Below are 212,098 nucleotides of genomic sequence, written 5' to 3'. Positions count from 1 at the left end.
GTCGACGACAGCGGGATCGGCCAGGGTGGAGGTGTCGCCGAGCGCGCCATACTCGTCCTCGGCGATCTTGCGCAGGATGCGGCGCATGATCTTGCCCGAGCGGGTCTTGGGCAGGCCGGGCGCGAACTGGATCAGGTCCGGCGAGGCGATCGGGCCGATCTCGTTGCGGACGTAGGAAACCAGTTCCTTCTTCAGGTCCGCCGAGGGCTTCTCGCCCGCCATCAGCGTGACATAGGCGTAGATGCCCTGCCCCTTGATGTCGTGCGGATAGCCGACCACCGCAGCCTCCGAGACCTGSGGATGCGCCACCAGCGCCGATTCGACCTCGGCCGTGCCCATCCGATGGCCGGAGACGTTGATCACGTCGTCGACGCGGCCGGTGATCCAGTAATAGCCGTCGGCGTCGCGCCGGCAGCCGTCGCCGGTGAAGTACTTGTTCGGATAGGTCGCGAAATAGGTCTCCTCGAAGCGCTTRTGGTCGCCATAGACCGTGCGCATCTGGCCGGGCCAGCTCTCGGCGATGACGAGATTGCCCTCGGCGGCGCCCTCCAGCACCTTGCCCTCGGCATCGACCAGYTCSGGCTTGACCCCGAAGAAGGGCCGCGTCGCCGAGCCGGGCTTSAGCTTGGTCGCGCCCGGCAGCGGSGAGATCAGGATGCCGCCGGTCTCGGTCTGCCACCAGGTGTCGACGATCGGGCAGCGGCGCTCGCCGACGACRCGGTGATACCACTCCCAGGCTTCCGGATTGATCGGCTCGCCGACCGAGCCGAGCAGGCGCAGCGACTTGCGCTTGGTCTTCTTCACCGGYTCCTCGCCGGCGCCCATCAGCGAGCGGATCGCGGTCGGGGCGGTGTAGAAGATGTTGACCTTGTGCTTGTCGATCACCTCCCAGAAACGGGAGATCGTCGGATAGGTCGGGATGCCCTCGAACATCAGCGTCGTCGCGCCGTTGGCGAGCGGGCCGTAGAGGATGTAGCTGTGGCCGGTGACCCAGCCGACGTCGGCGGTGCACCAGTAGATGTCGCCGTCATGGTAGTCGAAGACGTATTGATGCGTCATCGACGCGTAGACGAGATAGCCGGCGGTCGTATGCACCACGCCTTTCGGCTTGCCGGTCGAGCCCGAGGTATAGAGCAGGAACAGCAGGTCTTCCGCGCCCATCTCCTCCGGCTCGCAACTGTCCGGCACGGTGGCGGCGAGATCGTCGTAGCGGTGATCCCGTCCCGCCTGCATCGGAACCGCCGCGCCCGTCCGCCGGGCGACGATCACGCTTCTCACCGCCTCTTCGGGCAGGAGCGCCAGGGCGGCGTCGACATTGGTCTTGAGCGGCACCTTGCGCCCGCCGCGCAGGCCTTCATCGACCGTCACCACCACCTGCGAGTCGGAATCGGTGATGCGGTTGGCGAGCGCCTCAGGCGAGAAGCCGCCAAACACTACCGAATGCACCGCGCCGATCCGGGCACAGGCCAGCATCGCATAGGCCGCTTCCGGGATCATCGGCAGATAGATCGTGACCCGGTCGCCCTTCTTGACGCCTTGCGATTTCAGGACGTTCGCCCATTTCATCACCCGGGCATGCAGCTCGCGATAGGTGATCCGCGCATCCTCGGCGGGATCATCACCCTCCCAGATGATCGCGACCTGATCGCCGCGCGTCTCGAGATGCCGGTCGATGCAGTTGTAGGCGACGTTGGTCGTGCCATCCTCGAACCAGCGGATTGAAACCGCGCCGGGCGCGAAGGAGGTGTTCTTGACCTTGGTGTAGGGCTTGAACCAGTCGATGCGCTGGCCGTGATGGAGCCAGAATGCCTCCGGCGCCGTCACCGAGGTCTCGTACATGATCTCGTAGGCGCCCGCATCGACATGGGCACGCGCGGCCCAATCGGCAGAGACAGGATAGAGCCCCGTCGTCTCCTGATCAGCGTTCCCTCTCATAATCTGTCTCCCGGAGCTCTAAGGCTGGGTTTCGTGGTCTCGATGCCGCGCCTAATCGGGCCCGGTCGCTCGCTTGTCGGTCAGAAAATCGGTCACGATCTTGATCTGGTGCGGATCGAAGAGCGGCGGGACGTGGCCGCACTCCTCGAAGCGATGCAGCGTGGCGTTGGCATTGCGCTCGAGCATCTCGTCGCAGAGCTCGTGCGTCAGCAGATCGGATTTGGCGCCATGGAGGACGAGCGTCGGCGCGCTGATCCGTTCCCAGTATTTCCAGAGGTTCAGGCTGACGAGCCAGGGGTTCCGGAAGGCGCGCGCGATCTCGCGGTCGCATAGCATGGTGAAGACGGCCCGCGTCTCGTCCCAGCGGATGCTGTGCGCGGTGATGTGCCGCCACTGCTCGTCGCTGAGCTCGCCATAAGGGGCGAGGATATCGCGGAAATACCGCTCCGCCCGCGCGAAGGTCACGAAGGAGCGCGGCATGTCGCCGAGATAGGCGCCGATGCGCAGCAGGCCGACCGACGAGACATAGGGGCCGATATCGTTGACGACCAGCCGGCGGATGCAGGAGCCCGGCAGGCCCGCCAGCACGATGCCGATCAGGCCGCCGAGCGATGTCCCGACCCAGTCGACCTCGCTGACGCCGAGCCGCGCGATCAACGCGTTCATGTCGGCACAGTATTGCGGCAGCGCATAGTCGCCCGGATCAGACAGGGACTGGCTGCGGCCGCGGCCCGGCAGGTCCGGACAGACGACCCCGCGCCCGCGCTTGGCGAGATCGGCGGCCAGATGGTCGAAGTCGCGGCCCTGGCGCGTGAGGCCATGGACGCACAGCACCGGCACGTCGTCTTTCTCCGGCCCCCACTCGACATAGGCGATCTCGTGGAAGTCGGTAGTCGACAGGCCGAGCACCGAGCCGCTGCGAGCCGGCTCGGGCGCCTTGCGCGCGGAGGCTTGCCTCCGCGCCGATCCTGGCCTGTTCAAGGTCGCCTCGGACATTTAGCCGTCTTTGCGCTCGATATGCTTGCGGAACTGCTCGACCCCTTCCGTGACGCGCTGCCGGGCGACGGAGAATGCCTCCTCGCTCGCCTTGGCGGTGATGTCGTAGACCTCGCGCGAGCCGGCGAGCGCGGCGTCGAAGGCCTTCTTGGCCAGCTCCGCCCGCTCGTCGGGCTTCAGCTTGGCTTCGCTGAACATCGAGAGGAGTTGCGTCGAGGCGGCATGGAAGAGCTCGAGCTGTCGCTTGGCGACATTGTGAGTGCCGTCGGCTGCGATCCTCATCGTCTCGACGGCCGCATTGATGTTGTTGCGCTGCTGCTCGACCAGGGCTTGCGCATCGACGCCCGGCAGCTTGAATTTCTCGACCATCTCCTTGATCTGGTCGGTCACGGCGTTGATGTTCAGTTCAGGTGATTTGGCCATATCGCGTTCTCCCGGTTGGCGATGGGTGGGGTGGAAAGGCTGGATCAGGGGACTGGCAGGGACCGGCTGGAAACCGCCGCGGCCTCGTCGAAGCGCCCGAGCACATGGTCGGTGGCCTCGCGCCGGCTTTCGAAGACGTGCGGGGCGACATCCCGGTCCGCCAGGGCGGTGCCGAGCTTGAGACGCAGGAAGGCGCTGGTGGTGTAGCGCGAGACATGGTCGTAGCAGGCGCGCTCGACCTCGCTCGCCATGGCGAACCAGGCGTCGTTCATATAGGGCGCGATATCGATCGCATCGTAGTTGATCACGGCCGAGAAGCGCCGGCCGATGCGGCTGGCAAGCGCGTGCAGCGCATCCCTGACCGCCTCGACATCGGCGCTGGTATGGACCCGGTAGCCGCCGAGGTTCAGGTAGAGGGTGTTGCGCTCCTCGTTGAACTCCATGCGCTGCGCCAGCGGCCGGTTGAGGAAGAGCTCGTCCAGCTTCATCGGCTGCGGGTCGAAGATCGCAGCCGCCATCAGGCGCGGCGAACGGACGATCGGCCGGAAGCCCATCTTCGAGAGGATGTCGCGCTCGACGTCGACGCCGGGCGCCACCTCGGTGAGCTCAAGCCCCTCGGGCGTCAGCGCGAAGACGCAGCGCTCGGTGACGAAGAGCACGCTCTGGTGCATCGAGCGCGCCAGTTCGCCGGAGAAGGTGATCTGCTCGACCTCGTCGATGAACTTCGACTGCCTGCCGTCCTGCAGGATGTGGAGCTCTCCGTCCCGGATCTCGGTCTTGAGGCCGCCCGCGGCGAAGGTGCCGCAGAAGACCAGCCGCCTTGCATTCTGCGAGATGTTGATGAAGCCGCCGGCGCCGGCGAGCCGGCCGCCGAACAGGCTGACATTGACGTTGCCCTGCGCGTCCGCCTGGGCCAGGCCGAGGCAAGCAAGGTCGAGCCCGCCGCCATCGTAGAAATCGAACATCTGGTGCTGGTCGATGATCGCCTCGGCGTTCACCGCCGCACCGAAATCGAGGCCGCTCTGCGGAATGCCGCCGATGATCCCCGGCTCCGCCGTCAGCGTGACCAGGTTGATGATGCCTTCCTCAGCAGCGACCGCGGCGACGCCCTCCGGCATGCCGATGCCGAGATTGACGACGCCGCCCATCGGCAGCTCGTAGGCGCAGCGGCGCGCGATGACCTTGCGCTCGTCGAGCGGCATGGGGCGGTTGCGCTCCATGGGCGCGCGGAACTCGCCGGAGAAGGCGCCGTTGTAGTGCGTCGCATAGGTCTGGGCGTGGTGCTCGGGCTCGGCCACCACGACGCAGTCGACCAGCGCGCCCGGTATCCTGACGGCGCGCGGATTGAGCGAGTTCGCCGCGGCGACGCGCTCGACCTGAACGATGACGAAGCCCTTGCAGTTCTTGGCGGCCATCGCCAGCGAGAGGTTGTCGAGGGTCAGCGCCTCCTTCTCCATGGTCACGTTGCCATAGGGGTCGGCAGTGGTGCCGCGCAGGATCGCGACATGGATCGGGAAGGCCTTGTAGAACAGCCAGGGTTCGCCCCCGAGCTCCATCAGCTCGACCAGGTCCTCCGTCGTGTTGGCGTTGAGCTTGCCGCCGCCATTGCGCGGATCGACGAAGGTCTGCAGGCCAACCTTGGAGAGCAGCCCCGCCTTGCGCCCGGCGATTTCCCGGAACAGGTGCGAGACGCAGCCGAGCGGCAGGTTGTAGGCCTCGTATTCGCCGCTGACTGCCTTGCGCGCCAGCTTCGGCACCAGGCCGAAATGGCCGCCGACCAGGCGCTTGACCAGGCCGTCATGGGCGAGCCGGTTCAGCCCCTTCTCGGCGCCGTCGCCCGGCGCCGCGGCGAAGACGAGGCTGAGGTCGCGCGGCTCACCTGAGTCGAGGAAGCGCTTCTCCAGCGCCTTGATCACCTCGTCCGGCGTACCGACGCCGACGAAGCCGGAGGACGCGACCGTGTCGCCGGAGCGGATGATGGCGACGGCCTCGGCCGCTGAGACGATCTTGTTGCGCATCGCCGCTCCCTCAGCCGTCTCGGGCCTGCAGCCACTCCGCGATGCTCTTGGTCAGAGCGCCTTGCGACTTGCTGGAGACGAACAGGCCGACATGGCCGCCGGGCAGCGGGATCTCGGTGTAGTCGGAGCTGCCGACCTTCTCCGCCAGCGCCTTCGAGCAGGTCGGCGGGATGATGTGGTCGTCGAGCGCGAAGATGTTGAGCACCGGCACGTCGATCTCCCCGAGATCGACCTCGCGGCCCGAGAGCAAGAACTTGCCTTCGAAAAGCCGGTTCTCCTGGTAGAGCTCGCGCAGCCATTGCCGCCCCGCCGCGCCGGGATGGTCCGGCCTGTCGGCCAGCCATTTCTCCATGCGCAGGAAGTTCATCATCTTGTCCTTGTCGTCGACGATGTCGATGAGATCGACGTTGTACTTGGTCAGCGAGCGCATCGGCGTCATCAGCGAGAAGATCGAGCTCATGAACTCGCCGGGGATGACGCCGAGCGCATCGACCATGTTGTCGATGTCCTCGGGCGCGAGGCTGCGCGTCCAGACGTTGAGGAAGCCGTGATGGGCGGCCGGATCGTCGACGTCGGCATGGAAGTCGACCGGCGTGATCGTCAGCACGAGGTTGCGGACGCGCTCCTTGTGCAAGGCGGCGTAGCAGGTCGTGAACACCCCGCCCTCGCAGATGCCGAGCAGCGTGATCTTGTCATGACCGGTCTCGCGGCAGATGCGCTCGACCGCCTCGTCGATATAGTCGTCGACATAGTCGTCGATGGTCAGCCAGCGCTCGTTGCGGCCGGGCTGGCCCCAGTCGATCAGCCAGAGGTCCAGCCCCTTGGCGAGCAGGCTGCGCACCAGCGAGCGGTCCGGCTGGAGGTCGGCCATGGTGTAGCGGCCGATCAGCCCGTAGACGATCAGGACTGGCGTATCGATTGTCTGCTCGACCTGCGGCTCGTAGCGGAACAGCTCGACCTTGTCGCGCCGCATGACGAGCTGCTTCGGCGTCGAGCCGACATCGACATCGGCATCGCGGATGCCGGCGATCACGTCGGCACCCTTCTGCATCCGGCCGAGATTCTGGGCGAAATCCTTGAAGAAGGCGTTCAGGGCGGCGTTGCTGTCGGTCATGCCTTCCCCCTGCTCGTGCGCTTCACCGTGGCCGGGCGAGGCTTTCCGCCCGCGTCCGGAGCCGGTCCATCGGCCTTGCCCGCACGGCGCTGGGCTCGCAGATGCGCGCGCAGCTCGCGGCGCATCTCGGTGAGCTGCCGGGTCACCTCGTCGAAATCCTGCTGCGTCGGCAGGCCGAAGAGCTTGGCGACGGAATCGGAGATCTTCTGCTGCTGGGTGCGCACCGCCAGCGCCGAGCGCAGCAGCTCGCGCTGGGCGCCAAGGAACTCGTCGGAACGCTGGTTCCTGATCAGCTCTTCATTGGCGATGCCGCTCCAGACGCCGAAGGCCTTGCGCCAGTCGGTCTCCTGCTCGCCGCCTTGGTCCTGCTTCTCCTTCAGCGCGACGCTGTAGCGCTCGAAGGCCCGGTTCCATGGCACGGAGACGATGGCACGATAGACGGCCATGCGTTGCTGGATGTCCATCCAGGCCGCCATGAGCGTGTAGACCTCGCGGTCGAGATTCCAGATATCCGCAAGCTTGGGACCTTCGGCCATGCGCTTGATGGCCTCGGTGATCTCACCGCCCTGCGCCGCGCCGAACAGGCTGCTGTCCGTCGCCCGCTGCGTCAGGAACGGCATCATCGAGTCCGACCAGAGCTTGCCGGCGGCACCGGCCTTCTCGGCCGAGTCCCGCCAGACCTCGCTCATGCGCAGGAACATCTTGGAGAGTTCCGGCTGATCGTCCTGCTCGCCCGCCATCGCGTGCCCCTCCCCGTCCGGTCAGGCCGCCGCGCCGCGCCCGAGGAGCGCGCTGCGGTAGATCTCGAAGGTCTGCTGGTAGTCGAGCTCGCGCGGATTGTTCACCAGCAGCCGCGTCTGCTTCATCGCGTCCTCGGCGAGCTTGGGCAGGTCCTTCTCGGCGATGCCGACGGCCGCGAGCGTGTCCGGCACCTGGCAGTCCCGGCAGAGCGTGACGATCTCGTCGATGAAGACACCGGCCGCCTCAGTGGCGGAGCGCGCCTGATGGCCCGGCTTCACGACATCGGCGAGCTCGGCATAGAGCGCCTCCGCCGCCGGACGGTTGAAGGCGAGCACATGCGGCATGACCAGCGCGTTCGACAGCCCGTGCGGCACATGGAAGATCGCGCCGATCGGATAGGCCAGCGCATGGACCGCGGCGACCGGGGCGTTGGCGAAGGCCATGCCGGCCAGCATCGAGCCCAGCAGCATCTGCGAACGGGCTTCGAGATCCCTGCCGTTGGTGCAGACGGTCCTGATGTTGCGCGAGAGCAGATCCAGCGCCTTCAGCGCGAGCTGGTCCGACATCGGGTTCTTCTTGATCTTGCTGGTATAGGCCTCGATCGCATGCACCATGGCGTCGATGCCGGTGGCGGCGGTGACATGGGCCGGCAGGCCGAGCGTCAGCTCCGGATCGAGGATGGCCCAGTCCGGGATCAGGCGCGGCGAGACCACGCCCTTCTTCTCCGTCGTCGGCGTCGTCACGATCGAGATCGGCGTGACCTCTGAGCCCGTGCCGGCCGTAGTCGGGACCAGCAGCAGGGGCAGGCGCTCGCCCTTGGCGAGGCCGACGCCATAGATGTCGTCGAGCCGGTCCGGCGTCCTGGCAAGATAGGCGACGAGCTTGGCGGTATCGAGTGCGCTGCCGCCGCCGATCGACAGGACGACGTCAGCCTTCTGCTTGCGGCAGAGCTCGGCCGCCGTCTCGATGACATGCGAGGGCGGATCGGCGACCACGTCCTCGAAGACGGTGAGCGCGATGCCGGCAGCCGCCAGCGCCGCCTCGGCGTCGCCCGTCAGCCCGGCGCTTCTCACCCCCTTGTCGGTGACGAGCATCACATGGCGGGCGCCATAGACCTGCACGCGCTCCGCGATCTTACGGGACGCGCCGGCCTCGAAGAGGATGTTGGCGGGTGCCTGGAAGGTGAAAGGTATCATGCCTGGTCCTCATCTCTTGGGCGTCGCGCCGCAACGATCGTCGCCCCCCGCGCCGGTCATTCCGCCGACGCGCCTCCCTGCCCGGCCGGGCGGTCGACCGCCCGGACCGGTTGGTATTGCTCAGCGCCGGCCGTTCAGGCGGACTTCGCCTGCGCGTGGCCCCGCAACTCGTCGATGAGCACGCGGATATTCTCCGAGTAGTCGATCGGCACCACGACGAGGTGGACGCCGCCGCCCTTGAAGGCGGCCTCGAGCGCCGGCGCCAGATCCTTGATGGCCTGGACGCACGTGCCCTTGGCGCCATAGGCCTCCGCATAGGCGACGAAGTCCGGATTGCCGAAGGTCAGGCCGAAATCCGGGAAGGCGTCGACCGCCTGCTTCCAGCGGATCATGCCGTAGGAGCCATCGTCGAGCACCAGCACGACGAGGTTGAGCTTGAGGCGGACCGCGGTCTCCAGCTCCTGGCTGTTCATCATGAAGCCGCCGTCGCCGCAGACCGCCATGACGCGGCGCTCCGGATGCAGCATCGCCGCCATCATCGCCGAGGGGAGCCCCGCGCCCATCGTCGCCAGCGCATTGTCGAGCAGCACGGTGTTGGCGACATAAGTCCGGTAATTGCGAGCAAACCAGATCTTGTACATGCCGTTGTCGAGCGCCAGGATGCCGTTCTCCGGCATGACCTTGCGGATGTCGTGGACCAGGCGCTGCGGCGTCACCGGCCAGCGGTCCTCCTCGGCGCGGTCGGCGATCTTGCCGAGGATCCCCTCGCGCAGCGGCAGCAGCGCGCCGGCGTTCGACAGCTTGCCCTCGATCCGGTCAGCCAGCGCCTCCAGGCTCGGCCCGACATCGCCGACCACCTCGGCATGCGGGAAGAAGACCTGCTCGACCGTGGCCGACTGATAGCCGACATGGATCACCTGCGGGCCGTTCGGCCCCATGATGAAGGGCGGCTTCTCGATCGTGTCGTGACCGATCGAGATGATCAGGTCGGCCTTGTCGACCGCGTCATGGACATAGTCGCGCTCGGACAGCGCGGCGGTGCCCATATAGAGGTTGGAGCCGCCGGGCACCGTGCCCTTGCCCATCTGCGTGTTGAAGAACGGGATGCCGGTGCGCCGCACGAAGCTGGCGATCCCGTGGGTGCCGCGCGGCCGGCTCGAGGCCGCGCCGAACATGATCAGCGGCCGCTTCGCCTTCAGGATCATCTCGGCGGCGCGGTCGAGCGCCGTGCGATGCGCGACCGGAATCTCGATCGGATGCACCGGGATCACCGGAACTTCGGGCACCGCCTCGCCGGCGATGTCCTCGGGCAGTTCCAGAAGCACCGGCCCGGGCCGCTCCTCCATCGCCGTGCGGAAGGCATCGCGCACGATCGTCGGGATGCTCGCGGCGCTGACGATCTGGCGCGCCGCCTTGGTCAGCGGCTTCATCGAGGCGATCACGTCGACGATCTGGAAGCGCGCCTGGCGGCTGCTCATGATCGCCTTCTGGCCGGTGATCATCACCATCGGCATGGCGCCGAGATGGGCATAGGCCGCGCCCGTCGAGAAGTTGAGCGCGCCAGGGCCCAACGTCGCGATGCAGACGCCCGGCCTGCCCGTCAGCCGGCCGTGGGTGGCCGCCATGAAGGCGGCCGCCTGCTCGTGACGGGTCAGGATCAGCTGGATCTTCGAGTTCCGCAGCGACTCGACGACGTCGAGGTTCTCCTCGCCCGGCACGCCGAAGATGCGATCGACACCCTCGTTCTCCAGAGCCGCGACCAGAAGGTCCGATCCCTTCACCATCCGCGGCCCGTCCTGCCCCGAAGAGCTCGTGTGCGCTTGTGTCTTGCTCATGCCAGTCGCTTTATGATTGCTGCCGTAAAGTCCTTGGTCGACGCTTTGCCACCGAGGTCGCCCGTCTTGATGTTTTCGGTATTGAGCACCGCATCAACAGCGGCGCGGATGGCATTCGCCTTTCCCCCCTCGCCGACATGGTCGAGCATCAGGCAGGCGGCCAGCAGCAGCGCGGTCGGATTGGCGATGCCCTTGCCGGCGATGTCGGGCGCCGAGCCGTGCACCGCCTCGAAGATCGCCGCATCGGGACCGATATTGGCGCCGGGCGCCATGCCGAGCCCGCCGACCAGACCGGCGATCTGGTCGGAGAGGATGTCGCCGAACAAGTTGGTGGTGACGATGACGTCGAACTGCTCCGGCTTCATCACGAGTTGCATCGCGCAGGCATCGACGATGCGCTCGTCCATCGCGATGCGGCCTTCATACTCCTTGGCGATCTCCTTGCCGGCGTTCAGGAAGATACCGGTCAGCGCCTTCAGCACATTCGCCTTGTGCACGACGGTGACTTTCTTGCGCCCGTTCGCGAGAGCGTATTCGAAGGCGTATCGAATGATCCGGCGGCACTCCGCCTTTGTGTTGATGCCTTGCGAGATCGCGACCGCCTCCGGGTCGTCTCCGACCGCGATGAAGTGCTCGAAGGCGACGTAGAGCCCTTCGAGATTCTCGCGGATGAGGACGATGTCGATGCCCTCGTAGCGCCCGCCGGGGGTCAGCGTCTTGGCCGGACGCACATTGGCATAGAGGCCGAAGGTCTCGCGCAGGCGGACATTGACGGAGCGGAAGCCGCCGCCGACCGGGGTGGTCAGCGGGCCCTTCAGCGCCAGCTTGGTGCGGCGGATGCTGTCCAGCGTAGCCTGCGGCATCGGCTCGCCGCCATTGTCGATGCCGGCCAGGCCGCCGAACTGGCGATCCCAGGCGAAGGGCGCCTTGGCGGCCTCCAGGATCTGCACGACGGCTTCGGTGATCTCGGGGCCAATGCCATCGCCCGGAATGAGCGTGGCGGGAATGGTTGTCGTCACGCTTTCCCTCCCAATCGAAAGTGAAATTTTCAATATTGCGACGTCTTCAGGCCGCGATATCGCGCAGGACGTACTGCAGGATGCCGCCGTTCTTGAAGTAATCGAGCTCGTCCAGCGTATCGATCCGGCAGAGCAGCGGGACGTTCTTCACCGTGCCGTCGGCATAGGTGACCTTGGCCGTCATCATCTGGCGCGGCTTGATCGTCTCCAGGCCGTCGATCTCGACGGTCTCGTCGCCCTTCAATCCCAGGCTCGCCCAGGAGGTCCCGGGCTCGAAAGTGAAAGGCACCACGCCCATGCCGACGAGGTTGGAGCGGTGGATGCGCTCGAAGCTCTGGGCGATCACGGCCTTGACGCCGAGCAGATTGGTGCCCTTGGCCGCCCAGTCGCGTGAGGAGCCGTTGCCGTATTCGACGCCGGCAAAGATCACCAGCGGCACCTTCTCCTGCTGATACTTCATCGCCGCGTCGTAGATCGGCAGTTCTTCCTTCGAGGGATAGTGGATGGTGTAGCCGCCCTCGCGCCCGTTCGGGCCGAGCATGTGGTTGCGGATGCGGATATTGGCGAAGGTGCCGCGCATCATCACCTCATGGTTGCCGCGACGCGTGCCGTACTGGTTGAAGTCGGCGACATCGACGCCGTGCTCGGTCAGGTACTGGCCCGCCGGCGAGGTGGTCTTGATCGAGCCGGCCGGGGAGATGTGGTCGGTGGTGATCTTGTCGCCGAACAGGCCGAGGATGCGCGCGCCTTTGATGTCGCCCGTCTTGGCGAAGGTCCTCTGCATGCCGCGGAAATAGGGCGGGTTCTGGACATAGGTCGACGTGTCGTCCCAGGCATAGGTCTGGCCGCTCGGCGCCTTGACCGCCTGCCAGTTGGCATCGCCCTTAAAGACATCCGCATATTTGCGCGCGAACACCTCGCGCGTAACGTTCTTCTCGATGAACTCCTGGATCTCGGCTGAGGTCGGCCAGATGTCCTTGAGATAGACCGGCTTGCCCTCACGATCCTCGCCGAGCGGCTCCTTGGTCAGGTCCTTGGTGACCGTGCCGGCGAGTGCATGCGCCACCACCAGCGGCGGCGAGGCCAGGTAGTTCGCCTGCACGTCCGGCGAGACGCGGCCCTCGAAGTTGCGGTTGCCCGAGAGCACGGCGGCGGCGATCAGGCCCTTGTCGTTGATCGCCTTCGAGATTGGCGCCGGCAACGGGCCGGAATTGCCGATGCAGGTGGTGCAGCCGAAGCCGACCAGATTGAAGCCGATCTGGTCGAGTTCCTGCTGCAGGCCCGACCTGGCGAGATACTCGGCCACGACCTGCGAGCCCGGCGCCAGCGAGGTCTTGACCCAGGGCTTCTGCTTCAGCCCGCGCCGATTGGCGTTGCGGGCGAGCAGGCCGGCGCCGATCAGCACCGAGGGGTTCGAGGTGTTGGTGCAGGAGGTGATCGCCGCGATCACCACGTCGCCATGGCCGAGGTCATGGCCGGTGCCTTCGACCGCGTAGCGCTTGTGCATCTCGGCGGCCTTCTTGTAGTCGGCCTCCATCGCGGCGGTGAAGCCGGCGGGGATGTCCTGCAGGGCGACGCGGCCCTCGGGGCGCTTCGGCCCAGCCATGGACGGGACGACATCGCCCATATCGAGCTCGAGCGTGTCGGTGAAGACCGGGTCGGCCGAGCCGTCATGGCGCCACATGCCCTGCGCCTTGCTGTAGGCCTCGACCAGCGCGATGCGCTCTTCCGCGCGGTTGGACATATTGAGGTAGCGCAGCGTCTCACCGTCGACCGGGAAGAAACCGCAGGTCGCGCCGTATTCCGGGCCCATATTGGCGATGGTCGCCCGGTCGGCCAGCGTCATGTTGGACAGGCCGGGGCCGAAGAACTCGACGAACTTGCCGACAACGCCTTTCTTGCGCAGCATCTGCGTGACCATCAGCACCAGGTCGGTCGCGGTGATGCCTTCCTTGAGCTTGCCGGTGAGCTTGAAGCCGATCACCTCGGGCAGCAGCATGGAAACCGGCTGGCCCAGCATCGCGGCCTCGGCCTCGATGCCACCGACGCCCCAGCCGAGCACACCCAGGCCGTTGATCATCGTCGTATGCGAGTCGGTGCCGACGCAGGTATCGGGATAGGCGATCGTCTCGCCGCCGTCCTCGCTGGTCCAGACGACCTGACCGAGATATTCGAGGTTGACCTGATGGCAGATGCCCGTGCCGGGCGGTACCACCCGGAAATTGCGGAAGGCCTGCTGGCCCCATTTGAGGAACTTGTAGCGCTCCTCGTTGCGCGCATATTCGAGATCGACGTTGTGCCGCAGGGCCTTGGGCGAGCCGAATTCGTCGACGATGACCGAGTGGTCGATGACGAGATCGACCGGAACCAGCGGGTTGATCTTCTGCGGGTCGCCGCCGAGCGCGACGACGCCGTCACGCATTGCAGCAAGGTCGACCACCGCCGGCACGCCGGTGAAGTCCTGCATCAGCACGCGCGCCGGACGGTAGGCGATCTCGACGCCAGCCTTGCCCTTGTCGTTCAGCCAGCCGACGAAAGCCTCGATGTCGCCCTTGGTGACGGAGCGGCCGTCCTCGTTGCGCAGCAGGTTCTCGAGCAGCACCTTCATCGAGAAGGGCAGCTTCGAAATGCCGGCGAGCCCGTTCTTTTCCGCTTCGGTCAGATCGAAATAAGCATATTCCACATCCCCGACCATCAGGGTGCGCTTGCAGCTAAAGCTGTCGAGGGCTGCCGACATGTTCCAGGTCCCCATCTCTACAACGCCGCATCGGGTCACGCGCCGGCGAGCTCCGCCGGCACCTGTTTGGACTTGGGGTAGGATGGCTTGATCGGCTCCTGCCCTGCCGAAGCAAAGGCAACCGCACCAACATCGAAACGCCGCACCACCTGCACGAAAGATCTTACGGATCTATCGTGCGGAAGCTTCAAAGCAATGCACTCATGTATAATAGAGTCATCGCTCATATAAAAGCGCGTAGAAACGACGCCGCATCAGGCGTGCGGCCAAGCCGACTTCCTCCCAATTTCTTTATTCGACCTTGGCTCGGGTCGCCTTCGGTCGTATGTTAGAACGATAATGAGATGCGAAGCTGTCAAGAACCTGTCACCCCCTCAGCCGCTGAACGATTTGGCTGAGCCTAGGCAGAACGGTTCTCCAGACTGCCGGCGATGGGGGGATGTAGGGCAGGATGCGGATTCTATTCGTCGAAGACAGTGCGGATCAGGCCACCGCCGTGGTCGCGCGCCTGCGCCGCTCGGGATACGCGGTCGACTGGGCCAAAGACGGGGAAGAGGCCGATCAGTTCGTCCAGCAAGCCGCCTATGATCTCGTCCTGCTCGACCTGATGCTGCCCAAGGTCGATGGCGAGACCTTTCTGGGGCGGCTGAGGGCGCGAAACTCGACCGTGCCGGTCCTCGTCATGACGGCCCGCGGCGGCCTCGACGAGAAGATCCGGGTGCTCGACATCGGCGCCGACGACTATGTCGTCAAACCCTTCGACCTCAGCGAGATCGAAGCGCGCATCCGCGCCCTGCTGCGGCGGCCCCAGGGGCTCTCCAGCAGCGCCATAACGATCGGCAACCTCGTCTTCGACCTGTCGCGGCGAAGGGTCGAGATCAGCGGCCGCCATGTCCAGATCGGCCAGCGGGAATTCCGCCTGCTCGAGCTGTTCCTGGGAAACCTCAACCGCGTCCTCGCCAAGGATACCATCCTCGACCGCCTCTTTTCCTTCGACGAGCCGGCTGCACCCAATGCGGTCGAGCTCTATGTTTCGAGGCTGAGGAAGAAGCTGGCAGGCACCTCGGTCGAAATCAAGACGATATGGGGGGAAGGCTACATCGCCGAAGTCCATGACCGGACGTGAGACCTACTCCATCCGCGCACGGCTGTTCGGCCGGCTGATGCCGGCTTTCCTCGTGCTCGGGCTGGGGCTGTTCTATTACCTCCATTTCCACGCACAGCGAGCCTCGGAGCGATCCTTCGACCATCTGCTCGCAGCATCGGCGCTGTCGATCGCGGACAGCATTCAATACGACGACGGCGTCCCCACCGTCGACCTGACCCATTCGTCGCTCGCCATCATCGCCAGCCGGACCGCCAACCGGATCTTCTATCGCGTCACCGCACCGGACGGCTCACTGATCACCGGCTATCCGGAGCTTTCGGCAAAGGCGCCGCCCGCGGCCTCGCCCACCGCGGAATTCGCGGACGGCATGTTTCTCGGCGTTCCCGTGCGGATCTGCACGCTCGGGCGCTTCATCTCGGGCGGGCGGCAATCGGGCTGGGTCACGGTCGTCGTCGCCGAGACCAACGAGGAGCAGGAGCAGTTCCGCGCAGAGCTGCTGCGGTTCTCCTTCGGCCCGGCCGCCGGCATCATGCTGCTTGCCATGGCCCTGATCTGGCTGGCGGTGCGCAGCGCGCTGCGGCCACTCGATGCCATCGAACGCGCCATCGCGGCCAATGAAGCCGTCAATCTCCAACGACTCGACGTGCCGGTGCCGCACGAGATTCACCACCTTGTCACCGCCCTCAACAGCCTGATCGACCGGCTGATGGCGCTGCTGGCACGGATGCAGAATTTCATAGCCGAGTCGGCACACCAGATTCGCACCCCGCTTTCCAACTTGCGGGCACAGGTCGAAATGGCGGTCGACGAAACGGATCGCGGCTCCATCCGCGACCAGTTGCGCTCGATCCACCGCAATGCCGTCGTCGTCAGCCGCCTCGCAGACCAGCTCCTTGCCGACACCATGGTCGCCCATCGCGTCGAGGTCTCGCCGCTCGCGCCGACCGATCTGCTGGAACTCGTCGAACTGGCGATCGACGAGTTCAGCGACCGCACGAGCATGAAGGTCAATCTGCGCATCGAGACGCTGGAGGCACCGCCCTACATCCTGAGCGACGGGCAGATGCTCACCGAGGCGTTCCGCAACCTGCTCGACAATGCGCTGAAATATGCCGGCCGGGCAGAGCCGATCACGGTCCGGCTGGTGTCCGAAACCGGCCAGGCGGTGCTCTCGGTCGAGGATCGCGGCCCCGGCATCGCCGCCGACGAGCGCCCGAGCATCACCGAGCGCTTCGTGCGCGGCTCCAGCTCCGGCGACACGCCGGGAAGTGGGCTCGGGCTTTCGATCGTTGCTAACGTCATCCGCCACCATCATGCGACACTGACCTTCGAGGATCGGAAGGGAGGCGGCCTGGTCGTGAAGATGACGTTCCCTCTGAACCCGCTTGCCGAGGAGCATGCGCGATGAGATGGCAGCGGTTCCTGTGGATGGGCCTCGTCGTGATCATGGCAGGCGCCGCATCGGCTGCGGAGAAGGTCACCCGCTTCGGCCCGCCAAACGCTGCCGCGGAGCTGGTGATCTGGGGAGCGACCGACCTCGACGAACTGCGTCCGGCGATCGAGAGCTTCCTCGCCCAGAAGCCGAATGTCGCGATCCTCTATCACGACCTGCAATCGACCGTCCTCTACGAACAGATTCGAGCCGGCGTGCCCCCCGCGCCCGATCTGGCGATCAGCTCCGCCGCCGATCTGCAGATCAAGCTGGTCAATGACGGCTTCGCGCGCGATCACAAGCTGACGAAGGACATCACGCTGCCGCCCGGAGCATCCTGGCGGAACCAGGCCTTCGGCATCTCGGTCGAACCGGCGGTGATCGTCCTGCACCAGAGCCTGGCACAGCTCGGCCCGCTGCCGAGATCGCGGCCGGATCTCATCCAGTTGCTGGTGAAGCGCCCTGCCGCGCTCGACGGGCGCGTCGCGACCTATGATCTCGATCTCAGCGGCCTCGGCTACCTCTTCGCCAGTCACGACGCCGCCTACTCGACGAACTACACGCCATTGATGCAGTTGCTCGGCCGCGCGCATGTCCGGCTCTATTGCTGCACTGGCGAGATATTGGATGAGATCGAGAAGCAGACGGTCCTGGTGGGCTACAACCTGCTCGGCTCCTATGCCCTCGCCCGCAAGCTGCGCGGCGCGCCGATCGAAATCGTCCTGCCCGAAGACTACACGCTCGTGCTCTCACGCGTCGCCCTGATCCCGAGCGCTGCCAAACTTCCCGATCTAAGCGGGGCTTTCCTGAACTACCTGCTGTCGCCGGAGGTCCAAAAGCGCGTCTCCAATCTCGAGCGCTTCGGCGCGGCTTCGGTCTCGGCCGCGCATCCGATCGTGCTGAATCCGTCGCTGCTGGTCTATCTCGACCCGGTCAAGCGTAAGAAATTCATCACGACCTGGCGCGATCTCATCGGAAGTGGAGCGCGATGAAGCCCCGCACGCTTGCTTGGCAGGAAAGCACAACAGCAGCCAAAGATTTACGAGCCGGCTACGTTTCGACGATTTCGCCGACAAGCTATGAGAGCAGACGGCCTTACTGAAGGGCAGGCGAGCCAAGACCACTGTGGGCAGGACGAAACTCACCCACCCTGGCCGGATCATTCCGCTCGCCTTCCTGGCCGTGATCGGGCTCGGAACGGCAGTGTTGATGCTACCGGTTTCCCGTTCGGATCCCGGCCATGCTCCGTTCGTCATTGCGCGGTTCACAGCGACCTCCGCCGTTTGCGTGACGGGCCTGGCCGCGACCGATACCGCAACCTATTGCAGCCCGTTCGGCCAGGCCATCATTCTGGTGCTCGCACAGATCGGCGGACTAGGGATCATGACCGGCGCAACACTGCTCGGTCTGCTAGTGAGCCGTCGTCTTGGTCTATCGACACGGCTGATCGCACAAGCGGAAACACGCAGCTTGCGCCTCGGCGACGTCAGGACAGTGCTGCGCCGATGCCGTTGAAGAAGTCGGCGTTGCCGTGGGTATGAAGTCCTGATTCAGTCGTCGTCGAGCAGAGGACGGCGCGATGATGGGCGAACGGCAGGTGGCGCAGGAGGCGCTGTTCTACGAGTTCAGCCTTGAGCGCCACGTCCCGGCCGATCATTGGGTGCGAGCCATCGACCGCTTCGTCGATCTCTCTGGGATCCGCGCGCGTCTGCGGTCCTTCTACAACGAGATTGGCCGGCCCTCCGTCGATCCCGAGCTGATGATCCGGATGCTGCTCATCGGCTACTGCTTCGGCATCCGCTCCGAGCGTCGCCTGTGCGAGGAGGTCCATCTGAACCTGGCGTACGGCACCTTCAGCCGCTCCGACTTCCCCTATGACCACGGCCGCGATCTCTACACCTGCCCAGGCGGCAAGGAGCCTCACCAATATCGCAGGCGTCTCGGCGTTGGCCGCGACGGCGTCGACCCCGAAGGCTTCATGCGCTACCGCGCCAGCAAGTTCGACTGCGAGGCCTGCTCGCTGAAGTCGCAGTGCTCGCCCAACACGCCGGCGCGCAAGATCCTGCGCTCGATCCACGAGGGCGCCCGCGATATGGCCAGGGACATCGCGCAGACCGACGCCTATGTCACCTCGCGGTGCGAACGGAAGAAGGTCGAGATGCTCTCCGCCCATCTCAAGCGCATCCTGCGGCTCGACCGGTTGCGACTACGCGGACCGAACCGCGCCAGAGACGAGTTCCACCTCGCCGCGGCAGCTCAGAACCTCAGGAAACTCGCAAACGGACCGCAGTTCAGGACCGCGTGAGAGGGCGCTCAATCGACCAAATCTGGAACAAGCCGGCATCACGCTCCAAGCCGACTTTTTCAACCGTATCGACGCATTTGCACCCGGCCGCGACGGCTCTTCGACAATCTATTTTTGCTGAGGTCGTTGCTTGTTGCGTTGTGGTTGGAACAGCGAAGCGCCCTTCACGACAAGGAGCAGCGCGAAGGTCAGGACGATGATGACAAACGCGGCGGCCGCGATGGCGGGGCTGATGTTCTCGCGCAGCGAGGCGAACATCTGGCGCGCCATGGTCGTCTGGTTGGGACCGGCGACGAAAAGCGTGATCACGACCTCGTCGAGCGAGGTCGCAAAGGCGAAGACCGCGCCGGTGAGGATACCTGGCATGGCGAGCGGCAGGGTCACATTGCGAAAGACCGCGGTTGGCGGCGCACCCAGGCTCGAGGCCGCCTTCTCCAGCGCCGGATCGATGCTCGCAAGCGAGCCTGAAACGTTGACCAGCACGAAGGGCACGCAGAGCACCGCGTGGGCGACGATCACGCCAAGATAGCTGCTCGCCAGACCCATGCGGGCATAGAGGATCTGCATGCCGACGCCGAGCACGACGGCGGGCACCACCATCGGCAGCAGGAAGATCGAACGCAGCACGCCGGAGAACGGCACGAGCTCGCGCCGCAGGCCGAGCGCCGCGAGCGTTCCAATGACCGTGGCCAGCACAGTGGCGCCGGAACCGATGATCAGCGAGTTGACGATCGAGCGCTTCCAGGCATCGCTGGTTGCCAGCGTATCGAACCAGCGCAGTGAGGGACCGCTGATCGGATAGGTCAGGAAGACGCTGTCGGTGAAGGCGAGCGGCAGGATCGCGACCAGAGGCAGCAGCAGGAAGGCCACCACCAGCGCCGCAAAGGCCAGCCGCACCGCACCGAAGGCGAGCGCGCCGGGCGTGGTGGCGAGGTTCGGTGAGGCGGCGCTCATGCCTGCACCAGAGGCGTGCGCGAGAGCCGGCCATAAACGATGTAGAGCACGGTCGTCGGCACCAGCAGGAACAGGCCGAGCGCGCCGGCCATGCCCCAATTGGCCGTGCCGGTCGCATAGAAGGCGATGACGGAGGAGATCATCTGGTCGCCGGCGCCGCCGGTCAGCGCCGGCGTGATGTAGTAGCCGAGCGCTACCATGAAGACGAGCAGCGAGCCGGAGAGCAGGCCCGGCATCGCCAGCGGCAGCAGGACATGGCGGAAGGCCTGCAAGGGGCGCGCCCCGAGCGCGGCGGCCGCCGGCATCAGGTTGCGCGGAATTGCGATCAGGCTGGCATAGATCGGCAGCACCATGAACGGCAGCAGCACATGCGTCATGGCGATCAGCACGCCGGTGCGGTTGTAGATCAGGGGCAGCGAGGCATCGATCAGGCCGAGCGCCTTCAGGATCTGGTTGATCAGCCCCTGGTCCTGCAGGAGGATCATCCAGGCGGCGGTGCGGACCAGCAACGAGGTCCAGAGCGGCAGCAGCACCGCCAGCAGCAATAGGTTTCGCTTCCAGCCGGTGAGACTCGCCGCCAGCATGGCGAAGGGCAGCCCGATCGCGGCGCAGGCCAGCGTCACCTGCGCTGCAATGATGAAGGTCCGCAGCATGATCGCGCGGTTGACCGCCATATCCGGCGCGACATGCGCGATCGTGCCGTCATCGCCGCGCTTGAGATCGACGGCCGCGAGCAGATTGGCATCGGTATAGGGCGGCATGCCCCGCTTCAGCGCGAGCCAGAAGGGCGGCTGGCTCCAGCGCGGATCGATGCTCTCCAGCTTCGGGGCGGCGTCGACACCGGCATTGCGCAATGCCGTAACGGTGCGCGGCAGCAAGGTGCGGAAGCCCGCCTGCTGGCTGTTCAGGCTGCGCACCGCGTCGCCGAAGACCTCCTGCACGACCTCGGCGCGCAAATCCTGGATCAGCGCCGCCTGAACTTCCGGAGAGGGAAGGCCGTCGCCGTTCCACTGCGCGATCGCCACGGCCGTTGCCGGGAAGGCCAGGCGCACCGTGCCGCCCTGCACAGACGTCGCGATCATCATCCAGAGCGGCCAGACGAAGAACAGGCCGAGGAAGACGATTAGCGGCAGGACAAGGAGCGACGCCTTCAGGCGCGCAATGGTCATGGCGCCACCAGCGTGCAATCGTCGCGGTTGAAGCTGGCGAAAGCCTGCGAGCCGACGGGCAGCACGACATCGCGGCGCCCAGCCTTGGCGACGAGGCGCTGGCCCTGGCAGGAGAGATGCACGCGGACATGGTCGCCGTGGTAGACGTCATCCTCGACCGTGACCGGCAGCGCGTTCAGGGCTGCCGGGTCGTTGCCGAGATGCAACATTTCCGGCCTGATCGAGACGAGGGCCGGGCTGCCGGGAGTGAACCCATCGGGCGCAGCGCAGGAGACCGAGCCGCCATTGGCGAGGGCGACCGTAGCAACGTTGTCCGTCCGGGCTGAGACGGTGCCTGCGAGCAGGTTGGTCTCCCCGATGAATTCGGCGACGAAGCGCGTGCGTGGGCGATCATAAAGGCCGGACGGCGTATCGAGCTGCTCGATCTTGCCGCGGTTCAGCACCGCGACGCGATCGGACATGGTGAGCGCCTCGCCCTGGTCATGGGTCACGAAGATAACGGTCAGGCCGAGCTTGCGGTGCAGCTCGCGGATTTCGAGCTGCATATGTTCGCGCAACTGCTTGTCGAGCGCGCTGAGCGGCTCGTCCATCAGCACGACTTTCGGTTCATAGACGATCGAGCGCGAGAGAGCGATGCGCTGCTGCTGGCCGCCTGAGAGCTGCGCGGGCTTGCGATCCTGGAGATGGCCGAGCTGGACGAGATCGAGCGCGCGTGTCACCCGCGCCTCGCGCTCCGCCTTGCCGACACCGCGCATCTTCAGCGGGAAAGCGATGTTCTCCGCCACAGTCATATGCGGGAAGAGCGCGTAATTCTGGAACACCACGCCCATGTCGCGCTTGTAGGGCGGCAGCCGTTCGACGCGCTTGCCATCGACATGGATCGCGCCGCCCGTTGGCGCCTCGAACCCGGCCAGCATCATCAGCAGCGTGGTCTTGCCCGAGCCGGACGGGCCGAGCAGGCTGACGAACTCGCCTTGCCTGACATGAAGGTCGAGCGCATCGACGACTTTGGCCGTTCCAAACGCCTTGCTGACGTTTTCGAACTGGATGAACGCTGCCGAACCGGGCAAATGGAAGTCCTTCACCTGAATGGCTGGCGCGGTGCGCCAGCCATTGTGACCATACGTCTCGGTTGCGCCAAGCCTTGAGGCCTGGACTACTTGCCGAGCCAGGCGTTGAAGCGCTTGGTCAGGTCCTCGATGTTGTCGTTCCAGAAATCGATATCGATCGAGATCGCGCCCGAGAGGTTGGCAGGCGAGGTCGGCAGATCGGCCGCAAGATCGGCCGGCACGGCCGCAGCTGCGGCCTTGTTGGGCAGGCCATAGGCGATGTCCTGCGGCAGCTTCGACTGGTTTTCGGGCAGGCTCGCGAAGGCGATGAAATCCATCGCCGCATCCTTGTTCGGGCTACCCTTCAGGATGACCCAGCTGTCGACGGCGTAGATGCTGCCGGGCCAGACGGTCTTGAACTTGGTGCCCTCGGTCTTGTTGATGCCGCTGATGCGGCCGTTATAGGCCGAGGTCATCACGACCTGGCCGGACTTCAGGAGCTGAAGCGGCTGGGCGCCGGATTCCCACCAGATCATGTCGCTCTTGATCTCGTCGAGCTTCTTGAAGGCGCGATCGACACCGCCGGCGGCCCGCAGGGTCGCGTAGACGTCCTTGGCAGCGACGCCATCGGCCATCAGAGCGAATTCGAGGGCGTATTTGGGGCCGCGCCGCAGCGCGCGCTTGCCCGGGAATTTCTTGGTGTCCCAGAAATCGGCCCAGGAGGTCGGCGCGGTCTTCAGCTTGTCGGAATCATAGGACAGCATCGTCGACCAGACGATGGCGCCGACGCCGCAATCACTGACCGCGCTGTCGAGGAACTTGTCCTTGCCGCCGAGCTTGGCCCAGTCGATCTTCTCGTAGATGCCGTCGGCGCAGCCGATGGCGAGCTCGTCGGCCTCGACCTGCACGGCATCCCAGTTCGGCACGCCAGCCTTGACCTTGGCCTGCACGACGCCGACGCCGCCATCCCAGGATTCGTCGAGCACCGGTTTGCCGGTCTTGTCGGCGAAGGGCTTGAAATAGATTTTCCGCTGGGCGTCCTGGTAGTTGCCGCCCCAGGACACGACGGTGAGGTCACGCGCGGAGGCGGCCCCGAAAGCAGACAGCACCAACCCCGCCGCAAGACCGGCGGAGCCTATCACCTGTTTGAAACTGGCCATGTTGGTCTCCCTTGTGTTGCCGCCTCGAAATTCGCCCCTCGCGAACGCCGAACCAGTCCTTGCCGATCATTGGACCCCCGATCGCATTTTCGCGCCAGAGCTTCCGCAGACCTGTCCGTCGAATTCAGGCACCGATCTCCTGCAGCAATTGCGCGGGAGCCAGCCGCAGAGCGGCGGCGCGACGATGGCCCTCCAGCCCCTCGCTGGCGCTCTGGCGCATGGCAGGCGGCGCGACCGCCGCGACGCCGCGCTCGTCCAGCCATTGATGAGTGCAGGTCTTGAGATAAGAGCCGACCCAGAGACCTCCGGTATAGCGTCCGGCCGCCATCGTCGGCAGCGTATGGTTGGTGCCGCAGCATTTGTCGGAATAGACCACGCTGGCGGCGACGCCGATGAAGATCGAGCCATAATTGCGCAGTTTCCTGGCAGTGGCCTGGGCGTCGCTTGTGTGGACCTCGAGATGCTCGGCAGCGATGTGGTCGGAATAGGTCAGCATCGCGGCCTCGTCTTCGCAGATGACGATTTCGCCATAGTCGCGCCAGGCCTCGGCTGCCACGCCCGCGGTCGAGAGATTGCCGAGTTGGCGCTCGACCTCGGCCAGCGTCGCCTCGGCGAGCGCGCGGTCGGTGGTGATCAGGCCAACGCGGGTGCGCACGTCATGCTCGGCCTGGGCGAGGAGGTCGACCGCGATGGTGACGGCGTCGCCGGTTTCGTCGGCGACGACGAAGATTTCGCTGGGGCCGGCGAGCTGGTCGATGCCGACGAGCCCGAACACCTGGCGCTTGGCCTCGTTCACATAGGCGTTGCCGGGCCCGACGATCTTGTCGACGGCCGGAATGCTCTCGGTGCCGTAGGCCATGGCGGCGATCGCCTGAGCGCCACCGACGCGGAAGATGCGGTCGGCGCCGGAAAGATGGCAGCCTGCGATCATCGCCTGGTGCGCGCCCGGCGGCAGGCAGGCGATGACCTCGTCGCAGCCGGCGACTTTCGCCGGAACGATCGTCATGATCGGAGCCGAAAGCAGCGGGTAGCGTCCGCCCGGCACATAGGCGCCGACACGGGCGATCGGGATGATGCGATGCCCGAGATGCAGGCCGGGCAGCGGCTCGACATCGAGCGGCAGGATCGTGTCGCGCTGCGCCTGGGCGAAGGATCTGACGCGTTCGATCGCAAATTCGGTGTCGGCCCGGGTCTGTGGATCGAGCGCTGCGACGGCCTCTTCGCACTCCTTGGCGCTGACCTCGAACGTCTCGATATCGACCTTGTCGAACTGGCGGGAATAGTCGCGCAGCGCCGCGTCGCCTGATTGCCGTACCGCGTCGAGGATCTGCTTCACCGTCGCCTCGACCGGGGCATTGTCGCTCCATGCGCTGCGGCCGGGCTGCTTGATGTATGTCAGCCGGCTTGCAAGCTGTGGGTCGAGTTTCGTCATGAAGGGTCCGCCTGGGTCTTGGGGAAGCGCTGACATTGACGGCGCTTCCGGCGCAGCATGCAAGGCGGTGCGGTGCTCATGTTGAGGATATTCACCACTCGCGCTAGATGTGTGGGCTGGCAAAGGGGCACTCAGAGGCGAAGGGCGACCATGAAAATCGGCGACAGGCTTCGCGAATTGCGCTCGCGTCGCAAATTGAGCGTGCGCGCGGTCGCACTTCGGTCCGGGATCTCGCATTCCTCGATTTCGCTGATCGAGCGCGATCTGATCAGCCCGTCACTCGATACGCTGCATGCCGTCCTCGATGCGCTCGGTACGACCCTGTCGGGCTTTTTTCTGGATTTTCAGACTGTCTCGCCGCCGAATCCGTTCTGCCGCGCAGCAGACATGACGGAGATCGGCCGGGTTGACGCCATATCCTATCGCGTCATCGGATCGGGCTTTCCCAACCGATCAATGCTGATGCTGCACGAAACCTATGCTCCGGGGGCTGATACAGGCGAGGCCTTCTCCCATTCGGCCCAGGAAGGTGGACTCGTCATCCGCGGCGCTGTCGAGGTGACCGTTGCCGGCCGGACATCGATCCTGGAGCCCGGAGATGGTTATTATTTCGACAGCCGGGAGCCGCATCGGTTCCGCAACGCCTCGAAGGAGCCGAGCGAAATCGTGAGCGCGATCACGCCCCCCACTTATTAGGAAAGCGGGCTCACATGTCAGCTCGCTTCTTGCGAACACCTGCTAACGGGGCGGTCGTCGTCGGATAGCCCGAGAGCGAAGCCGGGCCGCGGGCCTCTTTCCTGGATGTCCGCTTCGGGGCGGAAGGCCAGAGTCCGCTTCTGGCGCAACGGAGTCCCGGTCAAGTTCGATGCGGCGACCCAGGTAACGAACAAGTCGGTTAGCTGGGCTTCCGATCTCCTACGAGTATCTCGACGAAGCGCGCCGCCAGTCGGGTCAAAGGCCGGCTCCGCACCGTCATCAGGCAAATGGTGATCGGCAATTCCGGCGTCACATCCAGCCTGACCAATCCCTCGAAGCGCTGGGCCTGGGTCAGCAGGCTGTCGATCAGGATGACATCGCCCTGGCGCGCCAGCAGATGGGCGGCGGAAATGCTGTAGGGCACGGTCATGAAGGGCGCATAGTCGAGGCCAGCCTGTTCATGGGCGCGCGCGATCAGCCACCCCAGCGGTGATTTCTCGCGATCAAAGCAGATCAGCCGCCGGCCGTGGAGCTCAGGTAAGCTGACCCGGCCGTGACGGGCCAGCGGATCGTCCTCCCGCACAAGGGCGATGATCGAGGCCTGCGCAAAGGGCGTCAGGGCAATATCGTCGGTGACGCGAGGCGAGAACATCACACCGAGATCGGCAGCGCCCTTCGACAGCTCCGTCGGGGCATCACCCATGATCAGCTCGATGCGGGCCTGGGGATAGTCCGTCACCAGCCGCCGGATCGCCTGCGCGATGAGGCCCTGGCCGATGCTGGGCGTCGATGCGATCCGCAGCGGCAAGGCGCGTCCGGACCGTACGTCGCCGACGGCTCCACGCAAGGCGTGCCATTCGTCCTCGACTTGTCCCAGCGCCGACATCAGGCCCTGGGCTTCGGGACGCAGGACGAGGCGTCCATCGCTGCGATCGAAGACCGGAACGCCGAGGGCCGCCTCGCTGCGGGCGATGATCTTGCTGACGGCCGATTGCGTCAGATGAAGCTGCCGGGCCGCCTCGACAGTGGTGCCGCATCGGTCGACGGCGCGCAGGACCGTCGCGTGAGATGGCGTCAATGCCTTCATGCACCCGCTCCTACGAGATGCTCCAGCAGGATGCGCGCAGCATGGTCGAGCGGCGCGCCGTCGCGGTGATGCGCGAAGGCTGTGACGAGGGGGCTCTCGTCGAGCGGACGGACTGCCAGCCCCTGCGTCAGGCCACTGCTGATGACGAAGCCGTCGACGACGGCGATGCCGACGCCCTCGCGCGCCAGATGGCAGGCGCTGTCCGTATGGCGGACGGTGATCGCGATTTGCTCCGACAGGCCGATCCGGCCCAGTGCGTCCTGAAAGCTGTCGGCCAGGCTGATGCCGTCGGGCCCGTAGCTGATCAGGCGCTGGCCTTCGAGGACCTCGCGCGACAGCTTGTCGTGGGCGGCGAGCGGATGCGTCTCGTCGAGCACGCAGACGAGCGGACTGCTGCGCAGCACGATATCCCGCAATCCCTCGGTCGCCATCGGGCCGTAGGAGATCGCGAGATCGACTTCGTTGGCGCTGAGGTGATCGCGGACATGGTCGAACATCACTTCGACGGCGGCCCGATCGCTCAGGTCGCGGCGCGCGCCGGCGATGGCGGGCGGCAGGATGCTGTGCGCCAGGCCCGGCACGGTCGCGATCCGCAGGCGATCGGCCATGCCGACGCGGATCATGTCGGCTTCATGATGCGCCCGGCGCAAGGCGCCGAAGGCTGGCCGCGCCAGCCGGTTCAATTCCAGCGCCTCGGGTGTCGGGGTCAGCCGCCCCTGGACGATCGCGACGAGGCTGAGATCGAGCTCCTTTTCCGCCAGGCGCAACGACTTGATCACGGCCGACTGGCTGACACCCAGCCCCTGTGCCGCTTCGCCCGTGCCGCCAAGCCGGACGAAGGCATCGACCACCTGCAGCGCGCCCAGCCTCATCCGCTCTATTCCATTTGGTTGATATGCTTGCCGAATGTTTCATTTGCGAGACTAGGCATGCCCATGGAAGGTTGCAAGCTGCCGCCGCCGAGGCAGAGCGGCCAAGATCAGGGGATATCCATGACCACATTCCGCTCCATGGTGTCGGCTGCCACGCTTGCGCTCTCCATTCTCGGTCCGGCGCTGACTGTCGCGCCCTCCAGCGCTTTTGCGCAGGGCGTTCTCAAGCTGGCGCAGACGCAGGACCTCGTCTCGCTCGACCCGATCGCGACCAGCGACAACCCGTCGATCCACGCGCAGCTGCTGATCTACGACACCCTGCTGCGCCCGAGCACGGATGCCACCAAGCTGGAGCCCGGCCTCGCCGAGAGCTGGACGGTGAGCGATGACGGCCTGACCTATAGCTTCAAGCTCAGGGCCGCGAGGTTCTCGGACGGCACGCCCGTCACCGCCGCCGACGTCGCCTTCTCGCTGAAGCGCGCCGGCAGCGACGCGTCGAGCTGGAAGCGCTTCTTCGCCGGGATCAATGCGATCGAGACGCCCGACGAGCGCACCGTCGTGCTCAAGCTCAAGACCGTGTTCACGCCGCTGCTCAACAACCTCGCTTTGTTCTCCTCGGCGATCCTGCCCCAGAAGGCGTTCGAGGTGGCGCCCGACAAGTTCTTCGAGAAGCCGATCGGCTCCGGCCCCTTCATCGTGGCGGCCTGGAACAAGGGTCAGGGCCTCTCGCTGAAGAAGAACGCGCATTACTGGCAGGCTGGCAAGCCGAGCCTCGATGGCGCCGAGATTCTCGTCCTGCCCGAAGGCAACAGCCGCGTGCTGAAGCTGCAGGCCGGCGAGATCGATGCCGCCCTCGAGATCCCGCTCAACCAGATGCAGAGCCTCGGCCGCGCCGGCACCATCAAGACCGCCGTCGCCAATGTGCTGCGCACCGATTTCGTGCTGCTGAACACCAAGAAGAAGCCGTTCGACGATGTCCGCGTTCGCCAGGCGCTGAACTACGCCATCGACAAGGAAGGCTTGGTCAAGGCTCTGCTCTATGGCGCCGGCAAGGTGGCGAATTCGCCGATGCCGCTGATGGCCTATGCCGATCCCGAGCTGAAGCCCTATGCCCATGACATCGCCAAGGCCAAGGCCCTGCTCAAGGAAGCGGGCTATGGCGACGGCTTCAAGACCACTCTACTGGTGCATTCCGGCCGGCCGCTGCACCGCCAGGTCGGCCAGGCGTTGCAGAGCGCGCTCGCGCAGATTGGCGTCACCGCCGAGATCCGCCTCGTCGAGGGCGGCACGCACTGGTCGACGACCAAGGCAGGAGACTACGAGATGGCCGTCTCCTACGCCTCCAGCGACACGATCGACCCGGACCAGATGGCCGGCTTCCTGATCGTCAACCCGGAGCGCGCCAACGCCTACCACACCGAGTGGAAGAACGAGCGCGTCAACGAACTCTACGAGAAGGAGCGCGCGACCAAGGACGGCCCGGAGCGCGGCGCGATGTTCAGGGAGATGGTCAAGCTCGCCCATGAGGGCGCGCCGTCGATCTTCCTGTTCTACCCCGGCACGCCTTACGCACATCGCAGCACTGTCAGCGGCTTCGAGGTGCTGCCGACCGGCAACTTCCGCCTCGAAGACGTCAAGCTGAAGTGAGGAGAGGGCAGCCGATGGCTGCCCTGCGCTCCGGCCCATCCCCATGCTGACTTACATTCTCAAGCGGTTCGTCCAGCTCGTCCCGGTGCTGTTCGGCATCACGCTGGCTTGCTTCTTCCTGCTGCGGGCGTTGCCGGGAGATCCGGCGACGCTGCTTCTCGGCGCACGCGGCGGCGCGGACGAGATCGCGGCGATGAAGCAGCGGCTCGGGCTCGACCTGCCGCTGTGGCGGCAATATCTACTCTTCCTGAGCGATATCCTCTCCGGCAGCCTCGGGCGCTCGGTCGTCTACGGCCAGTCGGTCATGGCGCTGGTACTGGAACGCCTGCCTGCGACGCTCTGGCTCGTCGCCTATTCGACCGTGATCGCGGTGGTGCTGACCATCCCGCTGGCGCTGTGGTCGGCGATCCGGCGCGACCGGGCACCCGATATCCTGATCAAGCTCCTCTTCACCGTGCTGCTCGCGATTCCCTCCTTCTGGCTCGGGCTCGTGCTCGTCGTCGTCCTCGCCATCTGGGTGCCGCTGTTTCCGACCTCGGGCTACGGCACCGGCATCCTCTCGCGCCTGCATCACCTGACGCTGCCGGCCTTCGTCATTGCGCTGGCGACGGCCTCGCTGACGATCCGCAGCCTGCGCAGCGGCATCCTCAACGTGCTCGGTTCGGATTACGTCACGACGGCCCGTGCCAAGGGCAATGCGATCGGCCGCACCATGCGCGTCCATGTGCTGCCGAATGCGCTGATCAGCTCGATCTCGGTGCTCGGCGCCCATACGAGCTGGGTGATCGGCGGAACGGTGGTGATCGAGACGGTCTTTGCGCTGCCTGGACTCGGCTCGCTCTTCGTCGAGTCGATCTTCGCCCGCGACTACCCGATGATCCAGGGGCTGACGATCGTCTTCGCCGTGCTGGTCGTCCTGATCAATCTCGCGACGGACATCGCCTATGCGCTGGCCGATCCGCGCATCCGGCTGGATTGACGCGATGAGCAAGCGCCGCCTCGATCCGACGCTCCTCGTCGGCCTCGCCATGCTCCTGCTGCTGTGCCTGTTCGTCGGGCTCGGGCAGGTCTGGACGCCGCACGATCCCTTCCTGGTCGACTATGGCAACACGCTGCAGCCGCCCTCGGCGAAACACTGGCTCGGCACGGACGATCTCGGCCGCGACGTTGTCTCGCGCGTCATGGCCGGGGGGCTGGTCGATCTGCGGGTCGCGCTGGTCTGCGTCGCCGCACCCGCCATCCTCGGCATCGCGATCGGCGCGCTTTCGGGCTTCGTCGGCGGGCGGGTCGATACGGTGATCATGCGCATCACCGATATCTTCTGGGCTTTCCCTTTCCATGTGCTGGTGATCGCCATCGTCGGCGTGCTCGGGCCCGGCGAGGCCAATCTCTATCTCGCCTTCCTGCTGGTGAACTGGATCTCCTTCGCACGCATCACCCGCGGCGAGGTGCTGGTGCTGCGCGAGCTCGAATATGTGCAGGCGGCGCGCAGTTTCGGCTCGACCGATCGCCGTATCGTCACCGCGCATATCCTGCCCAATGCCGTGACGCCCGCGATCGTCTTCGCCATGGCCGACGTCGTGCTGACGATCCTGGCCGTGACCTCGCTGTCCTTCCTTGGTCTCGGCATCCAGCCGCCGACGCCGGAATGGGGGCTGATGATCGCCGACGGGCGCCAGTTCCTGTTCGATGCCTGGTGGATCGCGACCGCTCCCGGACTCGCCATCGTCTACACCGGCGTGACCTTTGCCCTGATCGGCGAGGGCCTCGACACCGCGCTGCGCCCCAAGGGCTGACGCGCCTTCCTTTCCGCCCTGTTTCGCGAGACGGCCATGAGCTTCTTCATCGAGAATGCCGAACTGCAGCGGATCGGCGCGCTGATCGAAGCCCATGCCGCGCCGATCTATGCTGCGCGCGGCATCCCTTTCGAGCAGTTCGCCTATGTGCTGACCCAGCCCGGCAAGGCGGGCGGCAGGGCGCAAGGCGCGGCATTGCGGGCCGACTGGCGCGCCTATCCCTGCTCGCTGGTGAAGGTGTTCCACCTCGTCGCCACTCAGCTGCGGCTTGAGGACGGGCGGCTCTCCGCCCATGGCGAGCTCGACCGGGCCATGCGCGACATGATCCTGTGGTCGTCCAATTCCGCAACAAACTACATCATCGACCTGCTCACGAGCACGACCGGCGACACCTTGCTGGACGATCAGGAGATGAGCGCCTGGTGCGAGCGCCGCGAGGAGATCAACCGGATCTTCGCCGGATTGGGCTGGCCGGAATTTGCCGGCATCAACCTCAACCAGAAGCTGATGGACGATTTGCGCTACGGCCGGGAGAAGGTGGCGCTCGACCGTTCGCCCGCCGGACACAACTGCCTGACGCCGATCGCGATGGCGCGGCTGATGCACGAGATCTTCAGCGAATCCGCGCTGTTGCCGCCGGCGCGCCTTGCCGTCATCCGCGACCATCTCGCACGCCACGCCAATGCCCCGGACCGCGGCCGCGGCGCCTATCAACTGCTCGGCTATCTCGGCGACACATTGCCCGAAGGCACGCAGATCTGGTCCAAAGCCGGACGCACGCGCTGGCTCGGCGACGACCGCGCCTCCTTCCGCCGGCACGACACGCTGCGCGCGATCCTGCCTGGCGGGCAGGAGTTCGTGCTCACGGTCTTCACCCAGGGCGAGGCCGTCGCCGAGGATGACGGCTTCCTGCCGGCGATCGGCGCCTTGGTCGCGGCCGCGGTGTCGACCCTCGCGCGGGAAGGGCACTGATGCCGTCCGCCGCTCCATTGAAAGGACGGGCTCGTCACTGGCTCGGACTTCTCGGTTGGCGGCAGACCCAGGCTTCAGGAGATCCACCGCAGCGCGCTTGAGAACTGTCGGCAAGTCACGTCATCTGCCGGGGCGTCCTTCGCTATCGGTCCGCTTGGCCGTGGCGCCCCTCTCCTGATTGGAGCGGAGGTAGAACAGGCCTCTCTATGATCTGGCGGAGCGCAAAGCTTGATTGGATCCGCGCAACGTGCGGCAATCGGGACAACTGCGTCTTGTGAACATGTTCGAAGTCCTCGACGTCTCGGGCGACGACAGTGAGCAGATAATCGTCCTCCCCCGACATCAGGAAGCACCTCAGAACCGAGGGGCATTTGGCGACGGCCTTTTCGAATGCGGAAAGGGCGTCTTCACTCTGGCTGTTCAGAGCCAATCTGATGATGACGGTTACCCCTAGACCAAGCACCTTCTGGCTCAATCGTGCGTGATAGCCGACGATCACGCCTTCCTCCTCCAGGGCGCGTTGTCGTCGGGCGACTGCTGTAGCGGACAAGCCGATGCGCTCGGCGAGCTTGATATGGCTTGCACGGCCATCTTCCACGAGTTCGGACAAAAGGATGCGTGACAGATTATCCAGAGCCATGTTGTGTTCCTGCGGTCACGGCCAAGCTTGCGCACGATACCAGCGTCATATCCATGATTTCCGCTTGAATTCGACGAAATTGGCGATGACCCCACCGTAATTCGTCTAAATCCGCTCGAGCTCCTGCGCTACCATCGCCTCTCCAAACTCGGGAGGATCAAATGCGTGTTGGCGTTCCCAAGGAAATCAAGGTTCATGAATACCGGGTGGGCCTGACGCCAGAAGCCGCGCGAGAGTATGTGTCTGCCGGGCACGAGGTGCTTGTCGAGACGAATGCCGGTGCTGGCATCTCCGCCTCAGATCAGGCTTACGAAACTGCCGGCGCACGCATCGCGGCAACCGCGGCCGAGATTTTCGCCAAGGCCGAGATGATCGTAAAGGTCAAAGAGCCTCAGCCGTCGGAATGGACCCAGCTTCGCGAAGGACAAATTCTCTTCACATACCTGCACTTGGCTCCGGATCCGGAGCAGACGGCAGGTCTGCTGAATTCCGGCGTGACCGCGATCGCCTATGAAACGGTGACGGATCGCTTTGGTGGCCTCCCTCTGCTCGCTCCCATGAGCGAAGTTGCCGGTCGACTTTCGATCGAAGCAGCGGGATCGTGCCTGCAGCGGCACTCGGGTGGCCGAGGCATGCTGATCGGAGGCGTGCCGGGCGTAGCGCCTGCGCGCATTGCCATCATTGGCGGTGGGGTGGTTGGGACACACGCCGCCCGGATGGCCGCTGGGCTTGGAGCTGACCTTGTCATTCTCGATCGGTCTCTCCCCCGCCTCAGGCAATTGGATGAGCATTTCGGTGGTCGCGTAAAAACGCGCTTTTCCACCCAACAGGCCATCGAGGAAGAGGTGCTCGCGGCCGACGTGGTGATCGGGGCCGTCCTCATTCCGGGGGCAGCAGCCCCCCGTCTCGTTTCCCGTGAACAGCTTTCGAGGATGAAACGCGGAGCGGTGCTCGTCGATGTTGCGATCGACCAGGGCGGCTGTTTCGAAACATCCCGACCGACGACGCACGCTTCGCCGACCTTCGAGATCGAAGGGGTCATTCATTATTGCGTCGCCAACATGCCCGGAGCTGTGCCCCTCACATCGAGTTATGCCTTGAACAACGCCACGCTGCCGTTCGGCCTGGCATTGGCGCAACGTGGCCTGAAGGCAATCGAAGAAGACCCGCACCTCGCCGCCGGCCTGAATGTGCATCGAGGCCGAATCACAAATCTCCAGGTTGCCGAGAGCCTCAACAAGCCATACGAGCCGGTTCAAAAGGCGATTGCCGCCTGATGATCGAGCTCTAGCTTCAAAGGACGACAGGGGCGGGGGCGCACTGTGATCCTGCCCCCTTGCCGTGCCCTCACAAGTTTTGAAACGCTCGTTCCGGACCGCACCGGAGGCCGGCGAACATAAGCCGAATGTCCGCGCTGGCCCTTTTCTGGGAGAAAAATATGTTCACTCACGTCATGTTAGGCAGCAACGACTTGGAGCGGGCTAGAGTTTTTTACGACGCCACATTCGCTGCGTTGGGAGGCGAGCCGGGCGAGATGGATGCCAGGGGCAGGTTGATCTATGCCCACAACGACGGTCGGCTGATGATCACGAAGCCGATCGATGGCAATCCAGCGACCGCGGCCAACGGTGGGACTATCGGTATCGCCGCTGCGAGCCGTGACCATGTTCTCGCGTGGCATAAGGCGGGCACAACGCATGGTGGGACGGCGATCGAGAGCCCACCCAGCGAGCGCCCGAATGGAGCGTTCGTCGCCTACCTTCGCGATCCCGACGGAAACAAGCTCACCGCGCGCTCTCGGCCGACGAAGTAACACAATCGGCAACCGCCGCGCCGAAGATCATCCTGCATCCGCCGGCAAGCGGCCGGCCCCGGTCTCGGCCTCTCCTTTCGAATCAATCGGCCTGCCGCGGACCGGGCCTCCGCGCAGTCCCAGAAGGGTCGCTTCCGGTCGTTCCGTCGCTGCGCCTTGGAATCTGCTTTTGGGCAGAGAGCTAAAGTCCGCTTGTGGTGCAACCCTACCCCAGTCACTGGCGGCTACTTGCGGCGATCCGGAAACGAGTGCGGTCTGCAAGCTTATCCTCGCCGAGGAGCAGGCCGTGCTGACTGATTCGGCTCTTCACCGATTGGTCGCTTCCGGTGACCCGGATTGCCGCCCAGGCGAGCGGATAGCCCAGGTTCTCCACTGCGATCACCTGGCTGGCGTCCAGGATCGCAGTCGCGGCAGAAACAAGCCCATCTGGCTCCCGCGCGTCACCAGCACCTCGTCGGGCGATACCGCGAGGCCCCGGTCCTGAGCCAGATAATCGGCCAGCACGGTTCGCAGCGAAGCGGCGCCGCGTCGATCGCCATGAACCACAGCACGTCCACACCGAGCGAACGGACGATCTCGGCTTGGGTGGTGGCGATCATCGCGTTCGCTCCGCTGTTGGAGCCCGTCACGAAGCCACCCATCGAGCGCCAACGAAGGGGGCCGCCGCCAGATAGGCGGTGCCCGTCCCGGCCAATGTCCGCGCCAGATGCGCGGCCATCCGCGTCCATCGTCGTCAACAATGGCGAGCACCCTGGAGCGAGGCTGTCGGTGATATCGCGTCCGAGAGGGAACGAGGCTCCGGCGCCGCTGGTCCGTTCGAGCACCGACATAGGCCTGCGGGTTCCGGCGCTAGCCGTTCGCAGCTCTCAGGCCTGGGCCGGCGCTCGAATGACGATGGTGCTGGTTTCCACGTCTTCCGGCTCCCGCGTGGCTAACGCTCGATATCGATCCAGTATCCCGGCCGATAGGCTATCGGCAGGAAACGCGCGTGCAGCCGGCGAAGCGTGTCGTCAGGATCGAGATCGGCGAACAGCCCGGGATGCAGCCAACGTGCAATTCGCTGCAGCGCCACGAACTGGTAGGGGCTCGTATAGAACTGGTGCCAGATCGCGTGGACGCGGCCGGCCCTGACCGCCTTCGTCGCTCGGAAGGCCGGCCGCGCCGCCAGCGCGGCGAGCTTCTCCCGCGCCTTGCCAAGATCGGCGCCGGGGCCGAGGCCAACCCAGGCGCCGTTCGGCGCCAGCGCCTCCCAGTTGCCGCCGGTGACAATGACCACATCCGGATCGCGCACGATGATCGTCTCGGGATTGATCGTCCCGAACGTGCCGGGGAGCAGCTCGCTGCCAAGATTGACGCCGCCGGCAGTGGCGACCATCGCGCCAAAGTTCTCGTTGCCGAAGCTCAGGCAACACTCGTCCGAATAACCGGGAATCCGATCGAGCATGACCAGCGGCTTGGTTAGCCGGCTGGCCGCGGCGAGCCGCTCCGTCACGCGAGCGATCTCCGCAGCCCGGAAGGCGATCAGAGCTTCGGCGACCTCGCTTTTGCCGAAGAGCTGTCCGAGCAGGCGCAGCGACGGCTCGGTGTTCCGCGAGGGCGCATGCCGGAAATCGACATAGACGACCGGGATGCCCAGCGCCGCCAATCGCTCGACCAGGCGGATCTCCTCGGCCGGGCGCTGCATCTCGGCGCCGAGCACAACGAGATCGGGCTGCAGCGAGATCGCCTTCTCGATATCGAAGGCGCCGCGACCGGGTGAGCCAAAGCGCGGCAGCGCCGCCGCCTGCGGAAAACGCGCGACATAGGCAGCATATGTGTCGGGATCGGATTTCTCGAAGTCCTCGCCCCAGCCGACGATGCGGCCGAACGGGTCATCGCGGTCCAGCGCCGCGGTGACATGGATCTGCCGGCCCTCGCCGAGGATGACACGACGGACGGGAACCGTGACGGAGACCTGTCGTCCCGCCACGTCGGTCACTGTGACGATCTCCGCCACCGCGCGCGCCGGCATGAGCGCGAGCCAGGTCAGCAGCGAGAGCGCAAACCAGCGCAGGGCGATCACAGCGCTGAGCCCGGCCCAGCGCATGCTCAAAGATCCATCGACATCGACAGCCGGAAGGTGCGCGGCGCGCCGACATAGAAGGTGCCGAAGGAGGCGACGCTCGACCAGTACTTGGTATCGGCGACGTTCTGGACCGCAGCGCGGAACACGGTCTTGCGCCCGGCGATCTCGGTGGCGTAGCGCGCGCCGAGGTCGAATCGCGTCCAGTCCGGCAGCGACTGGGTATTGGCCGCGTCGACATACTGCTTGCCGGTGTAGACGAGCGTCCCCGTGAGCGTCAGGCCTCTGAGCCAGGGCACATCCCATTCGGCGCCGAGATTGAGCTGGACTGGCGCGACGCCGATCGGCCGGTTGCCGAGATTGGCGGCGACCGCGGTCTTGGTCAGCTTTCCGTCGAGGAGCGAGGCGCCACCCAGCAGGCGCAGCTGCGGCGTGACCTCGCCGTAGACGCTGAGCTCCAGCCCGCGCACGCGTTGCTCGCCGGTGACGGAAAACAGACCGCCATTCAGTTCGCCGCTCGGCTTGCTGATCTGGAAGCCGGCGAGCGAGGCACCGAAGCTGCCATATTGCAGCTTGACGCCCGCCTCGTACTGCCTAGTGCGGTAGGGTGCGAAGGTCTCGCCGGCATTGCTCGCCGTGGTCGGGGCGACGTCGCCGCGGCTCAGGCCCTCGACATAGTTCGCGTAGACCGAGAGGTAGTCCAGCGGCCGCAGCACGAGGCCCACCATCGGCGTGGTGGCGCTCTCGTCATAGGCCGAGGTCAGGATGCCGGTCCCCGCCGCATAATTGTTGGTCGCGACCGACTGGCGCCGGACACCGAGCGTCAGCATGACCCGGTCGTCGAAGGCCGACATCGTGTCGGCCAGCGCGAAGCTGGTCAGATCGCTGTCGGAGAGGCGCGTGCGCGGAGCGCGACTGGCGAACTGCGTGGCGCTCCAGCTAGGCGCGTAAATGTTCGAGAGGACGGCCGTGCCGTTCGTCAGGGCCCGCTCCAGCGTCTCGCGATAATAGGAGGCCTGCAGCGTCAGCGAATGCTTGACGAAGCCGGTCTCGAAGCGGGCACGGATGCCGGCTTCGTAGCTCTGGCGGCCGATGCCGAGATCGAAATATTGCGGTGTGTGGCTGGTGTCGCCGCGAGCGTTGAGGATGGTCGGCAGGCCGAAGAAGCGCTCGACCCGGGTCTGCGAGCCGCCGGCATTGCCGAAGATGGTGATGTTGTCGGTGAGGTCGAATTCGTTCTTCCACAGCACCGAGCGATCATCGATGCGCGACCATTCCCAGGGCTGGATGACGTTCTCGCGCCCGCTCGGGGCCGAGGGGACGCGCAGGCCCCGCGTCATCAGGAACGGACGGTTGGGCGCGTCGAGTTCATCCCGCTGCGCCAGGGCATAGAGCCAGCTGCGGAAGCGCGCACCCTGATAATCAAGCGCCAGCGAGCCGATGCCGGTCGTCTCGGATTGCCGGTTCACGGCCGTATCGCCACCGCGCAGCGAACCGTTGACGCGCACGCCGAACTCGCGGCCAGCACCGAAACGGCGAGCGACGTCGAAGGTCGCGCCGCCATAGGCCCGCGACGAGAATTCGGCGCCGACGCGAGTGAGATCGCCCTCGGCGCGCTTGGGCACGACGTTGATCACGCCGCCGACGCCGCCATTGGGCGCGATGCCGGTCAGCGCCGCCGCCGGCCCCTTCAGGACCTCGATGCGCTCGGCATAGTCGGTGAAGACGCGATAGTTCGGCGCGACGCCATAGACGCCGTCGAAGGCGATCTCGCCGCTATTGCCCTCACCGATCGGGAAGCCGCGAATGTTGAAGGAATCGACGATGCCCCCCGACGGATGCGAACTGCGCACCGAAGGATCGAGGATCAGCGCGTCGGCGACCGTCGAGGCCTGGAGATTGCGGGCGAGCTCGCCGGTATAGCTCGTCGTGCTTAACGGGGATTTCAGCGTCTCGGCATTGCCGAGCAGGCCGAGCCGGCTGCCCTGGGCGACCTGCTCGCCGGCAAACGGAGCGGGCACGCCGGAGGCGCGGGCCGGGCCGTCGACCACGATCTCGTCGAGCCGTACCTGACCGTCATTGCGCTCCTGGGCACTCGCTGCCGAAGCGGCGACCACGGCAAGAGCCGTGCCCGCCAGCAAGGACAATGGAAGCCTTGCGCGCCCGGCAGCACCGCAGGGAACCGACCGAGGCAGCAACATTGCGAGACGAATTTTCGACATGACGAGACCCCGGAACCACCGCCGGAGTTGATTCCAGCTGGCGGGGACCCTGTTCGTCACGGGCCGAAAAGAAAAGCACGCAGACGTTGTAATACAAAACGATCAATAGATCGCAGATCAACGTGCCAATTTTGCAACGAATACTTTATAATTACTTCAATCAACGTATTTTCGCGAACACACCGACAGCGCCGCACGAACGCTCGCGCGACGTCATCTCATGATCGACCGATGCGGTAGCGCGGTGCGCCCTAAACCGTCGACCGCGTTTATTCGTGGGGGGCTTCTGAAAATTAGAGGCAGCCCGCCTTCAGGCGGCGTAGCGCCCGACCAGCTCGCGTGCGGCAGAGATCTCGTCGCAGATCCACTCGTCGACCAGCTTGACCTCGCGGCGCCGGCGCATGCCCGGCGGCCGAACGAGATAATAGGAGATGCCGGTCGGAACGGCCTTGCGCAGCGGCACTATGAGCCTGCCGTCCTGGATCGCCTCATGGGCGAGGACCACATCGGTCATGGCGACGCCGAGCCCGGCCTCGGCGGCGCTCAGCGCCATGTCGAGCGCGTCGAAATCGAGCCCATGCCGGGTCTCGATCTGCATCCCCGATTTCTCGGACCAGGTCCGCCAGTCGCGGCGGTCGGGCAGCGGATGGAGCAGCGTCGCCTCGGGCAGGTCCGCACCAGAGAAGCGGTCCCCGCCATAGGAGGGCGCGCAGACAGGCAGGATCCATTCCGGATAGAGCTCGGTGACGCAGTCGAGCGGCCAGTTGCCCATGCCGTAGCGGATGCCGAGATCGGCGTCGGCATCGTTGAGCGTCATGTCGTTCAGCCGGGTCTGGACGCTGACCTTCACCAGCGGGTGCCGTTCCTGGAAGGCCTTCAGACGCGGCAGCAGCCAGCGCAGCGCGAAGGTCGGCAGGCATTTGATGGTGACCGTCTCCTGCTCGGCGCGGAACGGCGTGATCGCCTCGGCGATGTGGTCGAACGCCTCCTTGACGCTGAGCGCGAGGCGCTGGCCAGCATCGGTGATCTCGAGCCCGTTGTGGGTGCGCTGGAACAGCGGCGTGCCGAGCTGGTCCTCGAGGATCTTGACCTGCCGGCTGACCGCGCTCTCGCTGACATTGAGCGCCGCTGCGGCCTTCTTGATGCTGAGCTGCGCCGCGACGATCTCGAAGCAGCGCAGGGCATTGAGCGAGGGCAGCCGGCGGGTCATGGCTGCGGGCTCGGGCGCCGTGCTGTCGCGGCCGCCCGTCTCATCGGATGTCCATGCGCGGGTCGAGCGCATCCCTCAGCCCGTCTCCTGTGAAGTTGAAGCTCGTCACCGCCAGTGTAATGGCGATCCCGGGCAGGATCGCAAGCCATGGCGCGCTCGTCAGGTAGATCTGGGCGTTATTCAGCATGTTTCCCCAGCTCGCGGCCGGCGGCTGGATGCCGTAGCCGAGGAAGCTGACATAAGATTCGAGCAGGATGGCGCGGGCGACGTTCAGCGTCGCCGCGACGACGATCGGCGCCATGGCGTTGGGCAGGAGCTCGCGGAGCATCACCCGCAAATGCGAGGCGCCGAAGGAGCGCGCCGCCGCGGCATAGTCCTGATCGCGCAGGGCCTTGATCTGCGCCTCGACGATGCGCGCGACATTCATCCAGGAGGTCGCGGCGATCAGGAGGACCATCGAAGTCAGGCCCGGCTTGATCAGCGCCGCCAGCGCCAGCAGCAGGAAGATCGTCGGAAAGCACAGGATGGCGTCGACGACGCGCATCAGCACCGAGCCGATGGCGCCGCCATGGTAGCCTGCGATCATGCCGACGCCCGTGCCGATGGCGATCGCGATCGCCATCACGGTGAAGCCGATGCCGAGCGAGATGCGCCCGCCCATCATCAGGCGAGCCAGCATGTCGCGGCCGAGTTCGTCGGTGCCGAGCAGATGCGCGCTCGCCAGCGGCGGCGCGAACCGGTTCATCACGTCGATATGGGTCTCGTCGAACGGCAGCAGGAACGGGCCGAGGAAACAGGTGAGCGCCAGGATGAGGATGACCGCTGCGCCGGCGATGGCGAGCCTGTGCCGCCGGAAGCGGGTCCAGGCGCTTTTCCGGGCGAGGCTTTCGGAATCGATCGGCAACTGGAATACGTCTGCGCTCATGGTCAGCCCAGCCTGATGCGTGGATCGGCGACCGCGTAGAGCATGTCGGCGATCAGCGAGCCGATCAGCACCATCAGCGCCGACAGCATCAGGATGCCCATCACCACCGGATAGTCGCGATACTCGATCGAATCGAGGAAGAGCCGGCCCATGCCCGGCCAGGTGAACACGGTCTCGGTGACGAGTGCCCCGCCGAGCAGGGTCGGGAACTGCAGGCCGGCGAGCGTGATCAGCGGCAGCAAAGCATTGCGCAGGGCATGACGGCGCAGGACCGCCTGCTCCGGCAAGCCCTTGGCGCGAGCGGTGCGGATATAATCCTGGCCGACCACGTCGAGCACGGCCGAGCGCGTGAAACGGGCCCAGACCGCCGTCTCGACCAGGGCGAGCACCATGACCGGCGCGATCATGTGGTGCAGTACGTCGGCGAGCGAGCCGTCGCCGATGGTCTGGCGGTTGCCGGCCGGCAGCCAGCCGAGCTCGACCGAGAAGAGATAGATCGCGATCAGGCCGAACCAGAAGGTCGGGATCGACAGGGCGATCATGGCGCCGACCGTCGCGGCCATATCGAAGATCGAATAGCGCCGGATCGCGCCGAGGATGCCGATGGCGCAGCCGAGCAGCATGGCGATCAGCGTCGAAGCCGCCATCAGCTCGAAGGTCGCGCGCAGATGCGAGGCGATAACGCTCCAGACCGACGCGTTGTCGCGATAGGAATGGCCCCAGTCCCCGGTCAGCATGCGCCGCAGCCAGTCGAGATACTGTACTGCCAATGGCCGATCGAGGCCGAGCTCACGGCTGATCCGGTCGAGATCCTCCTGCGTCATCTGGGCCGACTGGGCGAATTGCGACATAGGCCCGCCGGGCGCCAGATGCAGGATGGCGAAGCCGATCGCCGAGACGATCGCGAGGAGGAGCAGCGACTGCCAGAGCCGCCTTGCGAGGAACGGGCCCATCTCAGCCGGTCACGCCGCCCAGTACCAGCGCCGCATGTTCCAGCAGCTCGACGAGCAGTTGATGTTGGGTTGAAAGCCCTGCAGCCCGTCCTTGATGCCTTCGGCCATCACCGACTGGTAGATCGGCAGCAGGACGAGGTCGTCGCGGATGATGCGCTGGATGCGGCTGTAGATTGTCTTGCGTTCCTGCGGGTCGAACTGGCTGGCGCCGTCGGCAAGCAGCCGGTCCATCTCGGGATTTCCGTACTGGTACGTGTTGAGGCCCGTGCCGGCCTTGGCCGGGATCGCAGTCGAGGCAAAACGCGGCGTCACGTCGGGATCGTTGCCGATCATGAAGTTCGAGCCGACCATCACCGACTCGAATTTCGACTTCTGCCAGAACTCGCCCCAGATCACCGCGCCCGGCATGTTGTTGATGCGCAAGTTCGCGCCGATCGCGCGCCAATCCTGCATCAGCAATTGCTGCGACTGCTCGCGGCCGGGATTACCGACCGTGGTCGAGTTGGAGAATTCGAGGCGCACCCCGTTCTTCTGGCGGATGCCGTCGGCGCCGCGCACCCAGCCGGCCGCGTCGAGGATGGCATTGGCCCTGGCCGGATCGTGGCGATGTGCCGGCAGGCCGTCGTCATAGGCCCAGGATTCGCGTGGCAGGAAGGATTCCGTCGGCACCGGCAGGCCATAATAGAGCGCGTCGATCCGCGCCGCCTTGTTCATGGCGAGATAGAGCGCCTCGCGCACCGCCTTGTCGGCGAAGGGGCCGAATTCGAGATTGAGCGCGATATGTTCGATGAACGGCGTCGGCGAGCGCGATATCCGCCGTCCGCGCAGTCCCTGCGCCTCCTTGACGAAATGCGCCGCGATGCCGCCGATGCCGAGATAGTCGACCTGTCCGGTGCGGAACTGCGTGTAGAGCACCGTCAGGTCCGGAATGTATTTGAAGACGACGCGCTCCAGATGCGGTCCGTCGCCATGATAGGCGGTGCTGGCCCGCAGCAGCAGGTGGTCGCCCGCGGCGCGCTCGCCCCAGCGGAATGGGCCGGTGCCAACCGGCGCCCCGTTGAACGGCGCCGTATTCGGGTCGGGCGCCTTCTCCAGAATGTGCCTGGGCACGATGAAGGTCAGCGCCAGGATCGAAAGATAGGGCGAATAGGCGCTCTCCATGCGCCAGTGGATCTCGTCGGGCGCCACAACCTTGATGTCGCGCACGAGGCTGTGCCCGACCCGGTTGCGCACGCGGAACCCGGACGTGTTGATCAGGTCGAGCGTGTATTTGACGTCCTCGGCGGTGAACGGCGTGCCATCATGCCATTTCGCGTCGCGCCGCAGCTTGATCTTCCAGCTCAGTCCGTCGGCCGAGAGGCCGCCATTGCCGATGCTCGGCACTTCGGCGGCAAGGTCGGGGACAAGCTTGCCATCGGGATCGACGAACCAGAGCGGGCTGAAAAGCTGCCACCAGACACCCTGGTCGACCTCGCTGCCCGGCATCAGCGGATTGAAGACCGTCGGCTCCTGCGACAGGCCCGCGACGACCTGGCCCTTCGGCTGTTGCGGCGGACGCGGCTGCGCCTGCGCATCTCCCGCCGCCAGCGCTGCAGCGCCAAGGCCGAGCGCCAGCACCTCGCGCCGGCTCCGATATGTCCTGCGGCTGTCAGGGTCCGTCATGTCGATCTCCCCTCATTGTGCCCGGGCTGTGTTCAGCCTCGGCCATGTCTTCTCGGCTGGTGGTTCAGCCGGACCGTTCCAGGCTGCTTCGGGCCGGCGACAGGTCTGCGGCCGTGACGCCGAGCTCGGTCATGGCGGCCGGCAGTGCGCGCCCGGCGAGCAGGGCCACCGTCGCCTCGCCCATCGCCGGCGAAGTCAGGATGCCGCAGCCGCCCTGCCCGACCAGCCAGAAGAAGCCGGACTCCTCCGGCCGCATGCCGGCGACCGGCTCCGCATCGGCGACGAAGCTGCGCAGGCCGGCCCATTGGCTGAGCGGCCGGCCAATCCGGAAGCGGGTGTCCTGTTCGATATTGTCGATCGCCTGCGCGACATCGAGATCGTCGGCATAGGCATCGCCCGGCGTGGTTGGCGTCGCATCGGCGAGGCTGCCCATCAGGCAACCGGACTCGGGCTTCACATACCAGCGGTAATCGACGGTGCTGATATGCGGCCAGGCGCGGGCGTCGTAGTCGGGCTGGTGCGCGAAGGTAAAAGCGGTACGGCGCTTCGGCACGATGCCGAGCGGGGCGACGCCGGCCATGCCGGCGATCTCGTCGGCCCAGGCGCCGGCGGCGTTGACCAGCAGCAGCCCCTGAACCTCTCCGCCCGGCCAGGCCACCGTCCAGCCAGCCGCGTCGCGGCGGATGGTTTCGACGCCCGCCTTCAGCACGATCGTCGCGCCATTCGCCCTGGCGCCGCGCAGATAGCCTTGCAGCAGCATGTCGACATCGATGTCCATGGCATCGGGCTCGTTGATGCCGGCATGGACCTTCTCCGGCCGAAGCGCCGGAAAGAGCGCTAGCGCCGAGGGACCGTCCAATCGTTCAGCCCTGGCGCCGACCGAGAGGATGCGCTCCTCAAGCCGCGCCAGCCTGTCTTCCTGGCCGGCGGCGGCGACCGTCAGGCAGCCGCGCCGCGTCGTGATCGGATGGGGTGCGAAGCCGGCCGGCGGCGCATCGAGGAAGGCGCGGCTCGCCTGCGCCATGCGCCGCATCGTCGGAGCGGTGATGCCGACGGTGAACTGCGCAGCCGAGCGCCCCGAGCTGTGATAGCCGGCCTGCTCCTCGCGCTCGATCAGCGCGACCGATCCATGCCGGGACAGGAAATAGGCCGCGGATGCTCCCGCGATCCCGCCGCCTACAATGATCACATCGACCCGCATCGTCCCTGCACCAGCTTTCCGGTCATCGGCCACCGGCAGCCACCCACCGGCAGGATCAACGACAGCACCGCGCCGCGCCGCAGTCGATTTCAATAATTGGGGGCCGGCACCTCAAAAGCTGGGTCGCTGGGCAGCACGCGGACGGGCCGAATTCCCTGAGCCCCGCCCCCAATTATTGAAATCGACATCGCCGCCGCGTCCGGGCTTGCCTTGGCCCGAACAGATCAGCGGAGCAACACCCATGAGCGGGACCGGTTTGCAAGCGCCGCGCCGGCGCAACATCTCCTCCGGCAGCGCCTTCGAGGCGCAGTACAGCTATAGCCGCGCAGTCGTCGTCGGCACGCATGTCATGCTGTCGGGCACGACCGGCTACGATTATGCGACGAGCACGCTGGCCGAAGGCGCGGCGAAACAGACCCGCCAGCTCTTCCGCAACGCCGCGGCCACCTTTGCCCAGGCCGGAGCAAGGCTCACCGATGTCGTCCGCGTCCGCATGTTCATCGCCCGTGCCAGCGATTACGAGGCGGTGATGGCCGTATTCGCCGAGACCTTCAGGGAGGTGAGGCCGGCCTGCACCACGGTCGAGGCTGGCCTCTTCGATCCCGACATCCTGGTCGAGATGGACATGGACGCCATCGTCGATGTCGATGCTTAGCCTGCGCTCGCACGTTCCCGACGACGTCATCGCGGCTGCCGATTGCCTCCCTGGGCAGGCCGATGTCGTCGTCATCGGCGGCGGCATCATCGGTGCCGCCGCCGCTTTCCATCTCGCCGGCGCCGGGCTGAGCACGGTGCTGCTCGAGGCCGACAAGGTCTCCTCGCAGCAATCCGGCCGGAACTGGGGCTTCGTCCGGACGCAATACCGCGACCCGCTGGAACTGCCGCTCGCCGTTGAGGCGCTCGCCTTATGGCCGAACCTGGAGCGCGAGCTCGAGACCACCGTCGGCTGGCGCCAGACCGGCTGCGTCTTCGTCGCCGCGACGCAAAAGGAAATGACCGCCTTCGCCGGCTGGCACGAGACAACGCGCGATACCGCTCGCGATGCCCGGCTGCTCTCCGCCGGCGAGGTCACCGCTTTGCTGCCGTCGCTGCACGGCAGGACGGAAGGCGCGCTCTACACCGCAACCGACGGACAGGCCGAGCCGGTGCTGGCGACCCTGGCCTTCGCCCGGGCCGCGGCAAGGCGCGGCGTCCGCATCGTCGAGGATTGCGGTGCGCTCGCCATCGAAACCTCAGGCGGGGTTGTCAGAGGTGTTCAAACCGAGCACGGCCTGATCCACTGTGGCGCCGTGGTCTGCGCTGCCGGCGCCCAGAGCCACCGGCTCCTCGCCCCGCTCGGACTGTCGCTGCCGCAGCAGAGCGTGCGCAGCACCGTCTCCCTCACCGCACCGCTGCCGCCGCTGAGCGAGGCCTGCTTTTGCGGCTTCGGTATCGGCCTGCGCCAACGGTCCGATGGCTCCTGCATCATTGCCGCCGATTCGACCTCCGATATCGACCTGTCGCTCGATTCCTTCCGGGCCGCCCGCTTCTTCCTGCCGGGGCTGCTGCGCCATGGCGGTGGCTTCTCGCTGCGACTGGGGCGTCCTTTCGTCGATGATCTGCATCAGCGCTTCTCTGTGCCGGGTCACGAGCGTGCCGTCGCACGGCGCCCCCGCATCCCTGCGAACCGCAGGCTGGCAGCGCAGACCGGCGCTGCCCTGCGTGATCTGTTCGCCGGCGCCGCCGGTATCGAGATCGTCAAATCCTGGGCCGGCCGCATCGACGTCCTGCCGGACGCGCTGCCGGTGCTCGATGCGCCGGCGGAGATTGGTGGGCTCATCGTCGCCACCGGCTTCTCCGGTCACGGCTTCGGGCTTGCTCCCGCGGTTGGCCGACATGTCGCCCGGCTGGCCAAAGGCGGGCTCCCGGCCGCGACCCTCGCGCCGCTCAGGCTGGACCGTTTCGCCCGCGGCACCTATTCGGCACCGCATGCCCCGCTCTGATGACGACGATGGCAGAGCGGAACGGGTTTCGAGAGGATCGATGATGACCTGGGGAACGGGCATGGATGCCGCCGCGCGCGAGCACATCCGCCGCTACTACGACGGCACGCTGCGGCCGGACGAGATGGTCGCGACGATGTCGCAGGAGGCCGGCTGGTTTCCGTCGCGTGTGGTGCATCGGGGAGCGACCGTCTCGCCGCTCCCCGATGCCGACCGTAGGTTGCCGCCGCTGGAGATCCGCGATCACGGCCGGATCTTCGATCTCTACGACTATCTGTCGGTCAACCGCGTCGCCGGGCTGATGGTGCTGCAGGACGGCGCCGTGCTCGACGAGAGTTATTCGCTCGGCATTGGGCCGCTGACGCAGTGGAAGTCCTGCTCGCTGGCGAAATCCGTCACCGCGACGCTCTATGGCATCGCCTTGCGTGAAGGCGCGATCGCAAGCCTCGACGATCCGGTGACGCGCTACGTGCCGCTCGGCGGGCTCTATGCCGGTGTCTCGGTGCGCCAGCTCTTGCGCATGGCGACCGGGGTGCGCTGGAACGAGGATTATACCGACCCGGCCTCCGACCGGCGCCTGCTGATGGACACCCAGATGAACTGGGGGGCAGGCGGCATCGTCAGGCACATGGAGAGCCTGCCCGCCGAGACCCCGCCGGGAGGTTCATGGAAATACAACACCGGCGATTCCTATCTCGCCGGGCTGGTGCTGGAGCACGCGACCGGAACCAATCTCGCCGATTACCTCTCGACGAAGCTCTGGTCGCGGATCGGCATGGAGGCCGACGCCTCCTGGTGGTGCGAGAGCCCGGATGGCATGGGCATCGCAGGCAGCGGCCTGCATGCGACGCTGCGCGACTATGCCCGCTTCGGCCAGTTCGTCCTCGACAATGGGCGCATCGGCTCGGCAGGATTGTTGCCGGAGGGCTGGCGGGATGAAGCGGGCGCGCCCTACCGGATCGGCGAGACGCTCATCCCCTATGGTTACATGTGGTGGATCCCCGTGCTCGACGATCCCGCCTTGAAGGGCACCTTCCAGGCCGAAGGCATCTATGGGCAGTTCATCCACATCAACCCGCATAAGCGCCTCGTGGTCGTGGTGCTGAGCGCCCGCTCGAAACCGGGCTATCGTCGCCGCCTCGAAATCAACGACGACGCCTTTTTCGCGGCCCTGGCGAACAGTCTTTAGATCAGCTGGGCCGCTGACCCCGGCTTGCCCAGGCGACGAGGCGCGCGCTGCTCCATGTCGGCGGGCACAGCTCCCGGCTCAAACCCGTTGGAGAGTTCCCTTCAGTGTCCGCTCCAGGCGCGCAGCTCACTCGCCGGCGAGTTTTTCCGTTCGGCTGGACGCTCGAACCGAGGCGATGATCGTCCAGCCGATGATGCCGATGGTGATCGCAGCGAGGACGGCGGCGATCGGCCGGTCGACCAGGCCGATCAGCCGGCCGTCGGATTTGATCATCGAGTTGATGAAGTACTCCTCCAGCAGCGGGCCGAGCACGACGCCGAGGATCACCGGCGCCACCGGGAAGTCGTTCTCCTCGAGTATGAAAGCCAGCACGCCGAAGGCGAGCATGACGCCGACATCGAACAGCGAATTGTTGATCGCGTAGGAACCGACGATGGCGAAGAGCAGGATGATCGGCATCAGCACGCGCCGTGGCACGGAGAGCACTCGCGTCGCGACCTTGATGATCGCCCAGCCGAGCGGCAGCATCAAAAGGTTGGCGATGACGAAGACCAGGAAGAGCGCATAGACGTTCTCCGGATTGTTGACGAAGATCGTCGGCCCCGGCGCCATGTTCTTCATCATCAGCACGCCGATGGCGATGGCGGTGATCGAGTCGCCGGGGATGCCGAAGACCAGCGCCGGGATCCAGGCGCCCGCGAGCGAGGAGTTGTTGGAGGCGCCGGCCTCGATCAGCCCCTCGGGATGGCCGGTGCCGAACTTCTCCGGCTCCTTCGAGAAGCGCTTGCTCATCGCATAGGACATCCAGGCCGCCATGTCGGCGCCGCTGCCCGGCTGGATACCGATGATGGTGCCGAGGGCGCTGCCGCGGATGAGCTGCCAGGGGTATTGCTTGGTCAGGCGCCACATATTGGCGAAGATCGGGCCGATCTTCTGGACCACGGCATGCGGGGCGCTGCCGTCGGAGACCATGTGCCGCATCACCTCCGAGCAGGCGAACATGCCGACCATCATCGGGATCAGCGAGACGCCGCCGAGCATCTCGGTGGATTCGAAGGTGAAGCGCGGCTGGCCGGCCGGGTTGTTCATGCCGATCATCGCGATCAGCAGGCCGATCAGCAGCGAGATGCAGGCCTTGAGCGGCGTCGAGGAGCCGATGAAGACGGCGCCGCCCAAACCGAGCATGACGATCCAGAAGAACTCGACCGAGCCGAAGCCGAGCGCGAAATCGGCGATGGCCGGAGAAGCCACCATCATCACCGCCGTACCGAACAGGCCGCCGAGCACCGAGAACCAGAGGCCGATGCCGAGCGCGAGTTCCGGCTTGCCCTTCAGCGTCATCTGGTAGGAATCGTCGACATAGGCCGCCGAGGCCGGCGTGCCGGGGATGCGCAGGAGGCAGCCCGGAATGTCGCCGGAGAAGATCGCCATGGTCGAGGTGGTGACGATCGCCGCAATCGCCGGCACCGGCGGCATGAAGAAGGTCAGCGGCACCAGCAGCGCCGTCGCCATGGTGGCGGAGAGGCCGGGGATGCAGCCGACGACGAGGCCGTAGATCGCCGAGGCGGTGATGACGAAGAGCACATAGGGATCGAGCACCATCCCCAGCGCGGTGACATAGGCGTCGAGCATGGTGGCTTACCAGCGCAGAGGTTCGAGCGGTCCCCAGGGCAATTGCACGCCAAGGGCCAGATAGAAGATCGAGTGGATGACAAGCGCGGCGGCGAACGAAAGCCCGACGGCGTGAAGCGGCCTGGTGCCGCCGGCCAGGAAGAGGACGATGAGGATCGGCGGCGCGCAGATCAGGAAGCCGAGCGTCTCGGCGAAGAGCATGTAGAAGATCACCGCCGCCGGCACCAGCAACAGGCGCGCGAGCGCGCTGCCGCTGCGGGCCCAGTCGGCAAGGCCGACCAATGGGCCGGCCTGCGTCGCCCGGACGCCGTTGATCGCGAGGATCGCGGCGCAGAGCGCCAGCAGTCCCGACAGAATCAGCGGGAAGGCCGATGGCCCCAGCGGTTGCTCGGATGGGTTCGGCAGGTTCCAGGACGCGGCTGCCACCAGGCCCGACAGGGCAAGGAAGACGAGGCCTCCGAAGAGATCGTTGAACTTCATGGCGTGCTCGGTGTGCGCGATGGAAACGGGACGCGGCGAAGCCGCCGCGTCCTGAAACAGTCCGAAAAGCGATCGACTACTGGCGCAGACGCAGGCCGAGCGCGCCCATGATCTCGCCATTGTTCTTGTGCTGGGTCGCGAGGAAGCTGCCGAAGGCCGGGCCCTTGGCGAAGGCGTAGCCGAAGCCGCGCTCGGCGAGGAACGACTTGTAGACCTCGGAGTTTGCGACCTTCTCCGTCGCCTCGACGAGGCGGGCCGTCACATCGGCTGGCAGGCCGGCCGGGGCGGCAAGGCCGCGCCAGGTACCGCCCTCATACTCCTTGCCGATCGCGTCCTTGACGGTCGGCACGCTCGGGAAGGCGCCGATCTTCTCCTTCGACATCACCGCCAGCGACTTGACGCGGCCGGCATCGAACATCGGCTTGCCCTCGGGCAGGGAAGACGGGACGATCTGGACGCCGCCCGACGCCAGTTCCTGGAAGCCGGGAGCGGCACCCTGGCTCGGCACGACGGTGACACTCTTGGGATTGATGCCCTCGAGCTGGAGCAGGCCGGCGAAGGCGAGGTGATAGGCGGCGCCGGCCGCCATGCCGGAGAGCTTGTAGTGACCGACAGGCTGCTTCTTGATGTCGTCGAGCGCGGCGCGCAGGTCCGCCCAGGGCGAATTCGTGGCGACGTTGAAGGCGGCCGAGTCGAAGTTCACCAGCGCGACCGGGGTGAGCTTCTCATAGGTGAAGGGAGCGGTGTTCGACCAGTAATAGGTCGTGACCTCGGCCGTCGCGAGGCCGATCGTGTAGCCGTCGGGCTTGGCGTTGACCATTTCGGTATGGCCGACCACGCCGCCGCCGCCGGTGCGGTTGACGACGTTGACCGGCTTGCCGAGCTCCTTCTCCAGCCCGGCCGCGAGGATGCGGGCGACCGCATCGGTGCCGCCGCCGGCGGCCCAGGGCACGACCAGGGTGATCGGGCGCTCGGGCCAGGCGGCGAAGGCGGGCAGCGACACCGCCGCGACGGCAGCGGCGAGCAGCAGCTTTGCGAGTTTCATGGCGTTTCTCCTGGTTCAGTTTTTTTGTTTGGGCTGGTTCCACCCGCCAAAGCAGGGTTGGAGAGCATGTGGCGACGCGTGTAGCCGAGGACCCGCCGCATCGCCTGGTTCGCTCGCTCGGCATCGCCATCGGCGATCGCGTCGACCACTGCGGCATGGTTGGCGAGGTTGCCGGCGAAGACGTCGACGGTGAAATCGAACATCGTGCTCAGGATCGTGTCGATCGCGCCGCGAAAGCTGCGCAGGATCGGGTTGTTGGTGGCGTCGAGGATCGCAAGGTGGAAGCGCTTGTCGGCAGCGATGGCTGCCTGCGGATCGTCCTGGTCAGCCTGCATGGCGGCCAGCGCCGCGCGGATGCTGGCGAGGTCCGCTGGCGTGGCGCGGATCGCTGCCAGGGCCGCAGCCTCCGGCTCGATGATCTCGCGCGTCTCTTCCAGAGCGAGCAGCAGCGTACGGTCGAGCCCGTCCTCGCTGCGCATCCAGCCGAGCACTTCGCGGTCGAGCAGGGTCCAGTCATGCTGCGGGCGAACCTGCGTGCCATGGCGCGGGCGCACGGTCAGCAGGCCCTTGGCGACGAGGATCTTCACGGCCTCGCGGACAACGCTGCGGCCGGCGCCATAGCGCTCGGCGAGCTCCGGTTCGGCTGGCAGCACGGTACCCGAGGCGATCTCGCCGCGCACGATCGCGGCGCCGAGCGCTGCGACCATCATACCGATCTTTCCTGGCTTGCTGCCCCGCGTCATGGCCGTTTTCTCTCCCGTGGCCGGAAACTGTCATGTCCGGGGCTTGCGTGCAAGAATTCATCTGATGTTTAACATCTGATCATTGAAGCGAGGCCCGGCCATGACCACTCAGACCGCGTTCACCGGTATCCATGCGATCCTCTATGCGCTGTTCGATGCGCAGGAGCGGCTCGATCGGCAGGCAATGCGACGGCAGGTCGAGATCTGCCTGGAGCATGGCGCCCATGGCATCGCCGCGCTCGGCCTCGCGACGGAAGTCTCCAAACTGACCGTGCCGGAGCGGCGCACGGCGATGGAATGGACCTCGGAGGATGTCGGGGGCTTGAAACCGCTCGGCTTCACCATCTACGGCAGCTCGGTCGCCGAGCAGATCGAGCTGGTCAGGGCAGCCGAGGCGGCCAAGGCCGACTGGGTCATCCTGCAGCCGCCGATGGTCGGCAGCTTCGCTGCAGCTGAGTACATCCGCTTCTTCGGCCGCGTCGCGGATGCCACGAACCTCCCGGTCGCGATCCAGAACGCTCCCGCCTATATGGGCCGCGGCCTGTCGGCGGAGGATATCCGCAGCCTCGTCGCGCAGCATCCGAACGTCAGGCTGGTCAAGGGCGAGGGACCGGCCACCGAGATCCGGCAGCTGATCGAGACGACCGAAGGCAGGCTGCCGGTGATGAATGGGCGCGGCGGACTCGAGCTGATCGAGAACCTGCGCGCCGGCTGCGTCGGCATGATCCTCGCGCCCGAACTGATCGACCTCACGGTGGCGATCTATGAGAGCTTCGTCTCGGGTGACGAGGTCACGGCCGAAGCCAGCTATCGCGAGGTGCTGCCGACGATCGTCTTCATCATGCAGTCACTGGAAAGCCTGATCTGCTACGGCAAGCGCATCTTCGGGGCGCGTGCAGGCATCGAGATCCATGATCGCGCGCCTGCCATGCGACCGACAGCATTCGGACTGGAACTCGTTCGCGACCATGCCCGGCGGGCTGGATTGTTCGAAGCTAGCAGTCATTAGAAAAAACCCTCATCGGCAATGCCGGCAGCGGTGACGAGGAGATCAATGGCGATGGCGCTGCCGTCCGTGAAGTGCGGCACCTGCCCTTATCCGCCAATGCTCGACAGTAAAAGAGGGAGACGGATTCCTAGTCCGCCTCCCTCAAGTCTACTCTTTTGGAGGTTGAGAACCAATTCGGCTACCAACCAAGCAGGATACTAACGAATTGAACACCAAAATCTGTGAATAAAATCACAGCAGGAGTTCTTATTGAGCATCGCTGCCCCCCAGAGCCTTGCTGATCTCCGCACGCAGATACGCTTCATCCGCGATCGTGATGAGCCTATCGGAGCTATCGATGACTCCCATCTTCACCAACTGGCTCATCTGCTTCGTGACCGTCTCGCGTTGCGACGCGATCCTGCGAGCCAGTTCAGCGTGCGTCGGCATCGGCGAAATACGCAGCCGCCCCCGCTCGTCCCGGACACCGTAACGGAGCAGTTCCGAATAGAGCCGCATCTTCATCGGCAGCAATCTATTCTCGATGTAGAGCCGCCGCATCGTCCGCAAGCGACGGGACAATGTCTTCGTCACGAGCTCGGCGAATTCCGGCAGGCTCCGCAACACTTCGTGGAATTGCCCCTGGCTCATCACAAGGACCGTGGTGTCCTCGACGGCCTGGAAATAGGTTGCTGGTTCGTCGCTGCCGAATGCCGATAGATCGCCGACGAAATCCCCTGCTTCCAGCTCCGGGAATGGCACGTCATGTCCCTGGGGGCCCAGGAAGAAGGTGGCCACCTTTCCTGTCTCGATCAGGTAGACGGTATTCGTCTTGTCCTCTGGCTGCTTGATGAAGGAGCCCTTGGCGAACTGTCGCTTGGGAAAGCGCGCCCCCAACGACGAGCCTGGCAGCGGAACCAGTGCCGCTGTCCGACTTGCCATCGACATGGCCGTTCCCCGAGGCGCGGCCGCGAATAGGGCAGACCCCACAGGCATGGTGTGGGTGACCACGCCGTCTCGGCTCTTCTGTTGCGCACCCACGATTATGACGCCTTCCCCTTCTGACACATCCAGACGTCGCGCAGCGGATGGCACACCCGACGACGAATTCCCTGGCTTACGCCCCGCCGGCTTGCAAACCCGGCGGTTGCGACGTGCATTTCAGTCCCGCAGCCTTCGATTCGCTCCGGCTTATCCAATGAACCTGATGTCCGCGAACCACCCAAATGGGGGGTATGGCCAACGCGATCAGCCGGTGGCGTCGATGCTGAACGACTCCAACTCCGCAAACATGTGGCGCGATACTCGCTCTTCGTTTCGAGTGAGATACTCATCCAGCTTGAGCCGGCGCTTCAGGCCGATGCCACTGTCATCCTCGATGAACTCGATCCCATTTGTCACGAACAGCGATCGAATTCTGTTTTTCGTTTCGAGCCGGACACGATCCTTGTTCTCGAAATCGCTGATCGTGCTCTCATTCACTCGAATCTGGCGGCTGAGCTGCTTGATCGACCAGCCCATCATCGCGCGTGCACTGCGACATTGTTCGCCGTTCATCTTCCGACCCCGAACGAAACGGTCTGCGCTTCCAGGTGAGGCGTGGAGGGCTGTCGGCCAGCTCTCCCAGCGGCAAGCCGCCAAACGAAAGGGTCCCCGGCCGAAGCCGAGGACCCGTCTTGATCAGAAGTCGCGCTGGATGCGGAGGCGACCAGCCCAAGCGTCGTCGCTCTTGATGCCAGGACCCGCGACACGAACGCCGAGATCGTTGGTCGGCGTAACGCGAGCCTTGTACTCGGTGCGGGCGTAGAGAACCTCGACACCGATGTCGAGACCCGAGACCGGCGACCAGATCAGGTTACCGGCAACCAGGAGCTCCTTCGGATCAAGCGCACGGCCGACCTGCGCAGCGTCCGTGTAGAACGCCGCACGCGCGGAGTGGCCCAGGCTGAGCTGGCTGTACGACCCGTAGAGTTCCGAACGCAGCTGCGGGGTCCAGAAGTGACGCAGACCGGCAACAACCGACCAACCGGTCGAGTTCTTGACGTTACCCGTGACCGGATCGAAGCCGAAATCACCCACCAAGATACGGGTCAGGCGACCAACACCACCAGCACCGCCACCGGTGCTCGTCGCCGTCGCGGCGCCAGTGCCGCCACCCCAGCCGATATAGCCGAGAGCGCCGTCAGCATAGGCTGCCTGCAGGAACACGTGGTCGCCAGCCGCGAGCATCGGCAGGTTGATCTTCACGCCGCCCTGGATGGCCCAGCCGTAATCGTCACCACCGCGGGTGCCGCCGACAACGAACGGATCCTGACCCGGAAGCGTCACGGTCAGAGCGCCGACGCGGTTCTGACGGAAGGCGCCCGACAGCTGAGCCGAACCCCAACCCTGATCGACGCGGAGCGAAGCGACGATGTCCGGGAAGTCCTGACCGCCGACCGCAACCGCACGACCGAAGTCGAGGGACTGAAGAGTGACCGTGCCGTCGGCCTCCGTGCGGACACGAGCGCCGTTGATCGTGCGGGTCGTGACCGCGCCGCTGTCACGCGAGCCGGTGCCGGTGGTACGATCTTCCAACGAGACCGTGGCCGAGAAGCCCGAACCGAAGGTGGCGGTGTAAGCCAGCAGGTTGAGGCGCGAGTCAGCCGTACGAACGGTCGAGAAGCCGAAGTCGTTCGCATAGAAGTCGAAGAACGACTGGGCGCGACCGGCGGTGATCGGACCGAACTGGATGAAGGCCAGGTCGAGGTTCGAAGCAGTCGAGGTCTGCGAGGTACGGGCCAGACCCGGGGCGATGATGCCCTGGTTGCCGTCCAGCGCGCCGTTGTAGAAGTTCGAGCTGTTGGTCAGCTCGTAGCGGAAGAACGTACGCAGCGTGCCGTAGGCGGTCGCGGTGCGGGCGTCGACGTTCAAGCGACCGCGAGCGCGGGTGCCGTAGGCGTCCTGGGCGTTGCCGTTGCGCGAGCCGACCGTGTACTCAGCGCGGACACGACCACCAACGCGCAGGCAGGTGTCGGTGCCCGGGATGTAGAAGAAGCCCGCGCCATAGGCGGAGCAAACGCGAACGTACTCGACCGGAGCGGCCTTTCGCGACGGAAGATCGGCAGCGCCGGCACTGGTGGCAACGGCGAAGGCCGCCGTAGCCATGCCCAATGCTGAAACGAAGCTCTTCATCAATACCTCCAATAGAATTGGCCTTGCCTTGGCTGAGTCCGTTTGAATCAACCCATATGATGGGTATTGTTTTCTATAATTCTTGACAGTGAAGTTATTCACATGATCGAATAGAGTCACTTCATGTTGCAATCTGAACACATGTGATGTTTTTCACTATTTAAGAGTGATATAGTTCACATATAATTGCCTTTTGCGCGAATAACCCTGCGTCCTGCCGTAGGGGAGTTCCGTGGATTGACCACGACATCGACGCAGGTCCTGACAAGGCACCCCTGCTCAGAAGGCCTGCCGTCTTCAGGACGTGTGCGCCCTCGGAACACGACCTCGAGTGTCTCAGAGCCGGCATGGGACTGCGCCCTGGCGGAGATCTCGCCATCGAAGCGGGCTCCGGGCGTGGCGACAGGGGCAATGCGGATGTCGGGACCGGCAGAGATCAGCGCCACATTGCGCTCGGGCCTGGCGCTCTGGAAGGCGAACCCCGAGCCCAGGAGCCCGATCAGCTCGGCGCCAAAGTGCGCGTCGCGGCTGCTGGAATCCCCCTGACCGAGCTTGACGAAGCCATTCACCGGGCAGGGCGCGAAGACGACACCTATATGTCGATAAGCCGCGTCGGCCGTCCGCTCCAGATGTCCATGCGATAGTCACCCTTGACCATGGCGAGGCCTAGAGCATTTTCGAGCGAAGTGGACACCGGTTCGCGTGAAGAAAATGCGATAAAACAAAGGCCTAGAGCAGTTCCGCGATTCGGAGAATTGCGAAACTGCTCTAGCAGCGGGACGAGCGAGAGCGTCCAGGTCAGTTGACGTCGCTGGAGCCTCAGCGCCAGTTGCGCCGCCAGAGCACGAAGACGCCGCAGGCGGCCAATTGGGCCGCGACCAGCAGATAGGGCCAGTCGAAGCTCGCCGTCCGGCTGGCGATGAAGGCGAAGATCAGGGGGCCGCAGAACGAACCGGTGAAGCCGAAGAGGTTCGCCGCGGAGGTGACATCGCCGATCTGCGTGGGCGGCGCCAGCCGCGCCAGCTCGGCCATGTAGACCCCGTTCCATCCCAGTGATGTCGCGCCAATGAAGGCGACCGAGCAATACAGGGCCCATGACGGCCCCGTCGCCGACCAGACGAGCAGGACGACCGCAGCGCTCGCGGCGAGCAGGAGCAGGCCCAATAGGAGCAGGCCTCGGCGCCAGCGATCCGCCAGCCAGCCCAGGGCGATCCGCGAGACCGTGCTGGCGGCGAGCAGGACGGCCATGAAGTAACCGGCTTCCGCCAGGCTCTTGCCGTGCTGCGTCACCAGATAAGTAGCGGTGAAGGCCTGGACGCTGGTCTGGGCGATCGAGAACGAGATGCCCATGCCGGTGAGCAACGGCAAGGTCGGGTGCGAGCGGATGACTTCAGCCGAGCGGCGCAGGGCCGAGGGCGACAGGAACGTCCGGGCCCAGCGCCGGTTCGCAGGGCCCTTCTCCATGTCGAGGCGCTTCTGGAACGGCTGGACGGCCAGCAGGCTGAGCAGGACGATGGCCGCGATCAGCCAGATCGTATGCACAAAGCCGAGCCCGATGACGGCCGGAGCCACCGAGAGGCCGGCGATCGTTCCGCCAAGCGGGACGCCGGCCTGCCGGATCGAGAAGATCAGGTTGCGATGGGTGGGCGGCGCGGTGCGCATCAACATCGTGCTGCCCGCCGGATTGTTCGGCGCAGTGCCGAGGCCGAGCACGAGCGCGCCGGCGAAGCCAAGGATCGCGACCGGCTGCGACAGCAGGATCAGGCCGAGGCACATCGCCGCCAGGCCGATCTGCAAGGTCCGGATCGGGCCGTGATGGTCGAGCATCGGGCCGCCGCAGGCCAGGCACCAGCAGATGCCGATCGAGACGGCGGAAGACACATAGCCGATGCTTTCCGGCGGCAGGTTCCAGCGCTGTGTCAGGATCGGACCGAGAAGGGGGACGGCTGCCGCAGCGAAGGAGCTCACGACCTGCACGAGGAGCGTGGCGCTCAAGGCGCTCCCCCACAAAGGCAGCTTCAACGCGATCCCTCCCAGCGCCTTCGCCGTATCCGCAGGACAGTGAGCCGCCTTTCGGCAGCGCCGCGCGCGATCCCGGCTTGCGTTGGTCTTCCGCGAATCCGCCGGCGCGGTCGAGGGCCGGGCACGCCTTGCCTGACCTGCAGGATTTGCATGCGGCCACGCCGGCGAGCCTGAGCCGACGAAGCTCGGGCCTTCGCCGCCGGCCTCGGGCGTGCTTGCCGCCTTCGGCTGGGCGTTCGGGTCGCGGAGCGGGCTTGGCGGTCCTGGCCGGCTGTCAGACGGCCAGGGCCGTCAGCAAACGTGCCCGGTCGGACTCGTCCTCGGCATCTCCGCTGAGCACGATCCGCCCGCGCTCGATGACGACGAAGCGGTCGGTCACCGAGAGCGCCTCGTGCACGTTCTGCTCGACGAGGAGCACGATGCAGCCGCGCTCGCGCAATTCGCGCACGATCGCGAAGACCTCGGCGACGATCATCGGCGCCAGGCCCTCGCTGGGTTCGTCGACCAGCACGAGCTTGGGCTCGCCGACCAGCACGCGTGCCATGGCGAGCATCTGCTGCTCGCCACCCGACAGCGTCGTGCCGAGCTGGCGGCGACGCTCGCCGAGGCGGGGAAAGCGGTCGTAGATCTGCTCGATGGCCGCGCGCTCAGCCTTGGCTACCCGGCCACGCACCTGCAGCAGCCCAAGCTGCAGGTTCTCCTCGACGGTGAGGCCAGGGAAGATGCGCCGGTCCTCCGGCACCAGCCCGACGCCGGAGAGGCAGATCCGATCGGGCGCGAGCCCGTTCAGGGATTGCCCACCGAGCGTGATCGCGCCCTCACTCGGCCTGACCCAGCCGGCGATGGTCTTGAGCAGGGTCGTCTTGCCGACGCCATTGCGGCCGAAGATGCCGATCACCTCGCCGGGGGCGGCCGAGAGGTCGATGCCCTGGATGACATGGCTCAGGCCGTAATGGCTGTGCAGTCCGTTGATCGCGAGCATGTCAGTGATGTCCGAAATAGGCGGCCTGCACGGCCGGGTCGGCCCGCACCACGGCGGGCGGCCCCTCGGCGAGCTTGCGACCCTGATGCATGACGACGACATGGTCCGAGAGGTCCATGACGAGCCCGATATCGTGCTCGATCAGGAGCACGCTGACGTCGCGGCTGAGCTCGCGCACCAGCTTGGAGGTGTCGGCCGTGTCGGCATGGCTCATGCCCTGCGTCGGCTCGTCGAGCAGCAGGATCTTAGGCTCCGACGCCAGGCAGACCGCGATCTCGAGCCGGCGCTGGTCACCATGCGAGAGATTGCCGGCGAGCTCGTCGCGCTTATGGCCGAGCTGGAAGCGCTCGAGCATCTCGGCGGTCTTGGCGAGCGCCCGGGTCGAGCGGCCGATCGGCAGGAAGGCGCGCGCCGTCGGCTCCAGAACCTGTGCCGCCATGCGCAGATTCTCCGCCACCGTCAGCTCGAAGAACAGATTGGTGATCTGGAACGAACGCGACAGCCCCGCTGCCTTGGTGCGCGCCGGCGAGGCGCCGGTCATGTCGATGCCGTCGATCAGCAGCTGGCCGGATTTCGGCTTGAGCGCCCCGCTGATCAGGTTGAACAGCGTCGATTTGCCAGCGCCATTCGGCCCGATCACCGTGGTGATCCGGTTGCGCTGCGCGCTGAAGCTGACCCGGTCGACCGCCTTCAGGCCGCCGAAGGCGATGCCGAGCTCACGGATTTCGAGGACGGGACCGGTCATGGCTTGGCACTCCCCGTTTCGAGCCGGGCCGGGGCGAAGGCCGGCGCCGCCGGCTTTTGCGCACCGGCGAGCAGGCGCTCCTCGATGCGCGGCCGGATGAAGCCGACGAGTCCCTTGGGCAGGAACATCACGCAGATCATGAAGATCAGGCCGATCACGATGAGATGGTGCTCGGTCCAGCTGCCGATGATCGACTTCAGCAGGACGAGCAGCACCGAGCCGTAGATCGCGCCGATCAGCGTGCCGACACCACCGAGGATGACCGAGATCACCGCATTGCCGGAGGTGGCGAAGAACATCAGCTCCGGTGAAACGAAGCCGCGCAGCATGGGATAGAGCGCGCCCGAGAGCCCGGCGATCAGCCCGGCCAGCACATAGGAGAACATCCGCGCCCGCCAGACCGAATAGCCGAGGAAGGGCACGCGCTTCTCATTCGCCTTGAGCGCTGTCAGCACCCGCCCGAACGGCGTGTCGAGCAGATAGGCGGTGAGCCCGTACAGCCCCATGATGATCGTAAGCACGATCAGGAAGAAGCCGAGCGGGCTGCCGGCCGAGACCGAGACGGGGCCGAAGCCGATCTCGATGACGGGAATGCCGATCATCCCGTCGGAAGCGCCGAGCTCGCGGGTGTTGTAGACGACCTTGGCGACGACCTGCGCCAGGCCGAAGGTGATCAGCGCGAAATAGACGCCGCGCACCCGGTTGGCGATCAGCCCGCCGACGATCGAGGCGATGAGCGTCGCCCCACCCGCTGCCGCCATGGCGAGCCAGAAGGACGGCACCTTCAGCAGGGTCAGCGCCGAGACATAGGCGCCGATGCCGAAGTAGAGCGCCTGCCCCAGCGAGAGCGCGCCGGAATAGCCGAGCAGCAGGTCGACCGAAAGCGCCAGGCCGGCGAAGATCAGCGCCTCCGTGCCGAGGCGCAGATAGAAGGTGTCGCCGCTGGCGGCGCCGATCGCGGCGAGCGCGAGCGCGGCCGCGACGAAGACCAGAGCGAGCAGATGGCTCGCGCGCATCGATAGCGTCAGCCGGTCACGCATGGCCGAGCCTCCCGAACAGGCCCTGGGGGCGGAAAACGAGGAAGGCGACCATGGTCCCGAACACGATCGGATCGGTCCAGACCGGCGAGATCACCAGGCTGGCCAGCGCCTGCACCTGCGTCAGCAGCAGGCCGGCGACGACCGCGCCCCAGATCGAGCCCATGCCGCCGACGATGACGACGGTGAAGGCGAGCAGGATGAAGTCGCGCCCCATGGTCGGGAACACTGAATAGATCGGCGCAAGCAGGACGCCGGCGAGACCGGCGAGCGCGACACCGAAGGCGAAGGTGCCGGCATAGACCAGCGCCACCGGCACGCCGAGCGAGGCCGCCATGTTGCGGTCGAAGGCGGCGGCGCGCACCATCGCGCCGAGACGGGTGCGGTAGACGACATAGGCGACGCCGCTGACGATCGCCGCGCCGACCACGATCAGAAAGAGCCGATAGTTCGGCACGATGATGCCGGCGAGCTCGGTCGCGCCCGGAATCGGCGTCGGCGGGCGCTGAGTGTTGGGGCCGAAGGCGACCTTGAGCAGGTCCTCGACCACGAGCGCGAGGCCGAAGGTGACGAGCAGCGTGGTGACGTGCCGATCCCGGCTGTCGAAGACCGGCCGGATCAGCAGGCGCTCGGCCGCCATGCCGAGCGGCACCATCAGGACGGGCACCAGCACGAGCAGGAACCAGAAGCTGATCCCGGCTGCGCCCAGAGCAAGGGCCGCATAGGCGCCGATGGCATAGAACTCGCCATGGCTCATGTTGATGACGTCGAGCATGCCGAAGATGATCGTCAGGCCGAGGGCGACCAGCACCACGGCGACCCCGAGCGCGAGCCCGTTGACGACCTGCGGCGCCAGCACGAATTGGAGGTAGTCGAGGGCATTCATGTCATGTGCTTTCGCGAGGGCGGTGTGACCCCTCCCATCGACGGGAGGGGTCGGCGCCTGTCCTCAGAACCGGGTGCAGGCGTCGGGGCCGATCGCCTTGTCGGCATCGACCTTGTCGATGATGTCGAACTTGCCCTTGGCGACGCGCACCACATACATCGGCTGCATCGCCTGATGATCGCCGGCGCGGAGGGTCTTGGCGCCCTGCGGGGTCTGCCAGCTCAGCCCGCGCAGTGCCTCGCGCACCTTGTCGGTCTCGGTCGAGCCAGCCTTCTCGACAGCCGCCTTGTAGGCGAAGAGCAGGCCGTAGCTGTCGGCGCCGTAGAGGTCGGGGTCGGCCTTGTTGGCCGCGCGGAAGGCCGCGACGAACGCCTTGTTCTCGGGCGTGTCGATCTGCGGGGAATAGCCGACGCCGGTGGCGAAGCCCTCGGCCGCCTGGCCGATCGCGCTGATGTTCTGAGAGGTCACGGTGCCCGAGGCGCCGACGACCTGCAGGTTGGTGAGCAGGCCGAAATCCTGCAGCTGGGTCAGCAGCCTGACCGTGTCGTTGCCGGCGACCGAGGTATAGAGCACCTGCGGGCGCGAGGCCCTGATCTGGCCGAAATACTGGGTGTAGTCCTTGGAATCGAGCGGCGCGAACACCTCGCCGCCGGTCGGCGCACCCGATTTCTCGGCGCTGCTCTTGAAGGCGGCGACGGTCGAGCGGCCCATCTCGTAGTCTGGGCCGAGATAATAGACCTTGGCCTTCGGCTTCTCCTTGGCGAGCCAGGCGGCAAGCGCGACCGATTGCTGCTCGGCGCGCGCGTTCACGCGGAACATGTTCGGCGAGCATTTGTCGGTGGTGATCGAGTCGGCGAAGGACACGGTCGTCGCCGCGAGCTTGGCGTTGCGTTCGGCCAGCTGGGCGACGGCCAGCGTCGAGCCGGAATTGACGGTGCCGGTGAGGAAGTCGACCTTCTCGACCTGGAACAGCTTCTCCGCCTTCTGCACGGCGACGGCAGGGTTGGCCTCCTCGTCCTCGACGACCAGGCTGACCTGCCGGCCGGCGATGCCACCTGCGGCATTGATCTCCTTGGCGGCGAGCTCCAGGCCCCAGCGCACCTGTTGGCCGATCGGGGTGTACGTGCCCGACAGCGGCGTGACGACGCCGATCTTGATCGGTCCGCTCTGGGCGAGCGCACCACCGGTGAGCGCCGTTGCGGCGAGCAGCCCGGCGACGGCAGCAAGGTATCCGGTCGTCTTCATGGTCGTTCCCTCGGTTCTGGTTGTTGTTCTGCGATGTCGGCTTGGCGGACCCGCGCGAGGCATTGCTCGCGCAGATATTTTGCCGGCTTATCGGCCGGTGAACTTGGGTGCGCGCTTGGCGTGGAAGGCCTCGACGCCCTCGCGGAAATCGTCAGACTGGCGCAGGCGGCTGTAGCAATGCCCTTCCAACTCGATCGCGATCGCCAGCGTCGAATCCTCGGTGTCGTTGAGCAGCTTCTTGGCGGTGCGCTGGGCGATCGGCGAGAAGGAGCGCAGCTCGTCGACGAGCCGGTCGGTCGCGGCCTCGAGCTCGCCATCCGGAACGCATTCGGTGGCGATGCCCCAATCGAGCGCCTGTTGGCCCGAAATGCGCTTGGAACGCATCACGATGTCCTTGGTCCGGGTGATGCCGACGATCTTCTGCAGCCGGGCAGAGCCGCCCGAGCCGGGGATCTGCCCGAGCTTCTGCTCCGGCAGCGCGTATTGGCAGGTCTCCGAGACGATGCGGAAATCGCAGGCAAGCGAAATCTCGAAGCCGACGCCGAAGGTGTAGCCGCGATTGGCGACGATCACCGGCTTGGAACAGCGCGCCGGGGCAGCGATGTTCCAGGCGAGCTTCGAGACATGCTCGGGCGAAGCCTCCAGGAAGCCCTTGATGTAGCCGCCGGAGGAGAAGTGCTCGCCCACGGCGCGCAGCACGATGATGCGCACGCGGTCGTCTTCGTCGAGTGCCTCGAACACCTTGCGCAGATGGTCGCGCTGGGCCATCGCCACCGTGTTCATCGGCGGCCGGTCGAGGATGATGTCGGCGCGCTCGCGGGCGGGATCGATCTCGACGCGGAAGCCGTCGAGGCCGGTGAGGCTGGCGTGGATCGGGGTGACTGCGTTCATGGCTGTAGCTTTCGATTGCAGGGTAGGGATCATTCGGCGGCGAGATCGGGCCGCTCGGGCTCGTATTCGCCGGCGACGAGCTGGCGGCGCAGCAGCTTGCCGACCGGCGATTTCGGGATCGCCTTGACGAATTCGTAGCGGCGCGGGCGCTTGAAATTGGCGAGGCCGGAGATCTTGCAGTGCCGGTCGAGTTCCTCGGCGGTCACGGCCGAGGCGCGCTGCACGAAGGCGACGACGATCTTGCCCCAGCGCTCGTCCGGCAGGCCGACCACGGCGACTTCCGACACCGCCGGGTGCAGCGACAGGCAGCTCTCGATATCGACCGGCGAGACGTTCTCGCCGCCGGTGATGATCATGTCGTCGACGCGGCCGGTGACGAAGAGATCGCCGTCCCCGTCGAAATAGCCGGTGTCGCCGGTGAAGTACCAACCGTCGCGCAGCGATTTGGCGTCGGCCTCAGGCCTACGCCAGTAGCCTTCGAAGGCCTCGTCGCTGGCGGCGAGCGCTATGATCTCGCCTTCCTCGCCGGGCCGGGCCAGCTCGGCGGCCGAGACCGCGCCTAACCGGACCACGCGGATGAGCTGGTTGAGCCCGGCCTTGCCGGCACAGCCTGGCTTCGCTGCGGCCTTCTGGTCGATGGTGAAGGTGTAAATCTCCGACGAGCCGTAATGGTTGACGAAGAGCTCGGGCTTGAACGCCTCGGTCAGTTTGCCGAGCAGGCCGTCGGTCATCGGCGCGCCGGCGAAGCCGAGCTTGCGCACGCTTGAGACGTCGCTGCCGGCGAAGCGCGGGTGGTGAACGACGTCGTGATAGAGCGTCGGCACGAGATAGAGATTGCTGACGCGCTCGGCCTCGATCAGCTCCAGCGCCCGCGCCGCATCGAAGCGCGGCAGGCAGACGAAGCTGCCGCCGATCAGCGACATCGCCAGCAGCGAGCGCACTCCCATCGTGTGATAGAGCGGCATGACGCCGAGCGTGCATTCGCCGGTGCCGTAGAGGTTCTGCGCGACATGGGCGAGCGCCGCCATGCGCTCTGCCCGGTGCCGCCGCGGCACGCCCTTCGGCTTGGCCGTGGTGCCGGAGGTGTAGAGCATCAGCGACCAGTCTTCGGCGTCGGCGCGGGGCGTCGCGGTCGGCGCCTCCATGGCGATCATCTCGCCGAAGCTCAGATCGGCAGGGCCGGCATCGCTGCCGACCGCGATCCGCGGCAGGTTTGCGGCGAGCACGCTCTCGGCCATGGCAGCCGCGGAAACCGCTTCGAAGACAATCGCGCGGGCGCCGGCATTCTCCAGCACGAAGTCGATCTCGTCCGGCTTCGCCCGCCAGTTGATCGGCGTCATGATCAGCCCGGCGAACTGGCAGGCCCAGTGCAGGCTCGCCGCTTCCCAGCGGTTCTGCAGCACGGTGACGAGATGATCGCCTGCCTTGAGCCCGATGCCGTCGAAGGCGGCGACGAGCGAGGAGATATGCGCCAGCCATTGCGCATAGCTCAGGCGCACCTCGCCATCGACGATGGCAAGTGCATCGGGCGTGCGGGCCACGCTGGCGGTGAAGCTGGTCCCGAGGTCAAACATCGAGCGATTCCGCGGCAATGGTCTGGGATTCCCGGCGCAGCTGGGCAGCGGCCTCGCGCGCGGCGGCGATGATCGGGGTGTAGCCGGTGCAGCGGCAGAGATGCCCGCCGACGACCTCGCGCAGCTCCTGCTCGCTCGGCTCCGGCTGCTCACGCAGGAAGGCGTCGAGCGAGATCAGGATGCCGGCGGTGCAGAAGCCGCATTGCAGCGCATGGTGGCACCGGAAGGCGGCCTGCAACACCGAGAGACGGTCCGGCGCCGGCGACAGCCCCTCGACCGTGGTGACCTCCCGGCCTTCGAGCTGGACCGCGAGCGTCAGGCAGGCGCGCGCCGGTGCCCCGTCGATCAGGATGGTACAGGCACCGCAGACGCCGTGCTCGCAGCCGACATGGGTGCCGGTCGCGCCGATGCCGTGGCGCAGCGCGTCGGTTGCGAGCAGGCGCGGCTCGGCCTCGACCGAGACGGGCTTGCCGTTCAGCGTGAAGCCGATGCGGTGGCGGGTGGCGGCGCTCAGGCGAGGCATCGACCGGCCTCCTCGATCGTGCGGCGGCCGAGCGTGCGGACAAGGTCGCGGCGCAGCCTGGCGCTGGCATGCAGGTCCTCGCGTGCGTCGAGCTCCCAGGCGAAGGTATTGAGCGCGTCGTCCAGCGCGGAGCCGTCGAGGCGGGGCCAACTCCGGCGCTCCGGCCTGTCGGCTACACCAGCGACGGCGAGATGGATCTGCCCGGCCTCGACCATCGCCGCGCAGCCGACGATGGCGAAGTCACCATGCCGACGCGCCACCTCCCTGAAGGCATAGCCGGTGTCGGGCCGGGCGGCCGGGAAGGCGACGGCCTCGATCAGCTCGTCATCGGCCTTCCCGGTCACCATCATGCCGGAGAAGAAATCGGCCGCCTTGAGCACCCGACGCTTGCGGCGCGAGCGCAGGCGGATCTCGCCAGCGAGCGCGACCAGGCAAAGCGGGATCTCGGCGCTGGGATCGGCATGGGCGGCCGACCCGCAGACCGTGCCGCGCGCCCGGGTCTGGTAGTGGCCGAGCCAGGGCAAGGCGGCAGCCAGCAGCGGCTGCTCGCTCGCAAGGCCCGGCCGCTTCAACAGGCCCGCCTGCCGAACGCCGGCCAGCACCACGATCATCTCGCCTTCGCGCCGGACCTGGTCGAGACCGGCCACCCCCATGATGTCGATCAGCACGGCAGGCTTGGCGAGCCGCATGTTCAGCATCGGCAGCAGCGACTGGCCGCCGGCGATGATGCGCGCCTCGGCGCCATGCTCGGCGAGCGCCATCAGGGCCTCGTCGAGGCTGCCGGCGCGCAGATAGTCGAAGGGCGCGGGCTTCATGCGCGCCTCCCGAACAGGCGGCCGAACAGGCCGGGCTTGCCCGGCGACGCCTTGCGCGCCAGCGCCGCGAAGAACTGGCCGATGATCGCCTTCGCCGCGCCATCGAGCAGGCGCCCGCCGATCGCTGCGACCTTGCCGCCGACGGCAACCTCATAGGCGTAGCCGATCACGGTGCCGCCGACGCCGTCGGGCGTCAGCGTCACACGGCCGGAGCCGCCACCGGTGCCGAGCGCGCCGGAGACCGAACCGGCCAATGTCGCGGCCCTGGGCTCGTCGAGGTCGGAGAGCTTGATCTCAGCCTTGTAGCGCCCCTTCACCGGGCCGACACCGAGCGTGACATCGGCCTTGAAATGCGTGTCGGACAGCTTCTGCACGCCATGGCAGCCGGGGATGATCGAGGCCAGCGTGTCGACGTCGAGCAGCATCGCCCAGATCGCCTCGGGCGCCGAAGCGACCTTGGCCTCGCCTTCGCCGCGCAGGCTGTGGTCGCCCGGCCTGGCGGCAGGCGCCGCCGCGCGGCTCGTCGCCGGCCGGGCCGGCTCCGGCCCGGCGGCGAGCGCTGCGAGCCTGGCCGGGGTCAGCGGCAGGTTGATATCGGAGACGCCGAGGGCGTCGGCGATCGCATTCGCCAGGCAGACCGGTGTCGACATGCAATTGCCCTCGCCGACGCCCTTGGTGCCGAGTGGCGTGAAGGGTGACGGCGTCTCGATGTGCAGGATCTCGATGTCCGGCGTCTCGGTCGCGGTCGGCAGCAGATAGTCGGCGAAGGTGCCGGTCAGGAAGGCGCCATCCTCGCCATAGGCGAGCTCCTCATAGAAGGTCGCGCCCAGCGCCTGGGCGAAGCCACCGCGGATCTGGCCCTCGACCATGGCGGGATGCAGGACGCGGCCACAGTCATGCATGGTCACATAGCGGTCGATCCTTGCCTTACCGCTCGCCGGATCGACCTCGACACCGGCCATGTCGAAGATGAAGCCGTGGCAGAGCGAGGAGTTGATCTCGTCGGTCTCGCTCGGCGCGGTGAGCTGCGGTGGCGTCCAGAAGACGGTCTCGCGGATAGTCTGGTCGACGCCATCAGGCAGCAGCGCCGGCGACCAATGGCAGAGCGCCGCGATCCGCCCGAACGGGATGGTCTTGTCCGGGTTGCCCTTGGCGAAGACCGCGCCGCCGGCAAAGCCGATCTGCCCGGGCTCGGCCTTGAGCTGGTCCGCCGCGATCAAGGCGAGCTTGTCCCGCAGGCGGGTCGCGGCGAGATGGGCGGCGCCGGCCACCGCCGCGGCGAAGCGGCTGGAATAGTTGCCCGAGGCGATCGACCAGGCATCCTTGCCGGTGTCGAGATCAGCCACGACCCTGATGTCGCGATGCGGCAGGCCGAAGATGTCGGCGACGACCTGCGCCAGCACGGTGCGATGGCCCTGGCCCTGCGGCGTCGAGGCGACATGGACGCTGACCGAGCCGACCGGATCGATCGAAACCGTGGCCGTCGCCTGCGCGCCGTTCTTCGGCCCGGCCTTGCGCCGCTCCTCGGCGGTCAGCACGGTGGTGATGTAGCCCATATTGGAGACGCTGGGCTCGACCGCCGCGGCAAAGCCGATGCCGTAGCGCCGGCCGGCGGCGCGCGCTGCGTCGCGACGCTGTTCGAGATCGGCGAGGCGGCCGGCGACCGCCAACTCGACCGCCGCCTGATAGTCGCCGGAATCGTAGAGCGCGCCGGTCGCGGTGCGATAGGGGAAGGCGCTGGCCGGGATCAGGTTCCGGCGGATGATGTCGAGCGGGTCGAGCTGCAATTCGACGGCGATGCGCTGCATCAGCCGCTCCAGCGCGAAATAGACCTGCGGGCCGCCGAAGCCGCGCACCAGCCCGGTCGGCGCCTTGTTGGTCAGGACGACGCGATTGCGCATCGCGACATGCCGGATGTCGTAGGCGCCGGTCATGTTGCCGTGCATCCGGTAGAGCGTCGCCGGCTCCGGTGCGCGCGGATAGGCGCCGCAATCCTCGATCTGGTCCCAGTCGAGCGCGCTGATCCGCCCCTGCGCCGACACGGCCGCCTTGAGCGTGGTGACGCGGTTGGTCGCCGCCACCGCAGCGCCGAAATGCTCGAGCCGGTCCTCGATCCATTTGACCGGCTGCCCGGCAATCCGGGCGGCGACGCCGATGAGGACGGCATAGGGCGCGACGCCCTGCTTCACGCCGAAGCTGCCGCCGGAGTCCGGCGGCATGCGCAGCCGCAGGCGATTGCCGGGCACCTTCAGCGCGCGCGCCAGCACGGTGTGGATGCTGAACGGGCCCTGGAAATTGGCGAGGATGTCGTAGACGCCCTCATGCGGGTCATAGTCGGCGACGACGCCGAAGGTCTCCATCGGCGCGCCGGTATTGCGCGGATAGGCAATGCTGACCGAGATCGTATGCGCGGCAGCGGCAAAAGCGGCTTCGGGCTCGCCATAACGGAAGCGCCGGTCGCTGACGAGGTTCGTGCCGGCCTTCTCGTGCAGGACGGGCGCGCCCTCTCCCATGCTGATGAGGGGATCGACGACCGCCTTCAGCGGCTTGTACGCGACCTCGATCGTATCCAGCGCATCCTCGGCAAGATAGCGGCTCTCAGCCACCGCGATCGCGACCGGCTCGCCGACATAGCGCACGCGCTCGACGGCCATCGGCCAGTTCTCGGCGGCGATCTTCAGCCCGGCGACCATCGGCGTGGTCAACTTGGCAAGATCGCGCCCGGTGACGATCGCCACCACGCCCGGCAGCGCGGCGGCTGCCCCGGTCTCGATCGAGAGGATGTCGGCATGGGCGTGCGGCGAGCGCAGGATCGCGGCGTGCAGCGTGCCCGGCCTAATGCCGAGATCATCGATAAAGCGCCCGCGACCGGTCAGCAGGGCCGCGTCCTCGACGCGCTCCACGGACTGACCCGTCCACGAAATGGTTTCAGCCTTCACCAGCGTTCGGCTCCCAGGAGGCGCTCTTACGGAGGCGCCTCACGGGAAGGTTCGGTCATCGGCCGGCCGGATTCGATCCCGCCCAGTCTCGCGACTTACCAAATAGTCTCAAATTCGAAGGAAATGCCTCAGCGGCCGAGACGCGCCACGCTGCGGAACTCGCTCGGCGCCACCGAGCAATGGTCGCGGAAGAAGCGGGTGAAGTGGGCGGGCGCGCTGAAGCCGAGCCGGTCGCCGATCGCGCTGAAACTCTCCTCGCCGTCGACGATGGCGCCGACCGCGAGCTCGACCTTCAGCACGTTGAGGAAGACATGCGGTGTCACGCCGGTCGAGGTCTCGAACATCCTGAAGAAATGCGCCCGCGACAGGCCGGCCTCGCTGGCCAGCCGCTCGATCGAGAGCGGCGCGGCCGGATCGGAGCGCATCAGCGAAATCGCCCGGCGCACCCTGAAATCGACCGCGCTCGAACGCGCGATCTCGCGCAGCGAAGCGCCGATCGAGCGCCAGGGCGTGAAGCGCTCGATCACGGCGATCATCAGTTCGGAAAGCAGCTCCTCCTGCCGGCGGCTTGCGCCGGGCTCGTGCACCATCTCCGCGGCGAGATCGAGCGCGGTCTGGCGAATATGGGCGCTGACTTCGCCGGCAGAATGCTCGAAAAAGCCAGGCGAGCCGCTCGCCGCCCAGTTCGGCCGGAAGCTGCGCAGCCAGTCCGGCTCGATATAGAGCGCCAGGATCAGCGCGTTCTTGCGCGAGGGATCATGGACATAGGCATGCGTCTCCCAGGCGTTGACCAGCACAGCGAGATCGTCAGTCAGCGGCGCGACATGGTCCCCGACCAGGAACTGCGTGTCATCGCCGTCGACCTTGAGCAGGACATGGCAATGCGGATGCGCGTGCCGGACGAGGCTGCGATCCATGTCGAGCAGCGCCACCCGGCCGAAAGCTCCGTGCGCGATGCGCAGGGCATCCGACATGCCGTTTCCTCACCCGGTATCGTGTTGTCAGGGCGGCCAGCCGCCAGAAGCCGAGATATTGGACGGCAGCCGGCCGTCTTTCAAGGCAGCCCGAACCGGCCGCTTTGTCGCGGGTGGCGCACGCCCAACGCTCACCGGGGCCTCACACCCAGCCGCCGTCGACGACATAATGCTGATTGGTGCAGGCGCCCGCCTCCTCCGAGGCGAAGAACAACGTCGCACGGGCGATGTCCTCCGGCACCAGCCGGCGCTTCAGGCATTGGCGGCGCATCAATTCGGCCTCGCTCTCCGGCGTCAGCCACAGGTCTATCTGGCGCTGCGTCATGATCCAGCCCGGCGCGATCGCGTTGACGCGGATGTTGTGCTCGCCGAAATCGCGCGCCAGCGAGCGCGTCAGCCCTAGCACGGCCGATTTCGCCGCCGTATAGGCCGGCATCCCGCCCTGGCCGATCATCCAGGAGGTCGAGCCGAAATTGACGATCGCGCCGCCCTTCCGCGCGATCATGTCGGGCAGCACCGCCTGGGCCGCGAAGAACTGATGCTTCAGGTTCACCGCCATGCGCTCGTCCCAGTATTCCGGGGTGACCTCGAGCGTGTCGTGACGCTCGTCATGGGCGGCATTGTTGATGAGGATATCGACCGGGCCAATCGCGGCACGGACCGCGCCGATCACCCGGCGCAGCGCGGCGATATCGGTCAGATCGGCGTGCTCGAAATGAACGCTCGCACCGGCGGCAGCGAGCTCCGCCGCGATGGCGCGGGACTCAGCCTCCTTCAGGTCAATAAAGCCGACCTTCGCGCCCTGCCTGACGAAGGCGCGAACGATCGCCTCGCCGATCCCCGAGCCGCCGCCCGTGACCAGCACCACCTTGCCCGCAAGATCGGGATAAATCGCACCCGCCAAGACCGCCTCCCTCGTCATCGCCGCAGATGGTCCGCAGCGTCCGGATTCGAATAGCATCAGAATTTGAGTTGCGCACCTCAAATTCTGAGGTTACGGTTCGAGCCATCAACGGCCCGCCAGCGGCCGACACACGGGAGGACCCTCATGGCTCGTTTCAAAGGCCTGCTCGTCGGCGTCGCTGCCCTTGCCCTCAGCGGCAGTGCGGCCCTGGCCCAGACCACGGTCAAATGGCTGCACATCGAGGCCAACCCCGTTCCAGTGAAGATCTGGGAGGAGGTGGCCCGCGAGTTCGAGGCGAAGAACCCCGGCGTGAAGATCGAGATGCAGTATCTCGAGAACGAGGCCTACAAGGCCAAGGCGCCGACGCTGCTGCAGTCCAGGGACCGGCCGCACATCATCTTCAGCTGGGCCGGCGGCGTGCTGAAGTCGCAGGTCGAGGCCGGCGTCCTCGAGGACATCACCCCGGCCATGCAGGGCTACAAGGACAATCTGTCCGCCAGCGCGGTCGACGCCTTCACGGTCGACGGCAAGATCTACGGCGTGCCCTACGGCGTCTCGCAGGTCGGTTTCATGGCCAACAAGGACCTGCTGGCCAAGGCCAGCGTCGATGCCGGCAAGATCGCGACCTATGACGACTTCCTCGACGCGGTGAAAAAGCTCAAGGCAGCCGGCATCACTCCGCTCGCGGTCGGCGGCGCCGACAAGTGGCCGGTGCATTTCTACTGGACGCATCTGGCCGTGCGCCTCGGCGGCAAGGCTGCGATGCAGGCGGCGCTGAAGGAACAGGATGGCGGTTTCGAGGGCGAAACCTTCCAGAAGTCCGGCGAGCTGTTCAAGCAGCTCGTCGACCTCCAGCCCTATCAGAACGGTTTCCTCGGCTTCAAGAGCCAACAGGCCATCGGCCATTTCGGCGACGGCAAGGCGGCGATGCTGCTCGCCATTTCCAGCTTCTACCACACCCAGAAGGTCTTCGCGGTCGACAAGACCGGCGTATCGGACGACAAGCTCGCCTGGATCAACTTCCCGACCGTCCCAGGCGGCAAGGGGCAGCCGAGCGACACGCTGGGCGGCATCAATGGCTGGCTCGTCACCAAGGGCGCGCCGAAGGAGGCGGTCGCCTTCCTGAAATACTTCGTCAGCGCCGAGCCGCAGAAGCGCCTCGCCGCGGGCAATTTCATCGTGCCGGTCTACAAGGGCGCCGAAGCCGGCCTCGGCAGCGCCTTCATGCGCAACATCGCCCAGAACATCGCCAACTCGACCTATCACCAGAACTTCTACGACCAGGATCTCGGCCCCTCCGTCGGCCGGGTCGTCAATGACGCGACCACCGAGATCGCCGCCGGCACGATGACGCCGAAGCAGGCGGCCAAGGCGATCCAGGACGCCTTCCGCCAGGGCAACTGACGACCAGCCGGTCGGGGGACATCGCTCGTCCCCCATCGATCGAAGCGCCAGGCGGCGGGACCATCGCGCCGGCCGACCTCCCCTGCCCGCCCACATCGCGAGGTGATCATGGCTGCGCTCGCCGGACGCAGAGTCGCCGATGTCGGCAAGCTCTCGACCATCCTGCTGTTCCTGCCGCCGGCGCTGCTGCTGTTCACGCTGTTCGTGGTGCTGCCGGTTGGAGAAGCCGCCTGGTATTCCGGCTTCAACTGGAACGGCTTCGGCTCGCCGACCAACTGGATCGGCCTCGACAACTACCGCTTCGTCTTCGACAACCGCGCCTTCGGCACTGCCTTCAAGAACAACCTGCTGATCATCGTCGTCTCGCTGGTGATCCAGCTGCCGCTGGCGCTCTCGCTCGCGATCATCCTGGCCGACCGCTTCCGCGGCGCGGTGGCGCTGCGGATGGTGTTCTTCCTGCCCTATATCCTGGCGGAGATCGCGACCGGACTGATCTTCAGCTTCGTCTATGACGGCGACTACGGCCTGCTGGCGGCGATCTACAAAAGCTTCGGGGCAGAGGCGCCGCATCTCCTGGCCAGTCCGCAGACGGCCTTCGCCGCCATCCTCGTCGTCGTCGTGTGGAAATATTTCGGCTTCCACATGATGCTGTTCATCGCGGCATTGCAGACCATCGACCGCTCCATGCTGGAGGCGGCCAGGATCGACGGCGCCAGCCGCTGGCAGAGCCTGCGCTATGTCGTCATCCCCTCTCTGGCGCCGACCATCCGCCTCTCGGTCTTCTTCGCCATCGTCGGCTCGCTGCAGCTCTTCGACCTGGTGATGCCGCTGACGCGCGGCGGCCCCTCCGACTCGTCCCACACCATGGTGAGCTTCCTCTACACCTTCGGCATCACGCGCATGCGCGTCGGCTTCGGCAGCGCCGTCGGTGTCATCCTGTTCCTGATCTGCGTGGTGTTCGCCTTCACCTACAAGCGCTGGATCATGCGTGATGAGTGAACCTGCCGCTTCCGCCCCCTTCAGCGACGACGGCTTCAGCCCGGCTGCGGTCGGCAAGGCGCTCTATCTCCTTGCCATCGTCCTGTTCGTGATGACGCCGCTCGTCGCCACAGTCCTTGGCGGCTTCAAGTCGCTGGGCGAACTGCGCGTCAACCCGTTCGGCCTGCCGAGCGTCTGGGAGTGGAGCAACTACGCCGACATCCTGCTCTCGAAGCGCTATTGGCAGCTTCTCTGCAATTCCTTCGTCATCGCCACGCTGACCGTGGTGCTGACGCTGATCTGCGCCGCCATGGCCGCCTTCGTCTTCGCCCATCTGCACTTCTTCGGCCGCGACATGCTGCTGAACTACCTGACGATGGGCCTGCTCTTCCCGGCTGCCACCGCGATCCTGCCGATGTTCATAAAGGTGCGCGATCTCGGCCTGCTCGACAGCTATCTCGGCGTCGTCCTGCCCCAAGTCGCCTTCGCGCTGGCAATGAGCATCCTGCTGCTGCGGCGCTTCTTCAAGGACCTGCCGACCGAGCTGCTCGAGGCCGCGCTGGTCGACGGCTGCTCCTATCCCAAATTCTTCCGCTACGTGACGCTGCCGCTGTCGCGCCCGATCCTGGCGACCGTCGGCACCATCACCTTCGTGCACAGCTGGAACGCCTATCTGATCCCGCTGGTGATGCTGAACAGCGACAGCCTCTACCCCTGGCCGCTCGGCATCATGGTCTACCAGGGCGAATATTCGACCGAGTGGCACCTGATCCTCGCCTTCATCACCCTCACCATCCTGCCCACCATCATCCTCTTCCTCTTCGCCCAGAAGCACATCGTCGCCGGCCTGACCGCCGGCGCGGTGAAAGGCTGAGCATCCGGTTATCAAGGAGCGTTCCATGCGAAAGATCGGCGTCGGCATCATCGGATGCGGCAACATCTCGACGAAATACATGACGGCGATGCAGCAGTTCTCGACCATCGAACTGCGCGCCGTCGCCGACATGCGCACTGCGCCGGCAGAGGCGCGCGGCGCCGAATTCGGCGTGCCGGCGATGCGGGTCGACCAGCTGCTGAAGCGCGACGATGTCGAGATCGTCGTCAACCTGACCGTGCCGCTGGCCCATACCGATGTCAGCCTCGCGGCGCTGCGGGCCGGCAAGCACGTCCATTCCGAGAAGCCGCTCGGCGTCAACGTCGCCGAGGCCCGCAAGGTGATGGACCTCGCGCAGGAGAAGGGCCTGCGCGTCGGCTCGGCCCCCGACACCTTCCTCGGCGGCGGCCACCAGACTGCCCGCAAGCTGATCGACGACGGCGCCATCGGCAAGGCTGTCGCCGGCAACGCCTTCTTCGGCTGCCCCGGCCATGAGCGCTGGCACCCGGCGCCCGGCTTCTACTATCTGCGCGGCGGCGGACCGATGCTCGACATGGGCCCCTACTACATCACCGACCTCGTCAACCTGCTCGGACCGATCGCCTCCGTCGTCGGCTTCGCGACGCGGCCCAAGGCCGAGCGCCTCGTCACCAGCCAGCCGATGAACGGCACGCTGATCCCGGTCGAGGTCGCGACCCATGTCACCGGCGTGCTCGAATTCGTCTCGGGCGCGGTCGTCTCGGTCACCATGAGCTTCGATGTGCCCAAGCACCGCCACAGCCCGATCGAAATCTACGGCTCGGACGGCAGCCTCGCCGTGCCCGATCCCAACCGCTTCGGCGGCGAGGTCCTGGTCGCCAAGGCCGGCGGCGACTGGCAGGGCCAAGCCCTCAGCCATGGCAACAGCGAGGGTGAATTCCGCTCGATCGGCGTCGCCGACATGGCGGCGGGCCTGATCTCCGGGCGGCCGCACCGGGCCAGCGGCGCGCTGGCGCTGCATGTGCTCGAAGCGATGGAAGCCTTCCAGACCGCCTCCGACGAAGGACGGCGCGTCACGCTTGCAACCACGGTCGAGCGGCCGGCCATGCTCCCGCCCGGCCTGCCCACCGGCACTCTGGATTGATGGGGATCGACATGACAAGGACTGCGCTGATCGTCTGGGGCGGCTGGAGCGGCCACGACCCCGACCTCTGCAGCTCGATGATCCGGGGCTGGCTGAAGGCGGAAGGATTCGACGTGCGGGTCGAGACCGCGACCTCCGTCTTCCTCGATCCCGCGATCCGCGACTATTCGCTGATCGTGCCGATCTACACGATGTCGAAGATCGAGAAGCCGGAGGCCGCCGCCCTGTGCGAGGCCGTCGCCGGCGGCGTCGGCCTCGCCGGCCATCATGGCGGCATGGGCGACGCCTTCCGCGACGCGGTCGACTACCAGTTCATGTGCGGTGGCCAATGGGTGGCCCATCCCGGCGGCATCATCGACTACACCGTCGACATCACCCGGCCCGACGATCCGCTGATGCAGGGCATCGCCAGCTTCGAGCACCGCTCGGAGCAGTATTACATGCATATCGACCCGGCCAACGAGGTGCTGGCGACCACGACCTTCACCGGTGAGCACGCGCCCTGGATCGACGGGGTGGTGATGCCGGTGGTCTGGCGCAAGCGCTACGGCAAGGGGCGAGTGTTCTATTCCTCTCTCGGGCACCGGGCCTATGAGCTCGATGTGCCGGAAATCCGCACGATCATGACGCGTGGGCTGCTTTGGGCCGCACGTTGATATCCGGGCGCCGAGTCCGCCTGAACGGCTGGACTTAAGGCACCCGCCAATGCCAAGGCCTGCGCTGCGGGTGAGGCTGGAAGCCGATCCCGGGGCGCAGATTTAAGGAGAGGTCGTGGAGGACGCGGTGGATCGGATCCGGATCCCGGTCAGACGGGCGACGCTGGAGGACGTGGCGCGCGAGGCCGGGGTCTCGCTCGCCACGGCCGACCGGGTCGTGAACCAGCGCGACGGGGTCCGCGCCAAGACCGTCGAGAGCGTGCGGCGGGCGATCGCCAAGCTCGACTACCGGGCCAATCCGGCCGCGGCGCGACTGGCGCGCGGCCAGTCCTTCCGCTTCGCCTTCATCCTGCCTTCCAGCACCAACGCCTTCATGGCCGGGCTGATGCAGCAGGTGCGCCGGATCTCGGATTGGCTCGAACCGCAGAACGCCTTCGTCGACATCCTGCAGCTCGACGTCTTCGATCCTGAGGCGCTGGCGAGCGGGCTTGCCGGCCTCGCCGACCATTTCCACGGCGTCGCCACGGTGGCGCTCGACCATCCCAAGGTCCGCGCCGCCATCGACGATCTCGTCGCGCGCGGCGTTCCCGTCGTCACTCTGGTCTCGGACGCCCCGACCTCCCGCCGCGCCCACTATGTCGGCATCGACAATCCGGCGGCGGGGCGCACCAGCGCCTCGCTGATGGGCCGCTTTCTTGGTGGCCGCAGCGGCAAGGTCGGCGTCATCCTCGGCTCGATGTCGCTGCGCGACCATGTCGAGCGGCTCTATGGCTTCCAGCAGGTGCTTTCCGGCGACTATCCCGGGCTGACCCTGCTGCCGGTGCTGGAGGGGCGCGACCAGAGCGAGCGCAACGAGGCGGCGGTGGCCAGGCTCCTCGCGGAGCATCCCGACCTGATCGGGCTCTACAATATCGGCGCCGGCAACGAGGGCATCCTCGCCGCGCTGGAGGCTGCCGCCCGGCCGCTCGTCTTCATCGCGCATGAGCTGACCGAGGCGACGCGGCGCGGCCTGCTCTCCGGAACGGTCGCGGCGGTGATCAACCAGGACCCCGGCCACGAGGCGCGCTCGGCCGCGCGACTGCTGATGGCGGAAGTCACCGGCGAGCCGATCCTGCTCGACCAGGAACGCATCCGCATCGAGATCTTCCTGCGCGACAATATGAGCTGACTCAGCTCCGCGCGTGGATGCTCCGCCAGATCGCCAGCGGCGTCGCCGGCATGTCGAGGTGGCGCACGCCATACGGCGCGAGCGCATCGACCACCGCATTCATCACCGAGGGCAGCGAGCCCGCGCAGCCGGCTTCGCCGCAACCCTTGGCGCCGACGCGGTTGGTCGCGGTCGGCACGCCGCGGCTGGCAAAGGAGAAGAACGGCACGTCCGCCGCGCGCGGCAGCGCATAGTCCATGAACGAACCGGTCATCAGCTGGCCGGCCTCGTCATAGACGGTCATCTCGTAGAGCGCCTGGCCGATGCCCTGGACGACGCCGCCATGCAGCTGGCCCTCGACGATCAGCGGGTTCACCACCACCCCGAAATCGTTGACCATGACATAGCTGGCGATCTCGACCTGGCCGGTCTCAGGGTCGATCTCGACCTCAGCGATGTGGCAGCCATTGGGATAGGCCGAGGGCGCCGCCTTGAAGACATGGTCGACGTCGAGGCTCTGCGGCAGATCGGCCGGCAGGGGGCCTGCCGTCCGCAGGGTCTCGGCAAGCTGCATGATGCCGATGGCGCGGTCGGTTCCCGCGATCCGGAACTGGCCGGCCGCGAACTCGATGTCGGCGGCGGCGGCCTCCAGCACATGGGCGGCGAGCAGCTTGCCCTTCTCGATGACGAGTTCGCTTGCCTCGATGATCGCCGAGCCGCTCGCCATCACCGATTTCGAGCCGCCGGTGCCGCCGCCGGCGATCAGGCGGTCGCTGTCGCCCTGGAACAGGCGGATCTTGTCGAAGGGTACGCCGAGCTGGCTCGACAGGATCTGGGCGAAGGGCGTCCAGTGGCCCTGCCCGTAATCGAGCGTCCCGGTGACGATGGTGACGCTGCCATCGGCCTCGAAGTGCAGGCCGCCCATCTCGTTGGTCGGCGGCGCCGTCACCTCGAGATAGCAGCCGATGCCGCGGCCGCGCAGCTTGCCGGCCTTGCGGCTCCGACGCTGCCGCGCGGCATAGCCCTTCCAATCGGCGGCTTCGAGCGCCTGCGCGAACAAAGCCGGGAAATCGCCGCTGTCATAGACCGTCCCGATCGGCGTCGCCCAGGGCAGCTGCTCCGGCTTGACCAGGTTGCGCCGCCTCAGCTCGGCGCTGTCGATCCCCATCTCCCGGGCGGCGGTATCGATCAGCCGCTCCATGAAATAATTGCCCTCGGGCCGCCCGGCACCGCGATAGGCGCCGATCGGCGGGGTATTGGTCACGGCGCATTTCGCGAGAACCTCGACCAGCGGCGTGCGGTACATGCCGACGCTGTTCTTGCCGATGTTCAGGCTCGCCATCATCGGCCCGACCGGCGAGAGATAGCCGCCCATATTGCCGATGCCGGTGAAGCGCGTCGCCAGGAAGCGGCCGCGCGCATCGAGCGCGAGCTCGGCCTCGAACACCATGTCGCGGCCGTGATGGTCGGCGACGAAGCTCTCCGAGCGCTGGTCGGTCCATTTCACCGGCTTCTTCAGCAGGCGCGCCGCGTGCAGCAGCGCGACATGCTCGGGGAAGACCGAGGCCTTCATGCCGAAAGAGCCGCCGACATGGCCCGTGACCAGCCGCATCTTCGTAGCCGGGACGCCCATCGCCGCTGCCAGGTTGTTGCGCAGGCCGAAGACGCCCTGGCTCGGCGCATGCAGCGTGTAGCGGCCGGCCTTGCGGTCATAGCTCGCGATCGCCGAGCGCGGCTCGATCGGGTTGACCACGACGCGATTGTTGACGATCCGCAGCCGGGTGACATGGGCCGCCCCGGCGAAGGCAGCGGCGACCTTTTCGGCATCCCCGGACTGATAGTCAAGGACGAGATTGCCCGGCACCTCGTCATAGAGAAGCGGCGCGCCGGGGGCGAGCGCCTCCTCCCCGGAGGTGACGGCGGGCAGGACCTCGATGTCGAGCGCGACAGCCTCGGCGGCGTCGCGCGCCTGAATTGCCGTGCGGGCGACGACGACAGCCACGGGGTCGCCGGCGAAGCGAACCTTGCCGGTCGCCAGCGCCATGCGGACCGGCTTGCGCATCGGCGTCCCGTCGCGGTTGGGCAGGTCGATCTGGCATCGCAGTGGGCCGTAGCCCTGACCTTCGAGGTCGGCCCCCGTATAGACCGCCACCACGCCCTTCATCGCCGCCGCGGCCGACGTATCGATGCCGTTGAGCAGGCCATGTGCATGCGGGCTGCGGACGAAGGCAGCGTAGAGCTGCCCGTCCAGCGAAAGGTCGTCGGTATAGCGCCCCTCGCCGCGCACCAGAATCGGGTCCTCGTTCCGCGGCACCGGCTGGCCGATTCCAAACGGCGTCGAGGAGAGCTCAGCTGGAGCTGTGCGCATGTTCATGACGAGGCACCACGATGGGATGTTGGGCCGATCGACGAGCGATCCCGCTGCAGAGAGCAGAGCGGTTTGCCTGTCCGATTGTCACATGAAAGGCGGCGTGGTTGTCAAATCCTTCGGCCATCGCGGCAGGCAACCCCGCCATGCGCGACGAGCCGAAGGGCGCTCAGCCAGCGATCTCCGGCCCATCCAGGCACTCTTCCAGCTGCCGGAGCAGGCTTTGCAGTTCGGCGAGGCGTTCGCCGCCATAGCGCCCGGTGATCTCGCGGTAGATCACCTCAGATTCGGTGCCCGCCTGCTCGATCAGCACAAGCCCCTGGGGCGAGATCGAGACGATGCCGCGCCGCAGGTCCGATTTCGACGTCCGGCGCAGGATGAGACCGCGCTCGTCGAGATCCTTGAGGATGCGCGAGAGGCTGGGAGCCAGCAGGAAGGTCGCCTCCGCCAGCTCGGTCACCTCGAAGCTCTCGCCCGAGGTCAGCGCCCGCAGGACGCGCCATTGCTGCTCGGTGAGGCCGAAGCGTCGGAGACTCGCGCGGAAATGGCGCATCACCGCCTCGCGTGCCCTGAGCAGCGACATCGGGAGCGATTTCGAGAAATGCCGGATGCGGACGCGGGCTGCGGCGGAATCGGACTCGTGCGACATCGGTCGGAGATTGCCCTGTGTTCGTCCAGACATGAAAACTCCCGAGCCGAAGCGGCGCGAGCCCGGCATCGCGGCCGCGCCGCTCTTGCCTCAGGCTACCACCTTCTCCGGAATGCCGCGCCGCTTCAAATACTCGCGATAATTGCTGGTCTTGAAATTCAGCGCGTCGTCCGCCTCTTCCATCTGCACGGACAGGCCGAGCGGGCGGGTAGCCGAGACCGGCGCGAGCAGTGCCTTCGCCGCCTCGAAGACACGGGCGGCCGCCACCGTCTTGTCCTCCTCCGAGCGGCCCTTGGCGATGCGCAGCAGCACATGCACGAAGGCGTTGTCGGGATGGCCGTCGACGATCAGGTAGTTGGCGACCGGGACGCCGCGCGTGCGGGCGCCGGCGAAGGGGAACACCGTCCCGTCGCCGATGAACGCATCCTGCACCGTCTTGAGCAGGACGGGGACATCGACGCTGGCTTCGAGATTGCTGGAATATTCGACCCAGATGTGAGGCATGGCGATGCGTCCGTGGTCTTCAGCGGAGGGAGGCGATGGCGGCCGTGACGCCGCAGCCGGGAGACGGCACCTTGTGGCCGAGGGCCGTCAGGCTGAGTTCGAGATAGTGCAGGTCGGTGAGGATGTCGGCCTCGCTGACCTGCCCCATCGTGCCGATGCGGACGACCCGGCCACTCAGCTTGTTGCGGGCGCCGGCGACGACGGTGTTGTAGGTCTCGTACATGTGCTTGACGATCGCCCCGCCGGTGAGCGGCTCCGGCACGGCCGCGACGACGACGGTGCGCGACGCCGCAGCGGGATCGCCGAAGGCCGGCAGGCCGAGCGCGACGCAGCCGGCGCGCAGGGCATCCGAGAGCCGCTTGTGGCGTGTGAAGACCTGCTCCAGGCCCTCCTCGTGGATCGCCCGCAAGGCTTCCTGCATGCCGAACAGCAGCGAGACCGGGCAGGTGAAGGCGGTCTCGTGCTTGTCGACGGTGGCGAGCGCCTTGCGCATGTCGAGATAGAAGCGCGGGCAGCGATCGTCGCGTTCGATCACCTTGCGCGCCTTTTCGCTGACGCTGGCGAAGCCGAGACCGGGCGGGCACATCAGCGCCTTCTGCGAGCCGGTGACGATGATGTCGACGCCCCATTCGTCCTGCCGCAGTTCCATGCCGGCAAGCCCGCTGACCGAGTCGACCAGGAACAGCGTCTCACGGTCGCGCAGCAGCGCGCCGATCGCCGCAAGGTCGGTCACTGCGCCTGTCGAGCTCTCATTGTGGACCGTGATCACCGCACGGTAGTTCGCAGTCTCCAGCTTGGCCGCGACCACCGCCGGATCCGGCGCCCAGCCCCATTCGCTTTCGATGACGTCGACCTCGGCGCCGAGCGCGCGGGCGATCTGGGCGTAGCGGTCGCCGAACTGGCCATGCGCCAGCGCCAGCACCTTCTCGCCGGGAGCGAGCACGTTGACGAGGCTCGCCTCCATCACGCCGGTGCCGGAGGCGCCGAAGGTCAGCACCGGCGCCGTCGTGCCGAACAGCGGCTGGATCAGGCGCTGGATCTCCTCGAGGACCACGCGCATCTCGGGGCCGCGATGATTGATGATCGGGCGGGCCGTCGCCTGGCGGATGCGCTCGGGAATCGAGATCGGGCCGGGAAGGCGCAGGCGATAGGGATAGGGGCTCATGGGCGACGTCGTCACAGGAAGAAGCTCCGGGAGGCTGGGCTTGCAGAGTTGACTTACAGAGGTGGCTTGGCCGGCATGGCGCCGGTCAGTGGATAACCTGCTGGATGAACTGGCGGGCGCGCTCGGTGCGCGGCGCCGAGAAGAAGCTGTCGGGCGTGCCAATCTCGGCGATCGCGCCGTCGGCCATGAAGACGACGCGGTCAGCCACGGCGCGGGCAAAGCCCATCTCATGGGTGACGCAGATCATGGTCATGCCGGTGCCGGCGAGCTCGATCATCACGTCGAGCACCTCCTTGACCATCTCCGGGTCGAGCGCCGAGGTCGGCTCGTCGAACAGCATCACCTGCGGCTCCATTGCCAGCGCGCGGGCGATCGCGACGCGCTGCTGCTGGCCGCCGGAGAGCTGGTTGGGGAACTTGCGGGCCTGATGTCCGATATGGACGCGCTCCAGCAGCTCCATGGCGTGCGCCTCGGCGGCGGCGCGCGGCGCGCGCTTCAGCTTGATCGGCCCGAGCGTCAGATTGTCGAGGATCGACAGATGCGGGAACAGGTTGAAGTTCTGGAAGACCATGCCGACGCGCTGGCGGATCGCCTCGATCCCGTCGTCGTCCTGCGCGACATGCTCGCCCGCGACGGTGATCATGCCCTGCTCGTAGGCTTCCAAGCCGTTGATGCAGCGGATCATCGTCGATTTTCCCGAGCCCGAGGGCCCGCAGACGACGATGCGCTCGCCCGGCTTCACATCCAGATCGATGTCCCTGAGGACATGGAATTGCGAGTACCATTTGTTGACGCCGGCGAGCCGGATGAGAGGGGTTTCCATGGCGTGATGACCTGGTGCGTTCAGGAGCGCTCGGTGCGCGCGAAACCTGCCTCGACGGCGCGGCTGTAGCAGGACAGGCCGAAGCTCATCAGCCAGAAGACCAGGCCGACGATGAAGTAGCCCTCGGCCTGCGATCCCGCCCAGAGCGGGTCCGAGACGCCGGCCGAGACGATGTTGAGCAGGTCGAACAGCCCGACCACCATGACGAGCGTGGTGTTCTTCAGGAGCGAGATCGTGGTGTTCACCACCCCAGGCACGACCTTGCGGACCGCCTGCGGCAGGATGATGTGCAGCATGGTGCGCCAGTAGCCGAAGCCGATCGCCATCGCCGCCTCGTACTGGCCCTTGGGCAGCGCCTGCAGGCCGCCGCGCACCACCTCGGCCATATAGGCGGCCTCGTAGAAGATGATGCCGACGACCGCGAGCGCGAGCGGGTCCGGCTTCATGCCGGAGGGCAGGAAGAAGGGCAGCATCACGATCGCCATGAACAGCACGGTCAGGAACGGCACGCCGCGGCAGAATTCGATGAAGCCGATGCAGAACCAGCGGATCAGCGGCATGCGGCTGCGCCGCCCGAGCGCGAAGAGCACACCGAAGGGCAGCGAGAAGGTGATGCCGGAGACCGCGAGGATCAGCGTCAGCAAAAGCCCGCCCCATTGGTCGCTCGGGACGACGGCAAGGCCGCCGAAGCCGCCATGCAGCAGCAGGAACGTCGCAACCGGCAGCACGACGACCATGAAGACCGCGGCATGGCTCTTCGCCGGGAGGCGCGGCACCATCAGCCAGATCAGGCCGATGACCAATAGCGCGAAGGCGATGTTCGCCCGCCAGCGCTCCGCCGGCGGGTAGAAGCCGTAGACGAATTGCGAGGCCTTGGCCGTGACGAAGGCCCAGCAGGCGCCCGTGCCGGTGCAGTCGGCGCGGCTGGCGCCGGACCAGGTCGCGTCGAACAGGGCCCAGGGCACGATCGCCCAGGCGATGCCCCCGAGCACCGCCGCCACGATGAACGACAGGGCGGCATCGCGCCAGGAGGCGAAGATGCGCCGGCGCAGCCAGGATACCGCGCGGTCAAGCGGAGTATTCGCGCCCCTGGATGCAGGCCGCGCGCGCTCGGCCGGAAGGGTGGCTGCGTCCGTCACCGCTCGACGATCCTGGTCATGTGGTTGAACAGGTTGATCAGCGCGCCGATCAGCAGGCTGATCGCGAGATAGACCGCCATGGTCATGGTCACGATCTCGATGGCCCGCCCGGTCTGGTTGATGCTGATCCCGGTGAAGACGCCGACGAGGTCGGGATAGCCGATCGCAACCGCGAGCGAGGAGCCCTTGAGGATGTTGAGATACTGGTTCGACAGCGGCGGCAGCAGCACCCGCGTCGCCTGTGGGATGACGATGAAGCGCAGCGTCTGCCACCAGCCGAAGCCGATCGCAGCGGCCGCCTCGCGCTGGCCCTTGTTGACGGATTCGATGCTCGCGCGGACGAGCTCGCCAATGAAGGCGGCGTTGTAGATCGCCATGGCGATGACCAGCGCCGACAATTCCGGCACCAGCACCCAGCCGCCGGCGAAGTTGAAGCCCTTGAGCTGGGGCAGCGAGACCCCGAGCTGGGAGCCGCTCAGGCCGACGGCCAGCGCCGGCAGCAGCACGAGGACCGCGAGCGAAGGCAACCAGGCATTGACGCTGCGGCCGCTGCGCTCGGCATAGGCCGTCAGGCTACGAAAGAGCGCGAGCGCCGCGATCACCGCGGCCAGGATCGCGACGGCGAGCAGGCCGGGACGGTCGGTCGTCAGCGCCGGAACGAGGATGCCGCGATTGGAGAGATAGACGGCATCACCAAGGTTCACCGCCGCGCGCGGCGCCGGCAGCGCGCGCAGGGCGACATTGTAGAGGATCAGGATGTGCAGGAGCTGCGGCAGGTTGCGCACGATCTCGACATAGATCCGCGCCGCGCGGGACATCGCCCAGTTGCCGGAGAGCTGGGCGATGCCGACGCCGAAGCCGAGCACGGTCGAGAACAGGATCGCCAGGATCGTGACCAGCAAGGTGTTGGTGATGCCGATCAGGAAGACCCGCCAGTAATTGTCGCTGGCCGTATAGGGAATGAGGTGGAAGGCGATCTCGAAGCCGGCTTCCCGCCAGAGGAAATCGAAGCCGAGCTTGAGACCGCGCGCCGCGAGATTGTCCTGCAGGTTGCCGACGGCGACATAAGCGAGGACCGCGAGCGCCGCGACCAGCAGCCCCTGATAGAGCCAGCCCAGCACGCGTCGGCGTCCGAAGAGCGAGCGTCTGGTCGGCAGGGTGGCGGCGGGCGTAGAGGTCATCGGTCCTGGCGTCAGTGGCATGGGAATTGGAGGCCGGCAGCTCGTCGCCGGCCTCGGCCTGTGGTGTCTCAGCGCAGCAGCGGCGCGGACATCAGGCCCTTATTGTTCCAGAGATTGTTGAGGCCGCGCTCGAGCTTGATCGGGCTCTTGGCGCCGAGATTGCGCTCGAACATCTCGCCATAGTTGCCGACGGCCTTGATCGCGTTGAGGGCCCAGGCGTTGTCGAGGCCGAGCTTGGCGCCGAAATCACCGGTCGCGCCGAGCAGCCGCTGGACTTCCGGCGAGGTCGAGCTCGCCTTCATCTGCTCGGCATTGGCCTGGGTGATACCGAGCTCCTCGGCGGCGATGAGCGCGTTCAGCGTCCAGGCGACGACGTCGCGGAAGCGGCTGTCGTCCTTGCGCACGACCGGGCCGATCGGCTCCATCGAGATCAGCTCCGGCAGCACGACCCAGTCGTCGGGCTTGCCGAGCTTGGAGACCGCGCCGGCGAGCGCGCTCAGCACATTGGCGTAGACGTCGCATCGACCCGAGGCGAGGTTCTTCTCGTTCTGGTCGCGGGTATTGGCGGCGACGGGCGTGAACTTCATGCTGTTCTTGCGGAAGAAGTCGGCGAGGTTGAGCTCGTAGTTCGAGCCGGCCGAGACGCAGATCGAGGCGCCTTCGAGCTCCTTGGCGCTCTTCACCCCCAGCGACTTCTTCGCCAGGAAGCCCTGGCTGTCATAGAGATAGACGCCCGGCCATTCGACGTTGAGCTCGATGTCGCGGATGAAGGTGTGCGTCGCGGTGCGGGCGAGCAGGTCGATGCCGCCCGATTGCAGCGTCGCGAAGGCCGTCTTGATCTCGAGCGGCACGAACTTGATCTTGTCAGCATCGCCGAGGGTCGCCGCCGCGACCGCACGGCAGAAATCGACCTCGAAGCCGGACCATTTGGCGTTGCTGTCGAGCGTGCTCATGCCGGTCTGGACGCCGCTGGAGACGCCGCAGCTGAGGGCGCCGCGTCCTGCGATCGCCTTCTGGGTCGCGCCGCTTTCAGCGGAGGCCGTCGTCGCGGCGAGCATCAGGCAGCCTGCGGCCAGTGCCCATGTGTTGCGCAGATATCCAAGCATTCAGCCCTCCCCGGTGCCTGTCGTGAGGCGAGCGTGGAACGCAGCCGCCATTGTTCGACCAAAAACACATAACATGTTAATTATCAAGTTAATTATCTAGCGGGACGCGATGGCGAGCACGCAGCGTCGCCTCGAAACCTTGTCGCAAGCGCCGCCCATGCGCCTCATTCGAAGAAGCAGCTCACCGTCCCGAGCGGCCCGTAATCGCCGATGATGGTGTCGCCATGCCGGGCCTCGACCGGGCGGATGAAGGAGCCGGCGAGCACGATCTGCCCCGCCTCGATCCGACCGCTATAGGCCGCGAGCCGGTTCGCCAGCCAGGCGATGCCGTGCGCCGGGTGGTTGAGCACACCGGCGCCAAGGCCGGTCTCCTCGACCTCGCCATTGCGCGAGACGATCGCCCCGACCCAGCGCAGATCGACCTGGTCCGGGCGCATGGCCCGTCCGCCGGTGACGATGCCGGCATTGGCGGCGTTGTCGGAGATGGTGTCGACGATGGTGCGGGCCTGCCTGGTCTGCGGATCGACGCGCAGGATGCGTGTATCGAGGATCTCGAGCGCCGGAACGACATAGTCAGTCGCGTTCAGCACGTCGAAGACGCTGACGTCCGGCCCCGCCAGGCCCGCCTTCATGACGAAGGCGATCTCGGCCTCGATGCGCGGCTGGATGAAGCGATCCTTCGGGATGCGGCAACCATCCTCGAAGCGCATGTCGTCAAGCAGCACACCGGAATCCGGCGTATCGATGTTCAGCGCATACTGCATCGCCTTCGAGGTCAGGCCGATCTTCCAGCCGATGACGCGGCGACCGGCGGCGCGCTTGCGCTCAACCCAGGCGCCCTGGATCGCGTAGGCGTCGTCCATCGTCATCTGCGGGAAGCGCAGCGACATAAGCCCGGTCTGCCGGCGGGTTCTTTCGGCCTCGTCGAGGCTGAGTGCAGCGGCGGAAATCTGCTCGGAGGACAGCATCGTTCAGGCCTCGTCGGCGATGGTGTTGCGCAACAGGCCGATCCCTTCGGCCTCGACCTCGACGACGTCGCCGGGCTTCAGCCAGATCGGCGGGTCGAAACGGGCGCCGGCGCCGGTCGGCGTGCCGGTGATCAGGATGTCGCCGGGGACGAGCGTAGTGAAGGTCGAGATGTAGCTGATGATCTTCCGGAAGGAGAAGATCATGCGGCTGGTCCGGTCGCTCTGGCGCACCTCGCCATTGACCCGCGTCTCCAGCGCGATGTCGGCGATCTGGGCTTCGCCGGTGAAGGGTACCAGCCAGGGGCCGAGCGAGCCGGACCGATCGAAATTCTTGCCTTGGGTGACGTTGAACTTGGCGTGACGCACCCAGTCGCGGATCGTCCCCTCGTTCGACAGGGTCAGCGCGGCGATGTGATCGAGGGCATCGCGCTCGGCGATGCGGCGCCCTGCCTTGCCGATCACGATCGCGATCTCGCCTTCATAGTCGAGCTGCACGCTCTCCGGCGGCCGGATCAACGGCTGCCCATGCGCCGTGAACGAGCGCAGGAAACGCGGGAACAGCGAGGGATTAGGCGGAGCCTCCTGCCCGTCCTTGTACTCGGCGTTGCGGTCAGGAAAATTCACGCCGACGCAGATGATCTTCTCGGGAGCGAGCGAAGGAACCTCAAAGCGAAGGCCTTCGAGCGGGAGATCCGGAACCAGCGCCGCACCCTTCTCCGCCAGGATCGCGAACGCCCGGTCGGCGAGGACGTGCTGCAGCGTCGGCCATTGCGCCCCGTACCGGGCGGAGAGGTCAACGACGCCTCCCTCGACGGCAAAGCCGTAACGCCCCCCATCGCCATCGGCAAAACTAACGAATTTCGCGGTCAAGGATCGCTTCCTCATGAATGACGAAGACGATGGGCCGGCGAAGCTGGGCAAGCGCTGCCCAGCCCCTCGGAGCCTGCCGAACGGGAGCCCGGAAGCGTTATGCCTCCATCATCTGATTATCATGTTAAGCAATTTCCGACGCACACTGTCAACCCGCATTGGCGCTCGACCCCGCGGCCTTATCGCCCCTGGAAAACGGGGACCGATCCGCTAGCGCGGTGTTGCCGCCAAGGTCTGCTTGAGAGTCTCGACCAGCTGGTCGGCATTCTCGCGCGAAAAGACCATCGGCGGACGGATCTTGAGCAGGTTGCGGCCGCCGCCGGTGATGCCGACGAGCACGCCGCGCTGCATCAGCCCCTCGATCAGCGCGCGCGCCATCTCTGGCGCCGGTGCCTGACTCGCACGATCCCTGACGACCTCGACGCCGACGAACAGGCCGGTGCCGCGGACGTCACCGATGCGCTCGTCCATCCCCATCAATCCTGCGAGCCGGCCACGCAGATAGGCGCCGACCTGAAGCGCGTTCTCCTGCAGGCCCTCGTCGCGCAGCACATCGAGCACGGCGATACCGGCGGCAGCGACGACTTGATTTCCGCCGAAGGTGTTGAAATAGCGCTCCGTCCGGAGGAAGCCTTCGACCAGCTCGCGGCGCGTGATGACGACCGCGAGCGGCAGGCCATTGCCCATGGGCTTGGCCATGGTGACGATATCAGGGGTGATGCCGGCATGCTGGAAGCCCCAGAAATGCGTGCCGGTGCGGCCGAGCGCCGACTGGACCTCGTCGGCGATGATCAGCGCGCCGGACTTTCGGACCTCGGCGATCGCCTCGTCGAGATAGCCGGCGGGCGGACTGTAGAGGCCGTCGCTGGCGAAGACCGGGCAGGCAAGGAGCGCGGCCGGCCGGTGCCCACGCTCGGCGAGGCCGGCGATCGCCCGGCGATACTGCTCGGCATAGTCGGAAGCCGTCAGCTTCGGCGTCCTGTCGCCGACACCGCGATGCTCGGGGGCAGGCACGGTTGCGACCCAGCTTTGCTGGCGCTCGGCGGGGATCGTCGAGGAATCGAGCGCGCCGATGATCGTCGAATTGCCGTGGAAGGCGGATCTCGTGATCAGCGCGCCGCTGCCGCCGGAATTGGCCATGGCGATCCGCCAGGCGAGCTCGTTCGCCTCGGTCCCGGAGCAGACGAACATGCAGACCTTGAGCGGATCGGGCATGGTCTCGGCGAGGCGCTCGGCATAGTCGACGATCAATTCGCTGGGATAGCGGGTGTTGGAGTTGAAGATCGCGAGCTGGCGGCTCGCCGCCTCGACCACGCGCGGATGGCAATGGCCGACATGCGGGACGTTGTTGTAGGCGTCGAGATAGCGCTTGCCGCCCTGATCGGTCACCCAGACGCCCTCACCGCGTACCGGCACAAACGGAGCCTGGTAGAATTGCTTGTACATCGGCCCGAGCAGGCGGGCGCGGCGTTCCATCAGCGTGTCGTACATGGCGGGCTTCTTTCCGGAGGAGACCATCAATGAGTGCCGAGGCCAGCGGCCTCGGCGAGACGAGCATGGAGTTCAGCCGGGGGCAGCGCGTCGCAGCGGGCGAGCCCTTCCCAGCCGAAGCGGCTGACATCGTCGCGATAGGAGGTGGTCGCGGCGGGATTGGCCTGGCGGCGCCAGGAGACGATGAGCTCGCGGGTCACGAGCCGCGCCTGGATCAGCGCCGGCAGCACCGCGATCTCGTCGGCCTCCAGCGGCAGGACCCGGGCATAGCCCTTCACCACCTGCGCCATCGCGCTCAGCGGATCGGCTTCGCGATAGATGAGATGCGCGGCCGCGATCGCGACCTCGGCGACGCGGATCGTCCTGATCATGTCGCCGAAATCGATGATGCCGGAGACCGAGCCATCCTGCGGCCGCAGCAGCAGGTTGTTCTGGTTGAGGTCGTTATGGATGACCTGCCGGGGCAGCGCCGGCAGAAGCGGCGCGACGGTCTCGGCAAAGCGATCGAGCACCCGCTCCGCCAGAGCCTTGCGCTGGTCCGTATCGAGAAAGGCGACCTTCTCGTGCAGACTGGCGACATGGACGAGGTCCCAGATGAAGGGCCGGTTCGCGCCGGGATGCTCGAAATCGGCCAGAGCGCGATCAAGCCGCGCCGCCAGCATGCCAATCTCGACGCGCTGGGCCCGCGACAAGGCGCTGCCGAGCGCAGGCTCGCCCGGCAGATAGGTCAGGACGCGCAGCAGATAGCGCTGGCCGCCGCGCCCATGCGCGACGATCGTGCTGCCATCGCGTGCAGCGACCACGCGCGGCACCGGCAGGGCCGGATCGGTCCGAGCCAGATGGGTCAGCGCCGCGTTCTGGAAGGCGAGTTCCTCCGCGCTGTCGGAGTCGCCGCAGATCTTGAAGACGACATCGCGGCCATCCGCGCAGGCGACATGCAGGTTGAGATCGCGCTCGCCGCTGATCCGCGCGAACGAACCGCTGATCCCGAAATGCTCGCGCAGCACCTGCGCCAGTTCGTCGCCGGCGAACTGCGGCAACGGCGCCATCAGCGCATCGTCCAGCGTGGGCGTGGCGTGGCCGCTCACGCCATCGCCTCCTGGAAGCCGGTCAGGAAGGCCGCGAGATTGTCGCCCAGCACCGGCGAGGGATAGCCGCCTTCCTGTATGATCACGGTCGGGCGCCGCAAGCTCGCCAGGCTCTCGCCCATGCGCCGGAAGCCCTCGGTCGTCACGGCAGTACAGGCGAAGGGATCGGCCACCGAGGGATCGAGCCCGAGCGCGATCACCAGAACGTCGGGCGAAAAGGCCTTCGCCTGCTCGACCGCCTGCCGGACCGCGGCGAGATAGACCTCGTCATCCGCCCGCTCCGGAACCGGAAGGTTGAGGTTGAAGCCCTCGCCAGCACCTTCGCCGGTCTCGTCGGCATAGCCGGCATAGAACGGATAGACCGTCGCCGGGTCGGCATGGACCGAGATGGTCTGCACATCGGCGCGGTCATAGAACAGCGCCTGCGTGCCGTTGCCATGGTGCACGTCGACGTCGAGGATCGTGACGCGTTCGGCGCTGTCACGCGCCAACGTCGCCGCCAGCGCGGTGTTGTTGAGGAAGCAGTAGCCGCAGGCCTGGTCGCGATAGGCGTGGTGCCCGGGCGGCCGGCACAGCGCATAGGCCGCCTGCTCGCCGTTCAGGACCCGCGCCGTCGCATCGAGCGCGGTCGCACCGCTGGCGAGGATCGCGGACCAGCTGTCGGCGAGCAGCACGCTCGCCGCATCGGCGATATAGTAGCCGGCCCGCCCCAAGAGGTCCTGCGGCAGCCGCCGCATATAGGCGTTGGGATGCAGGCTCGGCCGCAATTCCTCGCTCGCCGGGAAACGCTGCTTCCAGGCGGCGAAGCCGGTTTCGAGGAAGGCAAGATAATCGGCGTCGTGGACGCGCCGGATCAGCGCGAGGTCGGCCGGTCCCGGCGCGATCACGGCCTCGGTACAGCCCTCGGCCGCCGCGAGCAGGACGCGCGCCCGGTCCGGCACTTCCAGCGCCGAGGTGAGGGTGCCACCCGAAAGCCGGGTGCGCACGTGATGACCATACTGGTCGGGATGGAAGATCGTCTTCATCTCGGGCAGTCCTCAAGGGCTCACTTCGCGATCAGCGCCTGATAGCGCTCCTGCACGCGGGCGATGTTGTCGGCCCACCAGGCAGGCTGGAGCGGCGCCTGGCGATCCTTGTTCTGCGGCGAGGAATTGGCCTTCGCCAGCGCTTCGGCTGAGAACTGCTTCACGCCGAAGGCGCGCTCGTTGATCGGACCGTAATAGGGCAGCACATCGGGGATGTTGGCCTGGATTTCGGGCGTGACCATCTGCGCGATCATGCGCTGGGCGGCGGCGGCATTGGCGGCGCCCTTGGGAATGCCGAAGCAGCCGAAACCGAGCAGGGCCTGGTCATAGGTGAAGTCGACCGGTGCGCCGTCCGCCAGCACGCTGGCGACCCGGCTGCCCCAGATCACGATCATGTCGACCTCGCCATCCTTCAGAAGCTGCGAGGCCTGGGCACCAGATTGCCAGAACACGTCGATCGAGGGCTTCAGCTTCGCCAGCGAGGCCAGGGCCCGGTCGGCGTCGAGCGGATAGAGCTTGTCCTTGTCGACGCCGTCGGCGAGGAGCGCGACCTCCATGCTTTCCTGCGGATAGATGTGCATGGCCCGCCGGCCTGGGAACGCCTTCGCGTCCCAGAAATCCTTCCAGTTGCGCGGCGGCTTGTCCTTGTACTTGTCCTTCTGCCAGGCCAGGACGGTCGAGACGTAGTTGCTGCCGATATAGGCCGTTCCCCGCGCCTGCGGCGCGATGCCGGTCGTATCGATCTTCGAATAGTCGAGCGGCTCGAACAGCCCCTCGTTCTGACCACGCGCACAATCGGCCTCGCCCAGCTGAACGATGTCCCAGCCCGGCTTGCCGGACTGGACCTGCACCCTGACGCTGGCGAGGCCGCTATGACTCTCCTCGCGCACGCGGACGCCGAGCTTCTTGCCAGCGGGGTCGAACAGCGCCTTGCGGACGCTGCCCTGATATTGCCCGCCGAAGCCGGCGAAGGTGACCGAATCCTGCGCCGCCGCGATCTGCGCCGAGCCGATCAGCACGGCGGCAGCGAACGCGAAGCGCGACATCGTCATTCCCGATGAAAACTGCGTCATCTCTCTCCTCCCCATGTGAAAACGGCGCCGCGCACGCGGACGGGCTGTCCGCATGCCGGCGCCGGTTCATCCGCTTCCTCGTGTCCGTCCTTGCGGGAAGGACACCGCGAAATGCCTTGCGACGTTGATGAAAAAGGCGGGTTCGGCGAGGCGCCCTAGTCGGGAGCGCCCGGCCGGCTAGCTGGTCTCACATGTGATCACCATGACCGGACAATCCAGGGCTCCGGAAAGCTTGCGCGCCGCAGCGGCAGGGCCCGACGCCGCCAGCCGGTCGAACGGCCCGGATAGTCCCGCCTCGATGTCGACCACGACCGCACCGGGCGAGAAGCGCCTGATCGCCTCGCAGGCTTCGGCGAGCGCGGCATCGACGGTCTTCTCATCGGCTTCGCCCCCGAGGACGAGATTGAGATTGGCGCCAGCGGTATCCTCGCCGCCATGCTCGTCGGCATAGCCGGTGTAGAAGGGATAACGCTGGGCGGGATCGCCATGAACCGACACGCAGAGCACGTCGGCACGCGACAGGAAGATCGACTGGGTTCCACTCGCATGGTGTTCGCCAAGGCTGAGCACCGCGACCCGCGGCAGGCTCTCGCGCAGATAGGACGCCGCGATCGCCGCATGATTGAGGTGACAGCCATGCGCTGCACGTCCGGCATAGGCGTGGCGCCCGCCCCCGGCACAGCGGGTGACGACCTGCCGCTCGCCCGCCACGACGCGCAAGGCGCCGGCCATGACGTTTCGTGCATCCATGAAGGCGTCCGGCCAGGTCGAGGACGAGACCACCGTCAGCGCATCCGCGAGATAGAAGCCGGCGCGCGCCTCAATATGCGCGGGCAAGCGCATCCGGTCGCAGCCGGGATGCAGCGTCGCCCTGATCTCGGCGCCCGGCTTCTCCAATGGCGCGAAACGCAGGAACTCCAGATAGGAGGCCTCGTGCACACCCTGGATCGCGTATTGACAGAGCGAATCCAGCTCTGCGGCGTCCCTGTCCTCGCGCTTCGAAACGGATCTGGCGGTCATCGCGCTGCTCCCTTTTCCGGCCGCTTCGCGATCTGGACGATGAGTAGCAGCACGATCGAGGCGACGACGAGCACCGAGGAGACCGCCGCCACTAGCGGGTCGACCTGATCGCGGATGTTCGCGAACATCCGGCGCGGCAGTGTCGAGTTCTCGCCGCTGGAGATGTAGAGGGCGATCACCACCTCGTCGAAGGCCGCGACGAAGGCGAACAGCGCCCCGGCCGCGATCGAGCTTTTGATCTGCGGCACGGTCACGGTGAGGAACGCCTTCAGCCGGGTCGCACCGAGGCTGCGTGCCGCCCGCTCCAGATTGCCGTCGAAGGATTGCAAGCCGCTCGACACCGTCACCAGCACGAAGGGCAGCGCCAGCATGATGCCGACCAGCACGAGACCGGTCACCGTGTTGTTGAGCCCGAGCTTGGCGAAGACGAAGAAGACGCCGATCGCGACCAGGATGTTCGGCACGATCATCGGCAGCAGGAAGGACATGCGCAGCGGCTTGGTCAATCGCTCCGGCATCTGCGACAGCCCATAGGCGGCCGCAGTGCCGATCGGCGTCGCGATCAACGTCGTCAGCCCGGCGACCCTGAGCGAGAGCCAGAGCGCATCCATCCATTCGCTGGAGTCGAAGAACTCGCGATACCAGCGCAGGCTCCAGGCCCGCGGCGGGAACTCGAGATAGTTCGAGGCCGAGAACGACATCGGCACGATCAGCACGCAGGGCACGATCAGGAAGGTGAAGATCAGGGCGCACAGCCCGTAGAGCCAGAGCCTCTGATAATGCCTGATCTGCGTGGCGCTGGCGGCAGCGGTCAGCATCAGCGGCCCCCGTAGAGCTTGTCGACGCGGAACACCTTGTTCAGCGCGGCGAGGATGGCGATGGTCACGACGAGCAGCAGCACGCCGAGCGCGCTGGCCGCACCCCAGTTGCTGTAGGTCGAGACATTGGTGGCGATCTGCATCGACCACATGCTGACCCGCCCGCCGCCGAGCAGGGCCGGCGTCAGGTAGAAGCCAAGGCTCAGGATGAAGACGAGCACCGTGCCGGCGAAGAGGCCGGGGCGGCTGAGCGGGAAGAACACGTCCCAGAACGCCCGCATCGGCGAGGCGCCGCAGCTCGACGCCGCCTTCAGATAGTCGGTGTCGATCGTCTTCATGCTCGAATAGAGCGGCAGGATCATGAAGGGCAGCAGCACATGCAGCATGCCGATCGTCGTGCCGATGAAGTTGTTCACCAGCGGGATCGGCTCGTTGATGATGCCGAGGCCGACGAGCCAGCTGTTGATCAGGCCTCGTCGCTGCAGCAGTACGAGCCAGGCATAGGTGCGCACCAGCACCGAGGTCCAGAACGGCAGGATCACGAAAATCATGCAGATCGCCGCCGCCCGCGGGCTCAGCTGCGACAGCAGATAGGCGACGGGATAGCCGAGCAGGATCGAGCCCAGCGTCACGATCCCGGCGATCTGGAAAGTCGTCACGAAGGTGATGACATAGACCGGTTGCGCCAGCCTTGCGTAGTTCTCGAGCGAGACGCCGCCATCCTTGCCGATGAAGGAGAGGACGAAGAGCCAGCCGACCGGGACGATCAACAGGAGCCCGATGACGATGAGCCCAGGCACGGCGAGGAGCGCGAAGGACCAGGCCTCGCGCCGCTCGGCGCGGGCGAAATAGGACGCATCGGCGGAGCCTGGCGCGGCCGCGGCGACCATGCCGGCCATGGATCGCGCCTCAGACATCGCCGCTGACCAGGATGCTGTCATTGCGATGGACGTTGATGTGGATCGGCTGGCCGGGGGTCGGCACGAGTCCGCGATTGGCCTCCTGCGGCACCACTCGCACAGCGATGTTCTGGCCGTCCGGGAAGCCCGCGATCACCAGCAGGCTGTCGCCCTGGAAGATCGTCTCGCGCGCCACGGCCGAGAAGGAGTTGACCTCGGCCTCCGGACCGGCGACCGGGCCGATCGCGAGCTTTTCCGGCCGCAGTGCCAGCCAGCTCTCCCGAGAGTCGGCTGTCGATCCCGCCGCATGATCCGGCAGGCGCAAGGGGGTGCCGAAGACACTCGCCCCGCCGCCCGCCCTAAGCTCCACCGGCAGGAAGGTCGTCTCACCCACGAAATCGGCGACGAAGCGCGTCTTCGGCCGGTCATAGATCGTGCGCGGCGTATCGAACTGGATCAGGGCGCCGTTATTGATCACCGCGATCCGATCCGACATGGTCAGCGCCTCGCGCTGGTCATGCGTCACGAACACCGTCGTCGTGTGCAGGCGCTCATGCAGATGGCGCAGTTCGATCTGCATCTGCTCGCGCAGCTTCTTGTCGAGCGCCGAGAGCGATTCGTCCATCAGCAGGATGCGCGGCTCGAAGACGAGGGCCCGCGCCAGGGCGACGCGCTGCTTTTGCCCACCCGAGAGCTTGTCGACGGGGCGATCGATGAACTGGCTCAGCCTGACCATGTCGAGCGCACCGCGGACGCGGGTCTCGATCTCGCTCCGCGAGAGGCGCCGGAGCTTTAGCGGATAGGCGACGTTCTCGAACACGTTCATATGCGGGAACAGCGCGTAGTTCTGGAAGACGAGGCCGATCTCACGCCGGTGCGGCGGCCTGGTCAGCAATTCCTCGCCCGCGACCAGGATGCTGCCGCTGGTCGGGGTCACGAAACCGGCGAGCACCTGCAGCAGAGTCGTCTTGCCCGAGCCAGAGGGGCCGAGCAGCGTGACGAATTCGCCGGGCGCGATGTCGAGATTGATGTCCTTGAGCGCTTCGAACGACCCGAATTTCTTCGAGAGCCCCCGGATCGAAACCGGAACCTTCATTGCAGGATCGCCGACTTGAAGGCCTCTTCCGCCTTGTCGCCGTTCTTGGCCCACCAGGCCGCGTCGATCAGCACCTGCTTGCTGGCGTTCTGCGGCGAGGAATTGGTCTTGGCGAGCTGCTCCGGCGTGAACTTGCGGACCTCATAGGCCTTCGTGTTCACCGGGCCGTAGTTGTCCATCTTCTCGATGATGTTGGCCTGGATCTCCGGCGAGACCATCGCCAGCGCGAGCGCCTTCGCCTTGGCGGCGTTCTTGGCGCCCTTGGGGACCGCGACGCAGCCATAGCCGAGCAGGCCCTGATCATAGCTGAACTGGACGGCGCTGCCGTCCTCGATCACCGGCGAGACGCGGCTGCCATAGATCGCGATCAGGTCGACCTCGCCATCCTTGATCAGCTGCGTCGACTGGGCGCCCGTGGTCCAGAACACGCCGATCTGCGGCTTGAGCCGCTTGATCGCGGCAAGGGCGCGCTCGACATCGAGCGGATAGAGTTTGTCCTTCGCGACGCCATCGGCGAGCAGCGCGATCTCCAGCGTCTCCTGGGCGAGGCCGGGGACGGCGCGGCGGCCCGGAAACGCCTTGGCATCCCAGAAATCGGCCCAGGACTTCGGTGGCTGCTTCACCTTGTCGGTGCGCCAGGCCATGACCACTGAATAATAATTGGTCGCGACCCAGCTCTTGCCGCGCGCCGTGGCCGGGATCGCGGCATCGTCGAATTTTGAGAGATCGAGCGGCTCGAACAGCCCCTCGCTCTCGCCGCGGGCGCATTCGTCGCCGCCGAGATGCACGAGGTCCCAGGCCGGGGCACCCGACTGGACCTGAACCCGGATCGAGGGCAGGTCGCCATGGGTTTCGCTGCGGATCTTGACGCCGACCTGCTGCGCTGCCGGATTGACCAGCGCCGCATCGAAACCCCTACGCATCGCGCCGCCATAGCCGGCGACGGCCACGCTCTCCTGCGCGCTCGCAGCAGCCGGAAGCATCGCGAAAATCGCCGCGCCGACGACGATGGCGATCTGCCGGCGCCTTGCGCTGTCTGTCCTGTCGGTCATGTCCAACCCCTCGGATTTTGTTGTGCGCCGAGGTGACCGGAACGAAAAAAACCGGCGCTTTCGCCCCAGCCCTTGCGAGCCCGGAGAAAAAGCGCCGGTTCGAATTGTTCCCCTGGAGGCCCGTCACGAGGAGGGCTGCCCCAGCACAAATCACCTAGCCCATTTAGTACGCGCCGGAATTTCGTCCCTGTCAACCGCTCCGTCGCGAACGTCGTTTCACCCCTTGTCAGCTGGCAGGTGAGTGTGAGAGCCGTCAGGCCAAGCAAGCACGAACCGGGGAATCGCCATGACCGACGTCAAGACCGTTCTGGTGAGCGGCTACTCCGCCGCTCCCAAGGGCACCAGCATGTTCGAGGAGTTCAAGCATGCCGGCGTCGTGCTCGAGATCGACCCGGCGACGAACGTCATCATGGCGGTCGATGCCACCTTCGTGACGCAGCTCGCCCGCTCGTTCTATTCGCGCCTGATTGTCGGCTACGACGTCAGCAACGGCATGGCGCCGCTGGAACGGCTGATCTCCACGGCCGTGCACACGCCGTCGCGCGAGGCGCTCATCGTCGCCACGCGCGCCGCCGTGCAGCGCTATTTCCAGATCCGCGACAATCGCGGCTGAGCTTGGCCTTGGCCGCCCTCAGGCGGCCTTGTCCAGCGCGATGCCCCTGGTCGTCAGCAGGTCGAGCCCGAGGTCGAGCGCTCTGGTGAAGCGGTCGACGGCGTCGTCGATGCCCTCCGGCGTGATGATCAGCGGCGGCGTCATGATCAGGGTATCGCCGAGCGCCCGCACGATCAGGCCGTTCTCGAAGGCGAGACGCTGGATCTCCAGGCCGAACTTCAGCGAAGGCTCGAAAGCCTGCCGCGTTGCCTTGGAGCGGACGAGCTCGATCCCCCACATCAGGCCGACGCCGCGGACCTCGCCGACGAGCGGATGGTCGAGCAGGGCTTTCAGGCGCCCTTCCAGCTGGGCACCAAGCACCTGAGCGCCTGCGATCAGCCCGCGCTCCTCGTAGAGGTTCAACGCCTCCAAGCCGACGGCGCAGGCGATCGGATGGCCGCCATAGGTGTAGCCATGGCCGAACACGCCGATCTTGTCGCCCTGCTCCTTCATCGCCTGGTAGATCGGCTCCGACAGCAGCAAGGCCGAGAGCGGCTGATAGGCCGCGGTCAGCGCCTTGGCGCTGCTGATCATGTCCGGCTTGAGATCATAGGTCTGCGAACCCCACCAGTTGCCGGTGCGCCCAAAGCCGGTGATGACCTCGTCGACGACGAAGAGGACCTCGTATTTCCTCAGGATCGCCTGGACCTTCTCGTAATAGCCCTTCGGCGGCACGACGCAGCCGCCGGTCCCCATCACCGGCTCGGCGAAGAAGGCAGCGACCGTCTCCGGCCCCTCCGCCAGGATCAGGTCCTCGATCTCGTTGGCGAGGCGCGTCGCGAAGGCTTCCTCACTCTCGCCCGGCAGCCCTTCCCGGTAGAAATGCGGGCAGGTGACATGCAGGAAGCCGTCGAGCGGCAGGTTGAAGTCGCGGTGGATATGCGGCAGCCCGGTCAGGCTGGCGCTGGCGATCGAGGTGCCGTGATAGGCGCGCTTGCGGGCGATGATCTTGCGCTTCTGCGGCTTGCCGATCGCATGGAAATAGTACCAGGCCAGCTTCACCGCAGTGTCGTTGGCTTCCGTGCCCGAGCTCTGGAACAGCACCTTCGACATCGGCACCGGCGCGATCTCGATCAGCCGCTCGGAGAGCGCGATCGCCGGCTCCGAGGTCCGGTGCGCGAAGTTCTGGTAATAGGGCAGCGCCGCGAACTGCTTCGCCGCGGCTTCCGCCAGCCGGTTCTCGCTGAAGCCGAGCGCCGCGCACCACAGGCCGGCCATGGCTTCGAGATAGCGGTTGCCGGCGTCGTCATAGACGTGGAAGCCCTCGCCGCGGGAGATGATCGTCGGGCCGATCTTCTCGTGCAGCGAGAAATTCGTCTGGGGGTGGAGCTGGTAGGCGATGTCTCTGGCGTGATTGGAATTGGCGGTCATGGCGCACCTCGCATGCCGGCTCGGGGCAGCCGAAAACCGCCTCGCGTCCGCGCAAAATTTTCGGGAAGAGCCGGTTCGATCGCTTGTCTGGGCAGCCGTCGAAGCAGCCCATCGCCAATCGCCTGACGGCCTCGAAAATGCCTGCGGGCACGGTGGTTGTCAAACCGGGCAGCGCGCATCCGCCATGCCTTGGTGAAGGAGGAACCGGCCACTTGCACCTCGATAGACGTCCCGAATTTCGCCACTTGACGGCGCGCCGGACACGGGCATAGACCTGAAAGCAGCTAGGAGATTTGTGCCCCGACGCCCTTCAAGGCAGCGGGACCACAGCAAATCGGACCGGCACACGCAGGAGCGGAAACCCCGCTCGTCCGTGTGCCGGTTTTTTTTTGGACTGACGCCATGACCGATGCGGTTGTCATCTGCGAATGCTTTGCCCGCGACGGGCTGCAGCATGAGCCCGTCTTTCTGCCGAGCGGGCAGAAGATCGCGCTGATCGACGCCTTCACCGCCGTCGGGTTCCAGCGCATCGAGGCCACCTCCTATTCCAATCCCAAGGTCGTGCCGGCCTTCGCCGACGCCAGCGAGGTCCTGGCCGGCATCCGGCGCAAACATGGGGTCTTCTACAAGGCGACCTGCCCAAATCCGCGCGCCGTCGACCGTGCCGTTGCCGATTCAGAAGCCGGCTATGGACCGAACGAGATCAGCCTGCTGGTCTCGGCGACCGAGGCGCACAGCGAGCGGAACCTGAAGAGCTCGCGGGCCGCGCAATGGGCCAATGTCGAGGCGATGGTCACCGCCGCGCAGGGCCGCTTCCGGCTGATCGGGACGATCTCGGTCGCCTTCGGCTGCCCATTCGAAGGCCAAGTCGACGCCAGCACCATAATCGCCGACGCCGCCAGGTTCGCGGCCCTGGGCGTCCGCCATGTCACGCTCGGCGACACCACCGGCCTCGCCACGCCACGCACCACCAAGGCCCTGTTCCAGGCCGTCGCGGCAGCGGTGCCCGAACTGACGCTGATCGCGCATTTCCACAACACCCGCGGCACCGGCCTCGCCAATTGCGTCGCGGCCCATGAGGCCGGCGTGCACAATTTCGACAGCGCTTTCGGCGGCATCGGCGGCCATCCTGCCCAGCTCGTCTATGGCGGCGGCTTCACCGGCAATGTCGCCACCGAGGACCTCGTCAACATGTTCGAGGCGATGGGCGTGCCGACCGGCCTCGACCTCACCGCCCTGATCGAGACCGCGCATCGCTGCGAGGAGGTTCTCGGTCGCCAGCTCCATTCGATGGTCGCCCGCTCCGGGCTCGGCCTCGTCGCCTGATCCTGAAGAGGTATCATGTCCCAAGCCCCAGCCCCCCTGCTCGTCGAGACCCGCGGCGCCGTCCGCATCCTGACGATGAACCGGCCCGACAAGCTCAACGCCCTCGACACGGCGCTGACGCGCGCGCTCTTCGACGCACTGCTCGCGGCGCAGGAGGACGAGGCGATCCGCGCGGTCGTCCTGGCCGGCGCCGGACGCGGCTTCTGCGCCGGTGCCGATCTCAAGGAATTCGCCGACCTCACCCCGGCCAACCAGAAGGCCGTGGTCGCCCGCGCCGACCTGACGACGCGGCTGCACATGCTGCTGCCGGGCCTGTCGAAGCCGATCGTCGCCGCCGTGCAGGGCGTCGCGGTCGGCGGCGGCGCCGGCACCGCGATCGGCTGCGACATGGTCGTCGCCGGCAGCGACCTCAAATTCGGCTATCCCGAGCTGCGCCACAGCATCGTCCCCGCCATCGTAATGACGAGCCTGCAGCGCGCCGTCGGCCGCAAGCTCGCCTTCGAGCTGGTCAGCACCGGCCGGATGGTCGGCGCCGAGGAGGCGCTGCGGCTCGGCTTCGTCAACAAGGTCGTGGCGCCGGAGGACGTGCTGACCGAAGCGCTCGCCATCGCCGAAGGCTGGGCCAAGGTGAAGCCCGTCGCAATGGAGGCGACCAAGCGGCTGTTCTACCGCGTCGCCGACCTGCCCTTCGAGGCGGCCATGGCGGCCGGGCGCGACATCAACGCCCTGATGCGCAGCTTCCGCGACGGGGACGGCGCATGAGACCGCTCGACGGCATCACCATCGTCGATTTCTCGCGCGTCCTCGCCGGGCCGATGGCGACGATGATCCTGGCCGAGATGGGCGCGAGGGTGATCAAGGTCGAGCGCCCGGGAACGGGTGACGAATCGCGGCAATGGGAGCCGCGCGTCGGCGAGGAGAGCGCCTATTTCTTCGCCTTCAACCGCGGCAAGGAATCGATCGTCCTCGACCTGAAGACGCCGGCCGGCCGCGCCGCGGCGAAAACGCTCGCGCTCCAGGCCGACGTCGTCCTCGAAAACTTCCTGCCCGGCCAGATGGACAAGATGGGGCTGGGCTATGCTGAGCTCGCGAACGAGAAGCCGGCGCTCGTCTACGTCTCCAATACCGGCTTCGGCCAGAGCGGCCCCTATCGAGACCGCGTCGGCTACGACACCATCTTCCAGGCGCTGAGCGGCGTGATGGCGCTCACCGGCCATCCCGACGGCCCGCCCGCCAAGGTCGGCGTGCCAATGGCGGACCTGACCGCCGGGCTCTGGAACGCCGTCGCCATCCTGACCGGACTGGTCGGCCGCGCCAGCAGCGGCAAGGGCTGCCATGTCGACCTTTCGATGCTCGATACTCAGATCAGCCTGCTGACTATTGCAGCGGCGCGCCTCTTCGCCCTCGGCGAGGATCCGCAGCGCACCGGCACCGAGCACCCTGGCCGCGTCCCCTCCGCCGCCTTCGCCTGCGCCGGCGGCGAGTGGCTCCATATCAGCGGCAGCGACCAGCACTGGCAGGCGATCTGCTCGGCGCTCGGCCTCACCGAACTCGCGGCCGATGCGGCGCTTGTCCGCAATGCCGAACGGGTGAAACAGCGCGAGCGCGTGATGGCGGCGATGCGCGACGCCTTGGCCGGGCGCAAGCGCGCCGATGTCGCCGAGGCCCTGCGCGCAGCCGGCGTTCCGGCCGGCGAGGTCAACACGGTCGCGCAGGCGCTGGCCGACCCGCATGTCCAGGCACGCGGCATGGTGGCGGAGTTCCGGCATCCGACGGCGGGCGCCTTCCCGGCGCTGCGCAATCCGCTGCGCTTCACCGGCTATGACGCCCCGTCTCTCGGCACCCCACCGCTGCATGGCGCCGACAGCGCCGCTCTCGCCGCCGAATTCGGCCTGAAGGAGATCGGCGCATGAGCCAGAGCCTCTTATCCGGGATGGCGTTCGAGCGCCTGGCGGTCGCCGCCGACGGGCCGATCCTGCGGGTGACGCTGAACCGCCCCGAGGCGCGCAACGCGCTCGACCTGACGATGTGCCGCGAATTGCGCGCCGTATTCGAGGCGATCGAGGCCGATCCCGCGATCCGCATCGCCCGTGTCGACGGCGCCGGCCCGGTGTTCTGCGCCGGGGCGGATCTCAAGGAGCGCAAGGGCAAGGACGAGATCTGGGTGCGGCAACGCCGGCTCGCCTCCTTCGCCGCCTATGATGCGATCGAGCGCTCCAGCAAGGCCGTGGTCTGCGTCGTCGATGGACCCGTGGTCGGCTCCGGCGGCGAGATCGCCATGGCCTGCGACTTCATCATCGCCTCCGAGCGCACAAGCTTCACCTTCCCGGAAGCGCATTGGGGCACGGTCGGCGCGACGCAGCGCCTGCAGCGCGTCGTCGGCAAGAGGTTGGCGAAGGAGCTGCTCTTCACGGCGCGGCGCTGGCCGGTCGAGGAAGCCCTGGCCGCCGGCCTCGTCAACCGCATCGTCAAACCGGACGAACTGGAAGCGACCGTCGCGGAGCTGCTCGCTGAGATCGCCAAGGCGCCGGCACTGGCGCTGACGCTTGCCAAGCAATCGATCGAGCTCGGCGAGAAGACCGATCTCGCTACGGGCATCCGCATCGAGCTCGCCGCGATCGAGCGCGCGCTCGCCGACACCGAATGGCGCAAGGGCCTGGAGGCCTTCGCCGAACGCGACGCACAGGGAAAGAACTCATGAGCGCCAGCGAGCTGCCATCCGATCTGTTCGGCTGCGCCGACACTTTGCCGGAAGCCCTGGCGCGGGCCGTGCGCCTCGCCGGCCGCGAGGAGGCCGTCGTCTGCAATGGCGAACGCATCAGCTATGCCGCCCTCGCCGCCCGGGTCGACGAAGTTGCGACCGCGCTCGCCGCGTATGGCGTCGGCAAGGGCGACCATGTCGGCATCTGCCTCGGCAACAGCATCCCCTGGATCGTGCTGTTCCACGCCATCGCCCGGCTCGGCGCCGTTACCGTGCCGGTCAACACCAGGCTGAAGGCGGAGGAGATCGCCTACACGCTGCGGCAGTCGGACGTCTCGCTGCTATTCATGACCGACCGCCTGCTCAAGATCGATTTCGTCGAGATCCTCAGGCAGATCTGCCCGGCGGTCGATACGAAACTACCGGATACGGCCCTGCCCAAGCTGACCCGCGTCGTAGTTCTCGGCGAGACGGTTCCGGCGGGCGCGACCGCCTTCGCCGATTTCCTCAAGGCGGGCACCGGCCAGCCCGTGCCGGAGCCCGTGCCGACGGCGGATGATCCGCTGCTGATCCAGTACACCTCCGGCACCACCTCCTTCCCGAAAGGAGCGGTACTCACCCATCGCAACATGACCTGGGACGCCTATTCCGCCGGCCGCTTCTTCGGCCTGCGCTCGGGCGAACGCTATTTCAGCCCCCGCCCCTTCTTCCATGTCGCCGGCAGCACGCTCGCCGTGATCGCTTCGCTGCAGCATCTCGCCTGCCTCGTCAGCTGCGAGCGCTACGAGCCGGGCGATGCCTTGCGGCTGATGGAGGAAGAGCGCTGCACGCTGATGTCGGGCAACGACACCATCTTCCTGATGCTGCTCGACCATCCCGATTTGCCCCAGCGCAAGCTCTCCCTGCGCGGCGGCTGGGCGGCGGCGACGCCCTCGGTGATGGAGCGCATCGCGCGTCAGCTCGGCGCGACCGAGATGGCGGTCTGCTACGGCCAGTCGGAAGCCTCGCCGAATATATGCACCGCCGCCTGGTGGGACCCGCTCGCCGACCGGATCGCCGGCTGGATGCGCATCCATCCCGGCGTCGAGGTCGAGATCCGGGCGACCGAGGATGGTCCCGAGCCCGGCCCTGGCGAGGTCGGCGAGATCTATGCGCGCGGCTGGAACGTGATGCAGGGCTATTACGCCAAACCCGAGGAAACCCGCGCCGTCCTCAGCGAAGACGGCTGGCTGCGCACCGGCGATCTCGGCCGCCTCGCGCCCGATGGCCGGCTCGCCTTCGTCGGGCGGGCCAAGGACATCATCCGCGTCGGCGGCGAGAACGTCGCCTCGGCCGATATCGAGAACGTGCTGCACCGCCATCCCGGCATCCAGCAGGCGCAGGTCGTCGGCGTGCCCGACAAGCGCCTGATCGAGGTACCCGCCGCCTTCGTGATCCTGGCGAGCGGCACCTCGCTCGCACCCGACGAGATCATCGCCTGGAGCAAGGAGCACCTCGCCGGCTTCAAGGTGCCGCGCTATGTCGAGATCGTCGAGAGTTTCGACCAGATCGGCATGACCGCGAGTTCCAAGGTCCAGAAGAACAAGCTCGCCGCCCATGCGCGCCAGCTCTTCGGCCTCGAGGCTGTGGCATGAGCCTGAGCATCGAGACGCGCTTCACCCGGCTGGTCGGCATCGACCTGCCGATCGTGCAGGCCGGGATGAGCTGGGCCTCCTCTTGCGCGGCGCTGCCGGCGGCAGTCTCGGGCGCCGGCGGGCTCGGCGTCATCGCCGCCGGGCCGATGCGGCGCGACGACCTCAAGGCCGCGATCGCCGGAGTGCGCGCCGAGACGGATCGCCCCTTTGCCGTCAACGTCCCGCTCTACCGCAAGGAGGTTGACGACATCCTTGCTTTGCTCGTCGATGAGCGCGTCCGGATCATCATCGCCTCGCAAGGCGGGCCGGATCGCTATCTCGACCGCTTCAAGGCGATCGGCACGCTCTGCCTGCATGTCGTCGCCTCCGAGGTCCATGCCGCCAAGGCCGCGGCCAAGGGCGTCGACGGTCTCGTCGTGGTCGGCGGCGAGGCGGGTGGCCGCCCGCCGCCCGAACTGGTCTCGACCCTGGTGATCGGCCGCGCCGTGGCGAAAGCCGTGCCCGAGCTGCCGATCGTGCTGGGCGGCGGCATCGCCGACGGCCAGGGCCTCGCGGCCGCGCTAGCGCTCGGTGCCGATGCCGTGCAGCTCGGCACCCGCTTCATGGCAACGCCGGAGGCGCGCCTGCATGACGATTACCGCCAACGCGTCGTCGCGGCGTCGGTCTCCGACACCATGGTGGTCGGACGCGGCTTCGGCATGATCCGCGTGCTGCGCAACCGCTTCGCCGAGGCGATGGCGGCAGCCGAGCGCGCCGGGCGCCCCGACGAGGAACGGCGCGAACTGTTCCAGCGCTCCTCGCTCAAGCTCGCCGCCTTCGACGGCGACATCGAGGACGGCAAGGTCGAGGCCGGGCAAAGCGCCGGTCTGATCGACGACATCGTCCCGGCCGGCGAACTCGTGAAACGGATCGCCGGGGAATACCGGGCGACGCTGGCACGGCTGCCTGCAGCTCAATCCATTCGCGAGCCCGCCTTGCAGCCTTCGTGACGACCCGCGCCGCCAGAGCCGGAAAAACCATAAACGGGAGGAGGATCGAGATGGACAGGCGCAGATTCATGGCGACGGCCGGGGCTGCCATGCTGGCTCCGCGGGGAGCTGGCGCGCAGGGCTATCCTGTCAGGCCGATCCGCCTGATCGTCACCTTCGCGGCCGGCGGCCCCGCCGATCTGTTCGCCCGCGCCCTCGCCAGCGGGATGAGCGCCCGGCTCGGCCAGCAGGTGGTCATCGACAATCGCCCCGGCGGCGCGGCCGGGCTGCCGGCGATCGACGCGATCGCGAAGGCCGGGCCGGACGGCTACCAGATCGCTCTTGCCGGCGCGGCGGCGCTCTCGACCGTGCCGTTCATGGTCGCGAAAATGCCGTTCGACTGGGAAACGAGCCTGACGCCGCTCACGCTGGTGTCGCGCGTTCCCGAGGTCATCACCACCAACGCCAAGCTCGGCCTCAAGAGCCTCGCCGATCTCGTCGCCTACGCGAAAAAGAATCCCGGCAAGGTCAATTTCGGCTCGGCCGGGCTCGGCAGCATCACCCATCTCGCCAGCGAGCTGTTCAAGGCGGAAGCGGGGGTCGACATCACCCATGTCCCCTATCGCGGCGCGGCCCCGGCCGTGAACGACCTGATCGCCGGCCATATCGACATGGTCACCGCCGATATCCCGGTGCTGCTGCCGCAGATCCAGGCCGGCAGCGTCAACGCCCTCGCGGTCACCACGGAGAAACGGATCAAGGCCCTGCCGGATGTGCCGACCACAGCCGAGGTCGGCTTTCCCAAGGTCGTCTCCGACAACTGGTACGGGCTGGTCGGCCCGGCCGGGATGCCGACGGAGGTCTCCGGCAGGATCCACGCCGCCGCCTTGGCGACGCTGCGCTCGGACGAGTTGCTCAGGCAGTTCGAGAGCCAGGAGGCGATCTCCTCGCCGACCTCCCCGGATGAGTTCGTCGCCTTCATCAAGGCCGAGCGGGCGAAATGGGGCCCGCTGATCGCCTCGATCGGGGTCAAGCTCGAATAGCGCTCCGCATTCCTCCCTCAAATCACCGGGTCGCACCGCTGCGGCCCCTCGCTCCCAACGCAGGACCTCGGATCATGCTCGACAAGCCCCTTCTCATCGCCGGCAGCTGGCGCGCACCATCCGGCTCCCGCACCGGCGAGGTCGTCGATCCCGCCACCGGTGCAGTGATCGGCAAGCTCGGCTTCGCCGAGGCGTCCGATGTCGACGCTGCGCTGGAGGCCGCGCGGAAGGGCTTCACGACCTGGCGCGCCATGACCGCGCTCGAACGCGCGCACATCCTGCATCGCGCCGCCGCGCTGGTCCGCGAGCGCGCCGAGGTGATGGCTGAGCATATGACCCGCGAGCAGGGCAAGCCGCTCGCCGAGGCGCGCGGCGAAGCCGGCACGGCGCCCGAGCATATCGAATGGTACGCCGAGGAAGGTCGGCGCGCCTATGGCCGCGTGATCCCCTCGCGCATCCCCGGCGCACGCCAGATCGTCGTCAAGGAGCCGGTCGGCCCGGTCGCGGCCTTCAGCCCCTGGAACTTCCCGCTCGCCCAGCTCGTCCGCAAGATCGCCGGAGCGCTCGCCGCCGGCTGCTCGATCATCGCCAAGCCGCCGGAAGAGGCGCCCTCCGCCTGCATCGAACTCGCCAAATGCTTCCAGGAGGCCGGCCTGCCCGAGGGCGTGCTCAACATCCTGTTCGGTGTGCCGGCGGAAATCTCCGAGCGGCTGATCGCCTCGCCGGTGATCCGCAAGGTCTCGTTCACCGGCTCGGTGCCGGTCGGCAAGCATCTCGGCGCGCTGGCGGGAGCGCAGGCGAAGCGCGCCACCATGGAGCTCGGCGGCCACGCCCCCTTCATCGTCTGCGATGATGTCGATCTCGACGCGGTGGTGAAGCTCGGCGTCGGGCTGAAGTTCCGCAATGCCGGCCAGGTCTGCGCCTCGCCAACGCGCTTCTACGTGCAGGATGCCGTCTATGACGGCTTCCGTGCCGCCTTCACGGAAGCTGCCAAGGCCGTCAAGGTCGGCCCCGGCGCGGCCGAGGGCACGCAGATGGGCCCGCTCGCCAATGCCCGCCGGCTCGATGCGCTGCAGGATTTCGTCGCCGACGCCGTTCAGCACGGCGCCAGGCTCGAAACCGGCGGTCGCCGCATCGGCAATGAGGGCTTCTTCTTCGAGCCGACCGTCCTCTCCGATGTGCCCGACAGCGCCCGGATCATGCGCGACGAGCCGTTCGGGCCGGTCGCCGCGCTGGTGCGGGTCGGCTCGGTCGACGAGGCGATCGAACGCTCCAACGCGCTGCCCTTCGGCCTCGCCGCCTTCGCCTTCACCCGCTCGACGAGGCGCGCGGCGCAATTCGCCGACGGGCTCGAGAGCGGCATGGTCTCGATCAACCATTTCGGCCTCGCCGCCGCCGAGACGCCCTTCGGCGGCATCAAGGATTCCGGCTACGGCAGCGAAGGCGGCACGGAGGGGCTCGAAGCCTACCTCTCGACCAAATTCGTCAGCCAGGTCGGCGCCTGACCCCATCTCTTTCCAACCGCAAGAGACGATCCATGACCACGCTCCAGCACAACCCGGCCTCGATCGCGCCGCCCGCCCGCAATCTCTATTCGCACGGGGTCGAGACGCGGGGTGCCGGCCGCCAGCTCTTCGTCGCCGGACAGGTCGGCGTCCGGCCCGATGGCTCCATTCCCGAAGCCTTCGACGACCAGGTCCGGCAGATGATGGAGAATATCGGCGCCGTCCTCGCCTCGGCCAGCATGGGCTTCGACGACATCGTCAAGATCACCGCCTATTGCCGCAGCGCCGAGGAGATCATCGGCTATGCCGGCATCCGCAACGGCTACTTCTCGGCAAAGCCGCCGGCGACGACGGCCTTCGTGGTCGGCGGCCTCGCCAACCCGGCCTGGCTGATTGAGGCCGACGCCATCGCCTTCAAGGCGGACTGAACCGGTGAACACCGCCCTGCCCCCGCCGCGCTCGCGGCACGAAGCCCAAGTCGACGTTGGCGACGGCGTCCGGCTATGGGTCTGGGATACCGGCGGCATTGGGCCCGCCATCGTCCTGCTGCACGCCTCGGCCGGCAGCGGCGAATGCTGGGACCAGCAATGGCCGGTCTTCGCCGAAGCCGGCTACCGCGTCATCGGCTATTCCCGGCGCGGGCATTTCGGTTCCGAGGCCGGAGACCAGGCCGCGCCGCCACCGGCCTCGGCCGATCTGCTCCGCCTGGTCGATGCCCTCGGGCTGGATCGCTTTCACCTGATCGGCACCGCCGCCGGCGGCATGGTTGCGACCGATTTCGCGGTCTCGCATCCCCGGCGCCTGCTCAGCTTCGTCATCTCCAGCAGCATCGTCGGACTGGTGGACGACGATTATCAGGCGATGCTGCAGCGGCTGCTGCCGCCGCAGTTCGAGCAACTCCCCCATGATTTCCGCGAGCTCGGTCCGTCCTACCGGGCGCAATGCCCCGAGGGTGTCGCCCGCTGGAACGCAATGCTGGCGCGCTCGGGCATCGAGCGCGTTCCCTTGCGCTTCGCCAATCGCGTCCGCTGGGCCGATCTGCAGCGCTTCGATTTCTCCACTCTCGTCCTGACCGGCGATGCCGATCTCTACGCCCCGCCAGCCAATGCCCGTCTGATCGCCGACCGGATCCCCGGCGCGCGCCTCGCCATCCTGACCGGTTCCGGCCATTCGCCCTGGTGGGAGGTGCCGGAACTCTACAACCGCGAAATCCTCAGTTTTCTCGGCTCGGTGAGCCGCCAGGAGCACCTTGATCATGGCTAGCCCTTCCACAGAGGCCGACCGGATCGTCACCGTCGAGGTCAGGCGCTGCGTCCAGCCGCAGCAGGACCCGGCCTGGCGCTTCGCGCTCGGTGGCATCCCGCGCCTTGACGGGCTGATCGTGACCTTGCGCACGTCTTCCGGCCTCGTCGGTGAGGGCCATGTCGAGGCGATGTCCTTTTATGCCGACGATCTCGCCGGCTCGGAGGCCGCAATCGCGGTGCTGCGTCCGCTCCTGCTCGGCGCCGACCCGCTGCACTACGCCCTGACGCGAGATCACCTCGACAAGGCCCTCTCCGGACACGAAGCGGTCAAGGCCGGCATTGACAGCGCGCTCCATGAGCTGGCAGCGCGAGCCTTGCAGGTACCGCTGCATGTGCTCTTCGGCGGCGCGCGGCGAACCAGCGTCGAGCTCCAGCGCATCCTGCCGCTCAAAGACCCACAGGGCATGGCCGCCGATGCGGCACGGCTGACAGGGCTGGGCTATCGCTGTCTCAAGGTGAAGGTCGACGGCGATGCCGATCTCGCAGAGGCGCGCGTCAGGGCGGTGCGCGAAAGCGTCGGTCCTGCCGTCAGGCTCTCGGCCGACGCCAACCAGAGCTACACGCCGAAGGCCGCGCTGCGCATGATCGAGCGCATCGCCCGCCATGGCGTCGACCTCGTCGAGCAGCCGGTTCCCGCCGCTGACATTGCCGGTCTAGCCTTCGTCTCGCAGCGCAGTCCGATCGCGGTCGAGGCCGACGAAGCCATCCGCTCGCTGCGCGACATCGTCACACTGATCGCCGAAGGCGCCTGCGACAGCTTCAACCTGAAGAGCTCGGTCCTCGGCGGGATCGGCAAGGTCTTCATCGCCGCGCAGATCTGCGAGGCGGCGGGGGGCGCCTACCGGGTCGGGACCGCCTATGGCCCCCGCCTGATCGCGGCCCAATGCCTGCATCTGGCCGCCGCGTTGCCGTCTTTCCACTACCCCGTCGAGTTCGCCGAATTCGATCATCTGCTGGACGATCCCTTCACCGGCCTGGAGGCTGCGGAAGGCCGGCTCACTCTACCGCAAGGTGTCGGCTCCGGATTGTCGCAACTATCGGAAAATGCTTGACATTCCCGAGGCACGGCCTCAGGCTTCAAAGATCAGGCGGTTGGCGATAGCGAGGGTCTCAATCCTCGTTATATCGAGCCTTCCTCACCGACACAGGTCGATCAAACGCCGCAGAGCGCGCGACCCGTGATCTCGTTCAGGTGAGGAGCTCAGACAATGAACATCCGGACAAGTTTTGCGCGTGCCATACGCACCGCGGGCGTCGTAGTCGCAGCCAGCATGACGACGCTCGCCGTCGCGCAGGAGAAGGACACCTTCCGCTTCGCCGCAGCGACCGATCTGCGCGTCATCGATCCGGTCTGGTCGCTGGAATACAACAGCCGCAACCACGGCTATCTCGTCTACGACACGCTGTTCGGCTTCGACTCGAAGTTCCAGGTCAAGCCACAGATGGTCGATACCTGGACGATCTCCGACGACAAGCTGCGCTATGCTTTCAAGCTGCGGCCGGGCCTGACCTGGCATGACGGCACGCCCGTCACCGCCGCCGACTGCGTCGCCTCGATCAAGCGCTGGGGCCAACGCGACTCCGTCGGCCAGGCCCTGATCGCCGCTGCCAGCGAGATCAAGGCGGCCGGAACCGACAGCTTCGAGATCGTGCTGAAGGAGCCATTCGGCCATGTGCTCTCGGCGCTGGCCAAGACCGGCTCGCCGGTGCCGTTCATGATGCCCGAGCGCATCGCCAGGACCAGCGGCTTCGAGCAGATCAAGGAGACGATCGGCTCAGGCCCGTTCATGTTCGCGCGCGACGAATGGATGCCGGGCGACAAGGCCGTCTACAAGAAGTTCAAGGGCTACAAGCCGCGCTCCGAGCCCTCCGACTTCATGTCGGGCGGCAAAATCGCCAATGTCGAGCGCATGGAGTGGGTGTTCATCCCGAGCGGCGCCACCGCCGCGGCCGCGCTGCTGGCCGGCGAGGTCGACTGGCTCGAGCATCCGCCCTCTGACCTGCTGCCGACCCTGCAGAACGACAAGGACATCACCGTCCGCGCCGTCGATCCCTTCGGCATGCAGACGATGATCCGCTTCAACCACATCCATCCGCCCTTCGACAACGAGAAGGTCCGGCGCTCCGTGCTGCAGACGATCGAGCAGGGCGAATACCTGCGCGTCCTCAGCGACGACAAGCGCAGCTGGGAGCCCTGCCGCAGCTTCTATTTCTGCGGCACCCGCTTCGGGCGGGACCTCGCGCCCGAGCAGCTGCTGCTCAAGAAGAACCTGGACGAGGCCAAGAAGACGCTCGCCGCCTCCGGCTACAAGGGCGAGAAGGTCGTGCTGCTCGACGCCGTCGACGACGCGATCCTGCACCCGGTCACCGTCGTGCTCTTCGACAACCTCAAGGCGATCGGCATGAATGTCGAGCTCCGGGCGACGGATGGCGCCACTATCTTCGCGCTGATGCTGAAGCAGGAGCCGATCGCGCAAGGCGGCTGGAACATCGGCCCGCAATATGCCGACAGCACGAACTACTCCGTGCCCTTCCTCAACAACGCCCTGCGCGCCGGCGGCGTCGGCAAGGCCTCGATCGGCTGGCCCAAGAACGAGGCAATCGAGACGCTGCGGACCGCCTTCCTCAAGGCGCCGGAGGCCGAGCAGGGCGCCATCGCCGACAAGATCCAGCAGGAGGCCTACACCGCCTCGATCTACGGACTGACCGGCCAGTACAAGCAGCTCACCGCCTATCGCAAATCCGTCGACGGCCTGATCGATTCGCCGATCCCGCTGTTCTGGAACATCCGCAAGAAGTGAGCGGCTGGCGGCGCGCGCCCCCCTGCGTGCGCCGCCTACCATCTCGAGCAAGCTCACGCCACCGGGCGATCGGCAAGATCGACGGTCTAATGCGTGGCCTGCCCTGCAGAACGGAAAACACCGATGCTGGCCTATATCCTCAAGCGCCTGCTCGCGACCATCCCGGTGATGGCGACCGTCGCGGTCATCGTCTTCATGCTGCTGCATCTGACGCCGGGCGACCCGGCCGCGCTGATCGGCGGCGATCTCGCCACCCCCGAGGATTTGCGCCGCATCCGCGAGCAGCTCGGGCTGGAGCGGCCGATCGCCGAGCAGTTCCTCGGCTGGCTCTGGCAGGTCCTGCAGGGCGACCTCGGGACGTCGCTGTTCAACCAGATGCCGGTGTCGCAGCTGATCGGACAGCGGATCGAGCCGACGCTGATCATCGGCCTGACGATCATGACCTTCGCCGTGATCGTCGCGATCCCGCTCGGCGTCATCGCCGCCTGGAAGGCCGGCAGCTGGATCGACCAGCTGATCATGACGCTTGCGGTCATCGCGTTCTCGATGCCGATCTTCCTGATCGGCTATCTCCTGATCTTCAAGTTCTCGGTCGAGCTGAAATGGTTCCCGGTCCGGGGCTACCAGCCGATGTCGGCGGGGCCGGCGAAATTCTTCCCGCACATCGTGCTGCCGAGCCTGACCGTCAGCTTCATCTACATCGCCCTGCTGACGCGGATGACCCGGGCAACGGTGCTCGACGTGCTGAACCAGGACTATATGCGCACCGCCCGCGCCAAGGGCATGGCGACGCCGCGCATCCTCGCGGTGCATGCGCTGAAGAACGCCGCCGTGCCGATCGTCACCATGGTCGGGATCGGGCTTTCTTCGCTGCTCGGCGGCATCGTCGTCACCGAGACCGTCTTCGCCATCCCCGGCATCGGCCGCCTGATGATCGACGCGATCATCCGCCGCGACTTCCCGATCCTGCAGGGGGTGATCCTCGTGCTGTCGGCTCTCTACGTGCTGATCAACCTCCTGATCGACCTGTCTTATTCGCTGTTCGATCCGCGCATCCGCTATTGAGAACGAGCCCATGAGCATCGCCATCGAGGCCCCTCGCAAGAGCGCCCGCACCCGGACCTTGACCTATTGGCTCCGGCGCTATCCCCTCTTCATCCTCGGCTGCATCGGACTGGCGGCGATCATCCTGCTCGCTGTGTTCGCGCCGCTGATCGCGACGCATGATCCGGTCGCGATCAATCCGGCCGCACGGCTGCGGCCCCCGAGCGATGCCTGGCTGTTCGGCTCCGATCCGTTCGGCCGCGACGTCTTCAGCCGCGTCATCTGGGGCGGGCGGGTCTCACTCACTGTCGGCATCGGCGTCGCCGCCCTGTCTGTCTGCCTCGGCCTTGCCATCGGCATGATCGCCGGCTTCAACCGCGTCGCCGATGCGGTCCTGATGCGGATCATGGACGGGATGATGGCGATCCCCGGCATCCTGCTCGCCGTCGCGCTCGTCGCCATCGTCAAGCCCAGCATCACAACGGTCGTTGTGGCGATCGCGATTCCCGAAGTGCCGCGCGTCGTGCGCCTCGTCCGCTCGGTCGTGCTGAGCATCCGCGAGCAGCCCTATATCGAGGCGGCGCGCCTGAGCGGCGTGCGCTTTCCCGGCCTGCTGATCAGGCATGTGCTGCCGAACACGATCGCCCCGCTGATCGTGCAGGCGAGCTTCGTCTGCGCCTCCGCGATCCTGTCGGAAGCCTATCTCAGCTTCCTCGGCCTCGGCATCCCGCCGACCACGCCGACCTGGGGCAGCGTGATCTCGGAGGGGCGCAATGTCGTGCAGCTCGCCTTCTGGGTCGTGCTCTATCCGAGCCTCTTCCTCGGAGCGACCGTGCTGTTCATCAACCTGATCGGCGACGGCCTGCGCGACATGCTCGATCCGCGTCTCGCACGGACCTTGTGAGCCCCGCTCGCTGCGCTGGCGCCCTCGGGCTCAGCGCAGCCGCTTGACCTCTTCGACCGTGACGCTCGGCTGCTGCCCGCCCCAATTCGCGCGCAGCCAGTTGGAGAGGTCGGCGACCTGCTGGTCGGAGAGCTGGCCGGCGAAGCCCGGCATGGGTTGCATGCGCTCCAGCCCGGGGAAGCGCTGGGCCGGGATGCCGGTCAGGATGACCTTGTTCAGGTTGCGCGCATCGGCCAGCCGCAGCGAGGCATTGGTCGCCAAGGGCACCACGACATGCGGGATGCCCTGCCCGTCCACGCCATGGCAGCTGGCGCAGACGGCGACGTAGCTGGCGCGGGCCGAGGTCGCGACTTCGGCGGAGACGGCGACGGGTTTCGGCGGCGGCGGCGGGGTCGCGCTCTCCGGCAGCTTGTCGAGATCGAAGAGATAGGCCGACATCGCCGCGAGGTCATCGGCCGTGAAATACTGGGTCGAGAAGTGGACGACCTCGAACATCTGGTTGGTCATGGCGCCCTGCGCCGAGATGCCCGACTTCATGAAGCCGGCGAAGACCAGCGGATCGAAGCCCATCCGCGTCAGCCCGGCCTTGGTGATATCCGGCGCGATCACGCCTTCGAGCTCCGAGCCCTGGAGATAGGCGCTCTCCTTCATGCCCATTGCGAGGTTTCGCGGCGTATGGCACTCGCCGCAATGGGCGAGCGCGTCGGTGAGATAGCGCCCGCGATTCCACAACGGCGAGCGCCCGGCGACCTCAGTCTTCGTGTCGGAGGAGAGGTTGACCAGGTTCCAGAAGGTCAGCCCCTGCCGGATATTGAGCGGGAACGGCATATGGTTGGCGCGGTTCGCCACCTTCATCGGCTCGCGGCTCATCAGGAAGGCATAGACCGCGTCGACATCATCAGCCGTCAGCTTGCGATAGGAGGCGTAGGGCATCGCCGGATAGAGATGACCGTGCTTGCCGACGCCGTCGCGCACCGCGCGGTGGAACTCGGCGCGCGTCCAATTGCCGATGCCGTATTCCTTGTCGGGCGAGATATTGGTCGAGAAGATCGCCCCGAGCGGCGTCTCGAAGGGCAGCCCTCCGGCCCAGGGCGCGCCGCCCTTGACGACATGGCAGGCATAGCAGTCGGCAGCGACGGCGACATAGGCGCCGCGCTTGGCGAGCCCCTTCATCTGCTCGGCCGAGAGCGGCTGCTCGATCTCCCTGGCGACCACGCTGCGCTCGAACAGGCCGAGGAAGACGGCCCCCGCCGCAAGCGCACCGACGACAGCGACCGCCAGAGCGGCCAGAAGCAGCTTCCTCGCCATCAGCCTTACGCCTTCACCAAGCCGGGAGTCCTGAGGACGAGATCGCGCACCGCCTCGAAATAGCGGACATAGCCGGTGCAGCGGCAGATATGGCGGTCGAGCGCCTCGCTGATCACCTGCTCCAGCGCCTCGCGTTTGACCGGGTTACGCCTGAGCTGGTCGAGCAGCACCGTCGCGCCGGTGACGAAGCCGGGCGTGCAATAGCCGCACTGGAAGGAGAAATGCTCGATGAAGGCCTGCTGGACCGGCGAGAGCTCGGTGATCGCGCCATTGGCGTCGCGCTTGGCCTGCCCCTCGACCGTCCTGACCTTGCGGCCGGCGAACCAGTGCGCGCCGGTGATGCAGGTCCGCATCTCCTCGAGCGAGCCGTCGGCCTTCTCCAGCACCACAGTGCAGGCATGGCAGATGCCCTGGCCGCAGCCCATGCGCGAGCCGGTCAGGTTGAGGTACTCGTAGAGGAAGTCCTGCATCATCATCGTCTCGGGCACGTCGATCGGGCCGACTGCCTTGTCGTTGATGGTCAGGGAGAGCGTCTTGGTCGCGATCGTCATGCCAGCGCCTCTTTGATCCTCTCCGGCGTGAGCGGCAGGGTGTAGAAGCGCTTGCCGATCGCGTGGGCGACGCCGTTCACGATCGCCGGCACGACGGCGATCATCACCACCTCTGCCATGCCCTTGGGTGGATCGGTGTCGGACAGCGGCGGCAGCACCTCCGCCGTCTGCTTCCAGACTGCGACATCCCCAGAGGTCGGCAATTCGTAACGGTTCCAGTTCCAGGTGCCGTCGCCGGGCCCGTCCTCATAGAGCGGCAGGTACTCCTTTAGGGCGTGGCCGATGCCCATGGCGAGCCCGCCCTGAATCTGGCCGGAAACCAGCTCCGGCACGATCTGGTTGCCGCATTCGAGGATGGAGTGGTGCGAGAGCAGGCTGACCTCGCCGCTGCCGGTGTCGACCACGATCTCGGCCAGCGTCGCCATTGGCGCGTAATAGGTGACGCCGGCATTGTTGCGCTGCGCCGGCGGGTAGGAGACCGAGGCTCGCTCGACGAAATGCCAGCCTCCTTCAGTCATCAGCGCCTTGCGCTCGGCCGGCGCGCCGTCGCCGTACTTCACCGCCAGCGCGTCGATGGCGAAGCGCCGCCGCCCGGCACCCGGCAGCTCGAACTCCGCCTCCGCCCACTGCCAGCGGTTGAAGCTGTGCACGGTGATGCCGGTGACCAGGCCGAGCCGATGCGCTTCGGCCGCGATCTCGGCGAAGGGCAGTGGCTGCATCGCTGCGGCCGTGACCCTGCCGTTGACGACACGCAGATCCTCGCGGCGCACCGCTTCCGGCGCCATCTGGCCCCCGCCGATGCCGCGCGACCACAGCGAGCGCGCCGCCGGCCAAATCGTCAGATCAACCAGAATGCGAGCCGCCTCGCGCGTCGCGTGGCCGAGATAGTAGACGCTGTTGGAGGCGCTCATCGGCGAGGTGAAGCTCGGCGTCCAGCGCGGATTGGCCATCCGCCTGTCTTCTTCCTCCTGCGACAGCGTATAGGGCTCGTCGGTGGTCTCCAGCGGCATTTGCGGCCAGCGCACTTTGCCGAACACGGTCTCGTCCGGCTGCTTGCCGAGGATGGCGGCGGCCATCACCGCCTGCGAGGTCGTGGCGCCCGTGCCGATCTCATGGGCGACATGCGACAGCTTGAGGCGCCCGCTCGCATCGAATTCGAGCGCGCAGAGCGCAGCCTCGGCGCCGGTGCCGTAATCCTTGTGCACATGGCCATAGCCGACGCCGTATTTCTTGCCGGGATTGTTGGCCTCGAACTCGGCCTTGCGCTTTTGCCTGCCGGCCCAGAGCGGGTGCTTTTCCGCCTTCGCCAGGATCTCGTCATGGCGCAGCGCCCCCGAGGGGATCGCGCCCTGCGAGTTCTTCATCCCCGATCTCAGCGCATTGCGCTTCCGGAACTCCATCGGATCGAGGCCGAGCGCTTCAGCGGCCTCGTCGACCATCATCTCGGTCGCCGCCATGGTCTGCAGCGTGCCGTAGCCGCGCATCGAGCCGGCATCGACCGCGCGCGAGGACATGATCGCCGCCGAGAAATCGCTCTTCGGCAGATAGTAGATCGACTGCGCCGCCGTCGCTCCGACCGTGCCGACCGAGACCGAGAAGTTCTCGCGCCCGCCGCCGTCGTTCTGGTAGCGCCCGGTCATCGCCCGGAACTTGCCGGTCTTGCGGTCGATCACCATCACCTTCTCCATCTGGAAGGCATGGCGCTTCAGCGCGGTCTGGAACTGCTCGTAGCGGTCATTGGCGAGCCTGACCGGGCGCCCCTCGCCATAGAGGCCGGCGAGCACGCAGAAGAACGGGAAGAGCGCGTGGTCCTTGGTGCCGTAGCCGACGGTGTAGCCGATCTTGAGGTCGATGCTCCCGAGCGCGAACTTCGACTTTGACAGCATATGGGCCGCCATCTCGGCGACCTCGTGCGGCGACTGCGTCGCGATCAGCGCATGCAGCACGCCGGTCCCGCGCTCGTACCAGACATTGCCGTTGTCGGCCTCCATGGCGGAGGCATCGGCTGACTGGGTCGAGTAGGAGCGCCGCAGCACCAGGACATCGTCGCCGGCACTGGCGATCTCGCGCTCGATCTCGGCCGCCGCCGCCATGCCGCGCGCCATCGCGTCGCCTTCGCCGGCGGCAGGCCATTGCGGCTCGGTGCCCTTGAAGCCGGCGCGGATCGTCGTGTCCTTCAACGCTGAATAACGATCCTCGGCATCGGGATTGCCGCCGTCGATCCGGACATAACGCGCCGCGCCATAGGGGCCGGGCGTGGTCGAGGGACCCTCGGCGCCATAGCGCACGACCTTGTCGTTGAAGCGCAACCTGCGCTTGGCGGCGTCGTAGCGGGCGAAGTCGTGATAGATCAGCATGGCGACGGGCTGACCGAGCAATCGCGCCGTCTGGCCCTTCGGCACGAAGAAGACGTCGCCATAGAAGCCCGGCCACGGCGCCGGCATCGCGATGCCATCGGCGATGAGGTCTTCCTGCAGCACCAGCCGGTCGGGCTTGAGCTCGTCGCCGAGCAGAGAGAGGTCGACGGTGTCGAAGACACGGTCGACCCGCGTCGCATGCAGCATGAAGGCGTGCGCCTGCTCCTTCGGCCAGCCGTCGAGATCGCGGGCGCGATAGTCGCGGGTGAAGGTCTTGCCGCCGGTGACCTTGGCGATGGCGTCGAGCCGGTATTTCGGCTTGCCACGGGCAGTCAGCCAATCGGCGCCTGGACGCGGCGGCGTCTCGATCAGTTCCGCCTGCGTCGCGGAGGGCAGCAGGGAAATCTTGACGGCAATGCCGGCGGCGCCGACCTTGAGGAAGCTTCTGCGCGACAGATCCGCCTTCACGCGGAACCTCCCACTGTCTTTTACGAGCACATCTCGTTTGTCCGAATCATTCTAAAAGCAGACAGCGCGCGCGTACATGGGATTGTTGCTCGGACCGGTTGTGTGGGACAGCGGCGCCAGCTGGCCGCACTGCCTAATAGTGGAACGTCCAGAGCAGGCTTTCGCTCAAGCCCTTCAGCGCCTCGACCGCATCGGGGCGCTCGCGCGCCAGCGTCGTGATCAGCGCATCGGCCACGGCGAAAGCGGCGGTCGGCGAATTCGGCAGGAAGCTGTTGCGGGCGGGTGCGAAGAACGTCATGTCCGCCAGCGGCACCAGCGGCGATGACGGGCTGTCGGTCAGGGCGACCAGGACGGCACCGCGCTTCTTGGCGAACTTGGCGAGCTCCAGTGTAGCGCGCGAATAGCGCGGCAGCGAGATCGCAATGACGACGTCCTGCGACCCGGCCGAGAGCATGTGGCGGACGGCGCGCTCCGGCCCGCCGCGCGAGGAGGCGAAGACGACCTCGGCGTCGAGATAGAGCGCCAGCCCATCCTCGAGGAACGCCCCGACATAATGGCTCGCGCCTGAGCCGACGATGAAGATGCGGCGCGCCTTCAGCATCAGGGCGATGGCGCGGTTGACCGTCCCCTCCTCCAGCGTCGCGATCGCCTCGTCGAGATTGGCGGCCTCGCCCTTCAGCGTCGTCGCCATGGTGGCGAAGACCGAGCCGGCCGTGGCGCGGGCGTCGGCGAGCCCCTCGACCGGCCCGAGCGCAACCTTCAGCGCCGTCGACAAGGCGCCACGGAAGTCGCCGTAGTTGCGGTAGCCGAGCGCCCGGACGAAGCGGGTCACGGTCGCGGTCGAGGTGCCGCTCTTCTCGGCCAGGCCCTCGATCGTCACCGTCGCCGAGTCGAGCGGACTCTGCAGGACGAAGTCGGCCGCCTTGCGATGGCCTTCGCTCAGCGAGGGGTAGATCTGGGCGATGCGATTGGCGAGATCCGTCGTCGGCTTCAGGGCGCGTGACATGGCTTTCCCGCTGATTGACGTCGGATCATTTTCATGTTTGCTACCGCGTGAAAATAAAGCTGTCAAAACGACCAGCTACGGGAACGGAGACCGACCGATGCGTCAGCGCGCGCTCATCACCCTTCTGCTCGGCGCCAGCATGCTCAGCGCGCCTGCCATGGCGCAGACCCTGCGCATCGCGCTGGCCTCCGAGCCGACCGCCGTCGACCCGCATTATCACGAGTTGACCCCCAACAACGCGCTCGCGGCCCACATCTTCGACAATCTCGTCTTGCAGGACCAAAACCAGGCGCTGAAGCCGGGCCTCGCCACCTCCTGGGAGAACGACGGCAAGAACCGCTGGACCTTCAAGCTGCGTCAGGGCGTCAAGTTCACCAACGGCCAGTCCTTCGGCGCGCAGGACGTGGTCTTCACCTTCTGCCGCACGCTGAAGAACGAGACCAAGGTCTCCGACTCCTTCGCCGACGTCACCAGCAACTTCGCCAAGGTCGAGACACCCGACGCCAGCACGCTGGTGATCGAGACCAAGGTGCCGGAACCGCTGCTGCCCAATCTGCTCTCCAGCCTGCCGATCCTCTCGGCCTCGATCGTCCAGCACGGCGAGATCAAATACGACGTCGCCAATAACTGCGGCGTCACCGGTCCCTGGCCCGTGGTCAGCAACTTCAACGACGGCACGATGGCGATCGGCACCGGGCCGTACAAGCTGAAGTCCTATGTCCGGGGCTCGGCGATCGAGCTTGAGCGCAACCCGGATTACTGGGGCGGCGCCCAGCCCTGGGCAAGTGTGCGCTTCCTGCCGGTGACCAATGCCGGCCCGCGCCTCGCCGGCCTGCTCGCCGGCGACTACGACGTGATCGAGAACCCGGCGGCGCGCGACCTTGGTCGCATCAAGAGCGACAAGCGCTTCGGCTCGGTCATCACGCCCTCGACCCGCATCGTCTATTTCCAGCTCGACGTCGCCCGCGACGAGAGCCCTTTCGTCAAGGCGCCGGACGGCAAGAACCCGCTGAAGGATGCCCGCGTGCGCAAGGCGATGTCGCTCGCCATCGACCGCGAGGCGATCGTCAAGCGCATCATGGACGGCGCCGCCGAGCCGGCCTACCAGTACCTGCCGACCGGCATGTTCGGCACGCTGCCGAACCCGCCCAAGCTCGCCTATGACCCGGCCGCGGCGAAGAAGCTGCTGGCCGAGGCCGGCTATCCCAACGGCTTCCAGCTGACGCTGTCCTCGACCAATGACCGCTACATCAACGACAGCCAGATCACCCAGGCGGTCGCGCAGTATCTGACCCAGATCGGCATCAAGGCCGAGGTCGACGCGATGACGCGCGCGATCTACTTCCCGCGCCGCGCCAAGAAGGAATTCAGCGTCGCGATCGGCGGCTGGGGCTCGGCGACCGGCGAGGCCGCCTCCTTCCTGCGCCAGTGGCCGCCGACCCCGAACGAGGCCAAGACCCTCGGCGGCTCGAACTATGGCGGCTACAAGAACGACGAATTCGACAAAGTGATCCGCACCGCAGTCTCGACGCTCGACGACAAGAAGCGGGCGGAGCTGCTGCAGCAGGCGATGAAGCTCGTCCTCGACGACGGCGCCTTCATCCCGCTCCACTTCGAAAGCGGCATCTGGGCCTTCAAGTCGGAGCTTGCGGTCGCCGGCCGTGCCGACCAGTACATGCTCGCCATGTCGGTGAAGCCGGCGAAGTAAGCCGGCAAGCACTCGCCCGAGGCTCAGTGCCATGACCGCCTATGTCCTGCAGCGGCTGATCCAGAGCGTGCTCGTGCTGCTCGCGGTCTCGGTCGTGGTCTTCTTTGCCGTCTACGGCATCGGCGATCCCGTAGAGCTCCTGGTCTCGCCCTCGGCCAGTGCGGCCGAGCGCGAGGCACTGATCCGCCGGCTCGGGCTCGATTTGCCGGTCTGGCAGCAATACCTGACCTTCATGGCTAATGCGCTGAAGGGCGATCTCGGCCGCTCCTTCGTGCATGGCGTGCCGGCACTGCAGCTCATCCTGCAGCGGCTGCCAGCAACGTTCGAGCTCGTCCTGCTGGCGATGACCATGGCGCTCGTCGCCGGCATCCCGCTCGGCCTGATGGCGGGGCTGAACCCCGATAGCCGGCGCGCCCGCATCGTCATGGCCGGCACCGTGCTCGGCTTCTCACTGCCGAGTTTCTGGAAGGGCATGATGCTGATCCTGCTCTTCGCTGTCTGGCTCGGCTGGCTGCCGACCGCCGGGCGCGGCGAGACGGTCTCGCTCCTCGGCATCCAGACCAGCCTGCTAACCTTCGACGGGCTGCAGCACATCGCCCTGCCCGCGCTCAACCTTGCCATCCCGAACCTTGCGCTGATCGTGCGCCTCGTCGCCGCCGGCACCACCGAGACGATGACGCAGGACTACGTCAAATACGCCCGCGCCAAGGGCGTCCGCCCCAGGCGCATCGTCAACCGGCACATCCTGCGCAACATCCTGATTCCGGTCGTCACTGTAGTCGGCGTCGAGTTCGGCAGCCTCGTCGCCTTCTCGACCATCACTGAGACCGTCTTTGCCTGGCCGGGCATGGGCAAGCTCCTGATCGACTCGGTCTACCAGCTCGATCGCCCGGTGGTCGTCGCCTATGTCCTGCTGGCGACGCTGCTCTTCGTCACCGTCAACTTCCTGGTCGACGTGGCCTATGCCGCGCTCGACCCGCGGGTGAAGCTCGCCGGAGAGCAGGCATGAGCGCGGAAACTTCCCGCCTCGCCGGCCCCATCCAGGCCGACACGCCCCTGCGCGAGAAGGTGCTGCGCCATCTGCGCAACCGCCCGACCACGCGCGGCGCCGCGATCCTGCTCGGTATCATGGTGGCGCTCGCTCTGCTGGCTCCGTTCATTACGCCGCAGAACCCGCATGATCTCGGCTCGCTCAGCGTGATGGACAACCGGCTGGCCCCGGGCGAGCGCGGCATGAGCGGCTTCACCTACTGGCTCGGCAGCGACGCGCAGGGGCGCGACATGCTGAGCGCGATCCTCTACGGCCTGCGCACCAGCCTGCTCGTCGGCCTCGCCTCGACCGTCGGCGCGCTCTCGATCGGCATTCTCGCCGGGCTCGCCGCGGCGCAGTTCGGCGGCGTGGTCGACGCCATCATCATGCGTATCGTCGACTTCATGCTCGGCTTCCCCTCGATCCTGGTCGCGCTGGTCCTGCTCGCCTCGATCGGGCGCGGCGTCGACAAGGTCATCCTCGCCATCGTGCTGGTGCAATGGGCGCAGTATGCCCGTCTGATGCGGGCGGCGGCGCTGGTCGAGCGGCGCAAGGAATACATCGAGGCGGCGGTGAATTTCGGCCTGCCGACCCGCCACATCATGCTGGCGCATCTCTTGCCGAACTCGGTCGGCGCGGTGCTCGTCGTCGCCTCGATCAGCATCGCCTCGGCGATCACGCTGGAGGCAACGCTCTCCTTCCTCGGTGTCGGCGTGCCGGTGACGCAGCCCTCGCTTGGCCTGCTCATCGCCAATGGCTTCGAATTCCTGCTCTCCGGCGAATACTGGATCGCCGTCTTCCCCGGCATCGCGCTCGTGCTCCTGATCATGTCGCTCAACCTCGTCGGCGATCGCCTGCGCCGCAGCTTCAACGTGCGCGCATGAGCGAGACCCCTCTCCTTTCCGTGCGCGGGCTCAAGACCGTGTTCCATGCGCAGGACGGCGCCTGGCCAGCCGTGGACGGCGTCGATTTCAGTGTCGCCAAGGGCGAGGTCCTCGGCCTCGTCGGCGAATCCGGCTCGGGCAAGTCGGTGACCGGTTTCTCGCTGGTGCAACTGATCGATCCGCCGGGCGAGATCGTCGCCGGCGAGGTGCTGTTCGACGGCACCGATCTGCGTGCCGCCTCGCAGGAGCGCCTGCGGCAACTGCGCGGCAACCGGATCGCGATGATCTTCCAGGATCCGCTGATGACGCTGAACCCGGTGCTCAGCATCGGCGAGCAGATGAGCGAGGCGATCCTCGAGCATCGCGACTGCAGTCGGCAGGAGGCACTGGACAAGGCGGCGAAGGCGCTTGCGCGCGTCGGCATCTCCTCGCCCGAGACCCGGCTGAAGCAATTCCCGCACGAATTTTCTGGCGGCATGCGCCAGCGCGTCGCGATCGCGACCGCACTCCTGAACGATCCCGACCTGATCATCGCCGACGAGCCGACCACGGCGCTCGACGTCACCATCCAGGCGCAGATTCTCTACGAAGTGCAGAAGCTCTCGCGCGAGACTGGGGCCGCGGTGATCTGGATCACGCACGACCTTGCCGTCGTCGCTGAGCTCGCCGACCGGGTCGCGGTGATGTATGCCGGGCGCATCGTCGAGATCGGCGAGGTCGAGACCGTGCTCGACCGGCCGCGCCATCCCTATACGCTCGGCCTGCTCAACTCCTCGGCGACCATGGTCGAGCCGGGCGAGCGCCTGCACCAGATCGACGGCATGGCGCCGCGCATCGACTCACGCCCCTCCGGCTGCCCGTTCCGGCCGCGCTGCGAGCGGGCACTGCCGATCTGCGCCGACAGCGATCCGCAGCCGCAGGCCCATGACGGCCGGACCTTGCGTTGCCACAACCCCGAACCGGACCGGGTGGCGGCATGAGCGAGACCCTGTTCGAGCTGCGCGGCGTCCGCAAATATTTCCGCGGCAAGGCCAATATCGCCGAGCGCATCCTGACCGCGATCGGCCGGCACGCGCCGCCCGCGACCCTGAAGGCGGTCGACGGCGTCGATCTCAGCGTTCGCAAGGGCGAGGTGCTCGGCCTGGTCGGCGAGTCCGGCTGCGGCAAGTCGACCCTGGCACGCATCGCCACCGGCATCCTGCCGCCGACCGAAGGCGAAGTCTTCTACCGGGGGCGCTCGGCCGCGGCGCTGAAGGGCAAGGACCGGCTCGATTATCTGCTGAAGGTGCAGATGATCTTCCAGGACCCCTATGCCTCGCTCGATCCGCGCATGCGGGTGAGCCGCATCGTCGGCGAGGCGCTTTCGGTCCATAAGCTCGTGCCGAAGGCGGAGCTCGACGGCGCGGTCGACCAAGCGCTGTCTGAGGTCGGTCTCGATTTCGCCTATCGCGAGCGCTACCCGCACCAGTTCTCCGGCGGCCAGCGCCAGCGCATCGGCATCGCCCGGGCGCTGGCGGTGAAGCCCGATTTCCTGGTCTGCGACGAGCCGGTCTCGGCCCTCGACGTCTCGATCCAGGCGCAGGTGATCAACCTGTTCATGGATGTGCGCGAGCGCCACGGGCTGACCTATCTCTTCGTCAGCCACGATCTTGGCCTCGTCCGCCATATCAGCGACCGCGTCGCGATCATGTATCTCGGCCGCATCGTCGAGATCGGCAGCGCCACCGCGATCTTCGCCGAGCCGGCGCATCCCTATAGCGCCGCCCTGATCAAGGCGATCCCCTCGGCAGCACGGCGCAAGAGCAGCTTCCAGCCGCTCAAGGGCGAACTGCCGTCGCCGCTGGCGCCGCCCTCGGGCTGTCCCTTTCACCCGCGCTGCGAACACGCCATGGCGGTCTGCCGCGAGGTCCGCCCGGAACTCACGGAAATCACGCCCGGCCGCAGCGCCGCCTGCCACCTGCACATGACAGAAAAAGCCGCATGACCATGACGCTTACTCTCGATCCACCGCAGGGCCGCAGCACCTTGCCCTTCATCGACGCCCGCCATCCGGAGCGGCCGCTGGAGGTCAATTTCTACCGGCCGGCGCGGCATCGTCCGGAAGACGAGGTCGTCTTCGTCCAGCACGGCATGCTGCGCAATGGCGACGACTACCGCGACTTCTGGATCGAGGCCGCCGAGAAGCACAACCTGCTGATCGTCGCGCCGACCTTCGGCAACGAGCACTACCCCAAGGCCGAGGGCTACAATAACGGCCTCGTCGTCGGCGAGGACGGCTCGATCGCCGCTTCCGAAGATTGGCTCTACGCCGTGCCGGCCCGCGTGCTGGCGGCACTGCGCCAGGCCGGCGTCACCAGGCGCGACAAGGTCAAGCTGTTCGGCCATTCCGCCGGCGGCCAGTTCGTGCACCGCCTGCTGGCGACGCAGAGCGAGACGCCGTTCGAGACCGCCTTCGCCGCCAATTCCGGCTGGTACACGCTGCCGACGCTGGAACGGCGCTTTCCGGAAGGACTCGGCGGACTTGGCCTCGGCGAGACGGAACTCAAGCGCTGGCTCGCCTGGCCGATGGTGATCTTCGCCGGCGATCAGGACATCGTCACCAGCGATCCGAACCTACCGGCGCAGCCTGAAGCCCTGGCGCAGGGGCCGATGCGCTATGCCCGCGCCCATTTCATGCTCGACTTCGCCAAGGCGGAGGCGGCCAGGCGCGGCCTGCCCTGCAACTGGTCGCTGATCACCGTGCCCGGCGTCGGCCATGACGGGGCGGCGATGTCGCGCGCCGCCGCCGCCTGGTGGTACGAAGGCCGCATCCCGTCGGTCGAGGAATTGCAGCCGGAAGCCACTCCAGTCGCCTGAGGCTCGACCGGCCAAGCCCGATCTGCGACATCTGGCGTCCGATTTGGCGGGAGGCCGTTCACGATGAAGCTGCTGCTGGCGGGTGCGACGGGGCTGGTCGGCAGCCATGTGCTGGCGCAGGCGCTCGCCGATCCGCGCATCGATGCCGTGGTCGCTCCAACGCGCCGCGCCTTGCCTGCCCATCCGAAACTGCTCGCGCCGGCCGTCGTTTTCGAGGCGCTGCCCGAGGATGCGCCCTGGTGGGCGGCCGATGCGGCGATCTCAGCGCTCGGCACGACCATCCGCAAGGCCGGCTCGCAGGAGGCCTTCCGGCGGGTCGATCACGATTATCAGCTCGCCGTCGCCCGGCTCGCCCGCCGGCACGGCACCCCGGTCTTCGTCCTGAACTCGGCGCTCGGCGCCGATCCGGCCTCGCGCATCTTCTACAACCGGGTGAAGGGCGAGCTGGAGCGCGATCTCGCCGGCCTCGACTTCACCTCGCTCACCTTTGTCAGGCCGGGCCTGATCGGCGGCGAGCGGAGCGAGAGCCGCCCAGCCGAACGCGCCGCGCTCGTCCTGCTCGGCATCCTCGGCCCGCTGCTACCGCGCGCCTGGCGCATCAATCCGGCAGGGCGTATCGCCGCCACCATGATCGAGGCCGCCATCGCGGGAAAGCCGGGGACACATGTCGTCAGCTCGGCGGAACTGGCCTAAGCTCAAGCGGTCTCGCACCAGACCCAGAGCAGGGTCGCGTCGACATCGCCGGTCGTATAGCAGAGATGGGTCAGCCGGCTGTCGAAATAGAGGCTGTCGCCGGGCTTCAGCCTGATCTCGTCATAGGAGCCACTGACGAAGGCGACCTCGCCGGAGAGCACATAGAGGAATTCCTCGCCCCGGTGCGAGGCGGGCTTCTCGAACTGGTGGGCACTGCGCGCCTTGACCGTGGTCACGAACGGCACCATGCGCCGATCCTTCAGCCCGGTGCAGAGATATTCGTGGATGTAATTGGCTTCCTCGCTGCGCCGCCCTTGCCCGGCCGGCGTCGTCGTCAGGCGGCCGGGCTGGCCGGCGCCCTGCTCGGAGAGCAGGCTGACCAGGGTGACGCCGAGGCCGGCGGCGATCAGCTCCAGGATCTCGAAGGTCGGCGAAGCCCGGCCGTTCTCGATCTTCGACAGCGCCGATTTCGAGACGCCGCTGCGGCGGCTGACCTCGTCGAGTGTCAGGCGCTGCTCGGTGCGCGAGGCCCGGATCCGCGCGCCGATCCGCATCTGCGGACGCGCGCCCGTGGGATCGAGCGCATTGACGGGCGGTGTCGCGAGATCCGGCATGCGTCAACCACCTTTCGCTTCATCGATACCAGTAACATGCACGCTTTTCGACATCGCACCCGGCACGGCTGCGAGCAACTCACGCGTGTAGGCATGCTCCGGCGCTGCAAATACCGCGGCCGTCGTGCCGATTTCAACGATCTTGCCGCGCTGCATGATCGCGACCCGGTCGCAGATCTGGGCCGCAACGCGCAGATCATGGGTGATGAACACCAGCGACAGCGCCATCCTGCGCTTGAGATCGGCGAGGAGCGCCAGCACCTGCGCCTGCACGGAAACGTCGAGCGCCGACACCGCCTCGTCGGCGATGATGACGTCGGGATCGAGCGCCAGCGCCCGGGCGATGCCGATGCGCTGGCGTTGGCCGCCGGAAAATTCGTGCGGATAGCGCTTCAGCGCGTCGATGCCGAGCCCGACGAGCTCCATCAACTCGCCGGCGCGGCGCTCCGCCTCGGCGCGCGCAACGCCATGGGCGATCGGCCCGTCGGTGATGATCCGGCCGACGCTCTTGCGCGGGTTCAGCGAGGCGTAAGGGTCCTGGAAGATCATCTGGACCTTGCGGCGCAGGGTCCGCAGGGCTTCGCCGCGCTGGGCCAGGAAATCGACCTCGCCGAGCCGGATCGCGCCTGCATCCGCCGCCAGCAGGCGCACCAGGCATTTGCCGACGGTCGACTTGCCCGAGCCGGATTCCCCGATGATGCCGAGCGTCTCGCCGCGGCGCAGCGTGAAACTGACATCGTCGGCGGCCGCGACTATGCGCTTGGCTCCGAACAGGCTCGCCCGGCTGACATAGGTCTTGCTGAGACCCTCGACGCTGAGCGCGATCGGCTGGCCGTCGAGCGCCGTCGCAGGGGGCGGCGTCAGCGAAGGCACCGCCGCCAGCAGCGCCTTGGTGTAGGCATGCTGCGGACGCTGCAGGACATCGCCGGCCGGCCCGCTCTCAACGACGCGGCCCTGATGCATGACCACGACGCGGTCGGCGATCTCGGCGACGACGCCGAAATCATGGGTGATCAGCAGGACGCTCATCCCGCGCTCGCGCTGGAGCCTCGCGATCAGCTTGAGGATCTGCCCTTGCGTGGTGACGTCGAGCGCCGTGGTCGGCTCGTCGGCGATCAGGAGGTGGGGTTCGAGCGCCACCGCCATCGCGATCATCACGCGCTGGCGCTGGCCGCCGGAAAGCTGGTGCGGAAAGGCCCGCAGCAACTGCTCGGGCTCGGGCAGGCCGACCTCGGCGAGCAGCGCCAGCGCCTTCGCGCGCCGCTGCGCCGGGGTCAGCACGCCATGGGCCTTGAAGACCTCGACGATCTGCTCGCCAATGCGCTGCACCGGATTGAGCGAGGTCATCGGCTCCTGGAAGATCATGCCGATCGAGCGGCCGCGGATCGCCCGCCATTCGCAATCGGAGCAGGCGGTCAGCGCCTGCCCGGCCAGCCTGATCTCGCCGGAGCCGACGCAGAGCCCCTGCGGCAGCAGCCCCATCACGGCATGGGCGGTCATCGACTTGCCGGAGCCGGACTCGCCAACGATGCAGAGCGTCTCGCCGCGCCGGACCTCGAAGCCGACATCACGGATGGCATGGGCGCGGTCGCCCCCGCCCGGCAGGGCGACGGAGAGGCCGCGGATCGAGAGGACGCGCTCGCCCGCCTGCGTCGCGCTCATGCCCGCCTCCCGCGCAGGCTCGGGTTGAAGGCGTCGTTCAGGCCCTCGCCGATCAGGTTCAGCGCCAATACCGTGACGAAGATCGCCGTGCCTGGGATGAAGCTGATCCACCACTGGTCGAGCACGCGGCTGCGGCCGGAGCCGACCATGTAGCCCCAGCTCATCACATTGGGATCGCCGAGGCCGAGGAAGGAGAGCGAACTCTCCAGCAGGATCGCGGTCGCCGTCATCAGCGAGGCCAGCACGATCACTGGCGAGACGACATTGGGCAGCACCTCGGTCAGGATGACCTTGTGGACCGGCTGGCCGGTGACGATCGCCGCCTGGACATAGTCGCGCGTGCGCACGCTCAATACCTCGCCGCGGACGAGGCGCGCCACCGGCGGCCAGCTCACGATCGCGATGGCGAGCACGATCGAGGCGACCGAGGGCTGCAGGATCGAGACGATGACGATAGCGAGCGCGAAGGACGGGATCGTCTGGAAGAACTCGGTCACCCGCATCAGCGCGGCATCGACCCAGCCGCCAAAATAGCCGGAGATCGCGCCGAGCGGGAAGCCGACGAGCAGCGCCACCAGCGTCGAGACCAGACCGATCAGCAACGAGACGCGGCTGCCATGCACCAGCCCAGCGAGGATGTCGCGCCCGACCGTGTCGGAGCCGAGCGGCGCGCGATCGAGCACGAACGGCGCGAGGAACGGCCGGTGCACCATCCGCCAGGGCGAGCTCGGATAGAGCAGCGGGGCAAGGACGGCGACGGCGACCACGGCGATGAGGATGCACAGCCCGATCACCGCGCCGCGATTGCGCGCGAAGGTTCGCAGGAAGGAGTTCACGAGGCCGCCTCGATGCGCGGATCGACGAACCGGTACATCAGGTCCGTCAGGATGTTGAACAGGATGACCATGGCCGAGCAGGTGAAGAAGACGCCGAGCAGGACCTGGTAGTCGCGCTGGAGCAGCGCATCGAAGAGCAGGCGCCCGATGCCGGGCCAGGCGAAGACGGTCTCGACCAGGAGCGAGCCGCCGACGAGCTGGCCGGCCTGCAGGCCCGCCAGCGTCACCACCGGCAGGATCGCGTTCGGGACCATGTGGTGGCGCACCACCGCGCCGGGCGTCAGGCCCTTGGCATGGGCGGTCTTGACGTAGTCGAAGCGCGAGACCTCGATCATCGAGGAACGCATCATCCGGGCGTAGACGGCGGTGAAGAACAAGCCGAGCGTCGCCGCCGGCATGATCAGATGCCAGCCGATATCGAGCGCGCGCCGGGTCCCGGCATAGCCCGCGCCCATGCTCTCGTAGCCGACATTGGGCAGCCATCCCAGATATTTGGAGAAGACGATCTGGGCGATGATCGCCAGCCAGAACAGCGGCATGGCGTAGAACACCAGCGAGCCCGTCATGATCGCGCTGTCGGAGGCGCGCCCGACCCGGCGCGCCGCGACGACGCCGAGCGTTACGCCAGCCGCCAGCGAGATGATCAGCGCCGTACCGGTCAGGAGCAGCGTCGCCGGCAGGCGCTCCAGGATCAGGTCGAGCACCGGGCGCTGCTGGCGATAGCTGAAGCCGAGATCGAGGCTGAGCATGCCCTTGAGATAGAGCCAGAACTGCTCGGCCAGCGAGCGGTCGAGGCCAAAGCGCTCGCGCAATTGCTGCAGGAAGACGGCGTCGCCGGCGCCGGCCTCCCCGGCCATAACCTGGGCGGGATCGCCCGGCGCGAGGCGCAGCAGGAAGAAGTTCAGCGCGGCGATGGCGATCAGGATGACCACCGCCCCCAGCGCCTTGCGAAGCAGCAACAATGCGAACGTCACGCGTTCCCTCCGCGGTCCCGCGGCGGGAAGGGAATGTCCCTTCCCGCCGACGGCCGGTCCAATGTCAGGCCTTCCAGGCGTCCTGGAAGGCGTCGTTCATGCCGGTCGCGGTCTTGATCAGATTGTTGAAATTGCTGCGATGGATCGTCGGGAACTCGAGCTCGAGCATCCAGGCGACCGGCAGGTCCTCGACCAGGATCTGCTGGACCTTGGTGTAGAGCTCCTGCCGGGCAGCATCGCCATTGGCGGCGGCCGCTTCCGCGAACAGCCGGTCGACCTCCGGATTGGAATAGCCGGCGACATTGTTCCAGGGCGAGCCCTTGGCGATGTTGCTGGAGACATAGGTGCGGGCGACGCCGAGGGCGGGATCGCCGAACTGCGACAGCCAGGTGAAGGCGAGGTCGAAATCCCAGTCCGAGAGGCGCTGGCCGTAGCCGGCGACATCGGTCGTCACCAGTTGGACGTTCATGCCGATATCGGTGAGGTTCTGCTTCACCGCCTCGGCCCAGCGCGTCCAGGCCTCGCCATAGGGCAGCGCCAGCAGGCGGATCGGCTCGCCCTTGTAGCCGGACTCCTTGAGCAGCGCCTTGGCCTTGGCCGGATCGAAGCTGTAGCCAGCAACCTTGTCGCTGTAGAAGCGCGTCTTCGAGCTGACCGGGCCGGTGGCAAGACGCGCCAACCCGTTCCAGATCACCTCTTTGGCGAACTCGCGGTCCATGCCGTACATCACCGCCTGGCGGAACGACTTCTTCGCCATCAGGCCCTGGCGGTGGTTGAACCAGAGCCAGGACAACGGCGCGATCATCTCCCAGCCCTTGCCGGTGACCGTGGTGTTCTTCATCTTCGCGAGCTTGGCGACGTCGAAATTCTCGACGGTACCGCCGGTCAGGATGTCGACCGCGCCGGTCTCGTAGGCGACGACGCGGGCCGCGGCGTCCGGGATGATCTGCCAGTAGATCTCGTCGAGATAAGGCAGGCCCTGGACATGGTAGTCCGGGTTGCGCACGAGCTTGATGTGCGAGCCGCGCGTCCACTCTGCCAGCCTGAACGGGCCGGTGCCGACAGGCGTATTGTTGTTCGGGTTCGTCTTGTAGTCGGTGCCGGCATAGAGGTGCTTGGGCACGATCGGCGTCGTGCTCAGTTCGAACATCAGGATGAACGGGCCAAAGGGATTCTTCAGCTGGTAGCGCACCGTGAAGTCGTCGAGCTTCTCGATGCGTTCGACATGGGTGGTCGCGACCGGCCGCCAGCGCGGATGCAATTCGCGCAGGAAGATGTCGGTCGAGAAGACGACATCGTCGGCGCCGAAGGGCTTTCCGTCATGCCATTTGACGTTGCGTTTGAGGTGGAAGGTATAGGCCTTGCCGTCCTCCGAGATCTCCCAGCGCTCGGCCAAAGACGGGATCGGCTTCAGGTCGTGGCCATATTTCAGCAGGCTCTCATAGATGCTGCCGGCGACCATCTGCGTCGGCGTGTTCTGGACGAGGCCGAGCATCAGGCTCGACGGCTCGGGATGGACGACCGCCCGGACGGCTCCGCCGCGCTTGGGCGTCTGCGCCAGCGCCGTGATCGAGCCGGTCGCCAGCGGGCTCAGCCCGAAGAACAATTCCCCCGCCGCCAGGCCGGCGGCGCCGGCCTTGAGCAGTTCGCGCTTGCTGATACCAGTCATGACATCCTCCCCTTGTTGATTGTTCGGCGCAGTTGGGCGGGCGTTGATCGCCCGCTCCGTCTCAGAGCGTCGCGAGCGTGCGCGCCACGGCCTCGGCAGTCGCCTTGATCTCGGCCTCGCCATGGGCGAGCGAGCTCAGGCTGTGCAGCGTGTTGGCCGGCGACATGTAGACGCCCTCCTGCATCAGGGCGTTGGCGAAGGCCTTGAACTTGGCGCGGTCGACATGGGTGCAGAACTCGCGGTAGTCGGTGATCTCGTCGCGGTCGGTGAAGTAGATCTGGAAGACCGAGCCGACATTCTGAACGATGGCGCGATGGCGCTTCTGGGCGCCGATGACCTCGCGCAGCGCGCTCGCCATCGCCGTGCCGCAGGCCTGCAGCTGCTTGAAGCCGGCTGCCTTGTCCGCAGTCATGATCTCCAGCATCGTCTTGGTGGCGTAGAGCCCGAGCCGCGGCGCGTTATGGCTGCCGTAGTGCAGGATCTTGCCCCATTCGAGCCCGGCCATGATGTGGTCGGGACCGCAGATCGCCGCGATCGGGAAACCCTGGCCGAGCGCCTTGCCATAGGTGACGATGTCAGGCGAGAGCCCATAGCGCTCGGCGCAGCCGCCGGCGCCGAGACGGAAGCCCGTCACCGTCTCGTCGAGATAGAACAGCGTGCCATGCGCCTTGCAGATCGACTGGATGAACTGGAGATAGCCTTCCTTCGGCGGGATCACGCCCATATTGGTCATGACGCCCTCGGTGACGATGCAAGCGACGTCGCGGCCATGGGCCTCCATCACCCGGGTCAGCGCCGCCTCGTCGTTCCACGGCACCACCAGCGTGTCCGCCCAGGAACCTGCCGTCAGGCCGGAGCTGTCGGGGATGCGGATCGGATCGTTCGGGTGGCCGAGCGAGGTCGGTAGCTGCGGATTGCTGTTGAGCAACACCGCGTCGTACCAGCCATGGTAGTGGCCCTCGAACTTCAGGATCTTCGAGCGCCCGGTCAGGCCGCGGGCCAGGCGGAAGGCCGCCATGCAGGCCTCGGTGCCGGTATTGGCGAAGCGGATCTTCTGGGCGTGCGGCAGCAGGTCGACCAGCATCTCGGCGACCTCGACCTCGACTTCGAGCGCCGTGGCGAAATGGGTGCCGTGCACGACCTCGCGCTGGACCGCCTCGACGATCGCCGGATGGGCGTGGCCGAGCGGCAAAGCGCCGAACGACATCATCCAGTCGATATACTCGTTGCCGTCGACGTCGCGGAGGCGGGCGCCCGAGCCGCTGCGCATATAGGGCGGATAGGGCGCGTAGTTGGTCGGTCCACGCGAGGCCGAGCTGACCCCCTCGACAAGCACCTTCATCGCCCGCTCGAAGAGCTGGCCCGAAGCGGTATTCCGCAGCATTTCTAGCGTTCCTCGCCTTGCGGCCGGTGCGCCTTCAGTGGGCGGCGCGCCTTGACCGGTGTTCTCTATTATGCTCACTTGTTCACAATAGGAAACAAGCTGGCTTGCGTTGTCAAGGCGCTTCCCGGAGAAAAAGAGAGAACGGATGCAAGTCGTTTGGTCGGCTAAGCAACTGGCGCATCGGGGGACGCACTTCGTCCGCTCCGGTGAGATCGTGCCCAGCCCGGAGACCGCCGAGCGGGCGATCTTCATCCGCGACGCGGTGATGTGGCGCGGTCATTCATTGATCGAGCCACGCGAGCTCGGCCTCGCGCCGATCCTCGCCGTGCACGATGCCGATTTCGTCTCCTTCTTGCAGAGCGCACGCACCGGCTGGTCCGCCTTCGCCGGCCCCGACGCTGCCGTCATGCCGAACGTCCATCCCCGCGGCCCAGATGCGCGCCGCCCGTCCGGCCCGGTCGGCCAGCTCGGCTGGTATACCGGCGACATGGCCTGCGAGATCACCGACGGCACCTGGCAGGCAGCCTGTGCCGCGGCACAGGGCGCGGCGACCGCTGCCCAGCTCGTCGCCGAAGGCGCCCGTTCCGTCTACGCGCTCTGCCGCCCGCCCGGCCACCATGCCGGCGGCGATCGCGCCATGGGTTTTTGTTATCTCAACAACGCCGCCATCGCCGCGCAGGAGCTGCGCAAGAGCGTCGATCGCGTCGCCATCCTCGATGTCGACGTGCATCACGGTAACGGCACGCAGGAGATCTTCTACGGCCGCGGCGATGTCTATTTCGCCTCGATCCATGGCGATCCCGACCAGTATTACCCGTTCTACTGGGGCTATGCCGACCAGACCGGCGAAGGCGACGGGCTGGGCGCGACGCTGAACGTGCCCTTCCCCGTCGGCTCGGGCGACGGGCCCTTCCTCGCCGCGCTCACGACGGCGCTCGCCGGCATCCGCAATTTCGCGCCGCAGGCGCTGGTGCTCTCGCTCGGCGTCGACGCTTCGGTCCACGATCCGCACGGGCGTCACGCCGTCAGCGATGACGGCTTCCGGCGCATGGCCGGAGCGATCGCGGCACTGAAGCTGCCGACGGCGATCGTGCAGGAAGGCGGCTATGCCTCGGCTGAGCTCGGCGAGACCGTCGCCGATATCCTCGACATTCTGGGGTGACCATGCCTGCCACGCTTCTCATCGTCTCGCTCGGCGAGCTCGGCACCAATGTGCTCGAAGCGGCCGGGCGCAGCGGCCTGTTCGACCGGATCGTCGTGGCGAGCCGCTCCGTCGACAAGGCGCGTGCCAGGATCAACAACGCCCTGATCGGCTGCGGGATCGACGGCTTCTTCCCGCGCTTCGAGGCGGTCGGGCTCGACTTCAACGATCCCGCCTGCGTCGCGATCCTGCGCCGCATCGCCCCCGACATCGTCTTTAGTGCGCCGACGCTTTTGCCCTGGTGGAAAGTCGGCGGCCTCGACGGCGCGGCGGACCCCCCCGCGGAAAAGGTGCCGTTCGGCGGCTATGTCAGCCTCCAGCTCGCGCCGATGGCAATCTTCCGGGCACGGATGGCCGATGCAGGCCTCGCCGCGCGCTGGATCGCGGCCTCTTTCCCCGATGTGATCAACCCCAGCCTGGCCCGGAGCGGCTTCGGCCCCGATTGCGGCATCGGCAATGTCCGCGAGCCGATCGCCAAGATCCAGGCGTCCGTCGGCCGCCGGCTCGGCGTGTCCCCCAGTCAGGTCGAAGTCCGGCTCGTCGCGCAGCATGCCTTCGAATACGGTGTGTTCCAGGCCCAGCCGGCCACCGAATTGCCGCCCTATCTGCTCGAGGTGACCGTCGGCGGGCAGGATCATACCGAGATGGCTCACGCAGCGCTGCGCGAGCCCTTCCCCTTCCCCTACGACCTGCATTTCAACCGCATCACCGCCTCGGCGGCGATCGACGGGATGCGCGCGCTCCTCAGCCCGACACCAGTGCGCACACACCTGCCGGGTGTGCTTGGCCTGGTCGGAGGCTATCCGGTCACCGTCGAGGCCGGCCGCATCCGGCTCGACCTGCCCGCGCATTGGAGCGAGGCGCAGGCGATCGCGACCAACGAGGCCTCGCTGCTCGGTGACGGGATCGAATGCATCGAGGCGGACGGCACCATCGTCTTCACGCCCGGGACGGTCGAGGCGCTGCATGCCCTGACCGGCGCGACGATCGAATCCGCCCATCCCGAGACGGCTGCGAGCCAGGCCGCGCTGATCCTGAAGCACCTGGCCTGAGCAGGGCAGCATCGGGATGGCCATCGTCTTGCAAAGCACGTCGAATTGAGGCTCGTTGCCCGCGTGCTCGTTTCGGGCCTTTGGAGACAGGCTCGGCCAGGCGATGACGACTGCAGGACGACAGGCGGATGTGATCGTGCTCGGGGCCGGCATCGTCGGCGTCAGCATCGCGCTGCATCTGCAGGAGCGCGGCCGCCGCGTCCTGCTGGTTGACCGCGGCGAGCCGGGGGCCGAGACCAGCCATGGCAATGCCGGGCTGATCGAGCGCGCCTCGGTCGTTCCCTATGCCTTCCCGCGCAGCCTCGCGACCCTCGCCGCCTTTGCCTCGAACCGCTCGATCGCGGTGCGCTACCGGCCTGCGACGTTGCTGCGGATGGCGCCCTGGCTGGCGCGCTATTGGTGGAACTCGGCGCCCAGCCGGCTCGATCGGCTGGGGCAGGCCATCCTGCCATTGATCGAACGCTGCATCGACGAGCATCGCCACTGGACCAAGGCCGCCGGCACCGAGGCGCTGATGCGCAGCGAAGGCTGGATCGAGCTCTACCGCAGCCACCGCGACCTGCAGCAGGCAACGAAGGCGGCCGAGGATCTCGCGGCCTACCACCTCGCCTATGATGTCCTCGACGAAGCGGCGCTTCGGGCGCGCGAGCCGGGCCTGCTGCCGGGCATCGTCGCCGGCGCCGTGCATTGGCGCGATCCAGCGACGGTCAGCGATCCCGGCGCGGTGACGCGCACCTATGCCGCCCTCTTCACCGCGCGCGGCGGCGAGTTGCGCCGCGCCGACGCGACCGGCCTGCAGCAGGACGGCCCGGGCTGGCGCCTATCGGCCGGCGGCGAGGATTGGCGCGCTCCCGAAGCCGTCGTCGCGCTGGGCCCCTGGTCGAACGACCTGTACGAACGGCTCGGCTATCGCTTCCCGCTCGCGTTCAAGCGCGGCTACCACATGCACTACGCAGCCGCGGACGATACCGCCCCGCGGCATCCGCTCTGCGATGTCGAGGCCGGTTTCGTACTCACCCCGATGGCGCGCGGCATCCGCCTGACCACCGGCATCGAGCTCGCGGCACGCGACGCGCCTTCCGATTCCTGGCAGCTCGACCAGGCCGAACGCGTCGCCCGCCGGATCATGCCATTGGGCCGTCGCCTCGATGCCGAGCCCTGGCGCGGCGCGCGGCCATGCCTGCCGGACATGCTGCCGATCATCGGGCCGGCGCCCCGGCATCGTGGCCTCTGGCTCGCCTTCGGCCATGCCCATCACGGCTTCACACTCGGCCCCGCGACCGGGCGGCTCCTGGCCGAGATGATGACCGAGCAGGCGCCGTTCTGCGATCCCGCGCCCTTCGCGGCCGCCCGCTTCGCGCGTTGATTTAGGCCGCCTTGCGCTTCTCCGCCGCGTGCTGCTCTTCTGAGGCGCCGGCGCGCCAGTAGCTGACGACGAGGTGCGCATCGATCTCCGGGCGCAGATATTGGCGTGCCGCGGCGCGGATCTGGCGGAAAGCCGCATGCTCGCAGGCGGCCCAGAGATAGAGGCTGCCCTCGCCCGCCGGCCAGTCGAGCGTCGCCAGCGCGTCCGTCAGCAGGCTCGTCGAGCCCGGTGTGGCGCCGTCGCGATGGAGCCAGCGCAGGCTGATTCCCTCCGGCACCGCGAGAGGTTGGCGCTCGGCCGCATCGGCGATCTCGACCAGCGCGAGGCCGGATGCGCCCGCCGGCAGATGTTCCAGCATCCGGGCGAGCGCCGGCAGTCCGGTCTCGTCGGCGAGGAAGAAATAGCGCTCAGCCTGCTTCAGGCCGCGCCCGCCCGGCCCGGCCATGCCGATGCGATCGCCGATCTGTACGCGTACCGCGAAGGCCGAGCCCGGCCCGGCATCGTCATGCAGCACGAAATCGATGGCGAGCGTGCCGGCAGCGACGTCGATCTCGCGGATCGTATATTTGCGGACTGCCGGCCGTTGCCCCTCGGGTGGTGCCTGCAGCAGGCCGTCCGCGCCGATCATCGGCCAGACCGGCTCGGTGAGGCCCGGCGGCGGGATGAACAGGCGCACATGCAGCGCTTCCAGCGAGTCGTAGCGGGCAAGGTCCTCACCGCGGAAGCGGATGCGGCGCATATGCGGTGTCAGCTGTTCGACGCCGGTCACGCTCAGCACGCGGAAATCCGGCGGCAGCATCGGCTCGGCGCCGTCGCCGCTCCAGCGGATCGTCGAGCCGAGACCTGGCGGGGCGAATTCGGCGACATGGCTCGCAATGGCGAACTTGCTGCCTTGCAGCTGGGCGAGATCAGGGGCCTCGATCACGACGGACAGAGCGCCCGGCTCCGTGGTCAGCTCCGCCCGGCTCTCGCCGAAGCTGATCGTCGTCACGCCATCGGCCTCTCTCACCTCAGCTTCATGCTCGAGCATGTGCTCGCAGAGCGGGCGCAGCACGGCAGCGGGATCGGGCAGGGCGATACGCGTTTGCGCGCGAAGCATGGTCATCGGGAGGTATCCTGTCGCTGCCCTGGCATTTCAGGGCTTGGCCGAGCCGGCGCCGTCGATCCAGAGCGCGCCGTCGAGCGGGATCGCCGAGAAGCGGCGGGAGATCTCGTCCAGCGTCGCCTGTGGGTCGAGATCGGCGAAGCCCTCGGGATGGAACCAGGTCGCCAGCCGCTCGATCGCGACGATATGGAGCGGGGTGTCGTTGAACAGGTGCCAGAGCCCATAGGCCCGGCGATTGCGGACCGCCGCGAGCGCGGCGATGCCGGGCCGCCCCAGCAGCGCGGCAAAGCTCGGCGCGGCGGTCTCGCGAGAGACGCCGAGCCCGAGGACGAGGCCCCCGAGCTTGGCCAGATGCGTGCCGCCTGTCGCGACATAGATCGCGGGATCGGCGGCAAGGAGCTGCTCGAGGCTGATCTGCCCGGTCGCACCGGGCAGGATCGCGGCGGCGATATTGCGCCCGCCTGCGGCAGTGATGAAATCGTCGAAGGTGCCCTTGCCCGGCGTCTGGCAGCAATCGAAGCCGCCGGCATGAGCGTGCACGAACACCGAGGGGCGCTCCACCCCGCGCAGGCGATCCTCGATCAGGCGCCGGCGCTCCTCGTAGAAGCGGATATAGGCCTCGGCCTGTTCTTCGCGGCCGATCAGCTTGCCGAGGATACGCAGGCTTGGCAGCGTGTCGCGCATCGGCTGCAGGTAGAAATCGACGACGGCGACCTTGATGCCGGCCGCCTCGAAACGCTCGACGAGATCGCCCGGCCCGCGCCGCGTGCCCGCGAGCGACAGGCTGAGGATGACGAGGTCCGGCGACAGCGACACCGCCTTCTCGAAGGAGAACCCGTCCTGCGTGCCGCCATCGCCGACGGTCGGCACGCTCTCGATCGCCGGGAATTTGGCGAGATAGCGCGCATAGGCGTCGGGGTTCTGGCGGCGATGATCGGTGCCCCAGCCGGCGAGCAGGCTGATCGGATCGGGATGGAGGAGGCCGAGCGCATTGAGTTGGCGCCCCTGCGCCAGGACGATCCGCTTCGCCGGAGCCGGCAGGGTCACGCTGCGCCCGAGCAGGTCGGTCACGGTGATGGGCTCGGCACTGACCGGCAGCGCCAGCACGCAAAGCAAGGCGGAGGCGGCGAGCAGCAACCGCATCAGAAGCCGTAGCGGCAAGGCGATCATGGCAGGCCCTTCTGAGCGATGCCTTCGCCGAGCGTGAAGGCGACCGCACGCGACAGCATGGCCGGAAGGACCGAAATGTGGTTCTCGCCCGAAAAGACGACATGCTCGCAAGCGACCCGCCCGGAGGCCGCGAGCACTCCTGCCATCTCGGCGGCGTTGTCGAGCATCCGCGCCATGCGCAGGCGCGCCGCCCGCTGCGGATCACGCAGCTCGTCGCCGTTCTGCTCGTCGCCGCCAGCGGCGATCAACAGGCGCGGAGCATTCGCGGCCACAGGTAAACGCAGGAACCGCTCGCGCGTCTTGAGGATGGCGCGCTCCTCCCACCAGATCGACGGGCTGCCGGCGACATGGCTGCGGAACAGGCCGGGCCGCGCGAACAGCGCGTAGAGGGCAAAGAGCCCGCCGAAGGAATGGCCGGCCAGCGACAGCCGCGCCCGGTCGATCGGCGCGAATCGTTCGACCTGCGCCAGGATTGCGCCTGCGATCAGGTCGAGGAAGCGGTCGGCGCCGCCATCCGTCGGCAGGAGGTCGCGTCGGCGCCGCTCGGCATCGAAGGGCGCCGCGCCGGGATAGCCGATGCCGAGGATCACAGCCGGACCGACGCCGGTGACCTCGGGGCGACCGCCCTGCAACCGCGCGGCGGACAGTGCCGTCGGGAACAGCGCATCGCCATCGACGACAATCAGGACCGGAAAGCCCGCAGCCGGCGCCGGCCCGGACGGGACCGCCGCCAGGAGCCGGTACTCGGCTCCATCAGGCGCAGTGAAGGCGAGGCTGTGCGTCTGCGGCAGCACGACCGGCCGGGAAACCGGGAGGTCATGCCCCGCAAATGCAACCGGCTCCGGACGCAGCATCCCGCCTGTCCTCACCAGCGATAGGACAGGGTCGCCAGCACAGTGCGGCGCAGACCGAAGGAACACTGCACAGCGCCGTAGCAGCCGGAGACATACTCCTTGTCGAACAGGTTCTGGGCGTTGACCTGCACCTTCCAGCCCTTCATCGCGGCATTGGCGGCACCGAGGTCATAGCTGATCGCGGCATCGACAAGCGCGTAGTCGTCGGTGAAGAAGGTGTTACCGGGGTCGCCGGCGCCCTTGCCGACATAGCGCACGCCGGCCCCGAGGCTTAAGCCCGAGAACAGGCCGGTCTTGAAGGTGTAATGCGCCCAGAGCGAAGCCATGTGGCGCGGCACGACCGTCGGCCGCTTGCCCAGGTCGATGCCGGTGCTCTTCGTCACCTCGGCGTCGGTATAGGTGTAGGCCGCGACGAGATCGAGATTGTCGAACACCGTCGCCCTGGCCTCGACCTCGACGCCGCGCGCCCTGACCTCGCCGGTCTGGATCTGGAAGCCGGGATTGTTCGTGTCGGTGGTCGGGACGTTGGTCTGGGTCAGCTGGTAGACAGCCGCCTGCAGGAAGGCGCTGGAACCGGGTGGCTGGTACTTGAAGCCAGCCTCGTATTGCTCGCCTTCGGTCGGCTTGAACGCCGCTCCGGCGAAGGTCGCGCCCGCCTGCGGGTCGAACGATGTCGAATAGCTCGCATAGGGCGCAAAGCCATTGTCGAAATTGTACATGACAGCGACGCGGCCGGTATTGGCGGTGTCGTCCTGCTTGGTCAGGGCCGCATTGGTGAGGTTGCGGGCGCGCGACATGGCGCGATCGAAGCGGCCGCCGAGCACGACCGACAGCCGGTCGATCTTGATCTCGTCCTGCAGGTAGATGCCATATTGCTGCGACTCGTACTTCGTTCCGGGGACGGCCGGCACCGCGAACGGGGTGCGACCATAAACCGGCCTGAACAAATCGAGCGTCTGTACCGTGCCGCCGGCACCGGTGAAGGCCGTGGCGTCCGACCAGTAGCCGTCGACACCGAAGAGCACCTTGTGGGTCAGCGGGCCGGTGCGGAAGTCAGCCTGGAGCTGGTTGTCGATGCCGAAGGTCTTGGCCTTCTCGTTCGAAGCGGTGACGCGGCGCGTGACAGTGCGCTGGTCGGCTCCCAGCGAGGCTGCCGCCACCGTCCGGAAGCGCGAGTCGAGATCGCTGTAGCGGACGTTCTGGCGGACGCTGAAGACGTCGTTGAAGCGATGCTCGAAGGCGTAGCCTGCCGTCAGGTGGTTGCGGCTATAGCCCTCATAGTTCGGCTCGCCCGGGAAGACGTTGCTGCGGATGCGGCCGTTGCGGTTCGGCAGCACGGTGCCGACCGACGGCATGAAACCGTAGAAGCCGGTCTCCGGGTCGCGCTGGAAGGAGGTCAGCAGCGTCAGGCTGGTCGCCGCATTCGGCCGGAAGGTCAGCGACGGAGCGATATAGAGGCGCTCTTCCTTGGTGAAGTCGACCTGCGTGTCGGCTGCGCGCCCGAGCCCGACGATCCGGTAGAGCACGGTCTTGTCAGCCGTCACCGGTCCGCCGATGTCGAAGGCGAGCTGCTTGCGCTCGAAGCTGCCGAACTGGACCTGGACCTCGCCATGCGCCTCGTCGCGCGGGCGCTTGCTGATCATGTTGATCAGGCCGCCGGGCTTGACCTGGCCGAAGACGACCGAGGCCGGGCCGCGGATCACCTCGACGCGCTCGAGACCCCAGGGATCGACGCTCGGCACGAGGAAATTGTAGCCGCGCAGCAGGCGCAGGCCGTCGAGATTGTTGACGAAGCCGGCCCCGGTGCCGGCGCCGCCGAAGCCGCGGATGAAGACGCTGTCATAGCGCCCCATCGACAGGCGCGTCTCGCCGAGCACGCTCGCCGAATAGCGCAACGCCTGGCTGACGCTCTGGACGCCCTGGTCGTCCATCTGGTCGCGCGTCACGACGGTGACCGATTGCGGCGTCTCGATCAGTGGCGTGTCGGTCTTGGTCGCTGAAGCGCTCCTGCGGGCGACATAGCCATTGACCGGCCCACCGGCACGCTCGCCCTGAACCTCGATCGTGTCCAGGCTGACCGCTTCGCTGCTCTGCGCAAGCACGGCGCCCGGCCCGGCCGCGATGAGTGCGCCGAACGCCACGCCGGCCGCCAAGGCGGCGCGATGGCCCGTGATGAAAACCCTGGTCATGCCGATACTCTTGCCCCTTCGCCATCCTGGCGACCCATTGGCAGGGTTCTTTCAGGAAGCAGGCTGGGCCGGCAACGCTGACGGCTTTCGATCGCGGCAGTATTTCTTTCGCTGCAGTTTCGAGCCTTTCCAGCTCTGAAACAGAAGGCGTCCCTCAACGCAGCGCGCTCGGCGACATGCCGAAGCGCTTGCGGAACAGGCTGGAGAAATGCGCCGGGGTGTAGCCGACGCGGAAAGCCGCTTCCGCGATGCTCGCCTCGCCTTCGGCGATCAGCGCATGCGCCTGCTGCAGACGCTGTTCCTGCAGATAGCCGAAGACGCTCATGCCGAACTCGGCGCGGAATGCGGAGGTCAGCTTGGTCGGGTTGAGGCCGGTGGCACGGGCGAGCTCGGCGAGGCTCGGCGGCTCCTGCATCGCGGCGACCAGCATGTCCCGGACAGCATGGACCTGCTCGCGCGTCCGGGCCGGCAGACGCGCCGGCCGCAAGGGTGGTTGGCCGACGATCCGGTCGAGCGCCATCGCCGTCAACTCCAGCGCCTTGCCCGCGAGGTAAAGCCGCCGCAGCGGCGCCGCCACCGGCGACTCCGCGATCTGGAGGGCGAGCGCACAGAGCTCGGCATCGGCCGGGCGCACCCAGATGCCGGCATCCCCGGCTCCCGCCAGCGCGAACAGTTGCTGCATCGGGGCGGCGAATTCCCGTTCGACGAAATCGAGGTCGAACTGCATCAGCACGCAGCGCACCATGCCGCCACTGAGGCCGGTGCGCTGCTGGACATGGTCGCCGACATTGGCGGTGACCAGCAGCGCCGGCCCGCGGACCATGACGGCCGGCTGGTCGTCGATCTCCAGGGATTGCCGTCCGTCGAGCATGACCGCGATCTTGAGACCCCGGCGCATCGGCCCGACGATGCGCTCGCCTTCGGGAATCGGAAATGTCCCGGCCGATAGGGACAGCTGCCGCGAGAACAGCGGCAAGCCTACCAAAGATTCAGGATCGGAAAGGGTCTGCATCGATTTCACCGGCGCAGCATAGTTCAATCGCTTCCCGCCTCAAGACTTCGCCATCAGATTACAGGTCTTCTAGACTTGATGGAGCACAAGGTCGCCCTTCATTGAAACTCGCGGCCTCGGTCATCTGCACATCGACAATCCTTGCCGGTGCATTTAGCACCACCGTTCGCTGCAGAGGCCGCCCTCGTTCCGTCGCACCCGCCGCGTCACATCACGGTCATCGAAGCGCGTCTATCCCGCTGCGATGACGCTTCCCACCACCAGCAACCGCACCGGCATGGCCGCATTGCTGCCCGGCATGCAGGTGCCCGCTACGCCGCTGCTGGCGCTGGATAGCTTTTCCGTCGCTTTCCCCGGAGCCTATGGCCCCGTTCCGGTCGTGCGCGGCATCGACCTCTCGCTTGCACCCGGCGAGGCGCTCGGCATCGTCGGGGAATCCGGCTGCGGCAAGAGCGTGACCTGGCTCGCGGCGCTGCGCCTGCTCGGCCGCGGCGTCGTGACCTCCGGCGAGGTCCGGCTCGGCGGTGAGGACATTACCCGCCTGCCGGAGCGCGCGCTCGCAAGGGTTCGCGGCGGACGGATCGGACTGATCTTCCAGGACCCGACCAGCTCGCTCAATCCGGTCCAGCGCATCGGGACACAGCTTATCGAAGTGCTGCGCCTGCACCGTGGATTACGCGGCGATGCTGCCCACCGCGAGGCCCTGCGCCTGCTCGACCGCGTCGGCATCGCCGATGCGCCGCGGCGGCTGCGACAATATCCGCACGAGTTCTCCGGGGGCATGAATCAGCGCGTGATGATCGCGCTGGCACTCGCCGGCGAGCCCGAGGTCCTGATCGCCGACGAGCCGACCACCGCGCTCGACGCGACGATCCAGGCGCAGATTCTCGACCTGATCCGCGACATCCGCGGCGAGAGCGGCATGGGGCTGGTTCTGATCTCGCACGATATCGGCGTCGTCGCCGATCTCTGCGACCGCGTCGCGGTGATGTATGCCGGCCGCGTCGTCGAGACCGCCGCGACGCAGGACCTGCTCGGCCGGCCACGCCACCCCTATACGCGCGGCTTGCTCACCGCCCTGCCGACGCTCGACGGGCCACGCCGTCGGCTGACGCCGATCGCCGGCACTGTTCCGGCTCCCGACCGGATGCCGCCGGGCTGCGCTTTCGCGCCGCGCTGCTCGCTGGCAATCGACGACTGCCGGACGCAGACGCCTGCGCTGGTGCTGGCGGCACAGGACCAACGCGCCGCCTGCCTGCGCCTCGCCGAGACGGCGCTGGCGCCGGCCGCCCATGCGCCGGTTCCGGTCGGAGCCTTCGCATGACCCCGCTCCTGCGCGTCGACGATCTCGCCCGTCACTACCCGGTCGCGACAGCGAGCGGGCAGAAGCGATTGCTCCATGCCGTCGACGGCGTCAGCTTTTCCCTCGCAACCGGCAAGACCCTCGGCGTGGTCGGCGAATCCGGTTGCGGCAAGTCGACCACCGCCCGGCTCGTGCTCGGCCTGCTGCCGGCGACAGGCGGGCGGGTCACGTTTGCCGGCGAGGAGGTCAGCGCGAGGCGAGATCGCCATTGGCGGGCGCTGCGCCGGCGGATGCAGCTGGTGCATCAGGACCCGCTCGCGGCGCTCGACCGGCGCCTGCCCGTCGGCGAGCAGATCGTCGAGCCGCTCGCCATCCACGGGCTGGAAGCCGGCGCCGAGGCCCGGCGGCAAAAGGCGCTCCAGCTGTTCGAGGCGGTCGGCCTGCGGCCAGACCTGTTCGAGCGCTATCCGCATGAGCTCTCCGGCGGGCAGCGCCAGCGCGTCGTGCTCGCCCGGGCGCTGATCCTTGGTCCGGAACTGCTGGTCTGCGACGAGCCGATCTCGGCGCTCGATGTCTCGGTCGCGGCCCAGGTCATCAACCTGCTGCAGGACCTGCAGGCCCGTTTCGGCATGGCCTATCTCTTCATCAGTCACGATCTGAAAGTGGTCCGGCAGATCGCCGACGAGGTCGCGGTGATGTATCTCGGCAGGATCGTCGAGCAGGGGCCGCCGGAGGCGCTGTTCCACGCGCCGGCCCATCCCTACACCGAGGCGCTGGTCTCGGCCGTGCCGACGCTGCAGCGCGGCACGCGCGAGCGCATCGTCCTGCGCGGCGACCCGCCCAATCCGGTCGACCGGCCGACGGGCTGCGCCTTCCATCCGCGCTGCCCGCGCGCCATCGCCCGCTGCCGCGAGGAGTCACCGGTGCTGCGTCCGGCCAGCGACGGGCGACTTGCCGCCTGCCATCTGGTACCGCTGGCTACCAATGCCCATGCGGCAGCCGCCTGACCTCATCGACCGACCGGATACCGACATGGCCCAAAACTTGGCTGAACACGATCGCTCCCCCGCCACACGCGTCATCGTCGCGGTTTTCGATGGCCTGCGGCCCGATCTGGTCACGCCCGAGCTGACGCCCAACATCCTGCGCCTTGCGGCGCGCGGCACCTGGTTCCGCCGGGCGCGCAGCGTCTTCCCCTCGGTGACCCGCGTCGCGACCAGCGCGATCGCCACCGGCGCGCCTCCCGGCGTGCATGGGATCGTCGGCAACGCCTTCTACCTTGCCGACGCCATCCCCGAGCGCATCTTCGACACCAGCGACATCGGCATGCTGCGCCGGGCGGAAGCGCATCATGGCGGCCGGCTGATCGCGGTCGATACCTTCGGCGACGTACTGGCGCGGGCGGGCAAGCGACTTGCCGTCGTCCACACCGGCTCGGCCGGCTCGGCGCATTTCATCAATCCGCGCGCCCGCGCCAACGGGCACTGGACCTTCACGATGCTCGGCAGCGAGGCGACACAGACGCCGGAGGCGGTCGAGGACGCGATCGCCAGGCTCGGCCCGCTGCCGGAGCGCCAGCTGCCACGTCTCGACGAGCTCGCCTATGGTGGCCGGGTCATGGTCGAACATGTCCTGCCGGTGCTGAAGCCAGACGTCGCGCTGATCTGGTTCAACGAGCCCGATACCACCTTCCATTATCGCGGGCTCGGCTCGCCGGAGGCCAAGGCCGGCCTGCAGCAGGCGGACCGCGCCTTCGGCGCCATCCTCGACTGGGTCGAGGCCCAGCCTGATGGCGAGCGCATCGCGGTGATCGCCGCCTCCGACCATGGCCAGATCTCGACCGGCGCGATCGAGCCGCTGTTCGATGCGGCCCGCCAGGTCGGCTTCGATCTCAGCAACGCCAAAGCTGTCGACGGCGCCGCCTTCCTGGCGACCGGCGGCATCAGCGGCGAGATCCGCCTGCGCGGCGGCGACCGCAGCCGGCTCGAGCGTATCGCCGCCTGGCTGATGGAGCAGCCGACCATCGGCCATGTCTTCGCGCGCGGCAGCGGCGAGGAAGGCGACATCGCCGGCACCTTGTCGCTCGACCTGATCGGCGCCGGCCATGCCGGCCGCCAGCCCGACCTGATGTTCATCCTGAAATCGTCGCTCGACGCCGATCAGTACGGCCTGCCGGGCCTCGGCGCGATGACACCGGGCGATGTCCCGCTCGGCGGCGGCATGCATGGCGGCATCAACCCGCACGAGCTCAACACCGTGCTGATCGTCGGCACCGGGAGTGGTGAGGTGGGCAGCGTCTCGCAGGAGCCGGCCGGGATCATCGACATCGGCCCGACCGTGCTCGGCCTCTCCGGCCTGGCGAAGGCGCCGAGCATGGTCGGCCGCGACCTCTCCCGCCCGGCACAGGAGGAAGCGCGCATCCGCCGTGTCTCGACCGGGCGCGGCGCCTTCACCCAGCAGGTCGAGTTCGCCGAGCAGGACGGCCGTCGCTTCATCCTCGGCGGGAATTGACACCGACTGGCTCACGAGAGCCGACACCGTCATTCCGGGGCGACGCGGCAGCGTCGAGCCCGGAATCCAGAACCGATGCCGATTACGATGATGGCGCTGCGATCGACGCGGTTTTCTGAGGCGGCATCGGTTCTGGATTCCGGGCTCAGGCCTTCGGCCTGCCCCGGAAAGACGATACGGTTCTGCCCTTTCAGCTGCGGGCGAAGGACAGGTTGTCCGGGCGCAAATCCATGAAATAGAAGGTCGTCGGGCGCCAGGCGATCGCCTTCTTGATCGCATAAGCCTCGCTCGGCTGGTAGAGGATCGTCGCCGGCGCCTCGTCCTCCCAGATGTCGAGCATCTCAGTGAACAGCGCCTTGCGCCTGGCCGGGTCGACCTCCGCCTCCAGCGCCGTGCCGGCCTTGTTGAAGGCCTCGGTCGAGGTCCAGAACTTGGAGACCTGATGTTCGCCGGCGGGACCCCAGGCGACCCAGATCGCGCCGAGCGGATCGGGCAGGCGCGTCGAGTTCGACCAGTTGAAGATCTGCGCGCCGGCGCCGCGCATCTGCGTGGAGTTCTCGACCACCTGCAGCGAGGCGTTGATGCCGACGGCTTTCCACTGCTCGACCAGGATCTGCGCCGCTTCCAGCGCATTGGTGTAGTAGTTGGCCATGGTGCGGTAGACGATCGACTCGCCCTTGTAGCCGGCCTGCTGCAGCAGGGCCTTGGCCTTGGCCGGATCGTAAGGGAGCTTGCGACCCTCGACGAACATCTGGCCGTATTCGGGGAAGTTGTGGCTCGGCGGCACCTGCGCCGTGCCCTGCCAGAGCGCATCGACCAGCTTCTGCCGGTCGATGGCGCAGTTGAGCGCCTGGCGCACCCGCTTGTCGGCAAGCACCTTGTCCTGCTCGTTGTAGGCGAGGACATGGACGTTCGCGAGTACGACGGAGCGCACGTCGATGTCCTTGTAGGCGCCGACCACGCTCATCTGGTCGGGCGGGATATTGGTGATCAGGTCGTAGTCGCCGGCAACGAGGCCGGCGACGCGCGCCGCCAGCTCCGGCACGCGCCGGAAGGTAATGCGCCTGGCGGTCGGCTTGCCCATGAAATAGTCGTCGAAGGCTTCCAGCACCGTCGCCTCGGCGGCGGAATGCGAGACGACGCGATAGGGGCCGGTCGCCACGGGCTTGCGCGAATAGGCCTCGAAGCCCATCGCTTCATAGGCGCGCTTGTTGACGATCCAGGCGCACCAGGAAGCCAGCCGCTGCTCCAGCAGCACGTCGGCGACCTTGGTACGGAAGCGCACGCTGTAGCGGTCGATCGGCTCGACGCTGGCGAGGATGCCGAAATAGGGCTTGCCGCCCGGGATCTGGGCCTTGTCGCCCCAGAGACGACCATCGCGGAAGGTGTAGGCGACATCTTCCGAGGTCAGTTCGTCGCCATTGTGGAACTTGACGCCCTGGCGCAGCGTGACGATCAGCTCCTGCGGCGAGACGCGCTCCCATTTCACCGCCAGATGCGGCTTCAGCTCGGAGCCGCCGCCATCGGCCGCGCCGAGGAAATCGCGCCGGATCAGCGTGTCGAAGATCGAATAGGTGACGCGCGTGCCGACATTGGAGAGCTCCCGTGCCGGCTCCAGCGTCGCCGGCAGGTCGGCGACTGCGATGGTGAAGGTCGGGCGCGTTTCGCCGGCGGCGAAGGCCTGCGGGGCGGCCATCAAAGCCGAGGCGGCGGAAGCGCCTTCGAGGAAACGGCGGCGGGAAAGGGTGATCATGGCATGTCTCGCATCTGTCAGCGGCGAGCCCGAGCCGGGGCCGCCACACAATGGCGCTGCCATGCCTCAGTTGGACGACAGGGCCGTGACGGAGCGCGCCGAGAGCAGCAGCCGGGGATCGTCGAGCATCACCGCATCGGGCGCGAGCGCGAGGACGCGTTCGATCCCCTCCGCATCGATCCGCCCGACCGAAAAAGGCGGATAGCCGGGTTCGGCGACCGAACGCGGCTGCCCAACCATGATCACGGTTCGCAAACCAAGGCTGCGCGCAGCCGTGATGCGTTCGGCCGTCGCTTCGCCCTGCCAGAAGCGGAACCAGTTCGCGCCGAGGGCCTTCGCCTGCTCGCAGGACTGCGGATCCGAGACGAGGGCGAGGATCGCGATCTCCGAGGATAAGACACGCGCCGCAGCGATCAGGTCGAGCGAGCGCAGGCCGAGCAGGACGCGCTCACTGGCCCCTGCCACCGCGACGACATCGAGGATACGCGGCAGCACGGCAGGCTCGGTGAGCTTGACGTCGAGCAAAAGTCCCAGCGGCGCGGAGGCGGCGATCGCCTCGTCCAGCGCCAGCAAATCGGGCAGGATCGCCCGCATTTCCCCGAGCTCGATCGCGGAGACGAGGCGCTGATCACCGGCCATGCGCTGCAGGTCGGCATCGTGCAGGCAGACCAGCGCGCCATCGGCGCTCAGCCGAACGTCGGTCTCGACCATCTCGGCACCGGCGGCCCTCGCCTGCTCGAAGGCCTCGGCAGTGTTTTCAGGCGCGAGCAGAGCCCCGCCACGATGGGCGATGGCGAGCGGGAGGGGGCCGGAGATGCTGCGAATAGCGAAGCTCATCGTCTCAATGCCGCTCGCTGGTCGGATCGAAACGGTCGCGCAACCAGTCGCCGAACAGGCTCATCGACAGCGTCGTCAGGAAGATGACGAGCCCGGGGAAGACCGCGATCCACCAGGCATTGAGGAGATAGCGCCGGCCCTCGCCGAGCATCAGGCCGAGCGAGGTGCCGGGCGGCTGCACGCCGAGGCCGAGGAAGGAGAGCGAGGTCTCGAGCAGGATCGTGCCGGGGAAGTTGAGCGTCGCCTGCACCACGAGGGCTGCGACGATGTTGGGCAGGAGATGACGCAGGACGACGCGGGAGGTACGCGCACCCAGCGCTTCGACCGCATTGATGTAGTCGCTCTCCTGCTCGGAGGCGACGAGGCCGCGTGCAAGCCGCGTATAGCGGTCCCAGCCATCGATGCTGACCAGCACGATGAACAGCACGATGTTGTTGCCGAAGAAGGCGAGCATGGTCAGCGCCAGGAACAGCGCCGGGATCGCCGCCTGCGCATCGACCAGCATCATGATCGTCTGGTCGACGACGCCGCGCATCCTTGCGGCGATGAAGCCGAGCAGCGTACCGAACACCGCCCCGATCAGCGTGCCCATCACCGCGATCAGGATCGAGGTGCGCACCGCATAGATCATCCGGCTCAGGATATCGCGGCCGAGCTGGTCGGTGCCGAGCCAGTAGGTCGTGCTGCCGCTCTGCGTCAGCGGCGGCTTCAGCCGGGCCAGCAGGTTCTGGGTGGTATAGTGGAGCGGCGCCAGCCAGTCCGCCAGGATCGCGACGAGCACGACCAGGATCAGGAAGCCGGCCGAAAGCTTCACCACCGGCGACATGCGGCGTCCGCGCGGGCGAGGGGCCGGAGCTGCGCCGAGGTCGAGGCTCACGCTCATGCCGGCTTGCCCAGGCTGCGCGAGAAGCCGCCGAGACGCGGATCGAGCAGGATGTGCAGAATGTCGACCAGCAGATTGGCGGCGACCATGACGACGGTGACCGTCAGGATCACTGCCTGGACGACGGCGAGATCGCGCGACGAGACCGAATCGACCAGCAGGCGGCCGATGCCGGGCCAGGCGAAGATCGTCTCGACCACGGCGCTGCCGGCGAGGATGTGGCCGATCTCGATGCCGATGAACATCAGGAGCGGCACCGCTGCATTGGGCAGCGCGTGGCGCAGAATGACCGAGAGCGGCATCACCCCGCGAGCCCGGGCTGCGCGGATGAACGGCTTGCCGAGCACTTCGAGCGTCGCGGTGCGGGCAAAGCGGGCGAGGCGCCCAGCCAGCGGCAAGGCGAGCGTCACCACCGGCAGGATCAGGTGCCAGAGCGTCTCCGAGCCAGCCGAGGGCAGCACGCGCAGCTTGAGCGCGAAGAGCAGGATCAGCAGGATGCCGAGGAAGAAGATCGGGATCGCATAGCCGAGCACGGCAACCGCCATGGCGAAGCGATCGATCGCGCTGTTGTGGCGCAGCGCCGCCAGGACGCCGAGCGGCATGCCGATCAGCAGAGCGAGCATGAGCGCGCAGGCGCCGAGCAGGACGGTTTTCGGCAGCGCGTCGACGACCGCGGCGAAGGCCGGCCTGTCATCGGAGAAGGAGAGGCCGAAATCGCCCCGGACCACGCTGGCAAGATAGCGCAGATACTGTTCCGCCAGCGGCCGATCGAGCCCCCAGACCTCACGGTAATGGGCGCGTACGTCCGGCGGGGTCTCGATCGAGAGCATGATGTCGGCTGGGTCGCCGGCCAGGCGCAGTGCCAGGAACACCGCCGAGACGCAGAGCGCGACCGTCAGCAGCGCGCGCAGGATGCGAAGGGCCAGAAAACGCAGCATCGCCAGAGCTCGTTGATCGAAGGCGAGCTTGTGCCGATGCTTACGCGACAAACGAATGACAGTTCGCCATCAGCCCGCGCGGCCGGAATTGGCTGGCGCAGCACGGTTGATCTTCCTCTCCCGGGGTGGTTATGTCCGACCATGCGATTTCGGTCCGCCATCCGGGGCCTGACCCTGCGACTTAGCCGCCCGGCGCTGTGAGCGCGCCGGGGTTCGAAGGCCTGTCCATCGCATGACGGCGTAGCAGAGCCCCGAGCAGGCCTGACGCTGCATCCTTCGCAAGGGTTGTCCCATGACCACGATGCCGATTTCCAAGTACCGCGCCTATGCGCCGGTCAACCTGCCTGACCGCAAATGGCCGTCGCAGGTGCTGACCAAGGCGCCGACCTGGTGCTCCGTCGATTTGCGCGACGGCAACCAGGCGCTGATCGAGCCGATGGGCGTCGATCGCAAGGACCGCATGTTCAACCTCCTGGTGAAGATGGGGTTCAAGGAGATCGAGGTCGCTTTCCCCGCGGCGTCGCAGACCGATTTCGACTTCGTCCGCTCGATCATCGAGAGTGGCGCGATCCCGGACGACGTCGCGATCCAGGTGCTGACCCAGTGCCGCTCCGAGCTGATCGAGCGCACCTTCGAGGCGGTGAAGGGGGCGAAGAACGTCATCCTGCACTTCTACAACTCGACCTCGACGCTGCAGCGCGACGTGGTCTTCCGCTCCGACCGCAAGGGCATCGTCAAGATCGCGACCGATGCGGCGGCCCAGATCAAGGCGCTGGCCGCCAAGGCGCCCGAGACCAACTTCACCTTCGAATATTCGCCCGAGAGCTTCACCGGCACCGAGCTCGACTACGCCCTGGAGATCTGCGAGGCGGTCAAGGCGGTGATCAAGCCGACGACGCAGAACAAGCTGATCCTCAACCTGCCGGCGACGGTCGAGATGGCGACGCCGAATGTCTACGCCGACCAGTTCGAATGGTTCGGCCGCAACATCTCCGACCGCGACAGCGTCCTGCTCTCGATCCATCCGCACAATGACCGCGGCACGGCAGTCGCGGCAGCCGAACTCGCGCTGATGGCCGGCGCCGACCGCGTCGAGGGCACGCTGTTCGGCAATGGCGAGCGCACCGGCAATGTCGACATCGTCACCATGGCGCTGAACCTGTTCACGCAAGGGATCGATCCCGAGCTCGACCTGCGCGATGTCAACGAGATCCGCAGCATCGCCGAATACTGCACGCAGCTGCCCGTCCACGAGCGCCACCCTTACGTCGGCGAGCTCGTCTACACCGCCTTCTCCGGCTCGCATCAGGACGCGATCAAGAAGGGCTTCGATGCGCAGGAGACGCGCAACGACCCCGTCTTCCAGGTGCCCTATTTGCCGATCGACCCCAAGGATGTCGGCCGCGACTACGAGGCGGTGATCCGGATCAACTCGCAATCCGGCAAGGGCGGCATCGCCTATATCCTGCAGGCCGATCACGGCCTCGATCTGCCGCGCCCGCTGCAGATCGCCTTCTCGAAGATCGCGCAGGAGCAGATGGACGAGGAGGGCAAGGAGCTGACCAGCGCGGTGCTCTGGTCCCTGTTCAGCAAGACCTACCTCTTGAGCGACGCCCCGCTGGAATTGCTGGCCCACAAGACCTTCCCGGGCGCGCAGGGCTCGCGCACGCTGACGGCGGAGCTGAAGCAGGACGGTGCGATCCGCACGATCGAGGGCGTCGGCAACGGCCCGATCGATGCCTTCGTCGACGCGCTGAAGACGACCTATGGCGTCGAGTTCTCCTTCCTCGACTATCACGAGCATGCGGTCGGCCGCGGCGCCAATGCGACCGCCGCCTGCTATGTCCAGCTCCAGGACGAGAAGGGGCGGGCCGTGCACGGTGTCGGCATTGACCCGAACATCGTCATGGCCTCGCTGAAAGCCGTGCTCAGCGGCATGCAGCGGGTGATGGCCGGCCAGCAGGGCTGAAGTTCCGCAGTCTTTCCGGGGCAGGCCAAAGGCCTGAGCCCGGAATCCAGAGCCACAGGTGCTTCACGACTACGTGGGGCGGGTGCCGCCTCTTTCGAAGGCGGCATCGGTTCTGGGTTCCGGGCCCTTCGCTTCGCGAAGTCCTGGAATGACGGCGTGGTTCCGCACTATTCCCCGACGGCCTTGCGGCGTTGGGTGGGCTCGGCATTACGCCAGCCGAGCGCCGGCGCGATCAATGTGACGAAGTCGGCGATGATCTGGCGATAGTCCGCGATCGAGAAGTTGTAAGGCAGCTCCAGCCGCAGCGTATCGACCAGCGGCAGGACGGGATCGGCGGCGAGCCGCTCGATGATCTCGGCCGCCGTGCCGACGAGATCGGGCGTGAACAGCGTCCGGCGCTCGCCTTGCGGCGCGAGCGTGCGCGCATGCCGGCTTTCGGCATAATCGCGATAACGCTGGCGCGTCACAGCGTCGGCGCTGTCGAGCGGCACGATCACGCGGCCGACCGCGACCTTCGGCTCGTCCGCGCCACGCCAATGAGCACGGAACGTCTCGATATGGCGGCGTTGCGCAACGAAGAAATCGTCGGTCTCCTCGCCGGTGTTGAGATTGCCGACGAGCAGCTGGAAGCCGTTCTCGCCGGCCCAGCGAGCAGAGCGCAGCGAGCCCCCGCCATACCAGAGCCGCTGGCGCAGACCCGGTGCATGCGGCCTCAGGCGCGGACGATGCTCGCCGGCGGCGGAGGCGATGCGGCTATCGGCATCGCCGAGCCAGTCGCCGTCGAGATTCCTGGCGAGCCGAGCGACGCGCGCATGCGAGAAATCGTAAGTCGCCGGATCGGCATCGAAGAAGCGCTCGCCCAGGAGCTTGCCGAAGGGCGGCGGGCCGGCACTCAGGCCGACATTGAGACGCCCGCCGGAGAGCACGTCGACCAGCGAGAGGTCCTCGGCCAGCCGGAACGGGTTTTCATAGCCGATCTGGATCACGGCGGTGCCAAGCCCGATCCGGCTGGTGCGCTGGCTCGCTGCGGCAAGGAAGGTCGCGGCGGAGGAGACGCCGGGTTCGAGATGGCGCTGGCGCACCCAGGCGCTGTCGAAGCCGAGCGCCTCGCCATGCTCGAAGAGCGCGAGCGTCTCCTCCAGCCCGGCACGCGGATCGGCGTCGTCGTAATTGCCTGGAGTCAGGAAGGCGATGTGCCGGATGGCGAGCTTGGACATGGCGCTTCTTCAGTATTTCGGCAGGCCGGGCGGATTGGTCTCGGAGCGGTCGAGCGCCTCCTCCTCCAGGCCCCAGCGCGCCAGCGACGCCCGGAACTTGCCGTTGGCGATCAGCCCGTTGGTGGCGACGGTCAGCGCATCGACCAGGCCGCTGCCCTTGCGCGTGGTGATCGCGACATCCGACTTCAGCGGCCAGCCGGCGCTGAGCGTGCCGACGCGCCTGATGTCCTTGTCGCGTGCCGCGATGAAGACGAGCTGGGCATGCGGCTGGACGATGACGTCGACACGGCCCGAGCGCAGCGCGACGAGGCGGCCAGCCTCGTCGTCGAAGAGCTGCAGCTCGATCGGCTTCAGGCCGGCGGCGACGTTCTGCTTGCTCCATTCGACCAGGATGCGCTCCTGATTGGTGCCGCCGCTGACGCTGACCTTGAGCCCGGCTGCATCCTTCGGCTCCTTGATCTCGGTGACCTTGCTATCGGCCCTGACGAAGAAGCCGTGCAGACCCTTGCGATAGGTCGAGAAGTCGAACTTCTCCTTGCGCTGCTCGGTGACGCCGACATTGGAGATGACCGCGTCATACTTGCCGGACGCCAGCCCGAGCGGCCAGTCGGCCCAGGCGATCGGCTGGAAATCGAGCCTGAGACCGAGGCTGTCGGCGATCAGCTGGGCGAAATCGGCATCGGCGCCGACCACGGTCTTGGCGTCGGTGGCGTAGGTCGCGAGCGGCGGCCCGCCAGGGCTGACCGCCACCGTGAGCACACCAGGCGTTACGAATTTGAAGCCCTTCGGGATGGCGGCGATCGCCTCCGGCTGCTTCTCGGCGCGGCCCCTGCCCGGCTGCTCCGGCCCGAGATCGAACGGCGCCTGGGCCTTGACCGGGCCTTGGGCCAGGGTGATCGCGGCCAGGCCGCCGAGAAGAAGCGCCGGCAGGGCGCGCACTCGCGATATCATCGTCTTTCGTCTTTCCTGGAGAGTTGAGTGCCGCAATCGCCGGCCGCCGGGCTGGTTGGCGACCGTGGGCTCGGCGATCAGAGAACCTTGGCGAGGAATTCGCGGGTGCGGGGATGGTCGGGCTCGGCGAGGACGCGCGCCGGCGGGCCGACTTCGAGGATGCGGCCGACCTCCATGAAGACGACCTCGTCGGCGACTTCGCGGGCAAAACCGATCTCGTGGGTGACGATGACCAGCGTCGTGCCGGAGCGGGCGAGCTCCTTGATGACGTCGAGCACCTCGTTGACGAGCTCGGGATCGAGCGCCGAGGTCGGCTCGTCGAAGAGCAGGACCTTGGGCTTCAGGGCGAGCGCCCGGGCAATCGCGACGCGCTGCTGCTGGCCCCCGGAGAGCTGGCGCGGATAGGCGTCGACCTTGTCGGCGAGGCCGACGCGGGCGAGCAGTTCGCGCGCCTCCGCCAAAGCCTGTTCGCGGGAGACGCCGCGCACCGCGAGCGGCGCCTCGATGACGTTCTCGATCGCGGTCAGATGCGGGAACAGGTTGAAGCTCTGGAAGACCATGCCGACATCGAGGCGGCGCTTCAGGATCTCGCGCTCCTTGAGCTCGTAGAGCGTGTCGCCGTCCTGGCGGTAGCCGATCAGCTCGCCGTCGATGGCGATGAAGCCCTTGTCGACGCGCTCGAGATGGTTGATCGAGCGCAGCAGGGTCGACTTGCCCGAGCCGGACTGGCCGATGATCGCGGTGACGCTGCCGGGGCGCAGCGCCAGGCTGACATCATCGAGCACCTTGAGCGGGCCGAAGCTCTTCGAGACGTTGCTGATGCGGATCTCGCCGCCGCTGCGTTGCAGGCTCGCCAGCGAAGGAGCCACCACGGTGGATGAATTGGCCTGGGCGAGTGCAACCTCGGTACGACGCGCCGCGGCGGCATCGCGCGAACGGCCAAAGCGCGCCAGCGCCAGGCCGATCAGCGAGGGCGGCGGGTTGCGCAGCGCACCGCGCGAGTAATAGCGCTCGATATGGTGCTGAACGAAGGACAGCACGCTGAGGATGACGAGGTACCAGACCGTCGCCACCATCAGCAGCGGGATCACCTCGAGATTGCGCCGGTAGATGATCTGGATGGTGTAGAACAGCTCCGGCAGGGCCAGGATGTAGACTTGGCTGGTGCCCTTCGCGAGCAGGATGATCTCGTTGAAGCCGTTTGGCAGGATGGTGCGCATCGCCTGCGGCAGCACGATCCGCGAGAACTGGCGGTGGCGCGGCAGGCCGAGCGCGGCCGCAGCCTCATGCTGGCCCTGGTCGACCGAGAGGATGCCGCCGCGCACGATCTCCGAGGAGAAGGCGCCGGCGTGCAGGGTGAGCCCGAGCACCGCCGCGAAGAACGGCGTGATCAACTGTGTCGTCGACCATGAGGCGAAGGTGATGTCCGTGAACGGAACGCCAAGCCAGACGGTCGAATAGAGATAGCCGAGATTGTTGAGGATCAGCAGCAGCACGATCAGCGGAATCGAGCGGAACAGCCAGACATAGGCCCAGGACAGCGAGGCCAGCAGCGGCGAGCCCGAGACACGCGCCAAAGCAAGGCCAGTGCCGAGCAGGAAGCCGAGCACCGTGCCGAGCAGGGTCAGTAGCAGCGTGCGCGCGAGGCCCGCCAGCACCGGCTCGGAGAAGAACCATTCGGCGAAGACATCCCAGCCCCAGCGCGGATTCGACAGGATCGAGTTGGCGACCGCGAAGATGACGACGACCGCGAAGGCCGTGCCGATCGTCCGGGCCGGATAGCGCGCCGGGACGATCTTGTAGCGGCTGAAATCGCGGGTCGGCGGAGTGCTGCGGGCGTGCGGTGGCAGGCCTGCCAGATCGCTGGCGAGGGTCATGGCTGGAATTCGTCCCCTTGATGCTTGCGAAGCGGCGCGATCAGGCGGCGCTGAGTGGCAGTTGCTCGGCGGGCGGGCGCGGCCGATAGGCTGCAACCGCCAGATCCTTCTCGAAGGCGAGCTTCTTGTAGATCTCGGGATCGACCGCGGGGTCGAAGAGCGGCGTGTAGCCGGTGTTGAGGTAGAGATCCCTGGCTTCCGGCTGACGGAAGCCAGTAGTCAGGAAGATCTTGCCATAGCCCTGACGCACCGCCTGCGCTTCCAGCTCCCCGACGACGCGGCGGGCGAGGCCCTGGCGGCGGAAGGCTGTGTCGGTCCAGATCCGCTTCAGCTCGGCCGTCTGCTCGTCATGGCGCTTGAAGGCGCCGCCGGCGATGGCGCGCCCGTCGCGCAGCAGCAGGACGAAATTGCCGTCGGGCGGCGCGAACAGCGAAGCCGGATAGCGGCTCATCTCGGCGCCGGGCTCCTCGCCAAAATAATTGCCATAGCGGGTGGCGTATTCCCAGGTGAGCTGCTCGACCAAAGGCTCGGCGAGCGGATCGAGCGGGGTGGTGTAGAGGAACTGGTCGGACATGGCGGGAAGCCTCTCCGGTTGGCAGGTCTAGACGAGGAAGGTGCGGGCGAGGCGAACCCAGAAGCTCGCGGCGGGGGCGATGATGCCGTCATCGAAATCGTAGGCGGGGTTGTGCAGTGGGGCGCTGTCGCCATTGCCGACGAAGAGATAGCTGCCGGGCCGGGCTTCGAGCAGGAAGGCGAAATCCTCGCTCGCCATGCGCGGCTTGAAATCGGGCTCGACCCGGTCTGGGCCGAAAGCCGCAAGTGCGACCTCGCGGGCAAATTGCGTCTCGGCGACATGGTTTGTCAGCGCCGGGAAGCCGCGGTGATAGCTGACCTCGGCCGTCGCGCCGAAGCTTTCGGCCTGCGCACGCGCCAGCACGGGGATGCGCTCTTCCAGCTGCCTGCGCACATCCGCGTCGAAGCTGCGGATGGTCAGCTTCAGCTCGACGCTATCGGGAATGACGTTCGAGGCCTCGCCGCCATGGATCGAGCCGACAGTGACGACGGCGGCCTGGCGCGGATCGACATTGCGCGAGACGATGCTCTGCAGCGCCAGCACGAGGCTGGATGCGGCGACCACCGGATCGACCGTCTCATGCGGCGAGGCGCCGTGCCCGCCCTTGCCGACGACCCGGATGATGGCCTTGTCGACCGCCGCCATCACCGGCCCCTCGACGAAGCCGAACTGGCCCAATGGCACGCCCGGCCAGTTGTGCAGGCCGAAGACGGCGTCGCAGGGGAAGCGCTCGAACAACCCTTCCGAGAGCAGCTTGCGCGCGCCGGCGCCGATCTCCTCGGCCGGCTGGAAGATCAGGTTGAGCGTGCCGGAGAAATCGCGCTCGGCCAGCCGCTTTGCCGCCGCCAGCAGGATCGCGGTGTGGCCGTCATGGCCGCAGGCATGCATGACGCCGGCAGTTTCGCTGGCATAGGCGCGCGGCGTCTGCTCGTTGATCGGCAGGGCATCCATGTCGGCGCGCAGGCCGAGCCGGCGCGTGCCATCGCCCTTTCGCAACTGCCCGACCACGCCGGTGCCGGCGAGCCCGGTCGAGACCTCGTAGCCATAGCTCGCCAGCCGCTCGGCGACGATCGCGCTGGTGCGGGTCTCGCGGAAGGCAAGCTCGGGATGCCGGTGCAGATCATGCCGCAGCGCGATGAATTCCTCGATCGAGGCGGCGATGCCAGGATCGATGCCGGCGCTGGCGATGGGGGCGTGAACGGTCATGCGATCGGCTCAGCCGGCCTTGCGCGGCACGGATGAAGGAGCGGGACGCGCATAGCGGCTCTCGCGGCGCGGCAGGCCAAGATGGTCGCGCAAGGTCGAACCCGGCAGGTTGCGGTCATAGACGCCGCGCGCCTCCAGCTCCGGGATGACCAGCTCGACGAAATCGTCCAAGCCCTGCCCAATCACCGGGAAGCCGAGGATGAAGCCGTCGGCCACCTGCTTCTCGACGCGCTCGATCAGGATGTCGGCGATTTCCTTGGTGGACCCGATCAAATCGGCGCGTGGTGTAGCCGCTTCCAGTGCTGCCTCGCGCAGGGTCTGGCGCTTCAGGGCGGCGGTGCGCTTGATCCGGTCGGTGGTCGAGCGGAAGCTGTTCTTGCCGATATCGCCGAGCTCGGGGAACGGGGCGTCGAGCGGATAGGCGCTGAAGTCGTGATGGTCGAAGAAGCGCCCGAGATAGGCGAGCGCCTCGTCGATCGAGACGAGATCGCGGATTGCCTGGTACTTGTCCTCGGCCTCCTGCCGGGTGCGCCCGACGATCGGCCCTGCGCTCGGGAAGATCTTGACGTCGTCGGCCAGCCGCCCCTGCGCGATCGCGCTGGTCTTGATGCTGCGATAGAAGGCCTGCCCCTCTTCCAGCGAGACATGGTTGGCGAAGACTGCATCGGCATGGCGACCGGCGAGGCCGATGCCGGCATCCGAGGCGCCGGCCTGGAACAACACCGGCTGACCCTGCGGCGAACGCTGAATGTTGAGCGGGCCCTCGACCTGGAAGAAGCGACCCTTATAGCCGAGGGTATGCAACTTCTCGCGGTCGAAGAAGCGGCCGGCCTCGCGGTCGCGGACGAAGGCGTCGTCGTCCCAGGAATCCCAGAGGCCCTTGGCGATGTCGAGATATTCGTGCGCGATCTCGTAGCGCAGGGAATGCTCGGGATGCGGGCGGCCGTAGTTGCGGCCAGAGCCCTCCAGCGGCGAAGTCACCGCATTCCAGCCGGCGCGCCCACCCGAGATCAGGTCGAGCGAGGCGAATTGCCGGGCGATGGTGAAGGGGTCGCTATAGGAGGTCGAGACCGTGCCGACGAGGCCGAGCTTCTTCGTCGCCGTCGCCAGCGCCGACAGGATGGTCAGCGGCTCGAAGCGGTTGAGGAAATGCGGGATCGACTTCTCGTTGATGTAGAGCCCGTCGGCGACGAAGGCGAAGGCGATGCCGTTCTCCTCGGCCTTGCGGGCGTTGCGGATGAAGAAGTCGAGATTGACGCTGGCATCGGGCGGATTGCTCGGGTGGCGCCAGGCGTTCATGTGGCTGCCGGGGCCCTGCAGCATCAGGCCGAAGGTGAGACGGGTCTTGCTCATCGGTGTCTCCTGTCGGCTCAGGCGGCGAGTGCCGGCGCGTCGCCGGCGAGCAGCGTGATCGAGGCGAGACGCTGGGCCGTCGCGGCGGCGGGCGTGTCGATGACGAATTCGACGATGCCGAAGCGGGCCGAGAGCGCATCGAGCTCACGCCGGACGTCGTCGGCAGTGCCGGCAAGGATGCTGGGACGGCGGATTTCCGTGGTGAAGGAGGCGGCGCCAGCCTGGCGGGCGAACTCGGCCGCCTGCTCCTCGCTACCGAGATTGACGCTCTGGCCGTTGTCGAGCGTCAGCCTGACCACCCGCAACGGGTCAGTGAGGGCGCGCGCCTCCTCGGCCGTCGCGGCGGCGAGGGCAGCGAGGCCGAACAGCGGCCGCTGCTTTGCGCCGGCCTCGGCATAGGCGTTGAGGCTGGCCTCGATCGCCTTCGGGTCGCCATTGAGCTGGCCGGCGAAGACGAAGCGCCAGCCGCGCTCTGCCGCGAGCCTTGCGCTATCCGGACTGGCACCGAGCAGGAAGCGCTCCACTGGCGCAGGCGGCTTCGGCAGGGCCTGCGCGCCGGCAAGCGGATCATCCGCATCGAGCGAACCCGAAAGGAAGCCGTCGAGCTCCGCCAGCAGCGCTTCGAAGGAGCGAGCGCCCTTGGGATCGTGCTGGACGCGCAGCGCCTTGGTCGAGAGCGGCAGGCCGCCCGGCGCCTTGCCGATGCCGAGATCGATGCGATCCGGTGCCAGCGCGGCGAGCAGGTTGAAGGTCTCGGCGACCTTGTAGGGGCTGTAGTGCTGCAACAGCACGCCGCCGGAGCCGATGCGGATGCGCCGGGTCCGGGCGATCAGATGCGCCACCAGCACCTCCGGCGCCGAGCTGGCGAGGCCGGGAAAGCCATGGTGCTCGGCCAGCCAGAAGCGGCGATAGCCCAGCCGCTCGGCAGCCTGCGCCAGAGCGATCGTGCGCTGCAGGGCATCGACCGCGCTCTCGCCGTCGAGGATCGGGCTCTTGTCGAGCAGGCTGAGGGCGTAGGCCATGAGTTATCTCGCAGGGGTCAGATGCCGCGCAGGCCGCAGGCCGTGCGCGCCTCCTCGGCCATCCAGCCGAGGCGTTCGTAATCGCCGCGCCAATAGACCAGCGCTGCATCGTCACCGCCGAGCCTGACCTCGCGGACGCGGCCGATGACAATAGCGTGTGAATGCCGCTCGATCAGCTCCTCGACCTCGCAGTCGAGCGCGGCCAAAGCGCCGTCCAGCAGCGGAGCGCCGGTTACGCCTTCGCTCCAGCTCGCGCCGGCATAGCGCGCCTCGCCCTTCTCGCCACCGCGGCCGGCGAAGCGGTCAGCGATCTGCTTCTGCGTGGCGTTGAGGAAGTTGACGCCGAAGCTGCGATGGCGGGCGAGCACCGGAAAGCTCGACGAGCCCAGGTTGAGGCCGAACATCACCGTGGGCGGTTCGGCCGAGAGCGACGAGAGCGAAGTCACGGTCAGCCCGGTACGATCCTCGCCCTGCCCGGTCGTGATCACGCTGACGCCGCCAGCGAGATGGCGCAGCGCTGCACGGAAGTTCGGCGCTTCGGCTTGTGCCGGCGCAGACCGGCCGAAGCGGCGGGGCGCCGCAGATGCTGGAGTGACGAGCGAGACGACAGTCATGAAGGCCTCGGCTGGCGGGAGGACGCAGCGAAGCGCGCGTCGCCAGGGAACGACGCTCCGGCCGGGCAAGCCGGAACGCGGACGCTGCTAGGGAATGACGGGCCCGGCGGTCAGGCCGCAGGGCGAAGGATCAGGAACTTCGCGGCTGGCCGCCCGATCGCTCGGGATCCAAAGTATTACCTGGTTTCATCAACGTGTCTCCGCATTCGGAGCCCACGATTTCATCGTGGTGCTTTTAGCATTGTTGACGCGGTGCAAGCTGCTCCAGCAAATCCCGCGATTGGGCGCAGTTATCGGCGCTCGATACTGACATTCTTCCTACGAAAACAGGCGGGGTCAATGGAATGTCTTTTCAAAGATGCCTCTGGCAGGAGGCGGAAGCGCTCGCTTGCCGCCTCCTGCATGGCAGGTTTGTGCTCCGACGCGAAAAGCCAGGCCGACATCTGCCGCGGTTCCGTCCTATCACCGCCCCGCTACTGAGCAGAGCGGAAGCCGATCGAAAAACCGTCCGAATCCGACATCCTGAAGTCTCGACCGGGTATCTGCTGCCATGCAACCCGATCATGTCTGGCCTTATCTCGACGAAATCTGGCGGCGCGAACCTACGCGTTGTCCTCGCGTTTATCTCCAGCAGCGGTCTTGCCGATGGCGACATCGTCCCACCAAGCTGCGGCTCGCGGAGGCACCATGCCCGAGGCCATCGATTTTACTTGTGCCCGCCAGAGGATGGTCGAGCAGCAGATCGCCGCCCGCGGCATTCGCGACGAGCGGGTCCTGGGGGCGATGCGGCAGGTCCCGCGCGAGGCCTTCGTACCAGCCAATCTGGCGGAATTCACCTATCGGGACGGCCCGATCCCGATAGGCGAGGAGCAGACGATCTCGCAGCCCTATGTCGTAGCCTTGATGCTGGAAGCGGCGAGCATCGCCACGCCGGACAAGGTGCTCGAAATCGGTGCCGGCTCGGGCTATGTCGCGGCGCTGGTCAGCCGCGTGGCGCGCAAGGTCTTCGCGATCGAGCGGCATGCCGCATTAGCGATGCAGGCCACGAAGCGGCTGCAGCAGCTCGGCTACGACAATGCCGAGATCCTCTGCGCCGACGGGACTGAAGGTTTGCCCACGGAGGCGCCGTTCGACGCGATCATCGTCTCGGCCGGCAGTCCCGACATTCCCGGCGCCTTGAAGCAACAGCTTGCCATAGACGGGCGGCTCGTCATCCCGGTCGGGCTGAGCGGATACGGCCAGGTGCTGACCAAGCTGACACGGCAGGCAGAGGATACTTTCAAGAGCGAGCGCCTCGTGCCCGTCAGCTTCGTGCCGCTGATCGGCAAGCATGGCTGGGCAGCCGGGAAGAAAGAATTTCCAAACCGGGACGAGGATTAGGCCCGGCCATCTGGGCGATGCCGCGCTCCGGCACCCGACTGGCGAACAGTCACGAAAGTCGCCGGTTGACAGTTTTGCAATCGATTACATAATCCATTCCGAAGCGGTTCCATAGAATGAGCCGTGCGAGGGAGGAGTACCGGTCATGTGCGTCAGCGCCACCAGTTCATCCGTCTTTTCCGACCGCGGCAGCGATGCCGTCCAACTGCGCTGAACCTTGCCGCGAAAGCTAAGGCCATGGTCCAGATCGGCTTCAATCTGCTGACGGTCGGCGGCTTCATCGACGAAGCGCATCTGCCCTTGTGCGAGCGCATCCGCGAGATCGGCTATGACGGGGTCGAGATTCCCGTCTTCGAAGGCGATGTCGGCCACTACGAGCGGCTCGGCCGCCGCCTCGATGAGATCGGCCTGGCCCGCACCATCGTCACCATCGTCGCCGAGGACAGCAACCCGCTCTCGCCCGATCCGTTGGTCCGCCAGAAGGCGCGCGAACGGCATCGCTGGGCGGTCGACTGCGCCGCGGCGCTCGGCGCCACCGTCATCGCCGGCCCCTATCACTCGCCGGTCGGCGTCTTTACCGGAGAAGGCCCGCGCGAGGACGAGCTCGCTCATCTCACCGAGGCCCTGCACGTCATGGCGGGTGATGCCGACAAGGCCGGGATCGCGCTCTCGCTGGAGGCGATCAACCGCTTCGAATGCTACGCGCTCAACACCATGGAGGCGGCGAGCGCGCTGAAGGCGAAGGTCGCGCATCCGAACTTCGGCTACATGTACGACACCTTCCACGCCAATATCGAGGAGCGCGATCCAGTCGGCGCCTACAGCCGCTATGCCTCCGAGATCAACCACATCCACCTCTCGGAGAACGATCGCGGCATCGTCGGGCGCGGCCATGTGCCGTGGGCGCAGACGTTCCGCGCCATCCGCGCCACCGGCTATGACGGCTGGCTGACGGTCGAGGCCTTCGGCCGCGCCCTGCCCTCGCTCGCGGCGGCAACGCGGGTCTGGCGCGACCTCTTCCCCGACCTCGATACGCTCCTCACCGAGAGCCACGGCTTCATCCGGCGCGGCTGGGCGCAGGCAGGTGCGGCATGAGTGCAAGCACGCCGATCCTTTCGATGCGCGGCATCGGCAAGAGCTTCACCGGCGTGCGCGCGCTCGACGATGTCAGCCTTGATTGCCATGCCGGCGAGGTCCACGCCATCTGCGGCGAGAACGGCGCCGGCAAGTCGACGCTGATGAAGGTGCTGGGCGGCGTCTATCGCCCCGACGAAGGCGAGATCCTCCTGGCTGGGAAACCGATCGCATTCAAGCACCCGGTCGAGGCGCGCCGGGCCGGGATCAGCATCATCCATCAGGAACTCAGCCTGCTGCCCGAGCGCAGCGTCGCCGACAACATCTTCCTCGGCCTCGAGCCGACCCGCAGCGGCCTGCTCGATCGCGCCGCGATGCAGGAGGGCGCGCGCAAGCTGCTGGAGCGTGTCGGTGCCAGACTGCATCCGGGCGCTCCGGTGAAATCGCTCTCGATCGCCGAGCAGCAGCTGGTCGAGATCGCCAAGGCGCTGGCGCTCGATGCGCAGATCATCGTCATGGACGAGCCTACCGCGGCGCTCGACGAGCGCGATGCCGGCCGACTTCTGGAACTGGTCGGGACGCTCAGGCGCGAGGGCGCTGCGATCCTCTACATCTCCCATCGCATGGCCGAATTGAAGGCGATCGCCGACCGCATCACCGTGCTGAAGGACGGCAAGCTCGTCGCGACGCGCCCCGCCTCGGCGCTGACGCCGGCGATGATCGTCAGGCTGATGGTCGGCCGCGACCTCGCCGATTTCTTCCCGCTGCCGGCTGATCCTGGGCAGCTAGGCCCGGTCGTGTTGTCGGTGCAGCGCGCGGCCAACGCCATCCTCTCCGACATCGCGCTCGACCTGCGGGCCGGCGAGATCGTCGGCGTCGCCGGGCTCGAGGGCTCGGGCAAGGGCGCGCTCGGGCGTGCCCTCTTCGGTGACGAGCCCTTTACGCGCGGCCGCATGACCATCGATGGGCGGGACGGGTTGATCTCATCGCCGCGCGCCGCAATCACCGCCGGGATCGGCTTCCTCTCCGACGACCGCAAGAAGGAGAGCATCGCGCCACAGCAATCGCTGCGCGACAATGTCCTGATGACGCTGCGCGCCTTTGCGCGCCGCCTGCTGCCGCCGGGGTCCGGCGCGATGGCCCGCACCGCCGCCGACCGGCAACTGACCGAGGTCGATGTCCGGGCCGCCGGCTTCGCCCAGGAGATCCGCGAGCTCTCCGGCGGCAACCAGCAGAAGGTCGTGATCGGCCGCTGGCTGGCGCGCGACCCCAAGGTCCTGATTTTCCTGGAGCCGACCCGCGGCATCGATGTCGCGGCCAAGGCGGCGATCTACCAATTGATGCGCGGCCTCGCCGATCGCGGCCGCGCCATCTTGATGATCTCCTCCGACCTGCCGGAGATCATCGGCGTCAGCGACCGCATCCTCGTCATGCACGAGGGCCGCATCGCCGGGGAGCTGGCGCGCGGCGCCAGCGAGGAAGACGTGATGCACCTCGCGCTGGGCACCGGCACGACGGAGGCCGCGGCATGAGCGCGAGCGCCGACATCGCGGCTGCCCGCCCAGCGCGCGACGTGCCGGTAGCGCCACTGCTATTCGCTGGCTCGCTCGCGCTTTATGTCGCGACCGCGCTCGCAACCGGGCAGCACGCCTATCTTACCAGCGAGGGGCTCATTGGCCTGACCCAGCGCATGGTCGGCCTCGGCATCGTCGCGCTCGGGCAGACGCTGACCATCCTGGTCGGCTCGATCGACCTCTCGGTCGCCAACCTGATCAGCGTCTCCGCCGTGCTCGCCTCCTTCATCATGAAGGGCGAGCCGGCGATGATCGCCCCTGCCGTGCTCGCGGTGCTGGCGCTCTCGGCGGCGGTCGGCCTCGTCAATGGCCTCATCATCGCCCGGCTCGACGTCAACCCGCTGATCGCGACGCTCGGGGTCGGTTTGATCCTGCAGGGCCTGCTCTCGGCGAGCTTCACCAATTTCGCCGGCTCGGTTCCGGCAGCCTTCCAGGCCTTCGCCTATGGCCGGATCGGGCCCCTGCCTTGGTCGGTGCTGCTGCTGTTCGTGCTGGCATTCACGATCTGGCTGCTTTTGAGCCGCACGCGCTTCGGCGCGCATCTCTACGCCACCGGCGGCAACCGCGATGGCGCCCGCCTCGCCGGCATCCGCACCGAGCGCGTGATGATCGGCGCGCATGTGCTGTGCTCGCTCATGGCCGGCCTCACCGGGCTCTATCTTGCCAGCCGCTTGCGCGCCGGGGCGCCCTGGGTCGGCCGCGACGGCGTTTATGACCTTGAATCCATCGCCGTGGTGGTGATCGGCGGCACGCTGCTCGCCGGCGGGCGCGGCGGGGTCTGGGGCACGCTCGCCGGCGTCTTCCTGTTCGCCACGCTCGATGCCGTCTTCAACATGACCGGCATCGACGCCTTTCCGAAGCAGGTGCTGCGCGGCGCCATCGTCATCCTCGCCGTCGCCGTCTACGCGGTGCGCAGCAAGGGGCATGTCGCATGAGCGCCGCAGCCGCCCAGTCCGGACCGTCGACGGCACTGCGCCTCGTCCGCGGCATCAATGTCGGCGTTGCCGTCTTCCTCGTGCTCTACGGCATGATCGCCGTGCTGCAGCCGAGCTATTTCGAGGTCGAGGGCTTCCTCAACCTCCTGCGTCGGGCAGCGCCGCTGATCATCCTCGCCTGCGGCCAGCTCTTCGTCATCGCCGGCGGCGGCTTCGACCTGTCGATGGGCTCGCTGGTCACGCTGACCGTGCTCGGCGGCTCGATGCTGGCCGGCGGCAATCCCGACAACACCTGGTGGACGATCGGCGTGCTCTACCTGATCGGCCTCGGCGTCGGGCTGGTGAACGGGCTCGTCGTCACCCTGCTCAAGGTGCCCTCGATCATCGCGACGCTCGGCATGCTGCTCTCGCTCAACGGCGCGGCGCTGATGTGGTCGGGCGGGGCGCCGCGCGGCTATCTGCCGGAGAATTTTCGGGCGCTCGGCCGCCTCGTCTACCGCGACGTGCCGGTGACCGGGATCATGCCGCTCTCAGTGATCATCCTCATCGTCTTCGTCGCGCTCGCCGCCTGGCTGCTGCACGCGACGATCTTCGGCCGGCAGGTGCTGGCGGTCGGCGACAATCCGCGCGCGGCGGAGCTTTCCGGCGTGCCGGTCGGCGCGACGCGCGTCCTCGTCTTTATCATCTCGGCGCTGTCGGCGGTGACCGCGGGCATCCTACTCGGCGGCTTCGCCGGCGTCTCGACCGCGGTCGGCCAGGGGCTCGAACTGCAGGCGATCGCCGCCTGCGTCATCGGCGGGGCGCAACTGCTGGGCGGGCGCGCCAGCGTGACCGGCGCCGTCGCCGGCGCGCTCAGCCTGTTCGCTCTGTTCACCCTGCTCAACCTGATGGGTTTGCCGCAGCCGCTGCGCGAGACTGTGCAGGGCCTGATCCTGATCGCCGCGGTGGCGTCGAGCGCCTGGCGCATGAAGAGAACGTAGAAGCGAGTTTTCGGAAGCGCGTGATCCCACGTGCTCCGCCAAAGGCCGCCGGCAAGGCGGCGTGACAGAGGGAGGTGAACATGAAGACGCAGATCGGTTTGGCGGCGCTGCTGGCGGCACTGTCGACGGGTGCCATCGCCCAGAACTTCAACGACCCCGCCGAGTTCGAGCGCCAGAAGGCGTTGCTGACGGTCGCCCCGCAGGGACCGGAGGGCAAGCCCTGGGAGCAGAACCTCGGCGGCGAGAAAGTCGACACCGCCAAGTACAAGAAACCCGGCCCCTACAAGCTCTGCTTCTCCAACGCGGGCGTGAACAATCCCTGGCGCGTCGTCGGCTTCACCAACATGCAGGCCGAGGTCGACGCCAACAAGGCCGACATCGCCTCGTTCACCCATGCCGACGCCGAGGGCAAGGACGACAAGCAGATCTCGGACATCAATGCCTTCGTCAACAGCGGCCAGTGCGATGCGCTGATCGTCTCGCCCAACACAACCGCGGCGCTGACGCCGGCGGTCGAGGCGGCCGCCAAGAAGCTGCCCGTCGTGGTCTTCGACCGCGGCGTCGACAGCAAGGCGCCGGTCACTTTCATCAACCCGATCGGCGGCTACGGCTTCGGCATCCAGGGCGCGAGCTTCATCGCCGAAAAGATCCCGGCCGGCGGCTCGGTGCTGGCGCTGCGCATCCTGCCCGGCGTCGACGTGCTGGAGAACCGCTGGGCCGCGGCCGAGCGCATCTTCAAGGAGAAGGGCATCAAGGTCGTCGGCGCCGAGTTCACCAACGGCGACAACGCCAAGACCAAGGCGATCGTCGAGGACTACATCAATCGCTTCGGCAAGATCGACGGCGTCTGGATGGATGCCGGCGCCACCGCGGTCGCTGCGCTCGAAGCCTTCGAGGATGCCGGCAAGCCCTATCCGGTGATCAATGGCGAAGACCAGCAGGACTTCCTGCAGAAGTGGAAGAAGAACAAGCTCACCGCGATCGCGCCGACCTATCCGACCTATCAGTGGCGCACCCCGGTGATCGCGGCGATCCGCATCCTCAAGGGCGAGCCAGTCGTTGGCCCGACCTGGAAGCTGCCGCAACCAGCGATCACGGCCGAGAACCTCGACAAGTTCGTCAACGACAAGATGCCGCCGCTGCACTATGCGCTCTGCGGCTGCGAGCAGATGACGAACTATCCGGCCCGCTGGGGCGGCAAGTAACCTCGACACTGGGCGCTCGCATGACGCGGGCGCCCACCCCTGCCCTATCGGCAGCGATTGCGGCATGATGGGCATCCTGCCTCCTCCTGCCGATTCGCTGCCGCTTTTCCAGATCATTGGCCTTGCAAGACGTACCCACAGCCGCTCCGACCATCGCCGAAGTCGCCCGCCTCGCCGGCGTCTCGACCGCGACGGTGTCGCGCACGCTGGCCCAGCCTGAGAAGGTCAAGGCCCGCACCCGCGAGCGCGTGCTCGAAGCGGTCGCGGCAACCGGCTTCATTCCCAACGCTCAGGCGCGCAATCTCCGCCTCCAGGCGACGCGCACCGTGATCCTGCTGGTGCGCGACATCAGCAACCCGTTCTATCTTGAGATCTACAAGGGCGTCGAAGAGGCGGCGATCGATGCCGGCTACAAGGTGCTGATGGGCGATGCCCGTGACGATGACGAGCGCATCCTGCGCTATGTCGACATGGTCAGGGAGCGCCATGCCGACGGGCTGATCCTGATGGTCGGCCGCTTTCCCGAGGCCCTCGCCAGACGCAGCCGCCTGCCGCCCATCGTCGTCGCGCTGGAGATGCTGCCCGGGCTCGATCTTCCGACGGTCAAGGTCGACAACCACGCCGCGGCACGCGCGGCAGTCGCTCATCTCGCCAGGCTCGGCCATCGCCGCATCGCCCATATCGCCGGCCCGATGCCCGACCCGATGAGCCTCGACCGCCGCGACGGCTATCTCGCCGGCCTTGCCGAGGCGGGCATCACGGCTGACCCTGATCTCGTCGTCGAAGGCGATTTCGGCCTCGCCGCCGGCCGCGCCGCGATCCGTACGCTCGCTGCAAGAGGCGTCGATTACACCGCCATCTTCGCCGCCAGCGACCAGATGGCGGTCGGCGCCATGGGTGAGCTGCGCGCCCGCGGCCGCAACGTCCCAGACGATGTCTCGGTGGTCGGCTTCGACGACATCGTGCTGGCGGAGGCGGTCGAGCCGCAACTCACCACCATCCACCAGCCACGCCGCGAGATCGGCCAGGCGGCGATGAAGCTGCTGATCGAACAGCTCTCGGGAGGCGGCTCTCCTCTCGATCTCGTGCTGCCGACCCGGCTGGTCGAGCGCGGCTCGGCAGCCGCACCACCCAAGCGAACCGATCGGGCCCGGTAGCGGTTTCTCAGGCTGCTGCGGCCGCCGTCGCGCGCCGTGCCATCGCCGCCGCAACCGTCTTCTCCAGATCGGCCTGCCAGAACGGCTTGTTCAGGCGCAGCACGCCCGCCCCGGCTGGCAGGTCGGCGTAACCGGTCGCGAGGATGACCGGCAGAGCCGGCCAGCGTTGTCCGACCTCGGCGATCAATTGCGCACCGGTCATCTGCGGCATGGCGTGGTCGGTGATCAGCAGGTCGATTTCTCCGCCACCTTCCAGGATCGCCAACGCCTCGCGGGCCGAGCTGGCCTCGATGACCCTGTGGCCGAGGTCCTCGAGCAGCGCCGTCGTATTCATCAGCACGAGCGCATCGTCATCGACCGCGAGCACGGTGAGCGAGCGCGGCGCCATGGCGGCCTCCGTTTTCGCCTCGACAGGCAATTGCACAGGCTCGGCCATAACGGCTGCGGCAGCCACCGGTAGCCAGATCTCCACGGTCGTGCCTCGTCCCACATGGCTGTCCAACTGCAGCCGCCCGCCAAGCTGCTCGACCATGCCGTGCACCATCGAGAGGCCGAGCCCGGTGCCCTTGCCGACGCCCTTGGTGGTGAAGAAGGGTTCGGTTGCCTGGGCAAGCGTTTTCGCATCCATGCCAGTCCCGGTGTCGGCAACCGAGAGGCGAATATAGTCGCCTTCCGGCAGACCGCTCCGATGGCCACGGCCGATATGTTCATTTACGGCTCCGACCCGCAGCACGCCGCCTTCCGGCATGGCGTCGCGGGCATTGACGGCGAGGTTGAGCACCGCGGTTTCGAGCTGGTTGGGATCGGCCGCAGCCATGGCGAGATCGGCGGGGAAGTTCGTCTCGATCTGGATCAGCGGTCCCAGCGAGCGCTGCAGGAGATCCCCCATCTCGGCGACAAGCACCTCGACCGCGACCGGCTGCAGCGCCAGCTCCTGCTTGCGGGCGAAGGACAGCATGCGTTGCGTCAGCGAGATCCCCCGGCTCGCCCCCTTGATCGCATTGTCGATCAGATTGAGCTGGCGCTCGTCGCCGATCTGGCGACGCACGAGTTCGAGGCTGCCCAGCACAGCCGTCAGCAGGTTGTTGAAATCATGCGCCACACCGCCGGTGAGCTGGCCGAGCGCCTCGATCTTCTGCGCCTGGAACAATGCCTCCCTCGCAGCATCGAGCTCGGCCTCGACCTTGCGGCGGTCGGTCAGGTCGCGGGTGATCTTGGCAAAGCCGATGATCTCGCCGGCATCGTCTCGAATCGGATCCATCACGACATGCGCCCAGAACGCTTCGCCGTTCTTGCGCAGGCGCCAGCCCTCCTTCTCGAAGCTGCCCTTGTCGATCGCCGTCTGCAAGGCGCGCTCAGGCTCGCCATTGGCCCGGTCCTCCGGGCGATAGAACAACGAGAAATGCTGGCCGATGATCTCGTCGGGCGCATAGCCCTTGATCCGCTGCGCACCGGCATTCCAGTTGGTCACGGTGCCGTCGCGATCGATCATATAGATCGCGTAATCGGTGACACCCTGGACCAGCAGGCGAAAGCGCTCTTCGCTGCGCCGCAGCGCCTGTTCGGCTTCGCGTCGCTCGGTCAGATCCCGCGTCACCTTGGCATAGCCGAGCACCTTGCCGGTCGCCGGGTTGAGAATCGGATCGATGACGACATGGGCCCAGAAACGAGTGCCGTCCTTGCGGACCCGCCAGCCCTCCCGCTCGAAACGACCCTCCTCCACGGCGATGCGCAAGGCGCGGTCCGGCAAGCCGGCAGCGCGATCCTCCTCGGTGTAGAAGCGCGAGAAGGACTGGCCGATGATCTCGTGGTCCTCATAGCCCTTGAAGCGCCGGGCGCCGGGGTTCCAGCTGATCACCGTTCCCTGCGGATCGAGCATGTAGATCGCGTAGTCCGTGACGGACTCCACCAGCAATCGATAACGCTCGGCGGTCACCGGACCTTCCGCAATCTGAAGCACGTTTGGAACCTTGGCATGTGATATGTCGAACGCGCTGAACGCTGCGTTGCGCAAAAGGTTCCGGTTGGGACGAAGAAAAAATGACCTAGGGTCAACGACCCGGTTTCGGCGAGACCAGAATCGCGCCCGAGGCTGCGACGACGAGCACGAGCCCAAGCCAGTCGCTGGCCGCCGGACGCTCGCCGAGAAGCAGCACCGAGCCGAGCGCTCCAACCGCCGGAACCATCAGCGTCCCCAGGCTGGCGATGCCGGCCGGAAGCCGGGCGATCACGGTGAACCAGAGGAAATAGGCGAGCGCCTGCGCGCCGAGGATATGGAAGGTCAGTGCCGCCGCAACCGGCGGCGACAACGCCTTCGGAACCGGCACGCCTTCAAAGATCAGCATGCCGATGCCGGCCGCCGCGCCGCCGATCAGCAATTGCCAAGCGGCGATCGACAGCGTCGGCGCCGCGACCGGCCAGCGCTTGGTGACGATGGTGCCGAGCGCCCAGCTGACGCTCGCAAGCAAGGCGAGCGCGAGCCCCGGCGACAACTGCCCCGCCTTGATCAGCGGCAGGCCGAGGCAGAGCAATCCGGCAATGCCGAGCCCCAGGCCGATCAGCCGCGGGCGGTCAAAGTGCTCGCCCAGTACCGGCCAGGCCATCAGCGTCGCCCAGACCGGCATGGTGAAGGTCAGGATCGCGGCGCGCGAGGTCGGCGCCATCAACTGCGCGAAGGCGAGCAGGATGTTGAAGGCGGCGATCGAGAGGATGCCGGCGACGATCAGCCTCGGCCAATGCGCCGTGGGCACCTTGAGACTGACGCCGCGCGCCAGAGCGACCGCGACCAGAGCGAGGCCGGCGAAGGTCATGCCGCCGGCCCGCAAGGTCCAGGGCGCGATCTCGGTCAGCGAGATCCGGACCGCCGGCCAATTGAAGCCCCAGAGCAGCCCGAGCAGCGGGACGAGCAGGAGCGAGCGGGCGGGCACTGACGGCATGGCGCGACTATGCGGGAGGATGCGTTGGCGGCGTCATGTGATTTCAGTGGAGGCTGGATGCACGACGGGCGTGCACCCGGCCTGCCTTCTTCAGCCCACGACCGGCTCGACGCCACACCATTCGGCGACGAAGAGCGCCATCGTGCCGGTGATGCGCTTCAGCGACGCCAGACTGACGCGCTCGTCGAAGGCGTGGATGTTCTGCGAGATCGGCCCGTAGCAGAGCGCCGGCACCTTGTCGTAGAGGGCGTAGACCCGGGTATCGAGATAGCCGGGGGTCATGAAGCTCTTCAGTGCCTTGCCGGTCGAAGCCTTGTGGGCATTGCCGAGCACGGCCTCGGCCTCGCTGCCGGGCTCGAGCACATAGCCCTCCGACCAGAAGCCGTTGAAGACGACCTTGGGCGGGTTGTTCGAGAGGAACGTGTCGGTGCGCGCGAAGGCGAGCACCTTCGCCTCGATGCGCTTGCCGAGCTCTTCGGCCGACATGCCGGGATAGAGGCCGATGCGGCAGTCGACCTTGCACCAGCACGGCACCGACGAAGCCCAGTCGCCGCCCTCGATCTTGCCGATGTTGAGGTTGATCGGATGGGCGACATCCTCGAAATGCGGCCGGCCGATCTTTTCGCGATTCAGCGCCGCCTCGACCTCGCGCAGAGCGCCGATGACCCGGTAGGCCGCGTCGATCGCATTCGCCCCGGCCGCCATCTCGCGCACATGCATCGGCACGCCGCGGACCTCGAACTGGAACCAGAGCACGCCGGTATTGGCGCGCACCAGCATCTCCTCTTCAGGTTCCGGGATCAGCACCGCATCGGCCTCGTAGCCACGCAGATGCGTCATCAGCGCGCCGTTTCCGGTCGATTCCTCCTCGACCACCGACTGGACATAGACGGTTCCCGCCGGCTGCAGGCCGATGCGCCGGAGCGCGTCGAGGCAGAATAGGTTGGCCGCACCACCCGCCTTCATGTCGGCGCCGCCGCGGCCATAGAGCCAGTCACCCTCGATGACGGGATCGAAGGGCGGATGCGTCCAGAGCTCGGCCGGGCCGGTCGGCACCACGTCGACATGGGACTGCAGGATCAGCGAGCGGCCCTTTTCCTCGCGAGGGTGGTGGATGCCGACGACGATCGGCGCTTCCGAATGCGTCTCCGAAAACGGCGCGCCGCCGGGATGGCGGCCGATCGCCTCGCGATCCATGGCGAAGCGGTCCATGGTGAAGCCGCGTTGCTTCAAGGCGCGGAAGATGAAGTCCTGGACGGTGTGCTCGTCGCCGCGCGTCGAGGGGAAGCGGATCATCTCCTGGGTGAAGGCGATCTGCTCGGCAAAGCCCGCTTCGACGGAGCTAAGGATGCGGTCGCGCAAGGCGGGATCGAGCGGCATGGCTGGGGGTCTCCGGCAGTCTTAGGGTTACGCCGTCATGCTCGCCCTTGTGGCGAGCATCCACGTCTTGGACACGGCCTGCGCCCAACGAAGGCGTTGATGGTCGGGACAAGTCCGACCATGACGAGTGTGGTCACCGCCCGAACCGCTCCCCGCCTGGGACAGCGGCGAGCAATTGGCGGGTGTAATCGTGCTGGGGGGCGGCGAAGAGCGCGGCGGTCGGGCCGGCCTCGACGATCCTGCCGCGCTGCATCACCGCGATCTTGTCGCAGATCTGCGCGGCGACGCGCAGATCGTGGGTGACGAACAGGATGGCGAGGCCGAGCCGCTGCTGGATGTCCTTGATCAGCTTGAGGATCTGCGCCTGCACGGAGACGTCGAGCGCCGAGACCGCCTCGTCGGCAACGAGCACATCCGGCTCCAGCGCGAGTGCCCGGGCGATGCCGATGCGCTGGCGCTGCCCGCCGGAGAATTCATGCGGGTAGCGGTCGATCGCGTTGGCGGAGAGGCCGACCAGTTCGAGCAGCTCCTTCGCCCGCGCCAGCGCATCCTTGCGCGAGGCGCCATGCGCGACCGGCCCGTCCGAGATGATCCGGCCCACTGTCTGGCGCGGATTGAGCGAGGCGAACGGGTCCTGGAAGACCATCTGGATGCGCTTGCGATGCGGGCGCAGCGCCGCGACGCTGAGGTCGGTGATGGTGAGATCACCGAGAGTGATGCGGCCCGAATCCGGCTCGATCAGGCGCAGGCAGCAGCGCCCGACCGTCGACTTGCCCGAGCCGGACTCGCCGACCAGCCCGAGCGTCTCGCCCCGCGCCAGCGTGAAGCTGACATCCTCGGCTGCCCTCACTTCGCGGCCAGGGCGGAAGAAGGAGCGCTTGCGATAGACCTTGCCGAGCTTTTCGACGGTGAGCACCGGCTTGCTCTCCGGCAGCGGCGGCCGCTCCGGCGGCGTCAGCGACGGCACGGCGGCGAGCAGCTTCTGCGTATAGGGATGGCGCGGCGAACCCAGCACCTGATCGACGGTGCCCTCCTCGACCAGGACGCCCTTCTCCAGCACGGCGATGCGATCGGCGATCTCGGCAACGACGCCCATGTCGTGGGTGATGAACAAGACCGCTGTGCCGTGCTTGTGGCGGAGATTGTCGAGCAGCTTGAGGATCTGCGCCTGCGTGGTGACATCGAGCGCGGTGGTCGGCTCGTCGGCGATCAGGAGCTTGGGCTCGAGCGCGAGCGCCATCGCGATCATCACGCGCTGGCGCTGGCCGCCGGAGAGCTCGTGCGGATAGGCGCGCGCCAGTCGCTCCGGCTCGGGCAGACCGACCTCGGTCAGCAATGCGACGGCTCTCGCATAGCGCTGCGGCTTGCTCAGCAGCTTATGCGCCTCGAAGGTCTCGACGATCTGGTCTGCGACGCGCATGACCGGGTTGAGCGAGGTCATCGGCTCCTGGAAGATCATGCCGACCTCGCGGCCGCGCACGTCCTGCATCGCGTCTTCCGAGAGCGCCAGCAGGTCGCGGCCAGCGAGCTTGATCGCACCCGCGACCGGCTTCACCACCCTGGGCAACAGCCCCATCACGGCATGGGCGATCATCGACTTGCCGGAGCCGGACTCGCCGACGACGCAGAGCGTCTCGCCCGCGGCGATCGCGAGCGTCGCATCCTCGACCGCATAGGGCCGGTCGGCCATGACAGGCAGAGCGAGCTTCAGGCCTTCGATCGAGAGAACGGGACCAGCCATCATTCCCTCTCCCGGGCGAGGCGCGGGTTCAGCGCGTCGTTCAGTCCCTCGCCGGCGAGATTGAGCGCCAGCACGGTCAGGAAGATCGCGACGCCCGGAAAGAAGCTGATCCACCAGGCGTCGAGCAGGCGGGTGCGGCCGGCGCCGACCATATAGCCCCAGCTCATCAGGTTGGGGTCGCCGAGGCCGAGAAAGGAGAGCGAGGATTCCAGCAGGATCGCCGAGCCGATCATCAGCGAGCCCATGACGATGATCGGCGCAATCGTGTTGGGCAGGACCTGGCTCCAGATGATCCGCGAGGTCGGCTGACCGATGGTGATCGCGGCCTGGACGTATTCGCGCGTCTTCAGCGACAGCACCTCGCCTCGCACCAATCGCGCCACCGGCGGCCAGCTGACCACGCCGATGGCGAGCACGATCGAGCCGAGCTTGGGTTGCAGGATCGCGACCAGGACGATCGCGAGCGCGAAGGAGGGGATGGTCTGGAAGAATTCGGTGAAGCGCATCAGCGCATCGTCGATGAAACCGCCGGCATAGCCGGCGATGGCGCCGAGGGGCACGCCGATCAGCAGCGCGACAATCGTCGAGACCAGGCCGATCGTCAGCGAGACGCGGGCGCCGTGGGCCAAGCCGGAGGCGATGTCGCGCCCGAGCGTGTCGGTACCGAGCGGGAAGCGATCCATGACGAAGGGCGCGAGGAATGGCCGCGCCACCGTCCGCCAGGGCGATTGCGGATAGAGCGAGGGCGCGAGGATGGCAAAGAGCACCACCGCGATCAGGATGGCAAGGCCGATCAGGGCGCCGCGATTGCGGGAAAAGCGCTTGAGGAAGCTCATGACACCGCCTCGATGCGCGGATCGGCCAGCCGGTAGACGATATCGGTCAGGATATTGAAGCCGACGACCATGGCCGAGGAGATGAAGAAGACGCCGAGCAGCACCGAATAGTCGCGCTGCACCAGGGCATCGAACATCAGGCGGCCGATACCGGGCCAGGCGAAGACGGTCTCGGTCAGCACCGCGCCGCCGACGAGCTGGCCGGCCTGCAGGCCCGCCAGCGTCACCACCGGCAGGATGGCGTTGCGGGCGACATGGCGACGCGAGATCACGCCGGGGCTGAGCCCCTTGGCGCGGGCCGTCTTGACGAAATCGGCGCCGGCGACCTCGAGCATCGAGGCCCGCATCATCCTGGCATAGAGCGCAGTGAAGAACAGGCCGAGCGTCAGGGCCGGCAGGACGAGATGGCTGGCGATATCGAGCGCGCGGGCGAGCCCGGTATAGTTCGCGCCGATGCTCTCGTAGCCGACATTGGGTACGAGACCGAGTTTCAGCGAGAAGACGATCTGGCTCATCAGCGCGACCCAGAACAGCGGCGTCGCATAGAAGACCAGAGCCAGCGTGGTGATGACGCTGTCCTGCCAGCGGCCGGCGCGGCGGGCGGCGAGCGCGCCCATCAGGGTCCCTAAGCCCAGCGAGACGATGAAGGCGGCGCCGGTCAGCAGCAGCGTCGCCGGCAGGCGGTCGAGGATCAGGCTCAGCACGCTCTGCTGCTGGCGATAGCTGAAGCCGAGATCGAAGCTGAGGTAGCCCTTGAGATAGACCCAGAGCTGCGTCAGCAGCGGTTGGTCGAGGCCGAAGCGCTCGCGCAACTGGATCAGCAATTGCTCGTCGGCAGCGCCGGCTTCGCCGGCCAGCACCTGCGCCGGGTCACCAGGGGCGGCCCGGATCAGGAAGAAGTTCAGCACCGCGATGGCGAAGAGGACGACGATCCCCTTCGCGAGCCGGCCGGCGAGGAATTGCGCGAGGTTCATTCAGACCCGTCTTTTGCTTGCCGTCGTCCCGGGCGACCGGAGGGAGACCCGGGACCCATACCGGAACGGTTCAGGCATGGGTCCCGGATCGGCGCCGCTGACGCGGCTTGTCCGGGACGACATTGCCCAGGCGATCAGCTTTGGAACTCACTCCTTCCAGGCATCGCGGAAGCCGTCGTCGACACCGATGCCGGTGGTGACGAGGTTCTTGACGTTGCAGCGATAGATGGTCGGGAAATCCATCTCGAGCAGCCAGAGCACCGGCAATTCGTCCGCCAGGAGCTTCTGCACTTTCGTGTAAAGCTCCTGTCGCGCGCTGTCCGTCGGCGCGATCGCCGCCTCGGCGAAGAGCTTGTCGACCTCGGGATTGGAATAGCCGCCGACATTGGCGAAGGGATTGCCCTTGGCGATATTCGAGGTGATGTAGCTGCGCGCCACGCCCATGGCGGGGTCGCCGAGCTGGTAGAGGAAGTTGAAGTTGAGGTCGAAGTCCCAGTTGCTGGCCTTCTGGGTCCAGCCGGGCACGTCGGTGTTCTCGACCTGCACCTTGACCCCGACATCCTCGAGGTTCTGCTTGATCGCCTCGGTCCAGCGCGTCCAGGTCTCGCCATAGGGCAGGTTGAGCAGGCGGATCGTCTCGCCCTTGTAGCCGGATGCCTTGATCAGCTCCTTCGCCTTGGCCGGGTCGAAGGCATATTTCGGCACGTCCGCCGAATAGAACTTGGTCTTCGACGAGATCGGGCCGGTCGGCAGCTTGCCGAGCCCGCCCCAGACCACCTCGCGGCCGAACTCGCGGTCGATCGCGTACATCAGCCCCTGGCGGAACTGCTTGTTGCCCAAAATGCCGTTGCGGACATTCGGGGTGAGCCAGGCATGGGGGGCGAACATCTCCCAGCCCTTGGTGGTCATGCAGGTGTCGGGCAGCTTGGAGAGCCTCGCCACGTCGTAGACGTCGACCGAGCCGCCGGTCAGCACGTCGACCTTGCCGGTCTCGTAGGCGACGGCGCGCGCCGCCGCGTCGGGGATGATCTGCCAGTAGATCTCGTCGAGGTTCGGCTTGCCCTTCAGCCAGTAGTTCTCGTTCTTGACGAGGTGGATGTAGGAGCCCTTCTTCCACTCCTTCAGCTTGAACGGGCCGGTGCCGATCGGCGTATTGTTGGCCGGATTGGCGCGATAATCGGTGCCGTCATAGATGTGCTTCGGGATCATCGGCGCGGAGGCGACCTCCTGCGTCATGATCAGCGGGCCGAAGGGCTGCTTCAGCGTGATCTTCACGGTGAGGTCGTCGACCTTCTCGATCTTCTCGACCTGGGCGTTGACGATCGGGCGCCAGCGCGGATGGACCTCGCGCAGGAACTTGTCGAGGGTGAAGACGACGTCGTCGGCGGTGAACGGCTTGCCGTCATGCCAGGTCACGCCCTCCTGCAGCTTGAAGGTGTAGACCTTGGCGTCCGGCGAGATCTCCCAGCTCTTGGCCAGCGAGGGTTGCGGCTCGAGCTTCTCGTTATAGCGCAGCAGCGACTCGTAGATGTTGCCGGCGACCATGTTGGTCGGGCCGTTCTGGTTGAGCCCCTGCATCAGCATCGGCGGCTCGGGCTGAACGACGACGTGGACCGTGCCGCCCTTCTTGGGTTCCTGCGCCTGCGCCACGCCGAGCGCCAGGACGGAGGCGGCGAGCGCCAGGCCAAATCTCAATCCGGTCATCGTCGTTCTCCGTTCCCAGCGCCGGGATCCGCAGCACGCAGCGGTCCAGGCGTCCCCGTTTTTCGTTCACCAGCCAGCTCAGGCCGATCGCACCCGATCAGGCGTCCATTGGCAAGCTCCGCCGCAATGAAAGCGAGAGACAAATTCCGTGTCAAGGATTGACATGCCGTGTTATTAGGCGACACGCTCAGCAAACGAACATGGCGTACTCACACTTGCGATGAAGCACAAAGACGAGGACAGGGCCGCACAACTGCCGCCGGGCGTGCCGATCGTCCGAGCCGTCGACCGTGCGATCGCCTTGCTCAGGGCCTTCCGCCCGGAGTATCCGCGGCTCGGCCTCAGTGAGCTGGCCCGGCAGGTCGGCCTCGACAAGGGTACGACGCGGCGTCTGCTGCTGACTTTGCAGCTCAACGAACTCGTCGAATACGATGAGCATTCCCAGAGCTATGCGCTGGCCGTCGGGCTGATCGAACTCGGCAGCGCGGTGACGACCGGCCGCGAACTGCGCGACATCGCCGGCCCCTATCTGACCGAGATTGCCGAGAAGACCGGCGCGACCGCCTTCCTCTGGGTCCATATCGCCGGCCGAGGGCTCTGCGTCGATCGCGTCCGCGCCTCGCTGCCACATGTCGATGCGACCTGGTTCGCGGTCGGCGCGCAGGCGCCACTCAACTGCGGCGGCGGCCCGCGCGTGCTGCTGGCTTTTCTCGATGACGATCAGCGGCGCCTCGCTTTGTCGCTCGATCTGCCCAAGCGTGCTCCGGCGAGCCAGACTGATCCCAACCTGCTCTGGCGCGAGGCCGAGCGCATCCGCGCGCAGGGCTGGGAGCTGGCAGCCGATGATTTCTTCATCGGGTTGACCGGTGTCGGCGTGCCGATCTTCGACCGCTCGGGCGCGCTCGCCGGCGCGCTCAGCATCTCCTCGCTGACCTCGATCGTCGCGCCACAAGGGCGCCCGGTGCATCTCGACGCACTGCGCGACGCCGCGGCGCGCATCGGAGGACGCGTCCTGCCGGATTGAGGCTACCGCTCGATCCGGGTCGACAGGATGATCGAGGACATGGTGCGCTCGACGCCTTCGAGCGCGCCGATCCGATCGATCAGCCCGTCGAGCTCGCCGATCGAGGGCGCGACCACCACGGCGATCATGTCGAATTGGCCGCTGATCGAATGCAACGTCCTGATCTCGGGGATGCGGCGCAGCTCCGTCTCGACGCGCGCCGCAAGCTTCGGCAGGGCGGTGATCAGGACATGCGCCTTGACCTGGCCCTTCTCGTAATCCTCCGAAAGTCGTGCGGTGTAGCCGGCGATGACGCCGCGACGCTCCAGCCGCTCGATCCGGCTCTGCACCGTCGTGCGTGACAGGCCGAGCTTGCGGCCGAGCTCGGCCACCGGAGCGCGGGCGTTCTCGGTGAGCAGGGTCAGGAGCTGGCGATCTGTCGGGTCTATCGGCATAGCGCCGAAATCTTACGGCGTTTCGCTGAAAAATCCCATATGAATCGTCGTGTCACCGGCTTCTATCCGACGAAGCCTTCGGTGAATCTATCTGACAGAAACAGATTCATCGGGGGAACCATGAAAAGCGTGGTCGTCATCGGCGCCGGCAAGATCGGCGCAACCATCGCCGACCTGCTCGGCGCAACCGGGGATTACCGCGTGGTGATCGCCGACCGTTCCAACGAACAGCTTGCCGCGATCAAGACCAGCCCGACGATCTCGACCCGCCGGGTCGATATCACCGACGGCGCCGAGCTCGCCCAGGTCCTGAACGGCGCCTTCGCCGTGCTCTCGGCCGCCCCTTACGATCTGACGACGCGCATCGCCGAGGCCGCCGCCGCCCAGGGCGTGCACTATCTCGACCTGACCGAGGACGTCGCCTCGACCCGCCGGGTCAAGGAACTGGCGCTGACCGCCAAGGCGGCGCTGATCCCGCAATGCGGGCTCGCACCTGGCTTCATCTCGATCGTCGCCGCCGATCTCGCCCGCGATTTCGACCAGCTGGATAGCCTGAAGCTTCGGGTCGGCGCGCTGCCGCAGTACCCGTCGAACGCGCTGAACTATAACCTGACCTGGAGCACGGACGGGGTCATCAACGAGTACTGCGAACCCTGCGAAGCGGTCGTCAACGGCGAGCGCGTGCTGGTGCCGGCTATGGAAGAGCGCGAGGAGTTCTCGCTCGACGGCATCACCTACGAGGCCTTCAACACCTCGGGCGGACTCGGCACGCTTTGCGATACGCTCGCCGGCAAGGTGCGCACGCTGAACTACCGCACCATCCGCTATCCCGGCCATTGCGCGATCATGAAGGCGCTGCTGCAGGATCTGCGCCTGTCCGAGCGTCGCGACGTGCTGAAGGACATCTTCGAGAATGCCCTGCCGAGCACGCTGCAGGACGTGGTCGTGATCTTCGTCACCGCCAGCGGCCGCCTCAACGGGCGCCTGACCCAGCAGACCTATGCCAACAAGGTCTACAGCGCCGTGGTCGGCGGCGTGATGCGTAGCGCCATCCAGATCACCACGGCCTCGGGCATCTGCGCCGTGCTCGACCTGCTGGCGGAGGGCAAGCTGCCGCAGAAGGGCTTCGTCAAGCAGGAGGATATCGGCTTCGACGCCTTCCTCGCCAACCGCTTCGGCCGCGCCTATGCCCGGCCCGAGGATCTCGGCCACGCCCCCGGCGAGACCCACGCGGCCCGCGCCGCCTGAGCCCGTTCCGCAAAAGTGGGCACCACTTTTGCGATAAGAACTGCTCAAGCCTGAATTCGCGCGAAGCATATTCGCCCCTGCCCCGCAAGCGGGCCGATGTGAGGGGACGCATGAACGGGTCCGGGCTGGCAAACGCCCGGACCCACGCTACAAAACAAAAAATGGTTCCATAGGGAACGTTTTCGGGGGAACGATCGCACGATGGCCAGACGCGTCCTGATCGCGGAATTCATGCACGAGACGAACACCTTCAGTGTTCAGCTCACCGATGAGGCGGTGTTCCGCCATCACGGCGTCTTCCGCGACAACGAGGTTCCCGCCGCCTTCCAGGGCACGCGGACCTCGATGGGCGCCGCCTTCGAGGCCGCCGAAAAATTCGGCTGGAGCCTCGTCCACCCGCTCGTTACCGGAGCCAACCCGTCAGGCCGCGTCACCGATGCGGCCTTCGACGTCTTCGCCGGGATGATCCTTTCCGCCTGCGAGCGGCTCGACGGCGTGCTGCTGCATCTGCACGGCGCGATGGCGACGGAAAGCTCGGATGACGGCGAGGGCGAATTGCTCAAGCGCATCCGCACCAAGGTCGGCCCCGATATTCCCGTGGTCGCGATCCTCGACCTGCACGCGACGCTGACGCAAGCAATGGCCGACAACGCCAACGCGCTGATCTCCTATCGGACCTATCCGCATATCGACCAGTATGAGCGGACCTGGCAGGGCGCCGAATTGCTGGAACGGGCGATGCAAGGCGAGATCAGGCCGCGTGTCGCGGTGGCGCGCCGGCCGATCCTCTACGCGCTCGATGGCGGACGCACGACCTCGCCGCCCTTCATGGAGCTGCTGCGCCGGGGCGATGTACTGGAGGCCGCCGGCGATGCGCTCGTCGTCAGCGTCCAGGCTGGCTTTTCCTCGGCCGATGTCCACGATATCGGCCCCTCCATCGCCGTCACCCATGACGATCGTGGCAAGGCGCAGGCCATCGCCGAGGAGCTGATGGACTATGCCTGGGAGCAGCGGCACTTCTCCTCGATCCACTTCACCCCGCTGAAGGAAGCGATGGCCAAGGCCAAGGCGGGCGAAGGCACGCTCGGCCCGGAAGCAGGCGGCAAGCCGGTCGTGATCTCCGACTATTCCGACAATCCGGGCTCGGGCGCCTATGGCGATGCGACCAACCTGCTGCGCGCCATGCTCGACGCCGGCCTCAGGAATGTCGGCTTCCATGCGATCCGCGATCCGGAGGCTGCGCTCGCAGCGCAGGCGGCCGGCGTCGGCAATCGCGTCAAGCTGAAGCTCGGCGGCAAGGTCGATCCCAATACAGGCGGCGGCCCGCTCGAGCTCGACGCCCATGTCGTGGCGCTCACCGACGGGCATTTCATCTGCTACGGGCCGATGGCCGGCGGCGTCTGGCGCAATTACGGGCTCTCGGCCCTGCTGCGGGTCGACGATGTCGAGATCATCGTCATCACCCATAACGGCCAGGCGACCGACCTTGCCCAGTTCACCTCGCTCGGCGTCGATCCGACGCGGAAATCGACTGTCATCGTCAAATCGATGCAACATTTCCGCGCCGCCTTCGAGCCGATCGCCCGCGAGGTGATCGAGGTCGACACCGGCGCGCTCTCGACCAAGAACTTCAAGGAGCGCCCCTACAAGAAGGTGCGCCGCCCGATCTTCCCGCTCGACGATATCTGAGCGGGATCAAAGACCACGACCGGCCGAAAGCGCCGGCAGCGACAAGACCGGAGGATGCAGGGATGACGGAGCTAAGGGCATGAGCGTCAAGGCCGATATCGTGCTGCGCGGCGGGCCGATCTGGTGCGGCCGCGAGGAGGGCGTGGTCGAGGCGCTGGCGCTCTGGGGCGACAAGGTGCTCGCCGCCGGCAAGGAGGCCGAGATCGCCAGCCTGATCGGGCCCTCGACCAAGGTCATCGACCTCGGCGGGCGCCTGGCAACGCCGGGGCTGAACGATTCCCATCTCCATTTGATCTCGGTCGGCCTGACCATGGACTGGGTCGATGCCCGCCCCGCCGCAGCGCCGACGCTGGAGGCGTTGCTCGGCCAGATCGCCGAGCGCGCCGCCAAGTCGAAGCCCGGCGACTGGGTGCTGGCGCGCGGCTACGACCAGACCAAGCTCGACACCGGCCGACACCCGTTCCGCGAGGAGCTAGACCGCGCCTCCCCGAACAATCCGGTGATGCTGGTCCGCACCTGCGGCCACATCTCGATCGTCAATTCATTGGCTCTCAAGCTCGGCGGCATCGACGAGACCTCACCGACCCCGCCCGGCGGGCTGATCGAGCAGCAGAACGGCCGTCTCACCGGCATGCTGGCGGAGAACGCCCGCGCCCCGGTCAAGGCCGCGATTCCAGCGCCGAGCGAGGAGCAGCTCCTCGCTGCGATCGAGCGCGGCGGCAACTACCTGCTCTCGCTCGGGATCACCAGCTGCATGGACGCAGCGGTTGGGATGGTCACCGGCTTCAACGAAATCGCGGCCTATCATAAGGCCAAGCGCGACGGCCGCCTGCCGGTTCGCACCTGGCTCGCCCTGCTCGGCGACGAGGGCCGCTCGATCGTGCCGCAATGCCATGACGCAGGGCTGATCTCCGGCACCGGCGACGAGATGCTGATGATTGGCGCGGTCAAGATCTTCCTCGATGGTTCGGCGGGCGGGCGCACCGCCTGGATGAGCGAGCCCTATCTGGGCGAGGACAAGACCACCGGCGTGCAGATGCTCTCGGACGAGGATCTCGAGCGCCAGGTACTGGACGCTCATGCCAAGGGCTACCAGCTCGCCTGCCACGCCATCGGCGACGCAGCGATCGAGCAGCTGATCACCGCCTATGAGAAGGCGCTCAAAGCCTATCCCGATCCCGACCGGCGCCACCGCATCGAGCATTGCGGCTTCTCCACGCCGCAGCAGCACGAGCGCATGGTCAAGGCCGGCATCTATCCCTGCCCGCAGCAGGTCTTCATCCATGATTTCGGCGACGCCTATATCAAGGTGCTCGGCGACGAGCGCGCGCTGCCGAGCTATCCGTTCCGGACCTGGTTCGCCCTTGGCCTGAAGCCGGCGACCGGCAGCGATGCGCCGGTCTGCGACCCCGATCCGTTCCCGAACTTTCACACCATGCTGACGCGCCAGACCTGGCGCGGCACGGTGATGGATGAGCGCCAGCGCGTCTCGATCGAGGAAGCGCTGCAGGCCTACACCGAATACGGCGCCTTCTCGCAGAAGCAGGAGGAGGTGAAGGGCAAGCTCGTGCCCGGCTTCCTCGCCGACGTCGCCGTGTTCTCGCGCGATCTGCTCTCGGCCACGCCGGGAGAAATCCTGAAGGACACCCGCTGCGACCTCACCATTCGCGGTGGCAAGGTCGTCTACGAGCGTTCAGGGACCGCCTGAACGCGCTGCACAATGGAAACAAGAAGACAGGGCGGAAAACCCCGTTAAGGTCTCAGATGGAACGAATATCGGCGCCGGCCAACGGCGCCGACCTCAAAAGAGTTCACCAACAAATTGGGAGGTTTCGACGTGTTGAAAAAGCTTGCCTTCACGACCGCGCTGACATTCGCGGCCTTCACCCTGCAGGCGCAGGCTCAGGAGCCGCGCCGCGGCGGCACGATCCGCTTCACCGCGCCCTATGGCGCCTCCTTCGTCAGCAATGACAGCCATGTCTCGAACCAGATTCAGGACGAGATCTACGGCTATGCGCTGCACGGCATGCTCTACAAATGGGATGCCAAGAACGGCAAGCCGGTGCTCGACATCGCCGAGAGCGTCCAGGTCTCGGCCGACGGCAAGACCTATACCTACAAGCTGCGCGACAATGCGCTCTTCCATAACGGCCGCAAGCTGACCTCCGACGACGTCATCTGGTCCTATACCCGCATCATGGACGGGGCGAAGAACTATCCGGGCGCGCGCTATGTCGCCCGCATCGTCGGCGCGACCGAGGTCCAGAAAGGCCAGGCCAAGGAAATCTCCGGCCTGAAGAAGATCGACGATTCCAGCTTCTCGATGACGCTGACCGACAAGGCCGATCCCGGCTACTTCCTGTTCCAGGCGCAGACTGCGATCCTGCCGGCCAAGGAAGCACAGGCCGCCGGCTTCTTCGACAAGCCCATCGGCCTCGGCCCCTTCAAGTTCGTCGAGCACGTGCCGGGCTCGCGCATGGCCTTCGAGCGCTGGGATAAATACTACCTGACCGGCAAGCCCTATGCCGACAAGCTCGTGATCTCGCCGATGGGCGAGGCGGCGGCGCGCGACGTCGCCTTCCGCAACAAGGAAGTCGACGTCTCGATCCTGGGCTCGACCCAGTATGTCGCCTACAAGGCCGACCCGAACCTGTCGAAGGGCATCCTTGAGGTCGCCGAGGTCTTCACCCGCAATATGGGCATGAACCCGACCTTCAAGCCCTTCTCCGACAAGCGCGTGCGCCAGGCGATCAACCACGCCATCGACAGCGAGCTGATCATCAAGCGCCTCGTCCGCGACAAGGCCTACCGCGCTGCGAGCTGGCTGCCGCTGTCCTCGCCGGCCTTCGACAAGGACGCCAAGCCCTACGCCTTCGATCCGGACAAGGCCAAGAAGCTGCTGGTCGAGGCCGGCTATCCCGATGGCTTCGAGTTCGAATGGACCGCGACGCCGAACGAGAGCTGGGGCGTTCCGATCGTCGAAGCCACGATCCCGATGCTCGCCAAGGTCGGCATCAAGGTGAAGGTCAAGCCGGTCGAGACCTCGGCGCTTGGCGGCGTCGTCGTGGGCGGCGACTTCCAGGCCTATATCTGGTCGAACACCTCGGGGCCCGACACGCTGACGGCGCTGAAGTGCTTCCATTCCTCGACGCCGCGCTCGTCCTGCAACTACACCACCTTCAAGAACGCAGGCTTCGACAAGCTGATCGACGACGCCTCGAACGAGACCGATCCGGCCAAGCAGCTCGACCTCCTGAAGAAGGCCAACGCCTTCTTGCAGGAACAAGCGCCGGTCTGGTTCTTCAATTACAACAAGGCGGTGCTGGCCTATCAGCCCTGGCTGCACGGCCTCCAGCCGAACTCGACCGAGCTCGCCCTGCAGCGCTATGAGGAGCTCTGGGTCGACACCACCTCGCCTGCGGCGAAGTAAACCCATCCTGGCCCCCGCCGTCACAGGCGGCGGGGGCTTGCCCGCCTCCGCCCGCCGGTGACGCCCCGGCGCTCAGGAGCCTATCGTCATGTTGCCTTATGTCTTTCGCCGGCTGCTGCAGGCCATTCCGATCCTGCTCGCGGTCGCCGCGCTGATTTTCGTGCTGTTCAGCGTCATCCCCGGCAATTTCGCCACCAGCCAGATGGCCGACGGCCGCAGCAATATCGACGCTGCGACGATCGAGCGGATGAACCAGCAGTTCGGCCTCAACGATCCGCTGCCGCTGCGCTTCGCCAAATATGTCGGCGGGCTCGCGACCTTCGATCTCGGCGATTCCTTCCGCACCCGTCAGCCTGTCACCGCGCTGATCGGCGAGCGGCTCTGGCCAAGCCTGCAGCTCGCGCTCGCAGCGATGCTCTTCGCCATCGTCATCGGCGTGCCGCTCGGCTTCGTGGCCGCGCTGAAGCCGGGAGGCTGGGTCGACATGCTCTCGATGGTCTTCGCGGTCTCCGGCCTGTCGCTGCCGATGTTCTGGCTCGGCCTGTTGCTGATGTATGGCTTCGCGCTGACGCTGAACTGGTTCCCCAGTTTCGGTTATGGCGATGGCGATCCCCGCTACATCGTGCTGCCGGCGATCGCGCTCGGCGTCTCGCCGCTGGCGCTGCTCGCCCGCACCGCACGGGCCGCCGTGCTCGAGATCATGCATGCCGACTTCGTCCGCACCGCCCGCGCCAAGGGTGCGAGCGCCTATCGCGTCATGCGCTGGCATGTCGCCCGCAACGCGCTCGTCATCGTCCTGACCACGCTCGGCCTGCAGTTCGGCTCGGTGCTCGGCCAGGCGGTCGTCGTCGAGAAGCTGTTCGCCTGGCCGGGGCTCGGCTCGCTCCTGGTCGACAGCGTCACCTGGCGCGACATCCCGGCAGTGCAGGGCTGCATCCTGACGATCGTGCTCTTCTTCCTCGTCGTGAACATCGCCGTCGACGTGCTCTGCGCCGTCGTCGATCCGCGCATCAAGTATAGCTAGGTCGCCTCATGAAGTTCCGTGCCAACCTCTGGATCGGCGCCACCTGCTTTGCGCTCGTCGTCGCCGGCGGCGTGTTCGCGCCCTGGCTCGCCCATACCGATCCCGTCATGGACGCCAATCTGATGAACGCGGAAGTCCCGCCCGGCTCCGAATTCTGGTTCGGCACCGACGCGCAGGGCCGCGACATCTACAGCCGCGTGCTGCATGGCGCGCGCATCTCGCTGACGGTCGGCATCGTCTCGCAACTGATCAACACGTGCATCGGCGTCGCGCTCGGCCTTTCCGCCGCCTATTGGGGCGGCTGGTGGGACGATTTCGTCAACGGCCTCACCAATATGATGCTCGCCATCCCCTCGCTGATCTTCGCGCTGGCGATCATGGCGATCCTGCAGCCCGGCCTGACCAGCCTCCTGATCGCGCTCGGCCTGACCAACTGGTCCTTCACCTGCCGGCTGACGCGCGCCGCGACGCTCTCGGTAAAGCAGCTCGGCTATGTCGAGGCGGCGAGGTCCCTCGGCTACGGCACCTTCCGCATCATGTTCACCCAGATCCTGCCGAACATCGCCGGCCCGATCATCGTGATCGGCACGCTCGGCATGGGCGGCGCGGTGCTTGCGGAAGCCTCGCTCTCCTTCCTTGGTCTCGGCATCCGCCCGCCCTTCCCGAGCTGGGGCTCGATGCTCTCCGACGCACGTGACCAGATCTCGACCGCGCCCTGGATCTCGATCTTCCCGGGCCTCGCCATCTTCCTGACCGTGCTTGGCCTCAACCTGCTCGGCGACGGCCTGCGCGATATCCTCGATCCGCACTCGCAAACCCGCAAGGCCTGAGCTTCCCCTTCACGAAAGACTACGCCTTTGACCACCACCGACCTCGACGACGGCCCGCTCGAAACCGTCAGCTTCATCGGCCTGAAACCCGGCCCCAAGCTGATCGTGACCGGCGCCGTCCACGGCAACGAGCCCTGCGGGCCGACCGCGATCCGCCATGTCATCGAGGAGTGCCGGGCGGGCCAGATCAAGATCCTGCGCGGCGAGGTCACCTTCCTGCCCGTCACCAATCCCAAGGCTTTCCGCCTGAAGACCCGCGAGGGCGACCGCAACTTCAACCGCGACCTGCGCGAACGCCCGCTGGCTGGCGATTACGAGGACCGGATCGGCAATCCGGTCTGCGCCCTGCTTCGCCGGCATGATGCGCTGCTCGACATCCACTCTTTCCGGCAGGAGGGCGAGCCCTTCGTCTTCTTCGGCCCCTCGAATAATCGCGGCGAGCTGGAGCCTTTCGCGCGAGCAGAAGAGGAGATGGCGCTCGCCTCGTGCCTCGGCGTCTCCACGGCGATCCATGGCTGGCTCGACAACTACGCCAGGCTGCTCGACATCCGCGCGCGCCTGCCGGTGCCCAGGCTCAACGTCACCGAGGGCTATGGCACGACCGAGTTCATGCGCTTTAGCGGCGGCTATGCGGTGACACTGGAATGCGGCACGCATGATGACCCCAAGGCCGCCGATATCGGCTATGCGGCGATCCGCAACACGCTGGCGCAGTTGCAGCTGGTCGATGCGCCACTGCCGCAGCCCGCGCTCCGCGACGTGATCGAGATGGTCGAGGTCCTGCTCTGCGAAAACGAGGGCGACCGCGCCGAGACGGGCTGGCGCACCGGCGATGCGGTCAAGGCCGGGGCCACGCTCGCCCATCGCGCCGACGGCTCGAAGGTGACAGCGCCTGGAGACGGCTACATCATCTTCCCGAACGCCGCGCCCAAGCTCGGCGAGGCGATCTGCCATTTCGGCATCGCCAGCAAGCGGCAAACCAGCGGCTAACCTTCGCTATCGATACCCGATCTTGCTTCATGCGCTGATCGCGGCAACATGCAGCCGCGACCTCAGGAGCTTCCATGTCCCGTCTCGTCTATGTTCTCAACGGCCCCAACCTGAACCTGCTCGGCAAGCGCCAGCCGCACATCTACGGTTCCGAGACCCTGGCCGATGTCGAGGTTGCCTGCCGGGCGCTGGGCAAGGAACTCGAACTCGAGATCCGCTTCCATCAGTCGAACCGCGAATACGAGATCATCGACTGGATTCACGAGGCGCGCGAGCAGGCCGTCGGTATCGTCATCAACCCCGGCGCCTTCACCCACACCTCGGTCGCGATCCTCGACGCGCTTAACGCCTTCGACGGCACGGTGATCGAGTGCCATATCTCGAACGTGCACAAGCGCGAGAGCTTCCGGCACCATTCCTACATGTCGCTGCGCGCCGACGGCGTCATCGCCGGCTTCGGCACGCAGGGCTATCTGCTCTCGCTGCGCCGGGTGGCAAAGCTCGCCGACGAGAAGAAGGACTGAGCCGACTGCGGCTCTCGCCCACCGCGATTTGGCGCCGGCCTGGTTGGCCGGCGTAGGCGCCAAGATCTACCGTCGCCAGCGAACCGTCAGGAGAGACTGGCTTAAACTGCATTCGCCGCGGCTACGACGATCGGTTTGGCAACAAGATTTTTCCTTACAATAACTAAAAACAAGATCAGATCTTCAGCTAGGAGCAACAGAGCTTCTCTCCTGCCACGACAACTTGCACACGACAGGCGAATGCCCTAACCGCAACTCGGCCGCGCCGTTCGGCTGCTGCAACGAGAACCCTGACGTGACCAAAGCAAATCTTCTTCTCGGTATCACCCTGCTCGCCGGCTGGGTCAGCCTCCCGGCTGTCTCCGCCCTCGCCCAGGCCGAGCCGCCGGCAACCGAGCAAGATGAGGAGGCGGAGCCGGCGCCGCGTGCACCAGCTGCCCGCCCGACTCCCGCACGGCCGGCACCACGCCAGGCTGCCCCTGCTGCCCGCCAGACCAATCCGACCGCCCGTCCCGCGACCGCGCAGGCTCCAGCCGCCGCACCGGCGACGCCGAGCGTGAGCCAGCCTGCCACCGCGACGGCGCGACTGCCGAACGGCGCCTCGGCGGTCAACGAGGTCTATGGCGACTGGACCGTGGATTGCCGCATCAATGATGGCCAGAAGCTCTGCCTGCTGACCCAATCGCAGGGCGACAGCCGGACCAACCAGCGTGTCTTCGCGATCGAATTACGCGCACCCAAGGATAGCCGCGCCGAAGGCACGATCCTGATGCCTTTCGGGGTCAAGCTCGAAAATGGCGCCGTGCTCAAGCTCGACGAGAAGGATCTCGGCCAGGGCCTGCGCTTCTCGACCTGCGTCCCGGCCGGCTGCCTGCTGCCGATTTCCTTCCCGACCGTGGCGACCGACGCGATAAAGGGCGGCAAGACGCTGACCGCAGCGGCCCTCAACCTGTCCAGCAACGACGTGGTCTCGTTCAACATCGCGCTGAACGGCTTCGGCCCGGCGCTCGACCGGCTGGTGCAGCTGGCGAACTGAAGCGCCATCCGCACGTTTCTCAATTATCCCGAGCATCTCCATCGAGACGCTCGGGACCAGGTGTTGTCGATCGGGATCGGCACGGCCGTCGTGAGGCCGTTCAGAGCTTGGCGCGCGGATCGTGCTTGGCGAGGCGGCCGAGCAGGTAGTCGACCTCCGCCTTGGCGGCAGCGGTCAGGCCCGGGCCGGGCTTGCGCTGGGCGTCGCTGGCGAGGATGCCGCGCTTCATCATCACATATTTGCGCACGGCGAGGCCGACGCCCTGCTGCTGCTCATAGCGCAGCAGCGGCAGATGCGCGTCGAAGATGTCATGCGCATCGTCGCGCCGACCGGCCTTGCTCGCCTTGACCACGTCGATCAGCAGTTCCGGGAAAGCATAGCCGGTATTGGCACCGTCGGCGCCGCGCTCCATCTCGAAATCGAGGAAAAGCCCGCCATTGCCGGTGAGGATCGCGACCCGGCGCAGCGAGCCTTCGGCCTCGAACTTGCGCAGCGTCGAGATCTTCTCGAGGCCCGGCCAGTCCTCGTGCTTCAGCATCACGCAGGACGGGTTGTCCTGGATGATCTTGCGGATCACCGCCGGCGTCATCACCACCGAAAGCGTCAGCGGATAATCCTGAATGACGAAGGGGATGTCGGCGCCGATCGCCTCGACGGCCTGAGCGTAATAGCCGGTGATCTGGTCGTCGGTGCGTAAGTTTGTCGGCGGGGCGATCATCACGCCGCCGGCGCCCAGATCCATCACCTGGCGTGCCAGCGAGCGCATCGCCGCGAAGCCCGGGGCGGAGACGCCGACGATGATCGGCTTGCCGCCCATCTTCGCCACGGCGCGCTTGACCAGGCCGATCGATTCCTCCGGCTCGAGCTTGGGCGCCTCGCCCATGATGCCGAGCACGGTGACACCATCTGAGCCGATGCCGTGATAGAACTCGAACAGCCGGTCGGCCGAGGTCCAGTCGACGCTGCCATCCGGGTTGAACGGGGTCGGAGCGATCGGGAAGACGCCGGAGGCTTCAGTGGTCAAAGGCATTGCAGTTCTCCTGGAGCCGGCCGCTCAGACGATCCTGGTGCGGACGGAGCCGACACCGGCGATGACGCCTTCGAGCACATCGCCCTTGACGACGGCCGCGACGCCTTCAGGCGTTCCGGTCATGATCAGGTCGCCCGGCGCCAGCGTGACGAAGCCGGAGAGATACGAGATCGTCTCCGGCACATTCCAGATCATCTTGGCGAGATCGGAGCTCTGGCGGACCGTGCCGTTGACCTTGAGCTCGATTAGCCCCTTGTCGGGGTGGCCGGCCTTCGCCGCCGGGACGAGCTCGCCGATCGGCGCCGAGGAATCGAAGCCCTTGCCCATGTCCCAGGGCTTGCCGGCCTTCTTGGCGGCGCCCTGCAGGTCGCGGCGGGTCATGTCGAAGCCGGCAGCATAGCCGAAGACGTGGCTGAGCGCGTCGGCCTCGGCGATGTCCTTGCCGCCCGTCCCGATCGCGACGACGAGCTCCATCTCATGATGCAGGTCGGCGGTCTTGGGCGGATAGGGCATGTCGGCGCCGCCGGTCAGCACGGCGTCGGACGGCTTGGTGAAGAAGAACGGCTCCTCGCGATCGGGATCGCCGCCCATCTCGCGGGTGTGCTCGGCGTAGTTGCGGCCGACGCAGAAGATGCGGCGCACCGGGAAGAGCCCACCACCGGCCACCGGAATTGCGGCGACCTTCGGCTGATCGATGACATAGCTGGACATGGGCGCGCCCCGTTCGAGAAATCCGGGAGCGTTCATGCGGGAGCGCGCCCGCCGGGGCAAGTACCCGGCATGCGATGGCGGGCCTGCGCTCCTCGCAATGAAGCCTACGACGCCTTCGGCAGATCCGGCACCTTGTAGGCGGTCGTCGCCTTGATCCGCTCCATGGCGAAGCGCGAGGTGACGTTCTTGAGCGGGATCGTTTCGATCAGCTTCTTGTAGAAGGTGTCGTAGGCGGCCATGTCGGCGACGACGACGCGCAGCATGTAATCGACGTCGCCGGCCATCCGGTAGAACTCGATCACCTCCGGCATAGCCGCGACGCTCTGGGCGAACTTCTCCAGCCAGGGGCCGGAATGATCGGCCGTCTCGATCTGGACGAAGACGGTGAGCCCGAGCCCGATCTTTTCCGGCGCGACGAGGGCGACGCGCTTGATGATCACCCCGGTCTGCTCGAGGCGCTGGATGCGCTTCCAGCATGGGGTCTGCGACAGCCCGACCCGATCGGCGAGCTCCGCAATCGAGATATTGGAGTCTGCCTGCAGCACAGTCAGAATCTTGCGATCAATGGCGTCCATCTCTCAGTCCACACTGGTAGAGAAAATTCCTTTGCCATACCTTGGCTACGGAGAATTTTCTTCTTTTTGAAGGGCGATGCTTGTCTTTAGATAGAAAATCCTTTTATCAAACGTCAATAGGCTAGATATCACACACCATCTGGGGAATTAGATCATGGACCGCCGCCAGTTCCTGCTCGCCGGCTCGTCGCTCGCTGCCACGCTGCCGTTCGGCGCTCGCGCCCAGGAGGCGGTCCCGGCCCGGATCGGCTATATCCCGGTCATCGGCACCGCCCCGATCTTCGTCGCCAATGGCGAGGGCTGGCTGAAGCAGGCCGGCATCACGCCGACGTTCACAGTGTTCGAATCCGGCCCGAACATGATCCAGGCGCTCGCCTCGGGCACGATCGACCTTTACGTCGCCGGCGTCGCCCCGCTCGCCGTGGCACGCTCGCGCGGCGTCGACATCCGCGTCGTCGCCTCGACCGCGACCGGCGAGAACGTCTTCGTCGCCGCCTCCGCTCTGGCGAAGTTCTTCACGACGGGCACGAGCGCGGCAGCCGCCTTCAAGGCGCACAAGGCCGCGACCGGCAAGCCGGCGCGCCTCGCCACCCAGCCGGCCGGCTCGGTGCCCAATACCGTGCTGCAGTACTGGCTCTGGGAGGTCGCCAAGGCAGACAAGGGCGATGTCGAGGTGGTGCCGATGGGCATCGACGCGACGCAGCAGGCGGTGCTCGCCGGCGCCGTCGAGGGCGCGATTGTGCGCGAGCCGGCCCTCACCATCATCCAGACCCGCAACCCCGCCATCAAGCTGATCGCCGGCGGCGAGGACGTCTTCCCCGGCCAGCCCGGCACGGTCGTCGCCGTCTCCGGCGCCTTCGCCACCAAGAACGCCGCCGCTGTGCAAGGCCTGGTGTCGGGTCTGGTCAAGGCCGCCGACGTATTGGTCAAGACGCCCGCCAAGGCCGCGCCCCATGTCGGCGCCGCGCTCGGCAAGGGTATCGTCGACCCCGCCTTGATCGAGAAGGCGCTGACCTCGCCGGCGACCCGCTTCGAGATCGACCCGCGCAAGATCATCGCACCGGCCCGCGCCATGCAAGCCTACCAGGTCAAGCTCGGCTCGCTCGAGAAGGAACTTCCGTTCGACGGCCTGTTCGAGACGCAGTATTACGAGCGCGCGCTCAAGGGCTGACGGGACTACGGATTTGCGTTCACTGCGGGCTCCGGCCCTCGCCCTGACGGGCCTCGTCGCCTTCCTCCTGCTGTGGGAGGCGATCCCCTATTTCGGCCTGGTCAATCCGGCCTTCCTGCCGGGCCCGAGCGCCCTGCCCAGCGCCTTCCTGCGCGAGGTGAAGTCCGGCGCCTGGCTCACGGCGATCATGGGTTCGCTCGGCCATTATTTCATCGGCCTCTTCACCGGCGCCGGCCTCGGCATCGCGCTCGGTGTCTTCACCGGCATGTCCCGGATCGCCGAGGAAACGACCGCCTGGGTGGTCCGTTTGCTGCGGCCGATCCCCGGCCTCGCCTGGGTGCCGTTCGCGATCATCTGGTTCGGCGTCAACCCGCAGGCGGCGGTGTTCATCATCGCGATCGGCGTGTTCTGGATCGTCTTCTTCGCGGCGCAAGGAGCGATCCGCGGCGTCGACCGCGACCTTATCGAGGTCGCCGATGCCTTCGGCTTCCGCTCGCCGCTGCAGCGCCTCAGCAAGATCCTGCTGCCGGCGGCACTGCCCGGCATCCTGATCGGCGTGCGCACCGCGCTCGGCCAGGCCTGGATGGCGGTGGTCGCAGCCGAGATTTTCGGCGTCGCCGGCGTCGGCCAGCGCATGATGCAGGCCTCCAGCCTGCTCGCGACCGATCTCGTCGTGATCTACATGCTGACCATGGCGGCGCTCTACGGCCTGCTCGACACGCTGTTCGTCGCCTTCCAGGGATGGGTGCTGCGTTGGAAAGCGTGATCGACATCAAGGAGCTGTCGCTCACCTTCACCCGCGACGGCGAAGCGACCGAGGTCCTGCGCAAGTTGAACCTCTCGGTGGCACCAGGCGAGTTCCTCGCCATTGTCGGCCCCTCCGGCGTCGGCAAGTCGACGCTGCTGCGCGTCATCGCCGGCCTCGCCCGTCCGAGCGGCGGCGAAGTCGTGATCAACGCCAGGGACAACACCCGCCGGCCGGTCGCGCTGGTCTTCCAGGATTCGCGGCTGCTGCCGTGGCGCAGCGTGATCGCCAATGTCGGCTTCGGCCTGGAAGGCCAGAAGCCGAGGACCGAGCGCCTCGCCAAGGCGCAGCAGATGCTCGACCTCGTCGGCCTCGGCCATCTCGCCCAACGCTGGCCGCACCAGCTCTCCGGCGGCCAGCGCCAGCGCGTCTCGCTGGCGCGCGCGCTCGCGGTCGAGCCCGAGATCCTGCTGATGGACGAGCCTTTCTCGGCGCTCGACGCGCTGACACGCGAGACCTTGCAGGACGAGCTGATCGAAGTTCGCCGGCGCACCGGCAAGACCGTGCTGTTCGTCACCCACGACATCGACGAAGCCGCCTATCTCGCCGACCGGGTCGTGGTGCTCTCCGGCGCGCCCGGCCAGATCATCGCCGAGCACAAGATCTCGGCTGCGCATCCACGCCGGCGCGGTGCTGAAGCCGAAGCGCAGATCGTGCGGGCGGTGCGCGTCGACCTCGGCGCGGACATCGTCAGCGACGGCGCGGCGATCTGAGAGCTCAGCTTCAGTCGAAGCGCAGCTTCCAATTATCCACCGCCACGCGGTTCAAGAGCGCTTATATAGGCTTTATGCGACCCGAAGCCGGATCGTATGGCGGGCTGACGTCGTTGTGAGCGATCATTCGCCCTCCTGCCTCGAAGGCCGGATCGCCGCCGACCATACCGATGCGCCTACGGAGGCATGGGTAACGGCATAAGGAGGCATCGCAATGAGCGCTCAGAGTTCTCCGCAGGAGTTCAAGCTTCTCCCCGAGCCCGATACCCTGCCCGCTTTGCAGCTGTCCAACGCTCCTGTCGTCGTTCGCTACCTCGTCACATTGGCGATGACCGCGATGGCGACGGTGGTGGCGGTCGGGGTCGACAGCGCGGTGACGATTCCGAACCTGTCCCTTGTCTTCGTCGTGCCCGTGCTCGTCGCGGCCGTCGCTTTCGGCCTCGGCCCGTCGCTGTGCTCGGCCATTTTCGGGGCGCTCGCCTACAACTTCTTCCTGACCGAGCCGCGCCTGACGCTGCGCGTCGATGACCCCGCCAATATCTGGGCGATCGGCCTGCTCTTCGTCGTCGGCGTGATCGCGAGCGCCGTGGCATCGACCGCCCGGCGCAGGGCGGACGATGCAGCGCTTGGCAGGCGACAGGCAGCGCTCGTCCGGTCCTATGGCCGGGAGCTCGCCGTAGCTGATACCGCGGAGGCGATCTTTTCCCGCACGGCCGATGCGCTTGAAGCGCTCTTCAAGGTCCCCGCCGTCCTGATGCTGATGTCGGAGAGTTCGGTCGATCTCGTCCTGAGACGCGGCGGCATCGAACCTGCCCCGATCGATATCGAGTCGGCGCGCTCGTCCCTGACGACCGGCAAGGTTTCCGTCGCGGACGTCTATCCGTTCGATGCCGCGCGCTTCGATTTCTGGCCGGTGATGACCTCCGCTGGCAGCCGGGCCGTCATCGGGCTGGCGTTCGACCCTGAGGAGCGCCCGCCGCAGCCCGGCACGCTCGTCGAAATCGTCGCGAGCCTTCTGGCTCTGGCTCTCGACCGTCAGCATCTGCGCGAGGGCAATCGCGGATAGCGACCCGGCGGATGGCTGCTGCCGCGGCCGTGCCAGAGGCCCGACCTGCCGCAAATCCGGATCGATTTCGCGCCCGACTTGTTACTCTCAGCCGTCTGAAGCATCCGGCTAGGGTTCTCCCATCGCATCACGCAAAGGAGAACGCCATGACCAGCCGCGACTACACCCTCAGCTTCACCGTCCCGCAATCGCCGGACGCCGTCTTCGCCGCCATCGCCAATGTGCGCGGCTGGTGGTCACAGGAGATCAGCGGTGGCACCGAGCATGTCGGCGACATCTTCGCCTACCGCTACCAGGACCTGCATCGCTGCAGGATCGCGATCATCGAGGCGGCTCCCGGCAAGAGAATCGTCTGGCACGTGCTCGACAACTATTTCAGCTTCACCCGGGACGAGACCGAGTGGAAGGACACGGACATCGTCTTCGACATCAGCGACAAGGACGGCGTCACCGAGGTCACCTTCACCCATCGCGGCCTGGTGCCGACCTATGAATGCTTCGAGGCCTGCTCGCAGGGCTGGCGCATGTATGTCGAAGGCAGCCTTCGCGACCTGATCATGACCGGCAAGGGCCGCCCGAACATCGGCGAGGCGATGACCGAGAGCGAGCGCATCCTCGCCGCCTGAGCGCATCGGCCATGGAATGGAGGAACGCCGAACGCGCGCCTCGGCGTTCCCCATGCAGAAAATTCGTTCGCCTTTACGAACGCAAGCGGCAGTGATATTCCCTTCGTCCGTTATACCGAACGAACCGGACGAGATATCATGGCGAACGACGCGACCGGCGCGGCAGCGCTGCACCCTGAAACCCAGCTCGTCCACGCCGGCACGCTGCGTTCGCAGTTCGGCGAGACCTCGGAAGCTCTCTTCCTGACCCAAGGCCATGTCTATGACAGCGCCGAGCAGGCCGAGGGCCGCTTCCTCAACACCGATCCGGGCTTCCAGTACGGGCGCCTGTCCAACCCGACCGTCGCCATGTTGGAGCAGCGCATGGCGACCTTCGAGGGCGCCGAGGCCTGCCGCGCCACCGCGACCGGCATGGCGGCCGTCACCGCGGCAGTGATGGCCCCGGTCCGGGCCGGCGATCACGTCGTCGCGGCGCGCGCCCTGTTCGGCTCCTGTCGCTACGTCATCGAGGACCATCTGCCGCGCTATGGCGTCGAGTCGACGCTGGTCGACGGCACCGACCCTGCCGCCTGGCGCGCCGCGATCAGGCCGAACACCAAGCTGTTCTTCCTGGAAAGCCCGGCCAATCCGACGCTGGAGGTGATCGACATCGCCGCCGTCGCCGCGATCGCCAAGGAGGCCGGCGTCATCCTCGTGGTCGACAATGTCTTCGCGACGCCGCTGTTCCAGCGCCCGCTCGAACTCGGCGCCGATCTCGTCGTCTATTCCGCCACCAAGCACATCGACGGCCAGGGCCGCTGCCTCGGCGGCCTCATCCTCGGTTCGAAAGCGCTGATCGAGGCCGATATCCAGACCTATCTGCGCCAGACCGGGCCGGCCCTGTCGCCGTTCAACGCCTGGGTGATGCTGAAGGCGCTGGAGACGCTGCCCCTGCGCATCCGCCAGCAGGCGCAGAACGCGACGGCGGTCGCGACCTGGCTCAAGGGCCGCAAGGACTTGCCGCATGTCGCCTTCATCGGCGATCCCGACCATCCCCAGGCCGAGATCATCGCCAGGCAGATGAGCGGCCCCTCGACGCTGATCGCCTTCGAGGTCGCGGGCGGCAAGGACGCGGCCTACCGCTTCCTCAACCGGCTCAAGCTGATCCGCATCTCCAACAATCTCGGCGACGCCAAGAGCCTGATCGTCCATCCGGCGACGACGACGCATCAGCGCTTCACGGCGGAGGTGCGCGCCAGCATGGGCGTCGGTGACGGGTTGGTCCGCCTCTCGATCGGGCTGGAACATGCCGACGACCTGATCGCCGATCTCCGGCAGGCTCTCGACGGCTGAGTCGAACCAGTTTCGCGGCTGTGCGTTTGAACCTCGGCAACAACCGAGGTTCAACGATGATCCGCAAGACCGCCTGCACCACCGCGCTTCTCGTCCTGCTCGCCACTCCGGCGTTCGCTCAGAACGCCGCGCCCGCTTCTCCGGCGCCCGTCGAAAAACCGTCCTCGCCGGAACTGTCCGCCTGCAAGGCGACCGCAATGGCGGCGCTGACGGCCCGCGAGCCCGAGATCAAGGACATCTATATCGACGAGGACGGGCTGACGATCGCCGTGGCCGAGACCAAGGTCGAGGATACCCCGGTGACGCGCATCATCATGGGCGAGGCCTATCTGAAGACCGACAAATCCGACAAGCCGCGCCGCTTCCTCTGCCTCATCGGCGAGAAGGGCAAGGTCCTGCTGACCTTCTTCACGCAGCGATAAGCGACCATGCGCACGTCATGCTCGGGCTTGACCCGAGCATCTCAGGCAGGATGAAACTCCAATCAGCGCCCTCTGGTCGGGAGATTCTCGGGTCTGCGCTTTGCTCCGCCCGAGAATGACGGCTCACTCGCCGTCGACGATCCTTGTGTTCGGTCGGTCACGGCCATCAGCCAGCTCTTCGTGCCATTCGCCTTTGGCGTCCTGATAGACGATGCCATCGGTGACACCCGGCCGCTTCTGGCGGGCAGCGGCCTTGTTGGCTGCCTTGAGCGCCGCATCGTGCGAGCGAAAGGTTTCGGAGAGAGCTTCGCCGACCTTGTAGGCCCAGCCGCCATCGTGCTGGACGATCTCGTACTTCACCATGACCATGAGCGTCCTCCATGGCTCACTGATCGAACCGACGGCATGCGCCCAAGGTTCCACCGGAGAGGAGGATAGCCCTGCCGCGCGAGCGGCGGAAGGGCCTGGCCGACTCAGTCGCCGTTGCCGGTATCGGCGGCACGCAGTCCGTCCAGCACCGGCATCGAGGTGATGTGGTAGCCGGCATCGATATGATGGATGTCGCCGGTGACGCCCCCGGACAGGTCCGAGAGATAATACAGCGCCGAGCCGCCGATCTCGTCCAGCGTCACCGATTTGCGCAGTGGCGAGTTGGCGCGCTGCCAGGAATACATGGCTCGCGCATCCGAAATGCCGGCACCGGCAAGCGTCCGCACCGGCCCGGGCGAGAGCGCGTTCACGCGGATGCCCTTCGGCCCGTAATCGGCGGCGAGGTAGCGCATGCTGGCTTCGAGCGCCGCCTTGGCGACGCCCATGACATTGTAGTTCGGCATCACGCGGGTCGAGCCGCTGTAGGTCAGCGTGATCATGCTGCCGCCTTGCGGCATGCGCTCGGCGGCGCGCTTCGCAGCTTCCGTGAACGAGAAGCAGGAGATCACCATGGTACGCGAGAAATTCTCGCGGGTGGTGTCGGCATAGAGTCCCTTGAGCTCGTTCTTGTCGGAGAAGCCGATGGCGTGGATCAGGAAATCGAGCGTGTTGCGCTCGGGATCGCCACCCCAGGCCTCGTCGATCGCGGCGAAGGCGGCATCGACCGTCGTGACGTCCTCGACATCGCAGGGAATCACCAGCTTCGAGCCGATGCTCTCGGCCAGCGGCTTGACGCGCTTGCCGAGCGCATCGCCCTGATAGGTGAAGGCCATCTCGGCGCCATGCGCATGCAGGGTCCGGGCGATGCCCCAGGCGATCGAATTCTGGTTGGCGACGCCCATGACGAGGCCGCGCTTGTTGTGCATCAGGGGGAGCATGTCTGGACTTTCACGTCATCATTCGGCGAGCGCCGCGCGGAGGTCGGTTCGGCTGAAATCATGGCCGACGAACAGAATTGCTGCATTGCGCAGCGTCGTGGATGCATAAGCGAAGCAGTCGCCCATGTTCAATGCCGCAGGATGCCGGCCTTTGCCGAAGCGGGCGAAAGCTGCCAGCGCCGCATCGGCATGAGCGTCGCCAATGTCCTCGATAGCGATCCGCGCACGTCCGACCAGGTCGCGCACCTCGCCCAGAGCCTCGGCGACCGAGTAGTTGGCAATCCGCGCGACGGCGAGCGCCGTCTCGTAGATGGCGACGGGCGACGTGAAGAAGGCCGCGTCGCTTTCCAGGCAATCAAGCACGCGATCGGCCGAGGGCTCGCCAGCCATCACAGCGGTCAGAGCGGAAGCGTCGACGAAAATCATTCGTCGCCCGACAGCCAATCGAAGAAGGCCTTGTCAGCTTTCAACCCGGTTTTGCCATGGGCCGCGACGCGCTCCTGAATGTCGCGGATGCGTTCACGCAACGGCCGCAGATCGACTGTTTCATCGTTCCGCTCGACGCGCGCCAGCTTTTCTTCCGCCGCCTTGCGGACGGCATCAGTCAACGTCGCGCCAGTTTTTGCCGCCAAAGCGCGCACGATGCGATCTGTCTCGGGATCACGAATATGAAACGCCATCAGATGCTCCGTCTAGACGATGCATATAATCGTCTAGACGACCTCTGTCACGTCAGAGGTGCTTCTTCACCGCCGCCGCGGTGTCCTTCGAGCTCGCCAGCGGCACGATCTCGAAACGGGCGAGATCGCCCCAGGCCAATACCCATTCCTGCAGCTTGGTGACGTCGTCGCACTGCATCACCTGGAAGCAGCGGGCAAAATCCGCCGAGATCCAGCTGTCGATATAGGTCAGGCCCTCGGGCATCATCCGGCCATGCTCATGGTAGCGGGCGTAGATCTCCTTCACCCGCGCCTGGTCGAAATGCTCGATCACCATGAAGAGCATGGCCCGCGCCTCAGGCTTCGAGCCGCTTCATCACGATGGTGGCGTTGGTGCCGCCGAAGCCGAAGGAGTTGGAGAGCACGCAGCCGAGGCCGGCATTGTCGATGCGCTTGCGCACGATCGGCATGTCGGCGAAGGCCGGGTCGAGCTCCTCGATATGGGCGCTTTCGCAGACGAAATCGTTGTTGAGCATCAGCAGCGAGTAGATCGCCTCCTGCACGCCGGTGGCACCCAGCGAATGGCCGGTCAGCGACTTCGTCGCCGAGATCGGCGGGCTCTTCTCGCCGGCGCCGAAGACTTCGCGGATCGCCTCGATCTCCTTGGCGTCGCCGACCGGGGTCGAAGTGCCGTGCGGGTTGATGTAGTCGATCTTGGCCTTCACGCCGTCGAGAGCCATCTTCATGCAGCGCACCGCGCCCTCGCCGGACGGGGCGACCATGTCGTAGCCGTCCGAGGTCGCGCCATAGCCGACGATCTCGCCATAGATGCGGGCGCCGCGGGCCTTGGCGTGCTCGAGCTCCTCCAGCACGACGACGCCGGCGCCGCCGGCGATAACGAAGCCGTCGCGCTTCGCGTCATAGGCGCGCGAAGCAACGGCGGGGGTCTCGTTGAAGTCCGAGGACATCGCGCCCATGCCGTCGAACAGCACGGAGAGCGTCCAGTCGAGCTCCTCGCAGCCGCCGGCGAAGATCACGTCCTGCTTGCCCCACTGGATCAGCTCATAGGCGTTGCCGATGCAATGGTTCGAGGTCGCGCAGGCCGAGGAGATCGAATAGTTGACGCCCTTGATCTTGAACCAGGTGGCGAGCGTCGCCGAGGCTGTCGAAGACATGCCCTTGGGCACGGCGAAGGGACCGACCTTCTTGGACGAGCCGCTCTCGCGCGCCTTGTCATAGGCGTCGATCAGCGCGCGGGTCGAGGGGCCGCCCGAGCCCATGATGATGCCGGTGCGGTCATGGCTGATCTCTTTATCTTCGAGACCGGCGTCGCGGATGGCCTGCTCCATCGCGACCTGGTTCCAGGCCGAGCCGCCGCCATGGAAACGCATCGCGCGGCGGTCGAGCACGGTCGCAGGATCGAGCGTGGGCACGCCGGCGACGCGGCTGCGGAAACCGTGCTCGGCGAAATCCTGGGCATAGGAGATGCCGGACTTGGCCTCGCGCAGCGAGGCCAGCACTTCCTGCGTATTGTTGCCGATGGACGAGACGATGCCCATCCCGGTGACCACAACGCGTCTCATGCTGCTTCTCCGGCTCTTTGGTGACGGGCCGGGAGGCCAACCCCGGACCTGTAATAGATCGCCTACCGCGCAAATGGACCGCGCGGCCGGCGAAGGCAAGGCATCGGGCTTATTTTGCTCAGGCTGCTTCGGGCTTGAACAGGCCGACGCGCATATCGGTGGTGGTATAGATACGCTTCCCGTCGGCCTCGAGCCAGCCATCGGCGATGCCGAGGACGAGCTTGGACTTGAAGACGCGCTTGAAATCGACGCCGTAGACGACGTGCTTGACCGAGGGCAGCACCTGATCGGCGAACTTGACCTCGCCGACGCCGAGCGCCCGGCCGCGGCCCGGCAGGCCGAGCCAGCCGAGGAAGAAGCCGGTGAGCTGCCAGAGCGCATCGAGGCCGAGGCAGCCCGGCATCACCGGATCGCCCTTGAAGTGGCAGTCGAAGAACCAGAGGTCCGGCCGGACGTCGAGCTCGGCGCGCACCATGCCCTTGCCATGCGCGCCGCCGGTCTCGCTGATCTCGGCGATGCGGTCGAACATCAGCATAGGCGGCAGCGGCAGCTGCGCATTGCCCGGCCCGAAGAGCTCACCGCGCCCGCAAGCGAGGATATCCTCGTAGCTGAATGACGATTGCCGCTCCATATCCGACTTCACTCCATTCCGGCCGCCCATGCATCCGGCGGCCAACTCCCGATGCCACGTGCCTAACACGGTGTCGCGGCGGAACGGAAGTGCGCAGGGGCGGTTGAACCGTGGAAGATCGAAGCCCGTTTCCTGCCAACGTCCGGTGCCGGAGCCTGTCAGCAGCGCCGCGATGCTTGCGGCTGGGCAACCAAGGCCTTACATCGAATCTAAACGATGACATCCCGATCATGGGGACCGGTTTCACGGAGACGACGCGCGGCATGGACGGCCTGACGCAGGACCAGGGCTACGGAGCGGACGCACGGCAGGGCTGCCCCTTCCACGATGTGCGTCAGAAGCTGCGCCGGGTGGGCCTGCGGCCGACGCGCCAGCGCGTCTCGCTCGGCTGGCTGCTCTTCGCCAAGGGCGATCGGCACATCAGCGCCGAGATGCTCTACGAGGAGGCGATGAAGGCGCGCGTGCCGGTCTCGCTCGCGACGGTGTACAATACGCTGCACCAGTTCACGCAGGCTGGCCTGCTGCGCGAGCTCGCGATCGACGGCGCCAAGACCTTCTTCGACACCGACAATAGCGACCATCACCATTTCGTCGTCGATGGCGAGGACAAGGTCATCGACATCCCGGCCTCGGCGGTCGACGTTGCCGAATTGCCCCCGCCGCCCCAGGGCTACGAAATCAGCCGGGTCGACGTCGTCGTCAGATTGCGCAAGATCGGCGGCTGAGGCTTGCCACGGCGCGGGCGTGTTTTGGGGCTTCGACCGCAATCAGCGTGTCATCCCGGACAAGCCGCGAAGCGGCGCCGATCCGGGATCCATTCCTGAGCCTTTCCGAAAGAGGTTCCGGAATGGGTCCCGGGTCTCCCTCCGGTCGCCCGGGACGACACGCGTACTTTAAATCACAGCCCCCTACTGCACGGTTTCGTTGGGATAGACGCCCCAGAGCCGGTCCTGCTTGATGTAGCCGGACATCTTGCTCACCGTGACGCGGCACCAGGCATTCTGGCATGACTGCACATTGGCGATGACGCCGGGCTCGAGGGTCGCCACCACCGGCGCGCTCTCGCTGGTCGTTTCGCGCAGCGAGAAGGCCTCGCTTTTGTTCTTCGACCAGGGCGAGACCAGCACGGTGCGCCGCCCCGAGAGCAGGCTGTGCAGCACCCAGCCCTCGGTGCCGTCCGCGTCGCGCACGCGGCGCCAAGTCTCGAATTCGGCGGTGATCTCGACCGGCAGGCCGGCGCGCTGGAACACCCAGCTGGTGCGATGCTCCTTCGACGGCCCCTCGCGCAGATTGACCCGGTCCGACTTCAGGCTGACATAGCGCGGCAGCGGCAGGCCGGAGACCGGGCCGTTGGCGACTTCCTGGGCCGAGCCCGGCATCGCCAGCAAGGCCAGGCCCGCCGCAACCAGAAGGCCGAGCGCACTGCGCATCGTCTGAACCGTCATCCCACCTACTCCTCGCCTGCCCCGCTTCCGGCACATTCGCACCAAAGGGTCAGGTTGTGTTCCGCCGCAACGCTGCTAGAGAACGAAACGGCTGCCGACCGTCGAAACGGCCCGACTCAATTCCTGATGCGCCTCGGTTAATGGGGGGTTGAGGCGGAATGGCGACGCTGCGGCCACTGGTCGCGCCCGGCCGGGCGCAGCGCCGGCACTATCGGAGCCTGAGGGGCATCAAGGAGCCGCCATGACGAAGAAAAAGCCCCTGGTCGTCGTTACGCGCAAGCTGCCGGCCGTGGTCGAGACGCGCATGCGTGAGCTCTTCGACGCCAGGCTCAATCTCGACGACACGCCGATGAGTCAGGCCGCTTTGGTCGAGGCGATGAAGACCGCCGACGTGCTGGTCCCGACCGTGACCGACAAGATCGACGCCGGGCTGATCGCCCAGGCCGGCGAGCAACTGCGCCTGATCGCCAATTTCGGCAACGGCGTCGACAATATCGACGTCGCCAGCGCGGTGCAGCGCGGCATTACCGTGACCAACACGCCGGGTGTGCTGACCGACGATACCGCCGACATGACGATGGCGCTGATCCTCGCCGTCGCTCGGCGCATCGCCGAGGGCGCCCGCATCATCACCGACGACGAATGGGCCGGCTGGTCGCCGAACTGGATGCTGGGGCGCCGCATCACCGGCAAGCGCCTCGGCATCGTCGGCATGGGCCGGATCGGCCAGGCACTGGCCAAGCGCGCCGCCGCCTTCGGCCTGTCGATCCACTACCACAACCGCCGCCGGCTCGATTCGCGCATCGAGGAAGCGCTCGACGCGACCTATTGGGATTCGCTCGACCAGATGCTGGCGCGCATGGACGTCGTCTCGGTCAACTGCCCGCACACGCCGGCGACCTATCACCTGCTCTCGGCCCGCCGGCTCAAGCTGATGAAGCCGGACGCCATCCTGGTGAACACGGCGCGCGGCGAGATCGTCGACGAATCCGCGCTCTCGCGCATGCTGGAAGCGGGCGAGCTCGCCGGCGCCGGCCTCGACGTGTTCGAGCATGAGCCGGCGGTCAATCCGCGCCTGCTCAAGCTCGCCCGCCAGCATCGCGTCGTGGTGCTGCCGCATATGGGCTCGGCTACCCATGAGGGCCGCGCCGACATGGGCGAGAAGGTCATCGTCAACATCAAGACCTTCATGGACGGGCATAAGCCGCCGGATCGCGTCCTGCCCAGCATGCTCTGAGACGTCTACCGGGGCGAGTCGACTGGCTCGCAACAAATCGTCGTTCACGCCGCCTCGGACCGCGCTCCGGGGCGGTAGCGGCATTCAGACAGGGCATCGAGCTCTCCGAGATCGGCGGCATGGCGGCGGCCCCAGTCGCACAGGGTCGCGATCACCGGGGCGAGGCTCTGGCCGAGTGGCGTCGCCGCATAGTCGACGCGTGCCGGTACCTGCGGGAAGACCTCGCGGCTGACGAGCCCGTGCTCCTCCATCTCGCGCAATTGCTGGATCAGCACCTTCTGCGTGATCGGCGGAATGCGCTTCTGCAGCTCCGAAAGGCGCTTGGGACCGTCGAAGAGCTGGTAGAGGATCACGGCCTTCCAGCGGCCGGAGATCACCTTGAGCGCCCGCTCGACCGGCAACATCGGCAGGCGCTTCATCGGGTCGGCCATGCTCACCTCTTGGTCTGCTGCAAACAAATCGGTGTGTAGTCATCGGCCGGCATCCTAGCCCAGAACGCAGCCCACGCTCATCCCCTTCGCGTGAGGCCTATCCATGAAAGCCATCCAGTACAGCCGCTTCGGTGGCCCCGACGTGCTCGAGATCGTCGAGATCGCTGCGCCATCGCCCCGCCTCGGCGAAGTGCTGATTTCGGTCGGCGCCGTCGGCGTCAATTTCTTCGAGGTGATGATGCGGCAGGACCGTTATGCAGTGACGCCGCCGCTGCCCTTCATTCCCGGCGTCGAGATCGCCGGCACGATCGCCGCGCTCGGCGAAGGCGTCACCAGCCTCTCGGTCGGCGACCGCGTCGCCGCCGCGCTCTATGTCGCCGGCGTGCCGAGCGGCGGCTATGCCGAACAGGTCGCGATCTCAGCCAATGTCGTCGTACGCCTGCCGGACGAGATCTCCTTCCCGACCGCCACCGCGCTGCAGGTCCAGGGCCTGACCGCGCTGCACCTGCTGCGCAGCCACCCGGCAACGGGGAAGACTGTCCTGATCAGCGCCGCAGCCGGCGGTGTCGGCAGCCTGCTGGTCCAGCTGGCCAAGCGCGACGGCGCCAAGCGGGTCATCGCCATGGCGAGCTCGGCCGAGAAGTTGGCATTGGCACGGGACCTCGGCGCCGATGCCGGCATCGACTACACGCAAGCCGACTGGCCGGAGCAAGTTCGCGCCGCGACCGACGGTGCCGGTCCCGACCTGATCTTCGACGCCTCCGGCGGCGACATTCCAGGGCAGTGCCTGGCACTGCTCGCGCCCTTTGGCCGCCTCGTGCTCTACGGCCCGCTTTCGCTTGCCGACTTCCGACCGGACGCCGAGGCGCTGAAGACCCTGATCTTCGGCAATCGCACGATCGCCGGCTTCTCGCTGTTGCCGCATCTGGCACCCGAGCGCCTCGCAGGCGATCTCGGCGAGCTGTTCAGGCTCGCGATCTCCGGCGAACTCAGGCTGCTGCCCGGTGAAAGCTTCCCGCTGGCACAGGCCAGCGCTGCCCATGCGGCGCTGGAAAGCCGGCGCACGGCCGGCAAGCTGGTGCTGCTGCCCTGACGGGGCTCAGCTGGCGCGGGCAGTGGCGAACTGGCCGGCCTTGCGGAAGCGCCAGAGATAGCCCGGCACCTCGGCCTCGGCCGAGACCGGCGTGATGCCGAGCCCGTGCAAGGTGCGGCCTTCCTTCTCTGCCGTCGCGGAGACGACATTGTCGCTCCCGAGCAGGTTGACCTGATCGCGCGTCAGGATGAGCTCGCTCGGCAGGATGCCGAGCGTCAGCATGTCCGCGAGTTCGAGGATCTGGCCTTGCAGCCGGGCGAGGCCGAAGGGCACCGGCGCGATCAGGCGCTTGCGGCCGGTGACCTCGCAGACATAGTCGACCAGCTCGCGCAGCGTCTTCACCTCGGGACCGCCGAGCTCATAGGCCTTGCCGGCCTCGGCCTTGCCGTCGACGGCGCGCGCGATCGCCTCGGCGACGTCGCCGACGAAGACCGGCTGGAATTTGGTCTCGGCACCGGCGAGCGGCAGCACCGGCAGCATGCGCAGCAGCGAGGCGAAACGGTTGAAGAACGTGTCCTCCGGCCCGAACATCACCGAGGGACGCAGTACGATCGCCTGCTTGACCAGGGCATGGACCGCCGCCTCGCCCTCGGCCTTGCTGCGGGCATAGACCGAGGTCGAGTCGGCACTGGCGCCGAGCGCCGAAACCTGGATCAGCCGCTCGACGCCGAAATTGGCGCAGGCCTGCGCCACGGTGCGCGCACCCTGCGCCTGCACCGAGGAGAAGTTCTGCCGGCCCTTCTCGCGCATGATGCCGACGAGGTTGATCACTGCGTCGGCGCCCTGGACAGCGGCCGCGACCGAATCGGGATAGCGCAGATTGGCCTGGACCGCAGTGATCTGGCCGACAATGCCGAGCGGCTGCAGGAAGCCGGCAAGATCCGGGCGGCGCACGGCAGCGCGCACCCGATAGCCGCGCCGCGCCAGCGCCCGCACGACATGCCGCCCGAGGAAGCCCGAGCCGCCAAAGACCGTGACGAGTTGCGAAGCGGGAGGCAGGACCGTCATGATGACGCGAAGCTCCGTTTGGAAGCGCTGAAAACTGGGCCTATTATGCCTGTCCTAGTTCATCGCAACGCGGCTGTGAAGGCGGCGCGACGCCGCCCGCCCCGCGGCCGATACACTATTGTCAATAAAGCCGGCTTCGCCCGTTGACAGGTCCGTTCGGCCCCCGTAAACGAACCGCCGTTGCCCAGGTGGCGGAATTGGTAGACGCACCAGCTTCAGGTGCTGGCGCTCGCAAGGGCGTGGAGGTTCGAGTCCTCTCCTGGGCACCAT

194 protein-coding genes and 1 tRNA gene are annotated in these 212,098 nt (G+C 66.8%); 79 read left to right on the top strand and 116 right to left on the bottom strand.

Annotation, left to right across the window (positions count from 1 at the left end):
• The 10 genes from acs to acnA form a co-directional block, all read right to left on the bottom strand.
• The coding region (gene acs / locus AC1DS0_RS20175) for an acetate--CoA ligase (protein WP_476816060.1) at positions 1 to 1,935 on the bottom strand (1,935 nt) is incomplete at its 3' end.
• A gap of 51 nt (positions 1,936 to 1,986) precedes the next feature.
• Positions 1,987 to 2,916: an alpha/beta fold hydrolase gene (locus AC1DS0_RS20170; RefSeq protein WP_476816059.1), complete on the bottom strand. Its 930-nt coding sequence runs from the start codon at positions 2,914 to 2,916 to the stop codon at positions 1,987 to 1,989.
• Between the two features lie 15 nt (positions 2,917 to 2,931).
• Complete coding sequence (gene phaP / locus AC1DS0_RS20165) at positions 2,932 to 3,354, bottom strand: TIGR01841 family phasin (protein ID WP_476816058.1); 423 nt, start codon at positions 3,352 to 3,354, stop codon at positions 2,932 to 2,934.
• A 44-nt stretch (positions 3,355 to 3,398) separates the two neighbouring features.
• Positions 3,399 to 5,372, bottom strand: a complete 1,974-nt coding sequence (locus tag AC1DS0_RS20160) for an acyl CoA:acetate/3-ketoacid CoA transferase (RefSeq protein WP_476816057.1) — start codon at positions 5,370 to 5,372, stop codon at positions 3,399 to 3,401.
• A gap of 10 nt (positions 5,373 to 5,382) precedes the next feature.
• Positions 5,383 to 6,486 (bottom strand): class III poly(R)-hydroxyalkanoic acid synthase subunit PhaC, encoded by a 1,104-nt coding sequence (gene phaC / locus AC1DS0_RS20155; RefSeq protein WP_476816056.1) that lies wholly within the window; start codon positions 6,484 to 6,486, stop codon positions 5,383 to 5,385.
• Positions 6,483 to 7,226: a poly(R)-hydroxyalkanoic acid synthase subunit PhaE gene (locus tag AC1DS0_RS20150; RefSeq protein WP_476816055.1), complete on the bottom strand. Its 744-nt coding sequence runs from the start codon at positions 7,224 to 7,226 to the stop codon at positions 6,483 to 6,485. The genes phaC and AC1DS0_RS20150 overlap by 4 nt, the downstream gene beginning before the upstream one ends.
• Before the next feature lie 21 nt (positions 7,227 to 7,247).
• A complete protein-coding gene (locus tag AC1DS0_RS20145) occupies positions 7,248 to 8,423 on the bottom strand; it encodes an iron-containing alcohol dehydrogenase (protein ID WP_476816054.1) in 1,176 nt (391 codons plus the stop codon).
• 134 nt (positions 8,424 to 8,557) lie between these two features.
• A complete protein-coding gene (locus AC1DS0_RS20140; RefSeq protein ID WP_476816053.1) occupies positions 8,558 to 10,207 on the bottom strand; it encodes an acetolactate synthase large subunit in 1,650 nt (549 codons plus the stop codon).
• A 47-nt stretch (positions 10,208 to 10,254) separates the two neighbouring features.
• Positions 10,255 to 11,277 carry an isocitrate/isopropylmalate dehydrogenase family protein gene (locus AC1DS0_RS20135; protein ID WP_476816052.1) on the bottom strand — a complete coding sequence of 341 codons (1,023 nt, stop codon included), beginning with the start codon at positions 11,275 to 11,277 and terminating at the stop codon, positions 10,255 to 10,257.
• Positions 11,278 to 11,323: 46 nt separating this feature from the next.
• Positions 11,324 to 14,014, bottom strand: coding sequence for an aconitate hydratase AcnA (acnA, locus tag AC1DS0_RS20130; protein WP_476816051.1), 2,691 nt, complete (start codon positions 14,012 to 14,014; stop codon positions 11,324 to 11,326).
• A 451-nt stretch (positions 14,015 to 14,465) separates the two neighbouring features.
• On the opposite strand from acnA, the gene AC1DS0_RS20125 reads away from it, so the two are divergent.
• The 5 genes from AC1DS0_RS20125 (at position 14,466) to AC1DS0_RS20105 (ending at position 18,859) form a co-directional block, all read left to right on the top strand.
• Entirely contained in the window at positions 14,466 to 15,140 is a 675-nt protein-coding gene (locus AC1DS0_RS20125; protein WP_476816050.1) for a response regulator transcription factor, read from the top strand.
• A complete protein-coding gene (locus tag AC1DS0_RS20120) occupies positions 15,127 to 16,530 on the top strand; it encodes a sensor histidine kinase (protein WP_476816049.1) in 1,404 nt (467 codons plus the stop codon). Before AC1DS0_RS20125 ends, AC1DS0_RS20120 begins: the two co-directional genes overlap by 14 nt.
• Positions 16,527 to 17,546 (top strand): ABC transporter substrate-binding protein, encoded by a 1,020-nt coding sequence (locus AC1DS0_RS20115; protein ID WP_476816048.1) that lies wholly within the window; start codon positions 16,527 to 16,529, stop codon positions 17,544 to 17,546. The genes AC1DS0_RS20120 and AC1DS0_RS20115 overlap by 4 nt, the downstream gene beginning before the upstream one ends.
• A 133-nt stretch (positions 17,547 to 17,679) precedes the next feature.
• Positions 17,680 to 18,069 (top strand): hypothetical protein, encoded by a 390-nt coding sequence (locus AC1DS0_RS20110; RefSeq protein ID WP_476816047.1) that lies wholly within the window; start codon positions 17,680 to 17,682, stop codon positions 18,067 to 18,069.
• A gap of 64 nt (positions 18,070 to 18,133) precedes the next feature.
• Complete coding sequence (locus AC1DS0_RS20105) at positions 18,134 to 18,859, top strand: transposase (RefSeq protein WP_476816046.1); 726 nt, start codon at positions 18,134 to 18,136, stop codon at positions 18,857 to 18,859.
• A 108-nt stretch (positions 18,860 to 18,967) separates the two neighbouring features.
• Here the strand turns inward: AC1DS0_RS20105 and AC1DS0_RS20100 are convergent, their stop codons facing one another.
• The 5 genes from AC1DS0_RS20100 to hisD all read right to left on the bottom strand — a co-directional run bounded on the left by AC1DS0_RS20100 (position 18,968) and on the right by hisD (position 24,623).
• A complete protein-coding gene (locus tag AC1DS0_RS20100; RefSeq protein ID WP_476816045.1) occupies positions 18,968 to 19,813 on the bottom strand; it encodes an ABC transporter permease in 846 nt (281 codons plus the stop codon).
• Positions 19,810 to 20,982 carry an ABC transporter permease gene (locus tag AC1DS0_RS20095; RefSeq protein ID WP_476816044.1) on the bottom strand — a complete coding sequence of 391 codons (1,173 nt, stop codon included), beginning with the start codon at positions 20,980 to 20,982 and terminating at the stop codon, positions 19,810 to 19,812. The genes AC1DS0_RS20100 and AC1DS0_RS20095 overlap by 4 nt, the downstream gene beginning before the upstream one ends.
• Complete coding sequence (locus tag AC1DS0_RS20090) at positions 20,979 to 22,052, bottom strand: ABC transporter ATP-binding protein (RefSeq protein ID WP_476816043.1); 1,074 nt, start codon at positions 22,050 to 22,052, stop codon at positions 20,979 to 20,981. Before AC1DS0_RS20090 ends, AC1DS0_RS20095 begins: the two co-directional genes overlap by 4 nt.
• An 86-nt stretch (positions 22,053 to 22,138) precedes the next feature.
• A complete protein-coding gene (locus AC1DS0_RS20085) occupies positions 22,139 to 23,191 on the bottom strand; it encodes an ABC transporter substrate-binding protein (protein ID WP_476816042.1) in 1,053 nt (350 codons plus the stop codon).
• 124 nt (positions 23,192 to 23,315) lie between these two features.
• Positions 23,316 to 24,623, bottom strand: coding sequence for a histidinol dehydrogenase (gene hisD / locus AC1DS0_RS20080; RefSeq protein ID WP_476816041.1), 1,308 nt, complete (start codon positions 24,621 to 24,623; stop codon positions 23,316 to 23,318).
• Between the two features lie 150 nt (positions 24,624 to 24,773).
• On the opposite strand from hisD, the gene AC1DS0_RS20075 reads away from it, so the two are divergent.
• On the top strand, positions 24,774 to 25,319 hold the full coding sequence (locus AC1DS0_RS20075; RefSeq protein WP_476816040.1) for a cupin domain-containing protein: 546 nt from the start codon (positions 24,774 to 24,776) through the stop codon (positions 25,317 to 25,319).
• A 199-nt stretch (positions 25,320 to 25,518) separates the two neighbouring features.
• On the opposite strand, the gene AC1DS0_RS20070 is transcribed toward AC1DS0_RS20075, so the two are convergent.
• Both AC1DS0_RS20070 and AC1DS0_RS20065 read right to left on the bottom strand, forming a co-directional pair.
• Positions 25,519 to 26,406, bottom strand: coding sequence for a LysR family transcriptional regulator (locus AC1DS0_RS20070; RefSeq protein ID WP_476816039.1), 888 nt, complete (start codon positions 26,404 to 26,406; stop codon positions 25,519 to 25,521).
• Positions 26,403 to 27,278 carry a LysR family transcriptional regulator gene (locus AC1DS0_RS20065; protein ID WP_476816038.1) on the bottom strand — a complete coding sequence of 292 codons (876 nt, stop codon included), beginning with the start codon at positions 27,276 to 27,278 and terminating at the stop codon, positions 26,403 to 26,405. Before AC1DS0_RS20065 ends, AC1DS0_RS20070 begins: the two co-directional genes overlap by 4 nt.
• 120 nt (positions 27,279 to 27,398) lie before the next feature.
• On the opposite strand from AC1DS0_RS20065, the gene AC1DS0_RS20060 reads away from it, so the two are divergent.
• Genes AC1DS0_RS20060 through AC1DS0_RS20045 form a run of 4 tightly spaced genes read left to right on the top strand, consistent with a single transcriptional unit; the run spans position 27,399 to position 31,693 of the window.
• A complete protein-coding gene (locus tag AC1DS0_RS20060) occupies positions 27,399 to 28,925 on the top strand; it encodes an ABC transporter substrate-binding protein (protein WP_476816037.1) in 1,527 nt (508 codons plus the stop codon).
• Between the two features lie 43 nt (positions 28,926 to 28,968).
• Positions 28,969 to 29,904, top strand: coding sequence for an ABC transporter permease (locus AC1DS0_RS20055; RefSeq protein ID WP_476816036.1), 936 nt, complete (start codon positions 28,969 to 28,971; stop codon positions 29,902 to 29,904).
• Between the two features lie 4 nt (positions 29,905 to 29,908).
• The gene (locus AC1DS0_RS20050; RefSeq protein ID WP_476816035.1) at positions 29,909 to 30,721 is read left to right on the top strand and encodes an ABC transporter permease; all 813 of its coding nucleotides are present in this window, start codon (positions 29,909 to 29,911) and stop codon (positions 30,719 to 30,721) included.
• 36 nt (positions 30,722 to 30,757) lie between these two features.
• A complete protein-coding gene (locus tag AC1DS0_RS20045) occupies positions 30,758 to 31,693 on the top strand; it encodes a serine hydrolase (protein ID WP_476816034.1) in 936 nt (311 codons plus the stop codon).
• Between the two features lie 142 nt (positions 31,694 to 31,835).
• Here AC1DS0_RS20045 and AC1DS0_RS20040 read toward each other — a convergent pair whose 3' ends face one another.
• On the bottom strand, positions 31,836 to 32,333 hold the full coding sequence (locus AC1DS0_RS20040; RefSeq protein WP_476816033.1) for an Lrp/AsnC family transcriptional regulator: 498 nt from the start codon (positions 32,331 to 32,333) through the stop codon (positions 31,836 to 31,838).
• A 161-nt stretch (positions 32,334 to 32,494) separates the two neighbouring features.
• On the opposite strand from AC1DS0_RS20040, the gene ald reads away from it, so the two are divergent.
• Together ald and AC1DS0_RS20030 are read left to right on the top strand one after the other, a co-directional pair.
• Positions 32,495 to 33,610 (top strand): alanine dehydrogenase, encoded by a 1,116-nt coding sequence (gene ald / locus AC1DS0_RS20035; protein WP_476816032.1) that lies wholly within the window; start codon positions 32,495 to 32,497, stop codon positions 33,608 to 33,610.
• Between the two features lie 161 nt (positions 33,611 to 33,771).
• Entirely contained in the window at positions 33,772 to 34,146 is a 375-nt protein-coding gene (locus tag AC1DS0_RS20030; protein ID WP_126113854.1) for a VOC family protein, read from the top strand.
• 214 nt (positions 34,147 to 34,360) lie between these two features.
• On the opposite strand, the gene AC1DS0_RS20025 is transcribed toward AC1DS0_RS20030, so the two are convergent.
• From AC1DS0_RS20025 to AC1DS0_RS19985, 9 genes are all read right to left on the bottom strand, one after another.
• Positions 34,361 to 34,528 carry a hypothetical protein gene (locus AC1DS0_RS20025; RefSeq protein WP_476816031.1) on the bottom strand — a complete coding sequence of 56 codons (168 nt, stop codon included), beginning with the start codon at positions 34,526 to 34,528 and terminating at the stop codon, positions 34,361 to 34,363.
• Positions 34,529 to 34,586: 58 nt separating this feature from the next.
• Positions 34,587 to 34,745 carry a hypothetical protein gene (locus AC1DS0_RS20020; protein WP_476816030.1) on the bottom strand — a complete coding sequence of 53 codons (159 nt, stop codon included), beginning with the start codon at positions 34,743 to 34,745 and terminating at the stop codon, positions 34,587 to 34,589.
• 332 nt (positions 34,746 to 35,077) lie between these two features.
• Entirely contained in the window at positions 35,078 to 36,232 is a 1,155-nt protein-coding gene (locus AC1DS0_RS20015; protein ID WP_476816029.1) for an ABC transporter substrate-binding protein, read from the bottom strand.
• Between the two features lie 2 nt (positions 36,233 to 36,234).
• Complete coding sequence (locus AC1DS0_RS20010) at positions 36,235 to 38,355, bottom strand: TonB-dependent receptor (RefSeq protein ID WP_476816028.1); 2,121 nt, start codon at positions 38,353 to 38,355, stop codon at positions 36,235 to 36,237.
• A gap of 385 nt (positions 38,356 to 38,740) precedes the next feature.
• Complete coding sequence (locus AC1DS0_RS20005; RefSeq protein ID WP_476816027.1) at positions 38,741 to 39,640, bottom strand: LysR substrate-binding domain-containing protein; 900 nt, start codon at positions 39,638 to 39,640, stop codon at positions 38,741 to 38,743.
• Between the two features lie 40 nt (positions 39,641 to 39,680).
• Positions 39,681 to 40,565, bottom strand: coding sequence for an ABC transporter permease (locus AC1DS0_RS20000; protein ID WP_476816026.1), 885 nt, complete (start codon positions 40,563 to 40,565; stop codon positions 39,681 to 39,683).
• Positions 40,566 to 40,567: 2 nt separating this feature from the next.
• Entirely contained in the window at positions 40,568 to 41,518 is a 951-nt protein-coding gene (locus tag AC1DS0_RS19995) for an ABC transporter permease (RefSeq protein WP_476816025.1), read from the bottom strand.
• 9 nt (positions 41,519 to 41,527) lie between these two features.
• On the bottom strand, positions 41,528 to 43,180 hold the full coding sequence (locus AC1DS0_RS19990) for a peptide ABC transporter substrate-binding protein (protein ID WP_476816024.1): 1,653 nt from the start codon (positions 43,178 to 43,180) through the stop codon (positions 41,528 to 41,530).
• Between the two features lie 64 nt (positions 43,181 to 43,244).
• Positions 43,245 to 44,369, bottom strand: coding sequence for an NAD(P)/FAD-dependent oxidoreductase (locus AC1DS0_RS19985; protein WP_476816023.1), 1,125 nt, complete (start codon positions 44,367 to 44,369; stop codon positions 43,245 to 43,247).
• A 253-nt stretch (positions 44,370 to 44,622) separates the two neighbouring features.
• Between AC1DS0_RS19985 and AC1DS0_RS19980 the strand changes: the two genes are divergently transcribed.
• From AC1DS0_RS19980 to AC1DS0_RS19970, 3 genes are read left to right on the top strand one after another with little or no spacing between them, the layout of a single operon-like run.
• Positions 44,623 to 45,036, top strand: coding sequence for a Rid family hydrolase (locus AC1DS0_RS19980; RefSeq protein ID WP_476816022.1), 414 nt, complete (start codon positions 44,623 to 44,625; stop codon positions 45,034 to 45,036).
• A complete protein-coding gene (locus tag AC1DS0_RS19975) occupies positions 45,023 to 46,363 on the top strand; it encodes an NAD(P)/FAD-dependent oxidoreductase (RefSeq protein WP_476816021.1) in 1,341 nt (446 codons plus the stop codon). The genes AC1DS0_RS19980 and AC1DS0_RS19975 overlap by 14 nt, the downstream gene beginning before the upstream one ends.
• A 43-nt stretch (positions 46,364 to 46,406) precedes the next feature.
• Positions 46,407 to 47,552 (top strand): serine hydrolase domain-containing protein, encoded by a 1,146-nt coding sequence (locus tag AC1DS0_RS19970; RefSeq protein ID WP_476816020.1) that lies wholly within the window; start codon positions 46,407 to 46,409, stop codon positions 47,550 to 47,552.
• Between the two features lie 126 nt (positions 47,553 to 47,678).
• On the opposite strand, the gene AC1DS0_RS19965 is transcribed toward AC1DS0_RS19970, so the two are convergent.
• The 4 genes from AC1DS0_RS19965 to AC1DS0_RS19950 all read right to left on the bottom strand — a co-directional run bounded on the left by AC1DS0_RS19965 (position 47,679) and on the right by AC1DS0_RS19950 (position 51,419).
• Positions 47,679 to 49,184 carry a tripartite tricarboxylate transporter permease gene (locus AC1DS0_RS19965; RefSeq protein ID WP_476816019.1) on the bottom strand — a complete coding sequence of 502 codons (1,506 nt, stop codon included), beginning with the start codon at positions 49,182 to 49,184 and terminating at the stop codon, positions 47,679 to 47,681.
• Positions 49,185 to 49,190: 6 nt separating this feature from the next.
• Entirely contained in the window at positions 49,191 to 49,664 is a 474-nt protein-coding gene (locus AC1DS0_RS19960; protein ID WP_476816018.1) for a tripartite tricarboxylate transporter TctB family protein, read from the bottom strand.
• 76 nt (positions 49,665 to 49,740) lie between these two features.
• A complete protein-coding gene (locus tag AC1DS0_RS19955; RefSeq protein ID WP_476816017.1) occupies positions 49,741 to 50,709 on the bottom strand; it encodes a tripartite tricarboxylate transporter substrate binding protein in 969 nt (322 codons plus the stop codon).
• Positions 50,706 to 51,419, bottom strand: coding sequence for a FadR/GntR family transcriptional regulator (locus tag AC1DS0_RS19950; RefSeq protein ID WP_476816016.1), 714 nt, complete (start codon positions 51,417 to 51,419; stop codon positions 50,706 to 50,708). The genes AC1DS0_RS19955 and AC1DS0_RS19950 overlap by 4 nt, the downstream gene beginning before the upstream one ends.
• A gap of 133 nt (positions 51,420 to 51,552) precedes the next feature.
• On the opposite strand from AC1DS0_RS19950, the gene AC1DS0_RS19945 reads away from it, so the two are divergent.
• A complete protein-coding gene (locus AC1DS0_RS19945; RefSeq protein ID WP_476816015.1) occupies positions 51,553 to 52,461 on the top strand; it encodes a dihydrodipicolinate synthase family protein in 909 nt (302 codons plus the stop codon).
• Positions 52,462 to 52,707: 246 nt separating this feature from the next.
• Here AC1DS0_RS19945 and AC1DS0_RS19940 read toward each other — a convergent pair whose 3' ends face one another.
• The 17 genes from AC1DS0_RS19940 to AC1DS0_RS19860 all read right to left on the bottom strand — a co-directional run bounded on the left by AC1DS0_RS19940 (position 52,708) and on the right by AC1DS0_RS19860 (position 71,169).
• Positions 52,708 to 53,388 (bottom strand): Crp/Fnr family transcriptional regulator, encoded by a 681-nt coding sequence (locus tag AC1DS0_RS19940; RefSeq protein WP_476816014.1) that lies wholly within the window; start codon positions 53,386 to 53,388, stop codon positions 52,708 to 52,710.
• Positions 53,389 to 53,688: 300 nt separating this feature from the next.
• Positions 53,689 to 53,997 carry a helix-turn-helix domain-containing protein gene (locus AC1DS0_RS19935; protein WP_476816013.1) on the bottom strand — a complete coding sequence of 103 codons (309 nt, stop codon included), beginning with the start codon at positions 53,995 to 53,997 and terminating at the stop codon, positions 53,689 to 53,691.
• A gap of 123 nt (positions 53,998 to 54,120) precedes the next feature.
• On the bottom strand, positions 54,121 to 55,614 hold the full coding sequence (locus tag AC1DS0_RS19930; RefSeq protein ID WP_476816012.1) for a porin: 1,494 nt from the start codon (positions 55,612 to 55,614) through the stop codon (positions 54,121 to 54,123).
• Positions 55,615 to 55,790: 176 nt separating this feature from the next.
• Positions 55,791 to 56,183 carry a hypothetical protein gene (locus AC1DS0_RS19925; protein WP_476816011.1) on the bottom strand — a complete coding sequence of 131 codons (393 nt, stop codon included), beginning with the start codon at positions 56,181 to 56,183 and terminating at the stop codon, positions 55,791 to 55,793.
• A gap of 250 nt (positions 56,184 to 56,433) precedes the next feature.
• A complete protein-coding gene (locus AC1DS0_RS19920) occupies positions 56,434 to 57,609 on the bottom strand; it encodes an MFS transporter (protein WP_476816010.1) in 1,176 nt (391 codons plus the stop codon).
• Between the two features lie 301 nt (positions 57,610 to 57,910).
• Positions 57,911 to 58,618 carry an ABC transporter ATP-binding protein gene (locus tag AC1DS0_RS19915; protein ID WP_476816009.1) on the bottom strand — a complete coding sequence of 236 codons (708 nt, stop codon included), beginning with the start codon at positions 58,616 to 58,618 and terminating at the stop codon, positions 57,911 to 57,913.
• Between the two features lies 1 nt (position 58,619).
• Positions 58,620 to 59,363 (bottom strand): ABC transporter ATP-binding protein, encoded by a 744-nt coding sequence (locus tag AC1DS0_RS19910; protein ID WP_476816008.1) that lies wholly within the window; start codon positions 59,361 to 59,363, stop codon positions 58,620 to 58,622.
• Positions 59,360 to 60,403, bottom strand: coding sequence for a branched-chain amino acid ABC transporter permease (locus AC1DS0_RS19905; protein WP_476816007.1), 1,044 nt, complete (start codon positions 60,401 to 60,403; stop codon positions 59,360 to 59,362). The genes AC1DS0_RS19910 and AC1DS0_RS19905 overlap by 4 nt, the downstream gene beginning before the upstream one ends.
• Entirely contained in the window at positions 60,396 to 61,286 is an 891-nt protein-coding gene (locus tag AC1DS0_RS19900; RefSeq protein WP_092155271.1) for a branched-chain amino acid ABC transporter permease, read from the bottom strand. The genes AC1DS0_RS19905 and AC1DS0_RS19900 overlap by 8 nt, the downstream gene beginning before the upstream one ends.
• A 63-nt stretch (positions 61,287 to 61,349) precedes the next feature.
• On the bottom strand, positions 61,350 to 62,531 hold the full coding sequence (locus tag AC1DS0_RS19895; protein WP_476816006.1) for an ABC transporter substrate-binding protein: 1,182 nt from the start codon (positions 62,529 to 62,531) through the stop codon (positions 61,350 to 61,352).
• An 87-nt stretch (positions 62,532 to 62,618) separates the two neighbouring features.
• Positions 62,619 to 63,422, bottom strand: a complete 804-nt coding sequence (locus AC1DS0_RS19890) for an enoyl-CoA hydratase/isomerase family protein (RefSeq protein WP_476816005.1) — start codon at positions 63,420 to 63,422, stop codon at positions 62,619 to 62,621.
• A 29-nt stretch (positions 63,423 to 63,451) separates the two neighbouring features.
• Positions 63,452 to 64,996, bottom strand: coding sequence for an AMP-binding protein (locus AC1DS0_RS19885; protein ID WP_476816004.1), 1,545 nt, complete (start codon positions 64,994 to 64,996; stop codon positions 63,452 to 63,454).
• Complete coding sequence (locus tag AC1DS0_RS19880; RefSeq protein WP_476816003.1) at positions 64,989 to 65,519, bottom strand: (2Fe-2S)-binding protein; 531 nt, start codon at positions 65,517 to 65,519, stop codon at positions 64,989 to 64,991. Before AC1DS0_RS19880 ends, AC1DS0_RS19885 begins: the two co-directional genes overlap by 8 nt.
• A complete protein-coding gene (locus AC1DS0_RS19875) occupies positions 65,507 to 66,334 on the bottom strand; it encodes an FAD binding domain-containing protein (RefSeq protein ID WP_476816002.1) in 828 nt (275 codons plus the stop codon). Before AC1DS0_RS19875 ends, AC1DS0_RS19880 begins: the two co-directional genes overlap by 13 nt.
• Entirely contained in the window at positions 66,331 to 69,273 is a 2,943-nt protein-coding gene (locus tag AC1DS0_RS19870) for a xanthine dehydrogenase family protein molybdopterin-binding subunit (RefSeq protein WP_476816001.1), read from the bottom strand. The genes AC1DS0_RS19875 and AC1DS0_RS19870 overlap by 4 nt, the downstream gene beginning before the upstream one ends.
• 128 nt (positions 69,274 to 69,401) lie before the next feature.
• A complete protein-coding gene (locus AC1DS0_RS19865; RefSeq protein WP_476816000.1) occupies positions 69,402 to 70,247 on the bottom strand; it encodes a helix-turn-helix transcriptional regulator in 846 nt (281 codons plus the stop codon).
• 142 nt (positions 70,248 to 70,389) lie between these two features.
• Positions 70,390 to 71,169, bottom strand: a complete 780-nt coding sequence (locus AC1DS0_RS19860; protein WP_476815999.1) for an SDR family NAD(P)-dependent oxidoreductase — start codon at positions 71,167 to 71,169, stop codon at positions 70,390 to 70,392.
• A 126-nt stretch (positions 71,170 to 71,295) separates the two neighbouring features.
• Here AC1DS0_RS19860 and AC1DS0_RS19855 point away from each other — a divergent pair, with 126 nt between their 5' ends.
• The 6 genes from AC1DS0_RS19855 (at position 71,296) to AC1DS0_RS19830 (ending at position 77,354) form a co-directional block, all read left to right on the top strand.
• The gene (locus tag AC1DS0_RS19855; protein ID WP_476815998.1) at positions 71,296 to 72,555 is read left to right on the top strand and encodes an ABC transporter substrate-binding protein; all 1,260 of its coding nucleotides are present in this window, start codon (positions 71,296 to 71,298) and stop codon (positions 72,553 to 72,555) included.
• A 108-nt stretch (positions 72,556 to 72,663) separates the two neighbouring features.
• Positions 72,664 to 73,554, top strand: a complete 891-nt coding sequence (locus tag AC1DS0_RS19850) for a carbohydrate ABC transporter permease (RefSeq protein WP_476815997.1) — start codon at positions 72,664 to 72,666, stop codon at positions 73,552 to 73,554.
• A 91-nt stretch (positions 73,555 to 73,645) separates the two neighbouring features.
• Entirely contained in the window at positions 73,646 to 74,407 is a 762-nt protein-coding gene (locus tag AC1DS0_RS19845) for a carbohydrate ABC transporter permease (protein ID WP_476816071.1), read from the top strand.
• A 25-nt stretch (positions 74,408 to 74,432) separates the two neighbouring features.
• Positions 74,433 to 75,530, top strand: a complete 1,098-nt coding sequence (locus AC1DS0_RS19840) for a Gfo/Idh/MocA family protein (protein WP_476815996.1) — start codon at positions 74,433 to 74,435, stop codon at positions 75,528 to 75,530.
• A gap of 11 nt (positions 75,531 to 75,541) precedes the next feature.
• A complete protein-coding gene (locus tag AC1DS0_RS19835) occupies positions 75,542 to 76,186 on the top strand; it encodes a ThuA domain-containing protein (RefSeq protein WP_476815995.1) in 645 nt (214 codons plus the stop codon).
• A gap of 136 nt (positions 76,187 to 76,322) precedes the next feature.
• Positions 76,323 to 77,354 carry a LacI family DNA-binding transcriptional regulator gene (locus AC1DS0_RS19830; protein ID WP_476816070.1) on the top strand — a complete coding sequence of 344 codons (1,032 nt, stop codon included), beginning with the start codon at positions 76,323 to 76,325 and terminating at the stop codon, positions 77,352 to 77,354.
• A 1-nt stretch (position 77,355) separates the two neighbouring features.
• Here AC1DS0_RS19830 and AC1DS0_RS19825 read toward each other — a convergent pair whose 3' ends face one another.
• From AC1DS0_RS19825 to AC1DS0_RS19735, 19 genes are all read right to left on the bottom strand, one after another.
• Entirely contained in the window at positions 77,356 to 79,707 is a 2,352-nt protein-coding gene (locus AC1DS0_RS19825) for a xanthine dehydrogenase family protein molybdopterin-binding subunit (RefSeq protein WP_476815994.1), read from the bottom strand.
• A gap of 163 nt (positions 79,708 to 79,870) precedes the next feature.
• Positions 79,871 to 80,383 (bottom strand): homoprotocatechuate degradation operon regulator HpaR, encoded by a 513-nt coding sequence (gene hpaR, locus AC1DS0_RS19820; RefSeq protein WP_476815993.1) that lies wholly within the window; start codon positions 80,381 to 80,383, stop codon positions 79,871 to 79,873.
• Between the two features lie 57 nt (positions 80,384 to 80,440).
• Entirely contained in the window at positions 80,441 to 80,854 is a 414-nt protein-coding gene (locus tag AC1DS0_RS19815) for a hypothetical protein (RefSeq protein ID WP_476815992.1), read from the bottom strand.
• Between the two features lie 19 nt (positions 80,855 to 80,873).
• The gene (locus AC1DS0_RS19810; RefSeq protein WP_476815991.1) at positions 80,874 to 82,034 is read right to left on the bottom strand and encodes a pyridoxal-phosphate-dependent aminotransferase family protein; all 1,161 of its coding nucleotides are present in this window, start codon (positions 82,032 to 82,034) and stop codon (positions 80,874 to 80,876) included.
• A gap of 70 nt (positions 82,035 to 82,104) precedes the next feature.
• Complete coding sequence (locus AC1DS0_RS19805; RefSeq protein ID WP_476815990.1) at positions 82,105 to 82,842, bottom strand: amino acid ABC transporter ATP-binding protein; 738 nt, start codon at positions 82,840 to 82,842, stop codon at positions 82,105 to 82,107.
• Positions 82,843 to 82,862: 20 nt separating this feature from the next.
• The gene (locus tag AC1DS0_RS19800) at positions 82,863 to 83,981 is read right to left on the bottom strand and encodes an amino acid ABC transporter permease (RefSeq protein WP_476815989.1); all 1,119 of its coding nucleotides are present in this window, start codon (positions 83,979 to 83,981) and stop codon (positions 82,863 to 82,865) included.
• The gene (locus AC1DS0_RS19795) at positions 83,978 to 85,162 is read right to left on the bottom strand and encodes an amino acid ABC transporter permease (RefSeq protein ID WP_476815988.1); all 1,185 of its coding nucleotides are present in this window, start codon (positions 85,160 to 85,162) and stop codon (positions 83,978 to 83,980) included. Before AC1DS0_RS19795 ends, AC1DS0_RS19800 begins: the two co-directional genes overlap by 4 nt.
• 68 nt (positions 85,163 to 85,230) lie before the next feature.
• Positions 85,231 to 86,268, bottom strand: coding sequence for an amino acid ABC transporter substrate-binding protein (locus AC1DS0_RS19790; RefSeq protein WP_476815987.1), 1,038 nt, complete (start codon positions 86,266 to 86,268; stop codon positions 85,231 to 85,233).
• Positions 86,269 to 86,432: 164 nt separating this feature from the next.
• Entirely contained in the window at positions 86,433 to 87,236 is an 804-nt protein-coding gene (hpaH, locus tag AC1DS0_RS19785) for a 2-oxo-hept-4-ene-1,7-dioate hydratase (RefSeq protein ID WP_476815986.1), read from the bottom strand.
• A 3-nt stretch (positions 87,237 to 87,239) separates the two neighbouring features.
• Positions 87,240 to 88,121, bottom strand: coding sequence for a fumarylacetoacetate hydrolase family protein (locus tag AC1DS0_RS19780; protein WP_476815985.1), 882 nt, complete (start codon positions 88,119 to 88,121; stop codon positions 87,240 to 87,242).
• A gap of 195 nt (positions 88,122 to 88,316) precedes the next feature.
• Complete coding sequence (locus AC1DS0_RS19775) at positions 88,317 to 89,597, bottom strand: aspartate aminotransferase family protein (RefSeq protein ID WP_476815984.1); 1,281 nt, start codon at positions 89,595 to 89,597, stop codon at positions 88,317 to 88,319.
• A 26-nt stretch (positions 89,598 to 89,623) separates the two neighbouring features.
• Positions 89,624 to 90,685: a phosphotransferase gene (locus AC1DS0_RS19770; RefSeq protein ID WP_476815983.1), complete on the bottom strand. Its 1,062-nt coding sequence runs from the start codon at positions 90,683 to 90,685 to the stop codon at positions 89,624 to 89,626.
• Entirely contained in the window at positions 90,682 to 91,710 is a 1,029-nt protein-coding gene (locus AC1DS0_RS19765; RefSeq protein WP_476815982.1) for a histone deacetylase family protein, read from the bottom strand. The genes AC1DS0_RS19770 and AC1DS0_RS19765 overlap by 4 nt, the downstream gene beginning before the upstream one ends.
• 20 nt (positions 91,711 to 91,730) lie before the next feature.
• Positions 91,731 to 92,783 carry an ABC transporter substrate-binding protein gene (locus AC1DS0_RS19760; RefSeq protein ID WP_476815981.1) on the bottom strand — a complete coding sequence of 351 codons (1,053 nt, stop codon included), beginning with the start codon at positions 92,781 to 92,783 and terminating at the stop codon, positions 91,731 to 91,733.
• 177 nt (positions 92,784 to 92,960) lie between these two features.
• The gene (locus AC1DS0_RS19755; protein WP_476815980.1) at positions 92,961 to 93,803 is read right to left on the bottom strand and encodes an arginase family protein; all 843 of its coding nucleotides are present in this window, start codon (positions 93,801 to 93,803) and stop codon (positions 92,961 to 92,963) included.
• Positions 93,800 to 94,621, bottom strand: coding sequence for an ABC transporter permease (locus AC1DS0_RS19750; RefSeq protein ID WP_476815979.1), 822 nt, complete (start codon positions 94,619 to 94,621; stop codon positions 93,800 to 93,802). Before AC1DS0_RS19750 ends, AC1DS0_RS19755 begins: the two co-directional genes overlap by 4 nt.
• Positions 94,621 to 95,520: an ABC transporter permease gene (locus AC1DS0_RS19745; protein ID WP_476815978.1), complete on the bottom strand. Its 900-nt coding sequence runs from the start codon at positions 95,518 to 95,520 to the stop codon at positions 94,621 to 94,623. The genes AC1DS0_RS19750 and AC1DS0_RS19745 overlap by 1 nt, the downstream gene beginning before the upstream one ends.
• Before the next feature lie 10 nt (positions 95,521 to 95,530).
• On the bottom strand, positions 95,531 to 96,616 hold the full coding sequence (locus tag AC1DS0_RS19740) for an ABC transporter ATP-binding protein (protein ID WP_476815977.1): 1,086 nt from the start codon (positions 96,614 to 96,616) through the stop codon (positions 95,531 to 95,533).
• Positions 96,613 to 97,668, bottom strand: a complete 1,056-nt coding sequence (locus AC1DS0_RS19735) for an ABC transporter substrate-binding protein (RefSeq protein WP_476815976.1) — start codon at positions 97,666 to 97,668, stop codon at positions 96,613 to 96,615. Before AC1DS0_RS19735 ends, AC1DS0_RS19740 begins: the two co-directional genes overlap by 4 nt.
• A gap of 286 nt (positions 97,669 to 97,954) precedes the next feature.
• Between AC1DS0_RS19735 and AC1DS0_RS19730 the strand changes: the two genes are divergently transcribed.
• The gene (locus tag AC1DS0_RS19730) at positions 97,955 to 98,281 is read left to right on the top strand and encodes a DUF3870 domain-containing protein (protein WP_326874430.1); all 327 of its coding nucleotides are present in this window, start codon (positions 97,955 to 97,957) and stop codon (positions 98,279 to 98,281) included.
• Positions 98,282 to 98,299: 18 nt separating this feature from the next.
• Here AC1DS0_RS19730 and AC1DS0_RS19725 read toward each other — a convergent pair whose 3' ends face one another.
• Complete coding sequence (locus AC1DS0_RS19725; RefSeq protein ID WP_476815975.1) at positions 98,300 to 99,691, bottom strand: aminotransferase; 1,392 nt, start codon at positions 99,689 to 99,691, stop codon at positions 98,300 to 98,302.
• 402 nt (positions 99,692 to 100,093) lie between these two features.
• Here AC1DS0_RS19725 and AC1DS0_RS19720 point away from each other — a divergent pair, with 402 nt between their 5' ends.
• The 14 genes from AC1DS0_RS19720 (at position 100,094) to AC1DS0_RS19655 (ending at position 114,921) form a co-directional block, all read left to right on the top strand.
• Complete coding sequence (locus AC1DS0_RS19720; protein WP_476815974.1) at positions 100,094 to 101,017, top strand: hydroxymethylglutaryl-CoA lyase; 924 nt, start codon at positions 100,094 to 100,096, stop codon at positions 101,015 to 101,017.
• A 15-nt stretch (positions 101,018 to 101,032) separates the two neighbouring features.
• A complete protein-coding gene (locus AC1DS0_RS19715; RefSeq protein ID WP_476815973.1) occupies positions 101,033 to 101,779 on the top strand; it encodes an enoyl-CoA hydratase/isomerase family protein in 747 nt (248 codons plus the stop codon).
• Positions 101,776 to 102,930, top strand: coding sequence for a CaiB/BaiF CoA transferase family protein (locus tag AC1DS0_RS19710; protein ID WP_476815972.1), 1,155 nt, complete (start codon positions 101,776 to 101,778; stop codon positions 102,928 to 102,930). The genes AC1DS0_RS19715 and AC1DS0_RS19710 overlap by 4 nt, the downstream gene beginning before the upstream one ends.
• Positions 102,927 to 103,718 (top strand): enoyl-CoA hydratase/isomerase family protein, encoded by a 792-nt coding sequence (locus AC1DS0_RS19705; RefSeq protein ID WP_476815971.1) that lies wholly within the window; start codon positions 102,927 to 102,929, stop codon positions 103,716 to 103,718. Before AC1DS0_RS19710 ends, AC1DS0_RS19705 begins: the two co-directional genes overlap by 4 nt.
• The gene (locus AC1DS0_RS19700) at positions 103,715 to 105,352 is read left to right on the top strand and encodes an AMP-binding protein (RefSeq protein ID WP_476815970.1); all 1,638 of its coding nucleotides are present in this window, start codon (positions 103,715 to 103,717) and stop codon (positions 105,350 to 105,352) included. Before AC1DS0_RS19705 ends, AC1DS0_RS19700 begins: the two co-directional genes overlap by 4 nt.
• Positions 105,349 to 106,341 carry an NAD(P)H-dependent flavin oxidoreductase gene (locus AC1DS0_RS19695; protein WP_476815969.1) on the top strand — a complete coding sequence of 331 codons (993 nt, stop codon included), beginning with the start codon at positions 105,349 to 105,351 and terminating at the stop codon, positions 106,339 to 106,341. Before AC1DS0_RS19700 ends, AC1DS0_RS19695 begins: the two co-directional genes overlap by 4 nt.
• Positions 106,342 to 106,391: 50 nt before the next feature.
• On the top strand, positions 106,392 to 107,363 hold the full coding sequence (locus tag AC1DS0_RS19690) for a Bug family tripartite tricarboxylate transporter substrate binding protein (protein WP_476815968.1): 972 nt from the start codon (positions 106,392 to 106,394) through the stop codon (positions 107,361 to 107,363).
• 71 nt (positions 107,364 to 107,434) lie between these two features.
• Complete coding sequence (locus AC1DS0_RS19685; RefSeq protein ID WP_476816069.1) at positions 107,435 to 108,868, top strand: NAD-dependent succinate-semialdehyde dehydrogenase; 1,434 nt, start codon at positions 107,435 to 107,437, stop codon at positions 108,866 to 108,868.
• 32 nt (positions 108,869 to 108,900) lie between these two features.
• Positions 108,901 to 109,296: a RidA family protein gene (locus AC1DS0_RS19680; protein WP_476815967.1), complete on the top strand. Its 396-nt coding sequence runs from the start codon at positions 108,901 to 108,903 to the stop codon at positions 109,294 to 109,296.
• Positions 109,297 to 109,300: 4 nt separating this feature from the next.
• On the top strand, positions 109,301 to 110,131 hold the full coding sequence (locus tag AC1DS0_RS19675; protein ID WP_476815966.1) for an alpha/beta fold hydrolase: 831 nt from the start codon (positions 109,301 to 109,303) through the stop codon (positions 110,129 to 110,131).
• Complete coding sequence (locus AC1DS0_RS19670) at positions 110,124 to 111,224, top strand: mandelate racemase/muconate lactonizing enzyme family protein (RefSeq protein WP_476815965.1); 1,101 nt, start codon at positions 110,124 to 110,126, stop codon at positions 111,222 to 111,224. Before AC1DS0_RS19675 ends, AC1DS0_RS19670 begins: the two co-directional genes overlap by 8 nt.
• A gap of 156 nt (positions 111,225 to 111,380) precedes the next feature.
• Positions 111,381 to 112,973 carry an ABC transporter substrate-binding protein gene (locus tag AC1DS0_RS19665; RefSeq protein ID WP_476815964.1) on the top strand — a complete coding sequence of 531 codons (1,593 nt, stop codon included), beginning with the start codon at positions 111,381 to 111,383 and terminating at the stop codon, positions 112,971 to 112,973.
• Between the two features lie 123 nt (positions 112,974 to 113,096).
• Entirely contained in the window at positions 113,097 to 114,038 is a 942-nt protein-coding gene (locus AC1DS0_RS19660) for an ABC transporter permease (protein ID WP_476815963.1), read from the top strand.
• Positions 114,039 to 114,048: 10 nt separating this feature from the next.
• Positions 114,049 to 114,921, top strand: a complete 873-nt coding sequence (locus AC1DS0_RS19655) for an ABC transporter permease (RefSeq protein WP_476815962.1) — start codon at positions 114,049 to 114,051, stop codon at positions 114,919 to 114,921.
• A 30-nt stretch (positions 114,922 to 114,951) separates the two neighbouring features.
• Here the strand turns inward: AC1DS0_RS19655 and AC1DS0_RS19650 are convergent, their stop codons facing one another.
• The 4 genes from AC1DS0_RS19650 to AC1DS0_RS19635 all read right to left on the bottom strand — a co-directional run bounded on the left by AC1DS0_RS19650 (position 114,952) and on the right by AC1DS0_RS19635 (position 120,611).
• On the bottom strand, positions 114,952 to 116,229 hold the full coding sequence (locus AC1DS0_RS19650) for a cytochrome c (RefSeq protein WP_476815961.1): 1,278 nt from the start codon (positions 116,227 to 116,229) through the stop codon (positions 114,952 to 114,954).
• A 5-nt stretch (positions 116,230 to 116,234) separates the two neighbouring features.
• Complete coding sequence (locus AC1DS0_RS19645) at positions 116,235 to 116,780, bottom strand: (2Fe-2S)-binding protein (RefSeq protein ID WP_476815960.1); 546 nt, start codon at positions 116,778 to 116,780, stop codon at positions 116,235 to 116,237.
• Positions 116,777 to 119,605 carry a xanthine dehydrogenase family protein molybdopterin-binding subunit gene (locus tag AC1DS0_RS19640; RefSeq protein ID WP_476815959.1) on the bottom strand — a complete coding sequence of 943 codons (2,829 nt, stop codon included), beginning with the start codon at positions 119,603 to 119,605 and terminating at the stop codon, positions 116,777 to 116,779. Before AC1DS0_RS19640 ends, AC1DS0_RS19645 begins: the two co-directional genes overlap by 4 nt.
• A 133-nt stretch (positions 119,606 to 119,738) precedes the next feature.
• Positions 119,739 to 120,611, bottom strand: a complete 873-nt coding sequence (locus AC1DS0_RS19635; protein ID WP_476815958.1) for a MurR/RpiR family transcriptional regulator — start codon at positions 120,609 to 120,611, stop codon at positions 119,739 to 119,741.
• Between the two features lie 97 nt (positions 120,612 to 120,708).
• On the opposite strand from AC1DS0_RS19635, the gene AC1DS0_RS19630 reads away from it, so the two are divergent.
• From AC1DS0_RS19630 to AC1DS0_RS19600, 7 genes are all read left to right on the top strand, one after another.
• The gene (locus AC1DS0_RS19630) at positions 120,709 to 122,319 is read left to right on the top strand and encodes an ABC transporter substrate-binding protein (RefSeq protein WP_476815957.1); all 1,611 of its coding nucleotides are present in this window, start codon (positions 120,709 to 120,711) and stop codon (positions 122,317 to 122,319) included.
• Between the two features lie 31 nt (positions 122,320 to 122,350).
• Positions 122,351 to 123,328, top strand: coding sequence for an ABC transporter permease (locus tag AC1DS0_RS19625; protein ID WP_476815956.1), 978 nt, complete (start codon positions 122,351 to 122,353; stop codon positions 123,326 to 123,328).
• Complete coding sequence (locus AC1DS0_RS19620; RefSeq protein WP_476815955.1) at positions 123,325 to 124,233, top strand: ABC transporter permease; 909 nt, start codon at positions 123,325 to 123,327, stop codon at positions 124,231 to 124,233. Before AC1DS0_RS19625 ends, AC1DS0_RS19620 begins: the two co-directional genes overlap by 4 nt.
• The gene (locus AC1DS0_RS19615; protein ID WP_476815954.1) at positions 124,230 to 125,213 is read left to right on the top strand and encodes an ABC transporter ATP-binding protein; all 984 of its coding nucleotides are present in this window, start codon (positions 124,230 to 124,232) and stop codon (positions 125,211 to 125,213) included. Before AC1DS0_RS19620 ends, AC1DS0_RS19615 begins: the two co-directional genes overlap by 4 nt.
• Positions 125,210 to 126,217 (top strand): ABC transporter ATP-binding protein, encoded by a 1,008-nt coding sequence (locus AC1DS0_RS19610; RefSeq protein ID WP_476815953.1) that lies wholly within the window; start codon positions 125,210 to 125,212, stop codon positions 126,215 to 126,217. The genes AC1DS0_RS19615 and AC1DS0_RS19610 overlap by 4 nt, the downstream gene beginning before the upstream one ends.
• Positions 126,214 to 127,089 (top strand): alpha/beta hydrolase family protein, encoded by an 876-nt coding sequence (locus AC1DS0_RS19605; RefSeq protein WP_476815952.1) that lies wholly within the window; start codon positions 126,214 to 126,216, stop codon positions 127,087 to 127,089. Before AC1DS0_RS19610 ends, AC1DS0_RS19605 begins: the two co-directional genes overlap by 4 nt.
• 63 nt (positions 127,090 to 127,152) lie before the next feature.
• Positions 127,153 to 127,782 (top strand): Rossmann-fold NAD(P)-binding domain-containing protein, encoded by a 630-nt coding sequence (locus AC1DS0_RS19600; RefSeq protein ID WP_476815951.1) that lies wholly within the window; start codon positions 127,153 to 127,155, stop codon positions 127,780 to 127,782.
• Positions 127,783 to 127,784: 2 nt separating this feature from the next.
• Here AC1DS0_RS19600 and AC1DS0_RS19595 read toward each other — a convergent pair whose 3' ends face one another.
• From AC1DS0_RS19595 to AC1DS0_RS19570, 6 genes are all read right to left on the bottom strand, one after another.
• Positions 127,785 to 128,396, bottom strand: a complete 612-nt coding sequence (locus tag AC1DS0_RS19595) for a helix-turn-helix domain-containing protein (protein WP_476815950.1) — start codon at positions 128,394 to 128,396, stop codon at positions 127,785 to 127,787.
• Between the two features lie 3 nt (positions 128,397 to 128,399).
• The gene (locus AC1DS0_RS19590; RefSeq protein ID WP_476815949.1) at positions 128,400 to 130,058 is read right to left on the bottom strand and encodes an ABC transporter ATP-binding protein; all 1,659 of its coding nucleotides are present in this window, start codon (positions 130,056 to 130,058) and stop codon (positions 128,400 to 128,402) included.
• A complete protein-coding gene (locus AC1DS0_RS19585) occupies positions 130,055 to 130,894 on the bottom strand; it encodes an ABC transporter permease (RefSeq protein ID WP_476815948.1) in 840 nt (279 codons plus the stop codon). Before AC1DS0_RS19585 ends, AC1DS0_RS19590 begins: the two co-directional genes overlap by 4 nt.
• Positions 130,891 to 131,868 carry an ABC transporter permease gene (locus tag AC1DS0_RS19580; protein WP_476815947.1) on the bottom strand — a complete coding sequence of 326 codons (978 nt, stop codon included), beginning with the start codon at positions 131,866 to 131,868 and terminating at the stop codon, positions 130,891 to 130,893. The genes AC1DS0_RS19585 and AC1DS0_RS19580 overlap by 4 nt, the downstream gene beginning before the upstream one ends.
• A gap of 64 nt (positions 131,869 to 131,932) precedes the next feature.
• Positions 131,933 to 133,537 (bottom strand): ABC transporter substrate-binding protein, encoded by a 1,605-nt coding sequence (locus tag AC1DS0_RS19575; protein ID WP_476815946.1) that lies wholly within the window; start codon positions 133,535 to 133,537, stop codon positions 131,933 to 131,935.
• A 61-nt stretch (positions 133,538 to 133,598) separates the two neighbouring features.
• Positions 133,599 to 134,921, bottom strand: coding sequence for an aspartate aminotransferase family protein (locus tag AC1DS0_RS19570; RefSeq protein ID WP_476815945.1), 1,323 nt, complete (start codon positions 134,919 to 134,921; stop codon positions 133,599 to 133,601).
• Between the two features lie 145 nt (positions 134,922 to 135,066).
• On the opposite strand from AC1DS0_RS19570, the gene AC1DS0_RS19565 reads away from it, so the two are divergent.
• From AC1DS0_RS19565 to AC1DS0_RS19555, 3 genes are all read left to right on the top strand, one after another.
• Positions 135,067 to 136,083: a histone deacetylase family protein gene (locus AC1DS0_RS19565; RefSeq protein ID WP_476815944.1), complete on the top strand. Its 1,017-nt coding sequence runs from the start codon at positions 135,067 to 135,069 to the stop codon at positions 136,081 to 136,083.
• 2 nt (positions 136,084 to 136,085) lie between these two features.
• Positions 136,086 to 137,174: a hypothetical protein gene (locus AC1DS0_RS19560; protein WP_476815943.1), complete on the top strand. Its 1,089-nt coding sequence runs from the start codon at positions 136,086 to 136,088 to the stop codon at positions 137,172 to 137,174.
• Between the two features lie 103 nt (positions 137,175 to 137,277).
• A complete protein-coding gene (locus AC1DS0_RS19555; protein WP_476815942.1) occupies positions 137,278 to 138,540 on the top strand; it encodes an NAD(P)/FAD-dependent oxidoreductase in 1,263 nt (420 codons plus the stop codon).
• Between the two features lies 1 nt (position 138,541).
• On the opposite strand, the gene AC1DS0_RS19550 is transcribed toward AC1DS0_RS19555, so the two are convergent.
• The 5 genes from AC1DS0_RS19550 to AC1DS0_RS19530 all read right to left on the bottom strand — a co-directional run bounded on the left by AC1DS0_RS19550 (position 138,542) and on the right by AC1DS0_RS19530 (position 144,870).
• Complete coding sequence (locus AC1DS0_RS19550) at positions 138,542 to 139,645, bottom strand: DUF2218 domain-containing protein (RefSeq protein ID WP_476815941.1); 1,104 nt, start codon at positions 139,643 to 139,645, stop codon at positions 138,542 to 138,544.
• Between the two features lie 30 nt (positions 139,646 to 139,675).
• A complete protein-coding gene (locus AC1DS0_RS19545) occupies positions 139,676 to 140,815 on the bottom strand; it encodes an ABC transporter substrate-binding protein (protein WP_476815940.1) in 1,140 nt (379 codons plus the stop codon).
• Positions 140,812 to 141,669, bottom strand: a complete 858-nt coding sequence (locus AC1DS0_RS19540) for an alpha/beta hydrolase (protein ID WP_476815939.1) — start codon at positions 141,667 to 141,669, stop codon at positions 140,812 to 140,814. The genes AC1DS0_RS19545 and AC1DS0_RS19540 overlap by 4 nt, the downstream gene beginning before the upstream one ends.
• An 11-nt stretch (positions 141,670 to 141,680) precedes the next feature.
• Positions 141,681 to 143,858, bottom strand: coding sequence for a TonB-dependent siderophore receptor (locus tag AC1DS0_RS19535; protein WP_476815938.1), 2,178 nt, complete (start codon positions 143,856 to 143,858; stop codon positions 141,681 to 141,683).
• A gap of 154 nt (positions 143,859 to 144,012) precedes the next feature.
• Positions 144,013 to 144,870, bottom strand: a complete 858-nt coding sequence (locus AC1DS0_RS19530) for a helix-turn-helix transcriptional regulator (RefSeq protein WP_476815937.1) — start codon at positions 144,868 to 144,870, stop codon at positions 144,013 to 144,015.
• A gap of 298 nt (positions 144,871 to 145,168) precedes the next feature.
• Between AC1DS0_RS19530 and AC1DS0_RS19525 the strand changes: the two genes are divergently transcribed.
• Genes AC1DS0_RS19525 through AC1DS0_RS19515 form a run of 3 tightly spaced genes read left to right on the top strand, consistent with a single transcriptional unit; the run spans position 145,169 to position 148,684 of the window.
• Complete coding sequence (locus AC1DS0_RS19525; protein ID WP_476816068.1) at positions 145,169 to 146,194, top strand: ABC transporter ATP-binding protein; 1,026 nt, start codon at positions 145,169 to 145,171, stop codon at positions 146,192 to 146,194.
• On the top strand, positions 146,191 to 147,180 hold the full coding sequence (locus tag AC1DS0_RS19520) for an ABC transporter ATP-binding protein (RefSeq protein WP_476815936.1): 990 nt from the start codon (positions 146,191 to 146,193) through the stop codon (positions 147,178 to 147,180). The genes AC1DS0_RS19525 and AC1DS0_RS19520 overlap by 4 nt, the downstream gene beginning before the upstream one ends.
• Positions 147,181 to 147,205: 25 nt before the next feature.
• On the top strand, positions 147,206 to 148,684 hold the full coding sequence (locus AC1DS0_RS19515) for an alkaline phosphatase family protein (RefSeq protein WP_476815935.1): 1,479 nt from the start codon (positions 147,206 to 147,208) through the stop codon (positions 148,682 to 148,684).
• A gap of 190 nt (positions 148,685 to 148,874) precedes the next feature.
• Here the strand turns inward: AC1DS0_RS19515 and AC1DS0_RS19510 are convergent, their stop codons facing one another.
• The 4 genes from AC1DS0_RS19510 to AC1DS0_RS19495 form a co-directional block, all read right to left on the bottom strand.
• A complete protein-coding gene (locus AC1DS0_RS19510; protein WP_476815934.1) occupies positions 148,875 to 150,437 on the bottom strand; it encodes an ABC transporter substrate-binding protein in 1,563 nt (520 codons plus the stop codon).
• Positions 150,438 to 150,503: 66 nt separating this feature from the next.
• Complete coding sequence (locus tag AC1DS0_RS19505; RefSeq protein ID WP_476815933.1) at positions 150,504 to 151,274, bottom strand: glycerophosphodiester phosphodiesterase; 771 nt, start codon at positions 151,272 to 151,274, stop codon at positions 150,504 to 150,506.
• Positions 151,275 to 151,278: 4 nt separating this feature from the next.
• Positions 151,279 to 152,157: an ABC transporter permease gene (locus AC1DS0_RS19500; protein WP_476815932.1), complete on the bottom strand. Its 879-nt coding sequence runs from the start codon at positions 152,155 to 152,157 to the stop codon at positions 151,279 to 151,281.
• Entirely contained in the window at positions 152,154 to 153,095 is a 942-nt protein-coding gene (locus AC1DS0_RS19495) for an ABC transporter permease (RefSeq protein WP_476815931.1), read from the bottom strand. Before AC1DS0_RS19495 ends, AC1DS0_RS19500 begins: the two co-directional genes overlap by 4 nt.
• A gap of 301 nt (positions 153,096 to 153,396) precedes the next feature.
• Between AC1DS0_RS19495 and leuA the strand changes: the two genes are divergently transcribed.
• On the top strand, positions 153,397 to 155,064 hold the full coding sequence (leuA, locus tag AC1DS0_RS19490; RefSeq protein WP_476816067.1) for a 2-isopropylmalate synthase: 1,668 nt from the start codon (positions 153,397 to 153,399) through the stop codon (positions 155,062 to 155,064).
• Positions 155,065 to 155,231: 167 nt separating this feature from the next.
• Here the strand turns inward: leuA and AC1DS0_RS19485 are convergent, their stop codons facing one another.
• The 8 genes from AC1DS0_RS19485 to AC1DS0_RS19450 all read right to left on the bottom strand — a co-directional run bounded on the left by AC1DS0_RS19485 (position 155,232) and on the right by AC1DS0_RS19450 (position 163,878).
• Positions 155,232 to 156,281, bottom strand: a complete 1,050-nt coding sequence (locus AC1DS0_RS19485; protein WP_476815930.1) for an LLM class flavin-dependent oxidoreductase — start codon at positions 156,279 to 156,281, stop codon at positions 155,232 to 155,234.
• A 9-nt stretch (positions 156,282 to 156,290) separates the two neighbouring features.
• Complete coding sequence (locus AC1DS0_RS19480) at positions 156,291 to 157,220, bottom strand: ABC transporter substrate-binding protein (RefSeq protein WP_476815929.1); 930 nt, start codon at positions 157,218 to 157,220, stop codon at positions 156,291 to 156,293.
• Positions 157,221 to 157,309: 89 nt separating this feature from the next.
• Complete coding sequence (locus tag AC1DS0_RS19475; RefSeq protein WP_476815928.1) at positions 157,310 to 159,109, bottom strand: amino acid ABC transporter permease/ATP-binding protein; 1,800 nt, start codon at positions 159,107 to 159,109, stop codon at positions 157,310 to 157,312.
• Between the two features lie 40 nt (positions 159,110 to 159,149).
• Positions 159,150 to 159,683 (bottom strand): GNAT family N-acetyltransferase, encoded by a 534-nt coding sequence (locus AC1DS0_RS19470; protein WP_476815927.1) that lies wholly within the window; start codon positions 159,681 to 159,683, stop codon positions 159,150 to 159,152.
• Between the two features lie 27 nt (positions 159,684 to 159,710).
• Entirely contained in the window at positions 159,711 to 160,889 is a 1,179-nt protein-coding gene (locus tag AC1DS0_RS19465; protein WP_476815926.1) for a M20 aminoacylase family protein, read from the bottom strand.
• A 9-nt stretch (positions 160,890 to 160,898) separates the two neighbouring features.
• Complete coding sequence (locus AC1DS0_RS19460) at positions 160,899 to 162,242, bottom strand: LLM class flavin-dependent oxidoreductase (protein WP_476815925.1); 1,344 nt, start codon at positions 162,240 to 162,242, stop codon at positions 160,899 to 160,901.
• A 17-nt stretch (positions 162,243 to 162,259) separates the two neighbouring features.
• Positions 162,260 to 163,264, bottom strand: coding sequence for an MsnO8 family LLM class oxidoreductase (locus AC1DS0_RS19455; protein WP_476815924.1), 1,005 nt, complete (start codon positions 163,262 to 163,264; stop codon positions 162,260 to 162,262).
• A 17-nt stretch (positions 163,265 to 163,281) separates the two neighbouring features.
• Entirely contained in the window at positions 163,282 to 163,878 is a 597-nt protein-coding gene (locus tag AC1DS0_RS19450) for a flavin reductase family protein (protein ID WP_476815923.1), read from the bottom strand.
• Positions 163,879 to 164,565: 687 nt separating this feature from the next.
• On the opposite strand from AC1DS0_RS19450, the gene AC1DS0_RS19445 reads away from it, so the two are divergent.
• The 7 genes from AC1DS0_RS19445 (at position 164,566) to AC1DS0_RS19415 (ending at position 172,183) form a co-directional block, all read left to right on the top strand.
• Entirely contained in the window at positions 164,566 to 165,258 is a 693-nt protein-coding gene (locus AC1DS0_RS19445) for a protein-L-isoaspartate(D-aspartate) O-methyltransferase (protein ID WP_476815922.1), read from the top strand.
• Between the two features lie 237 nt (positions 165,259 to 165,495).
• The gene (locus tag AC1DS0_RS19440; protein ID WP_476815921.1) at positions 165,496 to 166,353 is read left to right on the top strand and encodes a sugar phosphate isomerase/epimerase family protein; all 858 of its coding nucleotides are present in this window, start codon (positions 165,496 to 165,498) and stop codon (positions 166,351 to 166,353) included.
• Entirely contained in the window at positions 166,350 to 167,864 is a 1,515-nt protein-coding gene (locus AC1DS0_RS19435) for a sugar ABC transporter ATP-binding protein (protein ID WP_476815920.1), read from the top strand. Before AC1DS0_RS19440 ends, AC1DS0_RS19435 begins: the two co-directional genes overlap by 4 nt.
• Positions 167,861 to 168,841, top strand: coding sequence for an ABC transporter permease (locus AC1DS0_RS19430; RefSeq protein ID WP_476815919.1), 981 nt, complete (start codon positions 167,861 to 167,863; stop codon positions 168,839 to 168,841). Before AC1DS0_RS19435 ends, AC1DS0_RS19430 begins: the two co-directional genes overlap by 4 nt.
• Positions 168,838 to 169,821 (top strand): ABC transporter permease, encoded by a 984-nt coding sequence (locus AC1DS0_RS19425; RefSeq protein WP_476815918.1) that lies wholly within the window; start codon positions 168,838 to 168,840, stop codon positions 169,819 to 169,821. Before AC1DS0_RS19430 ends, AC1DS0_RS19425 begins: the two co-directional genes overlap by 4 nt.
• An 80-nt stretch (positions 169,822 to 169,901) precedes the next feature.
• Positions 169,902 to 171,026 carry a substrate-binding domain-containing protein gene (locus AC1DS0_RS19420; protein WP_476815917.1) on the top strand — a complete coding sequence of 375 codons (1,125 nt, stop codon included), beginning with the start codon at positions 169,902 to 169,904 and terminating at the stop codon, positions 171,024 to 171,026.
• Positions 171,027 to 171,148: 122 nt separating this feature from the next.
• Positions 171,149 to 172,183, top strand: a complete 1,035-nt coding sequence (locus AC1DS0_RS19415) for a LacI family DNA-binding transcriptional regulator (protein WP_476815916.1) — start codon at positions 171,149 to 171,151, stop codon at positions 172,181 to 172,183.
• Positions 172,184 to 172,190: 7 nt separating this feature from the next.
• Here AC1DS0_RS19415 and AC1DS0_RS19410 read toward each other — a convergent pair whose 3' ends face one another.
• The 7 genes from AC1DS0_RS19410 to AC1DS0_RS19380 all read right to left on the bottom strand — a co-directional run bounded on the left by AC1DS0_RS19410 (position 172,191) and on the right by AC1DS0_RS19380 (position 181,754).
• The gene (locus AC1DS0_RS19410; protein ID WP_476815915.1) at positions 172,191 to 174,119 is read right to left on the bottom strand and encodes a hybrid sensor histidine kinase/response regulator; all 1,929 of its coding nucleotides are present in this window, start codon (positions 174,117 to 174,119) and stop codon (positions 172,191 to 172,193) included.
• Positions 174,120 to 174,234: 115 nt separating this feature from the next.
• A complete protein-coding gene (locus AC1DS0_RS19405; protein WP_476815914.1) occupies positions 174,235 to 175,119 on the bottom strand; it encodes a DMT family transporter in 885 nt (294 codons plus the stop codon).
• A gap of 90 nt (positions 175,120 to 175,209) precedes the next feature.
• Positions 175,210 to 176,499 (bottom strand): ArgE/DapE family deacylase, encoded by a 1,290-nt coding sequence (locus AC1DS0_RS19400; protein WP_476815913.1) that lies wholly within the window; start codon positions 176,497 to 176,499, stop codon positions 175,210 to 175,212.
• A 133-nt stretch (positions 176,500 to 176,632) separates the two neighbouring features.
• The gene (locus tag AC1DS0_RS19395) at positions 176,633 to 178,240 is read right to left on the bottom strand and encodes an ABC transporter ATP-binding protein (RefSeq protein WP_476815912.1); all 1,608 of its coding nucleotides are present in this window, start codon (positions 178,238 to 178,240) and stop codon (positions 176,633 to 176,635) included.
• The gene (locus AC1DS0_RS19390; protein WP_476815911.1) at positions 178,240 to 179,076 is read right to left on the bottom strand and encodes an ABC transporter permease; all 837 of its coding nucleotides are present in this window, start codon (positions 179,074 to 179,076) and stop codon (positions 178,240 to 178,242) included. The genes AC1DS0_RS19395 and AC1DS0_RS19390 overlap by 1 nt, the downstream gene beginning before the upstream one ends.
• Positions 179,073 to 180,050 (bottom strand): ABC transporter permease, encoded by a 978-nt coding sequence (locus AC1DS0_RS19385; protein ID WP_476815910.1) that lies wholly within the window; start codon positions 180,048 to 180,050, stop codon positions 179,073 to 179,075. Before AC1DS0_RS19385 ends, AC1DS0_RS19390 begins: the two co-directional genes overlap by 4 nt.
• Positions 180,051 to 180,197: 147 nt before the next feature.
• Entirely contained in the window at positions 180,198 to 181,754 is a 1,557-nt protein-coding gene (locus AC1DS0_RS19380; RefSeq protein ID WP_476815909.1) for an ABC transporter substrate-binding protein, read from the bottom strand.
• Between the two features lie 220 nt (positions 181,755 to 181,974).
• Between AC1DS0_RS19380 and AC1DS0_RS19375 the strand changes: the two genes are divergently transcribed.
• On the top strand, positions 181,975 to 182,778 hold the full coding sequence (locus AC1DS0_RS19375; RefSeq protein WP_476815908.1) for an IclR family transcriptional regulator: 804 nt from the start codon (positions 181,975 to 181,977) through the stop codon (positions 182,776 to 182,778).
• A gap of 2 nt (positions 182,779 to 182,780) precedes the next feature.
• On the opposite strand, the gene AC1DS0_RS19370 is transcribed toward AC1DS0_RS19375, so the two are convergent.
• Entirely contained in the window at positions 182,781 to 183,212 is a 432-nt protein-coding gene (locus AC1DS0_RS19370; protein WP_476815907.1) for an Lrp/AsnC family transcriptional regulator, read from the bottom strand.
• 120 nt (positions 183,213 to 183,332) lie between these two features.
• Between AC1DS0_RS19370 and AC1DS0_RS19365 the strand changes: the two genes are divergently transcribed.
• The 9 genes from AC1DS0_RS19365 (at position 183,333) to AC1DS0_RS19325 (ending at position 193,983) form a co-directional block, all read left to right on the top strand.
• On the top strand, positions 183,333 to 184,460 hold the full coding sequence (locus AC1DS0_RS19365; RefSeq protein ID WP_476815906.1) for a saccharopine dehydrogenase family protein: 1,128 nt from the start codon (positions 183,333 to 183,335) through the stop codon (positions 184,458 to 184,460).
• A gap of 201 nt (positions 184,461 to 184,661) precedes the next feature.
• Entirely contained in the window at positions 184,662 to 186,149 is a 1,488-nt protein-coding gene (locus AC1DS0_RS19360) for a M81 family metallopeptidase (RefSeq protein WP_476815905.1), read from the top strand.
• A gap of 79 nt (positions 186,150 to 186,228) precedes the next feature.
• On the top strand, positions 186,229 to 187,857 hold the full coding sequence (locus AC1DS0_RS19355) for an amidohydrolase (RefSeq protein WP_476815904.1): 1,629 nt from the start codon (positions 186,229 to 186,231) through the stop codon (positions 187,855 to 187,857).
• A 132-nt stretch (positions 187,858 to 187,989) separates the two neighbouring features.
• Positions 187,990 to 189,579 carry an ABC transporter substrate-binding protein gene (locus AC1DS0_RS19350; RefSeq protein ID WP_476816066.1) on the top strand — a complete coding sequence of 530 codons (1,590 nt, stop codon included), beginning with the start codon at positions 187,990 to 187,992 and terminating at the stop codon, positions 189,577 to 189,579.
• Between the two features lie 88 nt (positions 189,580 to 189,667).
• Positions 189,668 to 190,603, top strand: a complete 936-nt coding sequence (locus tag AC1DS0_RS19345; RefSeq protein ID WP_476815903.1) for an ABC transporter permease — start codon at positions 189,668 to 189,670, stop codon at positions 190,601 to 190,603.
• A gap of 8 nt (positions 190,604 to 190,611) precedes the next feature.
• Positions 190,612 to 191,433: an ABC transporter permease gene (locus tag AC1DS0_RS19340; RefSeq protein WP_092155420.1), complete on the top strand. Its 822-nt coding sequence runs from the start codon at positions 190,612 to 190,614 to the stop codon at positions 191,431 to 191,433.
• A 27-nt stretch (positions 191,434 to 191,460) separates the two neighbouring features.
• Positions 191,461 to 192,423, top strand: a complete 963-nt coding sequence (locus AC1DS0_RS19335) for a succinylglutamate desuccinylase/aspartoacylase family protein (RefSeq protein ID WP_476815902.1) — start codon at positions 191,461 to 191,463, stop codon at positions 192,421 to 192,423.
• A 74-nt stretch (positions 192,424 to 192,497) separates the two neighbouring features.
• Positions 192,498 to 192,947, top strand: coding sequence for a type II 3-dehydroquinate dehydratase (gene aroQ / locus AC1DS0_RS19330; RefSeq protein WP_476815901.1), 450 nt, complete (start codon positions 192,498 to 192,500; stop codon positions 192,945 to 192,947).
• Between the two features lie 295 nt (positions 192,948 to 193,242).
• Positions 193,243 to 193,983: an invasion associated locus B family protein gene (locus AC1DS0_RS19325; protein WP_476815900.1), complete on the top strand. Its 741-nt coding sequence runs from the start codon at positions 193,243 to 193,245 to the stop codon at positions 193,981 to 193,983.
• 100 nt (positions 193,984 to 194,083) lie between these two features.
• Here the strand turns inward: AC1DS0_RS19325 and AC1DS0_RS19320 are convergent, their stop codons facing one another.
• From AC1DS0_RS19320 to AC1DS0_RS19310, 3 genes are all read right to left on the bottom strand, one after another.
• Entirely contained in the window at positions 194,084 to 195,013 is a 930-nt protein-coding gene (locus tag AC1DS0_RS19320) for a dihydrodipicolinate synthase family protein (protein WP_476815899.1), read from the bottom strand.
• 24 nt (positions 195,014 to 195,037) lie between these two features.
• Positions 195,038 to 195,724, bottom strand: a complete 687-nt coding sequence (locus AC1DS0_RS19315; RefSeq protein ID WP_476815898.1) for a fumarylacetoacetate hydrolase family protein — start codon at positions 195,722 to 195,724, stop codon at positions 195,038 to 195,040.
• A gap of 104 nt (positions 195,725 to 195,828) precedes the next feature.
• A complete protein-coding gene (locus tag AC1DS0_RS19310) occupies positions 195,829 to 196,299 on the bottom strand; it encodes an Lrp/AsnC family transcriptional regulator (protein ID WP_164547550.1) in 471 nt (156 codons plus the stop codon).
• A 154-nt stretch (positions 196,300 to 196,453) separates the two neighbouring features.
• On the opposite strand from AC1DS0_RS19310, the gene AC1DS0_RS19305 reads away from it, so the two are divergent.
• The 7 genes from AC1DS0_RS19305 (at position 196,454) to AC1DS0_RS19275 (ending at position 202,434) form a co-directional block, all read left to right on the top strand.
• Positions 196,454 to 197,470, top strand: coding sequence for an ABC transporter substrate-binding protein (locus AC1DS0_RS19305; protein ID WP_476815897.1), 1,017 nt, complete (start codon positions 196,454 to 196,456; stop codon positions 197,468 to 197,470).
• Between the two features lie 13 nt (positions 197,471 to 197,483).
• Entirely contained in the window at positions 197,484 to 198,236 is a 753-nt protein-coding gene (locus tag AC1DS0_RS19300; RefSeq protein WP_476815896.1) for an ABC transporter permease, read from the top strand.
• Positions 198,212 to 198,988 (top strand): ABC transporter ATP-binding protein, encoded by a 777-nt coding sequence (locus tag AC1DS0_RS19295; protein WP_476815895.1) that lies wholly within the window; start codon positions 198,212 to 198,214, stop codon positions 198,986 to 198,988. Before AC1DS0_RS19300 ends, AC1DS0_RS19295 begins: the two co-directional genes overlap by 25 nt.
• Before the next feature lie 214 nt (positions 198,989 to 199,202).
• Positions 199,203 to 200,054: a DUF4118 domain-containing protein gene (locus tag AC1DS0_RS19290; RefSeq protein ID WP_476815894.1), complete on the top strand. Its 852-nt coding sequence runs from the start codon at positions 199,203 to 199,205 to the stop codon at positions 200,052 to 200,054.
• Between the two features lie 146 nt (positions 200,055 to 200,200).
• Complete coding sequence (locus AC1DS0_RS19285; protein WP_476815893.1) at positions 200,201 to 200,680, top strand: SRPBCC family protein; 480 nt, start codon at positions 200,201 to 200,203, stop codon at positions 200,678 to 200,680.
• Between the two features lie 138 nt (positions 200,681 to 200,818).
• Positions 200,819 to 202,012: an O-succinylhomoserine sulfhydrylase gene (metZ, locus tag AC1DS0_RS19280; protein ID WP_476815892.1), complete on the top strand. Its 1,194-nt coding sequence runs from the start codon at positions 200,819 to 200,821 to the stop codon at positions 202,010 to 202,012.
• 56 nt (positions 202,013 to 202,068) lie between these two features.
• Positions 202,069 to 202,434, top strand: a complete 366-nt coding sequence (locus AC1DS0_RS19275; protein ID WP_476815891.1) for a hypothetical protein — start codon at positions 202,069 to 202,071, stop codon at positions 202,432 to 202,434.
• Between the two features lie 123 nt (positions 202,435 to 202,557).
• On the opposite strand, the gene AC1DS0_RS19270 is transcribed toward AC1DS0_RS19275, so the two are convergent.
• The 7 genes from AC1DS0_RS19270 to fabA form a co-directional block, all read right to left on the bottom strand.
• Entirely contained in the window at positions 202,558 to 202,803 is a 246-nt protein-coding gene (locus AC1DS0_RS19270; protein WP_476815890.1) for a DUF2188 domain-containing protein, read from the bottom strand.
• A 104-nt stretch (positions 202,804 to 202,907) separates the two neighbouring features.
• Positions 202,908 to 203,741 (bottom strand): enoyl-ACP reductase FabI, encoded by an 834-nt coding sequence (gene fabI / locus AC1DS0_RS19265; RefSeq protein ID WP_152015065.1) that lies wholly within the window; start codon positions 203,739 to 203,741, stop codon positions 202,908 to 202,910.
• Between the two features lie 18 nt (positions 203,742 to 203,759).
• Entirely contained in the window at positions 203,760 to 204,167 is a 408-nt protein-coding gene (locus AC1DS0_RS19260; protein WP_476815889.1) for a type II toxin-antitoxin system VapC family toxin, read from the bottom strand.
• Complete coding sequence (locus AC1DS0_RS19255; RefSeq protein ID WP_476815888.1) at positions 204,164 to 204,421, bottom strand: type II toxin-antitoxin system VapB family antitoxin; 258 nt, start codon at positions 204,419 to 204,421, stop codon at positions 204,164 to 204,166. The genes AC1DS0_RS19260 and AC1DS0_RS19255 overlap by 4 nt, the downstream gene beginning before the upstream one ends.
• 52 nt (positions 204,422 to 204,473) lie before the next feature.
• A complete protein-coding gene (locus AC1DS0_RS19250; RefSeq protein ID WP_326874344.1) occupies positions 204,474 to 204,746 on the bottom strand; it encodes a DUF3303 domain-containing protein in 273 nt (90 codons plus the stop codon).
• Between the two features lie 10 nt (positions 204,747 to 204,756).
• Positions 204,757 to 205,983 (bottom strand): beta-ketoacyl-ACP synthase I, encoded by a 1,227-nt coding sequence (gene fabB, locus AC1DS0_RS19245; protein WP_476815887.1) that lies wholly within the window; start codon positions 205,981 to 205,983, stop codon positions 204,757 to 204,759.
• 118 nt (positions 205,984 to 206,101) lie between these two features.
• Positions 206,102 to 206,614, bottom strand: a complete 513-nt coding sequence (gene fabA, locus AC1DS0_RS19240) for a 3-hydroxyacyl-[acyl-carrier-protein] dehydratase FabA (RefSeq protein ID WP_476815886.1) — start codon at positions 206,612 to 206,614, stop codon at positions 206,102 to 206,104.
• Positions 206,615 to 206,877: 263 nt separating this feature from the next.
• Here fabA and irrA point away from each other — a divergent pair, with 263 nt between their 5' ends.
• Complete coding sequence (gene irrA, locus AC1DS0_RS19235) at positions 206,878 to 207,339, top strand: iron response transcriptional regulator IrrA (protein WP_476816065.1); 462 nt, start codon at positions 206,878 to 206,880, stop codon at positions 207,337 to 207,339.
• A gap of 183 nt (positions 207,340 to 207,522) precedes the next feature.
• Here the strand turns inward: irrA and AC1DS0_RS19230 are convergent, their stop codons facing one another.
• Positions 207,523 to 208,059, bottom strand: coding sequence for an SH3 domain-containing protein (locus tag AC1DS0_RS19230; protein WP_476815885.1), 537 nt, complete (start codon positions 208,057 to 208,059; stop codon positions 207,523 to 207,525).
• Positions 208,060 to 208,300: 241 nt separating this feature from the next.
• Here AC1DS0_RS19230 and AC1DS0_RS19225 point away from each other — a divergent pair, with 241 nt between their 5' ends.
• Positions 208,301 to 209,296: a 2-hydroxyacid dehydrogenase gene (locus tag AC1DS0_RS19225; protein WP_152015058.1), complete on the top strand. Its 996-nt coding sequence runs from the start codon at positions 208,301 to 208,303 to the stop codon at positions 209,294 to 209,296.
• 44 nt (positions 209,297 to 209,340) lie between these two features.
• On the opposite strand, the gene AC1DS0_RS19220 is transcribed toward AC1DS0_RS19225, so the two are convergent.
• A complete protein-coding gene (locus tag AC1DS0_RS19220) occupies positions 209,341 to 209,727 on the bottom strand; it encodes a winged helix-turn-helix transcriptional regulator (RefSeq protein WP_476815884.1) in 387 nt (128 codons plus the stop codon).
• A 103-nt stretch (positions 209,728 to 209,830) separates the two neighbouring features.
• Between AC1DS0_RS19220 and AC1DS0_RS19215 the strand changes: the two genes are divergently transcribed.
• Positions 209,831 to 210,820: a quinone oxidoreductase family protein gene (locus tag AC1DS0_RS19215; protein WP_476815883.1), complete on the top strand. Its 990-nt coding sequence runs from the start codon at positions 209,831 to 209,833 to the stop codon at positions 210,818 to 210,820.
• 6 nt (positions 210,821 to 210,826) lie between these two features.
• Here AC1DS0_RS19215 and AC1DS0_RS19210 read toward each other — a convergent pair whose 3' ends face one another.
• Positions 210,827 to 211,828 (bottom strand): complex I NDUFA9 subunit family protein, encoded by a 1,002-nt coding sequence (locus tag AC1DS0_RS19210; protein ID WP_476815882.1) that lies wholly within the window; start codon positions 211,826 to 211,828, stop codon positions 210,827 to 210,829.
• Positions 211,829 to 212,010: 182 nt separating this feature from the next.
• Here AC1DS0_RS19210 and AC1DS0_RS19205 point away from each other — a divergent pair.
• Positions 212,011 to 212,097: transfer RNA gene (locus AC1DS0_RS19205), tRNA-Leu, on the top strand.
• Position 212,098: the final 1 nt, after the last annotated feature.

The sequence above is a fragment of the Allobosea sp. P4_H5 genome, assembly GCF_056400825.1.
This window is presented reverse-complemented; position numbering and strand designations above follow the sequence as displayed.

Bases quoted from the DNA above. Each gene is read 5' to 3' on its own strand.
- phaP (WP_476816058.1), bottom strand. From the start codon at position 3,354: ATGGCCAAATCACCTGAACTGAACATCAACGCCGTGACCGACCAGATC.
- AC1DS0_RS20160 (WP_476816057.1), bottom strand. From the start codon at position 5,372: ATGCGCAACAAGATCGTCTCAGCGGCCGAGGCCGTCGCCATCATCCGC.
- phaC (WP_476816056.1), bottom strand. From the start codon at position 6,486: ATGACCGACAGCAACGCCGCCCTGAACGCCTTCTTCAAGGATTTCGCC.
- AC1DS0_RS20150 (WP_476816055.1), bottom strand. From the start codon at position 7,226: ATGGCGGGCGAGCAGGACGATCAGCCGGAACTCTCCAAGATGTTCCTG.
- AC1DS0_RS20145 (WP_476816054.1), bottom strand. From the start codon at position 8,423: ATGATACCTTTCACCTTCCAGGCACCCGCCAACATCCTCTTCGAGGCC.
- AC1DS0_RS20140 (WP_476816053.1), bottom strand. From the start codon at position 10,207: ATGGTGAAGGGATCGGACCTTCTGGTCGCGGCTCTGGAGAACGAGGGT.
- acnA (WP_476816051.1), bottom strand. From the start codon at position 14,014: ATGTCGGCAGCCCTCGACAGCTTTAGCTGCAAGCGCACCCTGATGGTC.
- AC1DS0_RS20125 (WP_476816050.1), top strand. From the start codon at position 14,466: ATGCGGATTCTATTCGTCGAAGACAGTGCGGATCAGGCCACCGCCGTG.
- AC1DS0_RS20120 (WP_476816049.1), top strand. From the start codon at position 15,127: ATGACCGGACGTGAGACCTACTCCATCCGCGCACGGCTGTTCGGCCGG.
- AC1DS0_RS20115 (WP_476816048.1), top strand. From the start codon at position 16,527: ATGAGATGGCAGCGGTTCCTGTGGATGGGCCTCGTCGTGATCATGGCA.
- AC1DS0_RS20105 (WP_476816046.1), top strand. From the start codon at position 18,134: ATGATGGGCGAACGGCAGGTGGCGCAGGAGGCGCTGTTCTACGAGTTC.
- AC1DS0_RS20100 (WP_476816045.1), bottom strand. From the start codon at position 19,813: ATGAGCGCCGCCTCACCGAACCTCGCCACCACGCCCGGCGCGCTCGCC.
- AC1DS0_RS20095 (WP_476816044.1), bottom strand. From the start codon at position 20,982: ATGACCATTGCGCGCCTGAAGGCGTCGCTCCTTGTCCTGCCGCTAATC.
- AC1DS0_RS20085 (WP_476816042.1), bottom strand. From the start codon at position 23,191: ATGGCCAGTTTCAAACAGGTGATAGGCTCCGCCGGTCTTGCGGCGGGG.
- hisD (WP_476816041.1), bottom strand. From the start codon at position 24,623: ATGACGAAACTCGACCCACAGCTTGCAAGCCGGCTGACATACATCAAG.
- AC1DS0_RS20075 (WP_476816040.1), top strand. From the start codon at position 24,774: ATGAAAATCGGCGACAGGCTTCGCGAATTGCGCTCGCGTCGCAAATTG.
- AC1DS0_RS20070 (WP_476816039.1), bottom strand. From the start codon at position 26,406: ATGAAGGCATTGACGCCATCTCACGCGACGGTCCTGCGCGCCGTCGAC.
- AC1DS0_RS20065 (WP_476816038.1), bottom strand. From the start codon at position 27,278: ATGAGGCTGGGCGCGCTGCAGGTGGTCGATGCCTTCGTCCGGCTTGGC.
- AC1DS0_RS20060 (WP_476816037.1), top strand. From the start codon at position 27,399: ATGACCACATTCCGCTCCATGGTGTCGGCTGCCACGCTTGCGCTCTCC.
- AC1DS0_RS20055 (WP_476816036.1), top strand. From the start codon at position 28,969: ATGCTGACTTACATTCTCAAGCGGTTCGTCCAGCTCGTCCCGGTGCTG.
- AC1DS0_RS20050 (WP_476816035.1), top strand. From the start codon at position 29,909: ATGAGCAAGCGCCGCCTCGATCCGACGCTCCTCGTCGGCCTCGCCATG.
- AC1DS0_RS20045 (WP_476816034.1), top strand. From the start codon at position 30,758: ATGAGCTTCTTCATCGAGAATGCCGAACTGCAGCGGATCGGCGCGCTG.
- AC1DS0_RS20040 (WP_476816033.1), bottom strand. From the start codon at position 32,333: ATGGCTCTGGATAATCTGTCACGCATCCTTTTGTCCGAACTCGTGGAA.
- ald (WP_476816032.1), top strand. From the start codon at position 32,495: ATGCGTGTTGGCGTTCCCAAGGAAATCAAGGTTCATGAATACCGGGTG.
- AC1DS0_RS20030 (WP_126113854.1), top strand. From the start codon at position 33,772: ATGTTCACTCACGTCATGTTAGGCAGCAACGACTTGGAGCGGGCTAGA.
- AC1DS0_RS20020 (WP_476816030.1), bottom strand. From the start codon at position 34,745: ATGATCGCCACCACCCAAGCCGAGATCGTCCGTTCGCTCGGTGTGGAC.
- AC1DS0_RS20015 (WP_476816029.1), bottom strand. From the start codon at position 36,232: ATGCGCTGGGCCGGGCTCAGCGCTGTGATCGCCCTGCGCTGGTTTGCG.
- AC1DS0_RS20005 (WP_476816027.1), bottom strand. From the start codon at position 39,640: ATGACCCGCCGGCTGCCCTCGCTCAATGCCCTGCGCTGCTTCGAGATC.
- AC1DS0_RS20000 (WP_476816026.1), bottom strand. From the start codon at position 40,565: ATGAGCGCAGACGTATTCCAGTTGCCGATCGATTCCGAAAGCCTCGCC.
- AC1DS0_RS19995 (WP_476816025.1), bottom strand. From the start codon at position 41,518: ATGGGCCCGTTCCTCGCAAGGCGGCTCTGGCAGTCGCTGCTCCTCCTC.
- AC1DS0_RS19990 (WP_476816024.1), bottom strand. From the start codon at position 43,180: ATGACGGACCCTGACAGCCGCAGGACATATCGGAGCCGGCGCGAGGTG.
- AC1DS0_RS19980 (WP_476816022.1), top strand. From the start codon at position 44,623: ATGAGCGGGACCGGTTTGCAAGCGCCGCGCCGGCGCAACATCTCCTCC.
- AC1DS0_RS19975 (WP_476816021.1), top strand. From the start codon at position 45,023: ATGTCGATGCTTAGCCTGCGCTCGCACGTTCCCGACGACGTCATCGCG.
- AC1DS0_RS19970 (WP_476816020.1), top strand. From the start codon at position 46,407: ATGACCTGGGGAACGGGCATGGATGCCGCCGCGCGCGAGCACATCCGC.
- AC1DS0_RS19965 (WP_476816019.1), bottom strand. From the start codon at position 49,184: ATGCTCGACGCCTATGTCACCGCGCTGGGGATGGTGCTCGATCCCTAT.
- AC1DS0_RS19960 (WP_476816018.1), bottom strand. From the start codon at position 49,664: ATGAAGTTCAACGATCTCTTCGGAGGCCTCGTCTTCCTTGCCCTGTCG.
- AC1DS0_RS19955 (WP_476816017.1), bottom strand. From the start codon at position 50,709: ATGAAACTCGCAAAGCTGCTGCTCGCCGCTGCCGTCGCGGCGGTGTCG.
- AC1DS0_RS19950 (WP_476816016.1), bottom strand. From the start codon at position 51,419: ATGATGGTCGCAGCGCTCGGCGCCGCGATCGTGCGCGGCGAGATCGCC.
- AC1DS0_RS19945 (WP_476816015.1), top strand. From the start codon at position 51,553: ATGACCACTCAGACCGCGTTCACCGGTATCCATGCGATCCTCTATGCG.
- AC1DS0_RS19940 (WP_476816014.1), bottom strand. From the start codon at position 53,388: ATGTCGATGGCAAGTCGGACAGCGGCACTGGTTCCGCTGCCAGGCTCG.
- AC1DS0_RS19935 (WP_476816013.1), bottom strand. From the start codon at position 53,997: ATGAACGGCGAACAATGTCGCAGTGCACGCGCGATGATGGGCTGGTCG.
- AC1DS0_RS19930 (WP_476816012.1), bottom strand. From the start codon at position 55,614: ATGAAGAGCTTCGTTTCAGCATTGGGCATGGCTACGGCGGCCTTCGCC.
- AC1DS0_RS19915 (WP_476816009.1), bottom strand. From the start codon at position 58,618: ATGCTCGCGATCAACGGACTGCACAGCCATTACGGCCTGAGCCATGTC.
- AC1DS0_RS19910 (WP_476816008.1), bottom strand. From the start codon at position 59,363: ATGACCGGTCCCGTCCTCGAAATCCGTGAGCTCGGCATCGCCTTCGGC.
- AC1DS0_RS19905 (WP_476816007.1), bottom strand. From the start codon at position 60,403: ATGCGTGACCGGCTGACGCTATCGATGCGCGCGAGCCATCTGCTCGCT.
- AC1DS0_RS19900 (WP_092155271.1), bottom strand. From the start codon at position 61,286: ATGAATGCCCTCGACTACCTCCAATTCGTGCTGGCGCCGCAGGTCGTC.
- AC1DS0_RS19895 (WP_476816006.1), bottom strand. From the start codon at position 62,531: ATGAAGACGACCGGATACCTTGCTGCCGTCGCCGGGCTGCTCGCCGCA.
- AC1DS0_RS19890 (WP_476816005.1), bottom strand. From the start codon at position 63,422: ATGAACGCAGTCACCCCGATCCACGCCAGCCTCACCGGCCTCGACGGC.
- AC1DS0_RS19885 (WP_476816004.1), bottom strand. From the start codon at position 64,996: ATGTTTGACCTCGGGACCAGCTTCACCGCCAGCGTGGCCCGCACGCCC.
- AC1DS0_RS19880 (WP_476816003.1), bottom strand. From the start codon at position 65,519: ATGCCTCGCCTGAGCGCCGCCACCCGCCACCGCATCGGCTTCACGCTG.
- AC1DS0_RS19875 (WP_476816002.1), bottom strand. From the start codon at position 66,334: ATGAAGCCCGCGCCCTTCGACTATCTGCGCGCCGGCAGCCTCGACGAG.
- AC1DS0_RS19865 (WP_476816000.1), bottom strand. From the start codon at position 70,247: ATGTCGGATGCCCTGCGCATCGCGCACGGAGCTTTCGGCCGGGTGGCG.
- AC1DS0_RS19860 (WP_476815999.1), bottom strand. From the start codon at position 71,169: ATGACGAGGGAGGCGGTCTTGGCGGGTGCGATTTATCCCGATCTTGCG.
- AC1DS0_RS19855 (WP_476815998.1), top strand. From the start codon at position 71,296: ATGGCTCGTTTCAAAGGCCTGCTCGTCGGCGTCGCTGCCCTTGCCCTC.
- AC1DS0_RS19850 (WP_476815997.1), top strand. From the start codon at position 72,664: ATGGCTGCGCTCGCCGGACGCAGAGTCGCCGATGTCGGCAAGCTCTCG.
- AC1DS0_RS19845 (WP_476816071.1), top strand. From the start codon at position 73,646: ATGACGCCGCTCGTCGCCACAGTCCTTGGCGGCTTCAAGTCGCTGGGC.
- AC1DS0_RS19840 (WP_476815996.1), top strand. From the start codon at position 74,433: ATGCGAAAGATCGGCGTCGGCATCATCGGATGCGGCAACATCTCGACG.
- AC1DS0_RS19835 (WP_476815995.1), top strand. From the start codon at position 75,542: ATGACAAGGACTGCGCTGATCGTCTGGGGCGGCTGGAGCGGCCACGAC.
- AC1DS0_RS19825 (WP_476815994.1), bottom strand. From the start codon at position 79,707: ATGAACATGCGCACAGCTCCAGCTGAGCTCTCCTCGACGCCGTTTGGA.
- hpaR (WP_476815993.1), bottom strand. From the start codon at position 80,383: ATGTCTGGACGAACACAGGGCAATCTCCGACCGATGTCGCACGAGTCC.
- AC1DS0_RS19815 (WP_476815992.1), bottom strand. From the start codon at position 80,854: ATGCCTCACATCTGGGTCGAATATTCCAGCAATCTCGAAGCCAGCGTC.
- AC1DS0_RS19805 (WP_476815990.1), bottom strand. From the start codon at position 82,842: ATGGAAACCCCTCTCATCCGGCTCGCCGGCGTCAACAAATGGTACTCG.
- AC1DS0_RS19795 (WP_476815988.1), bottom strand. From the start codon at position 85,162: ATGACCTCTACGCCCGCCGCCACCCTGCCGACCAGACGCTCGCTCTTC.
- AC1DS0_RS19790 (WP_476815987.1), bottom strand. From the start codon at position 86,268: ATGCTTGGATATCTGCGCAACACATGGGCACTGGCCGCAGGCTGCCTG.
- hpaH (WP_476815986.1), bottom strand. From the start codon at position 87,236: ATGCTGTCCTCCGAGCAGATTTCCGCCGCTGCACTCAGCCTCGACGAG.
- AC1DS0_RS19780 (WP_476815985.1), bottom strand. From the start codon at position 88,121: ATGAGGAAGCGATCCTTGACCGCGAAATTCGTTAGTTTTGCCGATGGC.
- AC1DS0_RS19775 (WP_476815984.1), bottom strand. From the start codon at position 89,597: ATGTACGACACGCTGATGGAACGCCGCGCCCGCCTGCTCGGGCCGATG.
- AC1DS0_RS19765 (WP_476815982.1), bottom strand. From the start codon at position 91,710: ATGAAGACGATCTTCCATCCCGACCAGTATGGTCATCACGTGCGCACC.
- AC1DS0_RS19760 (WP_476815981.1), bottom strand. From the start codon at position 92,783: ATGACGCAGTTTTCATCGGGAATGACGATGTCGCGCTTCGCGTTCGCT.
- AC1DS0_RS19755 (WP_476815980.1), bottom strand. From the start codon at position 93,803: ATGACCGCCAGATCCGTTTCGAAGCGCGAGGACAGGGACGCCGCAGAG.
- AC1DS0_RS19750 (WP_476815979.1), bottom strand. From the start codon at position 94,621: ATGCTGACCGCTGCCGCCAGCGCCACGCAGATCAGGCATTATCAGAGG.
- AC1DS0_RS19745 (WP_476815978.1), bottom strand. From the start codon at position 95,520: ATGGCCGGCATGGTCGCCGCGGCCGCGCCAGGCTCCGCCGATGCGTCC.
- AC1DS0_RS19740 (WP_476815977.1), bottom strand. From the start codon at position 96,616: ATGAAGGTTCCGGTTTCGATCCGGGGGCTCTCGAAGAAATTCGGGTCG.
- AC1DS0_RS19735 (WP_476815976.1), bottom strand. From the start codon at position 97,668: ATGACCGACAGGACAGACAGCGCAAGGCGCCGGCAGATCGCCATCGTC.
- AC1DS0_RS19730 (WP_326874430.1), top strand. From the start codon at position 97,955: ATGACCGACGTCAAGACCGTTCTGGTGAGCGGCTACTCCGCCGCTCCC.
- AC1DS0_RS19725 (WP_476815975.1), bottom strand. From the start codon at position 99,691: ATGACCGCCAATTCCAATCACGCCAGAGACATCGCCTACCAGCTCCAC.
- AC1DS0_RS19720 (WP_476815974.1), top strand. From the start codon at position 100,094: ATGACCGATGCGGTTGTCATCTGCGAATGCTTTGCCCGCGACGGGCTG.
- AC1DS0_RS19715 (WP_476815973.1), top strand. From the start codon at position 101,033: ATGTCCCAAGCCCCAGCCCCCCTGCTCGTCGAGACCCGCGGCGCCGTC.
- AC1DS0_RS19710 (WP_476815972.1), top strand. From the start codon at position 101,776: ATGAGACCGCTCGACGGCATCACCATCGTCGATTTCTCGCGCGTCCTC.
- AC1DS0_RS19705 (WP_476815971.1), top strand. From the start codon at position 102,927: ATGAGCCAGAGCCTCTTATCCGGGATGGCGTTCGAGCGCCTGGCGGTC.
- AC1DS0_RS19700 (WP_476815970.1), top strand. From the start codon at position 103,715: ATGAGCGCCAGCGAGCTGCCATCCGATCTGTTCGGCTGCGCCGACACT.
- AC1DS0_RS19695 (WP_476815969.1), top strand. From the start codon at position 105,349: ATGAGCCTGAGCATCGAGACGCGCTTCACCCGGCTGGTCGGCATCGAC.
- AC1DS0_RS19690 (WP_476815968.1), top strand. From the start codon at position 106,392: ATGGACAGGCGCAGATTCATGGCGACGGCCGGGGCTGCCATGCTGGCT.
- AC1DS0_RS19680 (WP_476815967.1), top strand. From the start codon at position 108,901: ATGACCACGCTCCAGCACAACCCGGCCTCGATCGCGCCGCCCGCCCGC.
- AC1DS0_RS19670 (WP_476815965.1), top strand. From the start codon at position 110,124: ATGGCTAGCCCTTCCACAGAGGCCGACCGGATCGTCACCGTCGAGGTC.
- AC1DS0_RS19665 (WP_476815964.1), top strand. From the start codon at position 111,381: ATGAACATCCGGACAAGTTTTGCGCGTGCCATACGCACCGCGGGCGTC.
- AC1DS0_RS19660 (WP_476815963.1), top strand. From the start codon at position 113,097: ATGCTGGCCTATATCCTCAAGCGCCTGCTCGCGACCATCCCGGTGATG.
- AC1DS0_RS19655 (WP_476815962.1), top strand. From the start codon at position 114,049: ATGAGCATCGCCATCGAGGCCCCTCGCAAGAGCGCCCGCACCCGGACC.
- AC1DS0_RS19650 (WP_476815961.1), bottom strand. From the start codon at position 116,229: ATGGCGAGGAAGCTGCTTCTGGCCGCTCTGGCGGTCGCTGTCGTCGGT.
- AC1DS0_RS19645 (WP_476815960.1), bottom strand. From the start codon at position 116,780: ATGACGATCGCGACCAAGACGCTCTCCCTGACCATCAACGACAAGGCA.
- AC1DS0_RS19635 (WP_476815958.1), bottom strand. From the start codon at position 120,611: ATGTCACGCGCCCTGAAGCCGACGACGGATCTCGCCAATCGCATCGCC.
- AC1DS0_RS19630 (WP_476815957.1), top strand. From the start codon at position 120,709: ATGCGTCAGCGCGCGCTCATCACCCTTCTGCTCGGCGCCAGCATGCTC.
- AC1DS0_RS19625 (WP_476815956.1), top strand. From the start codon at position 122,351: ATGACCGCCTATGTCCTGCAGCGGCTGATCCAGAGCGTGCTCGTGCTG.
- AC1DS0_RS19620 (WP_476815955.1), top strand. From the start codon at position 123,325: ATGAGCGCGGAAACTTCCCGCCTCGCCGGCCCCATCCAGGCCGACACG.
- AC1DS0_RS19615 (WP_476815954.1), top strand. From the start codon at position 124,230: ATGAGCGAGACCCCTCTCCTTTCCGTGCGCGGGCTCAAGACCGTGTTC.
- AC1DS0_RS19610 (WP_476815953.1), top strand. From the start codon at position 125,210: ATGAGCGAGACCCTGTTCGAGCTGCGCGGCGTCCGCAAATATTTCCGC.
- AC1DS0_RS19605 (WP_476815952.1), top strand. From the start codon at position 126,214: ATGACCATGACGCTTACTCTCGATCCACCGCAGGGCCGCAGCACCTTG.
- AC1DS0_RS19600 (WP_476815951.1), top strand. From the start codon at position 127,153: ATGAAGCTGCTGCTGGCGGGTGCGACGGGGCTGGTCGGCAGCCATGTG.
- AC1DS0_RS19595 (WP_476815950.1), bottom strand. From the start codon at position 128,396: ATGCCGGATCTCGCGACACCGCCCGTCAATGCGCTCGATCCCACGGGC.
- AC1DS0_RS19590 (WP_476815949.1), bottom strand. From the start codon at position 130,058: ATGAGCGCGACGCAGGCGGGCGAGCGCGTCCTCTCGATCCGCGGCCTC.
- AC1DS0_RS19575 (WP_476815946.1), bottom strand. From the start codon at position 133,537: ATGACTGGTATCAGCAAGCGCGAACTGCTCAAGGCCGGCGCCGCCGGC.
- AC1DS0_RS19570 (WP_476815945.1), bottom strand. From the start codon at position 134,921: ATGCTGCGGAATACCGCTTCGGGCCAGCTCTTCGAGCGGGCGATGAAG.
- AC1DS0_RS19565 (WP_476815944.1), top strand. From the start codon at position 135,067: ATGCAAGTCGTTTGGTCGGCTAAGCAACTGGCGCATCGGGGGACGCAC.
- AC1DS0_RS19560 (WP_476815943.1), top strand. From the start codon at position 136,086: ATGCCTGCCACGCTTCTCATCGTCTCGCTCGGCGAGCTCGGCACCAAT.
- AC1DS0_RS19555 (WP_476815942.1), top strand. From the start codon at position 137,278: ATGACGACTGCAGGACGACAGGCGGATGTGATCGTGCTCGGGGCCGGC.
- AC1DS0_RS19550 (WP_476815941.1), bottom strand. From the start codon at position 139,645: ATGACCATGCTTCGCGCGCAAACGCGTATCGCCCTGCCCGATCCCGCT.
- AC1DS0_RS19545 (WP_476815940.1), bottom strand. From the start codon at position 140,815: ATGATCGCCTTGCCGCTACGGCTTCTGATGCGGTTGCTGCTCGCCGCC.
- AC1DS0_RS19540 (WP_476815939.1), bottom strand. From the start codon at position 141,669: ATGCTGCGTCCGGAGCCGGTTGCATTTGCGGGGCATGACCTCCCGGTT.
- AC1DS0_RS19535 (WP_476815938.1), bottom strand. From the start codon at position 143,858: ATGACCAGGGTTTTCATCACGGGCCATCGCGCCGCCTTGGCGGCCGGC.
- AC1DS0_RS19530 (WP_476815937.1), bottom strand. From the start codon at position 144,870: ATGCAGACCCTTTCCGATCCTGAATCTTTGGTAGGCTTGCCGCTGTTC.
- AC1DS0_RS19525 (WP_476816068.1), top strand. From the start codon at position 145,169: ATGCAGGTGCCCGCTACGCCGCTGCTGGCGCTGGATAGCTTTTCCGTC.
- AC1DS0_RS19520 (WP_476815936.1), top strand. From the start codon at position 146,191: ATGACCCCGCTCCTGCGCGTCGACGATCTCGCCCGTCACTACCCGGTC.
- AC1DS0_RS19515 (WP_476815935.1), top strand. From the start codon at position 147,206: ATGGCCCAAAACTTGGCTGAACACGATCGCTCCCCCGCCACACGCGTC.
- AC1DS0_RS19510 (WP_476815934.1), bottom strand. From the start codon at position 150,437: ATGATCACCCTTTCCCGCCGCCGTTTCCTCGAAGGCGCTTCCGCCGCC.
- AC1DS0_RS19505 (WP_476815933.1), bottom strand. From the start codon at position 151,274: ATGAGCTTCGCTATTCGCAGCATCTCCGGCCCCCTCCCGCTCGCCATC.
- AC1DS0_RS19500 (WP_476815932.1), bottom strand. From the start codon at position 152,157: ATGAGCGTGAGCCTCGACCTCGGCGCAGCTCCGGCCCCTCGCCCGCGC.
- AC1DS0_RS19495 (WP_476815931.1), bottom strand. From the start codon at position 153,095: ATGCTGCGTTTTCTGGCCCTTCGCATCCTGCGCGCGCTGCTGACGGTC.
- leuA (WP_476816067.1), top strand. From the start codon at position 153,397: ATGCCGATTTCCAAGTACCGCGCCTATGCGCCGGTCAACCTGCCTGAC.
- AC1DS0_RS19485 (WP_476815930.1), bottom strand. From the start codon at position 156,281: ATGTCCAAGCTCGCCATCCGGCACATCGCCTTCCTGACTCCAGGCAAT.
- AC1DS0_RS19475 (WP_476815928.1), bottom strand. From the start codon at position 159,109: ATGACCCTCGCCAGCGATCTGGCAGGCCTGCCACCGCACGCCCGCAGC.
- AC1DS0_RS19470 (WP_476815927.1), bottom strand. From the start codon at position 159,683: ATGTCCGACCAGTTCCTCTACACCACCCCGCTCGATCCGCTCGCCGAG.
- AC1DS0_RS19465 (WP_476815926.1), bottom strand. From the start codon at position 160,889: ATGACCGTTCACGCCCCCATCGCCAGCGCCGGCATCGATCCTGGCATC.
- AC1DS0_RS19460 (WP_476815925.1), bottom strand. From the start codon at position 162,242: ATGAGCAAGACCCGTCTCACCTTCGGCCTGATGCTGCAGGGCCCCGGC.
- AC1DS0_RS19455 (WP_476815924.1), bottom strand. From the start codon at position 163,264: ATGGCCTACGCCCTCAGCCTGCTCGACAAGAGCCCGATCCTCGACGGC.
- AC1DS0_RS19450 (WP_476815923.1), bottom strand. From the start codon at position 163,878: ATGACTGTCGTCTCGCTCGTCACTCCAGCATCTGCGGCGCCCCGCCGC.
- AC1DS0_RS19445 (WP_476815922.1), top strand. From the start codon at position 164,566: ATGCCCGAGGCCATCGATTTTACTTGTGCCCGCCAGAGGATGGTCGAG.
- AC1DS0_RS19440 (WP_476815921.1), top strand. From the start codon at position 165,496: ATGGTCCAGATCGGCTTCAATCTGCTGACGGTCGGCGGCTTCATCGAC.
- AC1DS0_RS19435 (WP_476815920.1), top strand. From the start codon at position 166,350: ATGAGTGCAAGCACGCCGATCCTTTCGATGCGCGGCATCGGCAAGAGC.
- AC1DS0_RS19430 (WP_476815919.1), top strand. From the start codon at position 167,861: ATGAGCGCGAGCGCCGACATCGCGGCTGCCCGCCCAGCGCGCGACGTG.
- AC1DS0_RS19425 (WP_476815918.1), top strand. From the start codon at position 168,838: ATGAGCGCCGCAGCCGCCCAGTCCGGACCGTCGACGGCACTGCGCCTC.
- AC1DS0_RS19420 (WP_476815917.1), top strand. From the start codon at position 169,902: ATGAAGACGCAGATCGGTTTGGCGGCGCTGCTGGCGGCACTGTCGACG.
- AC1DS0_RS19405 (WP_476815914.1), bottom strand. From the start codon at position 175,119: ATGCCGTCAGTGCCCGCCCGCTCGCTCCTGCTCGTCCCGCTGCTCGGG.
- AC1DS0_RS19400 (WP_476815913.1), bottom strand. From the start codon at position 176,499: ATGCCGCTCGATCCCGCCTTGCGCGACCGCATCCTTAGCTCCGTCGAA.
- AC1DS0_RS19395 (WP_476815912.1), bottom strand. From the start codon at position 178,240: ATGGCTGGTCCCGTTCTCTCGATCGAAGGCCTGAAGCTCGCTCTGCCT.
- AC1DS0_RS19390 (WP_476815911.1), bottom strand. From the start codon at position 179,076: ATGAGCTTCCTCAAGCGCTTTTCCCGCAATCGCGGCGCCCTGATCGGC.
- AC1DS0_RS19385 (WP_476815910.1), bottom strand. From the start codon at position 180,050: ATGAACCTCGCGCAATTCCTCGCCGGCCGGCTCGCGAAGGGGATCGTC.
- AC1DS0_RS19380 (WP_476815909.1), bottom strand. From the start codon at position 181,754: ATGACCGGATTGAGATTTGGCCTGGCGCTCGCCGCCTCCGTCCTGGCG.
- AC1DS0_RS19375 (WP_476815908.1), top strand. From the start codon at position 181,975: ATGAAGCACAAAGACGAGGACAGGGCCGCACAACTGCCGCCGGGCGTG.
- AC1DS0_RS19370 (WP_476815907.1), bottom strand. From the start codon at position 183,212: ATGCCGATAGACCCGACAGATCGCCAGCTCCTGACCCTGCTCACCGAG.
- AC1DS0_RS19365 (WP_476815906.1), top strand. From the start codon at position 183,333: ATGAAAAGCGTGGTCGTCATCGGCGCCGGCAAGATCGGCGCAACCATC.
- AC1DS0_RS19360 (WP_476815905.1), top strand. From the start codon at position 184,662: ATGGCCAGACGCGTCCTGATCGCGGAATTCATGCACGAGACGAACACC.
- AC1DS0_RS19355 (WP_476815904.1), top strand. From the start codon at position 186,229: ATGAGCGTCAAGGCCGATATCGTGCTGCGCGGCGGGCCGATCTGGTGC.
- AC1DS0_RS19345 (WP_476815903.1), top strand. From the start codon at position 189,668: ATGTTGCCTTATGTCTTTCGCCGGCTGCTGCAGGCCATTCCGATCCTG.
- AC1DS0_RS19340 (WP_092155420.1), top strand. From the start codon at position 190,612: ATGAAGTTCCGTGCCAACCTCTGGATCGGCGCCACCTGCTTTGCGCTC.
- aroQ (WP_476815901.1), top strand. From the start codon at position 192,498: ATGTCCCGTCTCGTCTATGTTCTCAACGGCCCCAACCTGAACCTGCTC.
- AC1DS0_RS19320 (WP_476815899.1), bottom strand. From the start codon at position 195,013: ATGCCTTTGACCACTGAAGCCTCCGGCGTCTTCCCGATCGCTCCGACC.
- AC1DS0_RS19315 (WP_476815898.1), bottom strand. From the start codon at position 195,724: ATGTCCAGCTATGTCATCGATCAGCCGAAGGTCGCCGCAATTCCGGTG.
- AC1DS0_RS19310 (WP_164547550.1), bottom strand. From the start codon at position 196,299: ATGGACGCCATTGATCGCAAGATTCTGACTGTGCTGCAGGCAGACTCC.
- AC1DS0_RS19305 (WP_476815897.1), top strand. From the start codon at position 196,454: ATGGACCGCCGCCAGTTCCTGCTCGCCGGCTCGTCGCTCGCTGCCACG.
- AC1DS0_RS19295 (WP_476815895.1), top strand. From the start codon at position 198,212: ATGGGTGCTGCGTTGGAAAGCGTGATCGACATCAAGGAGCTGTCGCTC.
- AC1DS0_RS19290 (WP_476815894.1), top strand. From the start codon at position 199,203: ATGAGCGCTCAGAGTTCTCCGCAGGAGTTCAAGCTTCTCCCCGAGCCC.
- AC1DS0_RS19285 (WP_476815893.1), top strand. From the start codon at position 200,201: ATGACCAGCCGCGACTACACCCTCAGCTTCACCGTCCCGCAATCGCCG.
- metZ (WP_476815892.1), top strand. From the start codon at position 200,819: ATGGCGAACGACGCGACCGGCGCGGCAGCGCTGCACCCTGAAACCCAG.
- AC1DS0_RS19275 (WP_476815891.1), top strand. From the start codon at position 202,069: ATGATCCGCAAGACCGCCTGCACCACCGCGCTTCTCGTCCTGCTCGCC.
- AC1DS0_RS19270 (WP_476815890.1), bottom strand. From the start codon at position 202,803: ATGGTCATGGTGAAGTACGAGATCGTCCAGCACGATGGCGGCTGGGCC.
- fabI (WP_152015065.1), bottom strand. From the start codon at position 203,741: ATGCTCCCCCTGATGCACAACAAGCGCGGCCTCGTCATGGGCGTCGCC.
- AC1DS0_RS19260 (WP_476815889.1), bottom strand. From the start codon at position 204,167: ATGATTTTCGTCGACGCTTCCGCTCTGACCGCTGTGATGGCTGGCGAG.
- AC1DS0_RS19255 (WP_476815888.1), bottom strand. From the start codon at position 204,421: ATGGCGTTTCATATTCGTGATCCCGAGACAGATCGCATCGTGCGCGCT.
- AC1DS0_RS19250 (WP_326874344.1), bottom strand. From the start codon at position 204,746: ATGCTCTTCATGGTGATCGAGCATTTCGACCAGGCGCGGGTGAAGGAG.
- fabB (WP_476815887.1), bottom strand. From the start codon at position 205,983: ATGAGACGCGTTGTGGTCACCGGGATGGGCATCGTCTCGTCCATCGGC.
- fabA (WP_476815886.1), bottom strand. From the start codon at position 206,614: ATGGAGCGGCAATCGTCATTCAGCTACGAGGATATCCTCGCTTGCGGG.
- irrA (WP_476816065.1), top strand. From the start codon at position 206,878: ATGGACGGCCTGACGCAGGACCAGGGCTACGGAGCGGACGCACGGCAG.
- AC1DS0_RS19230 (WP_476815885.1), bottom strand. From the start codon at position 208,059: ATGACGGTTCAGACGATGCGCAGTGCGCTCGGCCTTCTGGTTGCGGCG.
- AC1DS0_RS19225 (WP_152015058.1), top strand. From the start codon at position 208,301: ATGACGAAGAAAAAGCCCCTGGTCGTCGTTACGCGCAAGCTGCCGGCC.
- AC1DS0_RS19220 (WP_476815884.1), bottom strand. From the start codon at position 209,727: ATGGCCGACCCGATGAAGCGCCTGCCGATGTTGCCGGTCGAGCGGGCG.
- AC1DS0_RS19215 (WP_476815883.1), top strand. From the start codon at position 209,831: ATGAAAGCCATCCAGTACAGCCGCTTCGGTGGCCCCGACGTGCTCGAG.
- AC1DS0_RS19210 (WP_476815882.1), bottom strand. From the start codon at position 211,828: ATGACGGTCCTGCCTCCCGCTTCGCAACTCGTCACGGTCTTTGGCGGC.